Origin of the sequence: Streptomyces smyrnaeus, from assembly GCF_017676345.1 — a bacterium.
GTDB lineage: Bacteria > Actinomycetota > Actinomycetes > Streptomycetales > Streptomycetaceae > Streptomyces > Streptomyces smyrnaeus.
Window position 1 is genome coordinate 111,477 of the sequence record NZ_JAFFZM010000001.1, and the last position, 226,620, is coordinate 338,096.

Annotated in this window: 201 protein-coding genes, 1 tRNA gene and 4 pseudogenes (2 of these 206 running past the window's edge); 98 read left to right on the plus strand and 108 right to left on the minus strand. The window is 72.6% G+C overall.

All coding sequences use genetic code 11. The features are described from left to right. The 4 genes from JW613_RS00530 to JW613_RS00545 all read right to left on the minus strand — a co-directional run. On the minus strand, positions 1-738 hold the 5' portion of the coding sequence (locus JW613_RS00530) for a hypothetical protein (protein WP_209208696.1). Its footprint begins 537 nt before the window's first position; the window shows 738 of its 1,275 coding nt (coding positions 1-738); the start codon lies at positions 736-738; its stop codon lies off the left edge, out of view. Further along, a complete protein-coding gene (locus JW613_RS00535; protein ID WP_372447875.1) occupies positions 735-3,182 on the minus strand; it encodes a DUF6624 domain-containing protein in 2,448 nt (815 codons plus the stop codon). Before JW613_RS00535 ends, JW613_RS00530 begins: the two co-directional genes overlap by 4 nt. Positions 3,183-3,262: 80 nt before the next feature. Continuing rightward, a complete protein-coding gene (locus tag JW613_RS00540; protein ID WP_209208697.1) occupies positions 3,263-3,430 on the minus strand; it encodes a hypothetical protein in 168 nt (55 codons plus the stop codon). Positions 3,431-3,652: 222 nt separating this feature from the next. After that, complete coding sequence (locus tag JW613_RS00545) at positions 3,653-3,979, minus strand: TfoX/Sxy family protein (RefSeq protein WP_209208698.1); 327 nt, start codon at positions 3,977-3,979, stop codon at positions 3,653-3,655. Positions 3,980-4,235: 256 nt separating this feature from the next. Here JW613_RS00545 and putP point away from each other — a divergent pair, with 256 nt between their 5' ends. Both putP and JW613_RS00555 read left to right on the plus strand, forming a co-directional pair. After that, positions 4,236-5,846: a sodium/proline symporter PutP gene (putP, locus tag JW613_RS00550; RefSeq protein ID WP_245224746.1), complete on the plus strand. Its 1,611-nt coding sequence runs from the start codon at positions 4,236-4,238 to the stop codon at positions 5,844-5,846. Positions 5,847-6,020: 174 nt separating this feature from the next. Continuing rightward, positions 6,021-6,923, plus strand: a complete 903-nt coding sequence (locus JW613_RS00555) for a hypothetical protein (RefSeq protein ID WP_209208700.1) — start codon at positions 6,021-6,023, stop codon at positions 6,921-6,923. Positions 6,924-6,981: 58 nt separating this feature from the next. Here the strand turns inward: JW613_RS00555 and JW613_RS00560 are convergent, their stop codons facing one another. After that, positions 6,982-10,929, minus strand: coding sequence for an nSTAND1 domain-containing NTPase (locus JW613_RS00560; RefSeq protein ID WP_209208701.1), 3,948 nt, complete (start codon positions 10,927-10,929; stop codon positions 6,982-6,984). Positions 10,930-11,345: 416 nt separating this feature from the next. Between JW613_RS00560 and JW613_RS00565 the strand changes: the two genes are divergently transcribed. Beyond that, positions 11,346-11,840 carry a hypothetical protein gene (locus JW613_RS00565; protein WP_209208702.1) on the plus strand — a complete coding sequence of 165 codons (495 nt, stop codon included), beginning with the start codon at positions 11,346-11,348 and terminating at the stop codon, positions 11,838-11,840. Positions 11,841-11,881: 41 nt separating this feature from the next. Here JW613_RS00565 and JW613_RS00570 read toward each other — a convergent pair whose 3' ends face one another. Then, the gene (locus tag JW613_RS00570) at positions 11,882-12,352 is read right to left on the minus strand and encodes a pyridoxamine 5'-phosphate oxidase family protein (protein ID WP_209208703.1); all 471 of its coding nucleotides are present in this window, start codon (positions 12,350-12,352) and stop codon (positions 11,882-11,884) included. A gap of 145 nt (positions 12,353-12,497) precedes the next feature. On the opposite strand from JW613_RS00570, the gene JW613_RS00575 reads away from it, so the two are divergent. Then, positions 12,498-15,287: an ATP-binding protein gene (locus tag JW613_RS00575; RefSeq protein WP_209208704.1), complete on the plus strand. Its 2,790-nt coding sequence runs from the start codon at positions 12,498-12,500 to the stop codon at positions 15,285-15,287. 96 nt (positions 15,288-15,383) lie between these two features. On the opposite strand, the gene JW613_RS00580 is transcribed toward JW613_RS00575, so the two are convergent. After that, complete coding sequence (locus tag JW613_RS00580) at positions 15,384-15,836, minus strand: iron chaperone (RefSeq protein WP_209208705.1); 453 nt, start codon at positions 15,834-15,836, stop codon at positions 15,384-15,386. Between the two features lie 178 nt (positions 15,837-16,014). Here JW613_RS00580 and JW613_RS00585 point away from each other — a divergent pair, with 178 nt between their 5' ends. Then, positions 16,015-16,407 (plus strand): SMI1/KNR4 family protein, encoded by a 393-nt coding sequence (locus tag JW613_RS00585; protein ID WP_209208706.1) that lies wholly within the window; start codon positions 16,015-16,017, stop codon positions 16,405-16,407. Here JW613_RS00585 and JW613_RS00590 read toward each other — a convergent pair. Beyond that, the gene (locus JW613_RS00590) at positions 16,395-16,958 is read right to left on the minus strand and encodes an RICIN domain-containing protein (protein ID WP_209208707.1); all 564 of its coding nucleotides are present in this window, start codon (positions 16,956-16,958) and stop codon (positions 16,395-16,397) included. The two genes, JW613_RS00585 and JW613_RS00590, sit on opposite strands and share 13 nt — an antisense overlap. A gap of 273 nt (positions 16,959-17,231) precedes the next feature. Between JW613_RS00590 and JW613_RS00595 the strand changes: the two genes are divergently transcribed. The 5 genes from JW613_RS00595 (at position 17,232) to JW613_RS00615 (ending at position 22,757) form a co-directional block, all read left to right on the plus strand. Further along, on the plus strand, positions 17,232-17,855 hold the full coding sequence (locus tag JW613_RS00595; RefSeq protein ID WP_209208708.1) for a DUF1266 domain-containing protein: 624 nt from the start codon (positions 17,232-17,234) through the stop codon (positions 17,853-17,855). A gap of 267 nt (positions 17,856-18,122) precedes the next feature. Next, positions 18,123-18,212: a K(+)-transporting ATPase subunit F gene (gene kdpF, locus JW613_RS00600; protein ID WP_209208709.1), complete on the plus strand. Its 90-nt coding sequence runs from the start codon at positions 18,123-18,125 to the stop codon at positions 18,210-18,212. An 8-nt stretch (positions 18,213-18,220) separates the two neighbouring features. Next, positions 18,221-19,924: a potassium-transporting ATPase subunit KdpA gene (kdpA, locus tag JW613_RS00605; protein ID WP_209208710.1), complete on the plus strand. Its 1,704-nt coding sequence runs from the start codon at positions 18,221-18,223 to the stop codon at positions 19,922-19,924. Further along, the gene (gene kdpB, locus JW613_RS00610; protein WP_209208711.1) at positions 19,921-22,083 is read left to right on the plus strand and encodes a potassium-transporting ATPase subunit KdpB; all 2,163 of its coding nucleotides are present in this window, start codon (positions 19,921-19,923) and stop codon (positions 22,081-22,083) included. The genes kdpA and kdpB overlap by 4 nt, the downstream gene beginning before the upstream one ends. A 5-nt stretch (positions 22,084-22,088) precedes the next feature. Then, the gene (locus JW613_RS00615; RefSeq protein ID WP_209208712.1) at positions 22,089-22,757 is read left to right on the plus strand and encodes a potassium-transporting ATPase subunit C; all 669 of its coding nucleotides are present in this window, start codon (positions 22,089-22,091) and stop codon (positions 22,755-22,757) included. A 184-nt stretch (positions 22,758-22,941) separates the two neighbouring features. On the opposite strand, the gene JW613_RS00620 is transcribed toward JW613_RS00615, so the two are convergent. Beyond that, complete coding sequence (locus JW613_RS00620) at positions 22,942-23,031, minus strand: K(+)-transporting ATPase subunit F (RefSeq protein WP_099885551.1); 90 nt, start codon at positions 23,029-23,031, stop codon at positions 22,942-22,944. Positions 23,032-23,504: 473 nt separating this feature from the next. On the opposite strand from JW613_RS00620, the gene JW613_RS00625 reads away from it, so the two are divergent. Continuing rightward, positions 23,505-23,864, plus strand: coding sequence for a PaaI family thioesterase (locus JW613_RS00625; protein WP_245224843.1), 360 nt, complete (start codon positions 23,505-23,507; stop codon positions 23,862-23,864). 55 nt (positions 23,865-23,919) lie between these two features. Beyond that, complete coding sequence (locus tag JW613_RS00630; protein ID WP_209208714.1) at positions 23,920-24,534, plus strand: class I SAM-dependent methyltransferase; 615 nt, start codon at positions 23,920-23,922, stop codon at positions 24,532-24,534. Between the two features lie 423 nt (positions 24,535-24,957). Here the strand turns inward: JW613_RS00630 and JW613_RS00635 are convergent, their stop codons facing one another. Then, positions 24,958-25,230, minus strand: a complete 273-nt coding sequence (locus JW613_RS00635) for a hypothetical protein (RefSeq protein WP_209208715.1) — start codon at positions 25,228-25,230, stop codon at positions 24,958-24,960. A 319-nt stretch (positions 25,231-25,549) separates the two neighbouring features. On the opposite strand from JW613_RS00635, the gene JW613_RS00640 reads away from it, so the two are divergent. Next, a complete protein-coding gene (locus JW613_RS00640; RefSeq protein WP_209208716.1) occupies positions 25,550-26,335 on the plus strand; it encodes a S1 family peptidase in 786 nt (261 codons plus the stop codon). 302 nt (positions 26,336-26,637) lie between these two features. On the opposite strand, the gene JW613_RS00645 is transcribed toward JW613_RS00640, so the two are convergent. Further along, positions 26,638-27,267: a hypothetical protein gene (locus tag JW613_RS00645; RefSeq protein WP_209208717.1), complete on the minus strand. Its 630-nt coding sequence runs from the start codon at positions 27,265-27,267 to the stop codon at positions 26,638-26,640. 186 nt (positions 27,268-27,453) lie between these two features. On the opposite strand from JW613_RS00645, the gene JW613_RS00650 reads away from it, so the two are divergent. From JW613_RS00650 to JW613_RS00655, 3 genes are all read left to right on the plus strand, one after another. Then, on the plus strand, positions 27,454-29,262 hold the full coding sequence (locus JW613_RS00650; RefSeq protein WP_209208718.1) for an RNA polymerase sigma factor: 1,809 nt from the start codon (positions 27,454-27,456) through the stop codon (positions 29,260-29,262). 276 nt (positions 29,263-29,538) lie between these two features. After that, positions 29,539-30,834: a cytochrome P450 family protein gene (locus JW613_RS35530; protein WP_307865733.1), complete on the plus strand. Its 1,296-nt coding sequence runs from the start codon at positions 29,539-29,541 to the stop codon at positions 30,832-30,834. After that, positions 30,831-31,940, plus strand: coding sequence for a cytochrome P450 (locus JW613_RS00655; RefSeq protein ID WP_307865734.1), 1,110 nt, complete (start codon positions 30,831-30,833; stop codon positions 31,938-31,940). The genes JW613_RS35530 and JW613_RS00655 overlap by 4 nt, the downstream gene beginning before the upstream one ends. Positions 31,941-31,955: 15 nt before the next feature. On the opposite strand, the gene JW613_RS00660 is transcribed toward JW613_RS00655, so the two are convergent. Together JW613_RS00660 and JW613_RS00665 are read right to left on the minus strand one after the other, a co-directional pair. Continuing rightward, positions 31,956-32,615, minus strand: coding sequence for a class I SAM-dependent methyltransferase (locus JW613_RS00660; protein WP_209208720.1), 660 nt, complete (start codon positions 32,613-32,615; stop codon positions 31,956-31,958). Positions 32,616-32,731: 116 nt separating this feature from the next. Continuing rightward, positions 32,732-34,186 (minus strand): MFS transporter, encoded by a 1,455-nt coding sequence (locus JW613_RS00665; protein WP_209208721.1) that lies wholly within the window; start codon positions 34,184-34,186, stop codon positions 32,732-32,734. A 190-nt stretch (positions 34,187-34,376) separates the two neighbouring features. Between JW613_RS00665 and JW613_RS00670 the strand changes: the two genes are divergently transcribed. The 6 genes from JW613_RS00670 (at position 34,377) to JW613_RS00695 (ending at position 37,457) form a co-directional block, all read left to right on the plus strand. Beyond that, positions 34,377-34,832 (plus strand): MarR family winged helix-turn-helix transcriptional regulator, encoded by a 456-nt coding sequence (locus JW613_RS00670; protein ID WP_099885541.1) that lies wholly within the window; start codon positions 34,377-34,379, stop codon positions 34,830-34,832. 168 nt (positions 34,833-35,000) lie between these two features. Next, on the plus strand, positions 35,001-35,480 hold the full coding sequence (locus JW613_RS00675) for a hypothetical protein (protein WP_209208722.1): 480 nt from the start codon (positions 35,001-35,003) through the stop codon (positions 35,478-35,480). Positions 35,481-35,590: 110 nt separating this feature from the next. Continuing rightward, positions 35,591-35,654: transfer RNA gene (locus JW613_RS00680), tRNA-Ser, on the plus strand. A 232-nt stretch (positions 35,655-35,886) separates the two neighbouring features. After that, complete coding sequence (locus JW613_RS00685) at positions 35,887-36,222, plus strand: ArsR/SmtB family transcription factor (RefSeq protein WP_099885539.1); 336 nt, start codon at positions 35,887-35,889, stop codon at positions 36,220-36,222. A 2-nt stretch (positions 36,223-36,224) separates the two neighbouring features. Next, positions 36,225-36,947 (plus strand): cation efflux transmembrane domain-containing protein, encoded by a 723-nt coding sequence (locus JW613_RS00690; RefSeq protein WP_209209173.1) that lies wholly within the window; start codon positions 36,225-36,227, stop codon positions 36,945-36,947. Between the two features lie 81 nt (positions 36,948-37,028). Beyond that, the gene (locus JW613_RS00695) at positions 37,029-37,457 is read left to right on the plus strand and encodes an ester cyclase (RefSeq protein WP_209208723.1); all 429 of its coding nucleotides are present in this window, start codon (positions 37,029-37,031) and stop codon (positions 37,455-37,457) included. Between the two features lie 100 nt (positions 37,458-37,557). Here the strand turns inward: JW613_RS00695 and JW613_RS00700 are convergent. Beyond that, positions 37,558-37,644: pseudogene (locus JW613_RS00700) on the minus strand (Hsp20 family protein); the annotation flags it as partial. Between the two features lie 58 nt (positions 37,645-37,702). On the opposite strand from JW613_RS00700, the gene JW613_RS00705 reads away from it, so the two are divergent. Beyond that, positions 37,703-38,950 (plus strand): epoxide hydrolase family protein, encoded by a 1,248-nt coding sequence (locus JW613_RS00705; protein ID WP_209208724.1) that lies wholly within the window; start codon positions 37,703-37,705, stop codon positions 38,948-38,950. 18 nt (positions 38,951-38,968) lie between these two features. On the opposite strand, the gene JW613_RS00710 is transcribed toward JW613_RS00705, so the two are convergent. Next, on the minus strand, positions 38,969-40,123 hold the full coding sequence (locus tag JW613_RS00710; RefSeq protein WP_209208725.1) for an MGDG synthase family glycosyltransferase: 1,155 nt from the start codon (positions 40,121-40,123) through the stop codon (positions 38,969-38,971). 560 nt (positions 40,124-40,683) lie between these two features. On the opposite strand from JW613_RS00710, the gene JW613_RS00715 reads away from it, so the two are divergent. Genes JW613_RS00715 through JW613_RS00725 form a run of 3 tightly spaced genes read left to right on the plus strand, consistent with a single transcriptional unit; the run spans position 40,684 to position 43,096 of the window. Next, positions 40,684-41,448 carry an SDR family NAD(P)-dependent oxidoreductase gene (locus JW613_RS00715; RefSeq protein WP_307865735.1) on the plus strand — a complete coding sequence of 255 codons (765 nt, stop codon included), beginning with the start codon at positions 40,684-40,686 and terminating at the stop codon, positions 41,446-41,448. A gap of 8 nt (positions 41,449-41,456) precedes the next feature. Next, positions 41,457-42,335, plus strand: a complete 879-nt coding sequence (locus JW613_RS00720) for a DMT family transporter (protein ID WP_209208726.1) — start codon at positions 41,457-41,459, stop codon at positions 42,333-42,335. Further along, on the plus strand, positions 42,329-43,096 hold the full coding sequence (locus JW613_RS00725) for a polysaccharide deacetylase family protein (RefSeq protein ID WP_245224850.1): 768 nt from the start codon (positions 42,329-42,331) through the stop codon (positions 43,094-43,096). Before JW613_RS00720 ends, JW613_RS00725 begins: the two co-directional genes overlap by 7 nt. A gap of 4 nt (positions 43,097-43,100) precedes the next feature. Here JW613_RS00725 and JW613_RS00730 read toward each other — a convergent pair whose 3' ends face one another. After that, positions 43,101-44,579: an FGGY-family carbohydrate kinase gene (locus JW613_RS00730; RefSeq protein WP_209208728.1), complete on the minus strand. Its 1,479-nt coding sequence runs from the start codon at positions 44,577-44,579 to the stop codon at positions 43,101-43,103. Between the two features lie 184 nt (positions 44,580-44,763). Between JW613_RS00730 and JW613_RS00735 the strand changes: the two genes are divergently transcribed. Next, positions 44,764-45,123 (plus strand): hypothetical protein, encoded by a 360-nt coding sequence (locus JW613_RS00735; RefSeq protein WP_209208729.1) that lies wholly within the window; start codon positions 44,764-44,766, stop codon positions 45,121-45,123. 87 nt (positions 45,124-45,210) lie between these two features. Here the strand turns inward: JW613_RS00735 and JW613_RS00740 are convergent, their stop codons facing one another. Further along, complete coding sequence (locus tag JW613_RS00740; RefSeq protein ID WP_307865771.1) at positions 45,211-45,945, minus strand: type 1 glutamine amidotransferase; 735 nt, start codon at positions 45,943-45,945, stop codon at positions 45,211-45,213. A 321-nt stretch (positions 45,946-46,266) separates the two neighbouring features. Between JW613_RS00740 and JW613_RS00745 the strand changes: the two genes are divergently transcribed. Then, positions 46,267-46,482: a DUF4236 domain-containing protein gene (locus JW613_RS00745; protein ID WP_209208730.1), complete on the plus strand. Its 216-nt coding sequence runs from the start codon at positions 46,267-46,269 to the stop codon at positions 46,480-46,482. A 111-nt stretch (positions 46,483-46,593) separates the two neighbouring features. On the opposite strand, the gene JW613_RS00750 is transcribed toward JW613_RS00745, so the two are convergent. The 3 genes from JW613_RS00750 to JW613_RS00760 all read right to left on the minus strand — a co-directional run bounded on the left by JW613_RS00750 (position 46,594) and on the right by JW613_RS00760 (position 47,949). Next, complete coding sequence (locus JW613_RS00750) at positions 46,594-46,998, minus strand: hypothetical protein (protein WP_209208731.1); 405 nt, start codon at positions 46,996-46,998, stop codon at positions 46,594-46,596. A gap of 81 nt (positions 46,999-47,079) precedes the next feature. After that, positions 47,080-47,361 carry a hypothetical protein gene (locus JW613_RS00755; protein ID WP_099885528.1) on the minus strand — a complete coding sequence of 94 codons (282 nt, stop codon included), beginning with the start codon at positions 47,359-47,361 and terminating at the stop codon, positions 47,080-47,082. 81 nt (positions 47,362-47,442) lie between these two features. Then, positions 47,443-47,949: a MarR family winged helix-turn-helix transcriptional regulator gene (locus tag JW613_RS00760; RefSeq protein ID WP_209208732.1), complete on the minus strand. Its 507-nt coding sequence runs from the start codon at positions 47,947-47,949 to the stop codon at positions 47,443-47,445. A 476-nt stretch (positions 47,950-48,425) separates the two neighbouring features. On the opposite strand from JW613_RS00760, the gene JW613_RS00765 reads away from it, so the two are divergent. After that, positions 48,426-48,875 carry a cold-shock protein gene (locus JW613_RS00765; protein WP_209208733.1) on the plus strand — a complete coding sequence of 150 codons (450 nt, stop codon included), beginning with the start codon at positions 48,426-48,428 and terminating at the stop codon, positions 48,873-48,875. Between the two features lie 110 nt (positions 48,876-48,985). Here JW613_RS00765 and JW613_RS00770 read toward each other — a convergent pair whose 3' ends face one another. After that, positions 48,986-49,522 (minus strand): GNAT family N-acetyltransferase, encoded by a 537-nt coding sequence (locus tag JW613_RS00770; protein ID WP_209208734.1) that lies wholly within the window; start codon positions 49,520-49,522, stop codon positions 48,986-48,988. A 301-nt stretch (positions 49,523-49,823) separates the two neighbouring features. Beyond that, positions 49,824-50,498 carry a LysM peptidoglycan-binding domain-containing protein gene (locus JW613_RS00775; RefSeq protein ID WP_209208735.1) on the minus strand — a complete coding sequence of 225 codons (675 nt, stop codon included), beginning with the start codon at positions 50,496-50,498 and terminating at the stop codon, positions 49,824-49,826. A gap of 605 nt (positions 50,499-51,103) precedes the next feature. Here JW613_RS00775 and JW613_RS00780 point away from each other — a divergent pair. The 5 genes from JW613_RS00780 (at position 51,104) to JW613_RS00800 (ending at position 56,220) form a co-directional block, all read left to right on the plus strand. Next, a complete protein-coding gene (locus JW613_RS00780; protein ID WP_099885523.1) occupies positions 51,104-51,865 on the plus strand; it encodes a DeoR/GlpR family DNA-binding transcription regulator in 762 nt (253 codons plus the stop codon). Positions 51,866-51,987: 122 nt separating this feature from the next. Beyond that, a complete protein-coding gene (locus tag JW613_RS00785) occupies positions 51,988-53,361 on the plus strand; it encodes an ABC transporter substrate-binding protein (RefSeq protein ID WP_209209176.1) in 1,374 nt (457 codons plus the stop codon). After that, the gene (locus tag JW613_RS00790) at positions 53,358-54,335 is read left to right on the plus strand and encodes a carbohydrate ABC transporter permease (protein ID WP_209208736.1); all 978 of its coding nucleotides are present in this window, start codon (positions 53,358-53,360) and stop codon (positions 54,333-54,335) included. Before JW613_RS00785 ends, JW613_RS00790 begins: the two co-directional genes overlap by 4 nt. Next, the gene (locus JW613_RS00795) at positions 54,332-55,234 is read left to right on the plus strand and encodes a carbohydrate ABC transporter permease (protein ID WP_209208737.1); all 903 of its coding nucleotides are present in this window, start codon (positions 54,332-54,334) and stop codon (positions 55,232-55,234) included. The genes JW613_RS00790 and JW613_RS00795 overlap by 4 nt, the downstream gene beginning before the upstream one ends. Beyond that, positions 55,231-56,220, plus strand: a complete 990-nt coding sequence (locus JW613_RS00800; RefSeq protein WP_209208738.1) for a zinc-dependent alcohol dehydrogenase family protein — start codon at positions 55,231-55,233, stop codon at positions 56,218-56,220. The genes JW613_RS00795 and JW613_RS00800 overlap by 4 nt, the downstream gene beginning before the upstream one ends. A gap of 111 nt (positions 56,221-56,331) precedes the next feature. On the opposite strand, the gene JW613_RS00805 is transcribed toward JW613_RS00800, so the two are convergent. After that, complete coding sequence (locus tag JW613_RS00805; RefSeq protein ID WP_209208739.1) at positions 56,332-58,377, minus strand: CocE/NonD family hydrolase; 2,046 nt, start codon at positions 58,375-58,377, stop codon at positions 56,332-56,334. Between the two features lie 43 nt (positions 58,378-58,420). Beyond that, the gene (locus tag JW613_RS00810; RefSeq protein ID WP_209209177.1) at positions 58,421-59,707 is read right to left on the minus strand and encodes an ATP-grasp domain-containing protein; all 1,287 of its coding nucleotides are present in this window, start codon (positions 59,705-59,707) and stop codon (positions 58,421-58,423) included. A gap of 543 nt (positions 59,708-60,250) precedes the next feature. On the opposite strand from JW613_RS00810, the gene JW613_RS00815 reads away from it, so the two are divergent. Continuing rightward, positions 60,251-60,481: a hypothetical protein gene (locus tag JW613_RS00815; protein ID WP_099885519.1), complete on the plus strand. Its 231-nt coding sequence runs from the start codon at positions 60,251-60,253 to the stop codon at positions 60,479-60,481. A gap of 129 nt (positions 60,482-60,610) precedes the next feature. Here JW613_RS00815 and JW613_RS00820 read toward each other — a convergent pair whose 3' ends face one another. Continuing rightward, on the minus strand, positions 60,611-61,255 hold the full coding sequence (locus JW613_RS00820; protein ID WP_209208740.1) for a TetR/AcrR family transcriptional regulator: 645 nt from the start codon (positions 61,253-61,255) through the stop codon (positions 60,611-60,613). A gap of 102 nt (positions 61,256-61,357) precedes the next feature. Here JW613_RS00820 and JW613_RS00825 point away from each other — a divergent pair, with 102 nt between their 5' ends. Together JW613_RS00825 and thiI are read left to right on the plus strand one after the other, a co-directional pair. Next, complete coding sequence (locus JW613_RS00825; protein ID WP_245224751.1) at positions 61,358-61,927, plus strand: SRPBCC family protein; 570 nt, start codon at positions 61,358-61,360, stop codon at positions 61,925-61,927. A 24-nt stretch (positions 61,928-61,951) separates the two neighbouring features. Beyond that, positions 61,952-63,262: a tRNA uracil 4-sulfurtransferase ThiI gene (gene thiI / locus JW613_RS00830; protein WP_209208741.1), complete on the plus strand. Its 1,311-nt coding sequence runs from the start codon at positions 61,952-61,954 to the stop codon at positions 63,260-63,262. A gap of 100 nt (positions 63,263-63,362) precedes the next feature. Here the strand turns inward: thiI and JW613_RS00835 are convergent, their stop codons facing one another. Continuing rightward, the gene (locus tag JW613_RS00835; RefSeq protein ID WP_245224753.1) at positions 63,363-63,761 is read right to left on the minus strand and encodes an ANTAR domain-containing protein; all 399 of its coding nucleotides are present in this window, start codon (positions 63,759-63,761) and stop codon (positions 63,363-63,365) included. A gap of 230 nt (positions 63,762-63,991) precedes the next feature. Here JW613_RS00835 and JW613_RS00840 point away from each other — a divergent pair, with 230 nt between their 5' ends. The 5 genes from JW613_RS00840 (at position 63,992) to JW613_RS00860 (ending at position 71,877) form a co-directional block, all read left to right on the plus strand. Further along, complete coding sequence (locus JW613_RS00840) at positions 63,992-65,041, plus strand: enoyl-CoA hydratase/isomerase family protein (RefSeq protein ID WP_209208742.1); 1,050 nt, start codon at positions 63,992-63,994, stop codon at positions 65,039-65,041. Between the two features lie 152 nt (positions 65,042-65,193). After that, entirely contained in the window at positions 65,194-67,977 is a 2,784-nt protein-coding gene (gene lanKC / locus JW613_RS00845; RefSeq protein ID WP_209208743.1) for a class III lanthionine synthetase LanKC, read from the plus strand. A gap of 37 nt (positions 67,978-68,014) precedes the next feature. Next, entirely contained in the window at positions 68,015-68,137 is a 123-nt protein-coding gene (locus JW613_RS00850; protein ID WP_209208744.1) for a SapB/AmfS family lanthipeptide, read from the plus strand. A gap of 4 nt (positions 68,138-68,141) precedes the next feature. Beyond that, the gene (locus JW613_RS00855; RefSeq protein ID WP_209208745.1) at positions 68,142-69,995 is read left to right on the plus strand and encodes an ABC transporter ATP-binding protein; all 1,854 of its coding nucleotides are present in this window, start codon (positions 68,142-68,144) and stop codon (positions 69,993-69,995) included. Beyond that, a complete protein-coding gene (locus JW613_RS00860; protein WP_209208746.1) occupies positions 69,988-71,877 on the plus strand; it encodes an ATP-binding cassette domain-containing protein in 1,890 nt (629 codons plus the stop codon). Before JW613_RS00855 ends, JW613_RS00860 begins: the two co-directional genes overlap by 8 nt. Before the next feature lie 49 nt (positions 71,878-71,926). On the opposite strand, the gene JW613_RS00865 is transcribed toward JW613_RS00860, so the two are convergent. After that, positions 71,927-72,544, minus strand: a complete 618-nt coding sequence (locus JW613_RS00865; protein WP_209208747.1) for a LuxR C-terminal-related transcriptional regulator — start codon at positions 72,542-72,544, stop codon at positions 71,927-71,929. 290 nt (positions 72,545-72,834) lie between these two features. Between JW613_RS00865 and JW613_RS00870 the strand changes: the two genes are divergently transcribed. Then, positions 72,835-74,235 carry a cytochrome P450 gene (locus tag JW613_RS00870; protein WP_209208748.1) on the plus strand — a complete coding sequence of 467 codons (1,401 nt, stop codon included), beginning with the start codon at positions 72,835-72,837 and terminating at the stop codon, positions 74,233-74,235. A gap of 93 nt (positions 74,236-74,328) precedes the next feature. On the opposite strand, the gene JW613_RS00875 is transcribed toward JW613_RS00870, so the two are convergent. The 5 genes from JW613_RS00875 to JW613_RS00895 all read right to left on the minus strand — a co-directional run bounded on the left by JW613_RS00875 (position 74,329) and on the right by JW613_RS00895 (position 79,090). Then, the gene (locus JW613_RS00875) at positions 74,329-74,955 is read right to left on the minus strand and encodes a DUF5709 domain-containing protein (RefSeq protein ID WP_209208749.1); all 627 of its coding nucleotides are present in this window, start codon (positions 74,953-74,955) and stop codon (positions 74,329-74,331) included. Between the two features lie 125 nt (positions 74,956-75,080). After that, entirely contained in the window at positions 75,081-75,755 is a 675-nt protein-coding gene (locus JW613_RS00880) for an HAD family hydrolase (protein WP_209208750.1), read from the minus strand. Between the two features lie 79 nt (positions 75,756-75,834). Then, positions 75,835-77,328 (minus strand): aminotransferase class I/II-fold pyridoxal phosphate-dependent enzyme, encoded by a 1,494-nt coding sequence (locus tag JW613_RS00885; RefSeq protein WP_209208751.1) that lies wholly within the window; start codon positions 77,326-77,328, stop codon positions 75,835-75,837. A 128-nt stretch (positions 77,329-77,456) separates the two neighbouring features. Then, on the minus strand, positions 77,457-78,476 hold the full coding sequence (gene ligD, locus JW613_RS00890) for a non-homologous end-joining DNA ligase (protein WP_209208752.1): 1,020 nt from the start codon (positions 78,474-78,476) through the stop codon (positions 77,457-77,459). Next, the gene (locus JW613_RS00895) at positions 78,473-79,090 is read right to left on the minus strand and encodes a DNA polymerase ligase N-terminal domain-containing protein (RefSeq protein WP_099885510.1); all 618 of its coding nucleotides are present in this window, start codon (positions 79,088-79,090) and stop codon (positions 78,473-78,475) included. Before JW613_RS00895 ends, ligD begins: the two co-directional genes overlap by 4 nt. A gap of 415 nt (positions 79,091-79,505) precedes the next feature. Here JW613_RS00895 and JW613_RS00900 point away from each other — a divergent pair, with 415 nt between their 5' ends. Both JW613_RS00900 and JW613_RS00905 read left to right on the plus strand, forming a co-directional pair. Beyond that, positions 79,506-80,549 (plus strand): NUDIX domain-containing protein, encoded by a 1,044-nt coding sequence (locus tag JW613_RS00900; protein ID WP_209208753.1) that lies wholly within the window; start codon positions 79,506-79,508, stop codon positions 80,547-80,549. Between the two features lie 60 nt (positions 80,550-80,609). After that, the gene (locus JW613_RS00905; RefSeq protein WP_209208754.1) at positions 80,610-81,395 is read left to right on the plus strand and encodes a class I SAM-dependent methyltransferase; all 786 of its coding nucleotides are present in this window, start codon (positions 80,610-80,612) and stop codon (positions 81,393-81,395) included. Here JW613_RS00905 and JW613_RS00910 read toward each other — a convergent pair. Together JW613_RS00910 and JW613_RS36530 are read right to left on the minus strand one after the other, a co-directional pair. Continuing rightward, positions 81,335-82,207, minus strand: a complete 873-nt coding sequence (locus tag JW613_RS00910) for a thioesterase II family protein (RefSeq protein WP_209208755.1) — start codon at positions 82,205-82,207, stop codon at positions 81,335-81,337. The genes JW613_RS00905 and JW613_RS00910 overlap by 61 nt on opposite strands. Continuing rightward, positions 82,204-88,098 carry an SDR family NAD(P)-dependent oxidoreductase gene (locus JW613_RS36530; RefSeq protein ID WP_307865736.1) on the minus strand — a complete coding sequence of 1,965 codons (5,895 nt, stop codon included), beginning with the start codon at positions 88,096-88,098 and terminating at the stop codon, positions 82,204-82,206. Before JW613_RS36530 ends, JW613_RS00910 begins: the two co-directional genes overlap by 4 nt. A gap of 141 nt (positions 88,099-88,239) precedes the next feature. Here JW613_RS36530 and JW613_RS00920 point away from each other — a divergent pair, with 141 nt between their 5' ends. The 6 genes from JW613_RS00920 to JW613_RS00945 all read left to right on the plus strand — a co-directional run bounded on the left by JW613_RS00920 (position 88,240) and on the right by JW613_RS00945 (position 95,294). Then, entirely contained in the window at positions 88,240-89,046 is an 807-nt protein-coding gene (locus JW613_RS00920; RefSeq protein WP_209208757.1) for a VOC family protein, read from the plus strand. A 194-nt stretch (positions 89,047-89,240) separates the two neighbouring features. After that, entirely contained in the window at positions 89,241-89,990 is a 750-nt protein-coding gene (locus JW613_RS00925; protein WP_209208758.1) for an MIP/aquaporin family protein, read from the plus strand. A gap of 179 nt (positions 89,991-90,169) precedes the next feature. Then, positions 90,170-91,996 (plus strand): bifunctional metallophosphatase/5'-nucleotidase, encoded by a 1,827-nt coding sequence (locus tag JW613_RS00930; RefSeq protein WP_245224757.1) that lies wholly within the window; start codon positions 90,170-90,172, stop codon positions 91,994-91,996. 151 nt (positions 91,997-92,147) lie between these two features. Further along, positions 92,148-93,053 carry an MBL fold metallo-hydrolase gene (locus tag JW613_RS00935; RefSeq protein WP_209208759.1) on the plus strand — a complete coding sequence of 302 codons (906 nt, stop codon included), beginning with the start codon at positions 92,148-92,150 and terminating at the stop codon, positions 93,051-93,053. A 114-nt stretch (positions 93,054-93,167) separates the two neighbouring features. Continuing rightward, positions 93,168-93,731 carry a phosphatase PAP2 family protein gene (locus JW613_RS00940; protein WP_209208760.1) on the plus strand — a complete coding sequence of 188 codons (564 nt, stop codon included), beginning with the start codon at positions 93,168-93,170 and terminating at the stop codon, positions 93,729-93,731. Between the two features lie 171 nt (positions 93,732-93,902). After that, complete coding sequence (locus tag JW613_RS00945) at positions 93,903-95,294, plus strand: glutamate-cysteine ligase family protein (protein ID WP_209208761.1); 1,392 nt, start codon at positions 93,903-93,905, stop codon at positions 95,292-95,294. Between the two features lie 106 nt (positions 95,295-95,400). Here the strand turns inward: JW613_RS00945 and gdhA are convergent, their stop codons facing one another. Next, a complete protein-coding gene (gene gdhA / locus JW613_RS00950) occupies positions 95,401-96,753 on the minus strand; it encodes an NADP-specific glutamate dehydrogenase (RefSeq protein ID WP_099885500.1) in 1,353 nt (450 codons plus the stop codon). Between the two features lie 172 nt (positions 96,754-96,925). Further along, complete coding sequence (locus JW613_RS00955; RefSeq protein ID WP_209208762.1) at positions 96,926-98,743, minus strand: glycoside hydrolase family 15 protein; 1,818 nt, start codon at positions 98,741-98,743, stop codon at positions 96,926-96,928. A gap of 124 nt (positions 98,744-98,867) precedes the next feature. Here JW613_RS00955 and JW613_RS00960 point away from each other — a divergent pair, with 124 nt between their 5' ends. Next, the gene (locus tag JW613_RS00960; RefSeq protein ID WP_209208763.1) at positions 98,868-99,287 is read left to right on the plus strand and encodes a CBS domain-containing protein; all 420 of its coding nucleotides are present in this window, start codon (positions 98,868-98,870) and stop codon (positions 99,285-99,287) included. A 47-nt stretch (positions 99,288-99,334) separates the two neighbouring features. Here the strand turns inward: JW613_RS00960 and JW613_RS00965 are convergent, their stop codons facing one another. Beyond that, a complete protein-coding gene (locus tag JW613_RS00965) occupies positions 99,335-99,967 on the minus strand; it encodes a GNAT family N-acetyltransferase (RefSeq protein WP_209208764.1) in 633 nt (210 codons plus the stop codon). Between the two features lie 212 nt (positions 99,968-100,179). On the opposite strand from JW613_RS00965, the gene JW613_RS00970 reads away from it, so the two are divergent. Together JW613_RS00970 and JW613_RS00975 are read left to right on the plus strand one after the other, a co-directional pair. Continuing rightward, positions 100,180-100,374, plus strand: a complete 195-nt coding sequence (locus JW613_RS00970; protein ID WP_099885496.1) for a hypothetical protein — start codon at positions 100,180-100,182, stop codon at positions 100,372-100,374. A 56-nt stretch (positions 100,375-100,430) separates the two neighbouring features. Then, positions 100,431-101,819 carry an NADP-dependent succinic semialdehyde dehydrogenase gene (locus JW613_RS00975; protein ID WP_209208765.1) on the plus strand — a complete coding sequence of 463 codons (1,389 nt, stop codon included), beginning with the start codon at positions 100,431-100,433 and terminating at the stop codon, positions 101,817-101,819. Between the two features lie 19 nt (positions 101,820-101,838). Here the strand turns inward: JW613_RS00975 and JW613_RS00980 are convergent, their stop codons facing one another. Then, a complete protein-coding gene (locus JW613_RS00980; protein ID WP_209208766.1) occupies positions 101,839-103,293 on the minus strand; it encodes a membrane-associated oxidoreductase in 1,455 nt (484 codons plus the stop codon). 167 nt (positions 103,294-103,460) lie between these two features. Between JW613_RS00980 and JW613_RS00985 the strand changes: the two genes are divergently transcribed. Together JW613_RS00985 and JW613_RS00990 are read left to right on the plus strand one after the other, a co-directional pair. After that, positions 103,461-103,829, plus strand: a complete 369-nt coding sequence (locus JW613_RS00985) for a nuclear transport factor 2 family protein (RefSeq protein ID WP_209208767.1) — start codon at positions 103,461-103,463, stop codon at positions 103,827-103,829. 28 nt (positions 103,830-103,857) lie between these two features. Further along, positions 103,858-104,490, plus strand: coding sequence for a 2'-5' RNA ligase family protein (locus tag JW613_RS00990; protein ID WP_372447877.1), 633 nt, complete (start codon positions 103,858-103,860; stop codon positions 104,488-104,490). Between the two features lie 39 nt (positions 104,491-104,529). Here JW613_RS00990 and JW613_RS00995 read toward each other — a convergent pair whose 3' ends face one another. From JW613_RS00995 to JW613_RS01010, 4 genes are all read right to left on the minus strand, one after another. Continuing rightward, on the minus strand, positions 104,530-105,561 hold the full coding sequence (locus JW613_RS00995) for a glutathione S-transferase family protein (RefSeq protein WP_209208768.1): 1,032 nt from the start codon (positions 105,559-105,561) through the stop codon (positions 104,530-104,532). A 244-nt stretch (positions 105,562-105,805) separates the two neighbouring features. Further along, the gene (locus JW613_RS01000) at positions 105,806-106,606 is read right to left on the minus strand and encodes an alpha/beta fold hydrolase (RefSeq protein ID WP_209208769.1); all 801 of its coding nucleotides are present in this window, start codon (positions 106,604-106,606) and stop codon (positions 105,806-105,808) included. Between the two features lie 91 nt (positions 106,607-106,697). Continuing rightward, complete coding sequence (gene ulaA / locus JW613_RS01005) at positions 106,698-108,278, minus strand: PTS ascorbate transporter subunit IIC (protein WP_209208770.1); 1,581 nt, start codon at positions 108,276-108,278, stop codon at positions 106,698-106,700. Between the two features lie 90 nt (positions 108,279-108,368). Beyond that, the gene (locus JW613_RS01010; protein ID WP_209208771.1) at positions 108,369-109,223 is read right to left on the minus strand and encodes a PTS sugar transporter subunit IIAB; all 855 of its coding nucleotides are present in this window, start codon (positions 109,221-109,223) and stop codon (positions 108,369-108,371) included. A gap of 233 nt (positions 109,224-109,456) precedes the next feature. Between JW613_RS01010 and JW613_RS01015 the strand changes: the two genes are divergently transcribed. Further along, positions 109,457-110,605, plus strand: a complete 1,149-nt coding sequence (locus JW613_RS01015) for a baeRF2 domain-containing protein (RefSeq protein ID WP_209208772.1) — start codon at positions 109,457-109,459, stop codon at positions 110,603-110,605. A 353-nt stretch (positions 110,606-110,958) separates the two neighbouring features. On the opposite strand, the pseudogene JW613_RS01020 reads toward JW613_RS01015, so the two are convergent. The 3 genes and pseudogenes from JW613_RS01020 to JW613_RS01030 form a co-directional block, all read right to left on the minus strand. Beyond that, positions 110,959-112,047 (minus strand): annotated as a pseudogene (locus JW613_RS01020) (MFS transporter); the annotation flags it as partial. A gap of 434 nt (positions 112,048-112,481) precedes the next feature. Beyond that, on the minus strand, positions 112,482-113,024 hold the full coding sequence (locus JW613_RS01025) for a lytic polysaccharide monooxygenase auxiliary activity family 9 protein (RefSeq protein WP_209208773.1): 543 nt from the start codon (positions 113,022-113,024) through the stop codon (positions 112,482-112,484). Positions 113,025-113,117: 93 nt separating this feature from the next. Further along, entirely contained in the window at positions 113,118-113,921 is an 804-nt protein-coding gene (locus tag JW613_RS01030) for a polysaccharide deacetylase family protein (protein WP_307865737.1), read from the minus strand. 213 nt (positions 113,922-114,134) lie between these two features. Here JW613_RS01030 and JW613_RS01035 point away from each other — a divergent pair, with 213 nt between their 5' ends. Then, positions 114,135-115,040, plus strand: a complete 906-nt coding sequence (locus JW613_RS01035; RefSeq protein WP_209208775.1) for an aminoglycoside phosphotransferase family protein — start codon at positions 114,135-114,137, stop codon at positions 115,038-115,040. A 65-nt stretch (positions 115,041-115,105) separates the two neighbouring features. Here JW613_RS01035 and JW613_RS01040 read toward each other — a convergent pair whose 3' ends face one another. From JW613_RS01040 to JW613_RS01050, 3 genes are all read right to left on the minus strand, one after another. Continuing rightward, positions 115,106-116,587 carry an FGGY-family carbohydrate kinase gene (locus JW613_RS01040; RefSeq protein ID WP_209208776.1) on the minus strand — a complete coding sequence of 494 codons (1,482 nt, stop codon included), beginning with the start codon at positions 116,585-116,587 and terminating at the stop codon, positions 115,106-115,108. Positions 116,588-116,641: 54 nt separating this feature from the next. Next, complete coding sequence (locus JW613_RS01045) at positions 116,642-117,382, minus strand: DeoR/GlpR family DNA-binding transcription regulator (RefSeq protein ID WP_209209181.1); 741 nt, start codon at positions 117,380-117,382, stop codon at positions 116,642-116,644. A 73-nt stretch (positions 117,383-117,455) separates the two neighbouring features. Continuing rightward, positions 117,456-118,130: a histidine phosphatase family protein gene (locus tag JW613_RS01050; protein WP_209208777.1), complete on the minus strand. Its 675-nt coding sequence runs from the start codon at positions 118,128-118,130 to the stop codon at positions 117,456-117,458. 146 nt (positions 118,131-118,276) lie between these two features. Between JW613_RS01050 and JW613_RS01055 the strand changes: the two genes are divergently transcribed. From JW613_RS01055 to JW613_RS36260, 3 genes are all read left to right on the plus strand, one after another. Further along, positions 118,277-119,743, plus strand: coding sequence for an FGGY-family carbohydrate kinase (locus JW613_RS01055; protein ID WP_209208778.1), 1,467 nt, complete (start codon positions 118,277-118,279; stop codon positions 119,741-119,743). A gap of 94 nt (positions 119,744-119,837) precedes the next feature. Continuing rightward, positions 119,838-120,353, plus strand: coding sequence for a methylated-DNA--[protein]-cysteine S-methyltransferase (locus JW613_RS01060; RefSeq protein WP_209208779.1), 516 nt, complete (start codon positions 119,838-119,840; stop codon positions 120,351-120,353). A gap of 83 nt (positions 120,354-120,436) precedes the next feature. Then, positions 120,437-120,556, plus strand: coding sequence for an LPFR motif small protein (locus tag JW613_RS36260; protein ID WP_280635081.1), 120 nt, complete (start codon positions 120,437-120,439; stop codon positions 120,554-120,556). Between the two features lie 23 nt (positions 120,557-120,579). On the opposite strand, the gene JW613_RS01065 is transcribed toward JW613_RS36260, so the two are convergent. The 10 genes from JW613_RS01065 to JW613_RS01110 form a co-directional block, all read right to left on the minus strand. Further along, on the minus strand, positions 120,580-121,629 hold the full coding sequence (locus JW613_RS01065; protein ID WP_245224760.1) for a zinc-dependent alcohol dehydrogenase: 1,050 nt from the start codon (positions 121,627-121,629) through the stop codon (positions 120,580-120,582). Between the two features lie 275 nt (positions 121,630-121,904). Continuing rightward, positions 121,905-122,588: a class I SAM-dependent methyltransferase gene (locus JW613_RS01070; RefSeq protein ID WP_209208780.1), complete on the minus strand. Its 684-nt coding sequence runs from the start codon at positions 122,586-122,588 to the stop codon at positions 121,905-121,907. After that, positions 122,585-123,301, minus strand: coding sequence for a TIGR04282 family arsenosugar biosynthesis glycosyltransferase (locus JW613_RS01075; protein ID WP_209208781.1), 717 nt, complete (start codon positions 123,299-123,301; stop codon positions 122,585-122,587). The genes JW613_RS01070 and JW613_RS01075 overlap by 4 nt, the downstream gene beginning before the upstream one ends. A gap of 36 nt (positions 123,302-123,337) precedes the next feature. Continuing rightward, positions 123,338-124,540 carry a GNAT family N-acetyltransferase gene (locus JW613_RS01080; RefSeq protein WP_209208782.1) on the minus strand — a complete coding sequence of 401 codons (1,203 nt, stop codon included), beginning with the start codon at positions 124,538-124,540 and terminating at the stop codon, positions 123,338-123,340. A gap of 30 nt (positions 124,541-124,570) precedes the next feature. Next, positions 124,571-125,725: a DegT/DnrJ/EryC1/StrS family aminotransferase gene (locus JW613_RS01085; protein ID WP_209208783.1), complete on the minus strand. Its 1,155-nt coding sequence runs from the start codon at positions 125,723-125,725 to the stop codon at positions 124,571-124,573. Next, positions 125,725-126,240, minus strand: a complete 516-nt coding sequence (locus tag JW613_RS01090; protein WP_209208784.1) for a cupin domain-containing protein — start codon at positions 126,238-126,240, stop codon at positions 125,725-125,727. Before JW613_RS01090 ends, JW613_RS01085 begins: the two co-directional genes overlap by 1 nt. 61 nt (positions 126,241-126,301) lie before the next feature. After that, positions 126,302-127,228 carry a transglutaminase-like domain-containing protein gene (locus tag JW613_RS01095; RefSeq protein WP_209208785.1) on the minus strand — a complete coding sequence of 309 codons (927 nt, stop codon included), beginning with the start codon at positions 127,226-127,228 and terminating at the stop codon, positions 126,302-126,304. Further along, positions 127,225-128,403: a class II D-tagatose-bisphosphate aldolase non-catalytic subunit gene (locus tag JW613_RS01100; RefSeq protein ID WP_209208786.1), complete on the minus strand. Its 1,179-nt coding sequence runs from the start codon at positions 128,401-128,403 to the stop codon at positions 127,225-127,227. Before JW613_RS01100 ends, JW613_RS01095 begins: the two co-directional genes overlap by 4 nt. Before the next feature lie 53 nt (positions 128,404-128,456). Then, complete coding sequence (locus tag JW613_RS01105; protein WP_209208787.1) at positions 128,457-129,671, minus strand: glycosyltransferase family 2 protein; 1,215 nt, start codon at positions 129,669-129,671, stop codon at positions 128,457-128,459. Positions 129,672-129,972: 301 nt separating this feature from the next. Then, a complete protein-coding gene (locus JW613_RS01110; RefSeq protein WP_209208788.1) occupies positions 129,973-130,656 on the minus strand; it encodes a helix-turn-helix transcriptional regulator in 684 nt (227 codons plus the stop codon). Positions 130,657-130,995: 339 nt separating this feature from the next. Here JW613_RS01110 and JW613_RS01115 point away from each other — a divergent pair, with 339 nt between their 5' ends. After that, the gene (locus tag JW613_RS01115) at positions 130,996-132,678 is read left to right on the plus strand and encodes a hypothetical protein (protein WP_209208789.1); all 1,683 of its coding nucleotides are present in this window, start codon (positions 130,996-130,998) and stop codon (positions 132,676-132,678) included. 133 nt (positions 132,679-132,811) lie between these two features. Here JW613_RS01115 and JW613_RS01120 read toward each other — a convergent pair whose 3' ends face one another. Further along, entirely contained in the window at positions 132,812-133,312 is a 501-nt protein-coding gene (locus JW613_RS01120) for an anthrone oxygenase family protein (RefSeq protein WP_307865738.1), read from the minus strand. 233 nt (positions 133,313-133,545) lie between these two features. Between JW613_RS01120 and JW613_RS01125 the strand changes: the two genes are divergently transcribed. Genes JW613_RS01125 through JW613_RS01160 form a run of 8 tightly spaced genes read left to right on the plus strand, consistent with a single transcriptional unit; the run spans position 133,546 to position 143,674 of the window. Beyond that, the gene (locus tag JW613_RS01125) at positions 133,546-134,790 is read left to right on the plus strand and encodes a glycosyltransferase (protein ID WP_209208790.1); all 1,245 of its coding nucleotides are present in this window, start codon (positions 133,546-133,548) and stop codon (positions 134,788-134,790) included. Beyond that, positions 134,787-136,448, plus strand: a complete 1,662-nt coding sequence (locus tag JW613_RS01130) for an exopolysaccharide biosynthesis polyprenyl glycosylphosphotransferase (protein WP_209208791.1) — start codon at positions 134,787-134,789, stop codon at positions 136,446-136,448. Before JW613_RS01125 ends, JW613_RS01130 begins: the two co-directional genes overlap by 4 nt. Continuing rightward, complete coding sequence (locus JW613_RS01135; protein WP_372447878.1) at positions 136,445-137,911, plus strand: O-antigen ligase family protein; 1,467 nt, start codon at positions 136,445-136,447, stop codon at positions 137,909-137,911. The genes JW613_RS01130 and JW613_RS01135 overlap by 4 nt, the downstream gene beginning before the upstream one ends. Further along, on the plus strand, positions 137,908-139,659 hold the full coding sequence (gene murJ, locus JW613_RS01140; protein ID WP_307865740.1) for a murein biosynthesis integral membrane protein MurJ: 1,752 nt from the start codon (positions 137,908-137,910) through the stop codon (positions 139,657-139,659). Before JW613_RS01135 ends, murJ begins: the two co-directional genes overlap by 4 nt. Then, a complete protein-coding gene (locus JW613_RS01145; RefSeq protein ID WP_209208793.1) occupies positions 139,649-140,419 on the plus strand; it encodes a polysaccharide deacetylase family protein in 771 nt (256 codons plus the stop codon). The genes murJ and JW613_RS01145 overlap by 11 nt, the downstream gene beginning before the upstream one ends. Further along, positions 140,416-141,633 carry a glycosyltransferase gene (locus JW613_RS01150; protein WP_209208794.1) on the plus strand — a complete coding sequence of 406 codons (1,218 nt, stop codon included), beginning with the start codon at positions 140,416-140,418 and terminating at the stop codon, positions 141,631-141,633. The genes JW613_RS01145 and JW613_RS01150 overlap by 4 nt, the downstream gene beginning before the upstream one ends. 5 nt (positions 141,634-141,638) lie before the next feature. Further along, positions 141,639-142,448 carry a YveK family protein gene (locus JW613_RS01155; RefSeq protein WP_245224762.1) on the plus strand — a complete coding sequence of 270 codons (810 nt, stop codon included), beginning with the start codon at positions 141,639-141,641 and terminating at the stop codon, positions 142,446-142,448. Further along, positions 142,445-143,674, plus strand: coding sequence for a GNAT family N-acetyltransferase (locus JW613_RS01160; protein ID WP_209208795.1), 1,230 nt, complete (start codon positions 142,445-142,447; stop codon positions 143,672-143,674). The genes JW613_RS01155 and JW613_RS01160 overlap by 4 nt, the downstream gene beginning before the upstream one ends. 91 nt (positions 143,675-143,765) lie before the next feature. Here JW613_RS01160 and JW613_RS01165 read toward each other — a convergent pair whose 3' ends face one another. Further along, positions 143,766-144,962: a glycoside hydrolase family 26 protein gene (locus JW613_RS01165; protein ID WP_209208796.1), complete on the minus strand. Its 1,197-nt coding sequence runs from the start codon at positions 144,960-144,962 to the stop codon at positions 143,766-143,768. Between the two features lie 172 nt (positions 144,963-145,134). Here JW613_RS01165 and JW613_RS01170 point away from each other — a divergent pair, with 172 nt between their 5' ends. Both JW613_RS01170 and JW613_RS01175 read left to right on the plus strand, forming a co-directional pair. Continuing rightward, positions 145,135-146,649 (plus strand): carboxylate--amine ligase, encoded by a 1,515-nt coding sequence (locus JW613_RS01170; protein WP_209208797.1) that lies wholly within the window; start codon positions 145,135-145,137, stop codon positions 146,647-146,649. Then, on the plus strand, positions 146,634-148,001 hold the full coding sequence (locus tag JW613_RS01175) for an NAD(P)-binding domain-containing protein (protein WP_209208798.1): 1,368 nt from the start codon (positions 146,634-146,636) through the stop codon (positions 147,999-148,001). Before JW613_RS01170 ends, JW613_RS01175 begins: the two co-directional genes overlap by 16 nt. Before the next feature lie 10 nt (positions 148,002-148,011). Here the strand turns inward: JW613_RS01175 and yicI are convergent, their stop codons facing one another. From yicI to JW613_RS01225, 10 genes are all read right to left on the minus strand, one after another. After that, entirely contained in the window at positions 148,012-150,432 is a 2,421-nt protein-coding gene (gene yicI / locus JW613_RS01180) for an alpha-xylosidase (protein WP_209208799.1), read from the minus strand. Further along, positions 150,429-151,892, minus strand: coding sequence for a GH1 family beta-glucosidase (locus tag JW613_RS01185; protein ID WP_209208800.1), 1,464 nt, complete (start codon positions 151,890-151,892; stop codon positions 150,429-150,431). The genes yicI and JW613_RS01185 overlap by 4 nt, the downstream gene beginning before the upstream one ends. 132 nt (positions 151,893-152,024) lie before the next feature. Continuing rightward, positions 152,025-152,822 carry a carbohydrate ABC transporter permease gene (locus JW613_RS01190; protein ID WP_245224874.1) on the minus strand — a complete coding sequence of 266 codons (798 nt, stop codon included), beginning with the start codon at positions 152,820-152,822 and terminating at the stop codon, positions 152,025-152,027. An 83-nt stretch (positions 152,823-152,905) separates the two neighbouring features. Next, positions 152,906-153,871 carry a carbohydrate ABC transporter permease gene (locus tag JW613_RS01195; protein ID WP_209208802.1) on the minus strand — a complete coding sequence of 322 codons (966 nt, stop codon included), beginning with the start codon at positions 153,869-153,871 and terminating at the stop codon, positions 152,906-152,908. Between the two features lie 10 nt (positions 153,872-153,881). Continuing rightward, positions 153,882-155,108: a sugar ABC transporter substrate-binding protein gene (locus JW613_RS01200; RefSeq protein WP_209208803.1), complete on the minus strand. Its 1,227-nt coding sequence runs from the start codon at positions 155,106-155,108 to the stop codon at positions 153,882-153,884. An 87-nt stretch (positions 155,109-155,195) separates the two neighbouring features. Next, complete coding sequence (locus JW613_RS01205) at positions 155,196-158,201, minus strand: glycoside hydrolase family 3 protein (RefSeq protein WP_209208804.1); 3,006 nt, start codon at positions 158,199-158,201, stop codon at positions 155,196-155,198. Between the two features lie 110 nt (positions 158,202-158,311). Beyond that, positions 158,312-159,322 carry a LacI family DNA-binding transcriptional regulator gene (locus JW613_RS01210; RefSeq protein WP_209208805.1) on the minus strand — a complete coding sequence of 337 codons (1,011 nt, stop codon included), beginning with the start codon at positions 159,320-159,322 and terminating at the stop codon, positions 158,312-158,314. A gap of 152 nt (positions 159,323-159,474) precedes the next feature. Next, entirely contained in the window at positions 159,475-159,975 is a 501-nt protein-coding gene (locus JW613_RS01215) for a hypothetical protein (RefSeq protein WP_209208806.1), read from the minus strand. A 34-nt stretch (positions 159,976-160,009) separates the two neighbouring features. After that, positions 160,010-160,339 (minus strand): DUF2795 domain-containing protein, encoded by a 330-nt coding sequence (locus tag JW613_RS01220; protein WP_099885453.1) that lies wholly within the window; start codon positions 160,337-160,339, stop codon positions 160,010-160,012. A 55-nt stretch (positions 160,340-160,394) separates the two neighbouring features. Next, on the minus strand, positions 160,395-160,814 hold the full coding sequence (locus JW613_RS01225) for a DUF2267 domain-containing protein (protein ID WP_209208807.1): 420 nt from the start codon (positions 160,812-160,814) through the stop codon (positions 160,395-160,397). A gap of 218 nt (positions 160,815-161,032) precedes the next feature. Here JW613_RS01225 and JW613_RS01230 point away from each other — a divergent pair, with 218 nt between their 5' ends. Further along, on the plus strand, positions 161,033-161,839 hold the full coding sequence (locus tag JW613_RS01230) for an SDR family oxidoreductase (protein ID WP_209208808.1): 807 nt from the start codon (positions 161,033-161,035) through the stop codon (positions 161,837-161,839). Here JW613_RS01230 and JW613_RS01235 read toward each other — a convergent pair. Further along, positions 161,836-162,432, minus strand: a complete 597-nt coding sequence (locus JW613_RS01235; RefSeq protein ID WP_209208809.1) for a sugar O-acetyltransferase — start codon at positions 162,430-162,432, stop codon at positions 161,836-161,838. The two genes, JW613_RS01230 and JW613_RS01235, sit on opposite strands and share 4 nt — an antisense overlap. A gap of 174 nt (positions 162,433-162,606) precedes the next feature. Next, on the minus strand, positions 162,607-162,825 hold the full coding sequence (locus tag JW613_RS01240) for a hypothetical protein (RefSeq protein ID WP_245224764.1): 219 nt from the start codon (positions 162,823-162,825) through the stop codon (positions 162,607-162,609). A gap of 295 nt (positions 162,826-163,120) precedes the next feature. Here JW613_RS01240 and JW613_RS01245 point away from each other — a divergent pair, with 295 nt between their 5' ends. Together JW613_RS01245 and JW613_RS01250 are read left to right on the plus strand one after the other, a co-directional pair. Continuing rightward, entirely contained in the window at positions 163,121-163,678 is a 558-nt protein-coding gene (locus JW613_RS01245; protein WP_372447880.1) for a DUF2243 domain-containing protein, read from the plus strand. After that, positions 163,675-164,556, plus strand: a complete 882-nt coding sequence (locus tag JW613_RS01250; RefSeq protein ID WP_209208810.1) for a cytochrome c oxidase assembly protein — start codon at positions 163,675-163,677, stop codon at positions 164,554-164,556. Before JW613_RS01245 ends, JW613_RS01250 begins: the two co-directional genes overlap by 4 nt. Here the strand turns inward: JW613_RS01250 and JW613_RS01255 are convergent. Beyond that, positions 164,544-164,729, minus strand: coding sequence for a DUF5133 domain-containing protein (locus JW613_RS01255; protein WP_099885449.1), 186 nt, complete (start codon positions 164,727-164,729; stop codon positions 164,544-164,546). The genes JW613_RS01250 and JW613_RS01255 overlap by 13 nt on opposite strands. 257 nt (positions 164,730-164,986) lie before the next feature. On the opposite strand from JW613_RS01255, the gene JW613_RS01260 reads away from it, so the two are divergent. Beyond that, positions 164,987-165,748: a VOC family protein gene (locus JW613_RS01260; protein ID WP_209208811.1), complete on the plus strand. Its 762-nt coding sequence runs from the start codon at positions 164,987-164,989 to the stop codon at positions 165,746-165,748. 133 nt (positions 165,749-165,881) lie between these two features. Further along, positions 165,882-166,916 (plus strand): SDR family oxidoreductase, encoded by a 1,035-nt coding sequence (locus JW613_RS01265; RefSeq protein ID WP_209208812.1) that lies wholly within the window; start codon positions 165,882-165,884, stop codon positions 166,914-166,916. 66 nt (positions 166,917-166,982) lie between these two features. On the opposite strand, the gene JW613_RS01270 is transcribed toward JW613_RS01265, so the two are convergent. Further along, positions 166,983-167,204 (minus strand): DUF2180 family protein, encoded by a 222-nt coding sequence (locus JW613_RS01270; RefSeq protein ID WP_209208813.1) that lies wholly within the window; start codon positions 167,202-167,204, stop codon positions 166,983-166,985. A 138-nt stretch (positions 167,205-167,342) separates the two neighbouring features. Between JW613_RS01270 and JW613_RS01275 the strand changes: the two genes are divergently transcribed. Next, positions 167,343-168,701, plus strand: a complete 1,359-nt coding sequence (locus JW613_RS01275) for an amidohydrolase family protein (RefSeq protein WP_307865741.1) — start codon at positions 167,343-167,345, stop codon at positions 168,699-168,701. 64 nt (positions 168,702-168,765) lie between these two features. Here the strand turns inward: JW613_RS01275 and JW613_RS01280 are convergent, their stop codons facing one another. Further along, a complete protein-coding gene (locus tag JW613_RS01280) occupies positions 168,766-169,740 on the minus strand; it encodes an NAD(P)-dependent oxidoreductase (RefSeq protein WP_209208815.1) in 975 nt (324 codons plus the stop codon). A gap of 44 nt (positions 169,741-169,784) precedes the next feature. Then, entirely contained in the window at positions 169,785-169,976 is a 192-nt protein-coding gene (locus JW613_RS01285) for a hypothetical protein (RefSeq protein ID WP_209208816.1), read from the minus strand. A gap of 235 nt (positions 169,977-170,211) precedes the next feature. Between JW613_RS01285 and JW613_RS01290 the strand changes: the two genes are divergently transcribed. Then, a complete protein-coding gene (locus JW613_RS01290) occupies positions 170,212-170,886 on the plus strand; it encodes an AIM24 family protein (RefSeq protein ID WP_099885442.1) in 675 nt (224 codons plus the stop codon). An 84-nt stretch (positions 170,887-170,970) separates the two neighbouring features. Here the strand turns inward: JW613_RS01290 and JW613_RS01295 are convergent, their stop codons facing one another. Further along, positions 170,971-172,173 carry an NAD(P)/FAD-dependent oxidoreductase gene (locus JW613_RS01295; RefSeq protein ID WP_209208817.1) on the minus strand — a complete coding sequence of 401 codons (1,203 nt, stop codon included), beginning with the start codon at positions 172,171-172,173 and terminating at the stop codon, positions 170,971-170,973. Further along, positions 172,170-172,526, minus strand: a complete 357-nt coding sequence (locus JW613_RS01300; protein WP_209208818.1) for a bifunctional 3-phenylpropionate/cinnamic acid dioxygenase ferredoxin subunit — start codon at positions 172,524-172,526, stop codon at positions 172,170-172,172. The genes JW613_RS01295 and JW613_RS01300 overlap by 4 nt, the downstream gene beginning before the upstream one ends. A gap of 256 nt (positions 172,527-172,782) precedes the next feature. Here JW613_RS01300 and JW613_RS01305 point away from each other — a divergent pair, with 256 nt between their 5' ends. The 6 genes and pseudogenes from JW613_RS01305 to JW613_RS01325 all read left to right on the plus strand — a co-directional run bounded on the left by JW613_RS01305 (position 172,783) and on the right by JW613_RS01325 (position 179,751). Next, entirely contained in the window at positions 172,783-173,586 is an 804-nt protein-coding gene (locus tag JW613_RS01305; protein WP_209208819.1) for an IclR family transcriptional regulator, read from the plus strand. A 243-nt stretch (positions 173,587-173,829) separates the two neighbouring features. After that, positions 173,830-174,924 carry an S-(hydroxymethyl)mycothiol dehydrogenase gene (locus tag JW613_RS01310; RefSeq protein WP_209208820.1) on the plus strand — a complete coding sequence of 365 codons (1,095 nt, stop codon included), beginning with the start codon at positions 173,830-173,832 and terminating at the stop codon, positions 174,922-174,924. A 230-nt stretch (positions 174,925-175,154) separates the two neighbouring features. Further along, complete coding sequence (locus tag JW613_RS01315; RefSeq protein WP_209208821.1) at positions 175,155-177,677, plus strand: GcvT family protein; 2,523 nt, start codon at positions 175,155-175,157, stop codon at positions 177,675-177,677. A 1-nt stretch (position 177,678) separates the two neighbouring features. After that, positions 177,679-177,919, plus strand: a pseudogene (locus JW613_RS35535) (N-methyl-L-tryptophan oxidase); the annotation flags it as partial. Continuing rightward, a complete protein-coding gene (locus JW613_RS01320) occupies positions 177,916-179,037 on the plus strand; it encodes an aromatic ring-hydroxylating oxygenase subunit alpha (RefSeq protein WP_209208822.1) in 1,122 nt (373 codons plus the stop codon). The pseudogene JW613_RS35535 and the gene JW613_RS01320, both read left to right, overlap by 4 nt. A gap of 33 nt (positions 179,038-179,070) precedes the next feature. After that, positions 179,071-179,751 carry an HAD family hydrolase gene (locus tag JW613_RS01325; RefSeq protein ID WP_209208823.1) on the plus strand — a complete coding sequence of 227 codons (681 nt, stop codon included), beginning with the start codon at positions 179,071-179,073 and terminating at the stop codon, positions 179,749-179,751. A gap of 47 nt (positions 179,752-179,798) precedes the next feature. On the opposite strand, the gene JW613_RS01330 is transcribed toward JW613_RS01325, so the two are convergent. After that, positions 179,799-180,575 carry a FadR/GntR family transcriptional regulator gene (locus JW613_RS01330; protein ID WP_245224766.1) on the minus strand — a complete coding sequence of 259 codons (777 nt, stop codon included), beginning with the start codon at positions 180,573-180,575 and terminating at the stop codon, positions 179,799-179,801. 146 nt (positions 180,576-180,721) lie between these two features. On the opposite strand from JW613_RS01330, the gene JW613_RS01335 reads away from it, so the two are divergent. Genes JW613_RS01335 through JW613_RS01360 form a run of 6 tightly spaced genes read left to right on the plus strand, consistent with a single transcriptional unit; the run spans position 180,722 to position 188,416 of the window. Then, on the plus strand, positions 180,722-181,957 hold the full coding sequence (locus JW613_RS01335) for a M20 family metallopeptidase (protein WP_209208824.1): 1,236 nt from the start codon (positions 180,722-180,724) through the stop codon (positions 181,955-181,957). Next, complete coding sequence (locus tag JW613_RS01340; protein ID WP_209208825.1) at positions 181,954-183,405, plus strand: aldehyde dehydrogenase family protein; 1,452 nt, start codon at positions 181,954-181,956, stop codon at positions 183,403-183,405. The genes JW613_RS01335 and JW613_RS01340 overlap by 4 nt, the downstream gene beginning before the upstream one ends. After that, a complete protein-coding gene (locus tag JW613_RS01345; protein WP_307865743.1) occupies positions 183,402-184,199 on the plus strand; it encodes an SDR family NAD(P)-dependent oxidoreductase in 798 nt (265 codons plus the stop codon). The genes JW613_RS01340 and JW613_RS01345 overlap by 4 nt, the downstream gene beginning before the upstream one ends. A 47-nt stretch (positions 184,200-184,246) precedes the next feature. After that, positions 184,247-184,546: a DUF3311 domain-containing protein gene (locus JW613_RS01350; RefSeq protein WP_209208826.1), complete on the plus strand. Its 300-nt coding sequence runs from the start codon at positions 184,247-184,249 to the stop codon at positions 184,544-184,546. After that, complete coding sequence (locus JW613_RS01355; protein WP_209208827.1) at positions 184,543-186,081, plus strand: sodium:solute symporter family protein; 1,539 nt, start codon at positions 184,543-184,545, stop codon at positions 186,079-186,081. Before JW613_RS01350 ends, JW613_RS01355 begins: the two co-directional genes overlap by 4 nt. Before the next feature lie 19 nt (positions 186,082-186,100). After that, positions 186,101-188,416, plus strand: coding sequence for a penicillin acylase family protein (locus tag JW613_RS01360; RefSeq protein ID WP_209208828.1), 2,316 nt, complete (start codon positions 186,101-186,103; stop codon positions 188,414-188,416). A gap of 133 nt (positions 188,417-188,549) precedes the next feature. Here JW613_RS01360 and JW613_RS01365 read toward each other — a convergent pair whose 3' ends face one another. From JW613_RS01365 to JW613_RS01380, 4 genes are all read right to left on the minus strand, one after another. Further along, complete coding sequence (locus tag JW613_RS01365; protein ID WP_209208829.1) at positions 188,550-189,374, minus strand: carbohydrate ABC transporter permease; 825 nt, start codon at positions 189,372-189,374, stop codon at positions 188,550-188,552. Continuing rightward, positions 189,371-190,354, minus strand: coding sequence for a carbohydrate ABC transporter permease (locus JW613_RS01370; RefSeq protein WP_372447882.1), 984 nt, complete (start codon positions 190,352-190,354; stop codon positions 189,371-189,373). Before JW613_RS01370 ends, JW613_RS01365 begins: the two co-directional genes overlap by 4 nt. Then, entirely contained in the window at positions 190,351-191,748 is a 1,398-nt protein-coding gene (locus JW613_RS01375) for an extracellular solute-binding protein (protein ID WP_209208830.1), read from the minus strand. Before JW613_RS01375 ends, JW613_RS01370 begins: the two co-directional genes overlap by 4 nt. Before the next feature lie 142 nt (positions 191,749-191,890). After that, the gene (locus tag JW613_RS01380) at positions 191,891-192,952 is read right to left on the minus strand and encodes a PfkB family carbohydrate kinase (RefSeq protein ID WP_209208831.1); all 1,062 of its coding nucleotides are present in this window, start codon (positions 192,950-192,952) and stop codon (positions 191,891-191,893) included. Between the two features lie 225 nt (positions 192,953-193,177). Between JW613_RS01380 and JW613_RS01385 the strand changes: the two genes are divergently transcribed. Next, a complete protein-coding gene (locus tag JW613_RS01385; RefSeq protein WP_209208832.1) occupies positions 193,178-193,930 on the plus strand; it encodes a DeoR/GlpR family DNA-binding transcription regulator in 753 nt (250 codons plus the stop codon). Between the two features lie 41 nt (positions 193,931-193,971). Next, a complete protein-coding gene (locus tag JW613_RS01390; protein WP_209209189.1) occupies positions 193,972-195,309 on the plus strand; it encodes a 6-phospho-beta-glucosidase in 1,338 nt (445 codons plus the stop codon). 130 nt (positions 195,310-195,439) lie between these two features. On the opposite strand, the gene JW613_RS01395 is transcribed toward JW613_RS01390, so the two are convergent. Further along, positions 195,440-195,913, minus strand: a complete 474-nt coding sequence (locus JW613_RS01395) for a DoxX family protein (RefSeq protein ID WP_209208833.1) — start codon at positions 195,911-195,913, stop codon at positions 195,440-195,442. A 230-nt stretch (positions 195,914-196,143) separates the two neighbouring features. On the opposite strand from JW613_RS01395, the gene JW613_RS01400 reads away from it, so the two are divergent. After that, positions 196,144-196,896: an SDR family NAD(P)-dependent oxidoreductase gene (locus JW613_RS01400; RefSeq protein WP_209208834.1), complete on the plus strand. Its 753-nt coding sequence runs from the start codon at positions 196,144-196,146 to the stop codon at positions 196,894-196,896. A 14-nt stretch (positions 196,897-196,910) separates the two neighbouring features. Here JW613_RS01400 and JW613_RS01405 read toward each other — a convergent pair whose 3' ends face one another. The 4 genes from JW613_RS01405 to JW613_RS01420 all read right to left on the minus strand — a co-directional run bounded on the left by JW613_RS01405 (position 196,911) and on the right by JW613_RS01420 (position 201,951). Continuing rightward, the gene (locus JW613_RS01405) at positions 196,911-197,885 is read right to left on the minus strand and encodes a dihydrodipicolinate synthase family protein (protein WP_209208835.1); all 975 of its coding nucleotides are present in this window, start codon (positions 197,883-197,885) and stop codon (positions 196,911-196,913) included. 14 nt (positions 197,886-197,899) lie between these two features. Further along, on the minus strand, positions 197,900-199,366 hold the full coding sequence (locus JW613_RS01410) for an MFS transporter (protein WP_209208836.1): 1,467 nt from the start codon (positions 199,364-199,366) through the stop codon (positions 197,900-197,902). Positions 199,367-199,502: 136 nt separating this feature from the next. Beyond that, entirely contained in the window at positions 199,503-200,639 is a 1,137-nt protein-coding gene (locus JW613_RS01415) for an MFS transporter (RefSeq protein WP_245224891.1), read from the minus strand. Positions 200,640-200,772: 133 nt separating this feature from the next. Then, a complete protein-coding gene (locus tag JW613_RS01420; RefSeq protein ID WP_245224768.1) occupies positions 200,773-201,951 on the minus strand; it encodes a baeRF3 domain-containing protein in 1,179 nt (392 codons plus the stop codon). 157 nt (positions 201,952-202,108) lie between these two features. Between JW613_RS01420 and JW613_RS35540 the strand changes: the two are divergent. Continuing rightward, positions 202,109-202,348: pseudogene (locus JW613_RS35540) on the plus strand (type B 50S ribosomal protein L31); the annotation flags it as partial. 221 nt (positions 202,349-202,569) lie between these two features. On the opposite strand, the gene JW613_RS01430 reads toward JW613_RS35540, so the two are convergent. Further along, the gene (locus tag JW613_RS01430) at positions 202,570-203,220 is read right to left on the minus strand and encodes an NAD(P)-dependent oxidoreductase (protein ID WP_209208838.1); all 651 of its coding nucleotides are present in this window, start codon (positions 203,218-203,220) and stop codon (positions 202,570-202,572) included. Between the two features lie 159 nt (positions 203,221-203,379). On the opposite strand from JW613_RS01430, the gene JW613_RS01435 reads away from it, so the two are divergent. Further along, positions 203,380-204,291 (plus strand): helix-turn-helix domain-containing protein, encoded by a 912-nt coding sequence (locus JW613_RS01435; protein WP_209208839.1) that lies wholly within the window; start codon positions 203,380-203,382, stop codon positions 204,289-204,291. Between the two features lie 16 nt (positions 204,292-204,307). Here the strand turns inward: JW613_RS01435 and JW613_RS01440 are convergent, their stop codons facing one another. Together JW613_RS01440 and JW613_RS01445 are read right to left on the minus strand one after the other, a co-directional pair. After that, positions 204,308-206,830, minus strand: a complete 2,523-nt coding sequence (locus JW613_RS01440) for a glycoside hydrolase family 3 protein (protein WP_209208840.1) — start codon at positions 206,828-206,830, stop codon at positions 204,308-204,310. 55 nt (positions 206,831-206,885) lie between these two features. Beyond that, complete coding sequence (locus JW613_RS01445; RefSeq protein ID WP_209208841.1) at positions 206,886-207,059, minus strand: hypothetical protein; 174 nt, start codon at positions 207,057-207,059, stop codon at positions 206,886-206,888. Between the two features lie 108 nt (positions 207,060-207,167). On the opposite strand from JW613_RS01445, the gene JW613_RS01450 reads away from it, so the two are divergent. Next, positions 207,168-208,169, plus strand: coding sequence for a cation diffusion facilitator family transporter (locus JW613_RS01450; protein ID WP_209208842.1), 1,002 nt, complete (start codon positions 207,168-207,170; stop codon positions 208,167-208,169). Positions 208,170-208,401: 232 nt separating this feature from the next. On the opposite strand, the gene JW613_RS01455 is transcribed toward JW613_RS01450, so the two are convergent. The 16 genes from JW613_RS01455 to JW613_RS01530 all read right to left on the minus strand — a co-directional run bounded on the left by JW613_RS01455 (position 208,402) and on the right by JW613_RS01530 (position 224,396). Next, a complete protein-coding gene (locus JW613_RS01455; protein WP_209208843.1) occupies positions 208,402-209,664 on the minus strand; it encodes a lytic transglycosylase domain-containing protein in 1,263 nt (420 codons plus the stop codon). A 71-nt stretch (positions 209,665-209,735) separates the two neighbouring features. Next, the gene (locus JW613_RS01460) at positions 209,736-210,638 is read right to left on the minus strand and encodes a hypothetical protein (protein WP_209208844.1); all 903 of its coding nucleotides are present in this window, start codon (positions 210,636-210,638) and stop codon (positions 209,736-209,738) included. Positions 210,639-210,658: 20 nt separating this feature from the next. Next, positions 210,659-211,237: an Rv1363c family protein gene (locus JW613_RS01465; protein WP_209208845.1), complete on the minus strand. Its 579-nt coding sequence runs from the start codon at positions 211,235-211,237 to the stop codon at positions 210,659-210,661. 58 nt (positions 211,238-211,295) lie between these two features. Continuing rightward, the gene (locus tag JW613_RS01470) at positions 211,296-211,886 is read right to left on the minus strand and encodes a hypothetical protein (RefSeq protein ID WP_245224770.1); all 591 of its coding nucleotides are present in this window, start codon (positions 211,884-211,886) and stop codon (positions 211,296-211,298) included. Between the two features lies 1 nt (position 211,887). Then, positions 211,888-212,484: a hypothetical protein gene (locus JW613_RS01475; protein ID WP_245224772.1), complete on the minus strand. Its 597-nt coding sequence runs from the start codon at positions 212,482-212,484 to the stop codon at positions 211,888-211,890. After that, positions 212,481-213,722, minus strand: coding sequence for an MCE family protein (locus tag JW613_RS01480; protein WP_209208846.1), 1,242 nt, complete (start codon positions 213,720-213,722; stop codon positions 212,481-212,483). Before JW613_RS01480 ends, JW613_RS01475 begins: the two co-directional genes overlap by 4 nt. Beyond that, on the minus strand, positions 213,722-214,903 hold the full coding sequence (locus JW613_RS01485; protein ID WP_209208847.1) for an MCE family protein: 1,182 nt from the start codon (positions 214,901-214,903) through the stop codon (positions 213,722-213,724). The genes JW613_RS01480 and JW613_RS01485 overlap by 1 nt, the downstream gene beginning before the upstream one ends. Then, positions 214,900-216,090 carry an MCE family protein gene (locus tag JW613_RS01490; RefSeq protein WP_209208848.1) on the minus strand — a complete coding sequence of 397 codons (1,191 nt, stop codon included), beginning with the start codon at positions 216,088-216,090 and terminating at the stop codon, positions 214,900-214,902. Before JW613_RS01490 ends, JW613_RS01485 begins: the two co-directional genes overlap by 4 nt. Next, entirely contained in the window at positions 216,087-217,136 is a 1,050-nt protein-coding gene (locus tag JW613_RS01495; RefSeq protein WP_209208849.1) for an MCE family protein, read from the minus strand. The genes JW613_RS01490 and JW613_RS01495 overlap by 4 nt, the downstream gene beginning before the upstream one ends. Continuing rightward, entirely contained in the window at positions 217,133-218,164 is a 1,032-nt protein-coding gene (locus tag JW613_RS01500) for an MCE family protein (protein WP_209208850.1), read from the minus strand. The genes JW613_RS01495 and JW613_RS01500 overlap by 4 nt, the downstream gene beginning before the upstream one ends. Continuing rightward, positions 218,161-219,435 carry an MCE family protein gene (locus JW613_RS01505; RefSeq protein WP_209208851.1) on the minus strand — a complete coding sequence of 425 codons (1,275 nt, stop codon included), beginning with the start codon at positions 219,433-219,435 and terminating at the stop codon, positions 218,161-218,163. The genes JW613_RS01500 and JW613_RS01505 overlap by 4 nt, the downstream gene beginning before the upstream one ends. Then, a complete protein-coding gene (locus tag JW613_RS01510; RefSeq protein ID WP_209208852.1) occupies positions 219,432-220,256 on the minus strand; it encodes an MlaE family ABC transporter permease in 825 nt (274 codons plus the stop codon). Before JW613_RS01510 ends, JW613_RS01505 begins: the two co-directional genes overlap by 4 nt. Before the next feature lie 3 nt (positions 220,257-220,259). After that, complete coding sequence (locus JW613_RS01515) at positions 220,260-221,114, minus strand: MlaE family ABC transporter permease (protein ID WP_209208853.1); 855 nt, start codon at positions 221,112-221,114, stop codon at positions 220,260-220,262. Next, positions 221,111-222,139, minus strand: a complete 1,029-nt coding sequence (locus JW613_RS01520; RefSeq protein ID WP_245224774.1) for an ABC transporter ATP-binding protein — start codon at positions 222,137-222,139, stop codon at positions 221,111-221,113. Before JW613_RS01520 ends, JW613_RS01515 begins: the two co-directional genes overlap by 4 nt. A gap of 40 nt (positions 222,140-222,179) precedes the next feature. Continuing rightward, positions 222,180-223,697: a DUF6801 domain-containing protein gene (locus JW613_RS01525; protein ID WP_209208854.1), complete on the minus strand. Its 1,518-nt coding sequence runs from the start codon at positions 223,695-223,697 to the stop codon at positions 222,180-222,182. A gap of 81 nt (positions 223,698-223,778) precedes the next feature. Then, positions 223,779-224,396: a hypothetical protein gene (locus JW613_RS01530; RefSeq protein WP_209208855.1), complete on the minus strand. Its 618-nt coding sequence runs from the start codon at positions 224,394-224,396 to the stop codon at positions 223,779-223,781. A 585-nt stretch (positions 224,397-224,981) separates the two neighbouring features. Here JW613_RS01530 and JW613_RS01535 point away from each other — a divergent pair. Beyond that, entirely contained in the window at positions 224,982-226,337 is a 1,356-nt protein-coding gene (locus tag JW613_RS01535) for a PucR family transcriptional regulator (RefSeq protein WP_209208856.1), read from the plus strand. A 26-nt stretch (positions 226,338-226,363) separates the two neighbouring features. Here JW613_RS01535 and JW613_RS01540 read toward each other — a convergent pair whose 3' ends face one another. Beyond that, on the minus strand, positions 226,364-226,620 hold the 3' portion of the coding sequence (locus tag JW613_RS01540; protein WP_209208857.1) for a hypothetical protein. Its footprint extends 415 nt past the window's final position; 257 of the gene's 672 nt are visible here — the last part of the coding sequence; its start codon lies beyond the right edge, outside the window; it ends in the stop codon at positions 226,364-226,366.

Here is a 226,620-nt window from a genome sequence, read left to right on the forward strand (position 1 = left end):
CAGCGCGGTGAACGGCAGCCGCGGGTCGACCGGGATCCGCAGCCGCAGCGCCACACACCGCTCTCGGTAGGTGTCCACATGCCGCTGATCGCCCGGCCAGTACAGCAGCTCTCCGGCGTCGGCGCTCATGGTCCGCACCCCGTCCAGGTCCCGGCCCGGGTCGGCGAGCACGGCCGGTGGTGGGCCGCCGCTCTCGTCCCACAGCCGCACATCCATCCGCCCGTGCAGCACCCAGGTCAGCGCCGCGTGGGTCGGGGCCTCGGTCGCGCCGACGTGCTGGGTGAACCGGTCGCCGATCAGCACCTCGGCGACCACCGGGAGGTTCGGCCAGCCGACCGTCTGCCACAGTCCGCGGATCGCGGCACGCACGGCCGACCACAGCGCGAAGTCCAGCAGCAGCGGCTGCCGTACGGTGAGCAGATAGCCCTGCCCGCACACGTCGGCGTCGAGCCGGTCGAGGTAGTCGTCCAAGGTCCGGTCGGTGGTGTCCGGCAGCTTTTCGCCCGGCGCACGCAGCCAGCCGTCCCCCACCAGGAACCGGACGTCGGGCATGACCCAGAACCTGGTGCCGGCGCGGAACGGGGCGCACGACTGAACGGTCAGCGCGTGGATCCGGTCGAGGGCGACCGGTGGCCGGGCACGCAGCCGGGCAGGCCGCCTGTCCCAGTACTGCTGCGCGAACAGCGCCCAGTCGATGTCGCCGGGCGCCTGCCGCACCTGGGTTGCCGGTGTGGTCACGATGCTTCCCTCCCCGCCAGGGGAAAACGCGAGCGGATCCGTTCCGTGTGCTCCGCCAGCGGCTCCATGCCCATCGCGGCGCGCCTGCGGTCCACGCCGTCCGGCTCCTCGATCGGGCACGGCACCAGCTCTCCGGCCACGGGCTCGAACTTGGTGCCGTACACCTGGGGGCGTCCTTCGGCCAGGCGCAGCTCGTCGGTCAGATACGCGACCTCACGCCAGGGAAGGTCGCCGCCGGCTGCTGCCTGCCGCATCAGCTCCAGGCAGTGCCGGCGGAAGTCCAGGTGCTCTCTGGCGTGCTGCACCAGCCGGCTCGCCGCCGCGGCTGCCGCCGCGCCGACCATCGTGCGACCGGGCCACCCGTGGTCGGCCACGACCTCGGACAGCCACGCGATGCCGGCGTCGGTCAGGGTCCGCAGGCGGCGCTCGGCGGCGGCGTCGACCATGCCGCCGTCCGCCCACGGCATGCGGATGGCGCCGTCGAGCCGATCCAGCCGCAGCAGCCGGCGCCGGATCTCCCCGGCGGGCGCCGGCTCGGCCGGGACCTCGGGCGCGTCCACCGCGTCGATGCGCAGCCGTACCTTCTCCCGGTTCCAGATGTAGGTGACCCGCCTGCCCACCTGAGGCCAGTCGAAGCCGACCTGCCCCTCGGCGGGGCTCTGCAGGTGCAGCCGCACGCCCAGCGACTCGTCGGTGACGACATGCTCGGTCACATCGTCGAACACGTGCTCCACCGCGTCGCGCAGGGCGACTCCGAGCCCCGCGAGTTCGAGGTTCGCGCCCTCGATGAGCTCCGGCAGCGGGGGCCAGCCGCCCTCGGGCTCCGGCCGGGCGGCGACCCGGGCCGTCTCGAACGGCAGCGGCGGCGGCTCGACCCGTAGCACCGGGCCGCCCCGCAGCGGGCGGACGAAGTAGGGCACGTCCATGCGCCGCAGCTGGTCGAGTTCCGCACGGTCGAAGTGGACGTCGGGCTCGGCCGGCGCAGGTGCGGCGCCGCCACCGGACAGCCATCGTGGCACCAGCGAGTCGTAGTACCTGTACGTGGGCTGCCGCAGCACCCGGACGTAGTGGCCGGCGGTGGCGGTCGACAGGAACCGCCGGATCGCCGGGCGCTGCCGGCACATCAGGGTCCAGGCGTCGAACATCCCGCGCAGCATCGCCGGCAGGTAGTGGCCGTACCCGGCCCGTCCTTCGGTGTCCGCGACGACCGTCCTGGTCTCTTCCCTGGTGCAGGACCGACGGCGGCGGTACAGCCGCAGCGTTCCGGACGGCTCCGCACGCCAGCACACCGGCGGCCCCTCGGCGCTGCACCAGCGCGGAGTGCTCTCCAGGCCGACGTGGTGCTGGTCGACCTCGGCGGTCGGGTCGTACAGCAGTCCGGTGTCGTAGAGCCGGGGAACCCGGCAGAAGTAGATCTCCAGATCGATGGGGTACAGCAGCGGTTCGCGCTCGCCGGGCCGGCTTCCGGTCACCAGGTTGCCGCCGATCATGTCGCTGATCCCGAAGGCGAACATCGCGGCGGCCAGCGAGCCGGTACGGTGCCAGAACCGCGCCGCCTGGGTCGGGCTCAGCCGGGTGCCGGTCAGCGACCACGGCCCGGACGTACGGATCGGCCCCCACTGTGCCGGCGGCTCGATCCACTCCTGCCACAGGTAGCCGGGCTCGGCGCCGGACCAGCACGAGAGCACCGGGAGCCGGACCTCGCCGGAGGCGGCGGGCGCGTCGTTGAGCAGGCCGAACACCGATGTCGGCGCGCCGTCTTTCCCGCACGCCGTGAACAGCAGCTCTCCGGAGGCCGGGCGTGGCTTGTACGCGACCCGACCGCCGCCCGCGCAATCCAGCCGCAACACCCGTTGGCGACCGTTGTGGGTCTCCTCGCCGTGGGACCACAAGCCGACGACCGGGCCGCGGAACGCGGGGTTCTCGGGCCAGCAGGTGCGCATGTCCCGTTGCAACCGGTCGAGGAAGAGCGTAAGGAACGCCTCACAGCGAGCCGCCCACTCCGGCACCCGCTCGCGGGCGTAGTGCGCTCGTCCGGTCGCGCACGCCACGAACGCCTCGGACACCACGGGCCCGAAGACCTCGGCGTTGGTGACGTCCAGCACTCCGGCCGCGATGACCGCCGAGCAGCGCCGCTCGGCGGAGACGCACCACTCGTCCAGCCGTTCCCACAGCGCCAGCAGCGGTGCGAACCGCCGTCCTCGGAGCGCGTGCGCGAGCAGCCGCGCGTCCGCCTCACCACCGAGCAGCCGGTCGACGCCGATCGTACCCTCGGGTCCGGCCGTGACGACCGGTGGGAACAGCCCGCCCGCTGTGCCCTCGCGGACCGCGGCGATCACCCGCCGCGCCGCCGGCGGAAGTGCGGCGGTGACGTCCTGCTCGGCGTCGCCGGTTGGTGCGCGCATCTCCCACAGCGGCTCGATGTCCGCTGCCGCATCCGACAAGTCCGCCCTCCCGACTCGTTGCCGCGGGGCGCGAGGCCCCTCCGGGTGGCGCCGTCGTCAGCGGCACCACCCGGCACGCATCAGCAGCAGTAGATGCCCGCGCACGTTCCGCACGCGGTACCGCTTCCCGAGTTGGTCGGTGACGCGAGTGGCGGAATTTCCTGTTCAAGATCGCCGATCACGAGGTCGAACACCTCGTCGGCGCTCTTTTCCGACTCGATCCGGCCTTTTTCTTCGACAGCCTGCATGAACACCCTCCTCCCCCACTGGGTAACGAATCCGCCATTCAGTAGAACTGGGCGGTATGACCATGTCAACAGAGCGTCATTGATCGATTCTGATCGCTCTTGCCGGTAATACCGAGGCGGAGCCTGCCGAGTTCGGGGCGATTCTGCTCGAAGTGCTGAGTGTCAATGGTCGTTTCCGAACGGTCGGCGGTTACGGGGACCAGCGCGGGACGTACGGCCCGCTCATTCGGCGGGCAGCGTCGCGGTGTACGTCAGCGCGGTCGTGATCCAGTGGCCCAACGCGGCGTCGTCGAGCGTCTCCCCGGCCGCGCGCACCCAACCGCGCATCGTCCGCGAGCCCATCACGGCGGGGCGCGCACCGGACCGGGCCAGTGCGTCCCGCACCCGTTCGGGACCGACCCGTACCAGCAGATCATCGCCGCTCACCGCGACCACGAGCCTCCCCTGCGAGAGGAAGGACAGCCCTCCGAACATCCGCTTCTCGGCGACGGCTGTCTCGTCCCCCAGCCGCTCACGCACCCGCTCCGCCAGCACCTCGTCATAGGCCATGGGCGGCAGCCTACGGCGACGTGCGCGGCCCGCGGCTTCCGTCGGCCCCGGCCACCCTCGTGACCGAGCTGCGGCTTCATCACGATCCGGAACCGATCAGGGCCTTCGGCGGCTGATGCTCTCGCCAGTGCGCGCCGCGTCTTCTTAAGCTCCAGCCCCTCCTGCCGAAAGCGTGGCCACTTCTCGTACTCGGCATGTGCAAAGGTCGTTTCTGCAACACGGGGAGTAATACATGTTCGCCCTGACCGTCCCAGTCATGATCACATTCGGAGTCTTTCTGATTGCGATGGTCATGGTCGGCATCGTGACGCATGAGGAAACGACCACGTTCGACGACTTCACCGTCGGCAGCCGAAAGCTCACGGCCCCGGCGGCCGCCCTGTCCGCCGGAGCCGCCGACATGTCCGGCTGGCTGTTCCTGGGCCTGCCGGGCGCCGTCTACATGGCCGGGATCGGTGCCACCTGGATCGCCGTCGGCCTGATCGTCGGCACGTACCTCAACTGGCGCCTCGTCGCCCCACGCCTGCGCGTCTACACCGAACGGGTCGGTGCCGTGACCCTGCCGTCGTATCTGGAGGAGCGGTTCGAGGACCGGAGCAGGGTGATCCGGCTGCTGTCGGCCACCGTCACGGTCGTGTTCTTCACCGTCTACGTCGCCAGCGGGCTGCTCGCCTGCGGACTGCTGGCCGACGAGATCTTCGGCGCCGGCTTCGAGTTGGGACTCACCGTCTTCGCCGTCGTGATCGTCATCTACACCATCCTCGGCGGCTTCCGGGCCCTGAGCGTCAGCCACTCCATACAGGGCACGCTGATGGTGCTCACGGCAGTCGCCCTGCCCGCGATCACCCTGTGGCAGCTCGGCGGTTTCGGCGCACTGCACAGCCAGCTCGACGCCGTGACCCCGGCACTGCTCGACCCGGGAGCCGAGGCCTCCTTCGCCGACAAGAAGTGGACGTCGGGCGAACAGCTCGGAGCCGTCGGCATGATCTCGCTGCTCGCCTGGGGACTCGGCTACTTCGGCCAGCCCCACATCCTCACCCGCTTCATGAGCATCCGCAGCACCCGGGACATACCGCTGGCCCGTCGACTGGGCGTGGGCTGGGTGGTCATCGTCCTGGCGGGCGCGTCCCTCATCGGACTCACCGGGATCGCCGTCCTCGACAAGCCGCTCAAGAACCCGGAGATGGCGGTCATCGCGCTCTCCGCACAGCTGTCCTCCCCCTGGCTCGCGGGGGTCCTGCTGGTGGCCGTTCTGGCCGCGATCAAATCCACGGTCGACAGCCAACTGCTGGTCTCCGCCACCTCCCTCACCGAGGACCTCTACCGGGCGTTCCTCAACCGGCGGGCCTCCGACACCTCGCTGCTGCTGATCGGGCGGCTGAGCGTGCTGGCCGTCGCGCTGGTCGCCTATGTGATCGCACTGAGCGGCGGCGCCGTCCTCGACATCGTCGCGTACGCCTGGGCGGGATTCGGCGCGGCGTTCGGCCCGGTGATCCTCCTGTCGCTGTTCTGGCCGCGCATGACGGCGGCCGGCGCGAAGGCCGGAATGCTCACCGGTGCCCTCACCGTGCTGCTGTGGAAGCACATCGACCCGCTCCTGGGGCCGCTGGAGTCCGGCCTCTACGAGATGGTGCCCGGCGTGCTGGCCGCCACCGCGGCAGCCGTGGTCTTCGGCAGGTTCGTCGGACGCCCACCGACGCTCGACTGGAGCGACGTCGCCGAGGACGACACCCCTCAGGCCGCTGCGGTGCACAGCCAGGTCCCGTCGCCCCCGCAGAACCAGACCCCGTGGCCCCCGTACCCCTCGTCGCCGTGGACGGGCCAGGGGGACGGCCCGACGCCCACAGGCCGGCCCTCCGGCTGGTGAGGCACCGCCGGGGACGGCTCCGGTTCCACCGACACGGCGCCCGGCTGCCCGGACGCCAGGCGTTGTTCACGTCCACGGAACGGGTGTCCGAACAATCCGTACGGCGCTGAACTGGGCCTACGGTGCCGGCATCCGGGCCGCCGAGACGGGAGCAGCACGCAGAGAGGTCGTTGGATGTTCACAAGACAGAGCGTCGCCGTGGTGGCCGCCGGGCTGGCGCTGACCGTCGGCGGTTGCGGCGGGGCGGACGGCACGACGGACGCGTCGTCGGACAAGGGGTCGGACAAGAAGTCGGGAAAGCCCGCGCCGACACGGTCGCCGTCCAAGAAGCTGGTGAAGTGGGTCGGCGGCATGTGCGAGTCGACGGCCGCTCTCAAGACCGTCCGCAAACAGAGCGCGGCGGACCTGAAGGAGATCCGGAAGCCGGACGAGATCGGCCCGCCGGCCCAGCATCTCGCCGTCGGCTATCTCTCCCGGACTTCGCTGCCGGTGGAGGAGGCGGAACGCGACCTCGAGCGCCTCGCCCCGTCGGGCGTTCCCGCCGCCGACCGGCTGCGTGACGCCTGGCTGAAGAAGCTGAAGCGCGTCGTGCGCGAGCTCGACAAGGTGTCCCCGAGCGCGGCCTTCGACGATGCCGAGGGCAGCGCCGCGGGCGTCGACAAGCTCATCCAGTCCCTCACCCCGCCCGAGCCGGGTCTGCCCGCGCTGACGAAGAAGGACCCGCGGCTCGCGGCCGCGCACAAGCGTGCCGAACAGTGCGCCCCGGGCTGGAAGCCGGACAAGAAGACGCCCGCACCCGAGCCCTCCGGCCCGCTGCCGAAGGCGAAGGACGGCAAGAACACCGGTGCCTGTGCGGACGGCGAGTGCGAGATCCTGGTGACCTCCGCGGTGAACATCACGGCGAACGGGCTGAGTCTGCATGCCAGCGCGGAGGACGACTCCGTCACCTTCCGGTCGGCGGGCTCCGTGATGCGGTTGGGCGGCTCGGGCGGCGTGGCCAGGTTCGGCGACGACCTGACCATCACCGTCGTCGCCCAGAACGAGGACGGTGCGGTGCTGAAGTTCACCGCCCCCTGAGACCGCCGCACGCCACCGGACCGCTCGGGCCCGCGGCTGTCCGTCCGCGGGCGCGCTGCTAGCGCTTCTCGCACGCCTCCCGGTAGCCGAGTTCCGGCAGGTGTTCCTTCCACTCGGCACGGGTGAGGACGCCCTCGGTGCGGTCGCAGACGTAGTCCGCCGCGCGGTCCGCGTCCAGGGTCCACACCCGTGCCGTCAGGTCGTAACCGGCGGAGGCGAGGGCGTCGCCGTCCGGGCTGAACGCGACAGCGGTGACGGTGTCGACATGGCCGGTGAGCGGCCGGCCGACGGGCTCGGCACGGGCCGGGTCGGTCACGTTCCACAGACGGACCGTATGGTCGCTGCCGCCGGTTGCCAGCATCTTCCCGTCGGGCGCGAAGGCCACGGACCTGACCGGCCCTCGGTGCCCGGCCAGTTCCTTCCCCACGGGCCGCGCGCGGCCCGCTCGCCGTACGTCCCACAGCCGCACCGTACGGTCGCCGGCGGCGGTCGCCAGCGTCTTCCCGTCCGGGGCGAAGGCCACCGCGTTGACCGTGTGGTCGTGCCCGGTCAGGGCGGCGCCTGCCGACCGTGCCCGCGTCCGGTGACCCACGTGCCACAGCCGCGCCGTGTGGTCCTCGCTGCCGGTGGCCAGGGTGCGGCTGTCGGGGGCGAAGGCGAGGGAGGTGACGGTGTCCTTGTGGCCGCGCAGCCGGGTGCCCGTCGGCCGTACGCGGTGCGTCCCGCGTACGTCCCACAGCCGCACCGTGTCGTCGCCGCCGCCGGTGGCCAGCGTGCGGCCGTCCGGGGAGAAGGCGACGGCGAACGCGCCGCCGTCGTGCGCGTCCAGTGGTTCGCCGAGCGGCGCCGGGCGTGCGGGCGAGGAGACGTCCCACAGCCGTACGGTGCCGTCCTTCGAACCGCTGGCCACCGTGCGGCCGTCCGGGGAGAAGGCGACCGCCAGCACCTCGTCCTCGTGCCCCGACAACGTCCGCGCCACCCGGCGCGGACGGCCGGGCTCGTCCGTGTCCCACAGCCGGATCAGCGCGTCATCGGTACTGGCGGCGGCGAGCAGGCTGCCGTCGGGGCTGTAGGCGACGGCGGTCAGGGGGTTGGTGAAGTCGGTGAGGACGGTCGGCGGCAGGTGCCAGAGGCGAACGCTGTTGTCGGCTCCGGTGGTGGCGAGGGTGCGGCCGTCACGGCTGAAGGCCACCTCCCACACGGCCTCCGTGTGGCCGGCCAGCGGCTCTCCGAGCTGCTGCGGGTACTCGGGGTTGGCCACGTTCCACAGGATCGGCGAGTCGTCCTCGCCCGCGGTGGCCAGAGTGCTGCCGTCGGGGCTGAAGGCCACCGACATGACGGCGGCGGTGTGCCCGGTGAGCGGCTCGCCCAGCGGCCGGAGGCGGTCCGGGTCGGAGGCGTCCCACAGCCGTACGGTGTCGTCGAAGCCGGCCGTGGCCAGGGTGTCCCCGTCCGGGGAGAAGGCCAGCGTCCAGACGGAGGCGGTGTGTTCGCGCAGCGGCTTGCCGAGCGGTTCGATGCCGTCGTCCTTGCTGAACCTCCAATTCCGTACGGTTCCGTCGAAGCCGGCCGTGACCAGGGTGTCCCCGTCCGGTGCGAACGCGACGGCGCGGGCGCTGCCCTTCTCCGACCCGTCGGCCTCGGCCGACTCGCCGAGCGGCGCGGCATGGGCCGGGTCGCTCAGATCCCACAGCCGTACGGTCCCGTCGTCGCCGGTGGTGGCCAGCGTCCGACCGTCGGGGGCGAACGCGACGGAGGTGATGTTCTCCTCGCCGTGGCTCACCAGCGTCCGGCCGACAGCGCGGGGCCGCTCCCGGTCGCGTACGTTCCACAACCGGATGGCGCCGCCTTCCCCGGTGGCGACCAGCAGGTCGCTGTCCGACGGGGCGAAGGCGACCGCGCCGACCGATCCCGTACCCAGCCGCAGCGGTTCGCCCAGCGGCCTTCCCATGTCCCGGGGCCCGCCCGCGGCCCCCGACCGCGCGGCGGTGTCCCACAGCCGGACCTTGCCGTCGTGGCCGCCGCTGGCGAGGGTGCGGCCGTCGGGTGCGTACGCCACGGAGCTGCCGACACCGCCGTGGCCGGGCAACCGGGTGGCCAGCGCCCGGCCCGCGTCCGAGGCCAACCGGGTGCGCAGCTCCGCTGTGGAGCGCATGCGGTACGCGGCGACGTCGAGCCGGGCGGCCAGCCCGGCGCGGGTCTCGCGGACGCTGTCGGCCTCGGCGGTGAGGCGGGCGAACACGGCGTCGTCCCGTTCGGCCTGTGCGGTGGCGCGCGCCTGGAGGGCGACGACCGCGGTGCCGCCCGCGAGCAGCACGAGCGCGGCGAGTACGGCGGTGACCGTGCGGCGCAGTCGCACGGCGCGGTGCCGGCGGCGGAGCGAGGCGGTGAGGAACTGCCGCTCCGTGGGGGTGAGTTCGTCGCTGCGGCTGTCCTCGCGCTCGGCGCGTCGGACCACTGCGGTGCGGTGCGGCCGGGCGGCGTCCTGCGGGAAGGCGTCGCGGGCGGCGTCCAGCCGGGAACCCGCGTAGAGGGCGGCGCTCTCCCGGCCGAGTGCCTGCCAGGTGCGGGCCGCCTCGGAGAGCGAGCGGTGGACGCGCAGCCGGTCGCGTTCGGCGTCGATCCACTCGCGCAGCCGGGGCCAGGCGGTGATGAGGGCTTCGTGGGCGAGGTCGACGGTGCCGTCGTCGAAGGTGATGAGGCGGGCGCGGACCAGGCGGTCCAGCACGACCTGGGTGTCGGCGGGGTTGCCGAAGTCGAGCTCCGCGTGCGCGGTGGGGCGGCGGGTGTCGGTTGCCGCTCCCCCACGCTCCTGGCCCTGCCCGGGCAGCGGGGACCCGTGCCCGGGCGCGACGAGACGCAGCAGGATACGACGGGCCAATTCCGCCTGGGGCGCGGTGAGCTCGCCGTACACCTGCTCGGCCGTGCGGACGACGGCGCCGCGCAGCCCGCCGGCCGTCTCGAAGGCGGCCTCGGTCAGGGCGCGGCCGCTGCGGTGGCGCCAGGTCTCCAGCAGGGCGTGCGACATCAGCGGCAGCCCGCCCGGGGCGCCCTCGACCTCGTCCAGGAGGCGATGGGTCAAGGAGCGCTCGACGATGAGGCCGACCGCGGCGGCCGGGCGGACGATGGCCTCCCGCAGCTCCGCCCGGCTCATCGGCCCGGCGAGCAGTGTGGCGTGCTGCAACGCCGCGGTGAGGCCGGGGTGTTCGGCGCAGCGGCCGAGGAAGTCGGCTCGCACGGCGATGACGACGCGCAGCCTGCTGTCGGCGTCGGTGGCGGCGACCAGGCGGTCGACGAAGGCGTCCCGGTCGGCCGGGTCGGCGCCGAGGGTGTACAGCTCCTCGAACTGGTCGACGATCAGCCAGGTGTCGGCGTCGGTGTCGGGTACGGGCTGGAGCCGTTCGGCGTGCGTGCGCAGGGGGTCCGCGCCGGGTGTGAGGATCCGTACGGCCGCGGGGGTCGCGGCGCCGTCCTCCCCGCCTTCCCCGTCGCCAGCGCCGTTGCCGGCGGCGCGCAGCCGGGGGATCAGACCGGCGCGCAGCAGCGAGGACTTGCCGCTGCCGGAGGGGCCGAAGACGGCGGTGAAGCGGTGTTTGCGGTTCAGTTCGGTCAGCTGGTCGAGCAACTGGTCGCGGCCGAAGAAGAGTTCGGCGTCGCCCGGTTCGAACCGGGTCAGACCTCGGTACGGCGGCCGGGCGGTACCGTCGTCGGTGGCCTCCGCCGCCGACTCGGCCGATGCCTCGCGCCAGCGCCGCTCCCACTCGATCACGTCGCCGCCGCACGCCTTCACATAGGCGAGCATCACCGCGCGGGTGGGCAGCTGCTTCCCCGCCGCCGCCTGCGACAGGGTGGTCACCCCGTACCGCGCCCGCTGGGCCATCACCCGATAGGTGGGCTTCCCGGCGGACTCGCGCAGCGCGCGCAGTTCGGCGGCGAACCGTGGTACCGCTCCGGCCTCCGGATCCAGCTCGCCCTCGGTGCGCCCAGGTCCTGGTTGTCCCGACACGTGCCCGCCCCACCCCCGTTCGCCCGGTTGTCGCCGAGCCGGTACCCAGCGTGTCCGCCCGAGCGCGCGCCCACGGTAGGCAGTCGTGGGTCCGGCCGCAACCGAACGTCCGTTGCCTCACCGGACGCGGAACAGGCGTTCACACCCCCTTCACCGTTCCTCCCGGTCGGTCGTTCCCCCGGCCTCCACATTGTTCGGCGTCGGGAGAGGACCTGCTGAACAACGGCGTGCGGCGGTCGAATGGCCGAGGGGCGTGGCCGGAACAGGCCATGGTGCGGTCCGAACCCTGTGAAGGGGGGAGGGTTCGGGCCGCCCCACGTGTGCACACGGCCGACCGAAGGTGCGAAGCGCCGTCCACGGAGTCGACTGCGGGCGCGTCCACGACCCGCCGGACAACGAAAGCGTGAGGTGACCCGATGCAGCACCCTCCGTATCCGTCGGAGCCGCCCGGACGACCCGCTCCCCCGCAGCGGGCGCGCATGCCGGGAGCCCTGGTGTTCGTGCTGGTGACCGTCGCCGTGAGCGCGCTGGGTACGGCCTACGGCAGTTGGACACTTCTGCAGGAGAACCACAGCAAGCAGGAGCACGGGCAGGAGCTGCTCGTGCCGATGGGGATGGCCTGGTTCGTGGCGTTGTTCTGCTGGGGACTGGCGGCACTGGAGATCACCTGCGTGGTGCTGGCCCGCAAGCGCCGCCCCTGGGTCGGTGCGGTGCTCGCCGGTTGCCTGATCTTCGTGGTGCTCGCGACGGTCGTCGGCTTCCTCGGCTCGCTGGTCGCCGGGGCGCCCAACCTGGCGGTGCTCCTCGTGCTGGGCATCGATCTGGTGGCCGTGTGGGTGGCGCTCGGCGAGACCGCCCGCCGCTGGTTCTCCGTACGTCCTCCGCTTCCCACCGCGCAGCCTCCGGGCTGACCCGCCACCGGGCTCCGGCCGGTCGGCGTCCGGCCGGAGGGTCAGACCAGCCAGCGGCCGTCGCGCATCAGTTCCCGGCCGGTCAGCTCGTCCTCCTCCCGCCAGGCCTGGATGCGACGCGGAACGATACGGAACCAGCGGTACGGAGTGGCCGACGCACGCGGGTCGAAGCCGGTGTGCTCGGCGAACCGGTCGGCCCGCTGACGCGGCAGCGCGTCGAGTTCGAGGACTTCCACCGCGCCGTCGATCATGGTCACGTCGCGGGTGTGGCCCAGCCCCAGCCGAACGATCCGGGTGTCGGCCAGGTTCCGGCCGGTGGGGCTGTCCTTCGGGGTGGCCGCCAACAGTGCCTCACCGTCCCAGTCGAAGGACAGCGGCACCAGGTACGGGGCGCCGTCCGCCGAGGCGCTGGCCACCCAGACATCGACGTCGTGGGCGAGCCGGTGCTCGGTGTCGTGGCGGCGCTGAGCGCGGGAGCGCGGTGCGGCGCTCGTCGGGGAAGAACCGGTCATGTTCGCTCCTGTCGGTCGTGGTTCACCCAGGTCGGCCCGACGGCTCGTGTGCCGCCCCGGGCCGATGGCCGTGGTCACAGCCTCCACCGGCCGGGAGCCGGGCACCTCCGTGCCGGCCACTGAAGCCGCCACGGATAATGAGTCGGTGTCCGCTCCGCAGATCTCCGCGCGCGAAGCCCAGGTGCTCGCGCTGCTCGGGGAACACCTCAGCAACGCGGAGATCGCCGCGCAGTTGGTCATCTCCGTACGTACCGTCGAGTCGCATGTCTCCTCGCTGCTGCGCAAGCTGCAGCTGCCGGACCGGCGGGCGCTCGCCCGGCACGCCGCCGAGTCCGCCCGCACGCAGGAGTCGCGCCCGGCGCCCGCCCTCCCGGAGCCGCTGACGGCGTTCATCGGCCGGGTGCGGGAGCGCGGGGAGTTGGCCGAGGCGGTGCGGGGGCACCGGCTGGTGACCGTGGTGGGCCCGGGCGGGGTGGGCAAGACGCGCCTCGCGCTGGCGGTGGCGGCGGACGTGGCCGACGACTTCGACGGGGTGTGGTTCGTCGACCTGGTGCCGATCACCGAGCCGGGCCGCGTGGGGGCGGCGGTCGCGGCAGCCGTAGGTGTGGGCGAGCAGCCCGGGCACGGCATCGACGACGCGGTGCTGGCGGCGCTGGCGGAGCGCCGGGCGCTGCTGGTGCTGGACAACTGCGAGCAGGTGCGCGACGGGGTGGCGCCGTTCCTGGAACGGCTGTTGGCGGCCTGTCCGCGGTTGCGGGTGCTCGTGACGAGCCGGGCCAGGCTGATGGTGCCGTTCGAGCGGGCCTTCCCCCTCGCCCCGCTGTCGCGGGTCGGCGGCGACGAGTCGGAAGCGGTGGCCCTGTTCATGGACCGGGCGGCGGCGGTCGGCCACCCGCCGGGTCCCGCGGTGAGCGAAGGGGTCGTGACCATCTGCGAACGCCTCGGCGGCATGGCGCTGGCGATCGAGCTGGCGGCGGCGCGGTGGTCCACGCTCGGACTGGACGGACTGGCGACCGGCCTCTCCGATCAGCTGCGGATCCTCACCGGCGGGCCCCGCGCCGACGACCGGCACCGGTCGGTGCGGGCGGTGCTGGACTGGAGCCACGACCTGCTGGAGCCGCAGGATCAGGCGCTGCTGCGCCGGGTGTCGGTGTTCGTGGCGCCGTTCACCGCCGAGGCGGCGGCCGAGGTCGCCGGGTTCGCCCCGCTGGATCCGGCCGAGGTCGTCGACGGGCTCGGCAGGCTCGCCGAGCAGAGCCTGCTCGCTGTGACACCGTCCGCGACGGGCACCCGGTACCACGGGCTGGAGACCATCCGGCAGTACGGCACGGAGCGGCTCGCCGACGCCGGCGAGTTGATCGAGGTCCGATCCCGCCACCTGGAGTGGTGCTCGACGGGCGCGACCGTTCTCAGGGGAGCGTCGGGTGCCGACTGGCGGGCCCGGTTCGACGACGTGGCGGACGATCTGCGGGCCGCCCTCACCTGGGCCGCCGACCGGCCCGAGCGGCGCGCGGACGCACATCGTCTGGCCGTCTCGCTGGCCGAGTTGGCCTTCTCCCGCAACCTGCTGGGCGAGTCGCAGCAGCGGTACGAGCAGGCGGCCGGACTCGCCGACGACGCCGCCGGTGCCGCGGCGCTGCGGCAGGCCGCCGCGGTGGCCGGGTGCCGCAGGCTGGGCGACGACATGTACCGGCTGCACCGTGCCGCCGGGGAGGCCGCGAGCCGGGCCGGGGACAGCGTCGGGGCCGGTTGCGACCTGGCGGCGGCGGCCACCGTCGCCTACCGCTTCTCCACCTCGTTCACGCGGATTCCTCCCGTGGAGGAGGTGGTGGCCATGCTCGCGGAGGCGCGAGAGCTGTCCGGCGACGCCCCGGACGGCGAGGCGGCGGTGGCGCTGGCCGAGGCGGCGGTGGTCGCGGACGCGTACGGCGCGCTGCAGGGGGACACGGACAACACCGCCCAGGAGACGGTCGGGTGTGCCGAGCGGGCCGTCGCGCTCGCCCGGCGTACGGGCGACCCGGTGGCGGAATCCGCCGCCCTCGACGCGCTCTCCGGCGCCCGCAGCTGGACCGGTGACGCCTTCGCCGTCGCTGCCGCCGCCCGGCGCCGCATCGACGTGCTGGCTTCCGTGCCGCCCGGCCCCGGCGGTACGCACGAGTTGATGGACGCCCTCGCCATGGCCGCCGGGACCGCCCTCGGTGTGGGCGAACTGGCGGAGGCCCGGCGATGGGGAAGTCGGCTCGCCGACCATCCGCTGCTGGCCGAGGCCGGCCACCATGCCGCGTCCTGGCTCCTGGTCGCGGACGCGTTCGCCGGCCGTGCCGACGACGTGCTCGGCCGCAGCGTCCCGTTCCTCGACTCGTGGGAGCACAGTGGCCGCCCACGGTCGCTCTCCCTGGGCGCCGCGGCCTCCTCGGTCGCCATGATCCATGGTCTGCGCGGTGACCAGGACGCCCGCTCGGCCTGGCTCTCGACCGTCGAGCGGGCGGATACGGCGCCGCAGCACCGGCACGGCTACGGTGCGGTCTTCGACGCCATGGTGCTGCTCCACCAGGGGGAGGTGGACGTGGCGCTGGAGCGGGTGGCGCCCGAGCCGGACCGGGTGTGGAAGTGGGTGTGCTGGATCTGGCTGCACTGGTACCTGGCCCTCAGGGCGGAGGCTGCCGTACTCGCCGGGCATCCGGACGCCCGGGCCCGGATCGACGCCGCCAGGGCCGTCGTCGCCGGCAACCCGGTCGCCACCGCCCAGGTGGATCGCGCGCAGGCGCTGCTCGACGGCGATCTGGCGGGGCAACTCACCACCGCTGCGGCGTTCGACGCGGCCGGCTGCCCCTACCAGTCGGCGCGTACGCTGCTGCTCGCCGGGGGCGGGCACACCGCCGCCGGCGCCGCCGCCCTTGCCGCACTCGGCCTCGCCCCCACGGCCGCCCGGTAGCCGACTGCCGCCCCGGCACGCGCCGGGGCGGCCGGCCGCGTGGCAGGCGTCGGCACAGCCCGCCTCGCCGAGCGCCCGTTCATCGAGCGCGCGAACCTAGCGCACCGCCTGCTGCACCAGTGCGGCGATCCGCTCCTCCACCTCGGCCGTCGCCTCGGTCAGGGCGAAAGCGGTCGCCCACATCGAGCCCTCGTCCAGCTTCGCCGGGTCGTTGAACCCGAGCGTCGCGTAGCGGGCCTTGAACTTCGCCGCGCTCTGGAAGAAGCACACGACCTTGCCGTCCAGTGCGTAGGCGGGCATCCCGTACCAGAGCTTCGGCGCGAGCGTCGGAGCGTTGGCCGTGATGACGGCGTGGACGCGCTCGGCCAGGATCCGGTCGGCGTCCGGCATCTCGGCGATCTTCGCGAGCACGTCCCGCGCGGCCTCCGCCTCCTTCTCCGCACGCGAGGTGCGACGTGCGGCCTTCTTCTGCTCCTGGGCGTGCTCCTTCATCGCGGCCCGCTCCTCGGCCGTGAACCCCTCGTAGGTGCTGCTCTGTGCGCTGGTCATGGTCGCTCCTGCCGTCGTGGGTCGGACGCCCGGCCTGTCCGGTCGGGCCCCGGTCGCTGTGGTCACAGCCTCCCTCGCACCGAGCCGGCCCGCCTCCGTGCCGAGCACGGAAACCACCACGGAAAGCTCCACTGTCGGCAACGGAACTTGTCAGTGGTGGGTCGTAGGGTCCGGTGCCATGAGTCTTCCTCCCGTCGCGGAGTCCTGGGCCCGCATCGACACATGGCTGTCCCAGCACGCTCCCCTCAGCCACGCCCGGTTACGTCCTCCCGCCTTTGAGGCGGACATCGCGGCCGCGCAGCGTGCACTCGATGTCACGTTCCCCGCCGATCTGGTGGCGTCATTGCGCTGCCACGACGGCGTGGAACTGCTGGACGGGGCGCCGGTGCTGGCGTACAACGGGCCGCCCTCCGGCCTCGCGGACATCGTCAAGAGCACCGAGCTGCTGCGTGAGGTCGACGCGGACCTGGCCGACGACGCGGAGGAACACTGCCGGGCAGCGCCGACGTCCGGTCCCGGGGAGAGGGGGCGGCCTGTCCCTCTCCCCGGCGGCAGGTCTCAGGCGGCGTAGAAGTGCCACCCCTGGCGCTGCGAGGGGTGGTCGCCCCACATCCGCTTGAGGTCGATGTAGGTGTCCCCCTCGCCGCGGGCGGTCAGCGCCAGGTCCTCGTCGCGGTAGGAGACGATGCCGTAGTCAGGGTTCTGCGGGTCGGTACCGGGGACGGGCTCCAGAAGCCACCACTGGTCCTTGTTGCGGTTGGAGCAGTCGCGGAGGTAGACGATGCTGTTCTCACCGTTCTCGTTGGTGGCGCAAGCACCGGCCGAACTCTGCAACTGGTAGACCGCCCGCCCGTTGGAGGTGGCGACCCGGTCGAAGCGCCACGTGGTCTTCCAGCCCTTGGGAGCGGTGCTGGGATAGACCTGAAGGTAGGTCCCCGCGTTCCCCTTGGTGTCGTCGGGGAGCATGTAGTTGCCGGTCACCTGGCTGACGGCGATGAACTCGCCCGAGGGAACGGCCCGCTGGGAGGAGTCGGCCGCGGCCGGTGCGGCGGCCAGAGCGGTGCCGGTGAGTGCGGTGGCGGCGAGGGCGGTCAGGATCCTGCGGGCGGTGCGAGCGAACATACCGACTCCATGCAGTAGCAATTCCGATACCGTGCGTTGCCGACAGTAGGGCCGGGATGCCGCGCGAGGGGGAGGAACTGAGCATCGCTGCAGGGCGTTCGAAGTGATCAGGCCATGGATCACGCTGCCGGCGGCGCCTCAGAAACGTTCCGGAAGCCTCCAAGGCCGCCGAAACTCGGCAGATTTCGTTCGCTCGGCCCCGGCCTCGACCGTCCGCACGCCCCCACAGAGCGGGACGCACCCGCCGTCGGACGCCCGGCAACGTGCGAGATCATGTTCGACATGTTCGAGCGCTTCCGCCGTCGGCGCCCCGCCCGACCGCCGCACGAGGCACCCCTGTCCGCCCACCAGCTGTGGCTCGTCTCCCTGTCCGCTCCGGTCAACCGCGGCCGGGAAGCTTCCCGCACCACCCTGTACCCCTTCCGGCACCGGGACGACGCCGAGGCCGAGCGATGGCTGCGCGAACAGTGGGAGATCCCGGACCGGGACGAGCTGCTGCACAGGCTGGACGGGCTGCTCAAGGACGGCTACCGGGCGCCGCTGCGCGAGCAGACGGGCGCCGATCCGCTGGCCTGGGACGTGGCCCTCTACTGCGATGTCGTCCGCAAGGGCTACGCCGCCGGCCATCTCGACGCACCGACGGCATGGGAGCTGCTGGGCGCCACCATCATGCCCACGGTCGCGGCCTACGACTCGTGGCGGGCCTACGCGACGGACTATCTGCTGGTGCGCAAGGTGTGGATGGAAGGCCTGCGCGCCACCCCCGACGAGGGCTTCCCCGCCCCACAGGCCATCTCGGACGCCCATCTGCGCGCCCTCCTGGACCCCGCCAACCACGCCAGCCCCTGGAACCAGGCCCCTTGGCATGTGATCAGCCTCCCGGACCGACCGCTGTGACCGACCGGCCGCCCGCCCCTCCCCCGCGTCACCGCAGGTCAGAGGGTGCCCGTGGGGCGAAAGGTTAGGAAAGCATCAAAGGCGGCCTCCCGGCCGTAAGGGAGCTGTCAACAAAAGGCTCGACCGGTCGAAAAGGCGTTTTCCTCAAGGGGTCCATCACAACCCCGAGCCTCACTGAGGAGCACCGATGGCCGACGCGGCCTTCGTCGTCACCACTGTCGCGGTCTTCGCGCTGGTGGCGTTCATCGCCAAGGGGGTGGCGAAGCTGTGACTGCCGAGAACATATCCGGCCTGATCGTGGCCGTCGCCCTGCTGGGTTACCTCGTCCTCGCCCTTGTGTATCCGGAGAGGTTCTGAGCACCGGCATGACCCCGTTCCTCGCCGCTGTACTCCAGCTCGTCGCGCTGATCGGCGCGCTCGCCCTGGCCTACCGCCCGCTGGGCGACCACATGGCCCGCGTCTACTCCTCCGACCGTCATCTGCGGGTCGAGAGGTGGATGTACCGGGCCATCGGCGCCGACCCCGACGCCGATATGCGCTGGCCCGCCTATCTGCGCGGTGTGCTCGCCTTCTCCGCGGCCGGCGTACTGTTCCTGTATCTGCTGCAGCGTCTCCAGGGCTCGCTGCCCGGCTCGCTCGGCTTCTCCTCCATCGACCCGGACCAGGCGTTCAACACCGCCGCGTCCTTCGTGTCCAACACCAACTGGCAGTCCTACTCCGGCGAACAGGCCATGGGCCACGTCGTGCAGACCGCCGGTCTGGCCGTGCAGAACTTCGTCTCCGCCGCCGTCGGTATGGCCGTGGCGATGACCCTGGTGCGAGGCTTCGCCCGTACCCGGGCGCAGGGCTCCACCGGTTTGGGGGGCGCACCGCACGGCACCGGAGGGCTCGGCAACTTCTGGGCCGACCTGGTCCGGGGCGTGCTCCGGATCCTGCTGCCGATCTCGGTGGTCGGAGCGCTGGTACTGGTCGCCTGCGGTGCCATCCAGAACTTCGCCGGCATCCACGAGGTCGGTCGGTTCACCGGTGGCTCGCAGCAGTGGAACGGCGGGGCGGTCGCCTCGCAAGAGGTCATCAAGGAGTTGGGGACCAACGGTGGCGGCTACTTCAACGCCAACTCCTCCCACCCCTTCGAGAACCCGAACGGCTTCAGCAATCTCTTCGAGATCTTCCTGATCCTGCTGATCCCCTTCGCTCTGACGCGCACGTTCGGCCGCATGGTCGGCAGCGTCCGGCAGGGGTACGCGGTGCTCGCCACGATGGTGGGCATCTGGATCGGCTTCGTCCTGCTCATGTGGGCCACCGAGTTCGCCGGCCACGGCCCGGCGTTCGAGGCCGCCGGGGGTGCGATGGAGGGCAAGGAGACGAGGTTCGGAATCGGCGCGTCGTCGATCTTCGCGGTCTCCACGACCCTGACCTCGACGGGCGCCGTCGACTCCTTCCACTCCTCCTACACGGGCCTGGGCGGCGGCATCGCCATGCTGGGCATGCAACTGGGCGAGATCGCCCCCGGTGGGGTGGGTTCGGGCCTGTACGGCATGCTGATCATGGCGATCATCGCGGTGTTCATCGCGGGGCTGATGGTGGGCCGTACGCCCGAGTACCTGGGCAAGAAGATCGGCACTCGCGAGATCAAGCTGGCGGCCTGCTACCTCCTCGTCACCCCGGCGCTGGTGCTCTGCTTCACCGCCGCGGCCATGTCGCTGGACACCCCCGCGCACTCGATGACCAACAGCGGAGCGCACGGGTTCTCCGAGGTCCTGTACGCCTACACCTCCGGAGCCAACAACAACGGCTCGGCCTTCGCCGGGTTGAACGCGGACACCCAGTGGTTCAACACCACCATCGGGCTGGCGATGCTGCTCGGCCGGTTCGTACCGATGGTGTTCGTCCTCGCGCTGGCCGGCTCGCTCGCCCAGCAGCGGCCGATCCCGGCGACGGCGGGCACGCTACGGACCGAGAAACCGCTGTTCACGGGTCTGTTGGTCGGCGTCATCATGATCGTCGCGGGGCTGACCTACTTCCCGGCGCTGGCGCTGGGCCCGCTCGCTGAAGGGCTGGCGGCATGACCACCGACGTCACAGAGCATGAGGAGCCAGGCGCCATGTCCTCCACGGACTCCGCCACCCCCACCCGAGCGCCCCACCGGGACCTGCCCACCGGCCGCGGGCCCGAACGGCGGGTCGGCGGCGGGTTGTTCGACCCCGGGCAGTTGCTCACCTCCCTCCCGGACGCGCTCGGCAAGCTGCATCCCCGGGTGATGATCAAGTCCCCGGTGATGTTCGTCGTACTGGTCGGCTCGGTGCTCACCACCGCGCTGGCGGTCAAGGACCCGGGGAACTGGTTCGGCTGGGCGATCACCGGCTGGCTGTGGCTGACGACGATCTTCGCCAACCTGGCGGAGGCCGTGGCCGAGGGGCGCGGCAAGGCCCAGGCCGACACCTTGCGCAGGGCGAAGACGGACGCGGTCGCCCGGCGGCTGAGCGGCGGGACCGAGGAGCAGGTGCCCGGCGCCGAACTCCGCGTCGGCGACCTGGTGGTCTGCGAGGCGGGGGACATCATCCCCGGCGACGGCGATGTCGTCGAGGGCGTGGCGAGTGTGGACGAGTCGGCGATCACCGGCGAGTCCGCACCCGTCATCCGGGAGTCCGGCGGCGACCGCAGCGCCGTGACCGGCGGCACGAAGGTGCTGTCCGACCGGATCGTCGTCAAGGTCACGACGAAGCCGGGTGAGTCGTTCATCGACCGGATGATCAACCTGGTCGAGGGCGCGGCCCGGCAGAAGACGCCCAACGAGACCGCGCTGAACATCCTGCTCGCCTCGCTGACGATCATCTTCCTGCTCGCGGTCGTGACCCTGAAGCCGTTCGCGATCTACGCGGGCGCCGACGACCAGACGTCGCTGATCGTGCTGTCCGCGCTGTTGGTCTGCCTGATTCCGACCACCATCGGGGCGCTGCTGTCCGCCATCGGCATCGCAGGCATGGACCGGCTCGTCCAGCGCAACGTACTGGCCATGTCCGGGCGCGCGGTCGAGGCCGCCGGAGACGTCTCGACGCTGCTGCTCGACAAGACGGGCACCGTCACACTGGGCAACCGCCAGGCCGCCGAGTTCGTCCCCGTCACCGCGACGACCGCCGCCGAGCTGGCGGACGCCGCGCAGCTGTCCTCGCTGGCGGACGAGACGCCCGAGGGGCGCTCGATCGTCGTCCTGGCGAAGGAGCAGTACGGGCTGCGCGAGCGGCACGCGGGCGAACTGGAGCACGCCGAGTGGGTCCCGTTCACAGCCCGGACCCGGATGAGCGGCGTGGACCTGACCGAGGACGGCACGGCGCGGAAGGTCCGCAAGGGAGCGACCGGTGCGGTGCTCGCCTGGGTCAGGGAGCACGGCGGCGCCCTGGCCGACGACGCGGAAGGGACGGCGAACGCCATCTCCCAGGCCGGCGGCACGCCGTTGCTGGTCGCCGTGGAGGACGGCAAGGGCGCTCGTGTGCTGGGCGTCGTCCACCTCAAGGACGTCGTCAAGGAGGGCATGCGGGAGCGGTTCGAGGAGCTGCGCCGCATGGGCATCAAGACCGTCATGATCACCGGCGACAACCCGCTCACCGCACGGGCCATCGCCGAGGAGGCAGGCGTGGACGATTTCCTCGCCGAGGCCACGCCCGAGGACAAGATGGCGCTCATCAAGCGTGAGCAGGCCGGCGGCAAGCTGGTCGCGATGACGGGTGACGGCACGAACGACGCGCCCGCGCTGGCCCAGGCCGATGTCGGCGTGGCCATGAACACCGGTACCTCGGCCGCCAAGGAGGCCGGGAACATGGTGGACCTGGACTCCAACCCGACCAAGCTCATCGAGATCGTCGAGATCGGCAAGCAACTTCTCATCACCCGCGGCGCTCTGACGACCTTCTCGATCGCCAACGACGTGGCGAAGTACTTCGCGATCATCCCGGCGATGTTCGCCGTCGCCTACCCGGGCCTGGACAAGCTCAACATCATGAACCTGTCCTCCCCGGAGTCGGCGATCCTCTCCGCCGTCATCTTCAACGCGCTGATCATCGTCGCCCTGGTGCCACTCGCCCTGAAGGGTGTCCGGTACCGGCCGATGAGCGCGGACCGGATGCTCCGCCGCAATCTGGGGATCTACGGCCTCGGCGGCCTGGTCGCCCCGTTCCTCGGCATCAAACTCATCGACCTGCTCATCTCCCTCATCCCTGGCATCGGGTGACGACCATGAACACTTCCGTACGAAGCACCGCCCGACTGCTCTGGGCCGGCCTGCGCGCCCTGCTCGTCCTGACCCTGGTCTGCGGCGTCCTGTATCCGCTCGCGGTGACCGGGGTCGCACAGGCCGCCTTCCACGACAAGGCCAACGGCTCCGAGGTGCAAAGCGAAGGCAGGGTCGTCGGCTCCCGCCTCATCGGCCAGCGCTACGACCTGCCGCTGAAGAAGGGTCGGCAGACGCCCGCACCCGACCTGAAGTGGTTCCAGCCCCGGCCCTCCGACGGCCTGGGCCAGAACTCCGTCAACACCCGGTACAAGCTGCTCGTCTCAGGCGCCACCAACCTCTCGGGCGACAGCGAAGAACTGCTCGAACGGGTCACCGACGCCAAGGCCGCGGTGGTCGAGGACAACAGCACCGCCGACCACGAGGTCGAGCCGTCGGATGTGCCGCCCGACGCGGTGACCTCCTCCGCTTCCGGCCTCGACCCGCACATATCGCCCGCGTACGCCGAACTCCAGGTCCATCGCGTCGCGGAGCGGAACCACCTGGCTGTCGAGCGGGTGGCGGAGCTGGTCAAGAGGCACACCGACGGGCGCGTACTCGGCTTCATGGGAGAGCCGCGGGTCAATGTCCTGGAACTCAACATCGCCCTGGCAGAGCTGATCGAGAAGGACTGACCGCCTCGGCCGCCCGCCCCGACCGGGAGCCGACGAGCAGCAGCACAGCGCTGCCCGTCGGCTCCCGCTGCTGGCTGCGATCGCTGCGACGCGCCGGGCGGGCCGGGCGGGCCGGGCGGGCCGGGCCGGGCGGGCCAGACAGGGTGGGCGGTTCCGGGGGCTCCAACGAATCGCTTTTCCGCCGTCAGAATTTGTCCGGGTACTTCCGCGCCAGGAGGAGATACCCGATCAGCGAGGCGGCCAGGAAAAGCCCCGCGATATTCACTTCTGCCATACTGAACAGCTCCTTGGTCCACGGAATTCTTCTGTGCTCCAGCCAAACCGCTGCCGCGAGGCGCGGGCTCACCGTTTGACACATTGCTGTCGTCGCCGATTCCGGAATTGACGCGGCGCTGGCTGATGAAGCCCGCCCCGCCACAGCGGAGGCTTCGTCGTTGGAACGACTGACGACGGCTGCGGTAATGCCTTTCTTCCCGCGTACGCCACACGGTCCCGTCACATCTCGGCACCCTCCAACCTCGGGCGAGGGGCGGAGTGTTGTATTTTTGTAGCATTCTTCGACTGCAGGACGAGGGGTGGGGAGTACGGCGATTCTCGGTCCGTGACCCGGATGGCCGACAAAAGTCCGTGAGCGTGCAAGGAGGGGACGTGGACGAGCAGACCGCCGCGGACGAGCGGGCCGGCCTGGAGCAGGCGAGCCCGGAGGTCCAGGAGCGTATTCGAAAGAGTTTCGACAGCCAGGGGCTGATGAGTCACCTGGGCGCCCGTATCACGCACATCGGGCCCGGACGGGTGCACATCGTGCTGCCCAGTCGGCCGGAAGTCACCCAGCAGGACGGCTATGTCCACGCCGGAGCCACCAGCGCCGTCGCGGACAGCGCGGGCGGTTACGCGGCGTTCACCCTCTTTCCCCCGGACAGCTCGGTACTCACCGTGGAGTACAAGGTGAACCTTCTCGCGCCCGCCATCGGCGATCGGATCGAGGCGGTGGGGACGGTCCTGCGGTCCGGACGGACACTGACCGTGTGCCGACTGGAGGTGTTCGGTGTTCAGGATGACCGGCGAAAGCTCGTCGCGACCGGCCAGCAGACACTGATCTGCGTGTGAGGCCGGGCCCGGTGGCCCGATTCTGTGCCCAGCGGCTCGGTTCTACGATGAGGCGATGCACCGGACCGACGCGAAGCCGTACTGGAACACCAATGTCGCCCGGCACCAGGACATTCTCCGTGCCGTTCCGGAGGAGTGCGGCAAGGCACTGGACATCGGGTGCGGTGACGGGCTGCTGGCGCGCAAGCTGACGGCGCGGGCCACGCATGTCACCTGCGTGGACAGCTCGCCCGAGATGATCGCCCGGGCCCGTGAACTGGCCACCGGCCACAGCGGGATCGCCTGCGTCGAGGGCGACTTCCTCAGCATCGACCTGCCCGCGCGGGGCTACGACTTCGTCTGCTCGGTGGCCACGATCCACCACATGGACTTCGAGGCTGCCCTGGTCCGTATGCGCGAACTGCTGCGGCCCGGCGGCACCCTGGTGGTGGTCGGTCTGGCCCGCGAGGCGGGACCCGCGGAGTGGGCAGCGACGATCGCGGCCGCTCCCCTGGTGCGGATCACAAAAGCCCTGCGCCGGGCGGACAGCCCCCAGGGCATGCCTGTCGCCGACCCGTACATGAGCTACGGCCAGGTGCACGCGACGGCACGGCGACTGCTGCCGGGAGTCCGCTACCGGCGACACCTCCTTCGCCGGTACTCCCTGACCTGGCACAAGCCACGCTCCTAGCGCACCTCGCACCTGGCGCGCCTCACAAGAGTGCGGGCCGTCCGCGCTCCATGCGGCCACGAGAGCCCCGCACTGCCGGACCCGGGTCCGGCAGTGCGGGGAAGGAAACGGGCGGAACGTGGCCGACCGGCGCCCGAGGTCCCCGGTACGGAAGGTGCGGCGACCTCGTACCCGGCACGGGGTCCGGCCACGTTCCTGCCCGGCCCTCCCGCGCACGCACATCCGGTGCGCACCCTCGTCATAGCCGTTCAGAGGGGCACCGGACGGTGCTGCGGGGGGCGACGGGGCCGGTTGCCCGGCTCTGCGCGGGAGACGGCTGTCGGCGCGGTCCGTCGGCCGGGTCGGCCGACGCGTGCCGGTCGTCTCCCGGTACGGGCGGAGCGGGTATCCACGGCCCCGTCGGTCCGGGAGGCCGGCAGCTGGTCAGCTGCCGGTACCCGCCAAGGGCGGGCCGATCTTCGGCACCGACGCCTTGCCGGTCACGGAGACCGGCCCGCGGGTGCGGCGTTCGCCCGCGACGTGTCGCTGTTGTCCCCGCCGCAGCCCGCCGGCCGCCGGTGGCGCGGTGGTCGCCACGACGACCCGCACGGCCCGCGCGGGGCGCCCGGAGCGGCTCCACGGCGGGCAGCGGCGGGCGCCCGCCCCGGCAGTCTCCTGTGCGCTCCGCCCGGTGGTCATCTCGTGGTCGCGTGTCATGGTTGCCGTCAACTCCCTGCTCGGTGCCGCCCCCTCCGGTGGCGGGCCGTACACAGGGTTCGATGGCGGACCGGGCGAGAAAGTTCACGGGAACCGGGATCTTTTTTCGTCGCGCCGCACGGCGGGGACCGTCGGGAGGGCTGACGCCTCGGCTCGGCCGTACGGCGGGCGGAGTCGGTGGCGTCCGGCGTGCTGCCCATAATCCCGCGCTATGGGCCAAATGCTATTACCCGAATCGCTCGGATTCCGGAAACCTGGTACTTCCCTGGACGCCATGCGCGAGTTCTCGCGTTCTCGCGCTCTTCGGAAACGAGGAATCTTGCGAATCACCAGGTTACTCCCCACGCTCATAGCCGCATTGTTGGCCACCCTCACGTTCAGCACCGCAGCGGTGGCCGAGAACCGTTCCTCCGGTGCCGGTTCCGGTGCCGGTTCCGGTTCCGGTGGTGTCTCCGTCCGTGTCGCGACCGACACCCGCGCCTCCGGCGACGAACAGCGGCCGATCATCGGCGGCGGATACGCCCAAAGCGGCCCCTGGGCCGCACGGTTGTTCTCCGGCGGGAGACAGACGTGCAGCTCGACGATCATCGCCCCCACCTGGATCCTCACCGCCAGACACTGCGTCAGCGGCGGTCAGTTGTCGTTCCGCATCGGCAGCCTCGACCAGACGACCGGCGGCACCACCGCCAACGGCACGCAGATCTACACCCATCCGTCGGCGGATCTGGCACTGGTCCGCCTCGACCGGTCCGTCTCGACGACCTACTCGCCGCTGGGCCGGCCGGGTTCGGTGTCCGTCGGCCAGACCGTGCAGGTCTACGGCTGGGGCGCCACCTCCCGGTGCGGCCAGGAGATCAACTGCCAGTCGCGCTACCTGAAGTACGCGAACGTCATCGTCAGCGGGGGCTGCCGTGATGCCTACAACGGCTCCGCCATCTGCGCCCGGCGCGGTGACGGCATCACCGCCGGCGGCGACTCCGGCGGCCCGATGATGGCCGGCGGCGTGCAGGTCGGCGTCGCGTCCACCAGCGACCGGCAGACCACCACGGCATACACGAACGTGACGCAGTACCGCTCCTGGATCCAGTCCATCGCGGGCGTCTGAGCCGTAGGGTCCACCCCGGCCGGGACAGGGCCGCGCGACTTCCCCAGGCGGCCCCCGTGGCCGTCCACCACCCGCCCGTCCTGACCCTCCTGCCCCTCCTGTTCGTTCTGCTCGCCCCGCCCGCCCCGCAGCCGACCGCGGGGCGGGCGGACGCACGTCCGTACCCGGACGAGCGGAACGGGACCGGGCCGAACCAACGGCCTGCGGTCCGGCCACCGGCCGCATACCGTGGGAGGAAGCCACGCCGGTGTCGCCCCACCCGCGCGGAGCCGACACCGGGTTGCCGGTCCTGCCGGTGCCGCTCAGCGCTGGGGACGGCGGCGACGCCGGGCGCGGACGGCGGAGGGGGGCCGGGCGCCGGTCGGCGCGAGAGCGTCGAGGATGCCCTGGTCCGCTTCGAGCACGACCCGCAGCAGCGCGGCGCCCCGGTCGGGGTCGTCGCCACCGAGAAGGGCGTCGAGTTGGCGGAGGGTGTCTCGCAGGGCGGCGGCGGTCTCCAGGTAGGCGGCGGCGATACGGACCACTGTCGCCGCCGCCGGAACGGCCAGGCCGCACAGCAGCCCCACCGTCCCCCAGGCCCCGGCAAGGGTGGTGGTGAGAACGGTGCACACAGCGACGGTCCTCCTGGGCAGGGACGGGCCTGAGAGCCGGACCAGTCCCCCGGAGGTGACGTGGTCCTCCACCGTGCTGAGGTGGAGCGCGAGCAGTCGGCGGCACAGCGCCGCGTCACCGGCCACGCTGCCACCGGCGCGCACCTCCCGCAGAAAGCGCAGCGGCAGTGTCCGGGCCTGGCGACGGAAGAGCATCCGCTGCGCGGTCTGCCACAGCAGCCTCGGCAGCAGCACGGCGAGAACGACTGTGACCAGTAATGCCGGGCCACAGCGCTCCAGCAGCGCGTACAAGGGGGAAGCGGAAGAAGTGAAGAGGGCCACGGGAGCCTCCTGGGTGCCCGGAATCGGCTTACGGAGGCCCGGGGCGCGAGGGCCCGGGGTTTCCCGGAGTTCGCGGCGGATTCCGCCGAGATTTTTCCGGCAGGCGCGGCGACGGCACTCCGCACGGGCCGCTTGCGCGCCGCTCCTCGCGCCGAGCCGCTCCCGAAGCGGGCAGGAGGCAGGCACATGACGGACCCCGCGCTCTCACACCGGCGGGACGCGAAGGAGGTGGGCGACGGTGAACTGCTGGAGCGCGTACGCCGACCGCGCACTCCCCGGGACCGTGCCGAGGCCCTGGAGGAGATCACCGACCGGCACTTCCGGGATGTGCTGCTCTATCTGACGCGCCGTGTCAAAGACGCCGACCTGGGCATGGAGCTGACCCAGCAGACATTCGCCGACGCCATCGCCGCGCTGGTGTCGAAGGACCCGGAGAGTCAGCCGCGTTCGGGGGACCGGCTCGGCGCCTGGCTCACCGGAATCGCCAAGAACCGGCTCCGTGCGCACTTCACCCGGCGCAGGAGACTCGCCGAACGGAGCAAGCCGCTCGGGCAGGACGAGTCGATGGACGACCATCCGCTCGACGAGCCCGACCGGCCCGATCCGGCGGACGACCCCGTGCGCCTCTTCCAGGCCCGCCGCGTCATCGGTGACGTGGTCGCCACGCTGCCCGTGGACGATCGCCTCCTGTACCAGTGGTACTTCGAGGACCAGCTCAAACCCGCCGACATCGCCGACCGGTTGGCGGCGGCTCAGCCGGCGAGCGCCGCACCGAGCGGCGGCGCGACCGGTGCCGTGCCGTCGCAGTCCGTGGCCGACGCCCCCGGCGGGCAGCGGCGCGCTCCGAGCGGGAAGACCCTCAACAACCGGGTCACCGCCCTCAAGACCGTGGTCGCCGAAGGGTTCCACGCCTATCTGCTCGTCCACAACGACCGCACACTGTGTCCGACGCTCGACGGCATCATCGGCCGGTATCCGCGCGGCTTCAGCGCGCCGCTGCGCGACCATGTCGTCAAGCACACCTACAACTGCGCGCAGTGCGGGACGTGCGCCCGCTGCCGGGTCTGCCGGATCAGGGAGCCGGAGCGGATCACCAGCGCCTGCACCGCGTCGCGTGACTGCCGGGCCTGCGGCATCTGCGAGAGGGAGAGCATCGCGCTGAAGGCCGACTGGGCGCCGGCCCTCGTTCTCGTTCTCGGTCTGCGGCCCGTCCGCGAGGCCATCAGCGACATCATCCGAGGCACCGTGCCGGTCGGTCATCAGGACGGCGCCCCACCCGAGCGCCGGCCTCCGGCGCGTCGGCGCCGCTCACGTGTGCTCGCGGGCGCCGCGGCTGCCGTCCTCGTCGGTGCCGCGGGGGGCGCCGTCGCCCATCTGCTCACCGGCCCGGCGGACGGCCGGGCCTCGGCGGGTTCCGGGCCGGACGGCACCGAGACGATCACCGTCGTACCCGTAGGGGCCCAGGGCGACCCCCACCCCGACCACACCGTGGAGCTGGCGTCGGGGACCACGGTGCAGAGCTGCTCCGCCTCCGCCTTCGCGGTCAGCCGCGACATCGTCTCCTGCTCGCCGAACGTGCTGACCGCGCAGGCGTGCTGGGTCAGACCCGACGACCGCACGCGGGTGCTGTGCGGCTCGCCCAAGGGGAAGCGGTTACGGGAGTACCGTGCGAGCGCCCCCGTTCCACGGACAGCGCCGAAGCCGCGCAGCGCGATCGTGCCCTGGGCCGTCGAGCTGGCCGACGGCACTTGGTGCACGCCCCGCTGGGCCGGTCCTCCGGCGTCCCTCCCCGGCAAGCTCAGCGACCGGTACCACTGCTCGACCCCCGACGGAGCATCAGCCGGACTCGTCGTCGAGGACTCGGACACTCCCCTTCTGGACAAGAGCGCACCGCGCTGGAAGACCCGGGTCGTGCAACGCACGAAGAACGGCTCCGGCTTCACCGCTCCGACCTGGCAGGAGGTGGCGGCCGTCTACTACGCGGGACGGCCCTGAACCGTCGGTGTCCCTCGGCCGATCGACCGACGGAATCGGCTGATCTTCCTGGCGTTCGGACCACCTACCGGAATCTGAACCGCTCGCGGTTGCCTCCGGCAAGCACCGCCCTACAGGATGATCGCTGTGCCAACTAACGCCTCCACCACCCCCCTTGGGGATGCCTGGCCACGCGTACGCACGCCGTGGCCCGCCCGTAGCGCCCCGCTCTACGGCCAGAACTTCGCCAGTGATCCCTTCTCGTACTACGAAAGCCTTCGCAAAACCTTCGGTCCGGTGGCTCCTGTGACGCTGGAGGAGACCGGAGCCTTCCGCGGGTACCTCGTCCTGGACCACGCCTACCAGTTGGAGATCCTGCAAAACCGTGGCCATGTGTGGACGCGGGACTCCCGCTGGTACCGCGACTTCGCCGAGGGAGCCCTGCCTCCGCACCCGCTGATCCCTCAGTTCGCCTACCGGCGCAGCCGCCTGTACGCCGAGGGCATGGAGCACGCGCGGCTCTCGGGCCCCGGCAACAAGGCGCTGGCCGAGCTCGATCTGCTGCGTACCCGCGACCTGATCGAGGACCTGGCCGAGCAGCTGATCACCTCGTTCTTCCCCGAGGGGCCCGCGGAGTGGAACCAGGTCGACATCCTGGACCGGTACGCGCTGCAGCTTCCGCTGCTGGTCATGATGCGGCTGATGGGCATGGACGAGGGCAGTGCGCTGGCCACCGGCGACGCCATTCACGAGATGCTCAGCGGGGGGCCGGGCGCGCAGCGTGCCGCCGCGGAACTCGACTCCCGGATGCGCGCCCTGGTCGAGGAGAAGCAGCGCGACCCCGGGCCCGATCTCGTCTCCTGGATGCACCACTTCAACCGGAGCACGCAACCGGAACTGGACACCCATCAGCTGAGTGAGGATGTGTGGCTGCAGATCGTCGCCGGTCGTGGCGCCAGCACGACCTGGATCTGCAACACCGTGCTGGAGCTGCTGACCAATCCGGAGCTCAACGCGGATGTCATCGCCGGGCGCTGTCAGATGGAGGAGGCGATGAACCGCGTCATGTGGGTCAACGCCCCCATCCAGAACCTCATCGGCCGCTGGGCCACCCAGGACACCACGCTGGGCGGATACCCGGTCAACTGCGGCGACATGGCGATCATCTGCCTCGGAGCGACCGGCGCGGACCCGACGATGCTGTCCGCCGGCTTCGACGTCTCCCGTACCAACAGATCGCATCTCGCCTGGGGCGCCGGCTCCCACGGGTGTCCGGCACCGGATCTGGGCACCCTCATCGTCCGTACCGGCCTCGAGGTCCTGTGGAACAGGCTGCCGGGGCTTCGGCTGGCCGTTCCCAAGGAGAGGCTCAGCTGGGACCTGCCGTACGTCGCCCGGTCCCCCACCGCGCTGCCGGTGACGTTCCCTCTCCCGCCCACTCCCCCGATGAATGGACAGCAGTGGACAGCACAGCACAGCTTCATCTCGAACCCGCCCCGGCCGATCTCCACGGAACGGAAGGAGCAGCCCTCCGAGCCGCGGGGCCGGTTGCCACTGTGGCGCTCCCTGGTGGCGTGGTGGCCAAAGCGGTGACGACCCGGGAGGCGGGCGCCCTGGTGCTGGGCGACCCCCGCTTCTCCAAGGACATCCGGAACTGGGGCGCGCACGCACGCGGGGAGATACCCGCCGACTGGCCGCTGCTGTTCATCGTGGAGGGCAAGGGCCTGCTCACCACCGACGGGGAGACCCACCGGCGGCTGCGGCTGCCCATCCAGCGTGCCATCTCGCCGCGCCGGGTGCAGGCGCTGCGCCCCCGTATCGAAGCCATCGCCGACCGGTTGCTGGCAGACCTCGCCGCCGTGCCCGCGGAGGAGGAGACGGACCTGCACAAGGGCTTCGCACTGCCGCTCCCGCTGGATGTCATCTGCTCCCTGCTCGGTGTCCCGGAGGAGGGCACGCTGCGCCAGGAGTTGCACGAACTTTCGGCAGCGGCGATGAACTCCGAGGCCGACGTCGAAGAGGTGCAGAACACCGTCGGCCGCCGCTTCCCGGCGACGCTGATGTCGCTGATCGAGCAGAAGCGCGCCCGCGGCGACCGGGACGATCTGACGATGGACCTGGTGGCGGCCCTGGACGAGGGGGAGCTCACCGAGGCGGAGGTCATCGGCAATCTGGTGGTGACGGTCATCGGTGGGCACGAGACCACGGCCAACCTGATCTGCCACGCCGTCAAGGGGCTGCTGACGCACCCCGAAACGCTGGAGGCGGCCAGGGCCCAGGAGAAAGCGGGTGAGAACCCGTGGCCCGCCATCGTCGAGGAGGCACTGCGCTGGGAGTCCCCCAGCCGCAATGTGATGTTCCGCTACGCCACCGAGGACGTGGACGTGGACGGTGCCGTCATCCGGGAGGGAGAGGCGGTGCTGGTGCCGCTGCCGGCCATCCAGCGTTGCCCGCACGCCTTCCCGGACCCGGATCCGGAGGTGTTCGCCCCCGACCGCCCGGACGTCTCGCGCCATCTGGCCTTCGGCTTCGGCCCGCACCGCTGCCCTGGCGCGTCCCTCGCCAGGCTGGAGGCCGAGATCGCGCTGCGGCGGCTGTTCGAGGACTTCCCCGAGTTGGCGCTGTCCTCCACCCCTGCTTCCAGGGTGCCGTCCCTGGGGATCAACGGCTACCAGCAACTGCCGGTCCTGCTGCGCTGACCGGGCCTGCCGCGCTCAGGTGTCCGCACGCCATACGAGCGTGTACCGCCAGAACAGCCGACGGCGCAGCCGCGCGCCCGGCAGGACCAGGTGGGCTTCCCGGACGATCTCGGGGAAGCCCATCCGCGCCGGCCGGGTCGCGGCGGTCATCGAAGGGGGCGGTGGTGCCGTACGGCCTCGGTTGCGACTCCAGCCGACGGCGGCGTTCAGCGGTGCGGCGACGGCTCCCAGCAGATGGTCGCCGAGGGGCTGTGCCCGTGCGCACCCGACGACCACCAGCGTGCCTCCGGGAGCCAGCTGTCGCCGGAGGCGCTCAAGTGTTTCGGTGAACGGCAGATGGTGGAGGACCGCGACGCAGGTGATGACGTCGTAGGGCCCCGCGGGGAGCCGGGTCCGCGCGTCGGCGACGGTGAAGGTCACCGGGGTGCTCGCCGGTGTCGACTCCCTCGCCCGCGCGGTGATGGCCGGGTCGGCGTCGATCGCCTGCACCTCGTCGGCGCGGGTCGCCAGCAGTCTGGCCAGGTCACCGCTGCCGGCACCGACGTCGAGAGCGCGGCCGAAGCGCCGGGGAAGCTGCCGCAGGATCCAGCGGTGGTAGTGCGCGTTGTGGTCCCACGGGTGCGCGGCGTTGAAGCGGTCGAGCGCGTTCAGGACGCGGTTCGGCAGCGTCGTCATGCGAGTAGTCCATCATGACGGCACTGCCGAACCGTCTCCCGGCCATCCCCGTGCCCACGGTGGCCGGTCCAGGCGTCGGCGGCCGGGCGGCGACCGGGCCGGCTGATCGCTACGGTTCAGGCCCGGGCCGGTACCTGGTCCGTCGTGGCCTGTTCACCGGCGGCCTGGTCACCGCCGGGCGTGCGCAGTGCCGGGATGAGGGCAGCGACAGCGGCGGCGAGCAGTGCGACTCCGCAGCCGATCAGCAGGCCGGTACGGAAGCCGTCGCGGGAGGCGAACTCGTGGCCGCCCATGGTGATGGTCAGTTGGGCGAGCACCACACCGATCACGGCGGAGCCGATCGTGGTGCCGAGCGAACGCATCAGCGTGTTGAACCCGTTGGCGGCCGCGGTCTCGGAGAGCGGGACCGAGCCCATGATCAAGGCGGGCATCGCGCCGTAGGCGAGGCCGACACCGCTGTTGATGACGATGCCGACGAGCATCACCCCCCAGGCGGAGCCCATCAGCGCCAGCGAGATGCCGTAGCCCGCGGAGATCACCAGCGCGCCGCAGACCAGGGCGAGTTTCGGACCACGCGCGTTGATCAGCTTCCCGCCGAGCGGGGAGACGATCATCATCATCACGCCGCCGGGCGCCATCCACAGGCCCGCGGCCAGCATCGACTGCCCCAGCCCGTACCCGGTCGCCTCGGGAAACTGCAGCAGCTGCGGGGCGATCAGCATGAAGGCGTACATGCCGACGCCGACGAGGATCGAGGAGACGTTGGTGAGCAGCACCCGCGGGCGTGCCGTGGTACGCAGGTCGATCAGTGGGTCGCGGGTGCGCAGCTCCCACAGTCCCCAGGCGAACAGGGCCACGGCGGCGACGGCGAACAGGCCGAGCGTGGTGCGCGAACTCCAGCCCCAGTCGGCGCCCTTGGAGATCGCCAGCAGCAGACCGACCAGACCGACGGCGAGCCCGAGGGCCCCCGGCGCGTCGAAGCGCTGGCCCTTGGCGCCGGCCGGGACGTCCGGGACGAGGAACCAGATCAGCGCCCCGATCAACAGCGCCAGGACCGCGGAGCCCCAGAACAGCACCCGCCAGTCGGCGTACTCGGCGACCGCGGCGGCGACCGGCAGACCTATGGCGCCGCCGATCCCCATGGAGGCGCTGACCAGGGCGATGGAGCCGCTGAGCTTCTCGGTCGGCACCACGTCGCGCAGCAGCGCGATACCCAGCGGCACCATGCCCATGCCCATGCCCTGCAGTCCCCGGCCGATGATCATCGGGACGACGGACGAGGCGAGCGCGCACACCACCGAGCCGATCACCAGCGGGACGGCGCAGGCCAGCAGCATCCGGCGTTTGCCGACGAGGTCGCCGAGCCGTCCGGAGACCGGTACGCACACACCCGCGACGAGGAGCGTGACGGTGATCACCCATGCCGCGTTCGCGGGCGTGGTGTGCAGGATCCGCGGCAGTTGAGCGATCAGCGGGGTCACCAGGGTCTGCATGACCGCGGCGACGGTGCCGGCCAGCGCGAGCGTGGCGACGACGCCGCCCGGTCGTGAGGTCGGCTGGGGACCGTCCATGTCAGGACTCCTCTACGGGGTTTCGTGGGCAACCGGTACGGGACGCGTGAGCGACTGGCGTCCACAGCGAATGTGCATCCTACACATCTTGTGTATCGACCACGTTATATGTGCCATGCATCTGCGTGATACACATGGACACGGGAGCCGCACTCGGCCGTCCGGCGCGCAAGGACCCTGAAGGAGACACATGAACGAGGCCACGCGCCAGGTGGAGTACGAGCAGATGCTGCTCGGCCGCTATCTGCACCTGCACAAATCGAAGGGGCGGCGCAAGGACAGCACGCTGGACCGCAGCGCCTACATCCTGCTCAGCCGCATCCGGATGCAGGGCCCGATGTCCATCGGCCAGCTCTGCGACGCCTTCGGCCTCGACGCCTCCACGCTCAACCGCCAGACCGCGGCCGCGATGCGCGCCGGGCTCATCGAGCGCATCCCCGACCCGGACGGTGGCATGGCGCGAAAGTTCCGCATCACCGCGGAAGGTGAACAGCGGCTCGACGACGAGCGCGAGGGGATCGTCCACAGCCTGGATCGCATCATGGCCGACTGGGCCGACGAGGACATCGCAGCCTTCGCCGACTACCTCAAGCGCTTCAACACCGACATCGAGCGCCTGGACGGCCGCCCCTGGCCCCGTCCGTAACCGTCCGGAGGTCACCCCGGCCGCCAGTTCCGTCCAAACCCGTGCCCAGTTCAACAGTTGAGCGGTTCAAGCCATCGCCACACCGCCCACGGCGTCGCATTCTTACCCCAGGACCAAGAACACGCTCCGTCAGCGGCGGGGTCCGAACGGCGAGGAGGGAACGAGTCGATGCCCATACCGGTGTGTTCGCTGATCAACAACGAGAACCAGAGAATCGCGGCCGACGGCGCGTACCACGTGGTGCGCTTCCCGTTCGGCGGAGGCGAATCGTACGACGAAGAGGGCATGCACCAGGTACGCCAGCCGGACGGCTACGAAGTGACCAACTGGCGCGCTGACGACCGCTCCGGCTTGATCTGGCCCTCCGTCGAAGGATGGGGCGTCGTCACGGCCATGATCCAGTGGGAGGACGGCAACTACAGCGAACTGCGCGACCAGCTCGTACGTGATCCGCTCGGCCTCACCGACAACCCGGTGGACACCACGGCCACTGACCACCGACGCCCCTCCCCCGGCATGCAGTGCTTCACCAAGCACCACGAGCTCTTCGTGCACCCGGACATACCGCTGGCCATCCGTGTCGCGCACAACGACTCCGCGTCGCGGGACCTGGTACATGCGCAGTTCAAGCTCGCCATCCACACCTGAGACCCCTCCCGGGCACCCCCTTTCCCGTCCTCACGCCTGCCGTGCGGCCGGGAAACCGATCGAGCGCGAGGCGGGGCGAAGCTACAGTGGGTGAGCCATGCGGCCCAGGTGCGCAGGCGGGGGATACTTCCGCTGATAACGGGGTTGTTGCGGGTTCGAGTCCCGTCGGACGCCGAGGCGTCCGTAGCTCAAGCGGGTAGAGCGCCATGTCTCCCCCACCGCTCTTGATCTCTGGGCTCTGACATGTGCGGAGTCTCCACGGAGACGAGAAGCGGGTGGGAGGTCTTCCTCCTGCCCGCTTCTTTTGGTGCGCGGCGCGGCTGCCGGGACCCGGCTCAGGCGTCCACGGTCGACCGCCGATTGATCAGGTTTTCCTGAATTCATGGATTGCTGTACCGTCAGCGGCGTGCTGACTGTTGCCTCCGACATCGAGGTGCTGGCCCGGTTCGGCCGCGCGCTCGCCGATCCGATCCGCTGCCGGCTCCTGCTCGCCCTGCGGGAAGCCCCCGCCTACCCGTCCGACCTCGCCGACACCCTGGGCATCTCCCGTACCAGGCTGTCGAACCACCTGGCCTGTCTGCGCGACTGCGGCCTGGTCGTCACCGCGCCCGACGGGCGCCGTACCCGCTACGAACTGGCCGACGAACGCCTCGGCCACGCCCTGGACGACCTCCGTACCGCCGTGGTGGCGGTGGAGAGCGACCGCGCGTGCGTGGACGCCGACGAGAAGGGCTGCTGCTGACCATGACGGCGGAGACATCCCTCTCTCCCGCCCCCGCCCGCCGCGACGTACTGACCCGCCGCATACGGCTGCTGGTCGGCGCGACCCTCACCTACAACGCCGTCGAGGCCGTGGTCGCCCTCACCGCCGGCGCCCTCGCCTCCTCCACCGCACTGATCGGCTTCGGACTGGACTCCGTGATCGAGGTCTCCTCCGCCGCGGCGGTCGCCTGGCAGTTCTCCGCACGCGAGCACGCCGTACGGGAGGCGCGGGAGAAGACCACACTGCGGATCATCGCGGTGTCGTTCTTCGCGCTCGCCGCCTACGTCGGCGTCGACGCGGTACGCGCGCTGCTCGGCGGCGGGGAGGCGGAACGCTCGACGCCGGGCATCGTGCTGGCCGCACTGTCCCTGGCAGTGATGCCGTTCCTGTCCGCAGCCCAGCGCAGGACCGGACGGGAGCTCGGCTCCGCCTCAGCAGTCGCGGACTCCAAACAGACCCTGCTGTGCACCTACCTGTCCGCCGTACTGCTGGTCGGCCTGGTCCTCAACGCGGCACTGGGCTGGTCCTGGGCGGACCCCCTCGCGGCCCTGGCCATCGCCGCCGTCGCGGTCAAGGAGGGCCGGGACGCCTGGCAGGGCGAAGGGTGCTGCGCGGCCCCGGCCACCGCGGTGGCACCGCCCGTCGGTGCCGCGGCCACGACCGACGCCTGCGCCTGCCGTTCCGGCTGCGACTGCTGCGCCTGACGGGCTGCCACGCCGCAATGAGCCGGGCCGACAACCGGAGCGCTGCCATACTGCGCGAAAGATCTTCGGGAGGAGGAATTCATGGACGAGGCGACGCTGCGGGCGCTGTACGAACGCTGGTTGAAGGAACTGTGGAACGGGGACCTCTCCGTGGCACGCGAGATCGTCGCCCCGGGCTTCACGATCCACCACGGGGCGATCCAGCCGGGCGGCGAGAACGAGCTGAAGGGACCGGACGGGATCGCGAACATGATCTCCATGAGCCGGGAGTACTTCACCGAGCTGACCTTCGAGATCGAAGTCGGTCCCGTGACACAGGGGGATCTCATCTGCGCCCGCTGGGTCGGTCGCGGCACCTACAAGGGCGGGTTTCCCGGAGCGACCGCCGAACCCGGCACAAAGGTCGTCTTCCGGGGGAACGACATCCTCCAGGGAGCGGACGGCCGGTTCGTCGCGTACTGGGTGTGCTCCGACGGCCCGTATCTGTCCCAGCAACTCGGAGTCGAGTGACCTCACCCGTCACCCCTCGGCCAGCGATCCTTGTGCGCCTGTGCGCCCCGTGGACGCGGGGCGCACAGACGCGCGGCGTCGACCGGCCGGGCTCCCGGCGGACGCGGACTGTCAGGACACCCGCGTCGTAGGAGGCGCTGATGCTGTCGGTGTCCAGCGTGTCCCCGAGGAAGATCTGGCGGCTGAAGCACTCTGCTCGCCATAGCGGACCGGAACTGTCCCAACAGGGCTCTACTGTCGCCGCCATGAGCACTGATCAGGAGATCGTCCCCTTCCGTATCGACATCCCGCAGGCCGACCTCGACGACCTCGCCGACCGGCTCGCTCGCACTCGCTGGCCCGCCGCACTGCCCGGGGTCGAGTGGAGCCGCGGTGTGCCGCCGGCCTATTTGCAGGAATTGGCGGCCTACTGGGCCACGCAGTACGACTGGCGGACGCAGGAGGCGCGGATGAACGCCCATCCGCAGTTCACGACGGTCATCGAGGGGCAGCGGCTGCACTTCCTGCATGTGCGGTCCCCGCATCCGGGTGCCACGCCGCTGCTCCTGCTGCACGGTTGGTGCGGCGCGTTCGCCGACTTCCTGGACGTCGTCGGCCCGCTCACGGACCCGACGGCGCACGGCGGTACGGAGGCGGACGCCTTCCATCTGGTGGTCCCGTCGCTGCCGGGCTTCGGTTTCTCCACACCGCTGGCCGGTCCCGGTATGGGGCCCGCCCGGATGGCCGGGGTACTGGTGCGGCTGATGGAACGGCTCGGCCATGAGCGCTACGGCGTGCAGGGCTACGACACCGGGGCCTGGGTGGCGCCCGAGGTCGGCAAGCAGGCGCGGGAGCGGGTGACCGGTGTCCATCTGAACGCTCTGATCTCCGTCCCGATCGGTGCGGAAGGCGAGCTGGACGACCTCTCGGCGGCGGACGAGCGGCGCCGACAGCGGATGGAGAACTTCAACGACGGCTATCTGCAGTGCAACTCCAAACGTCCGCAGACCGTCGCCTACGCCCTCACCGACTCCCCCGCCGGTCAGCTCGCCTGGATGGTCGAGAAGTTCCAGGAGCTCACCGACCCGGCGGAGGGACTGCCGGAGGAGAGCATCGACCGGGACCGCTTCTTGACCACCATTTCGCTCTACTGGCTGACGGCCACGGCAGCATCGTCGGCGCAGGTCTACTACGAGGCGATCTCGGCCGCGGAGTGGGCCGACGTCGAAGAGGGCGCCTGGTCCGACGCCGACAGTGGCGCCGACAGCAGCGCCCACAGCGGTGCCGACCCGGGTACGGACGGGCAGGAGCAGGACTGGGCGGCGGCGCAGCGCGGCACCGTACCCACCGGAGTCCTGCTCTCGGCGCACGATGTGACAGTCCGTCCCTGGGCCGAGCGGGACCACACCATCGTGCGCTGGACCGAACTTGGGACAGGTGGCCATTTCCTCGCGCTGGAGGCTCCGGATCTGCTGGTCGAGGACGTACGGGCGTTCTTCCGCGCGCTGCGCTGACTCGGCGTGCCGGCGGCGTCACCGGGCCCGGGGGTCCGCCGGGCACGCCCGCTCGGCCAGGTCCACCAGTTCCACTGCCGCGTCGGCGCGGAAGGCGGCGCGGGCTGCCGCTGTCTGACGGGCACGGGCGGGGCCGGGGAACGCCAGTTCGTGGGCGCTGCGGGCCGGTTCCCCCTTGCCCACCGCGTACCGGGAGAGTCCGGCCCGCGCCATGGCCTGTACGCCGGCCGCGGCGTGCCCCGGCAGTGGCCGGTGGCTGACGACGGGCAGCTCCGCCGCCAGCGCCTGGGCGGCGGTCTGCCCTGCCGCGTTGTCGAGCAGCACATGGACTTGTGCCATGAGTCCCGGCAGGTCGGTCACCCAGCCGAGGGGCAGCAGGCCGGGATGGCGGGCGGCGCGGTGCCGCAGGCGTTCGTCGTTCCCGCACAGCAGGACCGGCACGCAGCCGTGCGCCGTCAGCTGCCGCGCCGTCTCCAGCAGCCGGGTGCCGACCCCCCAGGCGCCGGTGGACATCAGTACGGCGGGCCGCTCGGGGGAGACCGGGGAGGTCCGCTGCGCGGCTGCCGCCACATGCCGGTCCAGCAGGGCCCGCCAGTGGCCGTCCACGTCGCGGGGCCGGAAGAACCGGGCGGGCACCACGGGGCCCACGGTGCGGGCGGGACCTCCGACGGTCTCCCGTACCTCCTCGGCGGCCTTCTCGGTGACACACAGATGGAGGTCGTTTCCGGGGTGCAGCCAGCCGCGGTGGACGGCGAAGTCGACCACGACGACCGCCGTGGGCACCTCCAGCGCGCCCCGCGCCCGCAGCCGCCCGGTCAGCTGCGCGCCCAGATGGAAGGTGGGGACGACGACATCGGGCCGCCAGTCGGCGACGGCCCGCAGCAGCGGACGCTCGGCGAGGGCCGCCAGGGGTGCGCTGCTCGGGCGGGGGCCCGGCGCGTGGGCGGTCGCGAGGAAGCCGGCGTACACGGCGCCGTACAGCCGGGGCGCATGCCGGACGGCGGCGCGGTAGCCACTTCGCAGCGCCCCGCCGGAGCCCGCCGGCAGCAGGGTGAGCACGTCGCGGACGACGGCGGCGTGACCGCGGGCCCGCAGCCGGTGCGCCAGTTCGTGTGCGACCGCATCGTGGCCCGCGCCCATGCTGGCACTCAGCAGCAGGAAGCGGTGCGGCATGGGGCTCCAGGGTTCGTCGGTTGGCGGACCGGCGCGGCCCGGACGGCGCGGCCCGGACGGTGCTCCCGGGCTCCGTGGGCGGCTCGGCGCTCCCGGACCCCTCGGCACATCCGTAGACCAGTGTGCTGTCCGCCCGTCAGCGGCGGCGTAGCGACACTCAGTCGGGCCGACAGGCGGCAGCGGCGCCGCTCGGCTTCCGGGGCCCGCCGCCACGGGTCCGGGACGGCTTCCGGTCGCCTTCCGGTGTGCCTCGGAGGGGAGCCGAACAGGTGGTTCGGTCGGCCCGGGGAGGGCTCCGGGCGGGTGTGCAGCGTGGTTGCCAGCATGCTGGAGCCGGGGCCCTCTGTGCCCCGGTACACCTACCCCGGCCCCGACGCGGCCCGTACTGCTCACCGGAGGCGTCTGTGTTCGACAGGCTCGGCAGATCCGACCGCCGTCCGACGCACCCTCTGCACCGAGCCTCCGCCGTGCGCCGCCCGCACCGGAGGCAGCCGACCGGCCGACTGTCCGTACCCGCCCATGTCCGACCGCCGGAGCGCACGAGGGGCGATCCGCAGTCGGTGGCCGAGCAGCACGGGCACCGGCCGGTGGCGCTGGTGACGGGTGCGTCCTCCGGTATCGGCACGGCCGTCGCCGAACGGCTGGCCGACGACGGCGACTGGCGACTGCTGCTCAACGGGCGGGACGAGGGGCGGCTGGCGCAGGTCGCGACCCGGACGGGCGGCGTGCCGTTGGCGGCCGACCTGGTCGATCCCCGGGCGCGGGCGCGGCTCGCCGAGGAGGCACTGGTGCACAGCGGTCGGGTGGACGCGCTGGTGGCCGGTGCGGGCATCGGCTGGGCCGGGCCGTTCACAGCGATGCCGCACGAGGCCATCGACGACGTGGTGGCCGTCAATCTCGACGCGACGCTGCACCTGGTGCGTCTCGTGCTGCCGGGCATGGTGGAACGGCGCTGCGGACAGGTGGTGCTGATCGGTTCCATGGCGGGCAGCGTGGGGGTGCGCGGGGAGGCGGTGTACGCGGCGACGAAGGCCGGGCTCACCGCGTTCGCCGACAGCCTGCGCTACGAGCTGGCGTCGACCGGGGTGCGGGTGTCGATGGTGCTGCCGGGGGCGGTCGACACGCCCTTCTTCCAGCGGCGCGGCAGTCCGTACCGCCGCGAGCGGCCCCGGCCCGTTCCGGCGGTGCAGGTGGCCGAGACGGTCTGCCGGACGCTGCGGACCGGCCGCCCGAACGCCTACGTACCGTCCTGGATGGCCATGCCCGCGTGGCTGCACGGAACGGCTCCCGGGGTGTTCCGCAGCCTGGCCCAGCGCTTCGGGTAGGCGCACACGTGCTGTGGACAGCGGTCTCGGTCCTGCTGGCGGTGCTGGCCGCGCTGGGCAACGCCGCCGCGTCGGTGCTGCAGCGGCGGGCCGCCGCCGTGGAGCGCCCCGGTCCGTCCGGGCGCCGGCTGTCGTGGCTGCCGGGGCTGCTGCGCCGTCCGATCTGGCTGTGGGGCGCGGCGACGCTGGTGCTGTCCGCGGTGTGCCAGGCGGGAGCGCTGGCGACCGGGCCACTGGCTGTGGTGCAGCCGGTGATGACGACGGAGCTGCTGTTCACCCTCGTGCTGGGGGGCTTGATGTTCCGGCAGCGCCCCGGGCGGCGGGCGTGGGCGGCGTTCGGGGCGATGGTGGTGGGGCTGGCGGGGCTGCTGTGGCTGGTCTGGCCGTCGGGCGGGTCGGCCTCCGTGCCCCCGGGCCGCTGGCTGGTGGCGGCCCCGCTGATGGCCGGGCTGGTGGTGGTGCTGGTCGTGGTGGCCTTCCGGTTGCCGTCGGCGCCCCGGGCCACCGTGCTGGGCTCGGCCACAGCCGTACTGTTCGGGGTGACGGCCGCGCTGATGAAGGACGCGATCTCGCACCTGGCCGACGACGGGCTGGTCGCGCTGCTGACCGCGTGGCAGACCTACGGGGTGGCCGTCGCCGGGGTGGCGGGGTTCCTGATGCTGCAACTGACGCTGCACGCGGGCACGCTGGTGGCCTCCCAGCCCGCGCTGACGCTGGGCGACGCGTTCTTGAGCGTGGTGCTGGGCGCGGCGCTGTTCGACGAACGGCTGTCGCTGGGCTGGCGGGTGGCGCCGGAGGTGGTCGCCCTGGCGCTGATCAGCGTGGGAAGCGTACAGCTGGCCAGGTCCCCGGCGGTGTCGGGCTCCTCCGAGGAGGAGATCTGGTGAGCCGGCCGCGCACCCTGGCAGCCCTGGCGACCGTGCCGGCGGCCGTCGCCGCCGCACACATCCTCCCGGCCGCGACCTGGCTGCCGGCCGTACGGGCCGTACTGCGCCCCTCGCTGGACGGGCGCGGCAGCGCCGACCACATCGCCCTGACGTTCGACGACGGGCCCGACCCCCGTTCCACCCCGCACTTCCTGCGGGAGCTGGACCGACTGGGCGTGCGCGCCACGTTCTTCCTGCAGGGCGCGGCGGCACGGCGCCACCCTGCTCTCGTACGGCGGACGGCGGCCGAGGGCCACGAACTGGCCGTGCACTGCTGGGAGCACCAGCCGCCGTGGCTGCCCCGCCCGCTCGCCGACCGCGCGGACCTGGAGCGCGCCATGACGGCGGTACGCGAGAGCGCGGGCTCGGAACCGCGCTGGTACCGACCGCCGTACGGCGTGCTCACCGCGACCCGGTGGTGGGCCGCGCGGCGGCTGGGGCTGCAGCCGGTGCTGTGGACCGCCTGGGGCCGCGACTGGCAGCCGGACACCGATCCGGACGGCGTGCTCTCCCAGCTGCGCGACCGGCTGACGGGCGGGGCGACCGTCCTCCTGCACGACAGCGACCGCAACAGCGCTCCCTTTTCCTGGCGGGTGACGCTGGCGGCGCTCCCCCGCCTGGTCGACCGCTGCCGCGCCGCGGGGTGGACGGTGGGGCCGCTGGCGGAGCACGGCATGCCGACGGTGGGGCGCGGCCACGCGGCCGGTCGCGACAGCCGGTGACAGGTCAGCGGTCCTGGTGGGCCGCCAACGTGTGCACCAGGTCGGCGGTTGCCGGATAGAGCGCGCGGTAGAGGCCGTACAACTCCTCGTAGCGGGCCGCGGTCCCCGGGCGCGGGGTGACGATCTCCCGGACGGGGTTCCACTCGTCGATGGAGGCGTCGGTCACCAGTTGCGCGGCCAGCAGCGCACCGCCGTAGCCGGCGCCGATGGTGGTGGTGCGCAGCTCCTGGGGCCTGCCGGTGACATCGGAGACGATCCGTGTCCACAGCCCGCCCTGGGTGCCGCCGCCGACGGCGACGACCCGGCGGATGTCGCCGCCCGCCTTCTCCAGGGCCTCGATGTTGTGCCGCACGGCGTAGGCGGTGGCCTCCAGGGCGGCACGGTAGAGGTCGCCGCGGGTGTGGGAGAGGGTCAGGCCCGCGATGACGCCGCGGGCCTGCGGGTCGAGCAGTGGAGTCCGCTCCCCCGCGAAGTACGGCAGCATCAGCAGGCCGTTGGCGCCGGGCCCGGAGTCCTCGGCGAGACGGAGGAGTTCGGGGTACCCGGGGTTGCCGAACAGCTCCCGCAGCCAGCCGGTGACCGCGCCGGAGGTGGCCATGCCCCCGGCGAGGTTGCGGGTGCCGGGAAGGGCGCCGACGGTGCTCCACAGTGCGGGGTCGGTGAGCAGGCCGGGCACGGTGTGGATCAGGAACATCGTGGTGCCGTACATCAGCATCAGGTCGCCGGGCCGGTGCGCGCCCACGCTCAGCGCCTCCGCCCAGGCGTCGATGGTGCCGGTGATGACCGGAATCCCCTGGGGCAGCCCGGTACTGCGCGCGGCCTCCGCGGTGACGGTCCCGGCCGCCTCGCCGGACCAGCGCAGCGGCGGGAGTTCGATACCGGGGGCGATACGGTCGGCCCACGGGGCGTACCACCGGCGGGCGACGGTGTCGTAGAGCGGGGTGGTCTGGCTCGCGGAGTGGTGGTCCAGCACATAGGCGCCGGTCAGCTTGCGCACGAGCCAGGAGCTGGGCATGTAGAGCCGACGGGCGCGGGCGAACAGCTCCGGCTCCTCGTCCGCCACCCAGGCGATCTTCGCTCCGGCGGCCTGGCTGCTCAGATCCGATCCGCAGCGCCGCCGGATCTCCTCGACGCCCAACTCCTCGCCGAGCCGGGCGATCTGGTCGACCGCGCGGGTGTCGACGCCGTACAGCACCGCCGGGCGCAGCGGCACGTCGTCCGCGTCGGTGAGCAGGACGCAGGGGCCCATGCCGCTGAGCCCGACGGCGACGACCTCGGCGTCGGTTCCGGTGGTCAGTTCGCGGGAGAGGGAGACCAGTTCGTCCCACCAGATGTCGGCGTCCATCTCCACATGTCCGGGAGCGGGCCGGTCGACGGAGTGCTCGCGTACGGCCGAGCGCAGCAGTGTGCCGTCCAGACCGACCAGGACGCCTTTGCTGCTGGAGGTGCCGATGTCCACACCCAGGACTGCGTTGAGGGCCATGGCGGCAGGCTTCCAGGAATTGTTTGCAGCCGTCAACGACTCCCTCGGCCTCGTCGACCGGGCGCGGAGCACCGTACCCGGTCACCAAGTGTCAACATATGCCTAGTTTTTCGGGCAGATGGCAGGGGAGGCAGGAGGCGGGGCTCCACGCCATGGACTCCGTATCCGACCCAAGGAGCAGTGCATGACGCCGACCAGTGCCCGGACCCCCCGGGCCACCGCCACCAGGTTCGCCGCCGCCGCGTTCGCTGGGCTGATGCTGCTGTGCCTCCCGGCGGGCGCCACCGCGGCGGCCGCGGGCGCCGCCACCCCGCCCGGCCTGAGCTGCCACACCGGCAAGCACCACAACGACCCTTACACCGGCTTCGCCCTGTGCAAGAACAACGGCAGGGCGACACAGACCTTCTGGGTACACCTGGTGTGCGGCTGGGCGCCGGACGTCGACGGCAACCGCGTGACGCTGCGCCCCGGGCAGTCGGGCCAGTCCACCGCGCACTGCGGCGCGCTCGGCACCGGCATCGGGAAGATCGAGGTGCGGCCGTAGGCGTGCCGGGACGGGCGTGAGCGTCGTGGGCCCAGAACCAGGCGCAGTACCGGTGGCGAGAGACGCGGACGAGCCGCGGGGCGCGTCCTAGTCGCGGCCGCGACGCCCGGAGCTCCTCGCCGACTGCTGCGCCAACACCGCGAAGCGGGCGGCCAGTCGCTGCCACACCGGAGTGGCGGTGGCACCGTCCTCGGTCGCCCGGCGGAGGAGTTCCGCCCGGTCGAGGCCGTGTTCTGCCAGGCGTCGCGGGTCCCAGGTGCGGATCCGGTCCGGGTCGGTCTCCGGGTGGAACTGCACGCCCCATGCCCGCTCACCGACCCGGAACGCCTGGTAGGGGCAGCGCTCGCTCTCTGCCAGCCAGACGGCGCCGGGCGGCAGCGCGGTGATGGCGTCCACGTGCCGTTCGATGGCCGTCACCTGTGCGGGCAGGCCGTGGAAGAGGGGATCGCTTCCCGCCGCCGGCCGCAGGGTGAGCGGAGTGCTGCCGATCTCCGGCTCACCGTGCTGCGCCGCGACCTGTCCCCCGGCCACGTGCGCCAGCAACTGGCCGCCGAGGCAGATCCCGAAGAACGGCGTGTCCGCTTCGAGTGCCTGCGCCGCCAGGGCACGGGTGGGCGCGAGCCAGGGAGCGTGCGCGTCGTCGTCGGGCATGAAGCCGCCGCCCAGCACGACGAGGGCGTCCTGTGTCAGCCGGGACGGCAACGGACCGCCCTCGTACGCCCGGACGATCTCCACCGCGATCCCGGCTTCCGCCAGCCAGTCGCCGAAGCGCCCCGGCCCTCCCCGGGCCGTGTTCTGCACCACCAGGGCTTTCGCCGCCACCCCGCACCAGCCTTCCCGCCCGGCCTGCGCCGGCCTCGTCGTACCCGCGCTGCCACCGGTCCGCCGCCCGCACGCTGCCGGTGCCTCGCGGGTGTCCACTTTCGGTGCGTCCACCGCTGCTCATGGTGGCACGGTGCGTACGGCTGCCGGCCGCAACTCTTCGTGACCTGTAGGACACGCCGAGGGGACACGGGGGGACACGGCCTCTTCCGGCCCTTCGGCAGGGCCGGAAGAGGCCGTGTCGAAGGGCTGGAAAGACCCTGACTGCTCACCTGCCGCAGGGGTACCCGGAGAGCCTCAACAGTAGGAAAGGGAGGAATCATGGGGCTCGCTCACCGGAAGAGCTTCCGACTGCTGCCAGGAGTACGGATGAACGTCCGCCGCCGGTCGGTGTCCTTCGTCACGGGTGGCCGCCACAGCCCACGCCGGTCCCGCAGGTCGCTGGGGCGGCGCACCTCGCTGCTGCAGCTGCCCGGTTCGCTCGGTCGCCGGCGCTCCACCCGACGCCTGGGCCGCAGCCGCACGATCCGGCACTGACCACCGCAGCGGGCGATGCCGAGGGCCGGACGCGCTGTTCGCACCCGTCCGGCCCTCGGTGCGGCTGAACCGGTCGGCTCAACCGCTCGACGCGTCACCGCGTCGGCCGCGTCAGATGCGGCCGTCGGTCAGTCGCGTCAGGGGTCCGGCGCTTCTGCGGGCGCTCCTGCGCCCCAGCGCGAACGCTCCCGCCAGCAGGACCAGCAGGCCGCCTGCCGCCCCGGCGGTGATCTTCTTGCGCTCCTTGACGGCGGTGACACCCACCGTGGCCGCCGTACCGGCCTTGGACCCCACGGACACCAGCGTGTCCTTGGCAGCCTCTCCCTTCTTCTTGGCGGCCTCGCCGGCCGAGTTCGCGGCCTCGCCCGCCTTGGCGGCGGTCCTGGAGGCCGCGGCCGTGGTCCCGGACGCGGCCTTGGTGGCGCGCTGGGCGCCGCCCTTGGCCGCGTTCGAGGTCACGGTTGCCGCCTTGCTGTTCGCACTGCTTCCCTTGGAGTTCTTCACCGGGTCAGCCATACGGCAGCGGGTAACCGGGCGTCGTCTTCTCAAACGGCAACGGACAAAGAGGCATTCGGCCGTCGGCCGCCGTAGCTGCCGTCAGCCGCCGTACATACCGCGGAAGAGCAGCACGCCGAGCACCATGCCCAGCACCAGCCCGGCTATGGACACCCCGATCGCGACCGGCGCCAGCCGTTCCTGTTTGGACTTGGCGATGACACCGCAGACGATCCCCGCGATACCGAAACCGGGTGGGCAGAAGATGAAGGCGACGGCACCGAGCACGATGCCGACGATGCTCAGCGTGTTGGAGTCGTTCCCGGGCGGCGGTCCTGGCTGGTACGGCGGGCCTGACTGATAGGGCGGTCCGGAGTAAGACACAGCTCCCCCTCCAACGTCGATGACGGCCACCTTAGGGAGTGACCGCACCCCTGAACAGCCCGGGCGCGGTCGGTCGCGCTGTCAGGCGGGCCTCACGGTGGACTCGGCGGAGCCGGCCGTCGAGGAGTAGGAGGAGCCCTCCACGGCGGCGACGAAACCCTTGAGCCCTTTGAGCAGTGCCTCGCGCTCGCGGGACGGCATGGCGGTCAGGATATCCAGGAGCGCTTCCTCGCGCTGCTCCCGCATGTCCCGCAAGTACGCGCGGCCCCGCCGGGTCAGCCGCAGTTCCAGCTCCCGCCTGCTGGTGGGGCTCGGCAAGCGCTCCACGAATCCGATCGCCTCCAGCCGGTCGCAGAGCCTGCTGACCGACGACGGCGCCGAGCCCAGCGCCTCCCCCAACGCCCGCAGATTCATGCCCTCGTCACGGTCGACGCAGTACATGACGCGCAGCTGTGAGGGAGAGACCGGAGCGGTGGAGGCGGCGTTCCGGCCGCGCTCCCACAGCACTTCGAGAAGTTCGATGACCTCACCTGCCCGTTGTGTGGCGTCACGGGCGTTACGTCCGGGAGGTGAGGGGTTCACGCCCATACCAGTACCACTCCATATCGGCGGCACGCACGGGCCGACCGGGCCCCGCGCCTGCTTCTCCTCGGTGTTCCACTCGGCGGGGCGCGTCGGCGCCGGGGAAGCCGGGCGCTCCGCAACGTTCGGGCCGGCGCCGAGAGGGGGCGGGAACGGCTTTTCACCGGCTCGATGCGGCGCCCAGCATCGCCAAGCCTATCCCTGAGCACCCCGTATGCCCGGTCAGACACATGTCATGCCCGCTGCGACCAAGGTTCACGCGGCGTGCAGGACGAGCGCTGCCGAACAGGGCGCGCACCACCGCGAGTGCGGCGCGCGAGCGGGCATGCGACGGGGCTGCCCGCGTCATGTGTGCACATGACGTACGGGGCGTGAGAGTGCTCCTGAGGCTTGTCGTCCCTGTCACCCCGGCGGTTTCCGGTCGCTAGTATCCGGGGCAGGTGTCCGGGCGCGGGGCCCGGGGAGTGCGGGTTGGGGTGGATATGGTCGCTGGCCGAGTCGTCCGGTTCGACGGTGCGCGGGGGTACGGGTTCATCGCCCCGGACCACGGGGGCGAGGATGTGTTTCTGCACGCGAACGATCTGATGATGCCGGAGTCGTTCGTCCACACCGGCGTGGCCGTCGAGTTCGAGATCGAGGACGGGGACCGGGGTTTGAAAGCCTCTGCCGTCCGGCTGCTCGAACGTCCCGATTCCCCGTCGTTCGAGCCGCCGACCGCTGCCGGGAGCCACCCCCCGCACCGTACCGTGGCGCCCCGCGCTTCGGACGACGGCGACGATCCGATGTGCGATGTGCTCAGTGTCGCTGAGTACACCAGGGCCGTGACGGAGCTGCTGCTGGAGGCCGCGCCCGGGCTGACCGGGGCGCAGATCCTGGACATCCGCCGACGACTGGTGCAGTTCGGCAAGAGCCACGGCTGGGCGGAGGACTGACCGCCGGAGGCGGCAAGGCGCCGACACACTCGGCAACAGTTCGCTGCCGTGCCCGGACGGCATGATCCGTTTCCGGGCACGGCAACCTCGTCAGGACGGCCGCGCAGCTGTCAGATCCCGAACGCCGGCGGGTACTGGATCACCCCCGACGGCACCGGGCCGGCGTGCGCGTCCAGGGTGAGGGCCATCATCGCCTCGTCCGGCACCTCGATCGGGGCGCGGATCCCGAACCGGGAGGCGGGCACGAATCCGAACCTCGGGTAGTAGTCGGGATGCCCGAGCACGAGCACCAGCTTCTCGCCCTGGCTCCGGGCGGCCGCGAGTGCCGCGCGGATCGCCGAGGAACCGGCGCCCGTCCGCTGATACGCGGGCAGCACCGCACAGGGTGCCAGCGCGAGTGCCGGATGGCCGTCCACGTGGCAGCGAGTGAGGAGGGCGTACCCGACCGGGGTGCCGTCGGGGGTCTCGGCGAGCAGGCAGAGGCCGTCGATCCACGCTGCCGGATCGGCGCGCAGCGCCTCGACGATCCCCGCCTCTTGCGGGGTCGGGAAGGCCGCGAGGGTGATCTCGCGGAGCGCCGCGGCGTCGTCGGCGGAGCCTTCGGCCGCGGCGCGGGTGGTGAAAACAGCCGTGGGTGGTTGAGACAACGGGAGCACCTTTGTGATGAGGGGTCCCGGTGCTGCGGAGGAGGGGTACGCCCCGGGTCGGCGGGCGTGCCCCGGGCTCAGTTCAGAACCGGGACCCGGGAGATGAGAACTGTCCGGGCACCGCGTGTCGCGGCGATCTCCACGGCAACCATCGACTCATCTCCCCCTTCGCTCGGGCCGGTGCCCCGTCGAGCACCCTCGCGCGGAGGCTAGCACGCCTCCGGGAGGGCGCCGAGGGGATTTCTGACGCCGTCCCCGGCCCGCCGTGACGGTGGGGCGGACCGGGGGACCGTATGACCGGTCAGTACCAGCCGTGCGCGTTGTGGAAGGCGAGCGCCGCCTCCCAGGAGCCGTACCTCTCCTGGACGTAGCGCTCGGCACCGGCGTGCTGTTCGGCGACCGTGCCTCTCCCCCACGGCTGGTCGGTCTGGAACAGCCCGTGGTACTTGCCGTTCTGCGCGTTGGGGTTGCCGCTGGACTCCCGGCGGATGATCTCCGCCTTCGCGGCGCTCTCCGCCATGGAGGCGCCCGGGGCCGCCTGGCCCGCGGAGCGGCTGCTCTGTGGTGCCTGCTGCGGCTGCGGGGCCGGTTCCTGGGCCGGTGGCGCCTCCTGGGCCTGTGGTGCGGAGTCCTGCTCGGCGCTGGGCGGGGCCGCCGTGTCCGGAGTGGTCGGTGCGAACGGAGGTGTGGCCTCCCCGACGGTCAGACGCTGTCCGGGATAGATCAGGTCGGGGTCGGCGAGCCCGTTCCGCTCGGCCAGTTCGTGCCAGCTGGTGCCGTGGTTCTGCGCCACCTCGGAGAGGGTGTCGCCGGACCGCACCTCGTAGGTGTTGGTCGTGGAGGCCTGACGCTGCGGGGCCTCCGTGTGCGTGTGCGTGTCGGCTGACTGCCCCTCCTGCGCGAAGGCGGGTGCGGCCGGAACGGCAACAGCGGCCGCCGTGAGGACGCCGAAGGTGGCGATCTTGGTCTTACGCATCTGAATCAAGTCCTTACCGTCGAGCCCGAAGACTCTCTGTTGGGGTCAGAGGAAAGCCCGTCAGGGCCGTAGCAAACTCCGTCAGACGCGCTCCGGGCCGACGATCCGTTCTGCTTTGCCGATCTTTCACTCGTCCAGAGGTACCGGGCGTCCCCGATGGGCGGTACCTGGACACGGTTGGCCCGTCACCACGCGACAATCCGACCGGCATGCCGTCCGGGCGAGGGGAACGGGCCGGTGCGTCCTGCGCCGAGTTGGTCCGGGCCGGCCAACCGCCTGCCCGCCCAGGGAGCGCCGCCAAGGTGCGGTCGCCGGAATGCCGACCCGTGCTCTTGACGACAGGTGCGAGCCACCGTGTGCCCGTACGGTCCGAAGAGGGGGGCGGGCGCCGAACGGGCAGGTTGCCGCCCCCAACGGGCGCCTTGTTTCTGCCACAGTTGCCGAATCGGCTGGTCAGAAGAGCTTCCGGCGGTGCGGGGAACGGGCAGAAGCGGTCATGATCTTCTCGCCCGGGAGGCTGGCCGTGTCCGCTCAGGGCCGGTACAACTCTCCACACGGACAGGAACGGGCATGTCCGTGACCGAACGGAGAGGGGCGACGGGGCCATGAGTGCGGCGGAGCGGCAGCGGCAGATCGTCGGAACGGCGCGGCGGCTGGGCTCGGTCGAGGTGGCTCAGCTGGCCGAGGAGTTGGGTGTCGCCAAGGAGACGGTGCGCCGCGATCTGCGCGTGCTGGAGGAGCACGGCCTGCTGCGACGCACCCACGGCGGCGCCTACCCGGTGGAGAGCGCCGGGTTCGAGACGACGCTCGCGTACCGCACCACCATGCATGTGCCCGAGAAGCGGCGGATCGCCTCGGCGGCCGTCGAACTGCTCGGGGACGCCGAGACGGTCTTCATCGACGAGGGCTTCACCCCGCAGCTCATCGCCGAGGCGCTGCCGCGGGACCGGCAGCTGACCGTGGTGACGGCCTCGTTGCCGGTGGCGAGCGTGTTGGCGACGGCCGGCGACTTCACCGTGCTGCTGCTGGGCGGGCGGGTACGCGGTGGCACGTTGGCGGCCGTCGAGCACTGGACGACCAAGATGCTCGCCGGGTTCGTCATCGATCTGGCCTTCGTCGGCGCCAACGGCATCTCCCGGGAGCACGGGCTGACCACTCCGGATCCGGCGGTCAGCGAGGTCAAGGCGCAGGCGATGCGGGCCGCGCGACGGCGGATCTTCGCGGGGCTGCACACGAAGTTCGGCGCGGTGAGCTTCTGCCGTTTCGCGGAGGTGGGCGACTTCGAGGCGCTCGTCACCTCCACGAGCCTGCCCGCACCGGAGGCACACCGCTACGCGATGCGCGGGCCGCAGGTCATCAGGGTCTGATCCCGCTCCTTCCCCGCTGCCTCCCCGTTCGTACGGGCCGCCGCACCACGCGCCCGTGATTGTCGTAATGTCACGATTCGCCAGGAGTTCATATGCGCTGTCAGAGCAGTCCGCAGGGCCGGATACGCAGCCGACCACGCCGGGTCAGGGCGGTCAGGGCGGGCACCGCCGCCGCCACGGCGAGCGCGCTGCTCGCGCTGTCCGCCTGCGCGGGGGCGGGCGCCATCGGCTCCGGCGGCGACACGATCAACGTCCTGATGGTGAACAACCCGCAGATGCTGGAGCTGCAGAAGCTCACCGCCAAGCACTTCACGAAAGAGACCGGCATCAAGGTCAAGTTCACGGTGCTGCCGGAGAACGACGTCCGCGACAAGATCAGCCAGGACTTCGCCAACCAGGCCGGACAGTACGACGTGGCGACGCTCAGCAACTACGAGACGCCGATCTACGCCAAGAACGGCTGGCTGCGCTCCCTTACGCCGTACACCCGCAAGGACAAGGGCTTCGACCAGCAGGACATCCTCCCGCCGGTGCGCGAGTCGCTCAGCGGTGAGGACGGCCAGGTCTACGCGGAGCCCTTCTACGGCGAGTCGTCCTTCCTGATGTACCGCAAGGACGTCTTCGAGAAGGAGGGGCTGAAGATGCCCCAGCGTCCCACCTGGCCCCAGGTGGCGAAGCTCGCCGCGAAGGTGGACGGCGCCGAGCGCGGTATGAAGGGCATCTGCCTGCGCGGGCTGCCCGGCTGGGGCGAGCTCATCGCCCCGCTGACCACGGTGGTGAACACCTTCGGCGGGACCTGGTTCGACAAGGACTGGAACGCACGGCTGAACGACCCCGCGTTCCGGAAGGCCACCAAGTTCTATGTCGACCTGGTGCGCAAGCACGGCGAGTCCGGCGCGGCCCAGTCCGGGTACGCCGAGTGCCTCAACAACATGACGCAGGGCAAGACCGCCATGTGGTACGACGCGACGGCGGGCGCCGGCTCCTTGGAGAGCGAGAAGTCCAAGGTGAAGGGGAAGATCGGTTACGTTCCCGCACCGGTCGTCAAGACCGAGAGCTCCGGCTGGCTCTACACCTGGGCCTGGGGCATCCAAAAGGCGAGCCGCAACCCGGACAAGGCGTGGAAGTTCATCTCCTGGGCGTCCGGCAAGGAGTACGAGAAGCTGGTCGGCAAGGAGTTCGGCTGGGCCAACGTCCCGGCGGGCAAGCGGGCCTCCACCTATGAGCTGCCCGAGTACAAGAAGGCGGCCGGCGCCTTCCACGAGGTCACCCGCGAGGCCATCACCAACGCCAGGCCCCGGGACCCGGGGGTGCAGAAGCGCCCCACGATCGGCATTCAGTTCGTGGACATTCCGGAATTCTCCGATCTCGGCACCAAGGTCTCCCACGAGATCAGCGCCGCCATCGCGGGCCGCCAGTCGGTGGACAAGGCGCTGCGCAAGGCCCAGGAGCTGGCGCAGGAGGTCTCCGACGAGTACGAGGGGCGAGGCCGATGAGCACTCCGACCACCACTCCGGCCCCGGGCGCGCACGACGAGGAGCGCCCGCCGGCCGCCCGCACCGCCACTCCCTCCCCCAAGGGCCCGCCGAACCGGCTGCGGGGCTGGGTGACCCGCGCTCCGCTGCTGCCCGCGCTGGTCTTCATGATCGTCGTCACTCAGCTGCCGTTCGTGGCCACGCTGGTGATCTCGTTCTTCGACTGGAACGCGCTCTACCCCGAAGCACGCTCCTTCGGAGGCTTCGAGAACTACCAGGAGGTGCTCAGCGATCCCGAGCTGCGCGACTCGGTGGTGACGACCGCGCTGCTGACCGCCGTCGTCGTACTGGTCAGCCTCGTTCTCGGGCTGCTGCTGGCCCTGCTGCTCGACCGCAGCTTCCGGGGGCGCGGCGTGGTGCGCACCCTGCTGATCGCCCCGTTCCTGCTGGTGCCGGTGGCCGCGGCGCTGCTGTGGAAGCACGTGCTCTACAACCCCGAGTACGGGCTGTTCAACGGTGTCCTCAACTGGCTGTTCGGCGAGAAGGCGCCCCAGCCGAACTGGGTGTCCGAGATGCCGCTGGGCGCCGTGCAGGTGTCGCTGATCTGGCAGTGGACGCCGTTCATGATGCTGATTCTGCTCGCCGGACTGCAGAGCCGTCCCGCCGACGCCATCGAGGCGGCCCGCATCGACGGGGCCGGGGCCTGGCAGATCTTCCGCTATCTGACGCTGCCGCATCTGCGCCGCTATCTGGAGCTGGGGGCGCTGCTGGGGTCGATCTACATCGTGCAGAACTTCGACGCCGTCTTCACCATCACCTCCGGCGGTCTGGGCACCGCCAACCTGCCGTACACCATCTACCAGACCTTCTACCAAGGCCATGAGTACGGCGTGGCCTCGGCCGCCGGTGTGCTCGTCGTCATCGGCTCCCTGGTCATCGCCACCCTCGCGCTGCGGGTGGTCTCGTCCCTGTTCCGCGAGGAGGTCCGCGCATGAGCGCCCTGACCGCAGGCGCACCCGAGGCGGCACCGTCCGCCGCGCCACCGAAGGCTTCGGCCATGGCACCGCGAAGCGTCCGCCGGAAGAATGCCGCGCTGGGCCTGCTGGCCTGGGCGTGCGGGCTGGTCTTCGTGCTGCCGATCGCCTGGATGGTGCTCACCTCGCTGCATTCGGAGTCGGACGCCGCCACCAATCCGCCCTCGCTGGCCGCGCCGCTGACGCTGGACGGGTACCGCGAGTTCTTCAGCGCGGGCGGCGGCGCCGGGCCCTGGCCCGCGCTGGCCAACTCGCTGATGGCCTCCGTCTTCTCCACCCTGTTCGTGCTGGTGCTGGCACTGCCCGCAGCGTACTCGCTGTCCATCCGGCCGGTACGCAAGTGGCGGGACGTGCTGTTCTTCTTCCTGTCGACGAAGATGCTGCCGATCGTCGCCGGACTGCTGCCGATCTATCTGTTCGCGAAGAACACCGACTTCCTCGACAACATCTGGCTGCTCGTCATCCTCTACACATCGATGAACCTGCCGATCGCGGTGTGGATGATGCAGTCCTTCCTCGCCGAGGTGCCCTCCGCACTGATCGAGGCGGCGCAGATCGACGGGGCGCGGCTGCCCACCGTCCTCACCCGGGTCGTCGCGCCGGTCGCCGCACCCGGCATCGCCGCCACCGCGCTCATCTGCTTCATCTTCTCCTGGAACGAGATGCTGTTCGCGCGGGTACTCACGGGGGTCGTGGCACAGACCGCGCCCGTCTTTCTGACCGGCTTCATCACCAGCCAGGGGCTCTTCCTGGCCAAGGTGTGCGCCGCGTCTCTCGTGATCTCCCTGCCGGTGCTCGCCGCAGGGTTCGCCGCCCAGGACAAGCTGGTCCAGGGCCTGTCGCTAGGAGCTGTCAAATGAAGGCCGCACTCGTCGAGTCCGTGGGCAAGGTGTCCCTGACGGAGATTCCCGACCCGACCCCCGGGCCCCGCGATGTGGTGGTGAAGGTCGCGGCATGCGGGCTGTGCGGCACCGATCTGCACATCCTGCAGGGCGAGTTCGCCCCCTCGCTGCCGCTGGTTCCCGGGCACGAGTTCGCCGGGGAGGTGGTGGCACTGGGCAGCGAGGTGACCGAGCTGGCCGAGGGCGACCAGGTGGCCGTCGACCCGTCGCTGTACTGCCACGAGTGCCGCTACTGCCGCCGCGGTCACAACAACCTGTGCGACCGGTGGGCCGCGATCGGGGTGTCCCGGGCGGGCGGTGCCGCCGAGTACGCCGTGGCGCCTGTCGCCAACTGCGTCCGGCTGCCCGAGCATGTGCGCACCCAGGACGCCGCGCTCATCGAGCCGCTGTCCTGCGCGGTGCGCGGCTACGACGTGCTCAAGAGCCAGCTCGGCTCGCATGTGCTGATCTACGGTTCGGGCACCATGGGGCTGATGATGCTGGAGCTGGCCAAGCGAACCGGTGCGGCGAGCGTGGACGTGCTCGACCTCAACCCGGACCGGCTGGCCACCGCCCGCAGCCTGGGGTGCAGCGGGGCGGCGGCGAGCGCCGAGGAGCTGGAGCGGCCGGAGGGCTGGGATCTGGTGGTGGACGCGACGGGCAACGCCGCCGCCATCCAGGACGGCCTGGGACGGGTCGCCAAGGCGGGCACCTTCCTCCAGTTCGGCGTCTCCGACTACGCGACACGGGCCACCATCGAGCCGTACCGCATCTACAACCAGGAGATCACCATCACCGGCTCGATGGCCGTGCTGCACAGCTACGAGCGGGCCGCCGAACTGTTCGCGGGCGGGATTCTCGACCCGGACGTGTTCATCTCGGACCGGATGCCGCTGGCCTCCTACCCGGAGGCGCTCGGCCGCTTCGCGGAGGGGCTGGGCCGCAAGATCGTCGTTGTTCCGTGAGGGAGTGAGCGCTGCTGGGGAGGGACTGCCCCGTGCTGCGCGGCGCAGTCTGCGGGTGCGTGGTGGCTGGGCGCGCGGTTCCCGCGCCCCTTTCGGGGCGCGGGGCAGGCCTCAGAGGCAGTCGCGGGGCACCTCCTCGTTCCAGGTGCGGGAGAAGACACGGTTCCCCCACTCGTAGGCGTCCAGCGTGGCGTGCACATGGAACGCGCTGTCGGTGCAGGTCAGCACCGTGCGGGTGACGGTCTTGGTCTCCCAGCCCTCGCGCCGGAACCTCATCGTCCAGACGGACTCGCCGGCCACGGAGGTGAAGTCGTCGGCGACCGCCGTGTACCGCTCGTAGGCGCGGCGGCCGACATCCAGCCCGATGTGGTCCAACCGCTCCAGGCCCCGGTCCTTCACGATCTCCAGCTCGTGCTGGTAGCCGATCAGGTCCCGCTTGACGTCCCAGCGTTCCTCGGGTGGCACGAGCGTGGTGGTGGTCAGCGGGGGTGCGCCTTCCGGTTCGCCGAAGAGGCCGCGCGGCGCCTCCCCCTCCTCCCTCGGGGTGCGAACCGGCAGCGTGAGCGTACTGGAGTTCTCGTACACGCTCAGCAGCGACGGCTCGGGCGGCGGCCAGGCCAGCGGCCAGTAGGAGGTGGACAGGGACAGCCGGATGCGGTGGCCCGGCGGGAAGGCCTGTGCCACCCCGTTGAGGTGCACGGTGGCCCGGTAGCGGCGTCCCGGCTCCAGCGGCTCCGGTTCCCCGGTGCCGCTGTGGCGGGTGAGGTTGAGCAAGCCGTACGTGATCCGGGTGGCGCTGCCGTCGGGCGCCACATCGGACAGCCGCGCGGCGACCTGCGCCACCGGCTCGGTGACGGACAGATCCAACTCGACGCTGGGTGAGCCCAGGATCTCCACCCGTTCGGTGAGCGGCTCGGTCTCGAAGACCAGCGAGCCGCCGTCCTCCTCCCGCTGGTCGTACGGCAGATCGGGGGGCGCGTTGTAGGAGGCCCACTTGCCCGCGAACTGGCCGACCGACAGCGGCGAGCGCACCGTCAGCGCCGCTGACGGCTCCTCGTCCCGCTGCTGCCCGTGCTCCTGCTCCTCCGGCCGGCAGATGCGGTACCGGGACAGCGGGTGGACGACCTGCGAGACATACGGCGAGGGCCACTCGGGTTCGACCACCCATCGGCCGGGCCGCTGCTCGTAGGAGGTGGACGGGGGCACGCTGTCCTGCATCCAGGTGCTCAGCACGGGTCCGTCCATGACGCCGTTGTCCTCGCCCTTGAGCCAGTGGTCCCACCAGCGGACGACCTCCTGGAGGTAGCCGATGGCCGGACCCGGCCGGCCCAGGTGCGGGAACTTGTGCGACCAGGGGCCGATGAGGCCCTTGCGCGGCACGTCCAGGTGGGCGAGGAGCCGGGTGACGGCGTTGGAGTACCCGTCGGCCCAGCCGCTGGAGGCCAGCACCGGGCAGCGCACCGCCTGGTAGTCCTCGCACACCGAGGCGTGCCGCCAGTAGTCGTCGCGCCGCTGGTGGCGCAGCCACTCCAGCACCCACGGCTCGCTGCCCTCCAGCCGCTCGTGCCACATCCGGCGCCAGCGGTCGCCGACAACGGCCGGGTCGGGCGGGCAGGTGCTGTAGGCGAACATGGTGCCCGCCTCGGCCAGGTTGTCCGAGAGCAGGGTGCCGCCCATGTAGTGCATGTCATCGGCGTACCGGTCGTCGGTGAACGAGGCGATGACGATGGCGCGCAGGCTCTCCGGCTGCCGTGCCGCGACCTGCAGGGCGGCGAACGCGCCCCAGGAGATGCCCATCATCCCGGTGTTGCCGTCGCACCAGGGCTGTGCCGCGAGCCATTCGAGGACGTCCTCCGCGTCCCGCTGCTCCTGCTCCAGGTACTCGTCGCCGAGCACCCCGTCGGAGTCACCGGTGCCGCGCAGGTCGACACGGACGCAGACATAGCCGTGGCCGGCGAGATAGGGGTGGTGGATCGAGTCCCGTACAGCGGTCAGATCGCGCTGCCGGTAGGGGATGTACTCCAGCACCGCCGGCATGGGCTCCTCGTCCGAACAGATGGGACGCCACACCCGGGCCGACAGCCGCGTGCCGTCCGGGAGCGGCACGGTGACGGGCTCTTCCTTGGTCTCGTAGGGCAGATTGTGCACGCTGCGCATGGGCGCGGTCTCCGCTCGACGTTCGTGCTGCTGTCCCGCGCGATCAAGCGGGCCGGGGCTGGCCGGAGGCGCTGCCGGAACCGGTCGGCGCCGTACCGTGCAGGCCCAGGGCCGCTATGGCGCGGTCGTACTTCTCGCGCAGTTCGTTCTCGTCCTCCCCGGCGGTGAAGATGTGCGCGAGCTCGTAGCTGTAGCTGTCCTGCTGTGAGAGGTTCCGCAGTCGCTGGCCCTCGTCGGGCACCACATCGATGCGTACGCCGGGGATCTCCTCCTCCACCCTGGCTGTCTCCTCGGCGGAGGGCACCTGATGGGCCACTCCGTCGGTGAACCAGCGGTGGTACCACTTGGCCGCGCACAGATAGGGGCCGGCGCGGTGCGGCAGGGCGGGGTCGCGACCGAAGGCGAGGGCGAGCATGCAGTGGTGGTTGGGCACGCCGTCGACGTAGTCGAACAGCTCGGCGTGCGACTGGGAATGGCGCGGGTTGATCTCCAGCAGCTTGATCTCGTCCTGCCCCGGGTCGTAGAAGAACTCGATGCTGAAGGTGGCCGAGTCCATTCCGATCTGCCGGATGACACGTGTGGATGCCTCGGCGAGCCGCTCCTGCACGGGTTGGGGGAGCCTGCTGGGGTACTGGTGGCGCAGAAAGGAGGGCGTGTCGGGGTAGTTGATGGAGTCCAGCACCCCGTAGACGGTGACGGCGCCCCGGTGCACATACCCCTCGACGGCGACCTGGAGGCCGGTCATCCGCTCCTCGGCGAGACAGACCATGCCACCCACCCGGGACATCTCTTCGGGGAGTTCGATCTGGTCGAGTACGTACTCGAACGGCCTGCCGAGCCGGCCGATGCCCTCGCGGATCTTGTCGACAGCCGCCCGGAACTCCTCCAGGTCCGCGACGCCGTAGGCCAGCTCCGAGGAGTAGGACAGCGCCGGCTTGACCCACATGGGGAAGCGCATGCCCTCGGGGGGCTCCGGCTTCGCGGCGTCCAGGTCCACCTTGCCGAACCTCGGTATCTCGTCGATGACCTTCTGCTGCTCCAGCCTGCTCCAGTACTTGTGCTCGCACTTGACCACCGATTCCAGGCTGGTACTGCGCGTGCCGTACTGCTCGGCCAGCAGCGGGATCATGGTGCTCACGGGGAAGTCCCAGTACCCGACGATGGCGTCGATGCTGCCGTCGAAGGAGTCCAGCACGGCCCGCGCCCGCTCCAGCAGGTCAGGCACCGACACCTCGTCCTCCTGCAGTTCCCCGGGGGTCAGCAGCGAATGGAAGCGGTAGCTCGCCGCGCCGGGAACCGCTTCGAGGGTGGTCCGGTTGGCGTCGTCCATGCCCAGGACGAAGACGTTCTTCTTCTCGTTCGCGGGCGCGTTGGCCACGGCGTCGTCTGCGGTGTTCTCGGATATCGACACGTGCTCTCTCCACGTCAGTGTGCGGTGGTCCCGGGCGGCGCCCGGGGCCGCCGGTGCACTGGCCCGACCCCGGCAGCCGGGACCGGGTTGCCGACAGCGCAGCGGGGAAACGTGCCTGTTCGTCAGGGCGCGGACAGCGAAAAGGCGGCGGGGCCAAGTCGCTCAGTAGTACGGCGCGGGCCTCCCGCTTGCCTCGGTTTCCGGTGTTCGGCGCCGTGGCCGTGCGGGAGTTGCCGGTGCGTCCTGGCCGCCGGACGCGGGCTCGACAGCGCGGCCGTGTCGGGCATCAGCCCCGCTTTCGATCAGCCTTTTTGTCGACTTGGCGGACATTCCGGCTGTCGTACCGAAGCTCTGCGCCGTAGGTGGTGCCGGGGACCGTGGCTCGTTGCCGATCGCAGGCTTGGTCGTTGAGGCCAGTACGCATCCGGAGCAGCGGGTTCCGGGACGACGAGAGGAGAACTCTTGCCACGGAAGAGCATGGCCCTGGCAGCGGCCGTCGCGCTGAGCAGCGTGCTGTTCACCGCCGGGCAGGCCACCGCAGCGTCCTCCGCCCAGCGTGCCGACCGTCCGCCCTTCCCGTACGCCGACTGCGTCAAGGAGGTGAAGAAGCAGCACAAGGCCACCGACCGCAGGGCCAGGGAGGTGTGCGACATGCTGGTGAAGAAGGGGTGGATCAAGCCCCCGAAGTCCTGATTGCGACGAAGACGCCCCCGACGGACCCTCCCCGTGCTGTCCGACGGGGGCGCTTCAGGTGTTCCGCCCGCGGGTAAAGCTCCGCACCCTCTGCGCCCGCGGTCCCGCGCTTCCGTCCCGGCCGCTCGGTCAATCCCGGTTCCGCGCGCGGCCACCGGACCCCGGACGCACGTGGCCACCGGACCTTGGCAGGGTGTCGAGGAGGGCTGTCGCGCAGTCCTCGACGACGGCTTCGGCGTGCGCGGGGAGGGTGCCGCCCTCGCGCAGATGGCGCCGGACGACGGAGAGGGGGAGGTCGACCAGCGCCAGGGTCAGTCGCTCGACCGCCTCGGTGTCCCGGGCCCCCAGCGTCGCGGCCAGTGAATCGAGTTCGCCGAAGATCCGGCGGTTGCCGCGCTCGGCCCGCGACCGGTGCTCCTGCGACCAGCCCTCCCGGCCGAAGTCGCCGGGCCCGTAGAGCAGCAGGCGCGTCTCCTCCGGGTGGGCGCGGCTCCAGGCGACGACGTGCCGCGCGGCGGCCCGCCCCGCTTCCCGCGCGTCGTCGTGCGCGGCGAGGACGCGCGCATAGCTGTCCTGGAAGCGTTCGACGGTACGCAGCCACACCTCGGCCAGTAGCGCGGACCGTCCGGCGAAACGGTGGTACAGGGAGCCGCTGGGCGCGCCCGCCTCCTTGGCGACCGCTGCCATGGTCACGCCTGCCGGCCCGAAGGAGGCCGCCAGTCGGACGGCGGCGTCGAGGAGCTGGTCGGTGTCGAATCGGGGTGGCCTCGCCATGTCCGGGAGGGTAGCCTGCCGGTATTAGAGAGGGCTCTCTAATACGAGTCCCTGATCCGGCTGCGGAAACCCCACTCGCCGGTCCTGGCCCACGGAGGTCCCATGGACGTCTACAACGTGCACGAACGACTGCTGTCCGCAGCGCCGAGCCGGGTGGGTGCCCTGCTCGATTCGCTGGCCGGTGACGACGACCAGCTGTGGCCGCGCGGCGGCTGGCCCCCGATGGTCCTGGACCGGCCGCTGGGGGAAGGCGCCGCCGGAGGACACGGCCCGGTGCGCTACACGGTCGCCGCGTACGTCCCGGGAACCTGGGTGCGCTTCGCCTTCACCTCCCCCCGAGGCTTCGACGGCTTCCACGAGTACGCCGTACTCGCGGCGGACGGCGGCCACACCCTGCTGCGGCACACGCTGGCGATGCGGGCACACGGCTCCGCACGCCTCACCTGGCCGCTCTTCTGGGGGCCGATGCACGACGCCTGCCTGGAGGACGGCCTCGACCTCGCCGAGCGCGCCTGCCAAGGGACCGTGGCACGGCCCGCGCACCACAGCGCGTACGTACGCGCCCTGCTGCGGCTCGCGAGCCGCACCAGGCCCGCCACCGAAGGTGACACCGGCCTCCGGGGAGCGGCAGCGGGGCGGCAGGGTGGCGGGAGCGGGCGCGGGGTCGCATAGCCTGGTTGCCAGGAGGAGAGTTCCGTGACCGTCTCAGGACCCCGTCCCGCTCCCGAGGGACACGCACAGGAAGCGGCGCACCCGCGCCCCGCCGGGCAGGAGCAGGCGCGCGAGTGCGTCCTGCTCAAGCACGGCGAGGTCTTTCTGCGCGGCCGCAACCGCGCCCGTTTCGAGGAGCTGCTGTACCGCAATCTGCGGGACGCACTGCGCACGCTGCCCGGCTCGACGTGGGTGGAGAAGGGTCGCAGCGTCACACTGGTGGGCGGCGAGCTCCCGCTGGACCAACTCGTGGACTGCGTAGGCCGCGTCATCGGCTTCAGCCTCGTGCAGCCGGCCGTACGCATCCCCAGCACCGTCGAGGACATCGGCGCCCACGCGGTACGCGCCCTGCTGCGCGTACGGGAGGAGCGGACCGGCGGGCGCGGCGAACTGAGTTTCGCCGTACGCGCGAAGCGGCGGGACAAATCCTTCCCGCTCACCTCCTCGGTCCTGGCCGCCACCGTCGGCGAACGGGTACGGCTGGAGACGGGAGCGCGGGTGAACCTCTCGGCGCCGGACGTCGAGCTGGCCGTGGAGGTGGACCGGCACGCCAGCTATCTGTCCTGGCGCCGGATGCCGGGTCAAGGCGGGCTGCCGGTGGGCTCCAGCGGCCGGGCACTGGCCCTGCTCTCGGGGGGCTACGACTCGCCGGTCGCCGCCTACCGGGCCATGCGCCGGGGGCTGGCCTGCGACTTCGTCCACTTCACCGGCGCTCCGTACACCAACGCCTCCTCCGTCTACAAGGCGTACGCACTCGCCCGCGAGCTCAACCGCTTCCAGCCCGACCGGGCGCTGTGGGTGGTCCCGCTGGGGAAGGCCCAAAAGCAGTTGGCGATCGCGGGCGCGGGGCGGCTCCAAGTCGTCGCCCAGCGCCGGCTGATGGCGCGGACGGCCGGCGAGCTCGCCCGGCGGCTGGGCGCCGAGGCGCTGGTGACCGGGGACAGCCTGGGGCAGGTCGCCAGCCAGACGGTGGCCAACATGGCGGCCGTCGACGAGGCGGCTTCGGTGCCGCTGCTGCGCCCGCTGCTGGGCTGGGAGAAGCAGGAGATCATCGACGAGGCGCGGGCCCTGGGCACCGCGGATGTCTCGGTGCTGCCCGACGAGGACTGCTGTTCGCTGCTCGCCCCCCGTCAGGTCAGCACCCGGGCCCGGGTTCCCGACCTGCAGCGGGTCGAGCGCCGTCTGGAGCTGGACGAACTCGTGGAGGAACTGCTGGCCGGTGCCTGGTCCTTGGAGCCCGGCGCCGACCCGGCGACGGTGGGCGCCGCCGGGCCGGAGCACAGCTGCGAGGCGTGACACCGGGCCGGCCCCGGACACGACAGGGTCGAGGGCGCCCGGAACCCGGCCAACGACAGGCGGCACGCGGCTCACCGGTGCGGCCGCCACCGGCCTCGGATCACTTTGCGGACAAACCGTTCTCGCGGGCGGCGCGGGTGACGCGCACGTACGAGGCCGACACCGCTCGGCGCAGCCAGCCGGGCAGCGGCCGGTCATGGGTCGCGCGGGTCAGCAGCGCGGCGATCTCCCGCACCTTGGTGTTGGTGTGCTGGGAGGTGTCCACGAGTATCCGCCAGGCGGTCTCGGGACCGCAGCGCCAGGAGGCCATCAGCACGCCGCGCGCCTGGTCGATCACGGGACGGCTCTCCACGGCCTTCCGAAGCTGTGCGACCTCCTCCCGTAGCCGGCGCGCCTCGGCGGCCGGGAGTGACTCGTCCGCGGCCTCGGGCCCCTGGCCGTGGCCCTCGGACCCCTGGTCGTGCCCGGCGGACCCGGACGGCGCCACGGGGAGACTCATCGCACCTCCGAAGACAACTGTTGTCGTGCAGCACATATGCGCCTGCCCCCGACGGCCGTCCCGCACACCTGTGAGCCCCGGCACCTGAGCCCACGCACCTGTGAGCCCACGCAGCTGCGGGTCCGCACACCGGCGAGGGAGCGGACACCGGCCTCGCGGCGGCCTCCGGCTACGGTGGCGGGAAAGATCGACCCGCCGGGAGAGATCCCCCGTCGCGAAGGAGCCCAGCCGTGTCCCGTACCGAACCGTCCGTCCTGGTCAGCACGGACGGCCGCGCCGGCCGCCTCGTGCTCAACCGGCCCCACGCGCTCAACGCTCTGAACCGGGAGATGGTCGACTGTCTCACCGAGGCACTCGAAGCGTGGGAGCGGGACCCGGCGGTGGAGACCGTCGTACTCAGCGGCGCCGGCGAGCGGGGACTGTGCGCGGGCGGCGACATCCGCGGGATCCATGAGGACGTCCGGCGAGGTGGCGGTGCGGAATCGGCGCGGTTCTGGGCCGCGGAGTACCGCCTCAACGCCCGTATCGCGCACTACCCCAAGCCGTATGTCGCGCTCATGGACGGCGTGGTGATGGGCGGAGGCGTCGGGGTGTCCGCGCACGGAGACGTCCGCGTCGTCACCGAGCGGGCGAAGGTCGCCATGCCGGAGACCGGCATCGGCTTCGTACCCGATGTGGGCGGCACCTGGCTGCTGTCGCGGGCGCCGGGCGAACTGGGCACACATCTGGCCTTGACCGCCGGTGCGGTGGGCGCCTCGGACGCCCTGCTGTGCGGGCTCGCCGACCACTTCGTGCCCGCCGAACGGCTCGCTGAGTTCGCGGCGGCGCTCGCCCACACCCCGCCCGCCGACGCGGTGGCGCGGTACGCCGCTGCCGCTCCCGCGGCCGAACTCGCCCGGCACCGGGAGTGGATCGACGCCTGCTACAGCGCCGACAGCGTCACGGAGATCCTGCGGCGGCTGCGCGACCACGGGGGAACGGCGGCCAAGGAGGCCGCAGCGGCCATCGAGTCCAAGTCGCCGACCTCCCTCAAGGTCACGCTCGCCGCGCTGCGCCGGGCACGCGGCCTTTCCTCGCTGGAAGAGGCGCTGAACCAGGAGTACCGCACCTCCGTGGCCGCGCTCTCCTCGCCGGACTTCGCCGAGGGCGTGCGGGCGCAGCTCATCGACAAGGACCGCAGGCCGCGTTGGTCCCCGGCCACGCTCGACGAGGTCACCGAGGAGCAGGTGGCACGGCATTTCGCCGTCCCGGACGGCGGGGACCTGGGGCTCGGCGTGTGAACCTGGTGCCGACTGTTGGAATTCGCCGGTGGCCGACGCACAGTAAATGCGCTACTTGTGCGTTCCTCACATCGCTTTCGTGACAGAATTGACTACACATTCCCCCTCCCGTGTTGCACGCTTGACCCCGTGCTTCCCAGGAGAGGGGACCGATGGACAAGCGGTACGAAATATTCTGTCTCGCGGACCGGTATTTCTACGACACACCCGACCGCTTGTCGGATTCCATATCGAGCACCCCGGCGGACGAGGCGGCGCAGCACGACGAGGCCACCTGGCCGGAAAACACCGTGGACTCGGGAGAATTCCCGGTGGCACGTCGCCCGGTGCCCGCCGGCTGGCGGCAGACCCGGTCAGGCGACTGGCTGGAGCTGCGCCCACTGACGGGAGAGTTCCCGTTGCAGGGTTGGAAGATTCATGCGTCGGCCACGCTCGACAACGCGGACGAGATCGGCACAGCCGTCTGGGACCACTGCGTACCACGCCGCATCCCTTTCAAATTCGTCCCGCACCGCACGCAGCTGTATCTGCGCAACGCGAAATACGCCGGACGCGGCACGAGCGGTAAATTCGCCACCATCTACCCGGCCAACGAGGAACAACTCGAAAACATTCTTCGCGAGTTGGGGGAGATACTCGACGGGAAACCGGGCCCGTACATCCTGACGGATCTGCGCTGGCGCGAGGGGCCGCTGTATGTGCGGTACGGGGGCTTCGCACCGAGGTTCTGCGTCGACGGCCGGGGCCGTCTGGTGCCCGCCGTGGCGGACGCGCACGGCCGGCTCGTACCCGACCGCAAGGACCCGGCCTTCCGGGTGCCGGACGGCGTGGAGCTGCCCGCCTTCCTCCGTCCGCAGCTGGCGGCGCGCGCCGCGGCCAGCGTCACGGACCTGCCGTACCGCATCGAGCGGGCGCTGCACTTCTCCAACGGCGGCGGCGTCTACGGCGGCACCGACACCCGCGACGGGAGCCGGGTCGTGCTCAAGGAGGCCCGGCCGCACGCCGGGCTCGCCGCCGACGGCGCCGACGCGGTGGCGCGGCTGGAGCGGGAGAAGGCCGCACTCGACCGGCTCGCCGGGCTGCCGGTGGTACCGGAGGTACGCGACTGGTTCGAACTGGACGGGCACCGGTTCCTGGTGATGGAGGAGTTGGCGGGCCAGACCCTCAATTCCTTCTTCGCCAGGCGTCATCCGCTGCTGAGCGCCGACCCCGACCCGGAGGCGGTGGCCGAGTACACCGAGTGGGCCCTCCGGACGCACCGGCTGGTGGAGCAGGCCGTGGCGGCGGTGCACGAGCGTGGCATCGTCTTCAACGACCTGCACATGTTCAACATCATGGTCGCGCCCGACGAGCGATCCGTCGCACTGCTGGACTTCGAGGCGGCAGCGCCGGCGGCCGACGATCCGCGCCAGATCGTGGCCCACCCCGGCTTCATCGCCCCGCCCGACCGCTCCCGCTACGACATCGACCGCTACGCACTGGCGTGTCTGCGGCTCGCGTTGTTCATCCCGATGACGACGCTGCTGGCCGTCGACCGCGGCAAGGCGGCACACCTGGCGAGGGTCGCCGCCGAACAGTTCCCCGGCATTCCGCAGGAGTTCCTCGCCGAGGCGGTCGAAACCATCGAGGGCACCGACACGGCGGCCTCGGCCTCCCGGGCCGTCACCCGCGCGGCCACCGTCCTGGCACCCGCCGACTGGCCGACGGCACGCGAGGCGATGGCCCGGGCGATCCTCGCCTCGGCCACCCCCGGACGCGACGACCGGCTCTTCCCCGGGGACATCGAGCAGTTCGGGGCCGGCGGCGGGCTCGGTCTGGCACACGGCGCCGCCGGAGTGCTCCTCGCGCTCGACGAGACGGCCGCCGGGCGGTATCCGGACGGTGAGGAGTGGCTGCTGCGGCACACCGATCCCCCGCCGCGCGGCACCCCGCTGGGGCTCTACGACGGACTGCCCGGCGTCGCCTGCGTACTGGCCCGGTTCGGACACACGAAGCGGGCGCTGGAGCTGACCGAGCGGGTGCTGGACGAGAAGTGGCAGCGGCTGGGCAGCTCGCTGCACGGTGGCCTCGCCGGTCTCGGTCTCGCCCTGGGACAGCTCGCGGCCGACACCGGGGAACAGCAGCTGCGCACGGCCGCCGTCGAGGCCGCCCGGCTGCTGGCCCAGCGGCTGGACGAGCCCGACGACGGTGTCCCGGGCGTCGACAGGACCGGCCTGCTGCACGGTGCGACGGGAGCGGCGCTGCTGTTCCTGCGGCTGTACGAGCAACACGGCGACTCCGCGCTGCTCGACCTTGCGGAGCGTGCGCTCACCCGCGACCTGGCGCACTGCGTCCAGGACAGCTCGGGCACCTGGCAGGTCGACGAGGGCAGCCGCACCATGCCCTATCTGGGCGCGGGCAGTGTGGGCATCGCCATGGTGCTGGACGACTTCCTCGCACACCGCCCCGGGCACGCCCGCTTCACCGCGGCGCGGGAGGGCATCCTGCCCGCGGCCAGGATGCGGTACTACGCACAGCCGGGCCTCTTCCAGGGCCGCGCCGGAATGCTGCTGCACCTGAGCAGGACCAGCACGCCCGGCGTCACCGAGGCCGACCGGCAGGCGCAACTCGCGGGCCTCGGCTGGTACGGGATGGCCTACCGGAACGGCCTCGCCTTCCCGGGCGACCAGATGATGCGGCTGTCGATGGACCTGGCCACCGGCACCGCGGGCTGCCTGCTGGCCGTGGGCGCGGCCGCCGCCGACCGAGGCGCAGCGGCGCCGAGCCTGCCGTTCCTGGCACCGCCGACCGGTGGCACCGCCGGCGGAGCGCTGTCGCACAGCACCACCACCCCGCCGCCCGAGGGCACGGCAGCGCGCGACAGCGCGCCGACGCCCGGCGGCTCACAGACCGGCCTCCGGGACGGGGGCCGTACCAAAGCATCACCGTCCCTGTAACACACAACCCGACACCCGATAGGGAAGGAAAACCACCATGGCACTTCTCGACCTGCAGACGATGAAGCCCGAGGAGCGGACCGGCGGCGGCGACGACAGCAGCGCGAGCCTCCTCCTGTGCGACAAGCACAGCTCCCACAGCACCCTGCTGTGCCTGTGACCGGGTGACACACACATCCGGTGCCCCTGGGCGGGGTTCGTCCCCCGCCCAGGGGCACTCCCCTGCCCCCGGCCGGCGGACGAAGGCGGCCCCGGCGGACCGGTTGCTGTTCTCCGAGGGACGCAAGCACCTGTGGCGTACGGTCGCCCTCTTTCTGTCCGCGACCGCGGCGGCGGTCGCCGGGCTGGCACTGCCCGCGGCGCTGGGCCGCACCCTCGACCTGCTGTTGGCGGGCGAAGGGGCCGGGAGTGCCGAGGCGGGCCGCTGGCTCGCCGTATGCGCGGCGCTGACCTGCGCGCTGGTGGCACTCGACGCGGCCGACACGGTGCTCACCGGCACCCTCAACTCCCGCGTCGCGGCGCGGCTGCGCACGCGCCTCGCCACCCATCTGCTGGCGCTCGGCCCGCTGCGTGCCAACCGGTTCGCCGACGGCGACCTGGTCACCCGCTGCACCGGCAACGCCGCGCACGCGGGCACGGGGCCCAGCAGTGCCGCCTCGGCGCTGGCCGCGGTGGTGACACCGGTGGGCGCGCTCGTGGCGCTCGCCCTGCTCGATCCGCGGCTTGCCGCCGTCTTTCTCGCCGGAACGCCACTGCTCGTGCTGCTGCTGCGCGCCTTCTCGCGGACCTCGACCGACTGTGTGACCCGTTATCAGGAGACTCAGGCACGGATAGCCGGGCGGCTCGTGGAGGCGCTGTCCGGGGCCCGCACCATCGCGGCGGCAGGCATCGGTCAGCGCGAGGGCGCCCGCGTACTGGAGCCGCTGGCGGAGCTGTCCGGACACGGGCACCGGATGTGGCGGGTGCAGGGCCGTGCCACCGCACAGGCTGCCGTGCTGGTGCCGCTGCTCCAGGTCGCGGTGGTCGCGGTCGGCGGTCTGCTGCTCAGTGGCGGCGAGTTGAGTGTGGGCGGGCTGGTCGCCGCCGCGCGCTACGCCGTCCTGGCGGCGGGCATCGGCACGCTCGTCGGACAGCTCAACGCACTGGTGCGCGGCCGCACCGCGGCGCAGCGGCTGGCGGAGGTACTGGCCGTCGCGCCCATGAGGGCCGGGCGGCGGACGGTACCGGACCACACCGCGCCCGGCGCCTCGGGTCGGCTGGAACTGTGCGGTGTGCGGGCCTCCTACGGCGGTGAACCGGTGCTGCGCGGAGTGGATCTGGCGGTGCCCGGCGGCGCTACGGTCGCGGTGGTGGGGCGGTCGGGCGCGGGCAAGTCGCTGCTGGCCGCCGTCGCCGGACGGCTCGTCGAACCGGAGGCCGGCCGGGTGCTGCTGGACGGTACCGACCTGGCGGAGCTGGATCCTTCGGCGCTGCGGCGAGCCATCGGCTTCGCGTTCGCACGTCCTGTTCTGTTCGGCGCCACGATCGGCGAAGCGCTCGCCGCGGGGATCCCCGGGCAGCGGGAGGGGCATGAGGCGCGGGTCCGGGCGGCGGCCGGTGCCGCCTGCGCCGACGAGTTCGTGCGCACCCTCCCGTACGGCTACGACACCCCCTGTGAGCAGGCGCCGCTCTCCGGTGGCGAGGTGCAGCGCCTGGGCCTCGCCCGGGCGCTCGCCCAGGGCGGCCGGGTGCTCGTTCTGGACGACGCCACCTCCAGTCTGGACACGGTGACGGAGCTGAAGGTGACACGAGCCCTCGTGGGCGCGGAAGAAGGCCTCGGCGGACAGGGAAGGGACGGCAGGGCTGCCAGGGGGGCGCGGACCCGGCTGGTTGTCGCACATCGCGCCTCGACCGCCGCGCGGGCGGATCTGACCGCGTGGCTCGACGGTGGCCGGATCCGGGCCGTGGCGCCGCACGCACAGCTGTGGGAGCAGCCCGCCTACCGGGCCCTGTTCGGCAGCGGGAGGGACGATGGCTGAGTCCGCGGAGGGGTCGGCCGGGACCGGGGCGGGACGGGCCCCGGCGAGAGGGGCCCGGGCGGGACGGGACAGCGCCCGGCGGGGGCTGGTGCGGGCGGGGCTGGGCTTCCTGCTGCGGCGGCCCCGGACGCTGGCCGCGCTCGCGGGCTGGTCGGCGCTGGAGGCGGCGCACACCTTCGCGCTGGGTTTCGCGCTCGCCCGCGCCCTGGACGACGGCTTCCTCGCCGGGCACCCGGCAACCGGCCTGGCGTGGCTGTCCGTCGCCGCGCTGGGGCTGCTGGTGGGCGCGTGGGGCACGGCACGGGTCCACCGGCAGGTGGCGCAGCTCACCGAACCGCTGCGCGACGAGCTGGTGCGCCGCGTGGTGGGGCGTGGACTCCACGAGGCCGTCACCGCCGTCGGCACACCGGGCCGTGCCGCAGGGGAGGCGTCCGGGACCGGCGTCGTCTCCCGGCTCACCCACCAGGTGGAGATCGCCAGGGACAGTTTCGCCGGACTGGTGATGGTCTCCCGCTCGTTCCTGTTCACGTTGGCGGGGGCGGTGCTGGGTCTCGTCGCGCTGGCTCCGGTGCTGCTGCTGGTCGTCGTGCCGCCGCTGCTGGCGGGGCTCGCCGTCTTCGCGGGGACGTTGCGCCCGCTGGCGCGCAGGCAGCGGGACTTCCTGGTGGCGGACGAGGAGTTGGCGCGCGAGGTGGGCACGACGGTGCGTGCGCTGCGGGACGTGGCCGCGTGCGGTGCGCAGGAGTCGGTGCGCCGCCGGGTGGAGCGGCGGGTGACTGCGGAGCGGCGGGCGGCCGACGCGCTGGCCCGCTGGGGCGTCGCCCGTGCGCTGGCCCTCGGTATCGGCGGGCGGCTGCCCGTCGTGCTGCTGCTGGTGCTCACCCCCTGGTTGCTGCGACAGGGGGTGAGCGCCGGGGCGCTGGCGGGAGCGCTCACCTATCTGACCCAGTCGCTGCTGCCGGCGCTGCAGAGCCTGGTGCACGGGCTGGGCGGCGCGGGCGCCCGGCTCGCTGTGGTGATCGGCCGACTGCGGGAGGGGGCGCCGGACTCCGGCGGACCGGCACCGCGCACACCGACGCCGGGCAGCCGCACACCGACGCCCCGCACGCCGGACCCCCGTACGCCCTCGGGTCCTGAGGTCCCCGCGCTCGAACTGCGGGGTGTCACCTTCGCCTACGGACCGGGCGCCGCGCCGGTGCTGACGGGGCTCGATCTCACCGTCCCGGCGGGCGGGCGGCTGGCGGTCGTCGGCCCGAGCGGCGCGGGCAAGTCCACCCTGGCCCTGCTGGTCGCCGGGCTGCTGCGCCCCTCGGCCGGCGAGATCAGAGTGCACGGGCAGCCGGCCGTACCCGGACGGCTGCGGGCCGCCGAGCAGTTGGCCGGACAACGGGTGCTGATCCCCCAGGAGTCGTACGTCTTCACCGGAAGCCTGCGCGAGAACCTCTGCTGTCTGCTTCCGGAGAGCTCCGCTCCACCGCCGGGGGCGGTGCTGCTCGACGCCGTGGAAGCGGTGGGCGCCCGAGCGCTGGTGCGGCAGCTCGGAGGGCTCGACGGGTGGGTGGACCCGGTGGCGCTCTCGGCGGGGGAACGGCAGCAGCTGGCGCTGGCCCGCGCCTATCTCTCCCCCGCCCCTCTGGTGGTCCTGGACGAGGCGAGCAGTCATCTGGACCCGGCCGCCGAGGAGATGGCCGAGTACGCCTTCATCCGGCGCGGCGGTGCGCTGGTGGTGATCGCGCACCGGATCAGCTCGGCGCTGCGCGCCGAGCTGATCCTGGTACTGGACGGCGAACGCACCTGCTGCGGCACCCATGCCCAGTTGCTTGAGAGCTCCGCGCTCTATCGCGACCTGGCGGCGGGCTGGGCCCCGCAGTCCCGCGTGTAGCGGGGGTGCGGCACACTCACGCCCGCTCGCCGTCGGCCGGGCCGGCGCGCTACAGCCAGCCGGCTCCCTGGGAGATGCGGATGGCGTCCACCCGGTTGCGGGCGCCGGTCTTGCGGGTGATGGCGGACATGTAGTTGCGCACCGTGCCGGTCGACAGGCCCAGTCGGCGGGCTATCTCGGTGATGGGGGCGCCCTCGGCCGCCGCCGAGAGCACGGTCAGCTCCCGTTCGCTCAGCGGGACCTCGGAGGCCCGCAGGACGGTGCCAGCCAAGGCGTTGTCCACGAAGCGCTCGCCTGCGGCCACCTGTCGGATGCCGGTCACCAACTGCTCGGGCAGCGCGTCCTTGCACACGAAACCGCGTGCCCCCGCGTCCAGTGCCCGGCGCAGCGCCCCCGGACAGTGCTGGCTGACCAGCACCAGCAGCCGGTGCGAAGGCCCCACCGACCGTGTGGCGCTCTTGCGTGAGAGCCCCGCCAGTTCGTCCAGTGGAGAACGCCCCGTCACATCGGCGTCCACGACGCAAACGTCGGTGGGCTGGGCCCGTGCGAGCCGGACCGCGTCCTTCGCGGGCGCGGCCTCGATGGTCATGTCCGGCTCCCTTCCGACCAGAGCGGCCAGCGCGCATCTGAGTATGCGCACGTCGTGCACCAGCAGTACCCGGATCACACTCAATCCCCCCTAGGTGCCCGATCCCCCCACATGACAGGCGCAGCTCAATACATACAAGCTCATCGCGGACGAGAGACACATAGTTTTGGCCACACATTGAATTCGAATGTGTGCGATGTGTTATGGGGGGCGCATGAGGGGGCGCACTCCCCGACGCGGCCGGGCGGCATCCGGCGCCTCCCCGCGCGTCGTTTCGCCCGATTACCTGCGGGTACCGCGACCCTCTTGAAGACGACGCACCGACGGCGGCCGGAGCACCTCCGGCCAGCGGAGTGAGCGGAGTGGAGATGCGACTGACCGAGAGCAGCTCGGACGCCCCCGGGAAACCGAGCACGCCGGGCGCGCAGGACCCGTGGGGGACGCTGCCCCCGCCGGGCGCCCGGGAAGCGGCGGGCGTGGTGGCGGACGTACTGCTGCCGGTGCTGGCAGGCGGCGTCATCGTGCGCAGGCCCCGGGCGATGGCGCTGGTGGAGCGCACCGGTTGGGACCGGCGCGGTGTCGACCGGATGCGCGCCCTGCGCGAGCGGTACGGGCCGGGCCCCCTCCCGCTGACGGTGCGGGGCCGGTCGTACGCGATGGTGCTGGACCCGCAGGACGCGCGCCGCGTGCTGCGTGAGACGCCGGAGCCCTTCAGCCCGGCGACGTGGGAGAAGCGCAGCGCGCTCGCCCAGTTCCAGCCGCACGGCGTCCTCATCTCCGGTGGCCAGGAGCGGACGCGGCGCCGGGAGTTCGTGGAGGAGGTGCTGGAGACCCCCAAGCCGCTGCACGACATCGCCAGCCGGCTGACCGGCGTCGTACGCGAGGAGGCGGCGCTGCTGCTGGAGGGGGCCGAGCGTTCGGGGCAGCTGCGGTGGGAGGAGTTCGATGCCGCCTGGTGGCGCATCGTCCGGCGCGTCGTCCTGGGGGACGCGGCACGTGACGACACCACGCTCACCGCACAACTCGGTGCGCTGCGCTCGGCCGCCAACTGGTCGCTGGCCTCTCCGCGCCGCAGGCGGCTGCGGAGCGCGTTCCTGGCCCGCGTACGCTCCTACGCCGCCCGTCCGGAGCCCGGCAGCCTCGCCGAGCGGGTCGCCCGTACCCCCGCACCGGCCGGTACCGACCGCGCGGGCCAGATCCCGCACTGGCTGTTCGCCTACGACGCGGCGGGCATGGCCACCGTGCGTGCCCTGGCGGTACTGGCGACCCATCCCGAGCCGGCCGAGCAGGCCCGCCGGGAGGCGACCGCCGGGCAGCCGGACACCCCTCGCGAACTGCCGTTCCTGCGCGGCTGCGCACTGGAGTCGGTACGGCTGTGGCCGACGACGCCCCTCATCCTGCGGGAGAGCACGGCACAGACCTCCTGGGAGGGCGGCACACTGCCTGCCGGGACGGTCTTCGCCCTCTACACGCCCTATCTGCACCGCGCCGAGCCCGCCGCCCCGTACGGGGACAGCTTCGCGCCCCGGCAGTGGACCGAGGAGACGGGACAGGAAGCGCGGGCCAACCCGGCGCTGGTTCCGTTCAGTTCGGGTCCGGCCGGGTGTCCGGGGGAGAACCTGGTGCTGTTCACCGTCAGCACACTGCTGGCGGCGCTGGTGGAGGGGCACCAGTACACGCTGGCCTCGCACCCGCAGCTGCGCCCGTCCGCACCGATTCCCGCGACGCTCGACCACTTCGCGCTGGCCTTCCGGGTGAACCCGCTGTAGCCGGTGGCCGGACTCCGCGTGAAGGAGGGTGCGGGGTTGTGCCCCGCACCCTCCTTCACGCCTCTCTCGCCGGCGCCCACGCGCCGCTCCGCCCTACTCGCCCGAGGTCGCCTCGTCCTCGTCCACGGTGTGCAGGGCCTGCTCCTCCGGGGAGAGGCCGCCGGACTCGCCGGTCTCCCTGCCGTAGACGTCCTGGCGGCGGGGCGGTGTCATCTCCGGATCGGCGCGCAGCTGCCCCGCCTGGTCGTCCGGCGGGCCGGAGACCGCGTCCCGCTCGGTCTCCTCGGGCCGCTCCTCGGCGAGCCGCTCGTCCAGGGACTCGCCCTCGCGCATCTCGGCCGGAGTGGGCGCGGCACGGGTGGCGGCGGTCGGCGTGTCACCCGGCACCGACTCCTGCTGCGGGTCGTTGGACCGCTGCTGCATGGGGGCACCGTCCTGCAGATCAGGGATGCCCTGGTCCTCGGGCTCGGCGCCCGGGTCGGCGGGTTCGGCGTACTCCTGGTCGGACTCCGCCTGGGGCGTCAGGAAGGAGGTGTCGAAGCCCCCGCTGTCGCCTCCGCTCGCCCGGGGCGGCGGGTCGGACTCCACGGGCGGTTGCCACGGACCGCGCTCCGGGCTCTCGTCCGGCTGCCGGCCCTCGACGGGACCCGCCTGCATCTCGGCGGCGTCCTCGGTGGTGACGCCCTCTTCCGCGGGGATGTCCCTGCCGTCTCCCGTCATGGTGGCCTCCTCTCGTGTGGACGCTCCGGGTACCCATCCGACGCGGCGGCTACGCGGGCAGCCGCCCGCCCGGACCGGAGGCCGGCCCGGCGCGCCGGGCCGGTCCTGGGCCGCGGTCGCCGCGCTCAGCTCTCCTGTTCCAACCTGGCGTAGGCGCTCTCGTCCAACCGGGTGAGCAGGTCGGCAGGTCCCTCGTAGATCTCCTGGGCGCCGGCCCGGATCAGCTCGGCGCGCGGGATGCCGCCGGAGAGCACGCCGAGCGCGGTGACCCCGGACCGGGAGGCGGCACGCATGTCCCATACCGCGTCGCCGAGGAAGACCGTCTGCTCACGGGCGGCTCCGGTCAGTTCCCTGGCCTGTTCCACGGAGTCGGGTGCCGGTTTGCCCTCCGCGACGTCCGAGGCGCTGGCGATGTGGGCGATGACCTCGTCGGCGTCCAGGGCGCGGCGCAGCGCGGCCAGCTCACCACCCACCGAGGAGGTGACCAGCACGATCGTCCAGCCCCTGTCGTGCAGTGCGCGCAGCAGTTCGCGGGCGCCCTCCAGCGCCGCCAGCCGTTCGTGGCAGGTGGCGAAGAGCGTCTTGTGGGCGGCGTCGATCGTCGTGTCCTGCTCCGGGTCCCTGCCCTCCCCCAGCACATGGGCGATCAGATCGCCGCCGCCGAGCCCCACGGCCCGGTGCACGGCCGCCATGGGCACCTTGTGCCCCGCCTGGCGCAGCGCCTCCCACCAGGCGTGTACATGGAGATAGGTGGTGTCGGTGAGGGTGCCGTCGACATCGAAGAGCGCGGCGCGTGGCATGGCGGCTCCTTCGTTCGGGTGAGGGTGAGCGTGCGGGTGTGGAGGGTCGGGAGGCCGGGGGCGGAGGGCGTCCGGAGGATCAGGAACGGCCGGGAGCGGCGGGGGGCTGTCCGTCGGCGAGCACCCGAACCGTGTCGAGGTCGGGTGCCGCGGCGTCGGGCAGGTTCATCCCGGCCTCCACGCCGCTGCGCAAATAGTCGAGCACGGTCCTGGTGAGCCGCTCGCCGGGCAGCACTGTGGGGATGCCCGGCGGATAGGGGGTGACCATCTCGGCGGCGATCCGGCCCTCCGCCCGGTCGACGGGGACGTCCTCTATCGCGCCGAAATACGCGTCCCGCGGCAGACACGCCAGCTCCATCCGCAGGTCGGACGGGGCACACAGCCGGACCGGAGGCGCCTTGGGTATCTCGTCGGCCCGCGCCGTCAGCTCACGCAGGGCCTCCAGGAGCCGTCCGGTGGTCTCCCGGTCGTCGGCGTGGGTGAGCTGGGTGTTGATTCTGCGGTGGTCGCTGATGTGGACGTCGAGGTGCCGGTGCTCACGGAGCCAGTCGGCGGCCTGGTAGCCGTTGAGCGGCAGCTCGTCCAGGTCGATGACGACGGGCAGCGGGTCCAGGTCCGCGGCCTTGCCCTCACCGACGAAGTCGGCCCGGTCGTTGACGTGCAGCCCGTCCATGGCCTCCACCCGCTGCCGCACCTCGGCCGCGAGGCCGAGCGCGTGCGAGAGCAGCTGGTGGCCGTGCTGCACCATCTGGCGGCGCCAGCCGTCCAGACCGGCGTAGAGCAGCACATTGGGGCTGGTGGTGCCCAGCAGGTCGGCGCGCTGGGCCAGCAGCAGCGGGTCGATGTGGTCGCCCTGCAGATGGAAGACGGAGCCCTGCTCGAAGCCGCTGCCCATCTTGTGGATGCTGGTCACGCAGACGTCGGCGCCCGCGTCCATCGCCCAGGTGGGCAGGTCGGGATGGAAGGGCAGATGGGCACCCCACGCCTCGTCCACGATGAGCGGCCGCCCGTGGCGGTGGCAGACCTCCGCGACGGCGTGCAGATCCGCGCAGGTGCCGTACGGGGTGGGGCTGGTGACCAGGGCGCCGCGCGCGTCGGGGTGCTCCGCGAAGGCGGCCTCGAACGCGGCGGCCGAGGGCGCGTGCGCCAGCAGCCGTTCCTCGTCCCACTGCGGCTCCACCCAGACCGGGTGGATGCCCGACAGCAGCAGCCCGGAGATCACCGACTTGTGGGCGTCCCTGCCGACCAGCAGCTTCTCGTGCGGCCCGGCAACCGCCAGCATGGCGGCCTTCACGGACAGCGAGCTGCCGCAGGTGGAGAAGAAGGTGTGCTCGGCGTGGACGGCCTCCGCCATCAGCTGTTCGGCCTTGACCAGCACGGCACCGCGGGTGCGTCGGTCGTCCAGCCCGCCGGAGGCCAGGACGTCGCCGTGGAAGACGGCGTCGCCCAGCACCCCGCGCACCCGGGGGTCGGCGCCGCGCGCCTGCTTGTGTCCCGGCGGGGTGAACGGCAGCTCCCCCGCCGCCTGGTATCGGGCCAGTGCCTCCAGCACTGGTGCGGTGTTGTGGTCCATGCGTCCCCGGGTGCCCTCTCGGACGGAAGAGAACCGGAGAGGGCTTGCCCGGTGCCTCCCGCGTACGCGCCGCACGGGGCTGCGCTCCGCGAGGGGCGCAGCGCTCCGTGAGGGGAGGCGGGGCACGGCTAGCGGCGCTCGCGCGGGGTCTCGCGGACGACGTCCTCGGGCCGCTTGTCGTCCCGCAGGCCCAGGAAGCGGGGGTGCCGCAGCATGCCGTCGCGGGTCCACTCGGTGAAGCCGATCTGCGCCACGAGCCGGGGCTCCACCCAGTGCGCGCCGCGCTCGCGGACCGGGTCGGCGAACGGGGAGCGGCGCACCGCCAGCTCGTCCAACCCACGGCGCAGGGTCATCAGCGTGGCACGGTCGTAGCCGGTGCCGACCTTGCCCGCGTAGCGCAGCGCGCCGTCCTCGTAGTAGCCGAGCAGCAGTGCCCCGAAGCCCACTCGACTTCCGGCGGGTTCGGTGAAGCCACCGATGACCAGTTCCTGGCCGCCCGCGCACTTGAGCTTGAGCCAGTCGGACGAGCGGCGCGGCTGGTAGCGCCCGTCGGCGCGCTTGGCGATCAGCCCCTCCCAGCCGTGTCGGCACGCCTCGTCCAGCAGTTGCGGGCCGCCCTCGTTGCGGTGGGTGGTGAAGCGTAGGGGGGCCTGGAAGTCCAGTGCCCTGCGCAGCAGCGACTTGCGGGTGCGCAGCGGGAGCCGGGTCAGGTCCATGCCGTCGAGCCGCAGCAGGTCGAACACGTAGTAGGTGATGGCCACCCCGCTGGCTCTGGCCTGCCGTTCGGTGCTCAGCTGCATGCGCTGCTGGAGGCGGGCGAAGTCGGTGCGACCGTGCGCGAAGGCGACGATCTCGCCGTCCACGGTGAAGTCGGCGCGGCTCTGTGCGGCCAGTGCGTCGGCGATCTCGGGGTACGTCGCCTCGACGCGCCGGCCCGAGCGGGACAGCAGCCGTTCGCTCCCGTCCTCGCGTACCGCGAGCACTCGTACACCGTCGAGCTTGCGTTCGAATATCCAGCCGCTTGCCGGGAAGTCCCGTCTGTCGGTCAGCTCGGCGCGCATGGGCTTCTCCGCCAGCGCCGCACCCGGCGGCGCCCGGCGCAGCAGTGCGCGCTGGTCGGCGGGGAGGGTGTCGAGCAGATCGCTCATGACCGCCCGCCCTCGCGGGTCCACTCCTCCGTCGCCTCCTGTGCGACCTGTTTGAGCGTGCGGTCGCTGCGGGCCGAGCGGACGCGCCATGGATCGGGGGTGCCGCGGGAGGAGGCGTGGCTGTCGTTCTTCTTGACCAGCAGCCATGCCTCCCGTTCGCCGTCCTCCCCGCTGCGGAAGCGGGAGAGGGCCCAGTCGCCGCGCAGCTTGCCGCCGTGCATCCGGAAGGAGATGTGGCCCTTGTCCAGCGCCTTGCCGAAGTCACGGGAGAGCGGTTCGTAGGTGCCTTCGTCCCACACGATGACCGGCCCGGCGCCGTACTCTCCCTCCGGGATGACGCCCTCGAAGGTGCGGTACTCCAGGGGGTGGTCCTCGACCGGCATGGCCAGCCGCTTGTCGTGCGGGTCCGTCGAGGGCCCCTTGGGTACCGACCACGACTTGAGCACGCCGTCCCACTCCAGCCGGAAGTCGAAGTGCAGGCTCGTCGCATCGTGGATCTGCACCACGTAGTGCGGCTCCTCGTCCCGCTCCGTGCGCTTGCCCTTGGGCTCAGCGGTCCGGTCGAAACGCCGCTTGCCGCGGTACGCCTTCAGCGCGTCGTCGTCGCCACTCACGCCTCGTCCTCACGTTCCGTGCCGCGTCCTGTCCGCCTGGTTCCGTCCGCGCGCGTTCCGCGCGGAGACCCGCGCTGCTCGCGCGCTCTCGCTCCTCCCGCGTTCCCACTGTCCCGCGGAACACACGGGCTCGCAGTGGGAGCCCGCGGACCGCCACCGCCCCGGTCCGGTCCGGGGCGACGTCACCGGTCGGCGTACGGGCAAGTGGACGCCGTCGGCACCGCTCGGGGCGCCATTACCGGATACTCAGAGTCATATACGTTTCGTTAGTACAGCAGTCCGGGATACACGAGCGGCGGCAGCGCCGCTGAGCCGAACGAGCGGCGTACCCAATTCCGTGGCGCGTCAGTTGACTTCATCGGAGGCGCGCGCACCGTACCGGCCCGCCTCCGCCACCGGAGACGAGGAGGGCCGCATGACGTCGACACCCCGTACGCCTGCCACCACCACCGCACCCGCGTCCGCGCCGTCGGCCCGCCGGGCGACCGCCACCGCGGCACCGCTCCCCCAGGACGAACTCGCCGCCTACCTCGCCGCCCACCCCGCCCCGGCCGCCGCGGTGGACGCGGTGATCCGCGACGAGCGGGGCCGCCTCCTGGTCGTCGACCCGGTCTACAAGGCGGGCTGGGACCTGCCCGGCGGCATGGTCGACGACGAGGGCCTGGTCGACGCGCTCGTACGGGAGCTCCGCGAGGAGCTGCGGCCGGCCGCGCTGCGGGTCGGCCGCCTGCTGGCCGTCGACAACGTACCGGCCACCGTGTACGGCAGGGCGCTGACCGCCTGCGTCTACGCCGTCCAGCTGCCGTACCCGGTGACCGTGCGGGACCTGCGGCTCCAGCCCGACGAACTGCGCGCCGCCGAGTTCCTGCCCCAGGACGAGGCGCTGTGCCGGCTCCCCGAACGGTTGCGCCGCCGCACGGCCGCCGCGCTCGGCGCCGAGCGCGGTGCTCATACGGCGCACCTGCTGGACGGCCACCCGGCACCCCTCGACGACCGGGACCGTCGCGCCCTGCTGCCCAGCCCCGCCGTCGCCGCCGCCGCGCTGGTCACGGACGGTACGGGCCGGGTTCTGGTACGGGACGCCGGAGCAGCCGGGGACACCCGGGACACCTGGGCCGCCTGGGATGAGGGGGCCACCTGGCGACTGCCGGGCACCCTGGTGTCCGCCACCGAAACCCCCGCGGAGGGCGCGGCCCGGGCCCTGGAGACGCAGCTGGGGCGGGCGGCGGGCGTCTCGGTCGGCAGGCTGCTGACCGTCGACAGCACACGGTGCCCGGCGGGCGGCCGGACGCTGATCACCCACCTCTTCGAGGCCCACGTCGCCCTCCCCGAGCACCCCGGCGCCGCCCGTCTGCTCCCGGCGGACGAGGCACTGCGCGCCCTCCCGCCCCACGAAGCCCGCCTGCTGCGCAGCTCCCCCGGCCGGACCCCCGGTGCCCAGGGGCCTACGGAAGAGTGAGAAGTGAGAAGAGTGAAAGGAGCGGGCCGTAACGAGCCCGAGGGTGGGCAGGATGGGACGGTGACTTCTCAAACCCGCGCGATGTCGTTCAACGCGGCGGCGGATCGTTATGCCGCGTACCGACCGTCCTATCCGTCCGAACTCTTCCGCGCCCTGGCGGAGCTGGCCGGATTTCCGCTGGCAGGGGCCCGGGTCGCCGATGTCGGAGCCGGCACGGGCATATCCACCGCCCAGTTGCTGGAGCGCGGCGCCGAGGTGATCGCCGTGGAGCCGGGCGCGGGCATGGCCGCATGGTTCCGCAAGAGCCTGCCGGACGCACCGTTGATCCGCGGGGACGCCAACGCGCTGCCACTGGCGGACAGCAGCCGCGACCTGATCACCTACGCGCAGTCCTGGCACTGGACCGACACCGCGCGTTCGGTTCCCGAAGCACTACGGGTGTTGCGCCCGGGCGGTTCGCTCGCCATCTGGTGGAACACCACCGCCCTGGACGTGCCGTGGATCGCCGAGCAGACGGAGCGCATCACGCGCCACACCGGCGCCACCTCTCCCTCCCTGACCCCCATCGACGACCCCGACGCGGTACGAAGGGCGGGGCTCGACGGGCTCCGCCTCGCCCGCCGCCATGTGCGCTGGAGCCGTACCGTGCCGCTCGACACCCATCTGGGCAATCTCGCCAGCCATTCCGGGTTCCTCGTCATGGACGAGGAGGACACCCGGGAGTTCCTGGACGCCGAACGCGTCCGGCTGCGCGCCATCTTCCCCGACGAGCGGATCCCGGAGACCTATGTGGTCGACCTGTGGGTGGCGGGCGACACCGAAGGCGGCCCGGCGCAGGCCGGGTAGCCGGCGCGCCGGCCGAGCGCCGAGCGGATCAGCCCCACCAATTCCGCTGTGCGCTCGTTGACGAAGAAGTGGTCGCCGGGCACGGGCCGGAATGTGAAAGGTCCGCTGGTCAACTCGCCCCACGCCCGCATGGAGCCGGGCGGGAACGTGGTGTCGGCCAGCCCGGCGAGCGCGGTCACCGGGCAGCTCACCAGCGGCTCGGCCGACGGCACCTCCGGCCCGGGGCCCGCCCAGGGACGGTAGGTCTCGGCCAGGGTGAAGTCGGCACGCAGCCCGACCCGCGCCAGCTCCACCGCCGCCGGATCGTCGAACAGTTCGACGGGCACCTGCCCGTAGAGACCCAGCGTGGTCATGAAGGCCGCGCGCGGCAGATCGTGGACCGGCTCCCGGCCCAGCGGCAGTTGGGGCGGGTGCTGCGCCGCGACCGTCAGACCCAGCGGCACATGCCCGGTGGCCTCCAGCCGGCGCGCGGCCTCGAAGGCGACCAGCGCGCCGAGGCTGTGGCCGAAGAGCGCGTAGCCGTCCGCGCCGCCCACCTGCTGCCGCAGCTGCGGCAGCAGGTGGGTCATCAGACCGTCCATGGTGGTGTGCGGCGGCTCCGTCGCCCTGCCCTCCCGGCCGGGGAGCTGAACCGGGACCACCTCGATCTCGGGTGCGAGCAGCCGCTGCCAGGGGCGGTACGCGGAGGCGCCCTGTCCGGCGCAGGGGAAGCACAGCAGGCGCACCCGCGGCCGCCCCCCGGGCCCGGGCGGTACCGGTGGCGGGAAGGGGAACCAGGGGCTGGAGCTGTGCGCCGGGGTGGTGGTGCTCATGCGGTGATGATCCCTGCGATGGCTCGTACGGTGGGGTTCTCGATGAGGGTCGCGATGGGCAGCTCGGTGTCGAACTCCCGGCGCACCCGGGCGGCGAGCTGCACGCCGACGAGCGAGTTGCCGCCGAGCGCGAAGAAGTCGTCGTCCATCCCGATGTCGTCGATGCCCAGCGCCTCGGACCACAGCCGCGCCAGCCGCCGGTGGGTGTCGGCCGGTGCCGCGCCGTTGTCCCGCTCCGGCTCACGGGCGGCGGGTACCGGCGGCCGGGTGCCGTCGGCGGTGGTGGCCGCCGGGAGGGCGTTCGGCTGCCCCGCGTCCGCGATCACGTCCTGGGTGAGCGCTTCGACGGCGCGCAACCGCCGCTCCATGCCCTCGGGGATGACGACGACCTGGGGCCCGACGCGGTCGCCGAGAATGTGCCAGAGCGCCTGGACGCCCTCCTCGGGGCGGATCGCGAACTCACCACCGAGGCCCTGTGCGGCGGACTGCCCACCGGGGTCGGGGGGAGTGTCGCTGCTGTCCGCGGGGTGCGCGGCGGCGGTGATGCCGCGCCGGAACTCCTCGGGGTCCCGGACCCGTACCGTGTAGCCGGTCACATCCACGATCTCGCGGCCCTCGTCGTCGGTGAGGGTCAGATCGAAGGTCACCATGTTCCGGTGCGTGCTGCGCCGCCGCGAGTACACATGGACCGTCGCCGGCAGCGGGCCCCGCACCGTGATGCTGCTGATGGAGAACGGCAGATAGCTCTGCCCCGTCGGACCGAGCTCCGGCAGATAGACGGAGTTGGAGGTCGCCGCGTCGAACAGCGCCGGATGGAGCGGGTGGTCGGCCAGTTCGGCGAGATACGGTTCCGGCATCTCGATCCGGGCCAGCGTCGAGGAGTCGTCGCGCCGCAGCTCCGCCAGGTTCGACCAGCGCGGCCCGAAGTCGACCAGGCCGAGCTCCGGGTAGTAGGACTCGGTGTCCGGCTTGACGACGGGAAAGCACTCCCGCAGCACGCCCAGGTCGTGCACCTGCGCCTTGGCCTTGGGTGCCCTGTGGAGCTGTCCCGTCGCATGCTGCGTCCACTCCCCCTCCTCGTCGGTGCGGCTGGCGACGGTGAAGTGGTAGCCGCCGCTCTCGGGGACGAGGGAGGTCCGCAGTGTGGTGCGGCCGTGGAGTGCGAGAACGGAGAGGAAGGTGACGTCGGTCAGCACCAGCCGGTCGTCCGCAACCGGATCGTCCAGCAGCGCGTCCGCACCTGCCGCGCGGGCCATCTCCAGATAGCCCGTCGCGGGCCACACCGGCGTGTCGGCCACCCGGTGTTCGCGGGAGACCCAGTGCGTCTCACCGTCCAGCACGAGGCGGTAGGTGATGCTGCCGTCGGCGTTGTCGCTGCGCTCGCCGAGGAGAGGCCCGTCGACCGTGCCCGGTGCGTGTCCGGTGTCGCGGGCGTCACCGGCGTGGACGTCGCCGGTGTCGTGGGCGTCGCCGGGGCGTGGGTGGTCAGCTGCTCCGTGCCCGTTCGACATGGCGAGGGAGCCCACGTCCCCCGCCGGGTTGCCGGTCTGCAGGGCGCGGAAGGCGGCCGGGGCGAGAGCGTCCGCCTTGGCGGCCATGCCGACCTCGGCCCAGGCGTCCCAGTTGACGGAAACGGTGAAGCCGGGCCCCTCCGCCGCGCGGGCGTGCGCGTAGGCGTCCATGAAGGCGTTGGCCGACGCGTAGTCGGTCTGGCCGAGGTTCCCGGCGACGGAGGTGATGGAGGAGAAGAGCACCATCAGCTCCACCCGCTCCCCCAGCAGCCGGTCCAGTACCAGCGTGCCCGACACCTTGGCCGCCATCACCCGCTCGGCTTCCGCCCGGGTCTTGAGCGCCAGCAGGCCGCCGCCCGGGACGCCTGCGGTGTGGAAGACCCCGTCGAACGCGCCGAACTGCCGCTCCCCGCGCTCCACCACGGCCCGCATCGCGGCCTCGTCCGCCACATCCGCGCGGCACACCAGCACGTCGGCGCCGTACTCCTCGATCCGGCGCAGCCGCCGTACCGTCTCGCGCACGGAGTCGTCTGCGCCTCCGGCCGAGGCGTCGGCGGCAGCGGTGTCGGCGCCTCGCGCCGGGTCGCCGGTGAGCAGCCGGTCCCACTCCGCCCGGTCGGGGAACGGCGTGCGGGCGGTCAGTACGAGGCGGGCGCGTACGGCCTTGGCCAGGCCCTCGGCCACCGCCAGCCCGATGCCGCCGAGGCCACCGGTGATCAGATAGGTGCCGCGCTCGCGCAGCGGCCCCGCGGCTCCCTTGACCCGCGGCTCGGGGACCTGGCCGTAGCCGAGCAGCCAGCGTCTGCGGCCCCGCATCGCGACCCAGCGGTCACCGCAGGCGGCGAACGGCGGGGCGGGCCGCCCGGCCCTGGCCAGCTCCTCCCACAGCCCCTGCTCGAAGCGGTCCTCGGCCACGTCCAGGCACCGGACAGTGATCTCCGGCAGCTCCTTGGCCATCACGTCGCACACCCCGGTCACCGCGGCCCGCGCGGGGGCGACCGGTTCCGCACCGGAGACGGCGCGCAGCCGGGAGCCGACCACGTCCCAGCGCATTCCGGACACCGAGGCCGAGCCGCGGTCGGCGAACGCCTGGGCGAGGTGCAGCACGCTGAAGAAGCCGAGGTCCAGCCATCCGCCGACGTCGTCGGGACCGTACTTCGCGGTCGAGGGCTCCTGCCCGCCGAAGACAGCTGGCGGGCCCCACAACCAGCCGTGCAGGACCCGTGCGGGCAACAGACCGTCGGCGGTCAGGGAGTCGGCGAGCGCGTCGTAGTCCTCCCGGACGCCGGGGCGCAGTACATAGCGGCTGCCCGTGAGCCGTTCGAACCGTTCGCCCGGTTCGGCGGTCACCACTTGGGCGCCGGCACTTCGCAGCCGGTTGACGATGCCGTCCAGGCCGTCGCCCCTGCGGAAGACCAGCCAGGTGCCGGTCGGCGAGCCGGTGCCGTGAGGCGGGGCGGGGTCCTCGCGCCATTCGGGGCGGAAGAGCGCCCGTTCGATGGGCCGCCGCCCCTCGTCGGGCTGCGGCGGCTGCTCCTCGGGGGCGGCGGAGGCCGCAGGCTGCTCGACAGGGTCCAGCCAGTGGACGGTGCGCTGGAAGCGATAGGTGGGCAGCGGCACCCGACGCCAGTTCTCGCCCCGGTAGCCGGCCCAGTCGACATCGGCGCCCGCAGCCCACAGGTCGGCCACGGCCCGGGCCAGACAGCGCGGGCCGTCGTCGGCGCCCTGCGGCAGCGGCATCGTCGGCACCACGGTACGGTCCCGGCTGCCGGAGGCGACCGCCTGGGCGCGGGTCAGCCCGGTGAGCACCTGGCCGGGGCCCGCCTCGACGAACAGCAGTTCGCTGTCCTCCAGCAGCAGTGCGACGCTGGGCGCGAATTGGACGGGCGCGCGCAGATGCCGCGTCCAGTAGTCGGGGTCGACCGCCTGCTCGTCGGTGATCCACTCGCCGGTGGTGTTGGAGACGAACGGCAGTTGCGGAGCGCGCAGTTCGACCTTGGACAGCTCGGCGGCGAACGGTTCCAGCGCGGGCTCCATCATGGCCGAGTGGAACGCGTGCGAGGTGTGCAGCCGATGGCCGGTCACGCCGCGTTCGGCCAGTGCCGCCTGCGCGGCGTCCACCGCCGCTTCCGGTCCGGACAGCACGGTCAGCCGGGCGCCGTTGTAGGCGGCGATGTCGCAGCCCGCCAGCCCCTCGACCGCTTCCGGCGGCGCGGGCACGGCCAGCATGCTGCCGCCGGGCAGCTCCTGGACCAGCGCGCCGCGCCGCACCACCAGCCGCACGGCGTCGGCGAGCGTGAACACACCGGCGAGGCAGGCTGCGACGTATTCGCCGACGCTGTGGCCGACCATGGCGGCCGGGCGCAGTCCCCACGCCAGCAGCTGCCGTGCCATCGCGTACTCGACGGTGAACAGCGCGGGCTGGGCCATGCTGGTGCGGGTCAGCCGCTCGGCGGCACCGCGCTCGTCGGCGGCGAACATCACCTCGCGCAGGTCGGTGTCCAGCAGCGGGCGCGCCAGCTCGGCGCACTCGTCGACGGCCGCGCGGAAGACCGGTTCCTGCTCGTAGCAGCGGTGGCCCATGCCGAGGTGCTGGGAGCCCTGGCCGGGGAAGAGGAAGGCGACCGGCGCTCCTTCAGCGGGTGCCGGGGCTCCCCCTCCCCCGGCCTGTGGCCGGGAGCTCGCCCCGGTCCGGACGGCGCGGCGGAGCGCGGCGGGGGCGCCTTCCGTACCGGGGACCACGGCGACCCGGTGCCGGAAGTGCGGGCGGCCCAGGCTCAGTGTCGCGGCGACATCGGCCGGGTCCTGTTCGGGGTGGGCGTCGAGGTGGTCGGCGAGACGGCGGGTGGCGTCGGCGAGCGCTTCGGGGGTCCGCGCCGACACGGGAAGCAGCAACGGGCGCTGCCGGGCCGGCTCGACGGGTGCGGCCGACGCGGCGGACACGGCCGAGTCGGCTGAGGCGGCCGAGTCGGCGGGCCGGGTGTCGGCGGGTGCGGAGAAACGTTTCGGCTCGGGGTGGGCGGGCGGCTGCTCCACCACCACGTGCGCGTTGGTGCCGCCGACCCCGAAGGAGCTGACGGCCGCGAGCCGGACGTCGTGGTGCGCCGGCCAGTCGGACAGCTCGGTGTTGACGTAGAAGGGGCCGTGCTCGAAGTCGATGGCCGGGTTGGGCCGGGTGTAGTTGATGCTCGGCGGTATGCGGCCGGTCCGGAGGGCAAGGACGGTCTTGACGAGCCCGATGACGCCCGCTGCGGGCCCCAGGTGGCCGACGTTGCCCTTGACGGAGCCGATCGGGCAGACGCGGACGCCGGTCATACCCAGGTCGCGGTAGGCGCGGGTGAGCGCGTTCACCTCGATGGGGTCACCGACCCGGGTGCCGGTGCCGTGCGCCTCGACATAGCCGATGGCGGCGGGATCGAGGCCGTGGGCGCGCATCGCCCGCCGGATGAGCAGGGCCTGACCCTCGACGCTGGGCGCCGTGAACCCGGCCTTGAGGGCGCCGTCGTTGTTGACGGCGGAGGCCCGGATGACGGCATGGACGTGGTCGCCGGCGGCCACCGCGTCGACGTACCGCTTCAGCACGACGGTACCGACCCCGGTGCCGAAGATCGTCCCGTCCGCGTCGGCGTCGAAGGGGCGGACCCGACCGGTGACGGAGAACATGCCGCCCTCGGCCGAGTGGTAGCCGGTCTTGCGCGGCAGCTCGACCTGGACGCCGCCCGCCACGGCGGCGTCGCACTCACCGCCCAGCAGCGCCTGGCACGCCATGTGCACGGCGACCAGCGACGTGGAGCAGGCGGTCGCCACGTTCACGCTCGGTCCGGTGAGGCCGAGTTGGTGCGAGACGGCAGTGGTGAGGTAGTCGGCGGCGTTGGCGACGATGACGCCCACCTCGCCGAGGAAGGCGGTGGCCTCGGGGTGGGTGTTGACGTTCCACTCCCGGTAGAAGTTGGGCGCGCCACCGCCGTAGACGCCGACCGTGCCGGGGACCTGGAACGGGTCGTAACCCGCGTGTTCGAGGGCCGTGTAGGCGGACTCCAGGAAGAGCCGGTGCTGCGGGTCGCGTACCTGTGCCTCGCGGGGAGTCAGGCCGAAGAAGCGGGCGTCGAATTCGGCCACGTCGTCGAGGACCGGTTTGGCCCTTATGTAATGCGGGTCCGCCAGTACGGAGGCGGGGATGCCGGCCGCACGCAGCTCCTCCTCGCTGAACCGGGTCACCGACTCCGCACCGGCCGTCAGGTTGGCCCAGAAGGTGTCCAGATCGGCGCTGCCGGGCACCCTCAGCGCCATGCCGACGACGGCTATGGCGTCCTCCCGGCCCCGAGCGCCTCGGCCGTTCCCGGATGTGCCGGCCGGCCCCCGTGGGTTCGTACTGTGCACCGCGCAGCCCCCTTACCTGATGTCCGTGCATCCTCCGCCGCCCCCAACTCACCCGTCAATGCGTACAGTTCGACAATGACGTACGGCGGGCCGCGCTGTCGGCGCGCCGAGCGGGTGGACCGCCGAGGGAGGAGAGCACCGGTGCCCGAGCCCATGTCCTACCCACCGGGGGCGCCCTGCTGGGCCGAGCTGCACACCCCCGACCAGGCCGCGTCCGAGCGGTTCTACACAGCGGTGCTGGGGTGGGGGCATCTGCATGCGGGACCGGCGTACGACCACTACGGATACGCCACCTGGCAGCGGCACATGGTGGCCGGTATCGCACCGTTCGAGCCCGGAACCGACGGGGACGGCGAGGAGACGGCGAGCTGGATCGTCTCCTTCACGGCCGACAGCGCCGACGAGCTCGCCGACCGGGTGGTGGCGGCGGGCGGCGAGGTCACCCATGGCCCCGAGGACTTCGGTGTGCTCGGGCGCGCCGTCGTGGCGGTGGACCCCGCGGGCGCCCATGTCGGCTTCTGGCAGCCCCGGGCGCATCTGGGCACCGGCCTGTACCGCGAACCGTCCGCGCTGTGCTGGGCGGAGCTCGCCGTGCACGACACCGGCGCGGCGGACCGCTTCTACGAGGCGGTGCTGGGCCTGCGGACCACCGAGTACACCGCTGCGGGCGAGGAGCACTACGCGGCCTTCCGGCTGCCTGCCCGGGCGGCGGACGAGCCGCTCGGGGAGGCGGTGGCGGGCCGGACCGTGCTGGGAGCGGAGCAGCGCGAAGCGGAGCCCTTCTGGATGCCCTACTTCGGCACCCGGGACGCGAAGGAGACCGCGTCGGTGGCCCGGCGGGAGGGCGCCACCGTGCTGTACGAGGGGGCGAACGGGGAGGGGCGGGGTGTCGCCGTACTCCGCGATCCGCAGGGTGCGGTTCTCGCGCTGCTCGAACTCCCCGCCTGAAGAGGAGCCGCCGCCTCAAGGGGAGCCGCCACCTGAGGGGGAGCCGCCACCTGAGGGGAGCGCGCAGCGGACGCCGAGCCTCCGCCGGGAATTGTTGGTCGGCAGGCTGGAGCAGCCCCTGTCCAGCAAGTAGGGTGCGCGCCCATCGCCGTCGAGAGAACGGTGTGTGAGCCGCGACGTTGTGGAGGTAGTGGATGAGCGCGGGCTCGATCTTCTTGTGGGAACTTCTCGGTACCTCGATACTGGTCATGCTGGGTACCGGCGTTGTCGCCAACAACGTACTGCGCAGGACGAACGGCACCGGCGGGGGCGTGCTGTTCGTCAACATCGGCTGGGGCTTCGCGGTCTTCACGGGCGCGAGTCTGGCGGCGCCCAGCGGCGCGCACCTCAACCCGGCCATCACGCTCGCCCTCGCCGTGGCCGACAAGACCGAGTGGTCCGATGTGCCCATATACATGCTGGCGCAGATGCTCGGCGGTGTCATAGGCGCGGTGCTGTGCTGGGCCACGTACAAGCTGCAGTTCGACGACCACGACGACCCGGCGGGCACGCTCGGCGTGTTCTCGACGGCGCCGACGATCCGCAACAGCTTCTGGAACGTGGTCACCGAGGTGCTGGGCACCTTCGTGCTGGTCGCCTTCGTGCTCTTCTCCCCCACGTTCAAGCCCGGGGACGGCAACGGCGGCATTCCCGACTTCGGCAACTCCGCACTGGGCTACGCGGGTGTGGCCTTCGTCGTGCTGGTGATCGGCACCTCGCTGGGCGGGCCGACCGGTTACGCCATCAACCCGGCCCGTGACCTCGGCCCGCGGCTCGCCTACGCCTTCGTCCTCCCCATCAAGGGCAAGGGCAAGGCCGACTGGGCCTACTCCTGGGTCCCGGTCGCCGGTCCCCTCCTGGGCGGTGTGCTGGCGGCTCTGCTGTATCTGGCCTACCCGGCCTAGTCGACATCCGGCCCACCCGGCGGGTCCGCCGCGACGAGCCACTCCTACGGGTGGCTCATGGGCGATGCGGCGGGTCCGGTGGGGGCGCGAGCGATTTGATCTGACCCGGTGGTGGCCACGACCGCCGCCACCGGGTCGGATCCGCACTCGCGAAAGGCACCCCGTTGCACGGATCAGCATTGCGCTCACGCGCCCGTCCGCGTACCCGCGGCGCACGTCGCCGTCTCGCCCTGGCCGGGGCGAGCGCGGCCCTCTTCCTCGTACCGGCACTGTCGGCCGCCGCCGAGGGGTCGGCGCGGAGCGACGCCGGCGGGACGGCACCCGTTCAGCTCCTGGCCGTCAACGATCTGCACGGCAACCTGGACGCCGTACCGGGCCCGGCAGGGGCGGTGTACCGGAGCGGCCCCGGTGGCGAGCCCGAAAAGGTGCAGGCGGGCGGGGTCGCGCGGCTCGCCACGCTGCTGGACCGGGCACGGGAGCGCGCACGGGGGGCCGACTCGCTGACCGTCGCCGCGGGCGACATGATCGGCGGCAGCCCGCTGCTGTCGGCCGCCTTCCACGACGAGCCGACCGTCGAGGCGCTGGAGACACTGGGCCTGGACGTCAGCGCCGTCGGCAACCACGAGTTCGACGAAGGGCCCGCCGAGCTGCTGCGGATGGACACCGGCGGCTGCCACCCCAAGGACGGCTGCGCCGACCCGGAACAGCCCTACGACGGTGCCGACTTCCCCTATCTCGCGGCGAACGTGTTGCCGCGCGAGGCCGGGAAGGGGAACGGGAAGGCCGCGGCCGACCGGAAGCCGATCCTTCCGCCGTACTGGATCAAGAAGCTGCCGAGCGGCGAGCGCATCGGATTCATCGGGCTGACCACGAAGGACACCCCGTCCGTCGTGAGCGCCTCGATGACCGAGGACCTGGTCTTCGAGGACGAGGTGGCCACCATCGACCGGTACGCGGACGAACTGGACCGCAAGGGCGTCAAGGCGGTGGTGGCGCTCGTGCACGAGGGCGCCCAGCCGCCGGGGAAGAACTACGACGCCACCTGCGGCAAGGACGGTGCGGCCGACCGGCTCGACGGCCCTGTCCAGCAGATCGCCACCAAGGCATCCCCGAAGGTGGACGTGCTGGTCACCGGGCACTCGCACGAGCCGTACATGTGCACCGTCCAGGACCCGGCGGGGCAGCCGCGGCTGGTCACCCAGTCCGCCTCGTTCGGCCGGACCTTCACCGACCTGCGCTTCGACATCGACCGCGAGACCGGTGACGTGGTGCGCTCCTCCGCCCGTGTCCAGGCCCACATCGTCGGCACCGACACCCCCGGGCAGCCGCGGGTGGACCGTGTCATCGAGAAGTGGCGGGCCCGCTCGGCCGAGTTGGCGAACGAACCGGTCGGCCACATCTCCGCCGACATCCCCGGCCGGGGCGCCCCCGATCCGGAGACCCCGCTCGGCGACCTGATCAGCGACGCGCAGGTGGCGGCCACCCGCGAGGCCGGCGCCGAACTGGCGCTGCTCAACTGGGGAGGGGTGCGCTCCGACCTGACCTACCGCGCCTCCGGCCGGGAGGGCGACGGAGTGGTGACGTACGGCGAGGCCTTCCAGGTGCAGCCGTTCGACAATCCGCTGGTGACGATGACGCTCTCCGGGAAGCAGCTGCTGGACGTGTTGCGGCAGCAGTTCTCCGGCGCCAACCACGGCTATCCGCAGGTGCTGCAGATCTCCGACGCACTGCGGTTCGACGTCGACATGTCGCGCGAGGGGGCCGATCGGCTGCTGGCCGGCACCGTGCGGGTGAACGGCGAGCCGGTGAACGAGTCGGGCAGCTACCGGGTGACGGTCAACGACTTCCTCTCCCAGGGCGGCAACGGCTTCAGCGTGCTGAAGGAGGGCACCGACCGGCAGACCGTCACCCGTGACCTGGCCGCCTTCGTCGAGTACCTCAAGCAGCACTCCTCGCCCGAGAAGCCGATCGCACCGCCCAAGGCGGACCGCATCACCTGGCGCTGAACCGGGGCCCCGGACCGGACCCCGGGCCGGGGGCGAAGGGCGGTGGTCGGAAGGCGCCCTTTCGCTCCCGGCCGGTCGGGGGTGTGCTGGAGGGGCGCAGCGAGCCCGTCCGGCACCCGCTGCTGCGCGCGGACACCCAGGAGGAGTTCCCATGGAGACCACCGTCGGCGCCGAGGAGGCCGGGCGCACCGGCTGGTACGTGGACGAGCGGTGCACCGACTGCGACGTGGCCCGTCAGCTCGCGCCCGACCTCGTCCGCGAGGGCGAGGGCCGCTCCGAGCTCGTCCGGCAACCGGAGAACGAGACGGAGGCCGGCCAGCTGCTGGCCGCCGCGCTCGCCTGCCACACCCGTTCGATCCGCCCGCCGGGTGGACGGCTGGATCCGGCCGCACCCGACCCCTTCCCGCTCGCCCTCGACGCGCACGTGCTGCTGTGCGGGCACAACTCCAGGCACACCGCGGGCGCCAACTCCTATCTGCTGCGGCGCCCGTCGGGCAGCTGGATGATGGTCGACACGCCGCGCTTCAGCGAACCGCTGGCGCGCCGGTACGAGACGGACCGCCGGTTCACCGATGTGCTGCTCACCCACCGGGACCACGCGGCGCACGGCCGCCGCTGGGCGGACCGGCTGGGCGCCCGGCTGTGGATCCACGAGGGCGACCTGGACGCGGCCCCCGACGCCGACCAGGTGCTGCGTGGCACGGCGCCCACGGACATCGCCGAGGGGGTGCGCGCCGTACCGCTGCCCGGCCATACGCGCGGCAGCGTGCTCTACCTCGCCGACGAGCGCTACTGCTTCAGCGGGGACAGCTTCTACTGGGCGCGGACGCTGGACGATCTGGAGGTCGCCCAGAGCGTCACCTGGTACTCCATCGAGGAGCTGGCCGCCTCGCTGGCACGGGTTGCGGACGAGCTGCGCTTCGAGTGGCTGCTGCCGGGCCATGGCGGGCGCAAGCGGCTGCCCGCGGCCGAGATGGCGCTGCGGATGCGGCGGCTGGTCCGGCGCGTGGCCACCCTGCGGCCGCGGCCCGTCGACTTCACCGCTGTGCGGTGGTAGAGGCCGCCCCTGCGGCAGCCGCGCCCGGCTCGCGGCCGGCGGGCCCGGCTACGGTGGTGGCGCCCGCCGCGCCGCTCGCGGCGGGCCCGCCGTTGTCCACGAGGAGCCCGCACCGTGAGAACCGCACGCCTGGTCACCGACGTCCTTCAGCCCCGCAACGCGTTGCTCGCGGGACTGACCGGGCTGGGAGTCGCGGCGGCGGGCAACTGGACGGGCGTCCCCTGGGGGCTGTTCGCGGCGCTGTGTGCGGGCATCGTGCCGGCCTCGTACATCGAGTGGGAGCGAAGACGCGGCACCTGGGGCGACCGGCATGTGGTCGACCGGACGCAGCGGCTGCCGATCTTCCTGGTGATCCTCGGCTCGGTGGGGCTGGGGGCGCTGGTGATGGTCCTGGGACGGGCGCCGCGGGACATCCTGATCGCGATGGTCGCACTGTGGGTGATGACGGTGGGCCTGCTGACGGTGAACACCGTCTGGAAGATCAGCGTGGACGCCGCGGTGGCCGCGGCGGTGGTGGCGATGCTGGCGGTGGTGCACTCGGTGTGGTGGCTGCCGGGCGCCGGCCCGTTGGTCGTGGCCGTGTGCTGGTCGCGGATCGCGTTGAGGTACCACACGGTGGCGCAGACGGCCGCCGGGGCGACCCTCGGGCTGGTCACGACGGGCGCCTGGCTGGTGTGAGGGCGCAGCCGGCCGTGTGCGGGCGCCCCGGTGCGGGAAAGCCGGGCGCGACGTCACCTGAAGGGGTTGGCTGTTGCGGTAGCGCGCCGGGGGTACCCGCCGGATGAGGCGGCGGGATGGTTCCGTTTCTCCCGTCCGACGACCGCTTGGCCGACTCTCCCGAGGTGCGTCATGGCTCTCGCCCCCGTCACCCCGTCACTCTCCCGGGCCGAGCTGCGCCAGGTCTTCGAGAAGAGCCCCGACGAGTCCGGGGCCGGGCCCGGTGGCGCCGGCGAGCTGGTCGGTATGGAGGTCGAGACCGCGGCGCTGGACCCTGCCACCGGTGCCGCGGTGCCGTACGAGGGGCCGTTCGGAGTCCGTGCGCTGCTGGAGCACCTTGCCGCCGAGCGGCCGGGCGCCGTGCCCCGGTACGATCGCGCGGCCCTGGTGGCGGTGCGGCTCCCGGAGGGCGGCACGGTCTCGCTGGAACACGGCGGGGCCGTGGAGTTCTCCTCCCCGCCGTGCTCCGATGTGACCGAGCTGGCCGAGGTGACGGACCGTGCGCTGCGCCGACTGGCGGCGGCGGCACGCCGGTTCGGCTTCGCCCTGGTGCCCGGGGGCCAGTACCCGTTCACGGCTCCGGAAGAGGTGCGGTGGGTGCCGCACTCGCGGACCCCGCTGATGCGGCGCCACTTCGAGAGCCTGGGGAAGCCGGGCGCCGGCGGGGTGCAGGTGATGTCGCTGGCCCTCTCGACGCAGGTCTCGCTCGACTTCACCTCGTTCGATGATCTGCGGGAGAAGCTGCGGGTCCAGGCCGCCGCCTCCACCCCGGCAGCCGCGCTGTTCGTCAACGCGCCGCTGGAGGGCGGCCGTCCGTGCGGGCAGCTGTCCCGGCGGATGGACTACCTCAGCCGCACGGACCCGGCCCGCACCGGCGTCGTACCGATGATGCTGCGCGAGGACGTCGATGTGGAGATGTTCATCGACTGGGCGCTGAATCTGCCGATGATCCACCGTGCGGCACCGGACGGCGGTCGGCGCGCGGCGCCCCGGGTGCCGTTCGGCACGCTGCTGCGGCAGGGCTTCGGGGACGGCAGCAGACCCCGGCTCGCCGACTGGCGGGCGCATCTGTCGCAGGTCTTCTCCGACGTGCGGCTGCGCGAGACCTTGGAACTGCGCGCCGTGGACGGCCCGCCGTTCAGCGCTCTGGGCTCGGTGCCCGCGTTCTGGACCGGGCTCAGCTACCACCCGCCGGCCCGCGCCGCGGCCTGGGAACTGCTGCGCGACATCGGCCCCGACGAGCACCGTGCGGCGCTGCGCGACATCGCCTGCCGCGGGCTGGACGCCGAGATTGCGGGACGCCCGGTACGGGAGATCGCGGCCGAGCTCTTGCGGCTGAGCGAGGCGGGGTTGCGGGCCCGCGTCGCCGCCGGCGCGGAGCGCCATGAGGCGGTGCGCTTTCTGGCGCCGCTGCACGAGATCGCCGAGTCCGGCGTGACGTTCGCGCACCGCACCCTCGACCAATTGCGGGCGGCCCCCACGACGTTCCCGGCCCGCCACATCGCAAGGCATCGCATCCGCTGACCCCGCATGGGTGCTGCGGGTGCCCCGTCAGGGGCGCGGGGAACTGCGCGACCAGCCAGAAACACACCTTCAGCCCGCGACGGCGAGCAAGGGGCACCCCCTCCCGCTACACCACGCCCTGACTCCGCATCGCCTCGGCCACCCGGTGGAAGCCGGCCGCGTTGGCACCGAGGACGTAGTCGTCGGCGCTACCGAACTCGTCGGCGGCGGCGACGCATTCGGTGTGGATCGTCCGCATCACCGCGGCCAGCCGGGACTCGGCCTCCGGGAACGTCCACGACTCGCGGGCGGCGTTCTGCTGCATCTCCAGCGCGGAGGTGGCCACACCGCCCGCGTTGGCCGCCTTGCCCGGGCCGTAGCGGACGCCTGCCTCGCGCAGCACTCCGACGGCCTCCGGGGTGCAGGGCATGTTGGCGCCCTCGGCGACGACCTTGACCCCGTTCTTGACGAGGCTCACGGCGTGCTCCTCGGTCAGCTCGTTCTGTGTCGCGCACGGCAGGGCGATGTCGCACGGCACGTCGTACACCGAGCCGCGGGTGCTGAAGTGGGCGCCGGGGCGTGCCTCGGCGTAGGTGTCCAGCCGTCCGCGGCGCTCCAGCTTGATCTCCTTGAGCAGTTCGAGGTCGAGGCCCGCCTCGTCCACGACATAGCCGGAGGAGTCGGAACAGGCGACGACCAGGGCGCCGAGCGCCTGGGCCTTCTCCACGGCGAAGAGGGACACGTTGCCGGCCCCGGAGAGGACGACGCGATGCCCGGCCAGGTCCTCGCCACGGGTGGCGAGCATCTCGCGGACGAAGTGGACGGTGCCGTACCCGGTGGCCTCCGTACGGGCGTGCGAGCCGCCCCAGCCGATGCCCTTGCCGGTGAGCGCTCCCGCCTCGAAGCGGTTGGTCAGCCGCTTGTACTGGCCGAAGAGGTAACCGATCTCCCGGGAGCCGACGCCGATGTCGCCGGCGGGCACGTCGGTGTGCTCGCCGAGGTGGCGGTGCAGCTCCGTCATGAAGGACTGGCAGAAGCGCATCACCTCCGCGTCGCTGCGGCCCTTGGGGTCGAAGTCGGCGCCGCCCTTGCCCGCGCCGATGCCCAGTCCGGTCAGCGCGTTCTTGAAGATCTGTTCGAAGGCGAGGAACTTGACGGTGCCCAGCGACAGTTGCGGCACGAAGCGCAGCCCGCCCTTGTACGGGCCCAGCGCACTGCTGAACTCCACCCGGAAGCCGCGGTTGACGTGCACCTCACCCGCGTCGTCGGTCCACGGAACCCGGAAGATGACCTGCCGCTCGGGCTCCACCAGCCGCTCCACCAGCTTCGGCTCGGCGCGTTCGGGGTACTTGCGCAGCACCGGCTCCAGACTGTGCAGCACCTCCCGCACGGCCTGATGGAACTCGGGTTCTCCGGGGTTTCGGCGCAGAACCTCGGCGTACACCGCTTCGATACGGCTGCTGGCATCCACGGACATCATCCTCGTCGCTCGCACGGCCACCCGGCCCTGCCGGGACAGGCTGGTCACGAGGGTACGTTCAGCTGCCACGAGGTCGGCTCGCAAGTGGCGAGAAACACTCTCGCGGGGCCGCACCGCGCTCCCCCCGGTGCCGGCGGACCGACGGGCGTACGCCCCGCGCCGCAGCGCACGCTCACCCGGCGAGCCGCACCGCGTTCTCCAGCATCAGCGCGTGCACGAACGCCTGGGGCAGATTGCCCCGCAGCTGGCGCTGTTCGACGTCGAACTCCTCGGCGTACAGCCCCGGTGGCCCGTAGGCGGCGCGGTTGCGCTCGAACCAGCGGTAGGCGGCGGGGCGGTCGCCGAGGTGATGGGTGACCAGCGACATCATGAAGCCGCACAGCAGGAAGGCGCCCTCGGCCTCGGCGAGGGGGCGGCCGTCGTGGCGGAAGCGGTAGACATATCCGTCCTCGGCCAGTTCCCGCTGTACGGCGGCGACGGTGCGTCTCGCACTCGGATCGGCGCCGGGCAGGCAGCCGCGGGCCAGCGGCAGCAGGACACCGGCGTCCACCGAGGGGTCGTCGGCGGCACGGGCCCACACCCCGTCGGGGCGCAGGCAGCGGGCCCGGGTCCGGGCCAGCACCGTCTCGGCCAGTGCGCGCGGGCGCGCGGCCTCGCGTTCGGGCAGCCGGGCCGCCAGCGCGCGCAGTCCGGTCACCACGCTGAGCCGCGAGTGCGTCCACCACCGCTCCTCCAGCTCCCACAGCCCCGCTTCGGGGCGCTCCCAGTTGCGCTCGACAGCGGTGACGGCGACATCGACGGCGCGCCGGACGTCCCGGTCCTCCAGGTGTCCGTAGGGGGCGGCCGCGGCGTAGAGCTGGAGGACCTCGCCGAAGGTGTCCAGCTGGAACTGCCGGCCGGCGTGGTTGCCCACCCGGTCGCTGCCGCCCGGGTACCCGCGCAACCCCAGGCTGCGCTCGCCGGGAACGGGTCCGCCCGTGACGGTGTAGGCGGGGCGCAGCGCGTCGCCGTCCTCCAGGATCCGGGCGGTGACGAAGTCGCAGGCGCTGTCCAGCAGCGGATGCGGCCCGTGCGCGGCCACGGCGATGCCCGCGTAGGACTGGTCGCGCAGCCAGGCGTAGCGGTAGTCGTAGTTGCGGCCCTCGCCCGCGTGCTCGGGCAGCGAGGTGGTGGCCGCCGCCACCATGCCACCCGCGTTGCTGGTCAGCCCGTGCAGTACGGCGTAGGCCTTCCGGGCGTCGCCGGGGGCGATGGTGCTGTCGCAGTCGGGCACGACCTGCCGCCAGCGGCGTTGCGTCTCCTCCCACAGGCCGCGCGCCTCCAGGCTGCCGGTGCTGGCGGCGCGCTCGGTGCTGATCTCCAGGACGAGGTCGCGCTGCTCGCCCTCGCGCAGTGTGAAGGTGCCGCGCAGCGCGCCGTCCACGTCCGGCCGCGCCTCCGGTGCCCCGGACCAGCGCACGCGCAGTCCGCCGCCGGTGGCCGTCCACACCGGCGTGCTCCCGCCGGGCCCGGTCGGCTCCTCGGCCCGCTGCCAGCCGCTCAGTGGAGCGTGCCCGAAACCGGGCCTGGGATCGAGCACCATGGCCACGCCCGCGCCGGAGGCCGGGGCCCGCTCGACGCTCACCTGGCGCAGCAGCACGAGCCGTTCCGGGTCCGAGGGCAGGGCGAGCGCCTCGCGGGTGAGGAAGACGGCCCGGGAGGTCACCCACCTGGTGACCCGCACGAGTGCGCCGTTCTCGTAGAAGCCGCCGCTGATCTGCCAGTGGTCGGCGGGTCGCACGGTGTACTGGCCCTGGCCGCCGATGAGTTGCGAGAAGACGGCGTCGCTGTCCCAGCGCGGCGCGCACAGCCATACCAGCTCGCCGCGCGGGGAGACCAGCGCGCCGCGTTCGCCGTCGCCGAGGAAGGCGTACTCCCGAAGCGCCCAGGGCTCTGTGCCGTCCGGGCCGTCCCGCCGGGCGTCCTGCTGAGTTGGGGCCACGTGCGTCATGTCGGCGACCCTAGTACCCCCTTTCGGCCGGGGCAGACGCCCGGCGTGGCGGCGGCGGTGCGGGGTACCCGGAACCTCCCGCGGCGGCTGCGGGAGCCGCCGCCCGGTCGGAAGGAGTACGGGGATGACACAGCGGGTGCGCGACATCATGACGCCGGCCCCGGTCGCGGTCGGCACCCTCACCGGTGTCGGTGAGGTCGCGCAGCGGATGCGCGACGAGGACATCGGCGCGGTGCTGGTGACCGAGCGCGACGAGCTACGAGGGCTGGTCACCGACCGTGATCTGACCGTTCGGGTGCTGGCCGAGGGGCGCGACCCGCTGCACACGACGGTGCGCGAGGTGTGCAGCCCCCAGTTGGTGAAGGTCTCCCCCGACGACGACACGGGCCGTGCCGTCGAACTCATGCGCCGCCACGCGCTGCGCCGGCTGCCGGTGGTGGAGGGCTCGGAGGCGGTGGGCGTCGTGGCCCTGGGCGACCTGGCGGTCGAGCGGGACCCGGGCTCGACACTGAGCGGGATCAGCGCGGCGTCGGCGAACGCGTGACGGCGCCGCGGGACACGGCCGCGCCGGGCCGCGCGTGCCCCGGCGGCTCAGCCGCCGGCGGGCTCGGCGCCGGGCCGCCGCAGCATCGCCCAGGTGCGCGGTCCGCCGTCGGGCAGGTCGACCTCGGCCGTGACGGTGAAGCCGAGACGCTGGTAGAAGGCCACATTCCGTTCGGCGGAGGTCTCCAGGAAGGCGGGCTGCCCGGCCAGGTCGGCGGCTTCGAGACCGGCGCGTACGACGGCACTGCCGAGGCCGCCGCCCTGTGCGGCGGGGTCGACACCGACCGTGGCGAGGAACCACGCGGGTTCGGCCGGGCGGTGCGGCGTCAGCGCCCGCTCCGCGGACTCGAAGGCGAAGGCGCGGTCACCGGCCAGTTCCTCCAGCTGCGGGCCGACCTCGGCGAAGCCGGGGGACGGGTCGCGGTCGGGCGTCGTCCACACCGCGACGGCCTGCCCGCCGTCCGCCACCCATACCTGCCCGTACGGTATGCCGATCCGGGTCAGGAAGAGCTCCTGGAAGCGGGCGACGCGCTGCAGGTGGCCGTCGGCGGCGACGACGTGGCGGGTGAAGGCGTAGTCGGCGAACGCGCGCGTGAGGGTGCGCAGCGCGACGGGGACGTCCTTCGGCCCGGCGGGGCGGACCTGTGCTGCGGGGTGCGCCGCGGCGCTCCGTTCTGTCATGGGTACTCCTTGTGACGGCGATGACTGCCGCGTCCTGGCAAAGGGCCGCCGCCGACGCGGGAGGCCCGGACACGACCTGCAGCACAGAAACGATCAAGAGCTGTCGAACGTGCCCTGCTCCGCTTGGTGTGACCGGGCGGATGGGTGTTCCCTGGAGAGAGGGAATTGCCCGAACAGACCTGAATGCCCCTACCTGAGGTGAGGAGCTGGAGATGTCCAAGCGCCAGCCGGACCAGGCAGGAAGTGAGCCCGACCAGATCCGTGGGCCGGAGGAACGCCGGATACACGGCGGTATGCCGGACAAACCCGATGACGAGGCGCTGGCCAAGCGCACGGAGCAGGAGCGGGTCGACGCCGGTGTGGACGACTACGACCCCGAGGACGTTCCGCCCGCCACGGAATCCTGAAGACCCCCCACCAGGGCCGGCCACGGCCGGCCCGCACCGCTGAGAGGCCGCAAGCCATGCCGATCGCCACGGTGAACCCCGCTGACGGCGAGACCCTCAAAACGTTCGACCCGCTGTCCGACGAGGAGATCGAACAGCGGCTCGCGGACGCCGCCGCGGCTTTCCGCTCGTACCGCACCACCACGTTCGAGGAACGGGCCCGGCTGCTGAACTCGGCGGCCGACCTGTTGGAGCGGGAGGCGAGCGGGGTCGCGCGCGTCATCACGACGGAGATGGGCAAGACCCTGGCCGCCGCCGAGGCGGAGGCCGCCAAGTGCGTCAAGGCGATGCGCTGGTACGCCGAGAACGCCGAGGGGTTGCTGGCGCCCGAGTACCCGGCCGCCGACGACATCGAGGACTCGGGTGCCGTGTGGGCCAGGGTCCGCTACCGTCCGCTGGGCCCGGTACTGGCCGTCATGCCGTGGAACTTCCCGCTCTGGCAGGTCATCAGGTTCGCGGCGCCCGCGCTGATGGCGGGCAACGTCGGGCTCCTCAAGCACGCCTCGAACGTGCCGCAGACCGCGCTCTATCTGGGCGACCTCTTCCACCGGGCGGGCTTCGCACCGGGCTGCTTCCAGACGCTGCTGGTCTCCTCCGGCGCCATCGAGTCGGTGCTGCGGGATCCACGGGTGGTCGCCGCGACCCTCACCGGCAGCGAGGGCGCCGGCCGTTCGGTCGCCTCGGTCGCGGGTGACGAGGTCAAGAAGACCGTCCTCGAACTCGGCGGCAGCGACCCCTACCTGGTGATGCCGTCGGCCGACCTCGACGCTGCGGCGCGTACGGCGGTGACCGCGCGTGTGCAGAACAACGGCCAGTCATGCATCGCCGCCAAGCGCTTCATCGTCCACACCGACGTCTACGACGCGTTCGCCGAACGGTTCACGGCGGGCATGCGGGCGCTGACCGTCGGCGACCCCATGGAGCCCGACACGGATGTCGGCCCGCTCGCCAGCGAGCAGGGCCGCGACGATCTCGAGGACTTGGTCACCGACGCGCTCACCCAGGGCGCACAGGCACCGTGCGGAGGCCGCCGGCCGGAAGGTTTCGAGCGGGGCTACTACTACGAGCCGACCGTACTGACCGGTGTCACCGAGCAGATGCGCATCCACCGCGAGGAGGCGTTCGGCCCGGTGGCCTCGCTCTACCGGGTTCGGGACGCGGACGAGGCGATCGAGCTCGCCAACGACACCCCGTTCGGCCTCAGCTCCAACGTATGGACGCAGGACGAGTGCGAGATGGACCGCTTCACCCAGGATCTGGAGGCGGGCGGCATCTACTTCAACGGCATGACCGCCTCGCATCCGGCCCTGCCCTTCGGCGGCGTCAAACGCTCCGGCTACGGGCGGGAGCTGTCCGGGCACGGCATCCGCGAGTTCTGCAACACGACCACCGTCTGGCGGGCCTGACCGGCACCCTGTGCCCCGGTCAGGACCGGGTCACGGCGCGGTTGACGCCCGTCACGAACGTGGTGGCCAGCACCCAGCCCGCGACGATGAACAGATAGGCCAGCCACTGGTACCCGCCCTGCGGCGCGTAGGCCTTCTCCTGCCCGAAGTCGATGATGGGCAGCAGCAGGTCGAGGGCGTAGGCGAAGGCGTTGAACTCGGGCGCCTCGTCCTCCTTGAGCGGGCGCGGCGGATGCAGCCCGAAGGTGAGCGCGCCCAGGAGCAGCAGCCCGGCCAGCCAGCCCGCGGCCCGCATGGGACGGAAACCGTAGCCGACGGTCACGTCCTGCAGATGGCCCCACAGCCGCCCGTGCGGCGACAGCGTCCTGCGGTGTCTGCGCTGCTTGGCGAGCTGCACGGTACGCGCCGCGGCGTCGTCGCCGATGTGCCGGTAGGCCGCGGTCAACTGCTCGTACGCGGAGGGAACATAGCCGTCACCGTCGCGGCCGAGCACCTCCAGCCGCTCGGCCGCGGGCAGGGCGGGGGCGAGCGTGGTGTACGTCAGGCCGTCGAAGCGCACGCTCGCGGGCCACACCTGAGGCTCGGCGTACAACATGTCGATCCGGGCCCGGCGCAGATTGACGGCCCCCTCGACCGGCGGCACCTCGCGCAGCCAGAACTCGCCGACGGTGCTGCTGCTCGCGCGCAGGGCGACGCCGCCCGGGTTGGACAGCCGCGCGTAGCCGAGGTTGAGCTGGCCGGGAACGGTGACACCGCGCAGATTGACGCGGCCCTCGGCGTGCAACCGCATGGCGTGCAGATCGGTCCCCACGGTCAGCGTCTCGGCATGGAGCGCGGTCTCGCCGGGGTTCAGCAGCCGGGCGTCGTCGAGCCGGACGAGACCGGCCACGCCCAGCCCTTCGAGCCGGGATCTGCCGTGCACGGTCAGCCGGGTGCCCCGCAGATCCTCGCCGATGGTCGCGTGGTCCAACTTCAAGGGAGCTTCGGGCCGTTCGGACGGCTCCCCGCCCGCGTCCGCGGCCGGGGTGCCCAGTACCGCGCGGCTCAGGAACAGCGCTCCCGCGATGCGCGCTCCGGAGAGGGCCACGGCCCCCGGAATGTGGCAGTCGTTGAGCCGCAGCGACCCGTCCACGCGCAGTGTGGTCGCCCACAGCCCCGGCATCCGGCACTCGCTCATGGTGAGCTGCCGGAACTCCGCGCCGTAGAGCACGACGGTCTCCTCGAAGTCGCACGCCCGCAGCGACACCGGGCACGCGACGACGCCGGAGTGCAGATTGAGCTCGCCGGTGATCCGGGCGCCCCGCAGCCGCAGCGCCGGTATCTCCCCGTCCTCCTCCGGCGCGGCCAGCAGCAGTGAGCGCAGCACCCGGGCCCGTACCGATCGGCCGTCCGCCTCCGTGAGGTCCACCGCGCCGCCCCGGGGGAACGCCTCCCACACCCGCCGCTCCGGCTCCGTCAGTTCGTCGATCTCCACCCGCGGGACTCTTCCCGCACGCCGCGATCACGTCAACTCGGCCCGCGCCCGCCCGGTGAGGCGATTACCCCGCGCGTAATCGACCGGACGACGGCTCGGGCGGCATCGTCGTGGCATCGCCGCCGGACGCGACCGGCGGGATCCCACCGAGCCGAGGACGGTACGCCATGAACACCTACGAAGCCGCTGTCGAGCGCTACTTCGCCGCCTGGAACGCGCCGGACGCCGAGAGCCGCGCCAAGGCCGTCGCCGCCGCGTGGACCGAGGACGGCACCTACACCGACCCGCTCGCCCAGGTGTCCGGCCACGAGGCGTTGGCGGCCGCGATCGGTGCGGCGCGCGAGCAGTTCCCCGGCTGCGAGTTCCGGCCGACCGGGGTGGTCGACGGGCACCATGACATCGCCCGCTTTTCCTGGGAGCTGGTCGTCACCGCGGACGGCTCCTCCCCGGCTGCGGGCTCCGATGTGCTGACGCTCGCCGAGGACGGCCGGATCGCCTCGGTCAAGGGCTTCCTGGACCGGGTGCCCGGCGCCTGAACCCGGCGCCGGGGATAGCGTGCCGCCCGTGGACAGCACAGCAGGCACGGGAAGCACGGCAGGCACGGGGAGCAGGGAGCTCGGCGATCCCGGCGCGGGCCCGGACGAAGCAGCTGAAGCGGCCGAAGCGGACGAGGGCTGGCCGGTCACGGCCGGCACGACAGCGCTGAGCGTGCCCGTACCCGAGGCGGACGCGCTGGTCCGCGGCTGGCGGGCGCGGTACGACACGGCGGCGCGGCACGGGGGAACAGCACATCTGACGGTGCTGTTCCCCTTTCTGCACCGCGACCGGATACGGACGCCCGAGCGGGCGGCGCTGGCCGCGCTGTTCGCCCGGCACCCGCCGTTCACGCTCCGGTTCGAGCGCTGCGGGTCCTTCCCGGGGGTGCTGTACCTGGTGCCGGAGCCCGCGGCGCCGCTGCGTGCCCTCACCGCGGCGGCGGTCGAACGCTGGCCCTCGCACCCGCCCTACGGCGGCCTCTTCGGCGACCTGGAGCCGCATCTGACGGTCGCCAACAGCGGCGACGCCCGCATCCACCGGCACATCGAGGCACGGCTGACCGAGCGGCTGCCGGTGACCGCACGGATCGACGCGGTCGATCTCGTCGTCCACCGGGCAGGCCGCTGGCAGCCGTGGCTCACCTTCCCGCTGGGCCGCTGAGGAACGAGGACGGCCCGGCGCTCCGGGCGGGCCGTGCGCTCACGGGCGGTGCCCCGCGGGGATCTGCTCGCCGGCCGGAACGGGGCCGGGCGGGGTGCCGTCCCCGAAGGGGCGGCCGCCCAGTTGCTCACGGTGGTGCGGGGTGAGCCAGCCGGACAGGTCGGGTCCGACGGGCACGATCGAGGTGGGATTGACGCCGGTGTGGACGACGTAGTAGTGCCGCTTGATGTGGTCGAAGTCGACCGTGTCGCCGAACCCCGGCGTCTGGTACAGGTCCCGCGCATACGCCCACAGCACGGGGTCCTGCTCCAGCTTGTTGCGGTTGCACTTGAAGTGACCGTGGTAGACGGCGTCGAACCGCACCAGCGTGGTGAACAGCCGGATGTCGGCCTCGGTGATGGTGTCGCCCACCAGGTAGCGCTGGTTCCGCAGCCGCTCCGACACCAGGTCCAGGCGGCGGAAGACATCGGCGTAGGCCGTCTCGTAGTCCTGCTGCGTGGTGGCGAAGCCGGCCCGGTAGACGCCGTTGTTGACGTCCCGGTAGATGCCCTCGGCCACCTCGTCGATCTCGGCGCGCAGCGCCTCCGGGTAGAGGTCGGGCGCGCCCGGCCGGTGCAGTTGTCGCCACTCGGTCGCCAGATCGAGGGTGATCTGCTGGTAGTCGTTGGTGACCAGTTCGCCGCTGGGCACATCCACGACGGCCGGCACGCTGACACCGCCCGGGTAGTCGGTCTCGCGCTTGTCGTAGGCCTCGTGCAGGAAGCGGATGCCGAGCACCGGGTCGCGGTCGTCGGGGTCGAGGGTGAAGCGCCAACTGCGGTCGTCCTGGATCGGGTCGGCGACGGCCAGCGAGAGCGCGCTCTCCAGGCCGAGCAACCGCCGCGAGACCAGGGCGCGGCTGGCCCACGGGCACGCGCGGCTGACCACCAGCCGGTAGCGGCCCGCCTCGACGGGCCAGCCGTCCCGTCCGTCGGCCGTGATCCGGTCGGCGAAGTGGCTCTTGGACCTCTTGAACGCCTTCCGGCCGTACTCGGTGTTCCCGGCGCCGTCGGCGGCCTCAGGGGTGCTCATTCCGGTCTCCTTCTGGCAGGTCGGGGCGGAGTCCTTGCTCGCCCGAGCGGTTCTCGGCCGCCCGTGCGCATCCCATCACTCCAGCGCTGCCCCTGCCGAGTACCGACGCGTCGGCAGGGCGATGCGGGCCGGATGCGAGCAGGGCGTTGCGAGTTGCGCGGCAGTGGACCTCGCACGCCCAGGGCATGGCGAGGGCCGGGCACCCGCCGTCGTGCGCGTCGGGGCACCCGCGGTACGGGTCGGCTCAGGCGGTGAGGAAGTCCCGCACCACCGGGGCCAGGTCCTCGGGGGGAACCTGGTGGAAGGCGCCCGGCAGGGAGCGGTACTCGGCGTGCGGCAGCGCCTCGGCCGTCGCCCGGGACGCTTCCTGCAGCACCGGGGTGCTCTCGTCGCTGCTCAGCACGAGGGCGGGCACTCGTACGGCGGCCAGCGTCTCGTCCGGCAGCGTGGCGTCGCCCAGCAGTGCGGTGTCGTAGCACAGCGTGTGGGCGATCTTCTTCATGTCCTCCCAGGCCGGGGACCGGCGGGCGCCTTCGACGGCCTGCGGGGGCAGCCCGATGATCTCCGCGAGGAAGTGGGACACCGCTTCTCCCCGCTCCCCCCGACCGACGAGCTCGGCCAGCCGTGCCACCCGCGCCGGGTCCTGCGGCTGGCCGGCGGCGCCGGTGAAGGGCGGTTCGAAGAGGACGATCCTGCTCAGCGAGGCCCCACGCGCCGCTCCTTCGAGCACGACCAGGCCACCGGAGGACATCCCGAAGGCGTACGCCTGGCCCCCGTCCTCCTCCCGGCGGACCGCCGCGACGACGGCGGCCAGGTCCTCCGCCTCACGTGCGGGCGCGTACGGCTCGGTGTCGCCGCTGTCGCCTCTGCCCCGGCGGTCGTACACCACCGCGGACAGCCCCAGGCCCGCCAGCTCCTCGGCGAGCGGCACACCGGCGCCGCGGACGCTGAGCGCGCCGCCGACCAGGACGACGGGCGGGCCGTCACCGAACCGCTCGAAGGCGATCCCGGTGCCGTCGGAGGAGGTGGCGAAGTGCGCAGTCATGGCAGTCCCTTCCTGGCTGTGGTGTCGTGCTGGGATTCTTGCAGCAGGCACTGACAACCGGGTGGGGAACACGGTGCGGCCCGGAGTCTGTTCAGTCCTCGGGCGGCGGAGGCGGCGTGGGGGCCCCGGCGGGCGGCGCCAGCTTGGCGTAGCGGCGCGGGACCGCACCCGTCGCGGCGTCCGTCGGCGAGGTCGGCGTACCGTCCCCGTCCGTCCCCGGCGGCAGCAGGACGTCGCGGCGTGCCCCGGGGTCCCAGCCGGGTTCGACGACCCGCTTCTGCACCAGGACGGCGCCCGCCAGCACCACGGCCCCGGTGGCGAGCATCAGCACGATGCCGCCCGTCGCGCCCGCCTTGCCGGCGAAGCCGATGAGGGAGCCGAACCAGCCGAAGTCGGCGTCCCCGAACGTCGTGTTCGCCTCCCCGAAGGTGCCCAGCACCTTCAGCAGCACGGCGGGCAGCAGCGTGATGAGGATGCCGTTGCAGAAGGCGCCGAGCGCGGCGCCCCGCCTGCCGCCGGTCGCGTTCCCGTAGACGCCGGCCGCGCCACCGGTGAAGAAGTGCGGCACCAGCCCGGGCAGCACCAGCGCGAGCCCGAAGGCCGGGTTGAGCACCCAGGCGAGCAGGGCGAGCGTGCACAGGCCGCCCACGAAGCTGGAGAGGAAGCCGACGAGCACCGCGTTCTGCGCGTACGGGAAGACGATGGGCGCGTCCAGCGCCGGCACGGCGCCGGGCACGACCTTCTGCGCGATCCCCTGGAAGGCCGGGACGAGCTCGCCGAGGATGGTGCGGACGCCGAAGAGGATGACGGCGACCGCGATGCCGAACTGCAGACCCTGCATGACGGCCTGCATCAGATAGTTGCCGAGGCCGGTGGCGGCTTCGCCGCTGTCGGCGGCGAACGCCTTGAAGGCCGTGGCCCGGCCGGCTTCGACGACGTGGAGAATCGCCATGATCATGTAGATGAGCAGCATGGACAGCGCCGTGGCGACCATCGAGTCGCGCAGGAAGCGCAGCCCCTCGGGCAACTTCATCTCCTCGGTGCTGCGACTGCGCTTGCCGACCAGCTGCCCCACCGCGCCGGCCGTCACATAGCCGGCCGTCCCGAAGTGGCCGATGGCGATGCTGTTGTTGCCGGTGATGCGCTTGGTCCAGGGGTGGGCGAAGGCGGGCATCGAGACGAGCAGGATGCCCAGCAGCACACCGCCGACCGTCACCACGCCCCAGCCGGACAGCCCCGCGGTCGCCAGCACCATGGTCAGCAGCGTCGCCATGAAGAGCATGTGGTGGCCCGTCAGGAAGACATAACGCAGCGGGGTGAAGCGGGCCAGCAGCAGGCCGAGCCCGAACCCGACGATCATCAGCCAGGCGACGCGGGCACCGAACTTGTCCTGTGCGATACCGACGATCGCCTCGTTGGTGGGGATCACCCCGTGCGCTCCGGTGGCGCCCTGGATCATCTCGCCCAGGGGCGCCAGCGAGCTGACGACCAGCCCCGCGCCCGCGCCGATCAGCAGAAAACCCAGCGTGGCCTTGATGGCACCGCCGACGATCTGCCCCGCCGACTTCTTCAGGGCCAGCAGACCGGCCGCCGTGATGAGACCGATGAGATACGCGGGAACGCTCAAAATCTCATTGACGAGAAACTGCGCGATCGTGACCAGCCAGTCCATGGAGCCTTCCGCTTCGTGCCGTGCTTCGGTGGTTCTTCGGGGGCCTTCGGTGAGGCCTTCGGTGGGGCGCCGGGCAGAGGTGACGCGCTCTCACACGTCGTAGGTGTCGCGCAGGGTGGCGTCCACCTCCTTCACGCTGGTGAAGTCCTCCACGACCTTCACCGGAACGCCGACGTCCCCGAGGGTCCTGGCGATCTCGCGCGAGGTGAGGATGGCCGCGGCCTCGGACGCCTTGCCCTTCGCGGAGATGGTGTCGGTGGCCTCCACCGTGATGTGCCGGTCCCAGCCCCAGCGGTCGAGGACCTGCTCCAGGGTGTTCTTGAGGAAGAGACTGGTGCCCACGCCGTTGCCGCAGACGGTGAGGATCTTCTGCACGGCCGGTCCGCTCGCCCGTGCGCCCCGCTCCCCGCCGGCCCGCTCATCGTCGGCCCGCTCCCCGGTCGGCCGCCCGCCGTCGGTGGCCTGCTGCGACTCCTGCTGTGGCTCTTCCCGCGACTCCCGCTGCGCGAGCGCCCGGTGCAGCTGCTCGGGGTCCGACGCGGTGCGCAGGGCGGCCTCGGTCTCCGGGTCGCCCAGCAGCCGGGCGAGGGCCGCCATGGCCGCCGTGTGGGCGCCGGAGTCCTCGGCCGCCAGCGCCACGACGAGGGTGACGGGATCGTTCGTCTCGTGCCCGAACGCGACCGGCTCCGCCAGCCGCACCCACGACATGCCCGTGCGGCGCACCGCGGGCGACGGGCGGGCGTGGGCGAAGGCGAAACCGGGCGCGATGACGATGTACGGCCCGTTCTCCTCGACGTTGCGGATCATCTCGTCCGTGTACGCGTCGGTAGTGACACCCCGCGTGACCAGCAGTTCGCCCGCCGCGCGGAGCGCGCCGCGCCAGTCGGCGGCGGTCACCTCCAGCCGGATCGCCTCGGGGGGCAGAAGTTCGCTCAGTGACGCCATGCCCGGATACTGACACGCCGCATCGCACGGCTGTCCGGCGGCTCCCGACTCGGGGCCGGCGGCGCCCCGCCGGCCATGGGGCCCGTGTCGACGCCGGTGGCGAGGGGTACCCGCGCGGCCTGCGGGTGGTCACGGTCGCCACGGAGCGCATCGGCGACGACACACCACTGCGCGGATACAGGCAACTGAGTCGACACAAGCACAACGCGCCCCCCAAGTAGCAGGGAGGAACCATGCGCCTCGATTCCCTCGCACCCCTACTCGACCGGAACGGGCCGTGGGCAACCGTCTACACGAGTACGGCACGGGCCACCGAGACCTCCGGTGACGAGCGCCGGCTGACGGCCCGCGCCGCGGGGGACGAGCTGGCGCGGCAGGGGGCCGACGCGTCCACCGTGGACGCCGTCCACGATCATCTGTCCGCGCTCTCCCCCCGGACCCGGCCGCAGGGCAGCGTGGTGTTCGCCGCGGACGGCGACATCGTGCTCGAACTGCCGTTGAACAAGGCTCCCGACCGCAACGAGGTCAGCTGGTCGGCGCTGCCGCACCTGGCGCCGCTGCCGGAACTCCTGGGGGAGAATCCACGCTGCCTCACGGCGCGCATCGACCGAACCGGCGCGGACTTCGAACTGGTGGACGCGCACGGCACCCACAGCGCCGGGCAGGCCACCGGCGAGGAGTGGCCCATCCACCGCAATGCCACCGGCGAGCTGTCGGAGAAGCACTTCCAGCTCCGTGTGGAGAACACCTGGGAGAGCAACGCCGGGCTGATCGCCGAGGCGATCGAACGCCGCTTCCAGGACACCGGCGCCGATGTGCTGGTCCTCAGCGGCGACCCGCGGGAGCGGCGTGCCGTCCACGAGCGGCTGCCCGAGCAGCTGCGGGCCATCGCCGTGGAGACCTCGCACGGCGGCCGTGCGGCAGGCTCCTCGTCGGAGCTCCTGGACCGGGAGACGGCACGGGCCCGCGCCGAGTTCGTCTCGCGGCACACCGCTCAGGCGCTGGACACGATGCGGGCCGCCCACATGCCCGGACCCGCTCCCGCCGGGTCGGGCACCGCCGAGACGGTGCCCGCGCTGGTGGAGGCGGCACGTGAGCACCGGGTCGACACCCTGCTGCTGCGGCCGGGCGGCCCGGACCGGGACCGCGAGGTGTGGGTGGGCGACGGTTCCGACCAGGTGGCCGTGCGCCGCTCCGAGCTGCAGTACCTCGGGGCGACCGAGCCCGCGCCCGCGCGTGCCGACGACGCGCTGCTGCGCAACGCGTTGGCGACCGACGCGGAGGTGCTGGTCGCCGACCCGCAGGAAGAGCTGCCCGTCGGTGGCCTGGGGGCGCTGCTGCGCTGGACACACGCGGACGAGCGGGCCACCGCGGTGCCGTGACGCCGCCGCTCCGGCTGCCGTGCGCCGACCCGCCGCGGCGGGGAGAAGGTGAGGTTCCGCTCGCCCTTCTCTCCGCCCGTCGTCGTGGCCTGCGGGGGGCGTCGTACGCCCCGGCCGCATAACGCCTCCGATTTGACGCTCTTCCAGGAGGCGGTGGAGGGCGCGACCTCCCAGGAACGGGAGCCGCGGTCCAGCCACCCCGACAGGAGTCCGAAGCAGGCGCCCGCCAGCGCCAGCAGGGCCCCCAGCCAGCTCGGGGAGGTGAGGCCGAAGCCGGCCGCGATGACGACGCCGCCGAGCGAGGCGCCCAGCGAGTTGGCGATGTTGAAGGCGGACTGGATGCTGGCGGAGCCGAGTTCGGGGGCGTCCCTGCCGTGGTCGAGGATGCGGGCCTGGACGCTGGGGATGGCGGCCATGCCCGCGATGCCGGTGAGGAACACATTGACGGCGACCAGGACGGTGTTCTGCGCCGTCAGCAGAAACATGCTCAGCGACAGGGCCAGTGCGAGCAGGGCGCCGCACATGGTGCGCACCGGCCAGTCGGCGAGCCGTCCACCGAGCATGGTGCCCACGGTCATTCCGGCCCCGGACAGGGCCAGCAGTGCGGTGGCCGCCGTAGGGGTGTAGCCGCTGACCTGGGTCACCAGGGGTTGGATGTAGGTGTAGAACGAGGAAGTGCCGGCGAAGCCGAACACCACCACGGCGTAGGCGAGCCACACCTGCGGTCTTTTGAATATGCCGAGTTCACCGCGGACGGTGCCTCTGCCGGGTTCCTGTTGCACGGGGATCAGGGTCGCCAGGGAGACGAGTCCCAGCAGACCGATGCCCGCCACGACGATGAACGTCCAGCGCCAGCCGACCGTCTGTCCGAGCAGGGTGCCCAGCGGCGAGCCGACGATGTTGGCCATCGGCACACCGACCAGTACCACCGAAAGGGCTCTGCCGCGTTTTTCGGGCGCGACGAGCCCGGCTGCGACAACGGCGCCGATTCCGAAGAACACACCGTGCGGAAGCCCCGCCATAAAGCGTGCCGCCAGCAGCAGTTCATGGCTCGGGACAAGGGCTGACGCTGTGTTTCCGGAAATGAACAGGCAGGTCATCGCGATCAGTATTGTCTTACGGCGGATCCGCATACCCGCGAGGGTGAGAAGCGGTGCCCCGATCACGACACCGAGTGAGTAGAAGGACACATAGCCACCCGCATCGGAGATGCTCACTCCCATGTCGGAGGCGGCCTCGGGCAGTAGACCTATCATCACGAACTCGGCCGTGCCCGCACCGAACGTTGCAATGGCCAGAGCCAGGAGGGCAAGGGGCAACGGGACCTCCTTGCAGGAGTGGGGGTTTCGGGCTGCCCGGCTCGCCTCGGCGGGCCGTTCCTTGAAAAGAAGCGTGCCGCAATACAGGATTCGAGCAAACGGTTTCCCCATAAGGCTGTCCATAATAGGAATGCAGCCTTTCCCTGAACTCCCCCTGAAATCAAGGCAGTCGAGTCGCAGAGCGAGCAAGAAGCCAGCCGTGGAACGGCGATGATTCGGCGTGTCGCCCCGGGACTCACCGATAGCCTTACGGGCAAAGAGAGTTGGCGGTGGCCAATGCGTCGGTTGTGACGCAAGAATTGCGGTTACCCGCGAGTGAATTGTCCACGGGTAACCGAATGAAGAAATAAGATCGGTGCGGGCCGCAGAAGATCGGCGACCGGCGGAAGGAGGCGCGGATCGGGCCGCACCGCGCACTCGGCCGCGCACGACCACGGCCACCCCCGAGGGGGTGGCCGTGAGCCGCCCGTCGGGCCGGGAGTGGGCCGGCCGGCGGGCGTGGAGCCACCCGGCCGGGGGGAGGTGGAGTCACCCCGGCCGGGAGGCGGGTGGCCGCGTCAGCCGCCGATGTTGACGTCGACGCAGGCGTAGAAGGCGTTGGCCGTGTCCGCGACGTTCCACACCGCGAGCACCTTCTGCTTGCCGGTGAATCCTTGGAAGTTGACGTTGTGCGAGACGTACTCCGGAGGCTTGGCGCCCCCGTCGTCGAACTCGGCGATCTTCGTGTTGCCGATGAAGTACTGCCAGGTGGAGGTGCGGTGCTGGGCCGTCAGCTTCCAGTTGAAGGTGGCCGAGCGGCCGACGTTGGTGACCTGCCACCCCTTGTTGTCGTCGCGCAGTTCGGCGAAGCGCGAGTTGCCGCCGGCGCAGTCCTTGAGCCCCTTGGGGCCCTCGACGCTCTGCGGTTCCCACTTGATCTGGCCGCAGGAGACGACTCCGGTGGCGCACTGGGCCTGGCGGCTCGCGGGGTTGGTGACCCAGCCGTGCGCGTCGGCAGGGGTCGCCGTGAGGCCCAGGACCAGGACGGGTGCGAGGCCGGCGCCGGTCAGTGCCGCCAACTTCCGTCTGCTGTGCTGCTTCTGACGCGTCGTTCGGTGCATCTCAGCTCCTTCGGTGGGGGGAGAGCACACAGTGGGGATTGGTCTAGACTTTAACCACTGACCGTGGCCGGTCAACCCTTCGGAACGCTGCGATCAGGCCTTCGGGAAGCTGAAGCTGTACCCCTGTTTCTTCAGCCACGGCAGCAACTGCTGTAGCGCCTGATAGGACTCGGAGCGGTCACCGCCACCGTCGTGGAACAGGAGCACCGCCCCGTCCTCGACCTGTTCCTTGGCGTGCCGGACTATCGCCTCCGTACCGGGCAGCTGCCAGTCCCCCGGGTCGACGATCCAGCCGAGCGGCCGCATGCCGTGCTCGGCCGCGATCCGGCGGCTGGCCGGGGTGAAGGCCCCGCCCGGGGCGCGGTAGTAGTGGACGCGCGCACCGCCGGACGCCTTGTCGATCATGCGCTTGGCACCGAGTATCTGCTGCTTCTGGTAGGCCACCGACTTGTGGTCCATACCCGTGTCGTGGTCGACCGAGTGGTCGCACAGCCGGTGCCCCTCGGCGACGATCCGCTTGACGAGCTTCGGATAGCGCTCCGCGTTCGGGCCTATCAGACAGAAGGTCGCCTTGATGTGGTAACGGCGCAGCAGATCCAGCGTCTTGGGCGTCCACTCCGGGTGCGGACCGTCGTCCAGGGTGAGCGAGACCGAGCGGCCGCCGGCGACCGTGTGGTGGCTTATCGACCGGCTGACCTTCCGGGGCGCCTTCGGCTTCGCCGGCTTCGCGTGGGACGGCCTGTGGGCGGGAGCCGCGGCCTGCTGCTGCACACGCGCCGCCCGCACGCTCTGCTCCCAGCCCGGGTGCCGGCCGGAGGCGGCGGCCCCCGCACTCGTGCCGACGAACGCCGTCAGCAGACCGACCGCGACCGTTCCCGCCGCGGCGACTGTCGCCACGGTCCCCGGCCTGCTGCCCCGCTTGCTGTGCACTACTGCTCCCAACTGCCCGTTTTCACCGAACTTGTCAATGATGCAGACCTCTCGGCGGGATCATCGGTTGCGTCGCGGAGATGAGAGATACGCCGCATTTGAGGCGGGGCTGTGCGGCGACGGACGGGGCACCCTGACAGCCTGGTGGAAGATCGGCCAAGAGCAGGGAGAGCACAGGCGATGGCGAGCAGCGTGGCATTCACCGAGGATCTGGCGCGGGAGGTGCTGGCCGCGGCGACAGGCGGCCCCGGCGGTACGGCGGAACTGCTGTCCCTCGGCGAGAACGCCGTCTTCGCCCTGGGCGGGACCGTCGTACGCATCGGCCGGGACCCGGGACTGCTGGCGCGCGCCGAGCACGAACTGCGGGTGGCGACCTGGCTGGAGCGCGAGGGCGTGCCCGCGGTCCGCGCCGCCGAACCACGGGCCCGGCTCGTCGGGGACCACCCGGTCTCCTTCTGGCAGCGGCTCCCCGCCGCGGTGCGCCCCGCGGGCGCCGCCGACCTGGCCGGGCTGCTGCGGCTCGTCCACGCGCTGGAGGAGCCCGAGTTCACCTCCGCGGATTCTTCGGGCACGGGGTGCCCGCTGCCCGCGCGGGAGCTGCTGAGCGGGATCGAGCGGTGGCTGCGGCTGGCCGGGGACGCGGTGCCGCGCGAGGACGCCGCCTTTCTGCGGGCGCGCCGGGACGACATCCTCGCCGCACTGCCCGGACTCGTCCCTCATCTGCGGCCGGGGCCGGTGCACGGGGACGCGCTCCCCCGGAACGTCCACGTCACCCCGCAGGGACCGCTGCTGGTGGACCTGGAGACGTTCTCCTCGGATCTGCGGGAACACGATCTTGTCGTGATGGCGCTCAGCCTGGACCGCTACGGACTGCCGGAGCAGGAGTACGAGGCGTTCTGCTCCACCTACGGCTGGGACGTGCGCGAGTGGGAGGGGTGCGCGGTGCTCCGGGGAGCGCGCGAGACGGCAAGCTGCGCGTGGGTTGCGCAACACGCGCCGGGCAACCCGGCGGCACGCGCCGAGTTCCAGCGGCGGGTGGCCTCACTGCGCGAGTCGGATCCCACGGTGCGCTGGCACCCCTTCTGAGGCAGACCGGTACGAGGACAGCCGGTGGGAGGACAGCCGGTGGGACCGCGGCCGGTACGCCCCCCTCACAGCCAGCCCCGGTCGGCCAGCTCCTCGGTGAAGCGGGCGTAGGACTCGTCCAGGGCCGCCTTCTGCCGGGGGTCCGGTTCGACGAGCCGGCCCTCCCCCGTCATGGCGGCGGCGGCCTTCTCCAGCGTGGGGTACAGGGTTCCGGTAGCGGCCAGCAGTGCGGCACCGAAGGCGGTTTCCGCCCGGTCCGCCACGCGCAGGGGCATATCCAGCACGGTGGCCCTGATACGGGTCCACAGCGGGCTGCGGCTGCCGCCGCCCGCCGCGTACAGCGGAGCCGTGACCGGCACGCCGAGCGCCGCGATCCGCTCCAGGGCGAGCCGTTCCAGGAAGGCGACGCCCTCCAGATCCGCGCGGTGCCGGTCGGCGTCGTCGGCCGGCGTGCCGAGGGTGAAGCCACGGGCCGGGCCCGCCACGAACGGGAAGCGTTCGCCCTCCCGGCGCAGCGGATAGCTCACGCAGGTGGCCGGACCACGGGCGGCGGCTGCCTCGTCCAGCGCGGGCAGCCGCTCGGCGGACCGGTGGGCGAGGGCTTCGCCGCCGGTGTTGGAGGCGCCGCCCGGCAGCCACCAGCCGTCCGGGTGCCGGTGGCTGTAGAGGGCACCGGCCGGATCGGTGACCAGGTCGCGGGTGACGCCCTTGAGGACGTAGGTGGTGCCGAGGACACCCACGAACTGGCCGGGTGCCACCGCGCCGGTGGCGAGCTGGCCGGCGCAGCCGTCCGTCATACCGAGCCGCACCTCGCAGCCGACCGGCAGCCCCGTCTCGGCCGCCGCCTCGGCGCAGACGCTGCCGGCCGCGGTGCCCGGCGGCTGTACGGGCGGCAGCCAGTGCGGCGGGATGCCCAGCGCGTCGAGGACCTCGCCGGGCCACTCCCCGCTGCGCGGGTCGTAGCCGGTCTTGAGCGCGTGGCTCCAGTCGGCGGCGACCGGTGTCCCGGTGAGGTGGCGGCCGAGCAGTTCGGGGGTGTGGACGATCCGCGCGGCGCCGGGGAAGTCGGCCGCGTGCCGTGCGTACCAGGCGACCCGGCCCAGCGCGGCGGTGGGACCGACGGTGAGGCCGAGCGCCCGCCAGCGGGCGGCGCCCGCGCGCTGCGCCTCGGCGTTGTGGTCCGCGGCCCTGCGGTCGTCGTACATCAGCGCGGGGCCCAGCGGCCGGCCGGCCGCGTCGGTCGGCACCAGGGTGCCGGAGGTGGCGGAGACGGCCACGGCGGTCACCTCGGCGCCTCGGGCGGGCAGCGCAGCGGTGGCCTGGCGCAGTGCCTCGGCCGTGGCGGGCCACCAGCGGGTGGCGTCCTGCTCGCTGCGGCCGCCCCCGTCGCGGACCGGCTGCGGCAGCGGGGCCCGGCCCTGGGCGCGCACCGTGCCCCGGGCGTCCACGCACAGGACGCGGACGGCCGCCGTGGCGACGTCGATCCCGGCGACGAGCGGGGTGGGAGCGGAAGGCGAGGGTCCGGGCGTGGGGGCTGGGCTGTGCATGGCGTCCCTTTCAGTCACGATGTTAAATTCACACCTGCCGTGTGAAAGCGAGGGTCAGCCGTCGACCTCCGCGACCCGTACGTCGGTGTGCTCGCGCAGCTCGGCCACCAGGGCGCCGTCCACGCCGTCGTCCACCACGACGTGATCGAAGTCGGCGACCGGGCACAGCCGGTGCAAGGCCGTGCGGGCGACCTTGGAGTGATCCATCAGCAGCGCCGTGCGCGCCCCGGAGGCGAGCATGGCGCGCTTGACGAGCACCACGTCCTGCTCCTGGTGGAAGGTCATGTGCCCGTTCATCGCGGACGTGCTCACCAGCACCAGGTCCACCGACATCGCCTCGATGGCCTCCACGCAGGGCACCCCGAGGAACGAGTCGTGGGTGTGCGAGTACTCGCCGCCCAGCGCGATCAGCCGGACCTCCTCGCACCCGGCGAACACGTCCAGCACGCGGCGCGCGTTGGTCAGCACGGTCAGCGGTCTGCGCTCGCGCAGCAGTACGGCCAGCGCCAGCACGGAGGTGGAGTCGTCCAGCATCACCGACATGCCCGGCTCCACCAGTTCGGCGGCGGCCCGCGCCACCGCCTCCTTCTGCGCCACATGGACGCCGAGCCGGTAGTCGAGATTGCTCTCGAAGACGCTGGTGGGCAGCGCGGAGACACCGCCGCGGAAACGCCGCAGGACACCGCGCCGGGCCAGCGCCTCCAGGTCGCGGTGGACGGTCATCACACTGACGCCCATCACCTCGGCGAGCCGGCTGACGGTCACCGTCCCGTGCTGGACGACATGCTCCGCCATCCGCTGTCTGCGGTTCTCCTGGGAGCGGGCGGAGCCCGTGGGCGGTCCCGGGTTCGTCACGGCCGCGCCCCGCTCAGCCGGCGGCCGTGGGGGCCGAGAGCGGCGCCCGGCCGGCCATGGCGGCGTCGGTGGCCGTCGGCACGTTCAGCGAGCGCAGGGCCGTCCGGTCGCCGCTCACCTCGATCTCGGTGACCGCCGCGTTCTCCAGCCGGGGCAGAACGAGCCGGTAGCGGCCGACGGGGATGCCCAGCATCGCGCACAGGGCGATACGGAAGGCGGTGTTGTGGGCGACCACCAGAACCGTCTGGCCGTCGTGCGCCGCCGCCACCTCGCGCAGCGCGCCGCACACCCGCGGCGCGACGGCGGTCGGGGGCTCGGAGCCGGGGAAGGCGCCGGTCTGGGCGTCCTCGCGGAAGGCCTGCACCGCCTCCGGGTCGTCGGCGGCCATCTCCGCGATGGTGCGGCCCTCGCCCCAGCCGAAGTCGACCTCGCGCAGCCCCTCGTGCACCTCGGGCACCAGGCCGAGCGCCCGCGCCGCGGGGCGGGCGGTGGACCGCGCCCGCTCCAGCGGGGAGCTGACGACGGCGCCGATGGGCTGCTGCCGGGAGCGCGCCACGGCCCACTCCCCCAGCCGCTCGGCCTGCCACAGCCCGGCGTCGGTCAGCGCGATGTCGGAGATTCCGGCGTACCGGTTCTCCGCGTGCCAGACGGTCTGGCCGTGCCGTACGAGCAGGAGCCGGGCGGTCATACGTCCTCCAGGACTTCGGTGCGGCGGGCGGGTGCGGCGCGGCGCACACTCCCAGCCCATTGGGCTTCTTCACGTGGAGCGCTATAAATATAACAATCTCGATGTGGAGAGCAGTGCGAACTGCCGGGACTGGAAGGCGAACGGCCATGACTGAAACCGCTGGGGCGATCATCGGTGTCGACATCGGCACCTCCGTCACCAAAGCCGTCGCCTTCGCCCGCGACGGCGGCCGCCTGCACGCGGCCGCGCGCCGCTCCACACTGCTGCGCGAGCCCGGCGGCATCGTCGAGCAGGACCTGGAAGAGGTGCTGGCCGGGGTCGCCGAAGTCGTCAGGGAAGTCGGCGCCGCTCTTCCCGGGCCGCCCGCCGCGCTCGCCCTGACCGGCCAGGGCGACGGGCTGTGGCTGCGGGACGCGGAAGGCCGGGCCGTACGGCGCATGATCTCCTGGATGGACGGGCGGGCGGCGGCGCTGGTCGGCCGCTGGCAGCGGGACGGCACCGTGGGCGAGATCTTCCGGCACACCGGATCGGGCATGTTCCCCGGCTGTCACGCGCCGCTGCTGGCGTGGCTGCGCGAACACGAGCCCGAGGCGCTGGAGCGCGCCGCGGTGGCGGGCTACTGCGTCGACGCCATAGCCCAGCGGCTGACCGGCACGGTCAGCGTGGACGCCTCCGACGCCACCCTGCCCTTCCTCGATCCGGCCACCCGCCGCTACTCCCCCACCGCGCTGGCCGCCTGCGGCGTCGAAGACGTGGCCCATCTGCTGCCCGAGCCCGCCGCGCCGCATGCCGTGCTGGCCCTGGACCGGGAAGGCGCCGCGCTGCTCGGCCTGCCCGCCGGGCTGCCGGTCACCTCCGGTCCCTACGATCTGCCCGCCTGCGCCATCGGCAGCGGCGTACGGGAGATCGGTGACGGTCTGCTGACGGTGGGCACCACGCTGGCGTGCCAGGTGCTCACCGACCGCACGGACCGGGACCCGGACGGCGAACCCGCCGGGATGTGGCTGTGCACACCCAGCAGCGACCGCTGGCTGCGCGCGCTGCCGGCGATGGTCGGCACGGCCGGGATCGACTGGGCGCTCGGCACGGTCGGCGCCTCCACCGACGATCTGGAGGCGCTGTTGGACAAGAGCCCCGCCGGAGCCCGCGGGGTGGTGGCGCTGCCGTTCCTGTCCGAGGCCGGCGAGCGGGCGCCGTTCGTCGCGCCCGGCGCGCGGGCCTCGTTCGAGGGCATGTCGCTGGCGCACGACCGCGCCGACCTGGTGCGGGCCATGTGCGAGGCGGTCGGCTACGCGGCGCGGCACTGCCTGGAGGCCGCGGGCCTGTCCCGGACACTGGCCGCGTGCGGCGGTGGCACCCGCTCCCAGGGCTGGATGCGGGCCTTCGCCGGCATCCTCGGCCGTCCGGTGCGGGTACCGGTCGAGACGGAGGTCGGGGCCAAGGGGGCGGCCGTCGTGGCCCGCACCGCGCTGGGCGACCCGGTGGACGAGGAGCAGTGGCACACCGGATACCGGCTGGTGGAGCCGGACGAGAACGACCGGGCCGGGTACGAGCGCGGCTACGCCCGGTACCGCGAGCGGGTGGCGGCGGCACGGGCCCGCTGGGAGGGCTGACCCGGGCCGCGCCCCCGGACCCCGATGTCGTTTTTCCGCCAGTGCTGTGCCCGGCGGGCGGCGAGACTGAGGGGGAACGGAGAAGGGACGCGCCATGTACCGCACGCACACCGTCATCGACAGCCCCGTCGGCCCGCTGACCCTCGTCGCCACCGACGGGACGCTGTCGGCCGTCTATATGGACCAGCAGCGGCACCGTCCGGCGCCGGAGACGTTCGGCACCAGCGACCCGAGCGCCTTCGGCGAGGTGACGGAGCAGCTGGGCGAGTACTTCGCGGGGGAACGCACCCGGTTCACGCTGACGCTCGCACCGCAGGGCACCGGCTTCCAGCGCACCGTGTGGAACGCGCTGTGCGACATCCCCTACGGCGAGACCCGTTCCTACGGGCAGCTCGCCGAACTGATCGGCAGGCCGGGCGCCGCGCGCGCCGTCGGACTGGCCAACGGGCGGAACCCGATCAGCATCGTCATCCCCTGCCACCGGGTCATCGGCTCCACCGGGCAGCTGACCGGATACGGCGGCGGCATCGAACGCAAGCGGCATCTCCTCGACTTCGAGCGGGGCGCCCTCGTGCCGCAGGGAGGCGGTGGCGGGGCCACCTTGTGGTGACGCCGGGGAAAAGGGAGTTTGTCTCCGGCCGCGGCGGCCACCCGTGAGGCGGACAGACACCGCGTCGCGCCAAGGAGGACACCATGCTCCGCGCTATCGCCGATGTGCTGCGCGCAATAGGCGGCGCCATCGCCACTGTCGTCACGCTGCCCTTCCGGGCAGTGGCCCGGCTCTTCTCCGGAGCCTCCCGCTCGGCACACTGAGCGAGCGGGCAGTGGAGCGGACCTCACCCGCCGAAGGTCAGCAGGATCTTCGGCGGTCCGCTTCTGCCCTGCTCCAGCAGGGCGAAGGCCGCTCCCACGGACTCGGCGGACAGCGCCGGGAAGACCTCGGCGACAAGCGGGTCAGCGTCCAGGACGCCCTGCTCGAAGAGCGCGACGGTGCGGTCGTAGTGGGAGATGCCGTGCTGGATGCCGAGCACGTCCACGCCCTGCAGGGACAGTTCGCCGGGCACGAAGGAGACCGGTTCCCTGGCGACCCCGACGAGGGCGACGCGGCCACCCCGTTCGGCCATCCGCAGCGCCCCGGTGAAGGCCGAGGCCGCGCCGGACGCCTCCACCACGAGGGAGTAGGCGCCCTGCGGGGCCTCGTCGGCGTGGTGGGCCGCGTCGGCGCCGCAGCGCAGGGCCAGATCGAGGCCCGGCCGGTCGATGCCGATGGCGTGCACCTTGGCGGCGTGCCGGTGCGCGAACTGCACCGCCAGCAGGCCCATGGTGCCGGTGCCGATGACGGCCACCTGGTCGTCGAACCGCAGCCGTGCCCGCTCGAAAGCCTCCACCACCGAGACGGCCGGCTCGATCAGCGCACCCGCCGCCTCGGGCAGCCCGTCCGGCAGCGGGGTGAGGGCGTGCGTGGGCACCCGCACATAGTCGGCGGCGCCGCCCTGCAACCCGTACAGCCCGATCTCGCGCAGCGCGGTGCACATCTGGGCGCGGCCCGCGTGGCATTGGGCGCAGTGGCCGCACGGCACCATCGTGCGGCCTACGACGAGTGAGCCGACGGCCGGGGCGTGGGCCGGGGGCTCGTCGGCATAGGCGGCGACTTCTCCGTACCACTCGTGCCCGAAGACGTGCGGGAAGGTGATGCGGCCGTCCTGCAGGAACGCCGACGTACCGTGCAGGATCTCCAGGTCGGTGCCGCAGATCCCGACGTGCCGGGTGCGCACCAACACGGTGCCCGGCTCCGGCTCGGGCACCGGGACGGTGGCCAGATCGGTCTGTCCGATACCGGTGATGCGGGCGGCACGCATCGTGCCACCGGGCCAGTTCCCCTTCAACGGGTTTCCTTTCGCGAGGGGCGCGGTGCGGTCGGTGCTCCTGATCCGCCGCTTCCGATCACCACTGGATCATGGCACGGGGCTCGTACGGCACCTCACGAGGGTGCACGGTCCCGGTGATGCCACGGGCCGCCAGGTGGGCGGGGTCCTCGGCGTGGGCGGCCAGGACGACGGCGGGCGCGCGCCCACCGCGGCCGGCGCGGCCGAGGCCTCGAAGAAGCTCCCGCCGGGCGCGCAGGCCGTGCGCCGCGGGTCCGAGGGTGCGGCCCGGTCGGCTATCCGGGAGCGGGGCGCGGAAATCGGTCGCGGCGCAGCGCGGTGAAGTCGCGGGTGTCCTTCGACCAGGTGTCCTCCGGGCTCCAGCCGGTGGCGCGGGCGACGCGGTGCAGGGCCGGGGTGCCCAGACGCGCCCAGGGGAACGGCGTTCCCCTGGTGCCGCGGGCGTTCTCCATCCAGACCTGGAGCCGTTCGTCCACGTCCTCCCCCGCCACCTCCACCAGCAGCAGACCTCCGGGCCGTACCAGGCGGGCGACGCGGCGCAGCAGCAGCGCGGGGTCGCCGCCGATGCCGAGGTTGCCGTCGATGAGCAGCGCGGTGTCCCAGGTGCCGGGTGTGGGCAGCGGGTCGAAGACGGAGCGGCGCAGGGCCCGTCCGCCGCGCAGCACGGTGCGGGAGACGGCCGCCGCGTTGACATCGATGCCGAGCGAGGTGTGCCCGTACTCGCCCAGCGCCGCCACGAGGCGGCCGGGACCGCAGCCGATGTCGAGCACGGTGCCCTGGCAGCGGTCCAGGACGGTCAGGTCGGCCGCGTCGGCGACGGCACACCAGCGCTCCACGTCCAAGGTGAGCGACCAGCCCCCGTGGGCGCGCAGATAGAGCGGGCCGCAGCCGAGGCCGAGCGCTTCGGTGTAGGGGTCCTCGGTCCAGGAGCCGGTGTCGGCGCGCCCCTGCCCTCTCATGCCTCCGCCACCCCTGGCGCACCCCGGGGCGGGGCGGTCGGCGCGTGGCCCGGGCCCAGCAGCCGCCGCAGCCGCGCGAGTTCGGCGGCGAAGAGGCTCCCGGGGGCCTGGGCGGCGACCGCGGCCGCGTCGTCCGGTTCGTCCACGTCCCGCAGTTGCGGCAGGTCCCCCACGCGCAGTCCGGCGGCCACGAGCCGGGCGCGCTGCACCGCCCCGGTGGTGGCGGTGGACATGGGGACGCCGCGCAGCAGTGCGGGGTCGGGCGCGGCAAGGCCGAGCGCCCAGAAGCCGCCGTCGGCCGCCGGGCCGAAGTAGGCGTCGTGGTGCTGCCAGGCGTGCGGCCGGGTGGCGGGCGCGAGCAGCGCGGGGGTGAGTTGCGGGGTGTCCATGCCGACGAGCAGCGCGGGTCCCTCGCACAGCGCGAAGGCCGCGGCCAGCCGCTCGTCCAGGCCGCCGTCGGCCTGCGGCACGATCTCGATGCGGTCGCCGCCCTCGTCCGTGCCCGGCAGCCAGGGGCCCGGGCTGCCGTCCAGCACCAGGACCCGGCGGCAGGCGGGCGTCGCCAGCGCGGTGCGCAGGGTGTCGGTGAGCGCGGCGGAGGCGAGGGCCGCGGCCCCCTGCGGGGTGAAGGCGGGCGCGAGGCGGGTCTTGGCGCGGCCCGCGCGGGGCTCCTTGGCCATGACGAGCAGCGTGGTGGGCTCCGGCACCGGCATCACGCGTCCTCGGTCGGGGGGTGGTGGGCGATCACGTCAGAAGCTCTCGGGCAGCCAGGGCGCGGGCCCGGCGGCCAGCGCGTCCAGCAGGGCGAGGTCGCGTCCGTCGCCGTCGGCCATGCCCAGCCGGGCCGCCTGCCGCAACGGCAGTCCGCCCGCATACCAGGCGGCGAGCGTCGCCGAGGGCAGCCGCACGGTGCGGGGCGAGGGGTGGCTGCCGCGCTGGGCGTGCAGCAGACCGTCCTCGAAGGTGAGCGCGTACGGCGCCGTCCTGCCCTCCGGGGAGACGACCTCCAGCCCCAGGCCGCCCCGGGGCTGCGGGTCCCAGCCGCGGGCCTGAAGGGCGCGGCGTACGTCGAGCAGCCGCAGCACCCACGGGTACCAGCCGTCCTCGCGCACCGCGTACCGGCTCAGCGCCCACTGGAGCGGGCTGGGGCGGGGCAGTACGGAGCGGCGGAAGCGGATCTCACGGACCTGGGGCGAGCGGGCGCCGACGGCCGCCAGCAGGGCGGGCAGCGCGTCCAGTCCTTCGTGCCACAAGTCGTGGACGACGGCGGTGACGCCCCATGGGCGGTGCGGTTCGACGGTGACGGTGGCGTATCCGGCCAGGTCCCCGCGCCGGGAAGCGCTGCCCGTCCCGGTGCGGGAGTCCTCGGGTACGACGCCGAGTGTCAACGCCCCCTCGGTGACGCGCTGCCGCCAGCCGTGCCACCAGGCGGGGCGCCGCAGCGGCCCGTTCCAGCCGGGGCTCAGGCGCTCCCGCAGCCGGGCGCAGGCGGCCTCGTCCGGGACGACCGTCTCGTATCCGGGCGGCGGGGCGGGGAGTTCGGCCGGGTCGAACACGTAGCTGGAGGCCACGGCTGCGGCCTCCCAGCCCCACCGCCGGTACATCCCCGGCGCCGGCGTCCAGGCGCAGGCCAGCACCGCGCCGTGCTCGCCGCGCAGCCGGTCGGTGCCCTCCTCGGTGAGGCGGCGGGCGAGTCCGGCGCCGCGTTCCCAGGGCGCGACCGCGAGCCAGGCCACGCCACCGGAGGGCACCGGGCGGCCGCCGAAGTGCTGGGCGAAGGGCAGGAAGAGTCCGCCGCCCAGCACCTGGGTTCCGCGTACGGCCACTGTTGCGACGCCGTGGGCGCGCAGGGTGGCATGGTCGTAGGGGACCTTGCCGAAGGCGTGCCGCGTCTGTGCGAGGTAGCCCTCGAACTCGGCGTCGTCGGCGGCCGTGCGGACGCGGGTCTCCATCAGCTCGGTGTCTCCCTCATCCGACCCTGTTCATCTGCTGCGCCCTCCACCCGCCATGGAGGTGAAGTAGCCGGTGACCGCGTCGCACACCTGGCCGATCTCCCGTGCGTCCAGGTCGGGCCGGATGGGCAGGCAGAGGGTCTGCCGGGACAGCTCCTGAGCGACCGGGCAGGGGTGGCGCTGGGCGGCGGGTGAGGCCAGCGCAGGCTGGTGCGGCAGCGGAACGGGGTAGCGGACGACGGCGTCGATGCCGGAGGCGATCAGATGCTCCAGCAGTCCGTCGCGCTCCTGTTCGCTCCGGGTGCGCACCTGGAAGAGGTGGTAGACGTGCTCGCCTTCCTCCCCGGGGTGCTGGAAGCGCAGCGGGAGTCCGGCCAGCCGCTCGCGGTAGGTGGCGGCGGCCTCGGCGCGGCGGGCGTTCCAGGCGTCGAGCCGGTCGAGCTTGTGCAGCAGGACCAGGGCCTGGAGGGTGTCGAGGCGGGAGTTGTAGCCCAGGATCTCGTGCCGGTTCTGGTGCGGCTGACCGAAGTGCCGCAGCAGTCGCAGCCGTTCGGCCAGTTCGCCGTCCTGGACGCTGATCGCTCCGGCGTCACCGGCCGCGGCCAGATTCTTGGAGGGTGCAAAGCTCCAGCAGCCCGCAGCGGAGGCGGTGCCGACCCGCACACCGTGGCTGCGGGCCCCGATGGCCTGGGCGCAGTCCTCGATGAGCGTAACGCCCGCGTCGTGCGCGAGGCGCCGGGCGCGGGGCACGTCCGCCGCCTTGCCGAACATGTGGACGAGGATGACGGCGCGGGTGCGCTCGGTGACCGCGGCCGGAAGCTGGTCGAGGTCCATCAGGAAGTCGTCGTCGCGGCAGTCCACATACACGGGGGTGGCGCCGCGCCGGGCGATGGCCTGCGCAGTGGCGTGGAAGGAGTTGGCGACGGTGACGACCTCGTCGCCCGGCCCGATCCCGAGCGCGTCGAGCGCCAGGATCAGTGCGTCCGTGCCGGAGTTGACGCCGACGGTGTGCGCCGCGCCCAGATAGCCGGCCAGCCGGCCTTCGAACTCGGCGACCTCCTGGCCCAGCACATAGCCGCCGCGCAGCAGCAGTTCCTCGATCCGGGACAGCAGCTCCCGCTCCCCGCCCTCGAACTGGGCGGGGTAGCGGTACTTGGGCACCCGGAACCCACCGGAGCCGCCCATCAGCGCTCGCCGTGCTCGTCGTCTATCCGGCCGTCGCCCCGGCCGTAGTCGTCCTCCAGGCGGACGTTGTCCGAGCCGTCGTCGTAGGTGGAGACCTCCACCAGCACGATGTCGGTGACCCCCTCCACCCGGTGCACCGCCCCCGGGTCGACGTGCGCGAGCGTCCCGGCGGGCATCGGCAGTCGCAGGGTCTCGCCGTCACGGGTCTCGCGGTAGTGCATCACCGCCTCGCCCTCCAGGATGAAGTAGCTCTCCCGCTTGTGCTCGTGGTACTGGAGGGAGGTGCGGTGGCCCGCCTTGATCCGGATGAACTTGAAGCCGTAGGGGCCGTTGGGCTCCTCCTCGTGCAGCCAGCGCTCCTGGCCCCACAGCTTGACGACCTTCTTGGTGTCGGCGAACTCGAAGACCCGTACGCCGGGGGCCACTTCCCGGGCCGCGCGTGCCTCGTGGGCCCCGGTGTCGCCCTCGGGCTCGCTGATGGCGGTGAAGCCGACGTCGGTGGTGGGGCTGCCCATGTGCGGTCCTTCCATGAGGGTGGGTGGTACGCCGGGTGGCCCGGCAGGGCTCGGCGGGTGGCTAGTGCGCCGAGATGTGCAGCGGCGCCTGGCCGCCGTGGTCGCGTACGACGGGGAAGAACACCTCGGGCGGCCAGGTCAGCAGGTGCCAGACGATGCCCGCGACCGAGCGGTTGTACGGCCAGCCGGCGGGGTCGGTCAGGCCCCAGCGCGAGAACGCGGTCAGCAGCACGGGGTCGGCCGGGACCCACGCGCCGTCCAGCTCGAACTCCACCCAGTGGTGCAGCGTGGTGAACGGCGGTGCGACCAGCAGCCCGGCGCCGTGCCGGGCCCGGATGCCGCGCCGCCCGGCCTCCCGCAGCAGCAGCCGGGTCGGAATCAGACAGTTGGCCAGCCGGGTCTCGCGGGAGAAGCCCTCGTCCTCGATGACCCCGTCGGGAAGGACGTACAGCTCCCAGTCGGCGACGAGCGAGAGCAGGTCGGAACGGTCCTCGTCGAAGACATGGGTGTTGGACGGCAGCTGGGCCCGCACCGTGAACACGCCGGGCGAGGACTCGCGCAGGCTGCCGGGTTCGCTGTGCTCGCCCAGCCCCGAGACGGGGGTGAAGGCGCACTCCCCCGGGTGGCCCGGATCGGCGCACGAAGCGCGCAGCTCCAGCTCGTGGAGGTGCCGCTCGCCCTTGCGGGCCACCTCGTCCATGGCCTGTGCCTTGCGGGTGAGGGCCTGGAAGTAGGGCGAGGGCAGGTTCAGATAGGTGCTGATGTTGTGCAGGTCGGTGCGCTCGAAGCGGCGCTGGTCCCCCTCGCCCCGGTGCGGCAGCCCGTGGTCGAGGAGTGCTTCGAGCAGGGCGGGGCCGATGGCCCAGGTCTCCGCGGCGAAGGCGGCGTCCTTGGTGAACGTACGGTGCCGGTCGGGAACGCGCAGAATCCGGTCGACGGCCTCCTGCAGCGTGCCGGGTGCGTAGAGGTGGGTCATAAAAGCGCTCACCGGGTCCCCTCGGCGGTCCGCTCGACGGGCTGCCCGTCCACCCGGTCGGCGGCCTGTCCGCCGGCCCGCTCCACGGCCCGCAGCGCGGACTCGATGCGCTCGGCCACCGCGTCCCGCAGCACCGCCTCCAGGGGCGGCCTGCCCCGCGCGGCGAGGGCAGCTGCGGCCTCCTCGCGGATGCGCAGCCCCCCCTCGGTACGGAAGACGTAGTGGCCGGCGATGACGGCGCGCTCGACATCGGTCGCGGTCGTCGGGTCCAGCATCCATTTGCGCCACTTGCCGCTGTCGTAGGCCAGCCGCAGGAAGTCCTCCTTGGCGCGGTGCAGCGCCAGCTCGTCCAGGACGCGCAGCAGGGCGCGGGTCTCGGCGACGCCGTACTCCGGCGCGACGTTGAACGCGTCCACCCCGGCACGCAGCAGCAGCGCCGTCTCCTCGGTGGTGAGGTAGTCGCAGTTGTGCGCCTTGAGCCGGACGCCTTCCTGGTGGCAGGTGGCGGCCAGGGTGGACACCTGACGCAGCGTCTCGTCGCGGGCCCGCGGCTCGTGGAAGCGGCCGACGTTGCGCAGCTCGGCGACCTTGGTGCCGGTCTGCGCCACCACGTAGCGGGGCCGGGGCGCACCGGCGGCCTCGATGCCCTCCAGCACCAGGCGCAGGGCGGCCTTGAACTCGTCGGGGTCGTTGGTGGACACGTCCTGCGGCTCGAAGCCGATCTCGTAGGCGACGTCGGCACCGCGCGCCCGGGCCTCGGCGTGACAGCGCGCGTACAGCTCCACGAGGCGCGCGGCGGCGGTCTGGGCGGGCACCGGGCCGGTTCCGGGGCGGCCTTCGGAGGTGTCGATGTGCAGCAGCCCGAAACCGGCGTCGAGGTCGGCGGCGAAGGAGCGGACGCACGAGTCGAGGGCCTCGGCGGGCTCGGTGATGTCCGCCTCGGCGGTGTGCATCCAGGGGCCGCCGTGGTCACGGCACAGCAGCAGCAGCCCGTCCGGGTCGTGTTCTGTGACGTGGTCGGCGAACTCCTGCGTCGTCCAGCCCAGATAGCCGCCGCCGAACTCGGCCGCGTCCACCTGGCGGCGGCTGGGGATGAGCATGAGCGGGGTGCGGGTGCGCCGGGCGACGGTGAGCGCCGCGTCGACGGTGCAGCGCGAGACCGGGCCGATGCCGACCACAGGTTCCATGGGTGTCTTCCCCTGTTTCTCGAGGGTTTCAGCGCTCGACGCGGGGGGCCCGCTCAGCGCGGCTGCCGGGAGCGGAACTTCGTCAGATCACCGATCTCGGAGTCCGGCGGCCAAGTGCACCAGGGGAACGTCTCGTAGGCTCCGGCCCCCGCGCCCTCGGCGTCGAACCAGTCGGTGGCGCGCGCGTGGTGCAGGTGGACCATGCGGTCGCGGTGGCGGTCCAGACCACCGTGCAGGTCGGCCCGCCAGGTGAAGTCGTTGTCGGCGCCGCCCCAGCCGGCGGTGAACCGCTCGTCGTAGCCGCCGATCCGGGTGAAGAGGTTCTCCCGCAGCCATACGCAGGCGCCGGGGGTACGGCGCAGGAACACGCCGCGCAGCGCGTCCCTGTCCACGGCCGGGAGCTGCTCCAGGCAGCGCTCGGTGACGGCCTGATGGCTGGAGGCGGCATCGAGGTACAGCATGTCCTCGAACGGCCAGTGCGCCTGGGTGCCCGGTACCCGGAACCGTTCGACGGCACGCTCGACGAAGCCGCGGTCGACGAGGATGTCGGCTTCCAGCACACAGATCAGCTCGGCCGGGCGCGCACCGTGCACCACGCCCGCGTTGATGGTCCACGAGTAGTTGAACGGACCGGCGTTCTCCGCGAACAGATAGGTGTCGCACCAGGGGCCGTACAGACTCTCCCAGCGCGGCCGGGAGTCGGCCTCCACCACGACGACGCGGTAGCGGTCGCGCGGATGACTCTGGTCGTTGAGCGCGTGCAGTACGGCGGCCAGGTTGCGGGTGCGCTCACCCTCCTCGCCGCGCTCCCGGAAGGGGATCACCAAAGCCGCGTCCACAGGCCCGGTCGGCCTGGCCGCGGGCTTGCAGGTACGCAGGATCTGCGCGGCGTCGGGTGCGCCGAGCCCGGCGGGCCGCTCGGTGCCGGTCTGCATCCGCAGCCGGGAGCAGGTCTCCGCCTCCCGGACGAGGGCGGCGAGGCGCTCGGTCTCCGGCTCGTCGCCGGCCTGCGCGAGCCGGTCGGTCAGCAGCACCGTCAACCGGCGGCAGGCCTCGATGTCGGCGGGATCCTTCCCCACGGTCGCGGCCAGGGTGCGGACGTGTTCGTCGGGGACGGCCAGCACCGCGTCCTTGACGGCTCGGTGGGCGTCGCGGGACCAGGCCCAGAAGCCGGGAGCAGCCGACTGCGCGAACGGATCGGCGACGAGGGCGACACTGCTGACGGCGGCGTCCGCGAGAGTGGCGGGGTCCTGGTGCCTCCAGCTCATGGGGTCGGTCCTCTCGGCAGGGGGACGAAGGTGTTTCCGCCGCACGGGGAGAGCCCCTGGCGCTCGATCGACGGCCACCACCGGGGTGTTCGGCGCCGACCGCGGGCTCATCCTGCTCTCCGCTTCGGACCGCCGACAGCCCCGGACGACCGCCCACACTGAGCTGAGCGATCGGGGGTGGCCGATCGGGTAGCTCTGGTGGTCAGGGCACGGCACGCCGAACGGCCGGGCAGGGTCGGTCGCCCACCGCCCGGCCGAACGCCTTCCGGTTCCGCTCCGCGCAGGCCGCGCGGCGATCGGGTCAGTCGATGAGGCCCAGCTTGATCGCGGTGACCACGGCGGCCGTACGGTTCGCGGCGCCGAGTTTGAGCAGCACACTGCTCACCAGCCGCTTGACCCCGTGCTCGGAGATCCGCAGCTGCCGGGCGATCTGTTTGTTGCTGAGGCCGGCCACGAGGTGGGCGAGCACTTCCTGCTCGCGGGCCGTCAACCGCACCGTGCGGGCGGGCAGCAGATGCGCCGACTCGCCCGCGTGACTGAGCAGTTGGCGCCCCAGCCGCAGCGGCATCGGCATCTCGTCGGCGGCAAGTTGCCGCAGCGCCCGGTCCAGGGCCGCCGCCGTCAGCTCCTCGCGCAGCAGATAGCCGTCGGCGGGCAGCCGGGCGAGTGCCGAGTCGGACTCGGCGTCCGCGGGATCGAGCAGGACGAGGGTGCGCAGTCCCGGGTGGGCGTGGCGGAGCCGTCCGACGGGGGCCGGTGCGCTGTGCGAGCTGGAGAGGATCAGGACGTCGAACCTGGCCTCGGCCAGAGCCCCTTCGAGTGCGGCGGGGTGCGTGAACTGTGCGGCGCTTTCGACGACGGTCAGTTTCGGCAGCATCGCCTGGAGGCCGAGGCGGAGCAGTTCGGCCTCGACGTGTACGGCGACGGCCAGCCGGGTTTCGGTGGTGCGATCACTGGTGTCCGGCTTTTCCTGGATCTCGGTCATGCGGTTCACCCAATCCCCGTGTGAGGCCACCACCGGGCTGCGCGCAGTAGTGGTCTAGTCCTGAATGCCGCGAGCGATGATCCCGCAAACTCGGGCCCCGGGGAAGCGAGTTGGTGGAGTGACTGCCGGTGTTCCGCCCCGTCATTGTGGCGCCTGTTGCCTACCCGCGCCACGCGATCGGCGTAGACCGGACGTAGTTCGCACGTAGTTCGCCGTCCCGGCTCTGGCCTGCTGCCCGGTCCCGAGCTGTGCTGGTGGGACAGCGAACCCACCGGACACAGCCGCACCGGAGTGCGCAGCCCGACCGGCAGCCCCCGCAGCGGCAGATCGGGGCGTGACATGACGGCACCGGAACCCCCATCCGCACCGGAACCTCCCTCCGCACCGGCCCCCACCACGCCGACCCCCACCGCCGCGCCCCGGGCCGCCACCGGGCGCACCGGTCCGGGGGCGCCCTACACCGATCCGACCCTGGGCATCCCCGTCCCCACCTCCTGGCGCGGCGAGCCGCGCAACCGGCTGGTGACCATCGGCGACTCCCTGACCCAGGGCTTCCAAAGCTGCGCCGCCTTCCAGACACAGCTGTCGTACCCGGCGATCATCGCGCACGAGCTGGGCTGGGCCGAACACTTCCGCCATCCCTCCTTCGAGGGCTGCGGCGGGCTCCCCCTCAACCTGGAGATGCTGCTGCGCGACATCGAGGACCACTGCGGCCGGGCCATCGACTGGTGGGACACCCCCTCGGCGCTGTTCCGGGCCCGCCGCTTCATGGACAAGGTGGAGGACTACTGGGAGCGCGGCGCCGGCTGCGCTCCGGTGGCCGAAGAGGCCATCAACCACAATCTGGCCGTCTTCGGCTGGGACCTGCGGGACGCCCTGGACAAGTCGGCGGACGTCTGCCGCGAGATGATCGACGCCCCGCGCGACGATCTGGTACGGCAGGTGGTCAGCAGCCCGGGTGAGCGTGCGGCGTTGCGCACCCTTCCCACCCGGCCGCCGACCGCCGGGGCGCTCACCCAGGTGACGGCGGCTGCCGCACTGGGCGAGCAGACGGCCGGCACCCGGCACGGCGAGGCCACCGAGGACGGTGAGCGGGAGGCGGACCCGGAGCACGGCATCGAGACGCTGATCGTCTTCCTCGGCGCCAACAACGCGCTCTCCTCCGTCATCGAGCTCAAGGTCGTCTGGAGCGAGGAGGGCTACGACGATCTGCGCGAGAAGGCGCGCTTCACGGTGTGGCGGCCCGAACACTTCGCGGCCGAACTGCGGCAGTTGGCGGACGCGGTGGAGCGGATCAGGGCCCGGCACGTGATCTGGTGCACCGTCCCGCATGTCACCATCGCGCCGATCGCCCGGGGGGTGCGCGGCAAGCTGGAGCCCGGCTCGCGCTACTTCCCGTACTACACCCGCCCCTGGATCAGCGACAGTGCCTTCGATCCGGAGCGCGATCCCCATCTGACCGCGGAGCAGGCCCGCGCGGTGGACGCGGCGATCGACCAGTACAACGACGCGATGGCCGAGGTGGTGCGCGGGGCGCGGCAGGCCGGGCGGGACTGGTATCTGCTGGACGCCGCCGGGTTGCTGGATCGGTTGGCCTGCCGCCGCTACTTCGAGGACGAGGCGGCGCGGCCCGACTGGTGGACGCCGTATCCGCTCCCCCGCGAGTTGGCGGGGCTCGATCCGGTGCCCAATTCGCGTTTCCTGCTGAGCGACGGCGACCGGCGCAGCGACGGCGGGCTGTTCTCGCTGGACGGTGTGCACCCGACGACGGTCGCCTACGGCATCCTCGCCCAGGAGCTGATCGAGGTGATGCGGCGGGCGGGCGTGGAGTTCCGCACCCCCTACGGAGGCCGACCGCGCACCGGCCCGGTGCGGGTGGACTTCACCCGGCTGATGCGCCGTGACACCCTCATCAACCGCCCGCCGGCCAACGTCACCTCCGGTCTGGAGGCCATCGGATGGGCCGACGAGGCGCTGGACGTGCTGGCCAGGGCGCTGCGGTTCGGCCGCCGCGGCAAGTAGCGGTCGCGCAGGAGAGCGCACGGAACCGGCGAGCAGGTTCCCCGCCTCCTGGTCCGACAGCGGAAGCGCCGTGCGGTACACACATCGGGTGGTACGGACATCGGGCGGTACTACCGTATGGACATCGGTCCGCTCAGCCCCCGTTCCCGTACCGCACCAGCGCCCAGGCCAGACATCCGAAGGCGGCCGTGTTGCAGACGGTGCGGACGATGTTCCATCGGTGCCACGCGCTCTCGAAGCGCTCGCGCAGCGCGGCCAGCCCTTCGGCGCTGTCCGGCAGCCCGCCCGCGTCGAGCGCGTCGTTGAGCGGCACGTTGAACGCCATGGTGATCACCAGGACGGCCACGTACAGCACGGCCGCCGCGCCCACCCACCACACCGCGCCCCTGCTGCCGCCACCCCACAGCTGCAGTGCCCCGGTGGCGACGATCAGCAGCAGCGAACCCGCGAACAGCAGCAGGAACCAGCCGTTGAGGATGGCCGTGTTGATGCGTTGCATGCCCTCCACGAACGTCCGGTCCCCGGCGCGCCGCAGCCCCGGGAGGACCGCACAGGCGAAGCCGTAGTAGAGGCCCGCGCTCAACCCGGTCAGCAGCACGGCCCCCATCAGGGTCACCCCTTGCAGCACGCGCACACCCTCCCCCTCTCGTGGCGCCCGCGCTCTCGGTCGGCCGGGCTGTGCGCCCAGCCAACCGGGTGCGGGCCCGCGGCCCCATGGCCCGGACGCTCACGGGGATGTGCCGGCGTCGCACCCGCCACATGTGGGACCACTCGGTGAAAACCGGAAGATAACCGGCGCGCCGCTCAGGTTCGACAGTCGGATTTTGTCAAGGTCACTCTGCTTCATCTCGGGAGGCGGAGTCGTCCATGCCTGAATTGCCGGCACAGCGCACCGCTCGGTACGGCAGCGAGCCACGGGGGCGGATGACCGTCCTGCACCTCGCCCAGCCCGTCGAGGGTGGTGTGGCCCGCGTCGTCACCGATCTCGCCGCGGCCCAGACGGACGCCGGTCTGCACACCGTCGTGGCCTGCCCCGACGGCGGCCGGCTGGCGCACGCGGCGTCCGCGGCGGGCGCACGGACCGCGCGCTGGTCCGCCGTCCGGGAGCCCGGAGTGGGTGTGGCGGCCGAGGTGTACGACGTACGACGCCTGCTCCGTGCCGTACGCCCGGACCTGGTGCACGCGCACAGCGCCAAGGCGGGGCTCGCCGCACGCCTGGCGTTGCGCGGCAGGCTGCCCACCGTCTACCAGCCGCACGCCTGGTCCTTCGAGGCCGCGACGGGGCACACCGCGCGGCTGGCCCGCGCCTGGGAGCGGTATGCGGCCCGGTGGGCCGACCGGGTGCTGTGCGTGAGCCGGGCCGAACGGGACACCGGCACGGCAGCCGGTGTCCACGCCCGGTGGGCCGTGGTGCACAACGGCGTCGACACCGCACGCTTCACCGCCCCCGGGGCGCGGGAGACGGACCGGCGCGCGAGGCGGCTCGCGGCACTCGGCAAGCTGCCACCGACCGCCGTGCGGGATCTGCCGCCCTCGGCGGTGCTGGTGGTGTGCGTCGGACGGCTGTGCGAGCAGAAGGGCCAACGCACCCTGCTGACCGCCTGGCCGCGGATCGCGGCACGGGTTCCGGACGCCCGGCTGGTGCTCGTCGGAGACGGCCCCGACCGGGAGCCGCTGCGCCGCGCCGCTCCGCCAGGAGTGGTGTTCGCGGGCGCCAGCGACGCGGTGCGCGACTGGTACGCCGCCGCCGACCTGGTGGTGCTGCCCTCCCTGTGGGAGGGCATGGCACTGACCCCGCTGGAGGCGATGGCGTGCGGCAGCCCGGTGGTCGTCAGCGACGTCGCCGGGTCCCGCGAACTGCTGCCACCCGGCCAGGAGGCCGGCTGCCTGGTGCCGCCGGCTGCCCCGGAAGCGCTCGCGGACGCGGTGGCACGGCTCGCGCTCGATCCCCGGCTGCGCGCGGAGTTGGCCGGAGCGGCCGTCGCACACGTACGCGACCGGTTCGACGTGCGCAACACGGCGGCGGCCGTGCTGGAGCTCTACCGGGAGGTGCTACGGGAGCGTGGGACGAGGGTGACCGTCCCGGCCGCGGAATGGGCGGGTATGCGATGACCACGGACAGCTCGGCCGGCGCCCAGGGCCCGCACAGCGCCGCGGGACCGGCCGGAACTCCCGCACGGCGCCCGGTCCGTGCCGCTCCCGTCGTCCCTCGCCCGGTGTCCGGCGCGGGCGGCGAAGTCGACGGGCGGGCCGCAGCCGGCGGACCGGCCCCGGCCCTCTCGCTGCCGTCGGCCCGCACCCCGGTGCCGATGCCACCGGCCCGGTGCGCGGCGCGGCGCCCCCGGGCGGCCCTGCCGCTGGCCGCCGCCGATGTGGCGGGCACCGCAATCGCCGTACTGGCCTGCGCGGGGGCGGCCGGGGCGCCGCTGCTGCAGGCCGCCGCCTGCACGAGCCTGCCGGCCCTGTGTGCGCGAGCGGGCCTGTACCGGCCCGGGCTCGACCCCCGGGCGCTCGACGAACTCCCGGCGCTCAGCAGGCGGGTGGTCATCGCCTGGTGCGTCGGTGTCACCGTGCTCGCCGCCTGCGACCGCACCGGGACGGTGAGCCTCAGCGGTCTGCTCGCCGGTATCGCCGCCAACGCGGTACTGGTGTGCGCGTTCCGCGCGCTGGTGCACGCGGTGCGCCGCCGCCGGGGACGGAGCAGACCGCGTGCGGCACTGGTCGTGGGGCAGGGCGAGACGGCGCAGGCGGTGACCGCCGCGCTCGCGACACGCTCGCGGTACGGACTACGGCCCGTGGCACTGGTCGAGCCGGGCCCCACCGAGACAGCCGGCCCCGCCCGCCCGGACGGCACCCCCGACGCGCCGGACGCGCCGGAGGCCCCGGGCCCGGGAGATGACCTCGCCGAGCGGTCGCGGCTGCCCGTCGCCACCACCTTGGAGGAGGTGGTGCGGGATGTCACCCGCCACCGCGTGCGGGACGCCGTCTTCGTACGGTCGCCCTGGGAGGACCCGCACACCGCGGCGCTGGCCGTGCTGCTGGGCGAGCGCGGGGTGACCGGCTGGCTGGTACGGCCCGGCTGCGCGCTGGGCGCACACGGCGGACACGCCCTCCCGGGCCGCGAGCGCACGACCGACACGCACCTTTGGGGCTTCTCCTGCCGTCGGCTGGAACTGGAGTGCCCACGGCCGCGCACCGGCCGGCGCAAGCGGCTGCTGGACATCGCACTCGTGGCCCCTGCACTGCTGCTGGCGGCACCGGTGATGGCCGGTTGCGCACTGGCTGTACGGCTGCTGGACGGTCCCCATGTGCTCTTCCGGCAGGAGCGCATCGGACAGGACGGGCGCCCGTTCACCCTGCTGAAGTTCCGCACCGTACGCCCCACCGACGCACACGAGTCGGCGACCCGGTGGACCGTCGCGGGAGACGCGCGTACGAGCCGCGTCGGCAGACTGCTGCGCCGCACCTCGCTGGATGAGCTGCCGCAGCTGTGGAACGTGCTGCGGGGCGACATGAGCCTGGTCGGGCCGCGTCCGGAACGCCCCTATTTCGTAAGCCGGTTCAGCAGGCTCCACGCGGGCTACGCGCAGCGGCACCGCGCCCCTGTCGGCATCACCGGGCTGGCGCAGATCCACGGGCTGCGCGGCGACACCTCCATCGCGGACCGGGCCCGGTTCGACAACCACTACATCGAGACCTGGTCGCTGTGGCAGGACGTGCGGATCATCTGCCGCACCGCCACCTCCCTCTTCCGGCTGGAGGGAAGGTGAGCGCGGTGGCCGAGAGCACCGCGCCGCCCTCGCGACCCGGACGGAGCGTGCTGTCCCTCGGGCTGTCCCACCTCGCCGCGCGCGGGCCCGCGGTACCCGTCGTGGTGACGGTGCTGCTGCTGTGCGTCCCGGCGGGCAGCGCCGGTCCGGGTGCACACCCCGGAGTGACCCCCGCGGATGTGTGCTCGGGCGTGCTGGTGGTCTGGTGCGCGGTCCGGCTGCTGCGCCGCAGTCCCCCTCGGCGGGCGACCGGGCGGCCCGCGCCACGCGCCCTGACACCGCTCGCCGTGCTGGTGCTGGGCGCCCCCGCGGCGGCCTTCGCCGTGACGACCGCCGCCTCGGCCGACCCCGCGGCGAGCCTTCCGGGCTTCGTGCGCTACCTCCAGCTGTTCGTCCTGGTCCCGGGTGCGGTGCTGCTGTCGCTGCGGGACGCGCGCGACGCCCGGCTGGTGTGCGGGGCGGTGGTGCTGCTGGCGCTGATCGAGGGCGGCGTCGGCGTCGTGCAGGCCTGCACCGGTACCGGCGCCTCCTACCAGGGCGAGCACGTCCGCGCGGTGGGCACCTTCGGCGCGCTGGACGTGATGGGCATGGCGACGGCCGTCTCGTACGGGCTGGTGACGGCACTGGCGTGCGGGCTCAACCCGCCCCAGAGCACCGGCCGGTGGCTGCGCCCCTGCGCGCTGGGCTGCGCCGTCGCGCTCGTCGTACCGCTGGCCCTCTCCTACAGCCGTGGCGCCTGGATCGCGACGGCGTCGGCGTGTCTGCTGCTGCTCGCGCTGCGCGGTGCCCGTACGACGGTGTGCGCGCTGGCCGCCGTGCTGGCCACAGGTGTGGTGCTGGTGGGCGGGTTGGGCGTGGCGACCCAGGAGTTGACCCAGCGGGCCCGCAGCATCACGGAGGTCTCCGACTCGCCGGACCGCTCCGTGACGGACCGGTACACCCTGTGGGGCGCGGCCGCGGACATCTGGCGGGAGTCCCCCGCCACCGGTGTCGGCCCCAAGGGGTTCCCCGAGCACCGCGACTCGCATGCGGCGTTGGAGCTGTCGTCCGGCAGCGACACGGCGGGCGCGGGAGTGCCCTTCCAGCGGGAGCCGCTGCTGTCACCGCACAACATGTATCTGCTCGTCCTCAGCGAGCAGGGACTGGTGGGCACGGTGGCGCTCGTCGGCTCCTGGGGCGCGCTGCTGGTGTGCGGGCTGCGGCGGCTGCGGGAGGCCCGGCGCGACGGCTTCGCCCGGCGCGCGGTCGACTGCGGTGCGGTGGCCACCGGCCTGCTGGTGTGGCAGGGCGTGGACTTCCTGTACGGGGACATCGGCGGCCCTTCGACCGTGCTGACCGCACTGGTGCTGGGAGTGGCCGCCTGGTGGGCGCTGTCGCCGGACGCCGGGGCGGAGACGGCAGGGCGGCGCACCGCCCGGCGGCTCGCCTCCGTGCCGTCGCCGGACAGGAGCCCCGCCCGGTGACCGGCCCCCGCCCCGCTCCCCTGCGACCGGTCCCTCCCCCGGCGGGCGGCCCGCCGACAGCGCCGGAGCGGCGACCGGAGTCCGCCCCGGGCAGGCAGCCGGAGCCCGCGCCGGGCAGGCAACCGGACGGCGCCGGCGAGGGGTCGACGCGGCTCGGCCGGTCCCTGGCCCGGGCCGCGGCCGTCACCGCCGGGCTGACGGCCGCCGGGTCGCTGTTCGGGCTGCTGCGGGACCAGGCCATCGCCCAGCTGTTCGGCGCGGACGCCGGCACCGACGCGTTCCTCGTCGCCTGGACCGTGCCCGAACTGGCCGCGACCCTGCTGATCGAGGACGCCATGGCACTGGTCCTCGTGCCCGCCTTCAGCCTCGCCCTCTCCCGCAGAGCGGCCGCAAGGGCCGGCGGGACGGAGGCGGACGGGACCGACCCCGTACGGGCGTTGGTGGCGGCCACGCTGCCCCGGCTGGCGCTGCTGCTGGCCTGCGCCGCCGGGCTGCTGGCGCTGAGCGCGCCGTACGTCGTACGGGTGCTGGCGCCCGGCCTGCCCGACGCGGGCACCGCGGTCGACTGTCTGCGGCTGACCGCGCTGACCGTGCTGACCTTCGGCCTCGCCGGGTACCTCAGTGCGGCGCTGCGCGCGCACCGGCACTTCGTGGCGCCCGCCGCGATCTATCTCGCCTACAACACCGGGATCATCGCGGTGATGTTCGCCGGGCACGGCCTGTGGGGCGTACGGGCCGCCGCGCTCGGGGTCGCGGTGGGCGGGGTGCTGATGGTGCTCGTCCAGCTGCCCGCATCCGTGACCCGGCTCCGCGCCCGGACCGAGGGCGTCCTTCGGGCCCGGGCCGGGCGAGCCGCGCGTGCGGTACGCGAGCACGCGCGCACCGGCACGCTCGTCGGCTTCGGGGTGCTGGCGCCGGTCGCCACGTTCGCGGTGAGCCGGCAGGCGCAGGTGTTCTTCGAGCGCTTCGTGGCCTCCTCCCTGCCCGCCGGTGCCATCTCGCACCTCAACTACGCGCAGAAGGTGGCCCAGTTGCCGATGGTGCTCTCCTTGATGGTGTGCACCGTCACGTTCCCCGTCGTGGCGCGTGCCATGGCCGACGGCGACGCCGCGGCGGCCCGGCGGCGGGTGGAGCGCGATCTGGCGCTGGCGGGGCTGGTGGTGCTCCTGGGCGCCGCGTACGTGGTCGCCTGCGCACCGCAGATCGTCGGGCTGCTCTTCGAGCGCGGCGCCTTCGAGGCGTCGGACACCGCGGCCACCGCCGCCGTGATGCGGGTCTACAGCTGCGGTCTGCTGGGGCACAGCATGGTCGGCGCGCTGGTCCGCCCGTTCTTCTCGGGGCCCCGCCCGCCCTGGTATCCGGCCGCGGCGATGGGCGCGGGGCTCGCCGTGACGGTGGGCGCCGGGGTGCCGGCGGCGGGTTGCTGGGGCGTCGGGGGCATCGCCGCGGCCAACGCCCTGGGCATCACCACCACCGCGGCGCTGCTGCTGCACGGGCTCGGAGCCCGGGTGGTGGCCATCGATGTGCCCCAGGTGGCGTCCGGGCTGCTGCGGCTGCTGGTGGCGGCAGGGACGGCCGCCGTCGCGGGCTGGGCCACCGCAGGGCTGTTCCCCGTGCTCCTGGCCGGTGCGGTCGTGGGAGGAGTCGTCGTACTGGTCACCTTCCTGGCCGTCGGACTGCTGGTGGGAGCGCCGGAGCTGCCGCACCTGTTCGCCACCGTCAAACGGAGGATCCAGCATGCCCGCTGAGACCCGCGGCCGAGTCCCTTGGCTGCTGATGTACCACTCGGTCGCCGAGTGCGCCGACGACCCGTACCGCATCACCGTCTCACCGGCACGGCTGGAGCGGCAGTTGCGCTGGCTGCGCGACCGGGGGCTGAGAGGGGTGAGTGCGGGGCAGCTGCTGCGGGCCCGCGCCGCCGGGCGGGACGGCGGACTGGTGGGGCTCACCTTCGACGACGGCTACGCCGACTTCCTGACCGCTGCCGTGCCGCTGCTGCACCGCTACGGGTGCACCGCGACCGCCTTCGTGCTGCCCGGACGGCTCGGCGGCGACAACGCCTGGGACGAACTCGGCCCGCGCAAACGGCTGCTGGACGCCGACGGCATCCGGGCGCTGGCCGCGGCGGGTATGGAGGTCGGCTCGCACGGACTGCTCCACACCGATCTGACCAAGGCCGACGACACCACCCTGGAGCGCGAGACGGCGCACAGCCGCACGCTGCTGGCACAGCTCACCGGAACGGCACCAGCCGGGTTCTGCTATCCGTACGGGACGCTCGACAGCAGGGCCGTCGACGCGGTGCGCGCTGCCGGTTACACATACGCCTGCGCCATCGACCCCGGCCCGCTCACCGGGATGCACGCGCTGCCGCGTGCCCACATCGGGGCGCGGGACACCTCCGTGCGGCTGTATCTGAAGAAGGTGCTGCATCCGCTGCGCCGCAGGCCGCTGCCCCACCCGCCGGCGCCCGGAGAGTCGGCCCTGGTGGACGGGGTGCGCCGATGAGGGTGCTGCACATCATCACCGGGCTCGGCGTCGGCGGCGCGGAGGAGCAACTGCGGTCGCTGCTGCGCCACTTGCCCGCCCACTCCGTACACGGCGAGGTCGTCACCCTCACCACGCCGGGCGCCGTGGCCGAGGGCATCCGCGCCGACGGCACCCGGGTGACCCATCTGGGCATGGCGGGCAACCGCGACCTGTCGGCACTGCCCCGGCTGGTGCGGCTGGTGCGCGCGGGCGGCTACGACCTGGTGCACACCCATCTGTACCGGGCCTGCGTCTACGGCAGGATCGCCGCGCGGCTGGCCGGGGTGCGCACGGTGGTGGCCACCGAGCACTCGCTGGGCGAGCACCTGCTGGAGGGCCGGCCCCTCACCCCCGCGGTCCGCGCTCTGCAGCTGGCCACCGAGCGGCTCGGCACCACGACCGTCGCCGTATCCGGCACGGTCGCCGACCGGCTGCGCCGCTGGGGTGTCCCCGAGGCGCGGCTGTGCACGGTGCCCAACGGCATCGACGCCGCCCGCTTCCGCTTCGACCCCGCCGTCCGCGACGCCGTACGGCAACGGCTGGGCCTGACGCCCGGCGCCTTCGTGGTGGCCGGGGTCGGCCGGCTGGTCGCGGGCAAACGCTTCGACACGCTGATCGACGCCGTCGCCGAGGTGCCCGGCGCGCGGTTGCTGCTGGCGGGTGACGGCCCCGAGCGCCCCGCGCTGCGCGCCCGCGCCGCCGCACTGGGCGTGGCGGACCGGGTGCTGCTGCTGGGGGCGTGCGCGGGCGGACTCGGAGGCGGCCCCGACCGCACCGCGGAAGCGCCGGATGTGCCCGGGGTGCTGGCAGCCGCCGATGTGTTCGTGTCGCCGTCCGAGGAGGAGTCCTTCGGGCTGGCCGCACTCGAAGCGCTCGCCGCCGGGCTGCCGGTGCTGTACGCGGCCTGCCCGGCGATCGAGGAACTGCCGCCCGAACAGGCCCCGGGCGCACGCCGGTTCGCGGGCCCTTCCGGGCAGGCGGACGCGTTGCGGGCGGTGCGGGCTGCCGGACCGCCGCGGCTGCCGGTTCCCCCCGTGGTCCACCGCTACGACATCGTCCACTGCGCGGAGCGGCTGGCGCGGGTGTACCGCACGGCGCTCGGCACCCGCCCGCGCGGCACCGGGCCCGGCCCGAGGGCCGCAGGCGCTGTGCCGTCGCCCTCAGCCCATGACAGTCCCCTGACATCGAGGTGAGTTCCATGTCCAAGGCCGCACCGGGAAAGGCGGCACCGGCCTTCGAGCACACGACGGCCCGCCGCAGCGCGCGGACCTCCCCGAGCGCGGATCAGGAGGCCGCCACCGGCACGGTGCCGGCTCCCGCCCCGACATCGACATCGGCAGCGGCAGCGGCACGCGGAGCGCGCCGGGTGCCCGGGTGGTGGCCGCTGCCGCTGTGCGCGGTGCTGGGCGCGCTCGGCGGGGCGGGGTACGCGACCGTCGCGGAGCCCCGGTACGAGGCCACCAGCTACGTCCTCGTCTCCCCCGGACCGCGCGCCGAGGCGGCGTCGGCGCTCGGCTATGCGCAGGCGTACGGGAAGATCGCCACGGACGCGTTCGTGCTGGGCGCTGCCGAGACCCGCGCAGGGCTGCCGCGCGGGGCGCTCAGATCCCGGGTGCGCGCGGGCGCCTCACCCGACGCGCCGATGGTGCGGATCACCGGCAGCGCGCCTCGGGCCCAGGACGCGGCCGACTACGCCGACGCCGTCGCCCGCGCCCTCACCGGCACGGCGCACAAGTCGGCCGAGAAGACCGGCGTCCGGCTGACCGTCGTCTCGCGCGCCGCTCCCTCCCAGGGGCCGGTGTCCCCCTCGCTGCCGATCGCGGTGGCGGTGGGGGTGAGCGCCGGTGGACTGCTCGGTGGGCTGGCGCTGCTGGCACGCCCGCAGCGGCGCGCGGCGACCGCCGCGGCAGCGGTGCCGGTACCCGCTTCCGGTGACGGGGCGGCGGCGACGGCCGACCGCCCGGCGCAGGCGGGGCCGCGGACGGCCGAGTTGGAGGACGCCCGATGACATCGCCGCTGCCGCCGTCCACCCGCCGCAGGCTCGCCGGCCCCGTCCTGTCGCCGTGGCGCGGCGGGCAGGGGGACGCCTGCGGGCAGCCGCCCGTCCGGCTGACCGCGACACTGTGCCGCGCCGAGGAGCAGTTCGCCGCACTGGCCGCCGACTGGGAGGCGCTGCGCTCCCGCAACCGGTCCGCGACCCCGTTCCAGAGCCACGCCTGGCTGTGGTCGTGGTGGATGTCCTACGGGCGCCGGGGCAGGTTGCGCCTCGTCCTGGTCCGGGAGAACGGTCGGCTGGTCGCCGCCGCCCCGCTGATGCTCGTGCACCGGCCGCTGCCCACGCTGGTCGGTCTCGGCGGCTCCATCTCCGACTACCAGGACGTACTGCTGGACGACAGCTGCCCGCGGGCGGCCGGTGCGCTGGCGCGAGCCCTCCACACGGCCTCGCGCAGCGCCGTGCTAGATCTGCGTCAGGTGCGTCCCGGCGGCGCCGCCGAACGGCTCTACGCGGCCTGGCCGGGGGTCAGCAGATGTCTGGCCGACTCGGTCTGCCTGGAGCTGCCCGGCATCCCCATGGACGAGATGCTGTCCCGTCTGGCACCCGCCGGGGCCAAACGCACCCGGCGCAAGCTGCGCCGGATCGACGAGCTCGGCATCGAGGCCTACGAGGTGCCGGCCGAGCGGGTGCCCGAGGCGGTGCGGACCATGCTGCGGCTGCACGAGCGGCAGTGGCGCGGCCGGGGGGTCACCCCCGAGCATCTGCGTTCCCGTTTCGCGGCTCATCTGGTGCGCGCCACGGCGGCGCTGGTGGCCGGTGGGGACGCCACGGTGACCGAGTACCGGATCGGCGGCCGGGTCGCCGCCTGCGATGTCGCCTTCACCTCGCCCGACCTGGTGTGCGGCTATCTGTACGGGGCCGACCCCGGGCTGCGTGCGCAGCGGGTGGACATCGCCACCATGCTGCTGCGGCACGACGCCCACTACGCGGCCGCCACCGGGCGGGGCACGCTGAGTCTGCTGCGCGGTACCGAGCCGTACAAGCTGCGCTGGCGTCCGGTGACCGCCGTCAACCGGCGCTATCTGCTGGCACGTCGGGAGCTGGCCCCCGCGCTGGGGCTGCTCGCCGCGCAGGCGGCGGCCCGCGACCTGGTGGCGGGCGCGCTGCGCGAGCGGCCGGGCACCGCCGCCGTCCGTACGCTGCTGGGCCGGGCGACCGGTGTGCGGGCACCGCGGTGACGGCGTGAGCGCGGCACGGCGCCGGGCCCGGCCGCGGGTCAGGACCCGGCCGGGGTGCCGGGAGCAGCGGTGCGCCCGGGCGGGACGGCGGCTAACCGGCCCACAGGCGCAGCCAGTCGAGGCGTACGCAGTGGCCGCCGACGTTCCAGCACCGTTCCCACCAGGGCCGGGGCGGCGTCGCGGGCGGCCGGCTCGGTCGCCCCGGCCGGGGCTGCTCGGACTGCCGGGGCGGTTTCGGCGGTCGCGGCTCGGCGAACAGCGCCATCCGGTAGGTGGCCGAGGAGGTCGGGTTCCGGTGGCAGCGCCACACACCGTGCGGGCAGTAGTCGCTGATCGTCTGGTAGAGCGGCTTGTACCGGCCCATCCAGGCGAGCATCCCGCGGACGTACTCCGCGTTGTCCCCGTTGCGGAAGAGCCCCCATTCCGGGTACGAGACGGGCTTGCGGTGCCGGGCTGCGAACTCGATGTGCGCCCGCAGCCCGTACGGTTCGCGCACCTGCTCCTCGAAGGGCATCCCGGCGGGCTGGTCGTAGGCGTCCATGCCGAGCACGTCGACCACGTCGTCGCCCGGGTAGCAGCGGGGCCAGGGGATCGCGTCCCGGCCCCGGCTGGGCGCGAAGTCGAAGCGGAACCGCTGGCCCGGCACGGAGCGCATGGTGGTCACGATGCGGCGCCAGTAGGCCTTCCACGCCGCTGGGTCGGGACCGCAGCGGTGCGTGTAGGTGGTGCCGTTCATCTCCCAGCCGAGCACCAGGACGGTGTCCGCGAGCCGCTGCCGTACCAGCCGCTTGGCCAGTGTGCGGTAGTGGCCGTCGAAGTGACCGGCCGCGCCCTGGCGCAGCAGCGCGCGTACCCGCCGATCCGGCAGCCGGGCCTCGTTGCGGGCCGCCATCGGCACGTTCAGCACCAGCAGCCGGTCCCGGTCCGCACGCCGCCAGCGCGCCCACGGCTCCAGGAAGCCGGGGTCGCCCTCGATGTCGGACCACAGGCGGCCGGGCAGGTAGGTGTGTCCGGCTCGCAGCCGGGTGCCGCCCAGCCAGCGCTCCATACCGCGGATACGGCGCACGCCCTCGTCGCCGGAGCCGAGGAAGGCGCCCACCAAGGGATCGGCGGAGGCGACAGGTGCGGCGGAGGCGGACAGCGGTGGTGTGCCCTCGGGGTGCTCCCCGCGGCCGGAGCCGGAGCCCGGCGCGCCGCCCGGCAGCACGGTGCAGGACGCCAGCAGCCCCGCGGTGACGGCTCCCCCGCACAGGATCACCCTGATCCGCTCGCGTCTGTGGGTCCGCATGGCTCCTCCTGGTCGCCCCCGGGCCGTCGTGCGCCCGCGGACCGTCGTCCGCTCCCGGGCCGTCGTCCGCGCCCGGGCCCTGATCCGGTCGGCTGCCGGTCCGGATACCTGATGATCCGTCAGCGGAATTGTCGCCCCACCCGCCTGCCCCACGCCTGAAGGACATGCCCCCATGCTGTCGTTCGCCACGGACGTTCCCGCGCTGCTGCTGCGTCTCGATCCGAACCCGTACCACCACGGCACCCTGGGCGCCGCCCGGTCGCTGGGGCGTGCGGGGATCGAGGTGCACGCCCTGCTCGGCTCCGCGCGCGGCCCGGTGGGCAGGTCCCGCTTCCTGCACCGGGTGCACACCCCGCCGCGTACCGCGACCGGCCGCCCCGGCGGCCCGGACCGCTCGACGGCGCACGGCGCGCTGCCCGACGCGGCGCTGGAGCGCCTGCTCCTCGACGTCTCGGCCAGGATCGGCAGACCGGCCGTGCTCGTTCCGCTGGACGACCACGGCGCGATCGCCACGGCCCGCCTCGCGCCCCGGCTCGCCGGACGCTATCTGCTGCCCGCCGTGGACCCCGGACTGCCCGCACGGCTGGCGGACAAGGCGGAGCTGGGTGCGGTCTGCGCCGGCGCCGGAGTCGCGCACCCCACCACCGTGCTGCCCGGCAGCGCGCGCGAGGCGGGCCGCGCGGCGGCGGCACTGGGCCTGCCGGTGGTGGCCAAGTGGAGCCGCCCCTGGCTGCTGCCACCCGGCCTGCGCAGCACCGCGCTGGTCCGTACGGAGACGGAGGCGGCGCGCCTGTTCGCCCGGACCCGGGAGGCGGGCAGCGCCCTGCTGTTGCAGCGACGGCTGCCGGACTCGGCGGGGGCCGACTGGTTCTTCCACGGGTACGCGGCCGACGGCGGCCGGTTCCTGATCGGTGGCGCCGGGCGCAAGGACCGCTCCTGGCCGCCGCACACGGGTCTGACAGCGGTCGGCAGCCGACTGCCCAACCCACCCGTCGAACAGGCCGCCGCCCGCCTGGCGGCAGCCCTGGACTACCGCGGCATCCTCGATCTCGACTTCCGGTTCGACCCGGCGACGGGCGTCCCCCACCTGGTGGACTTCAACCCGCGCCCCGGCGCGCAGTTCCGGCTCTTCACCGACGGCGCGGGGCTGGACGTGGTACGGGCCCAGCATCTGCATCTGACCGGGCGTGCCGTACCGGGGGCGCCACCCGGCCACGGCCCCGGGGAGCCGCACGACGGTACGGGCCGGGTCTACGTCGTGGAGAACTACGCGCTGCTGTCCGCGCTGCTGGGCCCGCGTCCGCCCGGCCCCGCGGATGGGGGCGCGGGCGTTGCGAACCTGGAGCGCGGACCGGTGGCGCGCGGACCGGTGGAGCGCGCCTGGTTCGCCGCCGACGATCCGCTGCCCGGCCTCGCGATGGCGGCGGGCTGGCTGATGCGCTGCCTGGTCAAGGGAGTTCGTCCCAGCTGTCCGAGTGAGCGGCTGCGGGCCCGCGCCGCGAGGGCCGTACGCGGACGTGCGGTCGCCCCGCCGCCCCCCACCGCCGCGGGCGCCGCCCGCACCGCGCCCCCCGCTGCCCTCCCGTCTCCCGCACCCGAAGCGGAGAGCCCGGCACCCGTGCAGCCCGCACCGAACACACAGCCCACACCGCACACAGAGAGAAGGAACCCATGTACGACCTCGTAGTGGTGGGCGCCGGCCCCTACGGACTGTCCATCGCCTCGCACGCCGCCGCCGCGGGACTGCGCCTGCGCGTGCTCGGCAGGCCGATGGCCTCCTGGCGGGACCACATGCCGCGCGGCATGTTCCTCAAGTCGGAGCCGAGCGCCTCCGCCCTGTCCGACCCGGAGGGCGCCCACACCCTGGCCGCCTACTGTGCCGACCGCGGCATCGAGGTGGGGCACGGCCGGCCGCTGCCGCTGGACACCTTCACCGAGTACGGCACCTGGTTCGGCAGACATGCCGCGCCGGCGGCCGAGGAACTGACCGTCACCCGCGTGGCGCCGCACCCCTCCGGCTTCCGTGTCCACACCGCGCAGGGCGAGCAGCTGACGACACGGGCCGTCGCACTGGCGATCGGGGTGCTGCCGTTCGCGCACCGGCCGGCGACGCTGCGCGGGCTGCCCCGCGAGCTGGCCTCCCACAGCACGCACCACCGCGATCTGAGCCGGTTCCGGGGCAAGGACGTCACGGTCGTCGGCGCCGGGCAGGCGGCGCTGGAGACCGCGGCGCTGCTGGCGGAGGAGGGCGCGGAGCCCCGGGTGGTGGCCCGAGCCCCCCGCCTGCGCTGGAACACGCCACCCAAGCCGCTCCACCGCGGCAGGCTCAGCTCGCTGCTCGACCCGCACAGCGCGCTGGGCACCGGATGGCCGAGCTGGATGTGGTCGCGGCAGCCGGGCGCGGTGCGGCGACTGCCCGCTGCGCTACGGCTGCACATCGCCCGGCACGCCCTCGGCCCCGCGGGCGCCTGGTGGCTGCGGGAGCGGTTCGAGCCGAGGGTGCCGACGCTGCTGGGGCACACCATCACAGCGGCGGACCGCACCGCAGGCGGTGTCCGCCCGGTCGGCGGCGGGCCCGCCGAGCGGGTGCGGCTGTGGCTGCGGGCGGCGGACGGTACGGCGCGGACGCTGGAGACCGACCATGTGGTGGCCGCGACCGGCTTCGTCCCCGACCTGTTCCGGCTCGGGCTGCTGGACTCCACGCTGCGGGAGACGCTGCGCCGGGTCGGTGACAGCGGTGCGCCCTGGCTGACGCGGGATTTCGAGTCCTCCCACCCGGGGCTGTTCTTCGCGGGGCTGTTGACGGCGCCGTCGTTCGGCCCGGCGATGCGCTTCGTGCACGGCGCCACCTTCACCGCGCCCCGCCTGGTGGAGGGGGTGTGCCGTCATGTGGTGGCACGGCGGGGCGCCCAGCTGCCCGGTGCGGCCCGCCCCGTACCGGAGGAGTCCCCCAGGGTGGCGGTGCCGCGGTCCGCCACCCGTCAGCCCGCCACCGAGGGGGCCGAGGTGGCGGGCAGCGGGGTGAAGGCGGCGCGGTGACCCGGTCCGGCTAGTCCCCGCCCTCCTCCTGGGTGAGCAGCGCGGTCAGCTCCGCCGTACCCGGCCCGGCCGTCAGCAGGGTGCCGCGGGCGGTGTGTTCGGCCGTCACACCGGCTCCGTCCGCCGCGTCGGCACGGACCCCCTCCAGCAGGAGGTGCCAGGGGCCGGGCGCGCCGATGGCCTCGACGGTGACGCGCCGCCCGTGCCGGCGGGTGCGGAAGACGGCGTCGGGGGCGTCTCCTTCGGCCTCCGGCCGGGAGGTGCCCCCGGGAAGGCGCGGTACCCGGGTGGTCACCGTGGCGCCGTCGCGCAGAGCGTGGGCGCGCAGCGTGACCCCGTGCGCCCAGTCGTAGTCGGCGCGCTCGTCCCGCTCGCCGTACGGGAGCACCGCTCCGGGGCGGACCAGCAGCGGCAGGCTCTCGAAGCCGTACCGCTCGCGCCGCCAGCCCGGCCCGGTCACCCGCTCGCCGGACAGCAGATGGGTCCACTCGCCGTCCGGTACGTAGTACTCGACGCTGCCGTCGGCGGCGAAGACGGGGGCCACCAGCAGATCGTCGCCGAGCATGTACTGGCGATCGAGGGTGTGGCAGGCCGGGTCGTCGGGGAACTCCAGCAGCATGGCGCGCATCACCGGGGTGCCGCTTTCGGCGGCCTGCCGCGCCGCGCGGTACAGGTAGGGCATCAGCCGGTGCTTGAGCCGGGTGAAGGCGCGGGTGACGGCGACGGCTCCGCCCTCGTCCCGGGCCTCTTCGTCTCCGTCCTCGAAGGCCCACGGCACCCGGTAGGAGGTGCTGCCGTGCAGCCGGCTGTGCGAGGAGAGCAGCCCGAACTGGACCCAGCGTTTGAACAGGGCGGGGTCGGGGTCGCCTTCGAAGCCGCCGATGTCGTGGCTCCAGAAGCCGAACCCGGACAGGCCCAGGGAGAGGCCGCCGCGCAGCGATTCGGCCATCGCCCCGAACGTGGACTCGCAGTCGCCGCCCCAGTGGACCGGGTACTGCTGGCCGCCCGCGGTGGCGGAGCGGGCGAAGACCACGGCCTCGCCCTGGCCGCGTTCCTCGGTGAGGGTCTCGAAGACGGTGCGGTTGAACAGCTGCGTGTAGTAGTTGTGCATCCTCTCCGGGTCGGAGCCGTCGTGCCAGACGACGTCGGTGGGCACGCGCTCGCCGAAGTCGGTCTTGAAGCAGTCGACGCCCTGGCCGAGCAGACCGCGCAGCTTGTCGGCGTACCAGGCCCGCGCCCGGGGGGAGGTGAAGTCGACCAGGCCCATGCCCGCCTGCCACATGTCCCACTGCCATACGCTGCCGTCCGGCCGCCGGACGAGGTGGCCGAGCCGGGCCGCCTCGTCGAACAGCGGGGACTTTTGCGCGATGTAGGGGTTGATCCACACGCAGATCCTCAGGTCCCCTGGCCCGTTGCTCTCCTTGAGCCGCCGCAGCATCCCTTCCGGATCGGGGAAGACGTCCGGGTCCCAGGTGAAGTCGCACCACTGGTAGGCGCGCATCCAGAAGCAGTCGAAGTGGAAGACGCCCAGCGGGATGTCGCGCTCGGCCATGCCGCGCACGAAGCCGCTGACGGTCTCCTCGTCGTAGGCGGTGGTGAACGACGTGGACAGCCACAGCCCGAACGACCAGGCAGGGGGCAGCGGCGGGCGGCCGGTGAGCGCCGTGTAGCGGGCGAGGATCTCCTTGGGCGTGGGGCCGTGGACGATGTAGTACTCCAGCGTCTGGTCCTCGACGCTGAACTGGACCTGGCCCACGGCCTCGGAGCCGACCTCGTAGGACACCTTGCCGGGGTGGTTGACGAAGACGCCGTAGCCGCGGTTGGTGAGGTGGAAGGGGACGTTCTTGTAGGCCTGTTCGCTGGCGGTGCCGCCGTCCGCCTGCCAGATGTCGACGCTCTGTCCGTTGCGCACGAACGGGGTGAAGCGCTCGCCGAGCCCGTAGACGAGTTCGCCGACGCCCAGGGAGAGCTGGGCGAGGGAGTGGTGGGCGCCGTCGGGGGTCGTGGCGTAGCCGGTGCCGCGCGCCTCGACACGGGTGAGGGTGCGGCCGTCGGTGGTGAACTCCAGCCGGTACGGCCCCGAGGTGTCGACCCGCAGCGACAGACCGCCGCTGGTCAGTTCGAGCAGGCTGCCGTCCCGGGTGACCTTCCCCGCCGCCGCGTCGCCCGGGGCGGAGCCCAGGGCGAAGTGCGGGCCGCTGTCGACGGTGCCGGCGTGGTGGGTGGCGCGGACACCGATCACCCCTTCGGCGGGTGAGAAGCATTCGACGGTCAGCAGGGGCCCGTTGAGGGTGTCGCCCCGGCGCCGGATGTGCCGTACGGGTGCGTAGAGGGTGAAGCGGTCGTCGTTGACGCGGGTGTCGGCGATCTCGGTGGCGTACGACGCCTGGACGCCGTCGCGCATCAGCCAGTAGCCGTCGGTGAACTTCATCGGGCGGCCTGCTCTCCGGTGTGCGGTGCGGTGGGTGCGGGGTGCTGTGCGTGGTACCGCCGGTGGGCCGCGATCAGATCGCGGTACCAGTGGTAGCTGTCCTTGGGGATCCGCCGCTGTGTGGCGTAGTCGACCCGGACGATGCCGAAACGCTGGCCGTAGCCACGCGCCCATTCGAAGTTGTCCAGCAGCGACCACACGTAGTAGCCGCGTACGTCGACACCGGCGCGCACCGCGTCCGCCACGGCGGCCAGGTGGTCGCGCAGATACCCGACCCGGTCGCTGTCGTGCACCCGCCCGTCGGGAGTGACGGTGTCGGTCTCGGCGGAGCCGTTCTCGGTGATCAGCAGCGGTGGCAGCGAGGGATAGCGCGCGGTCAGATCAGTCAGCAGATCGGTGAAGGTCCGCGGATCGACGGGCCAGCCCATGGTGGTGTGCCGTACGTCGTCGCGGGCGCACTCGGCGACACGGATGTCGGTGGCCGTACGGGTCACCGGGTCGGGGTCGCGGTAGGGCGCCTCGGTGACGGTGATCGGGCGGTAGTAGTTGATGCCGAGGAAGTCCAGCGGGGCGCCGATCAGCTCCAGGTCGCCCTCCCGGCGCCAGGAGCCGTCGGCCTGAGGGCCCCAGGTCTCCGCCTCGCCGCGCGGATAGCGTCCGGCGAACAGCGGATCGAACCACGTCTCGTTGTGCAGGGTCTCGGCGCGCCGCACGGCTGCCGCGTCGGCCGGGGTGTCGTCGGCCGGCAGCAGCCGGTCGGGGTTGAGGGTGATGCCGACCTGCCGGACGCCTGCCGCGCGCAGGGCGCGTACGGCCAGTCCGTGCCCCAGCAGCAGATGGTGCGCGGCGGCCAGGGCGCCGCGCCCCTCCTGTGCGCCCGGTGCGTGCCGGCCGGTGGCATAGCCGAGGAAGGCGCTGCAGAACGGCTCGTTGAGGGTGATCCAGCGCGGTATCCGGTCCCCGAGCCGGGCGGCGACCAGCGCCGTGTACTCGGCGAACCGCTCCGCCGTCTCCCGCAGCCGCCAGCCGCCCCGGTCCTCCAGCGCCTGCGGCAGGTCCCAGTGGTAGAGGGTGGCCGCCGGGCTGATGCCCGCGGCGAGCAGTTCGTCGGTGAGCCGGTCGTAGAAGTCGAGGCCGCGCCCGTTCGCGGGGCCGGCCCCGGTGGGCTGGACACGCGGCCAGGCGACGGAGAAGCGGTAGCTGTCCACCCCCAGCTCCCGCAGCAGCGCGATGTCCTCGGGGTAGCGGTGGTAGTGGTCGCAGGCGACGTCACCGGTGGCGGCGCCCTCGATACGGCCGGGTTCACGGCAGTAGGTGTCCCAGATGGAGGGTCCGCGCCCGTCCTCGTCGTGGGCGCCCTCGATCTGGTAGGCGGCGGTGGCGGCCCCGAAGACGAATGCGGCGGGGAGCCCGGGGAGGGGCGGAACGGGCACAGGGGTGCCCGGGGAGGGAGAACTCATCGGTGAACAGCCTCACTTGCTCTTGCCGCGGGAGATTTCTTCCCGCTGGAGGGGACCTCTTCCCGCCGCGACGGCGGGAAGCTCGACGGCGTGTGTGCGGCGGCGCTCCGCTGCGGCCACCGGGCCCAATGGCTATTTGACGGACCCGCCGGTGATTCCGGCGGCGATGTACTTCTGCGCGACGACCAGCAGCACGGCCGCCGGTACGGCGGACAGCACGGCGGTGGCCATGACGGCTCCCCAGTCGCTGACGTGGGCGCCCACGAACTGGTAGATGCCGAGCGTCACCGGCTTGACGTCGTCGGTGGTGTTGAGGGTGAGCGCGAACATGAAGTCCGACCAGGCGAACAGGAAGGTGAACAGCCCGGCGGTGATGAGGGCGTTGCGGCTCATCGGCAGGACGACGCGGACGAACGCGGTGAATCTGTTCGCGCCGTCCACCAAGGCGGCCTCCACCACCTCGGTGGGGATGGAGACCATGAACGCGCGCAGCAGCACGATGGAGAACGGCAGCCCCAGCGAGGCGTCGGCGAGGATCAGTCCGAGGTAGGAGTTGACCAGCCGCAGCTCCGCGTAGGCGCTGTAGAGCGCGTTGGCGATGACGATGCCCGGCACCATCTGGGTGATGAGGGTGGTGAAGACGATGGTGCGGCCACCGCGCAGCGAGAACTGCGCCAGCCCGTAGGCGGCGGGCGCGGCCAGCGCGAGGCACACCGCGACCGCCCCCAGCGCGACGGCGAGGCTGGTGACCAGGGAGCGGCCCTGGCTGTCCAGCGCCGCACGGAAGCTGTCGAGCCCCGGCGAGGTGGGGAACCAGTCCACATCGAGACCGGAGGACGGCTGCAGCGCCGTGACCAGCATCCAGTAGACGGGGAAGAGCAGTACGGCCAGGATCAGCAGCGCGGCGGCGGTGTTCCAGGCGCCACGCATCCGGCGGGCGGTCGTCGGGGCCGTGGTGGGGGCCGTGCGGGATCCGCGCGGTGCGGCGGAGGCGGTTGTCGGGGGCATCGTGCTCACTTCCCGTTGCCGAAGTCGGCGCGGTTGGCGCGCAGGTAGAGCACCGCGAAGACCGCGCTGATCAGGATGAGGACATTGCCGACCACGGCGCCCTGGCCGAAGTCCAGGCGCAGGAACGACATCTGGTAGGTGACGGTGCCCAGGGTCTGGGTGGCGTCGGCGGGGCCGCCCGAGGTGAGGGCGAGGATCAGGTCGAGGATCTTGACCGTCGACATGAAGCCGAGGACGAGGACGACGGTGATCACGGGCCGCAGCATCGGCAGCGTGACGGAGCGGAAGACCCGCCAGGGCCCGGCGCCGTCCAGCGAGGCCGCCTCGTACAGATCCCGGGGGATCTCCTGGAGGCCGCCGTAGAGAATGACCATGTTGAACGGAATGCCGATCCAGATGTTGACCAGCACCGCCGACAGCAGCGCCACATCGGGGCTGCTCAGCCAGGGCACGCCGCCGTCGGTCAGGCCCAGCGTCTGCAGTGCGGCGTTGAGGACGCCGTGCTCCTGGTCGAGGATGCGCCGCCACACCACGGCGGCCACCACCATCGGCACCAGCCACGGGAGCAGCAGTACGGCCCGTACGAAGCGGGAGAGACGGAAGCGGCGGGAGAAGAAGACGGCCAGCGCCAGCCCCAGGGTGAACTGACCCAGCAGCGAACCCACTGTGAACAGGGCCGTGTGCCACAGCGCGTCGGTGAACAGCGGATCGGAGAAGACCGCCCGCCAGTTGTCGAGCCCGTTGAAGGGGGCCTCGCCGGTGAAGTAGGTGGTGGGCGTGTAGTGCTGGAAGCTCATCAGCACGTTGCGCACCAGCGGGTATCCGAAGAACGCGGCCATGTAGAGCAGCGCGGGCGCGATGAACAGCCAGCGCAGCAGCGCGGTGCGCCGTCTTGAGGACCGGCCCGGGGCCGGGGCCCGGGAGGCGTTCGCGGGCGGCGTGGTCACGGAAGGGGCTGTGGCGGTACTCATGATGGGCTCCTCACTCCCCCGCCGTCGCCTGCCGCTGGGCGCGGCGCAGGGCCGCCTCCGGGCTGCTGCCGCCGGTGAGTACGGACTGGAAGGCCCCGGCGAGCGCGTCGCTCACGGCCGGCCAGCGGGTGCCGACCTTGGCGGTGCGGGAACGCGCTGTGGTCACCAGGTCGGCGAACGGGGCGAGCTTCGGGTTCTGCTTCGCGTAGGTCCGCGCCGCGGTGGCGCGGGTGGGCACGTTGTTGACGGCCTCGCCCCAGTCGAGCTGGTTCTCAGGGGTGTTGAGGCAGTTGAGGATCTTGGCGGCGTTCTTCTCGCGTGCGCTGTCGTCGCTCTTGGGGACGGTCATCACGGTGCCGCCGACCGGGGGTACCGCCTTGCCCCCCGCCTCGGGCACGGGCAGCTTGGCGACGGCCCAGTCCACCTTGTCCTGCGCCTCCAGCACCGGCACCTGCCACGGCCCGTTGATCATCATGGCGGTGCGGCCCGCGATGAACTGGTCGTTGACGTCCTGCTGGTTCCAGTTGACGACGGCCTTGGAGACGGATCCGTCCGCCACCATGTCCTTCCACAGCCGCAGTGCGGCCTCGCCCTTGCCGCTGTCCAGCCGCGCCTCGTCACCCCCGGCCGACCAGAAGAACGGCAGGAACTGGTAGACACCGTCCGCGTTCGGACTCGCGCTGAAGGCGAGCCCGTAGGTACCGTCACCGGAGAGCTTCTTCGCCGTCCTCCGCAGCTCGTCCCAAGTCGTGGGCGGCTCGACGCCCGCCTTCTTCAGCAGGTCCGGGTTGTAGTAGAGCGCCAGGGAGTTGACCGAGCGGGCGATGCCGTAGCGGGTGCCCTCGAAGGAGCCGAGGGAGACGCCGCTCGCGGACAGCCCCGAGGTGCGCACCCCCAGATCCGCCAGGCTGCGCAGCCCTCCGGTCTCGGCGAACTGCGGCAACTCGGAGCCGTCGAGTTCGAGGATGTCGGGCAGCGAGTGCGAGGAGGCCATCCGCAGGGCCTTGGAGGAGACCTGGTCGGCGGGGACGCTGTTCTGCTCCACCCGCAGCCCGTACTTCTCGGCGCAGCGGTCGAAGAACTTCTGGTTCTTGGTGTGTTCGGCGGTGTCCGTGGCGGAGTTGAGCACGGTGACGGTGCCGGGGTCGGGTGTGGCGGCGCACCCCGTGAGCCCGAACGCGACCGTCGCCCCGGCCGTCACAGCGGCGAGTACCGGGAGTGCGGGACGCAATTGCATGGGAAGAGATCTCCAATCGGGGGCGGTCCATCGAGGCGCCCCGCAGCGGGCGCGCCGGGCGGAGGGGTGCCCTCGAAGGGGCGGGCTTCAGCGAAGGGCGAAGGTGCTCAGCCGCATCGGGTCCGAGAAGACGAGATAGACGTCGTGCCGTCCACGCGCCCCGCGCAATCGCGCGGTGACGGTCCGGTAGTCGTACCGGTCGCCGGTGCTCGGCACCTGCGCGGAGCCCACCACCCGCCCCCGTGGCGAGCCGAGCCGCAGGGTGAGGGTGCCGCTGCCCCGCCCCTCCCGAGCGAGCCGCGCGGTCAGCTTCTCGGCGCCGCGCCCCAGATCGGCGTCCCGGAACACGATCCAGGCGCGGTCCTCGTCCGCGCCGACCGCTTCTCCCCGCGCCTTGCTCTCGTCGACCAGCCGCACGCCTCGGTAGTCGTCGAAGTCGGCGGCCCTGGTGGTGCCGGTCAGATCGCGCGGCGGAATCTTCTCGCCGCGTACCCGCAACGTGGTACGTCCGCGGATGTCCGTGCAGGAGGCGCCCACCTGTACCTCGACGACCCCGCTCTCGACCACCTTTCGCCCGCGGGTGACGTCCCAGTGGGCGAGGTCGGCGGCGCGCAGCCGCAGCCGCACGGTGGTGGAGCGGCCGGCCTTCAGCCGGACGCGTTCGAAGCCGCGCAGCTGCCGCAACGGCTGTTTGTCCCGCGAGCCGCGCCTGCGGATGTAGAGCTGGACGACCTCGTCCCCGTCCCGGCGTCCGGTGTTGGTGAGCTTCACCGAGACGGTCACGGTGCCGTCCGGCTCCACCGTGCGTGCGGACAGCCGCGGTTCGCCGTACCGGAAGGTGGTGTAGGACAGGCCGTGCCCGAAGGGGTAGAGGGCCTCGCCACGGAAGTAGAGGTAGGTGCGGTCCGCCTTGATGATGTCGTATTCGAGCAGGTCCGGCAGATCGTCCTGGGAGCGGTACCAGGTCTGGGTGAGCCGCCCGGCCGGGTTGTGGTCGCCGAACAGTACGTCGGCGAGGGCGTTTCCGGTCTCCTGTCCCGCGTGGGTGGTCCACACGAGCGCGGGTATGTGGGCCTGCTCCCAGTTGACGGTCTGCGGGTAGCTGCTCTCCAGGACGACGACCGTGCGCGGGTTGGCCCGGTGGACGGCCTTGACCAGCGCGGCCTGCCCTTCGGCCAACGCCATGTCCGTGCGGTCGTGGTCCTCGCGGCCGTTGATGGCGGGCATGGTGCCGACCACGACGACGGCGACATCGGCATCCCGGGCAGCCGCGACCGCCTCGGCCACACCGTCGCGTACGGTCTCGGCCCGGTAGCGGGTGGCGTCCTTCTCGGCGACCAGCGTGACGGTGCCGTCCTCGCCGGCCTTGAAGTACTCCTTGTCGCCGAACCAGTCGGTGCGGGCGTCGTATCCGGCGTAGCGGACCAGCCGGGTGCCGTCATCCTGCTCGACCAGCGTGAACTGCTGCTGGACGAACCAGCCGCCGGGCTGCTCCTGGTCGTTGCGGAAGACCTTGCCGTCGTAGCCGAGGTACTTGGCGTTGGCCGCGCTGCGCAGCGTGACGATGCCCTGGCCCCAGTCGAAGACGTCGAACTGCTCGGTGGCACCCGCGCTGGTGGCACGCTCGGTGAGGACCGCGCCGTCCGCGCCGCTGCCCGCGGTGAGGTACGCGCCCGTGGCGGCGTTCCGCAACGCGATCCGGTCCACGCTCTCGCCCCCGGTGACCTTCCCGCCGGAGCCGAGCCGCTCGGCGACGCCCTCGCGCGGAGTGACCGCGTACGGCAGCGAGCCCGAGTACCAGTCGGTGTAGAGGGTGTCGGCGAGCGGGCCGACGACGGCGACCTTCTCCAGCCGCCGGGCGTCCAGCGGCAGCAGCGCGCCGCCCTTGCGCTGCGGGGCGTTCTTCAGCAGCACGATCGCCTCCCGCGCCGTCTCGCGGGCGAGGGCGCGGTGCTCGGGGCTGTCGACGACCGACTTGGTGATCTTCGCGTAGGGGCCGCCGTCGGGGTCGAACTCGCCGAGCCGGAAGCGGATCGCAAGAAGGTGTCGGACCGCGGTGTCCAGGTCGGACTCGCTGATCAGCCCCTTGTCCAGGGCGGTGGTGAGGGCCTTGACCGTCTTGCTCGAGTCCTCGCTGTCGGAGGTGAAGCTGTCGATGCCCGCTGTGAGGGCCGCCGCGTCCGCCTCCGCGAGGGTGGGGTAGTAGCTCTGGCCGTTGACCAGATTGTTGGGGGCGTCCGCGTCGGTGACATGGAACAGCTCCCGCTTCGCCCACTTGCGTACGGTGTCGTTCAGCCCCGGATTGACCGTCGCCGGGCGGCCGTTGACCAGGTTGTAGGACGTCATCACGCCGGTGACGGCGTCGCCGCTCAGCGCCGGCTCGAACGCCGCCTCGTAGTACTCCTGGCGGACCCTCGCCGGCAGGATCGAGTCGGAGGTGGAGCGGTTCCGCTCGGTGTTGTTGGCGAGGTAGTGCTTGATGGTGGGGGCCGTCTTCAGATAGCGGGGGTCCTCGCCCTGGAGGCCGGTGCCGTAGGCGACGGAGACGGCACCGGTCAGATACGGGTCCTCGGAGTAGCCCTCCTCGTTGCGGCCCCAGCGTGGATCGCGCAGCAGATTCACCACCGGGGCCCACAGGTTGAGACCCCAGCCCTTGGGCCGTTCGTGCTGGAAGCCGCGGGCCTCGTCCCCGACGGCCGCGCCGACACGTTCGATCAGCGCGGGGTTCCAGGTGCTGGCCAGGCCGAGTGCCTGCGGGAAGACGGTGGCCTTGCCGAGCCACGCGAGGCCGTGCAGGGCCTCGGTGCCGGTACGGAAGGAGCGGATGCCCAGCCGGGGGACGGCGGGCTGGTGCTGATGCAGCAGGGAGATCTTCTCGCCGCGGGTCAGCCGGCCGAGCAGGTCCTCGACGCGCTCGGCGAAGGGCAGTCCGGGGTCTTGGAAGGGGTGCCCGGCGCGGGCGCCGGCGCGGTCGGCCCGGCCCGTCCGCGAGGTGGCGGGCACGGCGCCTGCCGTTCCCGTGCCGGCCGCCGCCAGCGGGACGGCGATGCCGAGGGCGAGGAGATGACGTCTGGGGGTGCCCTGTTCCTGCACGGGACTCTCCTTCGAGTCGAAACGCTTCGACGGGCGGTGTAAGGGAGGGGCGCGGCGCGGTCGGAGTAGTGGCGGGCGGGGTCAGGAAGGTGCTGCGGGGCCGGCCGTCGTCAGCCCGAGCCCCGGGGTGCGGTACTGGCGCGCGGGGTCAGCCGAGGAGGCAGCAGCGTGGCGTCCGGGACGGACCTGCCGTTCAACTTGTCCATCAGCAGGCCCACGGCCCGCTCCCCCACCTCGGCGGCGGGGATGGCGACGGAGGTGACCGGTACCGCGGTGTTCTCCGCCAACTCGTCCGGGCACACCGCGACCACCGAAAGGTCCTGCGGAATGCGCATCCCGGCCTGCTGGAACGCCTCCATCAGCAGCGGCAGCGCGGGCTCGTTGTGGACGACGACGCCGGTCAGGTCGGGATGGTCGTGCAGCAGCCGCTCGACGGTCTCGCGCGCGGCGGCCCTGGTGGGCTCGCACGGGAGCACCGTCGAGGTCATCCCGCCGCGCCGGGCGGCGGCTGTGAAGCCCGCGGCCGTGCGCTGCGCGAAGCCGGTGCCGCGCGCGTACACCTCGGGCGGGGAGCCCAGCAGCGCCACGCACCGGTGTCCGAGCTGGGCGAGATGGCCGACGCAGCTCTCACCGGTGGCGGTGAAGTCGAGGTCGATGCAGGTCAGCCCGTCGGCCTCGGCGGGAAAGCCGATGAGGACCGAGGGCAGCGGCAGGGTGCGCAGCAGCGGGACGCGTGCGTCGCGCAGTTGGACGTCCATCACGATCAGCGCGTCCACGAGCGCGCTGTCGGCCACCCGCCGCAGTCCGTCCTCCCCCTCCTCCTGGGTGAGGAGCAGGACGTCGTGGTCGTGGCGGCGCGCCGTGGTCGCCACCGCGCCGGCGAACTGCATCTGCACGGGCACATGGATGCCGCTGCGCAGCGGCATCACCAGGGCCAGCACGTTGGAGCGGCTGCTGGCCAGTGCGCGGGCACCGGCGTGCGGGCGGTAGCCGAGCTCGCGGATGCTCGCCTCGACGCGGCGCTGGGTCGCGGCCGAGATGGAGCGCTTGCCGCTCAGTACGTAGGAGACGGTGCTGGGAGACACGCCGGCACGCCGGGCCACGTCTGTGATCTTGACCAACGCCCCCTCCTCGAAGCTGTTTCCGCAAGACTGTCGAATCGTTTCGACTGGCTGTATCGAAGCGATTCGGCGGAACAGTAGGGAGGGGGCCCGGGGCTGTCAACGGTTGGGACAGAAGCCGTCCCGGAGGCCTTCCGGAACCGTCCGGAGGCTCAGTGCCGCGGCTTGGTCTCGTAGTGCGACAGGTCCGGGGCCTCGGCGCCCTGGAGTTCGGTCGCCAGGTGATGGACGGTCACCAGGTCGTGCATCAGGGGCTGGGTCTTCTCCTGCGGCATATGAGCCTCCCGGGAGACCTCGTCGAGGCTCACGGGCTCGCCGCCGTGCTGCTGCTCGGCGGTGACCAGGGCGCGGAAGACCTGCTCGTGCTCGGCCGAGTACTCGGGGCGGCCACGTCCCTCGTAGGGGCTGCGGGATTCGGCCGGACCGACCCCTTGCGCCCTGCGCTCGGCCTGGGTGGCCGTGTGCCCCACCTTGCCCTGGCGCTGGGCCGGGGTCTCGGTGTCCTTCTCGGCGGACCCGCCCGCACGGTGGGTGCGTTGCTTGGACGCCCCGGTGGTCGCGTAGCGGGCGCTGGCGGGCTCGTCGACGCGGTGTGCCTTGTGCGCTTCCGTGCGCCGCTCGTCCTCGTCGCCTTCGACCTTCTTGCGCACCATGTCGGACCTCCTTGGGTGCGTGTATGGCGAACGGTTACCGCTCGTCCCGGCGGTGGAGTTCCTCCTCCACGGGTGGCTTGGGCGCCTCGCGCAGATACTGCGACTGCCCGGGCCTGCCGCCCTGCCGCGCCTGCTCGGCGTGCTGGGCCGCGCTGTGGTCGAGGTCGGAGTCGGGGTCGACACGTACCGAGCGGGCCACTTCCTGACGGTTGGCGTACTCGTCCGGCGGGATGCCACGCAGCGCCGTACGGACTTCGGCGGACGCTCCGGAGGACGACGCCGCCTCGAGCAACTCGTCCTTGTCCGCCGGGAAGTCGACGTCGTCGAGCGCGGCCAGGACTTCTTCGACGTTGGTGTGGGCCATGTCCGATCGCTGCCTTTCGGTCCGATCGCTGCCTTGCGCGAGCCGGTCGGCCGGTTCAGTGGGAGCCGGCCGTACCGGTGCTGCCGGAGAAGAGGATGGAGGCGAGCTCCTCGTCCAGGGACTGCCGGATGTGCTCGGTCACCGAACCCTGGGTGGCCTCCTCCAGGAGCTCGACCACGGTGCGGGCCTCGTGGACGGCCTTCGGGGGGTCGGCTCCGGCGCGCTGCGCCACACGGCCGAAGAACTCCTGGCGCGTCATCCGCACTCCGGTCTGCGGCACGTCCGGGGCGTACTCGACGCGGCGCAGATGTTCCCCCAGCTCGGTCGGCAGTTGCGCGGCCAGGTGGTCGGCGAGCGAAGCCGGAATGCGTTCGGCCAGTGTCTCCAGGGTGGCGCGCGTCCCTGCCTCGGCCGCGCCCCGGCTGTCGAGGTGGGCCCGCGCCTGTACCTGGCCGATGAACTCGTCGTGTTGCATGGTGCTTCTCCTCACGTGAGCAGAGCCAACACAGGGCCCCTTCCAGCATGCGCGCCGCCGGTGCGGGTCGCACATCCGGACGCGCCACGGTTGCCGACGGGGCTGCCCGAGGGCCCGGCGTACCCCTCGGTTCCCTGTTTACTCACCCGTCCCCGAGGTGACCCGGCAGGGTGGTCGTCAGCAACGCAGCGCGGTCGTCAACGGTGGAGGAGGTCGGCGTGTCCACACAGAGCGGCGGACCCCGGGTGGCGGTCATCACCGGCTCGGACTCGGGCATCGGGCGGGCGACGGCGGTACGGCTGGCCCAGGACGGTCTGGACATCGGCATCACCTGGCACACCGACCGGGACGGGGCGCAGCAGACCGCCGCGCTGGTACAGGAGACCGGGCGGCGGGCGGCGGTCCGGCACCTGGATCTGACGCGGCTGCCGGAGGCCGCGGACGTGGTGGACGAGCTCGCCGACGAGTTGGGACGTGTCGACGTGCTCGTCAACAACGCCGGCACCGGCACCCGCACCCCCTTCCTCGAACTGGACTACCCCACCGTCCGGGACGTGCTCGACATCGATCTGCTGGGCCCGTTCCTGTGCTCCCAGCGCGCCGCGCGCCGGATGGTCGAGCAGGGGGACGGCGGGACCGTCGTGAACGTCACCAGCGTGCACGAGCACCAGCCGCGGGTCGGTGCCGGTCCGTACTGCGCCGCCAAGGGCGGCCTCGGGCTGCTCACCCAGGTCATGGCGCTGGAACTGGCCGAGCACGGCATCCGCGTCAACGCCGTCGCACCGGGCGAGATCGCCACCCCCATGACGGGCCAGGAGGACGAGGACGTACGTACCGCCTCCCGGCCCGGCGTGCCGCTGCGGCGGCCCGGGGACGCCAGGGAGGTCGCCTCCGTCATCGCCTTCCTGGCCGGCGACGATTCCACGTATGTCACCGGCGCCTCCTGGGCGGTGGACGGCGGCATGCTGCGGATGGGGCCGCAGGCGGGCTCGCACCTGCCCGACGACTCCTGGCGCCGGGGCTAGCCGGCTCCTGTCCGGGCGTCCCCGGCCGGGGCCCCGGGCCCGAGTTCCCGCACCACGCGCGCGGGGTTGCCCACGGCGAGCACGCCCGCGGGCAGATCCTTGGTGACGACGGCTCCGGCGCCGACGACCGTGTCGGAGCCGATGGTGACGCCCGGGCAGACGATCACTCCGCCGCCGAGCCACACGTTGTCGCCGATGGTGATGGGCAGGCCCTTCTCCCAGCCCGCGCGCCGCCGTTCGGCGTCCAACTCGTGCGCCGGGGTCAGCAGCTGCACGTTGGGGCCGATCTGCGCATACCGGCCGATGGTGATGGGTGCGGCGTCCAGGAGGACGGCACCGAAGTTGATGAACGTCCCGGCACCGATCGTTATGTAGCTGCCGTAGTCGCAGCGGAACGGCGGGCGGATACGGACGTCCTCGCCCAGTTCCCCGATCAACTGCTCCAGGATCTTCCGCCGTTCGTCGGCCGGCGCGGTCTCGGCGGCGTTGTAGGCCGCGCACAGCGCCGCCCGCCGCTCGGTGTCCGCGAGCAGTTCGTCGTCGTCGGGGAGGTACCACTCCCCCGCCAGCATGCGCTGCTTGTTCTCACCCATGGAGAACACTCTCGCAAAGTGCCGGGCACCTGGCGGACCGAAGGCCGACTCCTCGGCGGAGTCGGCCCGGTTCCTCGGGGAGAGGGGGCTCGAGGAGAGGGGGGAAGAGGAGAAAGAGGCGTAAGGGGACAGGAGGGGGCGAGAGGGAGCAGCGGGCGGCTGCGGCCTTGGCCCTCAGCCCCCGGACTCGGACTCGGGGCGCTCTCCCTTGGGGCCCCGGCCGCGCTCCGTGCGCGGCCCGGAGGGACGCCAGTCAGGGTCGCGCTCCATCTCGCGCTTGGCCTCTTCGTTCGCCTCCTGCGCATCTGCCGCGCCGCTCTTCTCCAGATCCTTGCGGCGCCGCGCGCGGTGCTTGTCGTAGCTCTTGCTGCCGGGCTCCGGCACTGCGCTCACCTCGTTCACGTCGTTCGGTCCGCGTGTTCGCGTCGTTCACGTTGTTCGCGGTTCCACGTCGATCGCGTCGCTCGCTCGTCCGCGACAGTCGCTCGCTCGTTCGCGACAAGGCAGCCGTCGGCCGCCTGTGATCGCTCGGACTCCGGGGTTCCCAGCCACCCCCGGGGAAAACGCTGGGCCGGTCGGCGGAAAGCCGGAGTGACCCGACCCGCCACGGGAAACCGGCGCCATGGTGCGCACCCGTGCACGGACGGTCAGCGAGTCGAACCGAGTCGAACGAGGGACGGAGCGAGCGATGGCGATGACGGGCGGCGCGGCCCGACCGGCTCCCGAGAGCCTGCGGCTGCCGGGGATCGTGCTGGGGGTGGGGCTGGGCGGCTTCGTCGACGGCATCCTGCTGCACCAGCTCCTGCAGTGGCACCACATGCTGAGCAGCACCAACGACGACCGGATCGGGGTGAAGTACTACTCGCCGCACACGGTCTCCGGGCTGGAGATGAACACCGTGTGGGACGGCATCTTCCACACCGTGTGCTGGCTGGCCGTCCTGCTCGGGCTGGCGATCCTCTACGCGCGGGTCACCCACGGCCGCCGCCGGGTGTGGGCCTCCCGGGTGCTGTGGGGCTGGGTCCTGGCGGGCTGGGGGCTCTTCAACCTGGTGGAGGGCCTGCTCGACCACCAGATCCTCGGCATCCACCATGTGCACGGCGGCCCGTACCAGCTGTGGTGGGACATCGGCTTCCTGGTCATCGGTGCCCTGCTGCTGGCGGGCGGCCACCTCCTCCAGCGCAGTGGCCGCACCCTCGATCCGGAGGCGCCGTGGGGTGCCCGGATGTCGGGGCGGTCGCTGTGACCGGCGCCGTCGCGCATCCGTCGGCGGTGGCCGTCGTGCTGCCGGCGCTGGTCGCCGCGCTGCCCGCGGTCGGCTATCTGCTGCTGGTGCGCCAGGTGCGGCGCCGCAGTCCGCAGCGGGGCTGGAGCACCCGGCGGACGGCGAGCTTCGTCGCCGGATGCGGGGTGCTGGCCATCGCGCTGTCGCCACCGCTCGCCCCGTGGGCGCACCACGACTTCCGCGGCCATATGGCACAGCACCTGCTGGTGGGCATGTACGCGCCCCCCGCGCTGGTGCTGGGGGCGCCCGTCACCCTGCTGCTGCGGGCGCTGCCCGCGACCCGCGCACGGCGGCTCACGGCGCTGCTGCGCTCGCCGTCGGTGCGCGGGGTGACGCACCCGGTGGTGGCGCTGCTGCTGAACACCGGCTCGCTCGCGGCGCTCTACTGCACGCCCTTGTACGGGACGGCCATGGCGCACCCCGCCGGGCACTGGCTGCTGCACGTCCACTTCCTGGCGTCCGGCTGCTTGTTCGCATGGGTGGTGGCCGGGCCCGATCCCGCCCCGGCCCGGCCGGGTGTACCGGCCAGGCTGGTGCTGCTGGGGTTCGCCATCGCCGGGCACGCGGTGCTCTCACAGCTGATGTACGGGGGCTTCCTCATCGACATCCCCGCCCCGGTCACCGAGGTGCGGGGCGGGGCCGAGTTGATGTACTACGGCGGGGACTTCGCCGAGTTGCTGCTCGCGGCGGCCCTGGTGAGCACCTGGCGCCCGGTCCGCAACCGGCCCCGTTCACAGCCGGGACCGCACGGAGCCCGCGCGGGGTTCAGGTGGCCCGGTCGGCCTGCGGACCGGCCGGCCGGAGGCGGTGCCGAGGGTGCCGGAGCTCAGGCCGCGTAGACGCCCGCTATATGGGCCCGGGCCACGCGTACCGCGTCCCGCACGTCCCGCGTACCCGTGGAGACGCAGAGCGTGTACGAGACGTCGTCCAGCTCCTGCCGGTGGCCGGGCCGGGCACGGAGTGCCTCGTAGCGGTTGAGCAGCTCTCGCAGGGTGTCGGGGTGGGCCATCATGACGACTCCTCGGTGGCGCGCGGCGGCGCTCGACGGTGCGGGGACGCGCCGAAGGGACCCCGGGCCTCGGCTCGGGATCGGCGCAACCCGCCCAGTACCCCTCCTCAGAAGTCACAAAACTCACAAAACTGCACATCTTCCCTGCTCGTTCACTCTCGTTTTGTCTTCGCAGGCGGTGGGCACCCCGGCGCGCAGGGACGGAAAAGAATCGAACGATCAAGCGCGAAAGGAATACGCAGGAGGCTTGAGGTGACGTGATGGATTCCGTACCCGGGGTGCCATGCTGGGTCAGTCTCACCGTCCGCGACCGGCGGGCCACCGAGGAGTTCTACAGCGCCGTGCTGGGCTGGTCCTTCACCGACAGCTCGCTCGGCACCGGATTCCGCACGGCCACCAGGGAAGGCGAACCGGTGGCGGGTTTCAACGAGGCCGCCGTCTCCTGGCAGCTGCCCGTCCGCTGGACCGTGTTCTTCGCCGTCGACAACGCCGACCTCGCCTGTGAACGCGTCCGCGAGCGCGGCGCCACCGTCGCCGTCGGCCCGCTGCGCGTGGGCGACGGCCGTGCCGCCATGGCCGCCGACCCCTCCGGCGCGGCGTTCGGCATGTGGCAGGGAGAGCTGCCGCGGGGCTGGGCGGTCGGCGCGGGCCACGCGCCCGCCTGGCTGGAGCTGCGCACCGGCGACGCCTTCGCGGCGGCGCTGTTCTACGGCGAGGTGCTCGACTGGACGAAGAACCCGAGCCACGGGGTCAGCTACGAGGAGCAGAACGACGAGGTGCACATCCTGGTGGACGGTGAGACCGTGGCGGGGCTGCGCGGAGGCGGTGTCGAGGCCGCACCCGACCCCCAGGTACGCACCCGCTGGGACGTGCACTTCCGCGCGGCCGACATCGACGCGGCACTCGCCGCCGTGGAGAAGACGGGCGGCACGGTCGTCTCGCCCGTCGAGCACTCCTCGCACGGCCGGGTCGCCACGGTCCGCGACCCGGACGGCGGTCTGTTCCGCCTGCGCGGCCCCTGACGCCGTACGTGCAAATCGCCGCGCCCGGAGGTGACCGGGCCCGGCACCGGGTACCCGGCCCGTTCACACGCATCCGACGGCGCACCCCGGCGCCGTACCCGGAAAGCAGACACGCAGACAGCGGAGGTGTGGGATGAGCCAGCAGCAGCCCGGGCGCGCGGGAGCAGACGGCCAGGTCGTCGTGGTCACCGGCGCCAGCGGCGGGGTGGGCCGTGCCACGGCCCGCGCCTTCGGGGCACGCGGTGCCGCGGTGGCACTGCTCGCGCGCGGCGAGGAGGGGTTGGCCCGCGCCGCGGACGAGGTCCGGGACGCGGGCGGTACGGCATTGCCACTGAACGTCGACGTCAGCGACCACGCGGCGGTGGACGCGGCCGCAGACCGCGTCGAGCGGGAACTTGGCCCCGTCTCGGTCTGGGTGAACACCGCGTTCTCCACCGTCTTCGCACCCGTCACCGAGGTGAAGGCCGAGGAGTTCCGCAGGGCGACCGAGGTGACCTACCTCGGCTTCGTCCACGGGACGCTGGCAGCGCTGCGCCATATGGAGCCGCGCGACGCGGGGACGATCGTGCAGGTCGGCTCGGCGCTCGCCTACCGCGGTGTGCCGCTCCAGGCGGCGTACTGCGCGGCCAAACACGCCATCCAGGGCTTCCACGAGTCGCTGCGCTGCGAGCTGCTGCACAACAAGAGCGGCGTGCGGGTCACGATGGTGCAGCTTCCGGGGCTGAACACCCCGCAGTTCACCTGGGTCAAGTCCCGGCTGCCGCGCAACCCCCGCCCGGTCGCGCCGGTCTACCAGCCCGAAGTGGCCGCGCGGGGCATCCTGTACGCGGCCGACCACCCGGAGCGCAGGGAGCACTGGGTCGGCGGCTCGACGGTCGCCACCCTGCTGGGCGACAAATTCGCGCCCGGTCTGCTCGACCGCTATCTGGCCAGGACCGGCATCCAGGGCCAGCAGACCGATCGCGAACGCTCCCCCGCCCAGCCGGACAACCTGTGGAAGCCCGCGGACGCACACCACGACTACGGCGCACACGGCGAGTTCGACGACGAGGCGTCCTCGCGCAGCTACCAGCTGTGGGCCTCGCACCACCACGGGCTGCTCGCCGCGCTGGGCACCGCGGCGGCGACCGCCGTGGCCGCCACCGCAGTACGCCGGGCCCTCTCCTGAGGCGACTGGAGGAAGCGGCGGGCGACGGGGCGTCGGCCGCCGTGCCCACGCCAGGGCGACGGGGCGTCAGCCGTCCTGCCCGTCCCCCTTCCGGGTCGAGCCGTGGCACACGAGGCAGACCATCCGGCGCCCCTCGCCGGGCGACCAGACCCGTCCGGTGCTCATCGACTCACGCACGGGCTCGGACTCGCTGTGCAGATGGCGCGGGCACACGGCGGCACCGCAATCGACACAGACCGCGACCGCGGGAGTCTCGGTGCCCTCCCGGTAGCAGTCGTAGCAGTGCATGACGCCCCCTCTCTCGTGCCGTAAGGCGGACTGTGCGCGAGTTCCCCTCCATCCGCCGCCGTACGCATGACTGTGTCCGTTCGGCCCACCCGGGCGGGGGCCGGGAGGACTCCCGGCCCGGACCGTGAGGAGTTGCCGGTGAACGACACGCTGATACGTGACGCCGAACTGGTCGTCACCATGGACGGGGACGAGATCCCGGGCGGCTGGGTCGCCCTCGCGGACGGCACCGTGACAGGGGTCGGCCGGGCCGGGGACGAGCCGACGGCCGCCCGCACGCTGTCCGCACGCGGCGCCCTGGTCACGCCCGGACTGATCAACACCCACCATCACATCTTCCAGAACCTCACCCGGGCCTACGCCCCGGCCACCCGCTACGAGCTCTTCGACTGGCTGCGCACCCTCTACCCGCTGTGGACGGCGCTGGACGAGGAGGCGGTGGAGGTGTCCACCTGGGTGGGGCTCGCCGAGCTGGCACTGGGCGGCTGCACCACCACGGCGGACATGCTCCACGCCCACCCGCGGCCCCGTCTGATCGACGCCCAGATCCGTGCCGCACGCCAGGTGGGGCTGCGCTTCCACCCGGCACGCGGGGCCCTCGACCTGTCCGAACGGGACGGCGGGCCGGCGCCGGACGCGCTGGTGGAGAGCGCCGAGGAGATCCTCGGCGACAGCGAACGCCTCGTCGCTGCGTACCACGACCCGGCACCCGGCTCGATGCTGCGTATCTCCCTCGCGCCCGCCACCCAGGCCGCCGTCACCGAGCGGCTCATGGTGGAGACCGCGCGGCTGGCCGAACGCCTGGATGTGCGGCTGCACACCCATCTGGCCGAGGACCGGGGCGAGGAGCAGTACTGCCTGGAGACGTTCGGACGGCGCCCGGTGGACCAGTTCGAGCACGTCGGCTGGGGCAGCGAGCGGGCATGGGTGGCCCATCTGGTCTTCTCCCGGGAGGACGAGCGGGCCCGGCTGGCGCGCTGGGGCACGGGTGTCGCCCACTGCCCCGGCTCCACCATGATGCTGGGCGCCGGGGCAGCGAGCCTCCCCGACCTTCGCGCCGCCGGTGTCACCGTCGGGCTGGGCTGCGACGGCTCGGCCTCCACCGACCACGCCTCGCTGTGGCTGGAGGCGCGCACCGCCCTCGCCGCCGCCAGGGAGCGCGGCGGTGCGGCGGCGGCGACCGCCCGCGACATCCTCCGGGCCGCCACCGTGGACGCCGCCGCCTGTCTGGGCCGGGGCGACGAGCTGGGCCGGCTGCGCCCGGGAGCCCCGGCCGATGTCGTCGTATGGGAGCTGGACCGGTTCGCCTTCGCCGGCGCCCACACCGACCTGGTCGAGGCGTGGCTGCGCTGCGGGCCCGTACGCCCCCGCCACACCCTCGTCCAGGGCCGCCCCGTGGTGGAGGACGGCGCCCTCACCCTCCCCGGCACCACGGACATGCTCACCGTCCATGCCCGGATCTCCCGCCGCATCCAGCGGCTGGGTGCGGGAGCCTGACGGGAGCAGCGGGGCCTGCGGGAACCTGCGTTTGCAGCCGTGATGGGCCGCGGGCGGGCACGGTTCAGTAGCCCGCCGCGGTGCGGACCGTGAGGGCGGGGAGCCGGCCCGCGCGGAGGGCTTGCCAGGCGGTGCGGAAGTCGGCGGTGATGTCAGCGGCGGTCGTCGGACCGGCCGAGTGGGAGGTCAAGGTGGTGCGGGGCAGGTCCCAGGCCGGGGAGGCGGGCGGGGCGGGCTCCTCCGGCAGGACGTCCAGGACCGCGTGCGCCACCCGGCCTTGCTCCAGGGCCTCGGCAAGCGCCTCGGTACGGACGGTCGCGCCGCGGCCGACGTTGAAGAACGTCGCCCCGGCCATCGCCCCGAACAGCGCGGGGCCGAAGAGGTCGGCCGTACCGGGGGTGAGCGGCAGCGCGTCGACGACCCAGCGCGCCGCGCCCAGGGCGGCGGTCAGCTCGGCGGAAGGGCCGTGGGGACCGGTCGGGTCGCCGAGCGCGAGCACCGAGTCGAAACCGGGTGCGGGGCGCGGGGTACGGGCCACTCCGACCGTGCGGATACCGCAGCGCCGCAGGGCGGCGCCGATCCCCGCACCGATGCTGCCGGTGCCGAAGACGACGGCCAGGGTGCCGTCGGCCAGTTCGGTGGGCAGCCGGTTCCAGGTGCGTGCCTCCTGCTGGCGCAGGAAGCCGGGGATCGCCTGCAGTTCGGCCAGCGCCCAGGCCAGGACGTACTGGCCGATCCGCTCCCCCATCCGTCCGACCGTGCGGGTCAGCAGCGCCTCGGGCGGCCACGGCGAGTGGGCCCGGAGCAGTGCGTCGACTCCGGCGTTGGTGCTGTGCATCCACAGCAGCCGCTCACCGGCGGCGAGTCGGGGCAACCCGGGCCCCACATGCACCCGGGGGCCGGCGCCGGCGCCCACCGGGCGGCCGATGATCTCCTCGACCTCCTCGCGCACCGCCGATGGCAGCGCGGGGTCGACGGTGACGACGGCACCGTCGAGTTCCCGGCCGATCCGCTGCGGGTCGGCGCCCGTGGTCGCCATCGCTTCTCCTCTCCGCTCCCCGGCCGCCGGGCCGCCTGCGCCGGTCACGACGACGCGGTGATGCGCCAGTTGCCGACCTCGCGGTACTGCGAGTCGTAGACGACCGAACCGTCGCCGGGCTCCAGCGCATAGTGGCGCAGATTGCCGCCCCAGTACCGCAGGACGCGTCCCAGCTCTGCTGCGGCTTCCCCTTCGCCGCGCATCTCGCTGGTGTCGACCTCGAGCACGAACTTCATGTCCCGTCTCCCTCTTCATATGCCATGGGGCAGCTGCCCCGGAGGCCCTGCGCCCCCTGACACCTTCCATCGTTTCATTGAACTCCTTTTGGGGACTTGTGAGCAGAACAGAGCTGGTGCGCATCGGTGCGGGGCGGGGAAACCCTCAAATCGCGTCGCAGCACATGGACAGGTCGTGGCGGCCGGAGGAAAGGAGTCTGGCTGGAGCGGCGCATTCCGGGGGAACATAGGCGCCATGCAGAGTGAGCTCTTCGCTACGAAGAACATGGCGCAGCCCAGCCCCACGCCGGGGATGGAGCTGCAGAACGAGAAGTGCGTGAAGTACACCGTGAACGGGGAGTGCTACGCGCGGCAGGGGTCGATGGTCGCCTTCCGGGGGAACCTTCAGTTCGAGAAGAAGGGGCAGGGGGTCGGCAACTTCCTCAAGCGGCAGGTCACCGGCGAGGGGCTGGCGCTGATGTCGGTCAGCGGTCAGGGCGAGGCGTGGTTCGCGCACGAGGCGGAGAACTGCTTCATCATCGACATAGCTCCCGGCGACTCGCTGACCGTCAACGGCCGCAACGTCCTGTGCTTCGACGCCGGGCTGCACTACGAGATCGGCATCGTCAAGGGCGCGGGGATGGCCGGCGGCGGGCTGTTCAACAGCGTCTTCTCGGGCCAGGGCAGGCTCGCGGTCATCTGCGAGGGCACGCCGATCGTCATTCCGGTGTCGCAGCAGGCACCGGTGTTCGTGGACACCGACGCGGTGGTGGGCTGGAGTGCCCAGCTGCACACCTCGCTGCACCGCTCGCAGAGCTTCGGCTCGATGATCCGGGGCGGTTCCGGCGAGGCGGTGCAGCTCAGACTGGACGGGGACGGCTTCGTCATCGTCCGGCCCAGCGAGAAGCAGGCCGCCACCGCCGGCAATTGACCCCCTCCTGCGTGCCGACCCCGTGCGAGGCCGCGCGACAAGGGGCGCCCCCTCCCCGGAGGAGGAGGGGGAGCCCCGCAGCGGTCAGACCGCCGCCATCCCGGCGCGGGCCAGCTCGCGCCGGGCCCGCATGAAGGGGCGGGGGCGGTTGGCGGCGAGGACCGCGGTCGGGGTGCCGTCGTCGCGTTCGTAGACGGCGAGGAAGCTGCGGTCCTCGGGCGAGCCCTCCACCAGCCGTACGGTGTCGGCCCCGGCCCGGCTTCCCGCGAGCTGGAGCCGGATGCCGTACTGGTCGGACCAGAAGTACGGCAGCGCCGTGTACGTCTCGACCGTCGTCCCGGCCAGCAGATTGCGCGCCGCGACGGTCGGGGCCTCCATGGCGCTGGTCCAGTGCTCGGCCCGGTGCCCGGCGGCGCGGGCGACATCGCCGACCGCCACCACGCCCGGCACCGGGGTGACACCGCCCGCGTCGCAGACCACCCCGTCGTCCAGCGGGATGCCGGAGCCCTCCAGCCAGTCGGTCGCGGGCCGTACGCCGATACCGACGACGACCACGTCGGCGGGGAGGGAGCGGCCGTCGGCCAGCTCCACCCAGCCGACCCGCTGCTGCTCGCCGCCGGCGCCGTCCCCCCGGGCCGACCGGCGACCGTCCGGGTGCAGTGCCCGCACGCCGGTGCCGGTCAGCAGGGTGACACCGTGGTCGGTGTGCAGGTCGGCGCAGAAGGCGGCCATACGGGCACCGAGTTGGGGCAGCAGCGGCTGCGCGGCGGCCTCGACGACGGTGACGCTGTGGCCGAGCGTGGCGCAGGAGGAGGCGACCTCGGCCCCGATGAAGCCGGCGCCGATCACCACCACCCGCACCTGCCCCCGGCTCAGCTCCTCGCGGAGCGCGGCGGCGTCGTCCAGGGTGCGGAGCGTGTGCACCCCCGCCAGCGGCTCGCCGGGCAGGGTGCGGGGCACCGCTCCGGTGGCCAGGACGACGCCGTCGGTGGACAGCCTGCGGCCGTCCGTGAGCGTGACGGTGCGGGAGGGTGGATCGAGGCCTTCGGCGCGGGTGCCCAGCAGCCAGTCCGCGTCCAGTTCGGCGATCTCCTCCGCGTCGGCGAGGGAGAGCCGTTCGGCGGTCAGCGCGCCGGTGAGGAACTCCTTGGAGAGGGGCGGGCGGTCGTAGGGGCGATGGTGCTCCTCCCCTATCATCACCAGCCTGCCGTCGTAGCCCTCCGAGCGGAGCGCCAGCGCGGCGTGCAGCCCGGCCAGGGAGGCGCCGATCACGGTGATGGTGTTCATGCGGCGCTCCCTTGTCCGGCTGCGGCGGTGTGCGATGTCTGTGCGGGCTGGGCGGACTCGATGTGTACCCACACGGTGCCGTCCAGCACGCTCACCGGATGGGTACGTACGGCCTTGCGAGCCGGGAGGCAGGTGGGACGGCCGGTGCGCAGGTCGAATGAAGCGGCGTGCAGCGGGCATTCGACCAGACAGCCCTCGAGCCAGCCTTCCGACAGGGACGCGTCCTGGTGGGTGCAGGTGTCGTCGATTGCGTAGAGCTCGCCGTCGGCGTTGAAGACGGCGATGGGAGGTTCGAGGTCGAGACGGACGGACTCACCAGCGGGCAGGTCCTCAATGCGGCAGACAGGTATCACTGTGATTCACCTCGCGAGCACATTCGGGTGAGTACGGCCGGCCGGCCCTGGTGCCGACTGACCGGGAAGGTGCGGGGAGACACTTCGCTACTATCCGAGTTCCGTATCGCGCACGATGGAGCGTGATGCGCAACAGAATCCAAGCGGGGAGGCTTCACGTCAAGCACTCGCCGACGACCTCCGGGGAGAACGGCGCGCGGCCGCGCACCAGCAACCAGGAACCACAACCAGGCCAGCAGGCGGTGACGTTGAGCAGATGAGTGAAAAATCGGAGGACACAGGGACGGGCAGGCAGTCCAGAGGCGCGGCTGCTTCGGTCCAGTCGGTCGATCGCGCGGTGAGCGTGCTGGAGATCCTGGCCCGGCACGGAGATGCGGGAGTCACGGAGATCGCCGAAGAACTGGGCGTCCACAAGTCGACAGCCTTCCGGCTGCTGGGCGTTCTGGAAGCCAGGGGACTGGTGTCCCAGGAGCAGGACCGCGGCAAGTACTACCTGGGTCCGGGCGTACTGAGGCTGGCCGGAGCCGCGGCCTCCCGGCTGGACATCTCGCAGGAGGGCGCGCCCGTCTGCCGCGAGCTGGCCGAGGACGCCGGGGAGACGGCGAACATCGCGGTGCTGGACGACGACGCCGCCGTCAACATCATGCAGGCGCGCGGCTCGTCCTCGGTCACCGCGCAGAACTGGCTGGGCAGGCGCACCCCGCTGCACGCCACCTCCAGCGGCAAGGCACTGCTGGCACACCAGCCCAAATCCGTGCAGGAGAGCGTGTTGTCGCGGAAGCTGCCGCGACTGACGGAGTCGACGGTGATCTCCCCGGCGGAGCTGCGGACGGAGCTGAAGTCGGTGGTCAAGACCGGTTTCGCGGTGGCACGGGACGAGCTGGAGCTCGGTCTGCACGCGGTGGCGGCCCCGGTGCGCGCCCACGACGGCAAGGTCATCGGCGCGATCAGCGTCTCCGGACCGTCCTACCGGTTGGAGGACGAGCGGCTCCAGGAGGTGGCCAAGCGCACGATGGCTGCCGCGCAGGACCTCTCGCGCCGGATGGGCTACGCCTACTGACCGTCCGGGACAACGGCACGCGGGCCGTCGAAAAGTACAAATTTCTGATGCGGCGTCAGCACTGGCAGCGCCCCGACCTCCCATAACTGCGGGTCCGGCACCGACCGGGCCCGCAGCGCATTTTTCTGACGCTCCGTCATGAACCACTGATCCACATCTCTTGACGGGCAAGGTTCGGCGTTCTCACTATGTCTCCCATAGCGCAACCAGTCGTGCACTACGCAACAACTGCGAGGTCTGGGAATGCCACACGAGGTCCGCGCTGTCATCGCGATGAAGAAGGATGCCCCGGCCGAGGTGCAGACGATCCTGGTACCGGACCCCGGCCCGGGCGAGGTCCTCGTCTCCATCCAGGCATGCGGTGTCTGCCACACCGATCTGCACTACCGGGAAGGCGCCGTCGGCGGCAGCATCGACGGCTTCCCCTTCCTGCTGGGCCACGAGGCCGCGGGCATCGTCGAGCAGACGGGCCCCGGCGTCACCGATCTGCGCCCCGGCGACTTCGTCGTACTCGCCTGGCGCGCACCGTGCGGAAGCTGCCGCTCCTGCCGTAAGGGGCGGCCCTGGTACTGCTTCGACTCGCGCAACGCCCGGCAGCCGATGACGCTGCTGGACGGAACCCCGCTGACCCCCGCCCTCGGCATCGGCGCCTTCGCCGACAGGACGCTGGTGGACGCGGGCCAGGCCGTCAAGGTCGACCCGGCCGCGCGTCCCGAGGCGGCCGGACTCATCGGCTGCGGCGTGATGGCCGGCTGGGGCGCGGCCGTGCACACCGGCGGGGTCTCCTACGGGGACACCGTCGCCGTCATCGGCTGCGGCGGTGTCGGCAACGCGGCCATCGCGGCGGCCTCGCTGGCCGGCGCCCGCCGGGTCATCGCCGTCGACATCGACGACAACAAGCTGGACGTGGCCACCCAGTTCGGCGCCACCCACAGCGTCAACTCGCGCGGCACCGACCCGGTCGAGGCCGTGCGCCGGCTGACCGACGGCCACGGCGCCGACGTCGTCATCGAGGCCGTCGGCCGCCCGGAGACCTATCTGCAGGGCTTCGCCATGCGGGACCTGGCGGGCGTGCTCGTCCAGGCCGGGGTCCCGGCACCGGATGTGACCATCGAGCTCCCGTTCCAGGAGCTCTTCTCCCGGGGCGGCGCCCTCAAGTCGTCCTGGTACGGGGACTGCCTGCCCAGCAGGGACTTCCCCGTGCTGATCGACCTCTATCTCAGCGGCAAGCTCGACCTGGGCGCCTTCGTCACCGAGACGATCGCGCTGGACGAGGTCGAGGTCGCCTTCGAGCGGATGCAGCGCGGCAAGGTGCTGCGATCGGTGGTGGTCCTGTGAGCGACGTACGCGCGGCAGCCGGGCCGCAGACGGGCAGCCAACCCGCGCCACAGCCGCGCGGACGGAGAAGCGAACCAAACAACACAGCGAGCGACGTACGCGCGGCAGCCGGGCCGCAGACGAACAACCAACCCGCGCCACAGCCGCGCGGACGGAGAAGCGAACCAGACGACACAGCGAGCGACGTACGCGCGGCAGCCGGGCCGCAGGCAAACAGCCAAACCGACACGGTGGACGCTCCCTCTCCCGCGGCGGCCGAGTCGCGGGCCGAGCGCGTCGTCATCGTCGGCGCCGGGATCGTCGGCTGCTCGCTGGCCGACGAGCTGACAGCGCGCGGCTGGCGCGACGTCACCGTCCTCGAACAGGGGCCGCTGGCATCCCCCGGCGGCTCGACCTCGCACGCGCCCGGCCTCGTCTTCCGTACCAGCCCCTCCAGGACGCTGACCGAGTACGCGCGCTACACCGTCGAGAAGTTCAGCTCGCTGCGCTTGGCCGGGCGCCCGTGCTTCCTGCCGGTGGGCGGGCTGGAGGTGGCCACGACCGAGGCGCGGTGGCTGGATCTGCACCGCAAGGCCGGGCTCGCGGCCGCCTGGGGCGTCGAGGGCGAACTCGTCGGCCCCACGCGGTGTGCCGAGCTCTTCCCGATGCTCGACCCGGACGCCGTGCTCGGCGGTTTCCACACCCCCGGTGACGGGCTGGCCCGGGCCGTCGACGCCTGTCAGGCGCAGATCGAGCGTGCCTCGCGGCGCGGGGCCCGCTTCTTGGACCGGCACACGGTCACCGGCATCGAACGTGCGGGCGGCAGGGTCACCGGTGTCGTCACCGACCGGGGCACCTTCCCGGCCGACCACGTGGTCTCCGCCGCCGGGTTCTGGGGGCCGGTCGTCGGCGCCATGGCCGGGGTGGACGTTCCGCTGCTGCCGCTCGCCCACCAGTACGCCCGGACGGCCCCGCTGCAGCAACTGGCCGGGGCCGGGGCCGGGGACCCCGGTGCCGAGGCCGTACGTCCGCTCCTCCGCCACCAGGACCACGATCTGTACTACCGCGAACACCTCGACCCGGCCGGCGGCCCCTGGGGGCACCTCCCGGCCGGGGGCTGGGGGAGGATCGGTATCGGCACCTACGCACACCGCCCGCTGCCCGTCGACCCGTACGCGGTCCTGCCCTACGACCAGGCCCCCGAGATGCCCTCCTCGCTGCCCTTCACCGAGGAGGACTTCGCGCCCAGCTGGGCGGAGACCGGGCGGCTGCTGCCCGCTCTGGCCGACTCCCGTGTCGAGGAGGGCTTCAACGGTGTCTTCTCCTTCACCCCCGACGGGATGCCGCTGCTGGGGGAGTCGGACCGGGTGCGCGGCTTCTGGCTCGCCGAGGCCGTCTGGGTCACGCACTCGGCGGGTGCCGCCCGGGCCGTGGCCGAGCTGATGACCGACGGCCGCACCACGGTCGACGCCCACGAGTGCGATCCGCGCCGCTTCGAGAAGTCCCAGCGCTCCCCCGCGTACGTGCGCGAGCGGGGCGAACGCAGCTTCGTCGAGGTGTACGACGTGATCCACCCGCTCCAGCCGCCCGGCACCGGCCGCCCCCTGCGCACCAGCCCGTTCCACCCCCGGCAGCAGGAGCTGGGCGCCTGCTTCCTGGAGTCCGGCGGCTGGGAGCGGCCCCACTGGTACGAGGCGAACGCGCCGCTCGTGGCACGGCTCGGTCTTCAGCTGCCCGAGCGCGACAGCTGGTCGGCCCGGTACTGGTCGCCGATCGCCGCCGCGGAGGCGAAGGTGACGCGCGAGAAGGTCGCGCTGTACGACATGACGCCGCTGCGGCGGCTGGAGGTCACCGGTCCCGGCTCGCTCGACTTCCTCCAGCGGATGACGAGCAACAACCTCAAGAAGAGGACCGGATCGGTCACCTACACGCTGCTGCTGAACGAGGACGGCGGCATCCGCAGCGACCTGACCGCGGCCCGGCTGGGCCCCGACCGCTGGCAGCTGGGCGCCAACTCCCCCGCCGACCTGGGCTGGCTCGCCCGGCACGCGCCCGAGGGCGTCCAGGTGCGGGACATCACCTCCGGCACCTGCTGCATCGGGGTGTGGGGCCCGTTGGCCCGGGAGCTGGTGCAGCCGCTCACCCCCGCCGACTTCTCGCACGAGGCGTTCGGCTACTTCAAGGCACGCGAGACGTACGTGGGGCATGTGCCGGTCACCGCGTTGCGGGTCAGCTACGTCGGCGAGCTGGGCTGGGAGCTGTACACCGACGCCGACGTCGGGCTGCGGCTGTGGGACACCCTCTGGGAGGCCGGGCAGCGGCTCGGCGTCATCGCCGCGGGCCGCAGCGCCTTCAACAGCCTCCGGCTGGAGAAGGGGTACCGCGCCTGGGGCGCCGACATGACGACCGAGCACACCCCCGAGGAGGCCGGTGTCGGCTTCGCCGTCCGCCCCGCCAAAGGCGACTTCGTCGGGCGGGACGCGCTGGCCGCGCGCGCCGCTCCCACGCGGAAGCTGGTGTGCCTGACCCTCGACGATCCCGCGGCGGTCGTCATGGGCAGCGAGCCCGTCCACGTCGACGGGGTCGTCGCCGGCTATGTGACCAGCGCTTCGTACGGCTACAGCGTGGGGCGGTGCGTCGCCTACGCATGGGTGCCGGCCGGAGCCGCCACGCCGGGTACCTCGGTCGCCGTCGAGTACTTCGGTGAGAAGATCGCGGCGACGGTCGCGGCGGAGCCCCTGTTCGACCCGGAGATGGCCCGGATCCGCCGCTGAATCCCCCACCCCCGACGAGCACTTCGTGCCGGCCCGGCATCCGGAGCACCCGCACGCGGTGACCGTGCCCTGCGGATTCTCCGGCCACGGCGTCAAATTCGTGCCCGTCGCGGCGAGATCGTCGCCGATCCGGCGCTGGGGGCACCACCGGGCACCCCATCGCCCTGTTCGATCCGCTCAGGGATTCCCTGAAGGCCCCAGACAGCCAGTTCGCCACTCTTGAGGGAGACATCACGACATGACGACCGCTGTCGGCAGTCTGCTGGCGACCCTGCCAGGAGACCGCTACACCGATCCGGAGAACTTCCGGCGCGAGCAGGAGCGCATCTTCGAGACCGAGTGGTTCTGCGCGGTCCGCTCGGCCGACCTCGACAAGCCCGGTGCCTACCGCACCGTTCAAGTGGGCCGGGAGAGCGTGCTGGTCACCCGCAACCGGCGCGGCGAGCTGCGGGCCTTCCTCAACGTGTGTCGGCACCGGGGCGCCCGGCTGTGCACCGAGCAGGCGGGCGAGGTGCGGCGCAGCCTGCAGTGCCCGTACCACGCGTGGACCTACGACCTGGACGGCAAGCTGACGGCCGCCCCCAATCTGACCCGGATGCCGGACGTGGACCGCGCCGCGTACGGGCTCCACACGGTGCGGCTGCGCGAGTGGCTGGGCTACGCGTGGGTGTGCCTGTCGGCCGAACCGCCCTCGTTCGAGGAGTCGGTGATGGGGGACGTCGCCGAACGGCTGGGCGGCAACGACGTGATCGGGCACTACGCGATCGAGTCGCTGGCGCTGGGCCGACGGCACACCTACGACGTGGCGGCCAACTGGAAGCTCATCATCGAGAACTTCATGGAGTGCTACCACTGCGCCACCATCCACCCCGAACTGACCGAGGTGCTCCCGGAGTTCGCGGACGGGTTCGCCGCCCAGTACTACGTGGGGCACGGGCCGCAGTTCGCCGCCGAGGCCGAGGGGTTCACGGTGGACGGCAGCGCGGGCTTCGACCGCCTGCCGGGCGTCCCGGACACCCACGACCGCCGCTACTACGCCATCACCATCCGGCCGCAGGTGTTCGTGAACCTGGTGCCGGACCATGTGATCGTGCACCGGATGTTCCCGCTGGCCGCCGACCGCACGGTGGTCGAGTGCGACTGGCTGTACGCGCCGGAGGTGATCGCGGCGGGTGCGGATGTCTCGCACTCGGTGGAGCTCTTCCACCGGGTCAACGTGCAGGACTTCGACGCCTGCGAACGCACCCAGCCGGCCATGGCCTCCCGCGCCTACCGGGAGGGCGGGGTCCTGGTGCCCAGCGAGCACCACATCGGGGACTTCCACACCTGGGTCACCGACCGGCTCGCCGACCCGGGCTGAGCCCGGCCGCGAGGGCGTGATGGGGTGGGGCGTATGGACACTGCGCCCCACCTCTCCCCCGCCGCCCGGGCTCTCGCGGCAGCGCGGCTGGTCGTCTTCGACTGCGACGGAGTGCTGGTCGACACGGAGCGGATCGGTCCCGAGGTCGTCGCCGCGATGGCGACCGAGGCGGGGTGGCCGCTGACCCCGGCCGAGGTGCTGGAGAAGTTCCTGGGCACCTCCGAGCCGTATCTGCTGGCACAGGTGCGGGCACACGCCACGGCGCCGGTGCCCGACAGCTGGCTCGTGGAGTACCGCTCCCGGGTCGCCGCCGCGTTCGACGCGGCCCCGCGCACCATGCCGGGCGTCGCCGAACTGCTGGACGTGCTGGACGCCCGCTCCCTCCCGTACTGCGTCGCCAGCAGCGGCAGCCATCCGCGCATCCGCCACTCGCTGACGGCCACCGGCCTGTGGGAGCGCTTCGCGGGCCGCGTCTTCAGCGCGGACGATGTGCGCCGGGGCAAGCCGGCGCCCGATCTGTTCCTGCACGCGGCCGCCGCCTGCGGTGTGCCGCCCGGGGAGTGCCTGGTGATCGAGGACAGCCCGGCAGGCGTCCGGGCCGCCCGCGCCGCGCACATGCCGGTGCTCGGCTACACGGGAGGGCCGACCCCGGCCCACTGGCTGGCCGACGCGAGCGCGGGCACGCTGGCGGACCTCCACGAGCTCACCGTGTAACTGCAACGCACCGCAAGGGGCGGCCCTTCCCCGGAGGCGGTCGCGGATCAGTCCAGCGCCGCCCGGAGCCGCTCACGGTCCTGCGCCGGGACGTGCGGGGCGTAGTGCTCGAACAGTGCCTCCCGCCCCAGCCGCGCCGCACGAGCACCGTCCGAATCCCGCAGCGCGGCGAGGACGTCGCGGTGGTGGGTGACCGAGCGCCGCATCCAGTCACTCGCGTCACCGGCCCGCTTCGCGCGGACCAGCTTGCCCTCGATGGCGTCCACGACCGCGTCATGGACCGCCCGCGCGCACAGTGCGAGCAGCGCGTTGCCGCTGGCCTCGGCGACGACGCGGTGGAACTGGGCGTCCGCCTCGCTGAAGGCGTGCGGGTCGTGCGGGAGGTACTCCTCCATCCTGTCGGCCAGCTCCGTCAGCCGCCGCAGGTCCTCCTCGGTGTGCAGCCGGGCGGCCAGCCGGTAGCTCTCCGCGTCCAGGACCATCCGGAACTGGATGAGTTCGGACAGCGAGGACAGATGGGAGCGGGCGAGGCGGCCGAGGGCGTGGCTGAGGGTGTCGGGCGAGACGCCCAGCACCTCGGCGCCCAGCGGGTCGCCGGGCCGGGAGCGGATGAGTCCGGAGGACTGCAGGACCCGCAGGGCCTCGCGGATGGTCGAGCGGCCCACGTCGAACTGGCGCACCAGCTCCCGCTCGGCGGGCAGCCGGGAGCCGGGCGGCAACTGGCCGCCCAGGATGCGCTCCTCGATCTGCTCGGCGACACGCTGGTAGGCGCGCACCGGGCGTACCGGCTGGAATCCGATCTGACCAGCAGACTCGGCCGACATCGGCACCCTTTCTGGTGTGGTGATCCTGTGCTGACCCCTTGACCGGGGCGGCAGCCCCCCAGCAGAGTACGGACGATCAACTGGTCTGACCAGTCGCCTGGCCCGAACCGATCGCCCGGCGACTGGGACAGGGACTTGGAGGTTCCATGCATTCCGGTCCCGGCGCACAGCCGTGGGATTCCCTGCTCGACACCGAGGCGGCCATCGCCTTCACCCAGCAACTGGTGCGGCTGCGCACCGTCAACTCCGAGGGCGCCGAGGCGGTGGAGAGGCCGGCCGCCGAGCTGGTCTCGGACCTGTTCACCCGCTTCGGCTGGGAGCACACCGTCACGGAGGTGGCCCCGGGCCGCCCGAACGTGGTCGCGGTCGTCGAGGGCGGTGGGGGCCCGGGGCCCACACTGATGTTCGAGGGCCATACCGACGTGGTGACCGAAGGCGATCCCGCGGACTGGAGCGTGGACCCGTACGGCGCCGAGATCCGCGACGGCAGGATGTGGGGCCGCGGCACCGCCGACATGAAGTCCGGCGTGGCGGCGATGATCCACGGGGTGCGGGCGCTCCAGCAGGCGGGCCCCTTCCCGGGCCGGGTGGTGCTCGGCGTCATGGCCGACGAGGAAGGCATGATGCTGGGCGCCAAGGCGTTCGCGGCCTCCCCGCTGGCGGGCGAGGTGGACGGTGTCATCGTCTGCGAGCCGGAGGGGTACGAGGTGTGCACCTCGGCGCGCGGCGGCATCCGGCTGCGCCTCGATCTGACGGGGGTGATGGCGCACGGGGCGATGCCGCAGGAGGGGCGCAGCCCGATCGCGGCGGGCGCCAGGATCGTGGAGGCCCTGGACGAGGTGCAGGAGTGGGCCATCGCGCGGTTCGGCAGCCATCCGCACGCCGGTTCGGTGACGGTCACCCCGACCGTGCTGCTGGGCGGCGACCCCGACCAGCTCAATGTCATCCCCGCGCACGGCGTCGTCGGTATCGACGTACGGACGATCCCCGGTACCGATCACGCCGAGCTGACCGAGCGGGTGCGCACGACGGCCGAGCGGGCCGCGGACGCCTTCGGCGTGACCGTGGACCTGACCGTGGTCGACGACCGGCCTGCCATCGAGATACCCGAGGACCATCCGGTCGTGCGAGGGCTGGTTGCCGCGCACACCCAGGTGCACGGCAGCGCACCGGCGTTCGGCGCGGTGCCCGGCACCACGGACGGCACGATCCTCACCCGGGACGCCGGACTGCCCACCGTCGTCTACGGCCCGGGCGGCAAGTGGATCGCACACCAGAAGGACGAGTACGTGGAGGTGCGCGAGATCGGCGAGTACGCACGCGTGTACGCGGCGGCCGCCCACCACTTCCTCACCGCGGGCCGGAAAGGCGGGGCGGCGTGAACCTGTGGCGGAGCGAGGAGTTCCCCGAGGGGCTTCCGGTCGGCGGGAGCTGGTCGGCGGCGCCGGAGCACCAGCTCGTGACCTTCCCGTACGACGGCAGTCCCGTGGCGCGGGCCCCGGTCGGTGACCCGGCGCTCGCCCGGCGGGCCGTCGAGCACGCCGCGGCGCTGCGCCGCACGGCCGGGGCGCTGCCCACCCGTACCCGGCGTGCCGTCCTGGCAGGCGTGGCCGACGCGTTGGAGAGTGTGGCGGCCGGGATGGAGGAACTGCTCGTCCTGGAGACGGGAAAGCCGCGCGTCGACTGCCGTACTGAGGTGGTGCGCGCGGTCGCCACCTGGCGGGCCGCGGCCGACGAGGTGGCGCACATCCACGGTGAGACGGTCCCACTGGACGGGCTGCCGTCCGGCGACGGCATGACCGGCTTCTGGACGCGGCGGCCGATCGGGGTGGTCGTCGGGATCGCCGGGTTCAACTATCCGATGATGCTGGCCACCCACAAGATCGCACCCGCCCTGGCGGCCGGCTGCCCGGTCATCGTCAAGCCGGCGCCCGCGACCCCGCTGGCGACGCTGTGGCTGGTCGCTCTGGTGCGCGAACAGCTCGTCGCCCGGGGTGCACCGGCGGGCGCGGTCCAGCTGGTGACCGGCGATGTGGAGGTGGGCCGCACGCTGACCACGCACGAGGCGGTCGCCGCGGTCTCGTTCACCGGCTCGGCCGCTGTCGGCCACCGCATCGCCAAGGACGCGGCGCCCCGCAAGGTGGTGCTGGAGCTGGGTTCCAACGCCGCGCTGGTCGTCGCGGCCGACGCCGATCTCGACGCCGCAGCCGACGCGGTGGTGCGCGGCGGCTACTACGCCTCGGGGCAGGCGTGCATCGCCGTCCAGCGGGTCGTCGCCGAGCAGCCGGTCGCCGACGAACTGGAGCGGCGGATCGCCGCCCGGCTGGCGTCGGTGCCGGTGGGTGACCCACGGGTGGAGAGCACCCGCGTGGCGGCGCTCATCGACGAGGCGGCCACCGAGCGGGTGCTGGAATGGCTCGCGCGGGCCCGTGCGGCGGGCGCCCGGCTGGTCGCGGGCGGCGAACGGGTGGGCCGCTGTCTGACACCGGCGCTGCTGGCCGAGGTGCCGGACGGGCAGCCCGCCTGGGACGAGGAGGTCTTCGGGCCCGTCGTGTGCCTGCGGTCGGTGCCCGATCTGGACGCCGCCTTCGCCGCGGTGAACGCGAGCCGCTACGGGCTGCACGCGGCGGTCTTCACCCACCGCCTCGACGTCGCGTTCCGCGCGCTGGAGGAGTTGGAGGTCGGCGGCGTGGTGATCAACGAAGTGCCCGGCTACCGCTGCGACATCGCCCCCTACGGCGGCGTCAAGGACTCCGGCATCGGCCGGGAGGGCCCGCGGTTCGCGATCGAGGAGTTGACGGTGACGAGGATGGCGGTGATCAAGCCGTGAGCGAGCAGGCCGGAGGCGGCGAGATGGACTACGGCCGGCTCTTCCGGCTCGACGGGCGGCGGGTGGCCGTGGTCGGCGGCGCGAGCGGCATCGGCCGGGAGGCGGTACGCGCCCTGGTGGCGCACGGCGCCCAGGTCGTGGTGGCCGACCGGGACGAGGCCGGCGCCCGGGAGACCGCACGGCTGGCGGGCCCCGGCGCCCGCCCGTACCCGCTCGACGTACTGGACGAGGAGGCGGTGACCCGCGCCGCCGCCGACTGGGGCCCGCTGGACGGACTCACGGTGACGGTCGGCGCCAACGTACGCAAGCGGATCGCGGACTACACCGTGGCGGAGTTCGAGCGGGTGGTGGCACTCAACCTGCGGGCGCACTTCTCGCTGATCCGGGCCTGCGCCGGAGCCATGGCCGAACGCGGGCGGGGCTCGGTCGTCTCCCTCGCCTCCATGCGCGCCTTCCAGGTGGAGCCGGGCCAGGGCGTCTACGCGGCCTCCAAGGCGGGCCTCGTCCAGCTGCTGCGGACCGCAGCCGCCGAGTGGGGGCCGCAGGGGGTGCGGTTCAACGCCGTGGCGCCCGGCGTGGTGCGTACACCGCTGACCGACCAGATCGCCGCGGACGCGGAGTGGTACGACGCCTACGCGCAGGCGTCCGCGCTGCGGCGGTGGGCCCGTGCCGACGAGATCGCGGGTGCCGTCGTCTATCTGCTCTCCGACGCCTCCACCTTCGTGACCGGCAGCGTGCTGACCGTCGACGGCGGCTGGACAGCCGTCGACGGGCGCTACGACCCGGCCGTGTGACCCCCGCGTGTTAACCGCCTCTCCCCCACCCCAAGGAGCACCCCACGATGTCCCCGCAGCACCAACAGGGAGAGGGCCCCCTCGACGGGCTCCCCCGCGTGCGAGCCAAGCGCCCGGCGCTGTGGCTCCTCCTCGTCCCCGCCGTCCTCTACTGTGCGGCCCCGCTGGTCGCCAACCGCATCGAACCCCGCGTTCTCGGCCTGCCCTTCCTGCTGTTCTGGATCGTCGCAGCGACCGTCGTCAGCCCGCTGGTGATTTGGCTGGTCTCCAGGCTCGACCCGGCCTTCCGGGACGGAGCCGTGGAGCCGCTGCCGGTCGACGAGCCCACCGCTGGAGGCCCGCGATGAGTGGATCGGCGGCGATCGCCACGACGATCTTCGGTCTCGCGATGGTGGCGACCCTGCTCATCGGCGTGCTCAGCGCCCGCGGGCGGGACAAGGGCATGGCCGAGTGGTCGGTCTCCAGCCGGGGCCTGGGCGTGCTGTTCATCTGGCTGCTGATGGCGGGTGAGACCTACACCAGCTTCTCGTTCCTCGGGACGGCCGGCTGGTCGTACTCCTACGGCGTGCCGATCCTCTACCTCGTCGCCTATCTGACGACCGGCTTCGCGGTGGCGTACGTGGTCGGGCCCGCGCTGTGGACGTATGCGAGCCGCCACCGGTTGCTGTCCATAGCCGATATGGCCGAACACCGCTTCCGCTCCCGCCCGGTGGGCATATTGGTGGCGGTCACGGCGACCGTTTTCATCGTTCCCTATGTGCAGGTGCAGATCCAGGGCATGGGGGTGGTGGTGAACGCGATGACGTACGGCAACGTCGATCTGCATGTCGCCGCCGTGATCTCCTTCGTCGTCGCGGAGGCGTTCATCCTCGTCTCCGGGCTGCGCGGCTCGGCATGGGTGAGCGTGCTCAAGGACGTACTGGTCATCGTGGCGGTGGTCTTCCTCGCGGTGTGGGTACCGCTGCACTACCTCGACGGGTACGGGGACTTCATGACGCGGATGGTGCGGGAGAAGCCGGAGTGGCTGACCTTCCCGGGCCATGAGTCGGGCGGGCTGAACGGCACCTGGTTCGTCTCCACACTGCTGCTCAACGCCGTGACCATCTCCATCTTCCCCACCACCGTCGCCGGTTACCTCAGCGCCAAGAGCCCGAACGCGCTGCGCCGCAACGCCCTGCTGCTGCCCTGGTACCAACTGCTGCTGTTCATCCCGATGATGGTCGGCGCGGTCGCGCTGTTCGCGCTGCCCACGCTGGGCAACCCGGATCTGGCGCTGTTCCGGCTGGTGACCGACTCGCTGCCGGCGCCTCTCGTCGCGGTGATCGGCGTGGCGGGCGCGCTGTCGGCCATCGTGCCGATGAGCGTGTTCATGCTGGCGATCGGCACACTGTGCGGCCGTACCCTGCTCGGCGGCGGCAACGGCTCCGACCCGCGCAGCCGCCTCCACCGGGCCCGCGCAGCGGGCGAGCCCGAAGGCGAGCCGGGGAGTACCGCGGACGTGCGCATCAAGCGGCTCTCCCAACTGGTGTGCTTCCTGGCCGGGCTCGTCGCACTGCTGGGCAGCCTCTTCTACCCCAACACCCTGGTGCAGCTGTCCGTCCTCTCCTACGAGGGACTGGCGCAGCTCGTACCGCTCGCCCTGCTCTCGCTGTTCTGGCGGCGGCTGAGCGCGGTGGCCGGGGTCGCCGGCATGCTGGTGGGGCTCGGGGTGGTACTGCTGCTGTGGTGGACGGACAACGACCCCTGGCACGGCGTCAACGGCGGACTCCTGGGGCTGGCGGCCAATCTGCTGGTGGCCGCCGCCGTCACCTACGCCCGGCCGCCCGCCCCCGGCCCGGCACCGGCACGGCAGACTCCGTCACCGGAGCAGGAACCGGCGTGATCCCCAAGGAGGCACAAGCGTGGACGTGACCAGGTACGAGGTACCCGGGCTGGCGCAACCCGTCGAGATCCTGGTGGACCGCTGGGGCGTGCCCCATCTGTACGCCGCCTCCCGCACCGACCTCTTCCTCGCCCAGGGCTTCAACGCGGCCCGTGAGCGGCTCTTCCAGCTCGATCTGTGGCGGCGGCGGGGGCTGGGGCTGCTGTCGGAGGTGTTCGGCGAGCGGTACGTCGAGCACGACCGGGCGGCCCGGCTGTTCCTCTACCGGGGCGACATGGCCGAGGAGTGGGCGGCTTACGGCCCGGGAACGGAGGAGATGGCGCGCTCCTTCGTCGCGGGGATCAACGCGTACGTGGCGCACGCGCGCGCAGCCGACTCCCTCCCGCCGGAGTTCACGGCGCTCGGCCACACACCCGCGTACTGGCACCACAGCGATCTGGCCCGCATCCGCACCCACGGGCTCTTCTACAACCTGCGCGAGGAGGTGGCCCGCGCCCGCACGCTCCGCGACTTCGGCCCCGAGGTGGAGGAGCTGCGCAAGGCCCGCGAGCCGGAGGGCCATCGACTCCGCGTCCCCGAGGGCCTGGACCTGGAGGTCATCCCCGACGACGTGCTCCGCGTCTACGACCTGGCCACCACCCCGCCCTGGGCCGCCCAGGCCCCGCCCCGGCAGGGTCTGGACGGCAGCAACAACTGGGTGCTGGCGCCCTCCCGCACCGCCACCGGCAGGCCCCTGCTGGCCAACGACCCGCACCGGGCCATCACCCTGCCCTCCCTGCGCTACCTCGCCCATCTGTCCGCGCCGGGGCTGGACGTGATCGGCGCGGGAGAACCGGCCCTGCCGGGGGTCTGCATCGGGCACAACGGCCATATCGCGTTCGGGCTGACGATCTTCCCCATCGACCAGGAGGACCTGTACGTCTACCGCACCGACCCGGAGGACCCGCACTCCTACGCCTACGGGGACGGCTGGGAGCGGATGACATGCGTGACCGAACAGATCCCGGTCCGGGACGCGGAGCCGGTCGAGGCCCGCCTGTGGTTCACCCGGCACGGCCCCCTCGTCCGCGAACACCCCGAGAGGCAGGCGGCGTTCGCCGTACGCGCGGCATGGCTGGGGCCCGGGATGGCGCCGTACCTGGGCAGCGCGAGCTACATGGGCGCCGAGAGCCCCGACGCGTTCACGGCGGCGATGCGCCGCTGGGGCGCACCAGGTGAGAACCAGGTGTACGCGGCGCCCGACGGCACGATCGGCTGGCGCCCGGCCGGACGCGTCCCACGGCGACGCGGCTGGGACGGCACACTGCCGGTGCCGGGCGACGGGCGCTACGAGTGGGACGGCTTCCTCGACGCCGACGAGCTGCCCACCGAACGCGACCCCGATCAGGGCTGGTTCGCCACCGCCAACCAGCTCAATCTCCCCGACGACTACCCGCACCACGAGCGCCCCGTCACCCACGACTGGTACGCGCCCTTCCGCTACCAGCGGTGCGCCGAAGCCCTCGCGGCGTGGGACGACTGGACGGCCGAGGACTGCGTACGGCTCCAGACCGACTACGTCAGCCTGCCCGCGCGGCGCGTGCTGCCGCTGCTGTCCGGACTGAAGAGTGCGGACCCCCGAGTGCGGAGGGGGCTCGCGCTGCTGCACGGCTGGGACGGCGAGCTGCGCGCCGACTCGGCGGCCGCCGCGCTGTTCGAGGTGTGGTTCCGGCGGCATCTGCGGCCCGCGCTGCTGCGGCGGGCGCTGCGCGACCTGGTGCCGGAGGCGCGGCTGGAGGATGCGCTGGCCCGGGTGCTGCCCGTGGAGAGCGACTCGGGCGACCCGCGCGTCGAGTTGCGGCTGCTGGCCGCGCCGGGTACGGACGGGGAACGCGGGGAGCTCCTGACAGCGACCCTCGGAGAGGCCGTCGGTGCGGTCGCCGGACTGCTGGGCGAGGACCCGGACGGCTGGTCCTGGGGCGCCCTGCACCGGGCCGACCCGCGCCACCCGGTGGCCCCGCTCCTGGCCCACCAGGGCGTGGCGGAGGCTCCCGACTGGTGCACCCTCGATCCGCTCCCGCGCGGCGGCAGCGGCGACACGGTGGGGGCAGCCGCGTATCTGCCGGACTTCCGGCAAAGCGCCGGGGCGAGCTTCCGGATGGTGGTGGACGTGGGCGCCTGGGACAACTCCCTCGCGATGAACTCCCCCGGCCAGTCCGGCGACCCCCGCTCCCCCCACTACGCCGACCTCTACGAGGCCTGGGCCGCCGACGGCGCCTTCCCTCTCGTCTACTCCCGCTCCCGCGTGGAGCAGGAGACCACGCACCGTCTCGTCCTCGAACCCCAGGCGGACTAGCCTCGTCCGGGACCATCTCCGTACCCCGCGCCGAGCGCAAGAGGGTGCCACTTCAGGGGCGCGGGGAACTGCGCGACCAGCCACAGCGGCGCAGCAGCCCGCGAACTACCGACAGGGGCACCCCCTCACCGGTTCACTCCTTGGCGGAGCCCGTCAGCATGCCCTGGATGAAGCGGCGTTGCAGCAGCAGATAGACGAGGACGACGGGCAGCGCGATCAATGTGGCGGCCGCGGCCAGCAGCGCGGTGTCCGAGGAGTGCTGTCCCTGGAAGAAGGCGAGACCGAGCGGCACCGTACGGTGTGCCTCGTCGCTCACCATCACCAGCGCCATCAAGAACTCGTTCCACGTCCACATGAACACGATGACGGTCAGGGTGGAGAAGGCGGGCCGCCCCATGGGCAGCAGGATGCGGGTGAGCGTCGAGAAGTGGCTGGCGCCGTCGATACGGGCGGCCTCCAGCAGGGAGCGCGGGGTGTTGCGGAAGTACGTCCGCATCCAGAAGACGCCGAAGGCCAGCGATTGCGCGGTCTGCGGGAGGATCAGCCCCCAGTAGGTGTTGGTGAGGCCCCAGTGCCGCAGGTCGAAGTAGAGCGGGACGATCACCGCTTCCTGCGGCAGGGTGAGCCCCAGGACGAACAGGTAGAACAGCCAGTTGGAGCCGGGGAAGCGCATGGTGCCGAAGGCGTAGGCGGCCAGTGTGGCCAGCACCGTGGTGGCGGCCACCACGGCGACGGCCACCAGCACGGAGCTGACCAGATAGGTGCCGAAGTGGCCGCGGGTCCAGGCGTCGGCGAAGTTGCCCCAGTTGAGGCTCTTGGGCAGGGCGAACCCGGTGTCCAGCGAGTCCTGGTCGGCCAGCGCGGTGGACAGGATTCCGGCGACGGGGGTCAGGGCGATCAGTGCGAACAGGCAGAGGATGCCGTAGGTGACGCCGCGTTCGGTGCGGGTTGTGTTCATCGTCTCCGGCCCTCCACGAGCCTGGTGACCACCATGGTCAGCGCGAAGATGACGGCGGTGAGGGTGATGCCCATGGCCGAGGCCGAGCCGACCTCACCGGTCTCGAAGGCGCGGCGGTAGACCTCGTAGGCGGGTACGGAGGTGGCGTTGCCCGGTCCGCCGCTGGTGGTGATGTAGATCAGGTCGAAGTTGCGCAGCGCGGCGACCAGGGTGAGCGTGAGCGCGACGGCGATCTCGGCACGCAGTCCCGGCAGGGTGACGGTGAAGAACTCCCGTACCGGGCCCGCTCCGTCGATGCGGGCCGCCTCGTACAGCTCGCGTGGGATGCGCTGCGCGCCGGACAGGAAGAGCACCAGGCACAGGCCCGTCTCGACCCAGGTGCCGATGGAGCCCACGGCGGGCAGCGCCCAGGTGTGGTCGCCCAGCCAGGACCGGGTCAGTCCGCCCATCCCCAGGGTGCGCAGGGTGTCGTTCAGCAGTCCGTCGGGGGCGAGCACCGCACGCCAGGCGACGCCGACGACGACCATGGCCAGCACCTGCGGCAGGAACAGCACGGTGCGGAAGAAGGTCATGCCGCGGATGCGGAAGCGGGTCAGCGCCGCGGTGAGCAGCAGCCCGATGGCCACCGGCAGTACGGCGTAGAAGAGCAGCAGCACCGCGGCGTGTGCGAAGGGGGCGCGCAGCTCTGGGTCGGTGAGCAGGTGCCGGTAGTTGTCGGCGCCGGCCCAGGTGGCACGGGTCAGCCCGTCCCAGTGCAGCAGCGACAGCCAGGCCGTCTGGCCCAGCGGCCACAGCAGGAACACCCCGAAGACGGCCATTGCGGGCAGGATGTACAGATAGCCCACGGCGCGGGGCTCGCCGGGCGCCTGCCGCCGGTAGCGGGCGGCGAACCGGCGCAGTGCGGTGGGCCCGCGCCGGGCGCTCGCCTCCGCCTCCACGGTCGCACCCGGGTCCGTTCCGGTGGCCGCACCCGTGCTCATTTCGCGTCCTCGTTCTCGGCACGTTGCTGGGCGCGGAACTTCGCGTACTCCTTCTGCATCCGCTCGGCGAGGCCGTCGGGGTCCAGATCGCCGCTGAGGACGCCCTGGAGGTCGGCGGAGAGCGTGTCGTAGAAGGTCGGGGTGGTGTAGTCGAGGTAGGGCACCAGTCCGTCGGCGGCGTTGAGCTTCTGCCAGCCGGCGAACATCTGGCCGCCGGCGGTGTCCGGGTCGAGCTCGCGGGCGGCCTCGCCGGGCACGACGGGCAGCACCCCCTCTTCGGTCATCACCTTCGAGGCGTGTGCGTCGGTGAGGAAGTCCAGGTAGGCGGCGGCGACTTCGGGGTGGTCGGACTTGGAGGTGATGGACCAGGGCAGCCCCTCGCCTCCGGTGGTGACGGGCTGCTGTCCTGCTGCCGGGGGTGGTGGCATGAAGCCGAGGTCGTCTCCCATCGGCTTGCGCAGGTCGGCGAGTTGCCAGGTGCCGGTGATCAGGAAGGCCCCCTTGCCGTCGGCGAACTGCTTGGCGGCGTCGTCGTAGCCCTTGCCGTTGGCGCCCTTGGGGAAGTAGCCCTTCTTCGCCCAGTCGGCGAGGGTGCGGGCCGCCTCGCGGGTGGCGTCGGTGTCGAAGCCCTTGCCGCGGCCGAAGACCGTCTCGCGGACCGGTTCGGCGCTGCCCGCCGCCTGGCCCTGGAGCACACCGAAGGTATGGATGGCGGGGTACTTGTCGAGGTTGCCGAACTGCACGGGCAGCTGTCCGGCCTTCTTCAGCTTCGGCAGTGCGCCGGTCAGGTCCTGCCAGGTCTTCGGGGGCTCGACACCGGCCTTCCGCAGGACCTTCTTGTTGTAGTAGACGCCGATGTACTCCCCTTCCTGCGAGATCCCGTAGAGCCGGCCGGTGCCGAACCGCTTGCCGTCGGCGGAGACCCGGTTGAGGTTGAGCAGGGTCTGCGGGAAGCGGGTGTTCCACTCGTACAGGCCCGCATAGCTGTCCAGCGGGGTGAGCATCCCGGCGCGGGCGAAGGCCACCATGTCGGAGTAGCCCTGGTTGGCCTGGACGACATCCGGCGGGTTGTCGCCGCTCAGGGCCAGCTTGAGGGTCTTCTTCAGGTCGTTGAAGCTGCGCGCCACGCGCTTGACGGTGACGTTCGGGTACTTCTTCTCGAACTCCTTGTTGAGGCGCTCGACCTGGGCGTTGGCGCCGCCGCGGGTCTGCTGGTCCCACACCGTGAGGGTGACCTTGCCGGCCTTGCCGGGGTCCGGTACGGCAGTCGCCGCGGCCCCCTGGGAGCCCGCCGCACCGGAACCGTCCGTGCCGGGCACGCAGGCTGCCGCCAGCAGTAGAGCGCCCAGCACGATGCACGAGCGCCCTCTCTTGTGGTGCCGGTGCGCTTTCATGGTCGTACGCCTCCTTGATGCTGGGAAGGGGCTGCCCCTGGCTGCACGTCGCAGGCCGCGGGTCCGTTTCGGCTTGGCGCGCCCACGCGGCGGAGCCGCATGAACGAGCACAGCCCCGCGCCCCTGCGGGGCGCACGCGCCCTCACGAGCGGAAACCGATGGTGGGGGTGGCGCGCAGCAGTGGCCAGTCGCCGGCGGCGCCGGGGAGCAGATCGTCCAGGAAGCCGTAGCGGCGCATCACTTCCCGGCTCTGACCGCCGATCCGCCGCGCGTACTGCCACCAGGCGGCCACCTCGCTCCACCCCGGTGCCGACAGGGAGCCGCCGAAGTGCTGTACGGACAGTGCCGCGGTCAGGTTGGCGAAGGCCAACCGGTCGGCGAGCGGCCAGCCGGCGAGTGTCCCGGTGGTGAAACCGGCCATGAACACGTCCCCGGCGCCGGTGGGGTCGAGCGCGTCGACCTCCAGCGCGGGCACGTCGGCGTGCTCGCCGGTGGTGGAGTCGACGGCGACCGCTCCGCCGGGCCCCTTGGTCACGACCGCGACGGGCACCAGTTCGGCCAGCGCCCGCACGGCGGCCTCCGGGGTGTCGGTGCGGGTGTAGTGCAGGGCCTCGGTGGCGTTCGGCAGGAAGGCGTGGCACAGCGAGAGATCGGCCAGGGTCTCCGGGTCCCAGGCGCCGGTCTCGTCCCAGCCGGTGTCCGCGAAGATCAGGCTGCCTTCGGAGTGCGCCTGCCGTACCCACTCCCCCACCCGGCCGGGGGACAGCGAGGTGACGCAGGCCCGGGAGCGCGGCCGGGAGGCGACGCTGACGCACGGTTTGGGGGCCTCGTGGCCGTGGCTGACCATGGTGCGCTCGCCGTCGTACGCCATGGAGACGGTGACCGGTGAGTGCCAGCCCTTCGCCCGGTGCGAGGGTGCCAGGTCGATGCCCTCGCTGCCGGAGAGCGCCTCCCAGCAGTAGTCGCCGTACATGTCGTCGCCGAAGGCGGCGGCGAGCGAGGTGCGCAGCCCGAGCCTGCGCAGCGCGGTCGCCATGTTGGCCACTCCGCCGGGGCTGGACCCCATGCCGCGGGCCCACGTCTCGGTGCCCCGCACGGGGGCGTGGTCGAGGCCGGTGAAGACGATGTCGAGGAAGACGGTCCCGGTGAGGAACACATCGGTCTCGGGGCCGCCGTCCGAGCGGCGGGCGGCCAGCGGGTCCATCCAGTTTCCTCTCGACGCGGTGGGGTTCCCACCTGTGCGAGCGGAGTCGGGGACCTGGGGGAGGGCGCTCCCAGTGGTACTCAAGGCCGTCGCCCCTCTCAGCTATGGCCAGAACTTAGCTATCCGGTGACTGATTTGAGCGATACCTTGCACCCTCCTCGGCCAGGATTGCAAGAGGTCGGTCACAGTCGCGCAAAGACGCTCAAGCGCGCTAGGCTGCCGGTCATGTTGCGTGAAACCCGGCACGAGAAGCTGCTGCGGATCCTCGGCGAGGAGGGAGTGCTGCCGGTCGTCGAGATCGCCCGGCGGCTCCAGGTCAGCGAGGCCACCGCACGGCGCGACGTCTCCGACCTCTCCGGGGCCGGACGGCTGCGCAGGGTCTACGGCGGCGCCATCGCACGCGAGCCGGTCGAACGCCCCTTCGCGGAGGAGGAGGTGGACGACCTTCCGGCCAAGGAGGCCGTCGCCGCCGGTGCCGCCGAGCTGATCCGGAACGGCGAGACGGTGCTGCTGGACATCGGCACCACCACCCTGCAGCTGGCGCGGCTGCTGCACGGCCGCAAGATCACCGTTGTCACCTCCAACCTCGCCGTCTACGAGGAGTTGCGCTCCGACTCCGAGGTGACACTCGTCCTGCTCGGCGGCGAAGTGCGGCGCAACTACCGCTCCCTGGTCGGCCAGCTGACCCGGGCGGCGCTGGGCGAGATCTACGCCGACCGGGTCTTCCTGGGCACCAGCGGAGTGCTGGCCGACGGTCGGGTGCTGGACACCACCGAGGTGGAGGTGCCGGTCAAACGCGCCATGCTCAACTCGGCCCGCCAGGCGGTGCTGCTGGCCACCGCGCGCAAGTTCCCCGGCACCGGCAGCGCCCGCGTCTGCCAGGCCACCGACATCGACATGCTGATCACCGGCCAGGAGTCCGACCCGGCCACCCTCGCCACGTTCCGCGAGGCCGATGTGGAGGTAGTACAGCTATGACGGGAATGACGGGCGCCACCGGTACGACCGGCGCCGGCGGCATGCGGCTCACCGTGCTCGGCGGTGGCGGCTTCCGCGTCCCCCTGGTCCATCGTGCGCTGCTGGACGACGCCCAGGACCCCGATTCCACCGGGCGCCGCACCGAACTCGTCCTCCACGACACCGACCCCGGCCGGCTCGCCGCCATCAGCGCCGTGCTCGCCGAGCAGGCGGACCGGCGCCCCGGCCCGGCCCCCGCCGTACGCACCACCACCGACCTGGACGAGGCGCTGGCCGGTACCGACTTCGTCTTCAGCGCCATCCGCGTCGGCGGCCTGGCGGGACGGGTGCGGGACGAGCAACTTCCGCTGGCCGAGGGGCTGCTCGGCCAGGAGACCGTCGGCGCCGGCGGGGTGCTCTACGGGCTGCGCACCGTGCCGGTGGCCACCCATATCGCCGAACGGGTCGCCGCGCTCGCCCCGCAGGCATGGGTCATCAACTTCACCAACCCGGCCGGGATGGTCACCGAGGCCATGAGCCGCGTGCTGGGCGACCGCGTCATCGGCATCTGCGACTCCCCCGTCGGGCTGTGCCGCCGCGCCGCGCGGGCCGTCGGCGCCGACCCCGATCGCGCCGACTACGACTACGTGGGCCTCAACCATCTCGGCTGGCTGCGCCGCATCGTGGTGGACGGCACCGACCGGATGCCCGCGCTGCTGGACGACGCGGCGGCACTGGAGTCGTTCGAGGAGGGCAAGCTCTTCGGCGCCGAGTGGCTGCGGGCCCTGGGCGCCCTGCCCAACGAGTATCTGCACTACTACTACCACCACCGCGAGGCGCTCGGCGCGATCCGCGAGGCGGACGCCACCCGGGGGGAGTTCCTCGCCAGGCAGCAGGAGGGCTTCTACGCCAAGCTGGCGGGCGGCGCGGGCACGGGCGGCGCCTTCCAGGCGTGGGACGCCACCCGCCGCGAGCGCGAGGAGACCTACATGGCCGAGAGCCGCGAGGCGTCCGGCGGCTGGCAGCGCGACAGCTGCGACCTGGACGGCGGCGGCTACGACCGGGTGGCGCTGGCCCTGATGCGGGCCATCGCACGCAACGAGCGCACCACACTGATCCTCAACGTCCGCAACCGGCACGCCGTACCCGGCATCGACGCCGACGCCGTGGTGGAGGTGCCGTGCCTGGTCGACGCGGGCGGCGCCCGCCCGCTGGCGACCGGTCCGGTCGCCCCGGACCAGCTGGGCCTGATGCTGCAGCTCAAGGCCGTCGAGCGGAGCACCATCGAGGCCGCCGCCGACAATTCGCCGCGTGCCGCGTTGAGGGCTCTGGCCCTCCATCCGCTGGTCGACTCGGTGCATGCGGCGCGGCGCGTGCTGGAGGCTGCCGCCCACCGCTGATCCCGCACGCTTGCGTACCCCGCACAGGGGCTGCGCTTGCCCACCCTGCTCCCCCAAGCTCTTCGAGCAGGGGGTGCCCCCACCGCCGCAAGCAATCCGCAGACCGCAACGGCGAGCAAGGGGCACCCCCTCAGCGGGGCAGGGGGGCCTTGCTCGCTTTGACGCGCTTGCGCGCCTTGGCGCGGGACCGCAGCATATGGGCCCGCGTCTGGTGGTTGGCGTCGCTGACGACAGCCAGCAGCCCGCCCATGATGGCGGCGTTCTTACCGAACTGGATGCGCTGGGCGGCGCGCTGGCCGGGGTCCTCCTGCTCCCAGAACGGGTGCCCGGCCAAGGTGGTGGGCAGCAGCGAGGCGGCCAGCGCCAGCGCGGCGGTCCGCGGGGCGCGCCCGGTGGTCAGCAGCGCCCCGGCCACCACCTGCACCGCGGCGTTCACCCGTACGAGGGTCACATCGTCGCCCGGCAGCGGGACCTTCTCGCGCAGCTTGTCCAAGAACGGCGCCGCCATCTCGGTGGGGGGCTCGGGGTTGCTCAGCGTGCCCACCCCGGCGTTGACGAAGAAGGCGCCGATCATCGGCCGGGAGAGCAGTTGCAGAGGTGTCATACGGGGTCCTCGGATGCGGCGGGCGGGCGGGCGGACGGTCGGGAGGCGGCGACAGTGCCGTCACCGCCATGTCACGCGTACCACGGGCGTCCCGCAACCCGGAACCCTCCGTACGGCGCACGGCCGCACCCCGGCCGCGGCACTCACCCGGATGGCACCGGTGGCGATGCGGCCCGCCGCGCCGGGGTGAACAGTGGCCGGGAGCGCACACCGAGCGGAAGGTCCAACGGATGAGCGGCGAGTTCGACGGCAGGGCCGCACTGGTCACCGGCGCCGCCTCCGGTATCGGACTGGCCGTGGCCCGCCGGCTCGCCCGGGCGGGCGCCAGTGTGGTCGTCGCGGACTGGGACGAGGACGGCGCCCAGCTCGCGGCGGGCGAACTGGAGACCGCGGGGGCGCGTGCCGAGGCGCTGGTCGTCGATGTGACGGAGCCGGACTCGGCACGGGAAGCCGTGCGGTTCACCACCGAGACCTTCGGCTCGTTGGACCTGGCGGTGAACAACGCGGGGGTGACCGGGCCGTCGATGCCCACCGGCGAGTACGAGGTCACCGCCTGGGACCGGATCATCGCCACCAACCTCAGCGGCGTCTTCTACGGGCTGCGGTACCAGCTTCCCGTCATGTCGGCGGCGGGCCGGGGCGCGATCGTCAACATGGCCTCCATCCTGGGCACCAACGGCTTCGCGGGCAGCCCCGCCTATGTGGCCGCCAAGCACGGCATCGTCGGATTGACCAAGACGGCGGCGCTCGAATACGCCGACAAGGGCGTACGGATCAACGCCGTAGGCCCCGGCTTCATCGACACCCCGCTGCTGCGCGAGACGGACAGCCCGATGCGCGAACGGCTCGTCTCACTGCATCCGCAAGGCCGGCTCGGCACCGCCGACGAGGTCGCGGAGGTCACGGCGTTCCTCCTCTCGGACCGCGCCTCCTTCGTACAGGGCAGCTACCACCTGGTGGACGGCGGCTACGCGGCCCGGTAGCCACCCGCCGGTTCTCACACCGGACCCAGACCCGCCTGCGCGAGATGGCGGGCCACCTCGGCGCGCTCCGCGTCGTCGAGGGGGCGCATCGGCAGCGGCGTGGTGGCCGAGGCGATGAGGCCGCGGTGGCGCAGGGCCTCCTTGAAGGCGCCGATGGCCGCCGAGTAGGTGCCCAGCCGGGCGGGGTCGCCCACCCGGGTGAGAGCGAACAGCCGCCGCAGCCGCAGCTGTTCGGCGGCGGCCTCCTTGGTGTCACCGCGCCGCACCGCCCGGTGGAGGGCCAGATAGCCGTGCGGGTCGATGTTGCCGAGACCGGGCACGATGCCGTCGGCGCCCAGTGCGAGGGCCGTGTCGGCCATCGTCTCGGAGCCGGTGAGCACCGTGAAGCCGCGGCCGCGTGCGCCGTTGGCCTCGGTGAGCGCGAGGAGGGTGCGCATCTCGTCGAGGTCGCCGCTGCTGTCCTTGAGGCCGGCGAGCACCCCTTCGGCGGCGAGTTCGGCAGCGACCTGGGCGGGGAGCTTGCGCTGTACGTTGCCGGGGATGTCGTAGGCCCACAGCGGCAGATCGACCGCCTCCCGCACCGCGCGGAAGTGGTCGGCCATCTCCCCCGGGTGGGTGGGCGAGTAGAAGGGCACGGTGGCCACCACGGCGTCGGCGCCCGCCTCCCGTGCCGCACGCGCCTGCGCGACGACCCGGTTGGTGGTCAGGTCGACAGCGCCCGCGAGGACGGGAACGGACCCGCCGGCCACCCGGCTGACGACGCGCAGCGCCGCCAGCCGCACCTCGTCGGTGTGGTAGGCGAGTTCGCCGGTCGACCCGTTGACGAAGAGGCCGTCGACCCCGGCGTCGAGCAGGAAGCCGCACAGCCGCTCCAGGGAGGCGGTGTCCAGCTCGCGGTCCTCGGTCAGCGGTGTGCACAGCGGCGGGATCACCCCACCCGGTGCCGTACGGTCCGGGAGGGCGGATCCGGATGTCGGATGGCCGGTCATCGCGTCAGTGTCTCCTAGTGGTGCCGGGGCGCGGTACGGGGCAGGGGCTGGGACGGGTCGGCGGCGAGGTCCTCGGTCAGATCGACCTCGGGCGCGGCCCCTCGGGCGCCGAGCAGCCGCTGGACACGCAGCGGCGCATTGACGGCGATCAGCACGATCACCACCAGTGTGAGGGAGAACGTCAGCCAGGCGAGGGAGGGGCCGAGGCTGTGTCCGCCCGCCAGTGAGGCGCCCAGCACGGGCGCCACCGCGCCGCCGAGGGAGCCGACGTTGTAGGTGAAGCCGAGGCCGGCCGCGCGTTCCGGGGTGCGGAAGTAGCCGCCGATCAGCTTCGGCAGCAGGCCGGAGATGCCCTGCGCGAACATCTGCTGGAAGAACAGCAGCAGTGCGAGCCACACCGTCTGGCCGCTGTCCATGGCGAAGACCGGCAGTACGAAGAGCATCGACACGCACAGCGAGGCCACATAGGTGCGCTGGGTGCCCCACCGGTCGCCGAGGAAGCCGACCAGCACACAGCCGGCCACGTTGCCGAACCCGGCGAAGAACAGCATGTCGCTGACGGTCCCGGGCGAGAAGTCCAGGTCTGTCTTGAGATAGGTGGGCAACAGGGCCTGGATGGGCCAGGAGTAGAGGAACGCGCAGAAGACGGTGACCATCAGCGTCACCATCATCGGCGTACGCCCGCCGGCGAACTGCGCGGCGAACAGTACGAATCCGGCGGCGGTGAGCAGGGCGAGCGGCCAGGTGAAACCCCCGGCGCGCTCGGTGAACAGCAAGAACAGGCTCAGTGACACGGCGGCGGTGACGGCGTAGTTCAGCGGGGCGTGGCGGCCGCGGTAGAGGACGGTGACGAAGTCCCGCTGCGCTTCGGGGCCGTCGGCCGCTTCGCCCGCGGTCGCCCGGGCCCGTTCCCAGTCGTGGGACTCCTTCAGTCCGCGCCGCATCCACAGGGCCAGCGCGATGGGGACGACGCCGAGGAAGAACATCGCCCGCCAGCCCCAGGCCGGCACCACGAAGCGGTAGAGCTGCCCGGCGATGATGGCGCCTACCGCGTACCCGGAGATGAGCAGCGCGCTGGCGCGGTTGCGGGCCGCGGCGGGCCAGCTCTCGATCACATAGGTGGCGCTGGCCGAGTACTCCCCCGCCATGCCGAGGCCGAGCACCAGCCGTGCGGCGAACATCGACCAGTAGCCCCAGGAGAGGCCGCAGGCCAGCGAGCCGACGGAGTACAGGACGATGCTGAGGATCATCGCGGGTTTGCGGCCGTACCGGTCCCCCACCGCGCCGATGGCCAGGCCGCCGAACCAGCGGGAGATGAAGGCGGCGGACACCAGTGTGGCCGCCGTGACGGTCGACAGGTCGAAGGCGTCGGCGACTTCGGTCAGCACCAGGGTGATCAGGACGAAGTCGAAGCCGTCCATCAGATATCCGAGCCAGGCGGCGAAGAGCGTCTTGCCGTCGCGTCTCGTCAGTCTCGCCATCGCGGAGCCCCCCTCGGCCACCGGAGAAGATCAGAGGTAGGACATGGGATGTCCTGACGTGGCGGGACGCTACACGCGCCCGGCGGAGGGGGACAAGGGGTCGGGACCGGCCGGACCCGGGTCCGCGAGGGCGCCCTCAGCCCGCCGTGGCGAGCGCCGCCGCCTCGGCCTTCCGGGTGCGCCACAGCTGGGCGCCCACCGCGGAAGCGAGCACCACCACGCAGCCGGAGAAGACCAGCCCCGCGTTGCGCAGCCCGAGCCCGGTGCTGAGCGCGCCCACCCCGACGACCGGCAGCGAGATGCCCAGATAGGCCACGACGAACAGCGCCGAGATGGTGCCGCCCCGGTGCTCCTCGGGCGCCCGCGCGCTGACCGCCGTCAGCGCCGAGCGGAACGCGAGCCCCTGCCCGATGCCGCCGGTGACCGCACCCGTCACCAAGACCACCAGCGAGCTCAGCAGCAGCGACAGCCCCACCTGCGCCATACCGACGACCAACCCCAGGCACCCCAGGGGCAGTGCCACCGGTGCACCGAACCGGCCCGTCAGCGACTGTCCGACCAGCGAGGCGCAGAAGACCGAGAAGACGATCGCGCCCGAGACCGCCAGGTTGCCGATGTGCAGGGTTCCGGACACGAAGCCCGGCGAGACCGCGGTGAACAGGCCGAAGACGGCGAAGCCGGTGAAGCACGCCAGCCCGGCGGGGACGAACACCGGCCGCACCTCGCGCGGCACCTCCATCCCGCGCGGTCGCAGCGCGGGGCGTGGCCGGGGCGGGCGCACCGTCTCCGGCAGGGCGAGGGTCAGGGCGAACGCGACGGCCAGCAGCACCAGATGGGCGGCGAAGGGCAGGATCAGCGGGCGGGGCGCGTACTGCGCGAGCAGGCCGGCCAGCAGCGGTCCGCAGCCGAGCCCGCCCATGTTCGCGGCCGTCGCGGCGAAGCCCCCGCTGCCGCGGGGCGCCAGCTCCAGCACGGCCGCGGTCGCCGCGCCGCTGAAGAGTCCGGCCGCGAATCCGGACAGCAGCCGCCCGGAGAACAGCAGCGGCAGCCCGCCCTCCAGCAGGAAGCAACCGGCGCTGGCCGCCGAGAGGGCGAGGGCGGCGAACAGCACCGGCCGCCGCCCCAGCTTGTCGGAGAAGTCACCGGCCACCAGCAGGGCGACGATCACGCCGACCGCGTAGACGGCGAAGACGACCGTCACCATCAGCTCGCCGAAGCCCAGTTCCTGGCGGTAGAGGCCGTAGAGCGGGGTCGGCAGCGTGGTGCCCGCCATACCGACGGCGAAGACGAAGGCCGCCGCCGCGTACCACAGCAGGCCGCCACGTCGCGCCTCGCTGCCGTGCTCAGCGCCGTGCGGTCTCACGGCCGCGCCCCCGGATACGCACTCCCCCGCCGCCCACGGGTCCCTACCCCGCCCACGTGTAGCGGACCACGCCCGCGATCCTGCCGTGCTCGGCCAGCGCGCCGTCGGCCACGAAGACCACCTCCGCCTCGGTGGCCAGCGCCGCCTCCACGGTCTCGTCCACGATGTCGTCGCGCACCTCGCCCGACTCGTCGCTCACCGCCTCGTCGCCCGCCGGCGCCAGGTGACCTCCGGTCAGCCGCACCTTCTGCCGGTAGGGCTCCTCGACGACCAGCAGCGCCAGCCTGCCTTCCTGGGCGGCCCGCCACACCTCGTCGATCCCCGCGACGAACTCCGTGCGGCCGATCGCCTCGCCGAGCCGGCGGAGCGCCTCCTCGGCCCGGCCCCGCAACAGCTCGGCGCGCGCCGGTGCGACGGCCTCGAGGACGACGGAGGGCCGCGCGTTGGCCAGCCCGCCCTTGGGTACGGTGGCCAGCGCGTTGCGGGCCGCGCGCGTCCCCACGTCGGCCAGCGCGGTCAGCCCGTGCTTGAGCCCCGCGACCAGCAGCGGACGGGGCTCGGCCTCCAGCACCTTGGACAGGCCGGCGTCCACATCCCGCAGATGCTGCAGCTCCGCCTCGTCCCGGTAGCCGGTGTCGTAGACGCCGGTACGGGAGGCGCGCTCGCGCTCGGAGACGTTGGGTTCGTGTTCGATCGGGAAACCGTAGCGGTGCTCTTCGACGAGCTGCTCCCCCGCGCCGCTCCACAGTCTGGCCTTCTCCTCGTCGAAGGTCAGCACCCAGTAGGGGCGGTTCTGGGCCCGCGCGGCGACCAGGTTGCGGGTGAGGAAGGTGTCGTTGATGACGATGCGTTCGGTGTCGGCACGCCGGGTCAGCTGCCAGAACTGGTGCTCGCCCCGGGCGGCGAAGACGACCAGGGTGTCCAGCGCGTACATCAGATCCAGCTCGTTCTCGGCCTGCTCCAGCTGCTCGATCACATCGGCCCGTACCGCTGCCGAGACCTGCGGGTCCTCGGCGAGCCGCCGCCCGGTCTCGGCGATCAGATTGCGCAGCCGCACCGGGTCCTGCAGCTTGTCCGGCTTGGTGCGGTGGGTGGGCAGCACCAGGGTGACCGCCGGGTAGGGGCGCGGCTTCCGCAGATTGGCGAGGACCTCGTTGGTCAGGTCGTTGGTGCGCATCCGTACCTCGTTCCGGAAGGGGACGACGACCGCACCCTCCAGCATCTCGCCCAACCCCGGGCCCCGCACGTCGGAGCCGGGGCCGGGGCCGAAGCCCCCGCCCGGTGGCCCGCGGGCAGCGCGGCCACCGGGCGGGATGCCGTGCCGGGAGTGCGGACGTAACCTGGATGGGGCGCCCTGTACGCGGGGGAAGGAGCGACTTGTGAAGTCTGATACTCACCCCGACTACCGCGAGGTGGTCTTCCGTGACCGGGCGGCCGGTTACGCGTTTCTGACGCGTTCGACGGCCACCAGCGACACCACGATCCAATGGGACGACGGGCGGACATATCCGGTCGTCGATGTGGAGATCTCCTCCGAGAGTCACCCGTTCTACACCGGAAAGGCCCGAGTCGTGGACTCCGAGGGCCAGATCGCCAAGTTCCGCCAACGCTACGAGGGGACGTCGCCGGACGAGATCCTGCACTCCGCCCCGGCGAGCGAGCCCACCCCCGAGGACCTGGTCCTCGCCTCCGGCCGCGATCTGTCGGAGGAGAATCTGCAGTGGGCCCGCGAGCGCCTGGCGGCGGAAGGCCGGGCAGCGATGGACCGGCGGTTGCCGTGAGCCGGACGTGAGTGCCCCTTGAGAGGGGCACCCGAGGCGTCGGCACCCACGCTGCGGGCTCAGTAGCCCACGGTGAACCGCTCCCGTACGTGCCGGGGGTGCTCGATCTCGTCGAGTACGGCGACGGCGTAGTCCTCCATCGAGATCCGGCTCTCGCCGTTCTCGTCCACGACCAGGTCGTCCTTGCCGACCCGGTAGGTGCCGGAGCGGTCACCCGGCTCGATGGTGGCCGCGGGGCTGATGTTGGTCCAGCGCACGTCCTCGACACCGCGCAGGTAGTCGAGGGCCTGACCGTGCGCGTGCATGATCTGCAGGATCGCGTCGGGCAGCCCCTCGGTGTCCCACACCCGGGAGCCGTCCGGCCTGCGCAGCGACCCGGCACCGCCCACGAACACCAGTGACGGCGCTCCGGCCCCGAGCGCCCGCAATCCGGTGACCAGCGACTCGGCGGCGGGCTTGATGGTGGCCAGATGCCCCGGGCCGTCCTTGGCCCCGACCGCGCTGACGACGACGTCCGCGTTCCCGGCGACGGCCGCGACGGACTCCGGGGACAGCACATCGCCGGTGGTGACCGTGACGGCCTCGCGCGAGGCCACGAACCTGCCGGTGTCCCGCACCACCGCGACCACCTGGTGGCCGCGGTCCAGCGCCTCGCGGACGATCCTGCTGCCGATGTTGCCGTTGGCCCCGAAAACGGCGATGTTCGCCATGGTGGTACTCCTGTTGCGTGGTGCGGACGAGGGCGGGGGACGGACGCCGAACGGGTGGCGACTTCGGCCACGATTCCCGCCGGTTCCTCCTGCCGGAAGGACGACACCTCGAACGTAACCGGGCGGCGACCGCCCCGCGAGGTAAGGTCACGACCAGCCATGGTGAGAACCGGACACTTCGCCGCAGCCGCGTCCGCCGCCATCCCGGAACTGCCGTACGCCCCGCCGCCGGGCGTCGCGACCACGGGGCTGGAGGTGATGACGCTGTCCGAGTTGCGCGACCGCGCGGCGCGCAGCGGCCAGCGGCTGGCGGACCCGCAGCGGCCCGGCTTCCACCAGCTGTTCGCCGTCGAGTCGGGACGGCTGCGCCAGTCCGTCGACTTCACCGCGCACACCACCCCGCCCGGCGGATGGCTGTGGGTGCGGCCCGGTCAGGTGCAGCAGTACGACGACCTGGGCGACAGCGAGGGCACGCTGGTCCTCTTCCGCCCCACCTTCCCCGACCCGGCGACAGCCGCGACCGTGGGCCTGGACGAGGCGTCCGGCGCGGTGGCCCGCCACCCGTACGACGAGAACGCCCGCGCCGTCCGGATCGCCCTGGACCATCTGCGCTTCGAGTTCGCCGCCGACCGCCGTGACCAGGCGCCGGGCGCGCACACGGAGGTGCTGCGGCATCTGCTGGCGGTCCTGCTGCTGCGGCTGGTACGGCTGACGGGGGCGGACGGTCAGGACCCGGAGGCGGTCACCGGCTCGGACACCTTCCGCCGGTTCCGCGCCGCCGTGGAGAAGGACTTCACGCGCACCCGCCGCGTCGCCGACTACGCCCACGCCCTCGGCTACTCGCCCCGCACCCTCTCCCGGGCCACCCGCGCGGCGGTCGGGCTGGGCGCCAAGGAGTTCGTGGACCGCCGCGTCGTTCTGGAGGCCAAGCGGCTGCTGGCGCACACCGACCGCTCCGCGGCCCGGATCGCCACGGCGCTCGGCTTCGCCGACGCCACCAACTTCGCCAAGTTCTTCCATCAGCGGTCGGGCACCACGCCGGGTGCCTTCCGCGCGTCCGTCCGCGGCTGAAGCGGGGCGCGTCCGGTCACCCCCACAGCGGCAGCTCGGCGGTCAGCCGGATGTCGGCGGCGCTGCGCCCCACGGCGAACCGGTGCGGGCCCGGGCAGCGGCGCCAGACCAGATGGGTGTCGTCCCAGGTCTGGACGGCGCGCAGCGGGACTTCGAGCCTGGCTTCGGCCAGGTCCCCGGCCGCGGCCCGCACCACGGCGAAGGCCGCCAGCCGGCAGTCCGCCCCCTCGGGGCCGAGGTAGAGCTGGACGACCTCGCGGCCGGCGCGGGGACCGCTGTTGCGGACGCGGACGGTGACCTGGGCGACCGGCCCGTACGGGTCGTCACCGTCGGCGCCGTCCAGCGCGGTGATGTTCAAGGACTCGTACTCCCACCGGGTGTAGCCGAGTCCGTGCCCGAACCAGTAGGCGGGCTCGGGGCCCGCCGCCCGCCGCCAGGCGCGGTAGCCGATGTAGGGGCCTTCGACGTACGGGAGCCGGCCGTCACCGTCGGGGACGACCTGGCGCACCGGCAGGTCGTCCTCGGCGGACGGCCAGGTCGTCGGCAGCCGCCCGCCCGGTTCGGCGGCGCCCAGCAGCACATCGGCGAGGGCTTCGCCACCGGCCTCGCCCGGGAACCAGCACAGCAGGACGGCGGCCACCTCCTGGTGCCAGGGCATCAGCACGGGCGCGCCCGCGTTGACCACGACCACGGTGCGGGGATTGACCCGGGCGACGCGTGCCACCAGTTCGTCCTGGCGGCCCGGCAGGGCCAGACTCTCCCGGTCGACGCCTTCACTCTCGGACTCGTCGGTGGTTCCGACGAACACCACCGCGCAGTCCGCCTCGGCCGCCGCGCGCACCGCCCGTTCGGTCAGCTCCTGTTCGGACACGGCGGGCGCGCCGTGTCCGAGTTCGAAGGAGACCAGCCCGAACAGGCCACCGACGCCGTGGGCGGGGACGGAGTGCAGCAGCCGGACGGGCAGCGGTTTGTCCGCCTCCGCGTCGAGCAGAAAGGTGCGCTGGGGCGGGTTGAGGAACGCGGCGGCCGGGTCGTCGCTGTCGGCCTGCAGTTCCGCGTCGTACAGCACCCGGTCGCCCGCCTCCAGCCGGAAGTGCCCCACTCCGCGGACCGCGAGCCGGTGGGTACCGCTCTCGCGCGGGGTGAACTCGCCGACCAGCTCCACGCGGCCCAGATCGGCGAAGGAGACGCCGCCGGGCAACGTGCCCATCCACCGCACGCTGCCGTCCCGCTGCTCCGCACGGGCGAGCTCGACGTCGTCCAGACCGTGCAGGACGGCGGTCAGCCGGAAGCCGGCGGCTTCGGTGGCGGGCGCCAGCCGGGAGCGGGGGTCGGGACCCGGCTCGTAGGACACCTCGATGCCGGGCGGAAGCGCCTCCCGCAGGGCGTCCAGCGGGGTGCCGACCCGTTCGGGGAAGACCTGCGAGCTGCCTCCGCCGCCGAACCGCGGTGCGCAGGCGTGCAGTCCGCTGACGGCGATCCGGCGCACGGCGTCGCCGGAGGGCTCCGCGCCGCCCCCGACGTCGAGCGGGAGCACGGGGCTGCCCGCGTACTCGTTGCGCAGCAGGACGAAGGAGCGGGTGGCCAGGTCGCGTACGGCAGCGGCCCCGTCGAGCGGGGCGGGAAGCGCGGTGGCGGGCACGGCGGGCGGCGCGCCGTCCAGGACGCCGACGCGGGCGGCGAGCAGCAGTACCCTGCGGGCCTGCACATCCACCGTCTCCGCGGCCACCCGGCCCTCGCGGACGGCGGCGACCAGGTGCTCCCCGTAGACGGTGTCCGGTCCCGGCATGGCCAGATCGAGGCCGCCGCGTACGCAGCCGAGGGTGGAGCGGGCGCCCGTCCAGTCGGAGACCAGTGCTCCGTCGAACCCCCATTCGCCGCGCAGCACTCCGTTGTTGAGCACGTCGTGCTCACTCATCGTCACGCCGTTGACGCTGTTGTAGGCGGCCATCAGCAGCCAGGGGCGCGCGGTGCGCACGATGCGTTCGAAGGGTTCGAGGTACAGCTCGCGCAGGGTGCGGCCGTCGACGCGTACATCCACGGTGTAGCGATCGGTCTCCGCGTCGTTGGCCACATAGTGCTTGGGTGTCGCGGCCACGCCGCCCTGCTGGAGGGCCGCGACCAGGGCGGCACCCAGGACCCCGGTCAGCTGCGGGTCCTCGGAGTACGCCTCGAAGTGCCGCCCGCTGTAGGGGGTGCGGTGCAGATTGACGGTGGGGGCCAGCACGGCGTGCGCGCCCTTGCGGCGGGCCTCCTGGGCGAGCAGCAGTCCGGCGGTGCGGGCCGCCGCCGTATCCCAGGTGGCGCCGATCGCGGTGGGGGACGGCAGCGCGAGGCTGGGGTCCTCGGGCGACCAGTTCTCGCCGCGCACCCCGGCCGGACCGTCCGAGAGGACGAGCCTGCCGAAACCGGCCGCCGAGCGGGCGTCCTCGGGGCCGACCGACCACATGTCCGTGCCCCCGAGCAGCGCCGCCTTCGCCGGGAGGTCCAGCTCGGCGAGCGCGGCCTCGACGGCGGCTTCCTGGGAGCTACGGTCCATATCCGACTCTCACTGCTCATATCGCTCATATCGATCACCGGCTGCGGCCAGCTTCTCAGATCCGGCGCACCACCACCCTGGGAAAGCGGACGAAGTCCTCACGATGCAGGAGCGCCGTGCAGCCGCGGTCACCCGGCGCGCCAAGTCGGCCACCGGCTACCCCACCGACAACGGAAATCATGAAGAATGCGCAGGTCAGAGCGGTGTTATCGGTTTTGACAACGGTCACCGGTGCAGCCTTTGCACCCCCGGGGTGCGGTGGGTTTCACTGCACTCAGCCCGACACCGAGGGGGCGGCGGCCGCCGGTCGCCGAGGGTCACCGATGGGGAGGACCGGATGAGCGCGGCAGACGCACACGGACACGGCCACGCCGGACACACGCACGGGGTCTCGGCCGGAGCCGACCGCCGCTGGCTGTCGATGGCACTCGCGTTGATCAGCGTGTTCATCGTCGTCGAGACGGCCATCGCGGTGCTGGCGGGCTCCCTCGCGCTGCTGTCCGACGCGGCGCACATGCTCACCGACGCCATCTCGATCGTCCTCGCGCTGGTCGCGATGCGGCTGTCGACGCGGCCCGCACGCGGCGGCTACACCTTCGGCCTCAAGCGCGCCGAGATCCTCTCGGCGCACGCGAACGGACTCACCCTGATCCTGGCCGCCGGCTGGCTCGGCTACGAGGCCGTACGCAGACTGCTCGACCCGCCCGAGGTCACGGGCTGGATGGTGGTGGCCACGGCGCTGGTGGGCATCGTGGTGAACCTCCTGGCCACCTGGTGCCTGTCGAAGGCGAACCGCTCCTCGCTCAATGTGGAGGGCGCCTACCAGCACATCCTCAACGATCTCTTCGCCTTCATCGGTACCGCGGTGGCCGGCTTCGTCGTCCTGGTCACCGGCTACGCCCGCGCCGACGCCATCGCCACACTGGTCGTCGTGGGCCTGATGCTGAAGGCGGGTTACGGCCTGCTGCGCGACTCGGGCCGCATCTTCCTGGAGGCGGCGCCGGTCGGGCTCGACCCGGACGAGGTGGGCGACGAGCTGGCCGCCGCCGAGTCCGTGACCGAGGTCCACGATCTGCACATCTGGACGATCACCTCGGGCGAACCCGCGCTGTCGGCGCACGTACTGGTGGAGCCGGGCGGCGACTGCCACCGGGTGCGGCGCGATCTGGACCGCATGCTGGCCGAGCGGCACGGCCTGACCCACACCACCCTCCAGATCGACCACGCGGACCGGCTGCCGCCCATGCCGGCCGGTGCCCACGCGCTCACCAGCGTCTCGGCGGGTCACTGCCCAACCTCGCACGGCCCGGTGCACCACGACGGACCGCACGAGCACTGACGCCACCGCCGACGCCTCGCCGCACCGGAAGCGGGCAGAGGGGCCGTTCGGCCCTGCTGGGCGGGGCCGGGGTGGGGCACTCTGAAGGCAGTCCCCGGGCGTCTCCCCGCCAGGCGCCCGGGCCTGCGCCACCGCTGGGCAGCCGCCCGCGGCCTGTGGGGGGTCCGCGGGCGGCATCAGCGGCCCGGCTCCCGTGTCCGCTCACGACAGCGGCGACCAGAGCCGGGTGCCGTCACCTCAGGTCCGTGTCCCGCTCGCACGGGCCGTCGCTTCCGGTGGGGCTCGGCGTGGGCGTCGGCGACTCGGCGCCGGTCGGACCGGGGGACGGCGAGCCGGTGTCGTCCGGGCAGTCGGGGGGAGTGCTGGGGCCGCCCGGACCACCGGAGCCGTCCTCGTCCGGGGAACCGGAGCCGGTGGGGCGGGGACCCGGCCGTTCCGGGCCCGATGTGGCACCGCCGTTGCCCGTGCCCGGGGAGCCGGGGCCGGGCCCACTCCGGCCGTCCCCGGCCCTGCCGTCCTTGCCGCCCTTCCTCTCCTTGTTCCCGTCGTTCGCCCTGTTCCCGTTGTTCGCCTCGTTGCCCTTGTTGCCCTTGCTGCCGGCGCCCGGGCTGCTGGGCAGCACTCCCGCGCCGTCTGGAACGATGTGGGTGCCCTCGCGGTAGAAGGCGAACCACGCCAGGACGGTGCGCACATAGGCGGTCGAGCGGTTGTAGCTGAGGATCGCCGCGCGCAACTGGGCGGCGCTGGTCAGATCCCGGTCCCCGGCGCACAGATAGCGGCCGGCGGCGAGCGCGGCGTCGTGGATGTTGTGCGGGTCCTCACGGCCGTCGCCGTTGCCGTCGGCGCCCCAGCCGCGCCAGGTCGTGGGGATGAACTGCATGGGTCCGACCGCCCGGTCGAACTCGCCGTCCCCGTCCCAGGCGCCGCCGTCGGAGTCCTCGATACGGGCGAATCCGTTGCCGTCCAGGACCGGGCCCAGGATCGGGCGGCGCGTGGTGCCGTCCGCCCGTACGTCGCCGCCGCGCGCCTGCCCCGACTCCACCTTGCCCAGCGCGGCCAGCAGTTCCCAGCGCAGCCCGCAGCCGGGGTCGGTGGCCCGCACCACCCGCTCGGCGTTCCGGTAGGCGCGCAGCACGGTGGCGGGAATGCCGGAGTGGGCCTTGGCCCGGGCGCTCGCGGCCCGGTCGGGCCCGGTGCCGTCGACGCCGTCGAGGGGCGGGAGTTCGACGTGGTACGAGCCGTCGTCGGCACCGGCCGGGTACGGAGGACCGGTGCGGGCCGGATTCCACGGCTTGCGGGCGTCCTTCGGGCCGACCGCGCCAGGAGCCTGGGAGGCGGTCAGCGCGGCGACGGCCAGCGCGGCGAGCGCGGTGCCCGCGGTGCGCCGGCGCAGCCGGACCCGCCTGGTGCCGGCGGGGCGCGCGGGGCCGCGCCGGGCACCGGCAGCGGTGTGGCTGCCGCGTCGGCGGGCGCCGGTCCCGTCCTGCTGCGTCATCTGCTTCTCCTCCCGGTCGTACCCGGCCCACGCCGGACGGCGGACGGCTGTGGGCCCGAGCGCGGGTCGTCTCAGCTGAGGGTGTCGATGGCGGCGATCCGCCAGGCGCCGTCCTTGCGTACGGCGTTGACGGCGAGCATGGCGCCCGCGTAGGTGGCGTTGTCGTCCTTGGCCTGCTCGCCCCCGCCGCCCTTGTCCTTGGCGCCGCCGTTGTCCTTGGTACCGCTCTTGTCCTTGGCGCCGTCCTCGCCCTTGGCGTTCGCCGCGGTGCGGGCGCTGTGCTGGTCGGCGAAGAGGAGCACCCGGGCCCGGTCGCCCTCCAGCGTGGTGACCGCGCTGTCGGTGACCGTCGTCGTCAGTACGAGTTTCTGTCCGCTGTCCTGCGCGCGTACTCGGGCGAGGAGTGCGCGGTGCTGTTCGACAGCGCGTCCGGTCAGCAGTCGGCGCGCGGCGCGTTCGTTTTTCTCCGGCTCGGCGTGGTCGTAGGAGAAGAGCGCGTTGACCGCACTGGTGACCTCGCCCTTGACCTCGCTGGTGCGGGCCGCGTCGGCGAGCGCGGTGTTGCGCGCCGACGCGGTGTCCCGCAGCGACTGGGCCTCGGTCGCCGCCCAGCCGGTGAAGCCGCCGCAGGCGAGGGTGAGGACGGCGCAGAGGGCCGGCAGCCGACGCGGCAGCCGGATCAGCCGGCCGAGTCGTCCGAGCCGGCCGACGGCCCTGGAGGGAGACTTCCGGTCGGGCTTCGAGCCGCGCTTCGAGCCGGGCTTCGGAGCGGCCTTGCGGTCCGGCTTCGGAGCGGCCTTGCGGTCCGGCTTCGGAGCGGCCTTGCGGTCCGGCTTCGGAGCGGCCTTGCGGTCCGGCCCGGTCGCGGTGGTGCCGGTCCGTACGGGGGTCGCGGCAGTGGAGCGCGCCGTTCCGGGGGCGGGTCGAGCGGCGAGGCGGCGTCGGCGGTTGACGAGGTGGCGGGTGGTCGACATGGGTTCCTCCGGCTCTCCGGTCAGTCGCGCTCGTCCGGCTCGGTGGCGGTGTAGCCCACCGGCACCTGTTCGAGGGCGCTGAGCTTCCACCCCTCGCCGGTGCGGGTGAGTTCACCGCGCATCCGGGTCTGCTTGGTCGCCGGCTTCTCCTTGGGGGCCTTCACCGTGGTCCGCACGGCGATCAGCATTCCGGCCCGGCCGGCGCGTTCGTCCAGCTCCGCCACGGCGCTGGAGAGGATGCGGGCCGAGGTGACGGTCCTGGCCCGACGGATCTGCTTCTCGAACTGCTCCCTGCCCTTGCGCAGTTGGTCGCGCAGATCGCCGGTCGTCGACTCCTCCCAGGAGTCCAGTCCGCTGTCCAGCTCGCGGTGGTCGAGGGTGTTGAGGTTCTGCACCGCCTGCTCCCCCGCCGCGCGTACCTCGTCCCGGGTCGCGGCGTAACCGAGCGTGTCGTCGTGTGCGGCGCCGTACCAGGAGAAACCGGCCCAGGCCGCGCAGCACAGCGCCACCACCGCCAGGGCCACGGCCACCGCCCGTACCGGGCCACCCGCCGGGGACCACCGCGTCCGCCGGCTCTCCGTCCGTGTCGCCTCTCCCACGTCTCGCCTCTCTCGTCTTCTTCTTCGCTCTTCCGCTGCCGCGCCGCTCCGCGCCGTCTCACCGTGCGGTGAGGGCGACGATCCGCCAGTCGCCGTTCTGCCGTCGGGCGGTGACGGAGAGCTGGGCGGCGGCGCGCGCCGGTTCGCGGCCCGCCCGGTAGGTGGTCTGGTCGAGGAAGGCCAGCAGGTGGGCGCGGTCTTCGTGCAGCCGGGTCACCCCCACGCCGACCACGCGGGTGGCGAGCGTCAGCTTCTGCTTCCGCGCCCGCTCTTCGACCTGGCCGAACAGCGCCTCGTACTGCCGTTCCGCCTTGCCCGCAAGCAGTTCGTCGGCGGCCTGTTCGGTCCCGGCGAGCCCCTCGGGGGTGTACGAGAAGATCCGGGCGAGCGCGTCCTGCACCTCACCGGAGACCCTGCTGGTCGCCGCCCGGTCGGTGAGGGCCGCGTTCCCGGCCGCCGTACTGCCGGTCAACTGCCCGGCGCGCACCAGGAATCCGCTTCCGGCCGCGAGTGCCGGCACCAGGACCGCCACCGCGCACCAGCGGGCGCGCCGTCCCTCCAGCGCGGCCGACAGCCGCGCGGCGACGGACAGCAAGGGCGGTCTCCGTCCCGGGCGTCGCCGCTCCAGCATGGCGCGTGGCCCTCGCATCTCAGCCCTCCTTCCCCACCGGTACCGGCGCGAGCGAGGTGAGTTTCCAGCCGTCGTCCGTCCGCTCCAGCCCGGCCTCCATGCGTTTGCGGTCCGTGGCCGGGGCGCCGGCGCGGGTGGTGGTCTCGATCCGCAAGGTGGCGATCAGGGTGGCGGTGCCCGCTGTGTCGTCCAGGCTGGTGAGTGCCGCGTCGGTGACCTTTGCGCGGGCGCTGCTGCCCCGCTCGCGCAGGGCCTTCGCGCTCTTCTTCTCCGTACGGCGCAGCTCGTCGCTCAGCGGCCCGGTGGCGGTCGCACGCCACTCGCGCAGCCCGGCGGGGATGTGTGCGGCATCGATGGAGTTGAGCGTGGCCAGGTGTGCACGGCCCGCCGCCAGAGCCTCGTCGCGGGCGCGGGAGTAGGCCAGGTCGTCGTCGGAGTACGCCGTCCAGTACAGCCAGCCGGAGAACGCGCAGAACAGCAGCGCCGCCGCCAGCAGCGCGGCGAGCCAGACCCCGCCGCTCGCGGTGGGCGCGGCCGGTCGGGCCGCTTCCTCGTCGGCGTCCGTGTCGCTGTGTGCGGGCGCGGCGGTCTCCTGCCCGTCGACCTCGGTGGTCATCGGCCCTCCTTGAGCCCGAGCAGTCCGGCCATGCTGTGCGGACCCGCCTCGTCGGGTCTGCCGGGTGGTGCGGAGGCCGCGGTCGCGCCGGCGCCGAACGCTCCGGGGCGGGCGGGCGGCGGCAGCGGTCCGCCGCCGGGTGCGTTGGCGGAGCCGCGGACGTTCTTGCCGCTGGAGGGCGGCGACGCGCAGCGCGCGCGGTCGTTGAAGGACGCTGGCTCTCCGGTCTCCAGCCCGCCCCGGTAGCGGGTTGCGCCGTATCCGTCCGTGCAGGGCAGCGGGTCGAAGAAGGTGAGGGCCATACCGAGGGTGGCGCCCTTGCGGGTGATGGCCGTGGAGCCGGCGGCGGCCACGCGGGGCAGCTTGACGAGAAGTTCCTCGACGCCGCGTACCCGGGTGACGGCCAGCTCGGAGGTGGTGGTGAGGTTGGCGAGCAGTACGCTGAGGCCGGGATCGAGGTCGCGCAGCAGCCCGGTGACCTGAGTGGCGGCGCCAGGTGTGTTGGCGATCAGGCGGCGCAGGTCGGGGTCGGACTTCTTGAGCTGCTCCAGCAGTTCCTTGGTGCCCTTGGCGAAGTCCCGCAGCGCCTGGCCCTCCTCGCGCTGGGTGCGCAGTACGGTCTGCGCGTCGACGATGAGCCCGGTGGTCTCGGGCGCCGCGGCGTCGGCGGCGTCCAGGAACTCGCTTCCGGTGTCGAGCAGCACCTCCAGATCGTCGCCGCGCCCCTCGAAGGTGGCGCCCAGTTCGTCGACGACGGTGCGCAGCGAGCCGCGCGGCAGACTGGCGACCAGGTTGTCCACGCTGGCCAGCACCTCGGTGGGCGGCGCGGGCAGATCGGTGTCCACCTGCCGGATGACGGAGCCCTGGCGCAGGAAGGGGCCCCGGCCGGTGTCCGGCCGCAGGTCGATGTACTGCTCCCCGACGGCGGAGAGGTTGGCGACGTGGGCCTTGAGGTCGCTGGGGATGCGCGGCGCCGATTTCTTGATCTTCAGCTCGGCGGACACCCCGCTGTCGGTCAGGTCCAGGGCGCCGACGCGGCCGACGGACACTCCTCGGTAGGTGACGTTGGCGTGCTCGTACAGGCCGCCGGTGCGGGCGAGTTCGACGCGTACGGTGTAGTAGTCGCGGATGCCGACATAGCGGCCGACGTCGGCGTACCGCACCCCGATGACACCGAGGACGACGGCGGCGAGGGCCAGGAAGGCGATGTTCTTGAGGACGACCGCGCGGGTCAGCATCAGCGCTCATCCCCGGCGCCGGGCGTGGAGGTGACCGCGGGCAGCGGAAGGGCCGCGGTGCCGGAGGTGCCGGAGGCGCCGGGGTCCTCGGGGATCGGCTCCTCCCGCAGCGGCGGGGTCAATGTGGTGCCGGGCGGGGCCGCCACGTTCAGATAGAGATTGAGGTAGTCGCCCTTGACGCCGCGCAGCACCTCGTCGGTGAACGGGTAGGTGAACAGTACCTGGAGCGAGTCGGGCAGGTCCTGGCCGGAGTCGGCGAGGGCCCGCAGCGTGGGGGCGAGGGCCTTGAGGTCGGCCACGATGTCCTCCTTGCTGCGGTCGACGGTGTCGACGGCCACCCCGGAGAGCGTGTCGAGGGCGCGCAGCATCGTCATCAGCCGGCCCCGCTGGTCCTCCAGCGTGGTGAGGCCCGGGCTCACGTCGGTGAGGACGGTGCTGATGCTCTTCTTGCGCGCTGCGAGGGTCGCCGAGAGCCGGTTGACGCCGTCCAGCGCCCGGGTGATGTCGCCCTTGTGCCGGTCGAGGCTGCCGACCAGCTTCTCGACGCGGCCGAGCACCGATCTGACCTCCTCCTCGTTCCCGTCGAGGGCCTTGTTCAGCTCGGTGGTGATGGTCTTGAGCTGGCTGACACCGCCGCCGTTGAGCAGCATCGACAGCGCGCCGAGGACTTCTTCGACCTCCGGGTTGCGGTTGGTGCGGGAGAGCGGGATGTGGGTGTCGCGCCCCGGCCGGTGCGCGGCCTGCCGTACCTGCCCGGTGGCCTTGCCCTTCGGTGGGGCGAGGATCTGCACATACTTCTCGCCCAGCAGGCTGGACTGCTCGATCCGGGCGTAGGGCCGCTCGGGGAGCCGCACCTCGCCGTTGACCCGCATGGTGACCTTGGCCGTCCAGCCCTTCCTGGTGAGGGAGATCTTGGTGATCTTGCCGACGGTGACGTCGTTGACCTTCACGGCGGACTGCGGGACGAGGCTGAGCACATCGCCGAACTCGGCGGTCACCTCGTAGGGGTTCTCGCCCAGGTCGGCACCGCCGGGCAGCGGCAGGTCCTGGAGGCCGGTGAACCGCGGCAGGTCGACGCCGCCGCCCAGCAGGGCGAGGCCGAGTGCGACGGTGACGCCTGCCGCAGTGACGCCGGTGCCGATCCGCGCGGCCCGGGAGCGGGGCCTGCCCAGCGGGCTCATCGGTCCGCCTCCTTCGCGGGGGCGTCCCGCCGCCCGCCGTCGGCGCCCTCGGGGGTGCCGTAGACGGTGCCGACCGGCGGTAGCGGCACGGCGGGCAGCGCCTTGCGCTCCCGGGGGGTGACGGGCACCAGTCCGGCCGTGCCCGCGGAGGCGGCGCCCGGTGCGGGGGTGAGGGGGCCGCCCATGCTGAGCTCGTTGATGTTGCCGCGGTTGTCCAGGGTGCCCTGGCCCGGGTTGTAGGCCCGCAGAAAGTTGTCGGCGGCCAGCGGTGCGGTGTCCAGGGCCTCGGCGAGGGAGGCGCGCTGGTCGACGAGGGTCCGGGTGATCGGGGCGAGCTTCTTGACGTTCTTCTTGAGGGCACCGCGGTTGTCCTCGATGAACTTCTTCACCTTGCCGAGTGCGGTGCCCAGTTGGGAGAGGGCCTTGGCGAGGTTCTCCTTGTCCTCGGCGAGGAAGGTGGTGACGTCGCTCAGCTGCCGTTCCGCCGTGCGGACCCGCTTGTCGTTGCGTTTGAGCATGGCGGTGAAGGAGCGCAGCTGACCGACGGTCGTGAACAGGTCTCCGCTGTTGCCGTCGAGGGTCTTGGCCGCCTTGCCGAACTCCTCGACGGATTTGCCGAGCGCCTTGCCGTTGCCGTCCAGGTTGGCCGCTCCGACATCCAGAAGGTCGGAGAGCGCCCCTTGGGAGTTGGCGCCCTCGGGGCCGAGCGCGTCGCTGAGTTCGGTGATGCTCGCGTACAGCTGGTCGACCTCCATCGGTACGGAGTTGCGGCCGGAGGGCAGGACGGCGGAGTCGGCGAGCCGGGGGCCCTTGGTGTAGGCGGGGGTGAGCTGGACATAGCGGTCGGAGACGAGGCTGGGGGCGATGACGACGGCGCGGGCGTCGGCCGGGACCTTGACGTCCGCGTCGATGAGGAGGGTGACCTCCACCTTCTTCCCGTGCGGCTCGACGGCCTCGACCCGGCCGACGCGTACGCCCAGCACTCGAAGGTCGGAGCCCTCGTAGACGCCGACGGCCCGGTCGAACCAGGCGGTGACACGGGTGCCGTCCGAGCCGTCGAGTACGGCCGCTCCCCCGGCGCCGGCCCCGATCAGCAGCGTGAGCACCATGCCCAGGACGAGGGTGCGCCGGCGGAGGGGAGTGCGTCGGCGGAAGGGGGCACGGGCGCCGGTGGTGGCTGCTTTCATCGGCTCTTCCCTCCCGGTTTCGGCGGTCGGCAGTCGTCCTCGGGCGGGGTGCCCGGCGGCAGATACCGTTTGGGCACCAGGCCGCACAGATAGCTGTCGAACCAGCGGCCGTTGCCGAGGGTGTTGCCGATGAGCCGGTAGTAGGGGCCCGCGACCTGCAGCGCGGCGTCGAGCCGTTCGCGGTTCTTCAGCAGCACGTCGGTGACCCGGTCCAGGGCGTGCAGGGTGGGGCCGAGCTGCTTGTTGTTGTCGTCCACCAGACCGGTCAGTTCCCTGCCGAGATCGCGGGTGCCGGTGAACAGCCGGTGGATGGCGCCGCGGCGGGCGCGGACCTCGGCGAGCAGCAGATTGCCGTCGCGCAGCAGCGCGGTGATGTCCGTGCGCCGCTCTTCGAGGGTGCGGGTGAGTTTCTTGCTGCCGCGCAGCAGTCGGGCCAGTTCGGTGTCGCGGGAGGAGATCGTGCGGGAGAGCGCGGAGAGCCCCTTGGCGGCACCGCGGACATCGGCGGGGGTGTTGCGGAAGGTGTCGGAGACGGCCTGGAAACTCTTGGCCAGCTTCTCGGAGTCGATCTCCTCGAAGGTGCGGCCCAGCCCGGTGAACGCCTGGGTCACGTCGTACGGGGAGGTGGTGCGGCTGGTGGGGATATGACGGTCGGGGTTCTGGGGGCCGGTGCCGAGCGGATCGAGGGCGAGGAACTTCTCGCCGAGCAGGGTGCGGATGCTGATGGCAGCACGACTGGCGTTGCCGACCCAGGTGTCCTTGACCTTGAAGGCCACCTCGACCTTGGCGCCGTCGAGCGCCACCTGAAGGACCTCGCCGACCTTGACGCCCGCGACCCGCACCTCGTTGCCCTCGCGCAGCCCGGCCGCCTCGGTGAACTCGGCGGTGTAGGTGGTGCCGCCGCCGATGAGCGGCAGATCGTCGGCGCGGTAGACGGCCGTGCCCAACAGCGCGAGGAGCACCACCCCGACCAGGCAGACGGCGATCGGGTTGCGCTCCGCCATCGGCTTCAGACGCGGCACCCGGAGTCTTGTGCGCCCGCTCATGACCGGCACCTCGGCTGGGTGATGGTGATACCGGTGGGTGGTTCGCTGCCGTCCGACATGGTCAGCCCGCTCGTTTCGGCCTCGCACAGATAGGTGTTGAACCAGGAGCCGTAGGAGGCGAGCCGGCCCAGCGTCCGCATCTTCTTCGGCGAGGTGCGCAGGAACTTCTCGAACTGGGGCGTGCCCTTGTCCAGTTGGCGGGAGAGCCTGCCCAGCTCGCGGATGTCCTTCTTGAGCGGTGCCCGGCCGTCCTCCAGCAACCCCGCGGTGGTGGTGGCCAGCCCGCCCATGGCGGTGACGGCCTCGCCCAGTGGTTTGCGGTCGTCGGCGAAACCGGAGACCAGGTCGCGCAGGCTGGTGATCAGCTCGTTGAAGCCCTCCTCCCTGGCGTTGACCGTCTCCAGCACGGAGTTGAGGTTCTTGATCAGCGAGCCGATGACCTTGTCCTTGCCGGCGAGGGTGCTGGTCAGGGAGCTGATGTGGCCCACCAGCGAGGTGACGGTGCCGCCCTCGCCCTGCAGGACGCTGATGATCTCCCCGGCGAGCTGGTTGGTGTCCTTGGGCGAGAGTCCCTCGAAGAGCGGCTTGAAGCCGTTGAAGAGCTGGGTGAGATCGAGCGCCGGCGTGGTGCGGCCGAGCGGGATGGTGCCGCCGACGGACAGGGTGCGCCCGACGGGCCCGCTGCCGCGTCTGAGCTCCACATAGCGCTGGCCGACCATGTTGAGGTACTTCACCGAGGCGTGGGTGGACGCGGGCAGGGCGCGGCCCTTCTCGACGGAGAACCGCACCTCGGCGACGCGCCGGTCGACGACATCGATCTCCTCGACCTTGCCGACCCGCACTCCGGCGATCCGTACGCTGTCGCCCTCCACCAGGCCCGTCACATCGCTGAACCGGGCCCGGTAGCTGTCGGTCCCGCCGACCCCGGTGTTGGAGATGCTCAACGCGAGCACTGCGGTGGCCAGGGACGTCGTCACGATGAAGAGCAGCGACTTGACCAGCGGCCCGGCGAGAGAGGCGCGTTTCACTTGAGTCTCACCTCCGTGCCGCGCAGGGTCGGCCCGACCAGGACGCTGCTCCAGTCGGGCAGCTTCTCGGACCGCTTCGTCGACGGCGCGAGCAATTCGTTGATCAGCTGGTTCTCCTGCGGCGAGTTGGGCATCCCGGTGCCGCCCCGGGCATCGGCGATGGTGGCGCCCTTGGCTGCGGCCCCCTTGGCGTCCTTCTCGGCCGCCGTGCCACCGGCGGGGCCGAGATAGGGGACGGAGTAGCAGCGCGGACCCCTCGGCCCGCCGCCGTAGGCGGGGGTGTCCTTGCCCGGCAGATAGGCGCCGCGGGAGCGGGTGACCTTCAGATCGACGTGGAGTCCCGGCTGGTCGGTGCCCTTGCCGAGCGCCTTGTCCATGACGGGGACGAAGGTGGCCAGGGTGCGCAGGGTGCAGGGGAAGGACGGGGACTGGGCGGCCATCACGCGCAGGGTGGGCCGGGCGGCGTCGGCGAGCCGGATGATGTTGTGGCGGTTCTGCCGCAGGAATCCGGTCACCTCGCGGGCCGTACCGGTGGCCGTGTCGTAGGCGGTGGCCAGATCGTCGGCCTTCTCGGCGAGGGTGCTGCTGGTGGTGGCGAAGTCGGAGAGCGCGGTCAGCACATCGGGCGCGGTGTCGGCGTACAGGTGGCTGACCTTCACCAGCTCCTTGATGTCCCGGTTGAGGGCCGGCAACCGGGGGTTGAGCTTGGCCAGATAGGCGTCCAGTGCGGCGAGGTTTTCACCGAGCTTCGCCCCGCGGCCCTCCAGGGCCTGGGCGACGGCGGTGAGGGTGGCCGAGAGCTTCTGCGGCTGCACGGCGGTGAGGGTGGGCAGCAGATGGTCCAGTACCTGCTCCAGTTCGATGGCGTTGCGGCTGCGGTCCTGCGGGATGGTGGCACCGGCCCGGATCGGCCGTGGTGAAGGGTTCTTGGGCGGGACCAGAGCGACATAGCGCTGCCCGAAGACGGTGGTGGGCAGCATCTGGGCGCGTACGTCGGCGGGGATGTGTGCGAGCTTGTCGGGCTGGAGCGCGACCCGCAGCCGGGCGCCCTTGCCGTCCGAGGTGATCTCGCGTACCTGGCCGACGACGACGCCGCGCAGCTTCACATCGGTGTTGACGTGCATCTCGTGGCCGGCCTGGGAGGTCCGCACGGTGATCTCGGCCGCGTCGGTGAACTGCTTGTCGTAGACGGCGACCGACAGCCAGATCAGCAGCGCCGGTACGAGCAGCAGGACGACCCCTGCCGGTCTGCGGCGCAGCGCGGCGCTCATCCGGCCACCTTCACGGTGGTGGTGGCACCCCACAGGGCGAGGCTGAGGAAGAAGTCGGTGACGCTGATGAGCACGATCGCGTTGCGTACCGAGCGGCCCACGGCGATGCCGACGCCCGCGGGCCCGCCGGTGGCGCGGTAGCCGTAGTAGCAGTGGGTGAGGATCACCATGACGCTGAAGACGAAGACCTTCAGGAAGGACAGCAGGACGTCGGTGGGTGACAGGAACAGCGCGAAGTAGTGGTCGTAGGTGCCTGCCGACTGGTCGTTGTAGAAGACGGTGATGAACCGGGAGGACAGATACGAGCTGAGCAGTCCGATGCCGTAGAGGGGGATGATGCCGATGACGCCGGCGATGATCCGGGTGGTGACGAGGTAGGGCATGGAGCGGATGCCCATGCTGTCGAGGGCGTCGATCTCCTCGTTGATGCGCATGGCGCCCAGCTGCGCGGTGAAACCCGCCCCCAGGGTGGCGGACAGCGCGAGGCCCGCGACCAGCGGGGCGATCTCGCGGGTGTTGAAGTAGGCGGAGATGAAGCCGGTGAAGGCCTCGGTGCCGATCTGGTTGAGCGCGGCGTACCCCTGGAGGCCGACGACGGTACCGGTGAAGAGGGTCATCGCGGTCATGACGCCGACGGTGCCGCCGATGACACCCAGCCCACCGCTGCCGAACGTCACCTGGGCGAGCAGCCGCTGGACCTCGCGCAGATACCGCAGCAGGGTCTTGGGCGTCCACAGCAGCGCGCGGACGTAGAAGAGCAGTTGGTCGCCGGGTTTGTCGAGCCAGCCCAGGAGGCGGTCGGCGGCGGGGAGGCGGGCCATGGCTCAGGCCCCCTTCGGCGGTACGAGCTGGAGGTAGATGCCGGTGAGGACCATGTTGACGAAGAACAGCAGGAGGAAGGTGATGACGACGGACTGGTTGACGGCGTCCCCGACGCCCTTGGGGCCGCCGCGCGGGTTGAGCCCCCGGTAGGAGGCGACGATCCCGGCGATGAAGCCGAAGATGAGCGCCTTGATCTCGCTGATGTAGAGGTCGGGCAGTTGTGCGAGCGCGGAAAAACTGGCGAGGTAGGCGCCCGGAGTGCCGTCCTGGAGCACGACGTTGAAGAAATAGCCGCCCAGGGTGCCGACGACCGAGACCATGCCGTTGAGGAGGACGGCCACACACACGGTTGCCAGTACCCGGGGCACCACCAGCCGCTGGATGGGTGAGACCCCCATGACCTCCATGGCGTCCAGCTCTTCGCGGATGGTGCGCGACCCCAGGTCCGCGCAGATCGCCGAGCCGGCGGCGCCGGAGATCAGCAGGGCGACGATCAGCGGGCTGGCCTGCTGGATGTTGACGAGCACACTGGCGGCGCCGGTGAAGGACTGGGCGCTGATCTGGCTGGCCAGCGAGCCGACCTGGAGGGCGATGACGGCGCCGAACGGGATGGAGACCAGCGCGGCGGGCAGAATGGTGACGCTGGCGATGAACCAGAACTGCTCGACGAACTCACGGAACTGGAAGGGCCGCCGGAAGATCGCGCGCAGCACGGTGAGCGCCAGGATGAACAGCTTGCCGGGCTCCCGCAGGAAGCCCAGGCCCGGCAGGGGCGTCCTGGCGGCGGGCTCAGCCGGCTGAGCCGGCTCCTCGGGTCTGCCGCCCGTGGGCGGCGGAGTGTGCTCGGTCGCTGTCATGGCCGCTCCTGGGAGCGCTGCCGCACGGTGCTGGTGCGCTGGGGCAGGGGTGCGAGGTTCTGCGGGAGATCGGCCTCGATGGCGCGGCGCGCCGCGGGCGGCAGCTCGTCGAGCATGTTCACGACCCGCTCCCTACGGCGCCGGACGGCCTGCCGCTCGGGCAGTCCGGGGGTGGGTTCGAGCTGCGGGACCAGTCGGCGGGTCACGGCGTTGAGCGGGCCGAGCGCCGCCGAGTCGGCCTCCCGGGCGAGGGTGGCGGCGTCCTTCTCCTCGGACATCCCGATCGGTCCGGTGCGGCTGCCGCTGAGGAACTGGGCGACAACGGGTTCCTCGCTGGTCAGCAGCACCTCCCGGGGCCCGAAGGTGACCAGGTGGCGGCGGAAGAGCATCCCCATGTTGTCGGGGACGGTCGCGGCGATGTCGAGATTGTGGGTGACGATCAGCATCGTCGCGTCGATCTGCGCGTTCAGGTCGATCAGCAGCTGCGAGGTGTAGGCGGTACGGACCGGGTCGAGGCCGGAGTCCGGCTCGTCGCACAGGATGATCTGCGGGTCGAGCACCAGGGCCCTGGCGAGTCCGGCACGCTTGCGCATGCCGCCGGATATCTCGCCGGGCAGCTTCTCCTCGTCGCCGACCAGCCCCACCATCTCCAGCCGCTCCATGACGATCCGGCGGATCTCGGATTCCTTCTTCCTGGTGTGCTCGCGCAGCGGGAAGGCGATGTTGTCGAAGAGGTTCATGGAGCCGAACAGCGCGCCGTCCTGGAACATCAGCCCGAAGGTTTTGCGCGCCTCGTAGATGTCGCGCTCGCGGCTGCGCACCATGTCGACGCCGTCCACCAGCACGCTGCCCCGCTCGGGTTTGACCAGCCCGATCAGCGACTTGAGGAAGACGGTCTTGCCGGTGCCGGAAGGACCCAGCATGACGCTGACCTCACCGGCGGGCAGCGTGAGCGTGATGTCCTGCCAGATGTTCTTGCTGCCGAAGGACTTGGTGAGCCCGCTGACCGCTACTTCGATACCCATGCGGGTGCCCCCTCCTCCCGGCGCCCTGTTGTCCGCGGCGTCACTTCGGCAGCTCCGGAACCTTGGGCGGGGCGATGCACCCCAGGTTGTTGGGCCGCATCAGGCAGGGCGCTCCCTGGACGAGCTTGAGGTAGTTGCCGCCGCCGGAGATGCTCGCGGTGAAGAGCGGGTCGAGGTCCTCGCCGCCGGTTCCGCAGCCGGTGAAGGGCGGGATGGTGTACTTCGCCCGCAGGATGCCGCCCTTGAGCACCTCGTACTCCGGCTGCACCCCCTTGAGAACGAGCTCGATGGGCCGGGAGGTGCGGCAGTTGGGACCGACGTCCAGCGGTACGCCGTTGACCGTCACCTCGTGCATCCGCAGGGTCTGGTCCATATGGATGGTCGCGTAGTTCGGCGCGGAGGACCCCCGCTGCACGGTGACGATGGTCATCGGTGAACTGGTGAACTCGATCTTGGCGGTGACCGGCATGAAGTCGAAATCGAGGAAGGTCGCGGTGGCGTCCGGCAGATCCAGCTCCCCCAGGTGACGCAGCTGGTTGTAGCCGGGGCCCACCGCCCACTCCTTCTGGATGAGCAGATTCGCCGTGGTGGCGCCGTCCCGGGGGTCGTTGATGACCATGCCGCCCTTGAGCTTGAGCACATTGGAGACAGCCACCGGTACGGCACACCAATGGATTCCTCCGATCGGACTCACCCGCACGGGAATGCCGGGTGGCGGCTCCGGCAGCTTCGAGCGGTCCAGCTCGCTCGTGGGCCGCTCCTTGTTGCACGGCTTCGCGGGCGGCAGCTCGGCGGCACCGACGTCGATGTCCGCGTCCCGCCGGGCGGCCTCCTCCTCGTCGTCGGGCCGCTCACCGGACTTCGACGGGCCGGGCGTGCGGGAGGGTGTCGCCGACTCCGAGGCACCGGGTCCGTCGTCCGCGCCACCGATCCGCACCGTGGCCAGTCGCAGCTCCTGCCCGTCGGCGGGCCGGCACTCGACCGCGACGGGGGCCGGAGCGGGCAGCGTGGTGGGCTCCTCGGCGGGCGGGACCTCGGGGGTGAGATCGAGCGCGAGCGGGCCGGCCGTGAAGGTGAGCTCCCCTTCGTCGGCGACCGTGACGGGCGGTACCTCACCGCGATGGGAGAGGGAGAGGTCTCCGCTCCCGGGCACCGGCGTGGCGGGAGACTTCAACCCGTCCCAGCGTGCGTCGGCCCGGCTGTCCGCCTGCGCCACCCGCACCGTGAGCGCGGCCTCGGAGGTGACGGACTCGGTGCGCTCGGGCAGCAGTTCGGCCAGCTGCTGGTGCGGGATGTCGACCTCGGCGGAGACCCGGCCGATCCTGACGGGCTCGCCGGAGGCGGCGGCCCTGGGGAACCTGCCGGACACCTCGGCCTCCACCCGCCACGTGACCGACCCGGTGCCGGTGGGGGACGCGCAGTCGTAGGCGACGGCGAGCCGGGCCTGCTGTTCCTGCGCCTGGGACCCGGCGCCGGGCAGTACTCCGGCCACCAGTGCGAGCACGCCCACGGCGGAGCCCCGCGCGGTGCGCCGGCGGGTTGTCGCGCTGGGTTTCACTGTGCTCCTCGGAGGGGGCCGCACCCGCCCGCCGAGGGGGGAACGCGTCGGCGGGACGGGTGCGGCGAGCGGCGGGTGTCGTCAGTCGGCGGTGATGGTCTGGGCCGGGTCGGTGTCGTAGGCGGCGTTGAAGGTCGCGGCGTCGCCCGTGTTGATCAGGCCGAGGCAGTTGGCCTCGGTGGCTTCGAGGTTGCCGCCGTTGACCACCAGCTGGTGCGTGGTGTTGTCGAAGTAGCCGGTCACCGTGGCGTCGCCACCGCCGGGCCCGGCGAAGGAAGCCGTGCACAGGCCGTCGGGGTCGGAGATGGTGGCGGTGATGCCGGAGATGGAGCCGACGACCCGGTCGGGGTCGGCGGGATCGACGGACTCGGCGTTGATGCTCAGCGGGCTGGAGACGGTGACGTCGAAGCTGATCCCCGCGAGGGAGCAGCCCGAGAAGGTCAGGGTGTTGATGGTGCCGAGTCCGGCGCCCGCGTTGCCGGAGCCTGTCTTCAGGGTGCCCGAGGCGTCGGACGAGTCGCAGAAGAGGTCGGCGTTGGGCACGGACAGGGTGGGGTTGGCGGCGTTCGCAGAGAACGACCCGCCGGGGGTCACCGTCCACGTCGCGGCGGACGTGGCGGTGGCGGATGCGGCCGAGAAGCCGAGAGCGGCGGTTGCGGCGACGGCCGCTACCGCGGCTCGTCTGGTGAATTTGCGCACGTGACATTCCCTCCGTTGGATTTGGGATCCTGAAGAGCTGTACTCCGCACCGGGGCGACATTCTCAGCACAGCCGTTGCTCATCGCACGTGACGCTGCGCCCGCCATTTCCGTATGCCCTTGTCGGGCAGCTGGCAGAACGGACGTTACGCACTGGTAACGCGGCGGTGCAATACCCCGGTTCAAGATGCGGTAGGGCGTTTCCGCTGAGGTGTTTTTCTTGTCAACAAGAGAGCATCGGAGCGCTGTTGCGGGGGCCTGGTTCATCACCGGGTGCGCGTCCCCTACCGCACGGGATGACGTGCGCACCGCACGGTGGCAGCGTGGTGACTCCCGCGTGCACCCCCCAACCTTCCGCGTCCCGCAGGGGCTGCGCCCACGCGTCGGCTGGTCTATGGTCTGCGGTGCGCGAGCGCCGATGCCGTACCCCCACCGGCCCGGGTGACGCCCCGCGCGGCTGAGGAAGGCAGTACGCGTTCCGTCGGAGCCCGCCCGGCCGCACCGGCCGCGCGCACACCGGACTCGTCCCCCACCTTGGCCGGTTGGCTTTCGCCCTGCTCCGAGGCCGACAGCGGAAGGTACGTCCATGGTGCAGACAGCAGCAGCTTCCCGGGCCAGAACCCAGCCGCCGGGACCGCTCCCCCAGGAACTGGCGGCCGTGATGTGGCCCGAACTCCCCGCAGTGGCAGAGGAGATGGTGCACGAGATCGGACGTGCGGTACCCGAGTACCGGCCGCTGCTCGAAGGCTCCTACCGGACGGTTCTGCTGCACTGCGTGCGCCAGAACCTCACCAGCTTCGTCGAACTGGTCGCCGACCCCGCTGCCTCGACGGCCGAGCGCGACCAACTGTGCCGCAGGCTCGGCCAGTTCGAGGCCCACGAGGGCCGGGGACTGCACTGTCTCCAGTCGGCGCTGCGCGTCGGCGCCCGGGTGGGGCTGCGCCGCGCGACCACCGTCGGTACCCGCTACAACCTGCCCGCCTCCTTGATCGTCGCCTTCGCCGACGCGGTGTTCGCCTACACGGACGTGATCGAGTCGCTGTGCCGCGAGGGCTATGTGGCGGCCAGGGGCGGCGGGGACGACGCATGGGAGTCGCAGCGCAGCCGGCTGCTGCGGCTGATCCTGGCCGGAGTGAGCGACGTGGTCACCGCGGACCGCGCCCGGGGCGCGGCGAACCGGGCCGGCACATCGCCGGATCCCGAGCCCTCGCCACCTTCGCCGCTCACCGAGCTGGCCGGGCGCGTCGGCTGGCGGATTCCGGAGCGGGTGACCCTGGTGGCGCTGTCCCCGGACGCCGGCCGGAACGGGTTACGGCTGCCGGGCCGGCTCGACGAGGACGTACTGACCGACCTGGGCGACCAACGGCCGCACCTGCTGGTACCGGGTGAGGTGGACGAGCCGCGGGCCGCCCGACTGGAGTCCGCGCTGGACGGCCGCCGCGCGGTGCTCGGCGTGACGGTCGGGCTGGGCAGCGCCGCCGACTCGCTGCGCTGGGCCCGGCAGACGCTCTCCCTCGTGGAGACTGGCGTCCTTCCCGAAGCGCCGCTCACCCGCTGCGAGGAGCACCTGGTCACCTTATGGCTGACGGGGGATCCCGCACTGGCCGAACGGCTGGCCGTACGGCAGCTGGCCCCGCTGTCCGGATTGACACCGGGGCAGCGGGAGCGGCTGGTCGACACGTTGCGGACCTGGCTGACGACCCGGGGGACGGCGGCTCAGATGGCGCAGCTGCTGCATCTGCACCCGCAGACGGTGCGCTACCGGATGCGGGCACTCAAGCGCGTACTGGGTGCCCAACTCGGCGATCCCGACCAGCGGTTCGCCACCGAGCTGGCGCTACGGGCGCTGCATCTGCGGGGCCGGGCGGGCGCGCGGCCCCCGGCCGGCGCGCATGCGAAGGGCCGGGAGCCTGAGCTGCCCAGGGGGCACGAGGGGGACTGACGGGCCGCCGGGATCGGCCGTCCGCCTCAGGAGTCGGCCGGTTCCGCGGGCGGGGCCGCCTGGCCGAGCGTGAGGGTGAGGGTGTTGCCCTCCCCCGGCACCATGCTGTTGATGATCGGGGTGGCCAGCAGACAGTGCTCGAACTTCGGGATGGTGTAGGTCCCGCTCAGCTTGCCGCCCTTGAAGACGTTGAAGCCGGGCTCGGAGTCGAGGTCGATGACGGCCGGGGTCTTCGTCTTGCAGTACGGCCCGACCGGGGTGGGGACGCCACCGATCTTGAGAT

Bases quoted from the DNA above. Each gene is read 5' to 3' on its own strand.
- JW613_RS00540 (WP_209208697.1), bottom strand. From the start codon at position 3,430: ATGCAGGCTGTCGAAGAAAAAGGCCGGATCGAGTCGGAAAAGAGCGCC.
- JW613_RS00545 (WP_209208698.1), bottom strand. From the start codon at position 3,979: ATGGCCTATGACGAGGTGCTGGCGGAGCGGGTGCGTGAGCGGCTGGGG.
- putP (WP_245224746.1), top strand. From the start codon at position 4,236: ATGATCACATTCGGAGTCTTTCTGATTGCGATGGTCATGGTCGGCATC.
- JW613_RS00555 (WP_209208700.1), top strand. From the start codon at position 6,021: ATGTTCACAAGACAGAGCGTCGCCGTGGTGGCCGCCGGGCTGGCGCTG.
- JW613_RS00565 (WP_209208702.1), top strand. From the start codon at position 11,346: ATGCAGCACCCTCCGTATCCGTCGGAGCCGCCCGGACGACCCGCTCCC.
- JW613_RS00570 (WP_209208703.1), bottom strand. From the start codon at position 12,352: ATGACCGGTTCTTCCCCGACGAGCGCCGCACCGCGCTCCCGCGCTCAG.
- JW613_RS00580 (WP_209208705.1), bottom strand. From the start codon at position 15,836: ATGACCAGCGCACAGAGCAGCACCTACGAGGGGTTCACGGCCGAGGAG.
- JW613_RS00585 (WP_209208706.1), top strand. From the start codon at position 16,015: ATGAGTCTTCCTCCCGTCGCGGAGTCCTGGGCCCGCATCGACACATGG.
- JW613_RS00590 (WP_209208707.1), bottom strand. From the start codon at position 16,958: ATGTTCGCTCGCACCGCCCGCAGGATCCTGACCGCCCTCGCCGCCACC.
- JW613_RS00595 (WP_209208708.1), top strand. From the start codon at position 17,232: ATGTTCGACATGTTCGAGCGCTTCCGCCGTCGGCGCCCCGCCCGACCG.
- kdpA (WP_209208710.1), top strand. From the start codon at position 18,221: ATGACCCCGTTCCTCGCCGCTGTACTCCAGCTCGTCGCGCTGATCGGC.
- kdpB (WP_209208711.1), top strand. From the start codon at position 19,921: ATGACCACCGACGTCACAGAGCATGAGGAGCCAGGCGCCATGTCCTCC.
- JW613_RS00615 (WP_209208712.1), top strand. From the start codon at position 22,089: ATGAACACTTCCGTACGAAGCACCGCCCGACTGCTCTGGGCCGGCCTG.
- JW613_RS00620 (WP_099885551.1), bottom strand. From the start codon at position 23,031: ATGGCAGAAGTGAATATCGCGGGGCTTTTCCTGGCCGCCTCGCTGATC.
- JW613_RS00625 (WP_245224843.1), top strand. From the start codon at position 23,505: ATGAGTCACCTGGGCGCCCGTATCACGCACATCGGGCCCGGACGGGTG.
- JW613_RS00630 (WP_209208714.1), top strand. From the start codon at position 23,920: ATGCACCGGACCGACGCGAAGCCGTACTGGAACACCAATGTCGCCCGG.
- JW613_RS00635 (WP_209208715.1), bottom strand. From the start codon at position 25,230: ATGACACGCGACCACGAGATGACCACCGGGCGGAGCGCACAGGAGACT.
- JW613_RS00650 (WP_209208718.1), top strand. From the start codon at position 27,454: ATGACGGACCCCGCGCTCTCACACCGGCGGGACGCGAAGGAGGTGGGC.
- JW613_RS00660 (WP_209208720.1), bottom strand. From the start codon at position 32,615: ATGACGACGCTGCCGAACCGCGTCCTGAACGCGCTCGACCGCTTCAAC.
- JW613_RS00665 (WP_209208721.1), bottom strand. From the start codon at position 34,186: ATGGACGGTCCCCAGCCGACCTCACGACCGGGCGGCGTCGTCGCCACG.
- JW613_RS00670 (WP_099885541.1), top strand. From the start codon at position 34,377: ATGAACGAGGCCACGCGCCAGGTGGAGTACGAGCAGATGCTGCTCGGC.
- JW613_RS00675 (WP_209208722.1), top strand. From the start codon at position 35,001: ATGCCCATACCGGTGTGTTCGCTGATCAACAACGAGAACCAGAGAATC.
- JW613_RS00690 (WP_209209173.1), top strand. From the start codon at position 36,225: ATGACGGCGGAGACATCCCTCTCTCCCGCCCCCGCCCGCCGCGACGTA.
- JW613_RS00695 (WP_209208723.1), top strand. From the start codon at position 37,029: ATGGACGAGGCGACGCTGCGGGCGCTGTACGAACGCTGGTTGAAGGAA.
- JW613_RS00705 (WP_209208724.1), top strand. From the start codon at position 37,703: ATGAGCACTGATCAGGAGATCGTCCCCTTCCGTATCGACATCCCGCAG.
- JW613_RS00710 (WP_209208725.1), bottom strand. From the start codon at position 40,123: ATGCCGCACCGCTTCCTGCTGCTGAGTGCCAGCATGGGCGCGGGCCAC.
- JW613_RS00730 (WP_209208728.1), bottom strand. From the start codon at position 44,579: ATGGCCCTCAACGCAGTCCTGGGTGTGGACATCGGCACCTCCAGCAGC.
- JW613_RS00735 (WP_209208729.1), top strand. From the start codon at position 44,764: ATGACGCCGACCAGTGCCCGGACCCCCCGGGCCACCGCCACCAGGTTC.
- JW613_RS00745 (WP_209208730.1), top strand. From the start codon at position 46,267: ATGGGGCTCGCTCACCGGAAGAGCTTCCGACTGCTGCCAGGAGTACGG.
- JW613_RS00750 (WP_209208731.1), bottom strand. From the start codon at position 46,998: ATGGCTGACCCGGTGAAGAACTCCAAGGGAAGCAGTGCGAACAGCAAG.
- JW613_RS00760 (WP_209208732.1), bottom strand. From the start codon at position 47,949: ATGGGCGTGAACCCCTCACCTCCCGGACGTAACGCCCGTGACGCCACA.
- JW613_RS00765 (WP_209208733.1), top strand. From the start codon at position 48,426: ATGGTCGCTGGCCGAGTCGTCCGGTTCGACGGTGCGCGGGGGTACGGG.
- JW613_RS00775 (WP_209208735.1), bottom strand. From the start codon at position 50,498: ATGCGTAAGACCAAGATCGCCACCTTCGGCGTCCTCACGGCGGCCGCT.
- JW613_RS00780 (WP_099885523.1), top strand. From the start codon at position 51,104: ATGAGTGCGGCGGAGCGGCAGCGGCAGATCGTCGGAACGGCGCGGCGG.
- JW613_RS00790 (WP_209208736.1), top strand. From the start codon at position 53,358: ATGAGCACTCCGACCACCACTCCGGCCCCGGGCGCGCACGACGAGGAG.
- JW613_RS00795 (WP_209208737.1), top strand. From the start codon at position 54,332: ATGAGCGCCCTGACCGCAGGCGCACCCGAGGCGGCACCGTCCGCCGCG.
- JW613_RS00800 (WP_209208738.1), top strand. From the start codon at position 55,231: ATGAAGGCCGCACTCGTCGAGTCCGTGGGCAAGGTGTCCCTGACGGAG.
- JW613_RS00805 (WP_209208739.1), bottom strand. From the start codon at position 58,377: ATGCGCAGCGTGCACAATCTGCCCTACGAGACCAAGGAAGAGCCCGTC.
- JW613_RS00810 (WP_209209177.1), bottom strand. From the start codon at position 59,707: ATGGACGACGCCAACCGGACCACCCTCGAAGCGGTTCCCGGCGCGGCG.
- JW613_RS00820 (WP_209208740.1), bottom strand. From the start codon at position 61,255: ATGGCGAGGCCACCCCGATTCGACACCGACCAGCTCCTCGACGCCGCC.
- JW613_RS00825 (WP_245224751.1), top strand. From the start codon at position 61,358: ATGGACGTCTACAACGTGCACGAACGACTGCTGTCCGCAGCGCCGAGC.
- JW613_RS00835 (WP_245224753.1), bottom strand. From the start codon at position 63,761: ATGAGTCTCCCCGTGGCGCCGTCCGGGTCCGCCGGGCACGACCAGGGG.
- lanKC (WP_209208743.1), top strand. From the start codon at position 65,194: ATGGACAAGCGGTACGAAATATTCTGTCTCGCGGACCGGTATTTCTAC.
- JW613_RS00850 (WP_209208744.1), top strand. From the start codon at position 68,015: ATGGCACTTCTCGACCTGCAGACGATGAAGCCCGAGGAGCGGACCGGC.
- JW613_RS00860 (WP_209208746.1), top strand. From the start codon at position 69,988: ATGGCTGAGTCCGCGGAGGGGTCGGCCGGGACCGGGGCGGGACGGGCC.
- JW613_RS00870 (WP_209208748.1), top strand. From the start codon at position 72,835: ATGCGACTGACCGAGAGCAGCTCGGACGCCCCCGGGAAACCGAGCACG.
- JW613_RS00875 (WP_209208749.1), bottom strand. From the start codon at position 74,955: ATGACGGGAGACGGCAGGGACATCCCCGCGGAAGAGGGCGTCACCACC.
- JW613_RS00880 (WP_209208750.1), bottom strand. From the start codon at position 75,755: ATGCCACGCGCCGCGCTCTTCGATGTCGACGGCACCCTCACCGACACC.
- JW613_RS00885 (WP_209208751.1), bottom strand. From the start codon at position 77,328: ATGGACCACAACACCGCACCAGTGCTGGAGGCACTGGCCCGATACCAG.
- ligD (WP_209208752.1), bottom strand. From the start codon at position 78,476: ATGAGCGATCTGCTCGACACCCTCCCCGCCGACCAGCGCGCACTGCTG.
- JW613_RS00900 (WP_209208753.1), top strand. From the start codon at position 79,506: ATGACGTCGACACCCCGTACGCCTGCCACCACCACCGCACCCGCGTCC.
- JW613_RS00910 (WP_209208755.1), bottom strand. From the start codon at position 82,207: ATGAGCACCACCACCCCGGCGCACAGCTCCAGCCCCTGGTTCCCCTTC.
- JW613_RS00925 (WP_209208758.1), top strand. From the start codon at position 89,241: ATGAGCGCGGGCTCGATCTTCTTGTGGGAACTTCTCGGTACCTCGATA.
- JW613_RS00935 (WP_209208759.1), top strand. From the start codon at position 92,148: ATGGAGACCACCGTCGGCGCCGAGGAGGCCGGGCGCACCGGCTGGTAC.
- JW613_RS00945 (WP_209208761.1), top strand. From the start codon at position 93,903: ATGGCTCTCGCCCCCGTCACCCCGTCACTCTCCCGGGCCGAGCTGCGC.
- gdhA (WP_099885500.1), bottom strand. From the start codon at position 96,753: ATGATGTCCGTGGATGCCAGCAGCCGTATCGAAGCGGTGTACGCCGAG.
- JW613_RS00955 (WP_209208762.1), bottom strand. From the start codon at position 98,743: ATGACGCACGTGGCCCCAACTCAGCAGGACGCCCGGCGGGACGGCCCG.
- JW613_RS00960 (WP_209208763.1), top strand. From the start codon at position 98,868: ATGACACAGCGGGTGCGCGACATCATGACGCCGGCCCCGGTCGCGGTC.
- JW613_RS00965 (WP_209208764.1), bottom strand. From the start codon at position 99,967: ATGACAGAACGGAGCGCCGCGGCGCACCCCGCAGCACAGGTCCGCCCC.
- JW613_RS00970 (WP_099885496.1), top strand. From the start codon at position 100,180: ATGTCCAAGCGCCAGCCGGACCAGGCAGGAAGTGAGCCCGACCAGATC.
- JW613_RS00975 (WP_209208765.1), top strand. From the start codon at position 100,431: ATGCCGATCGCCACGGTGAACCCCGCTGACGGCGAGACCCTCAAAACG.
- JW613_RS00985 (WP_209208767.1), top strand. From the start codon at position 103,461: ATGAACACCTACGAAGCCGCTGTCGAGCGCTACTTCGCCGCCTGGAAC.
- JW613_RS00995 (WP_209208768.1), bottom strand. From the start codon at position 105,561: ATGAGCACCCCTGAGGCCGCCGACGGCGCCGGGAACACCGAGTACGGC.
- JW613_RS01000 (WP_209208769.1), bottom strand. From the start codon at position 106,606: ATGACTGCGCACTTCGCCACCTCCTCCGACGGCACCGGGATCGCCTTC.
- ulaA (WP_209208770.1), bottom strand. From the start codon at position 108,278: ATGGACTGGCTGGTCACGATCGCGCAGTTTCTCGTCAATGAGATTTTG.
- JW613_RS01010 (WP_209208771.1), bottom strand. From the start codon at position 109,223: ATGGCGTCACTGAGCGAACTTCTGCCCCCCGAGGCGATCCGGCTGGAG.
- JW613_RS01015 (WP_209208772.1), top strand. From the start codon at position 109,457: ATGCGCCTCGATTCCCTCGCACCCCTACTCGACCGGAACGGGCCGTGG.
- JW613_RS01025 (WP_209208773.1), bottom strand. From the start codon at position 113,024: ATGCACCGAACGACGCGTCAGAAGCAGCACAGCAGACGGAAGTTGGCG.
- JW613_RS01035 (WP_209208775.1), top strand. From the start codon at position 114,135: ATGGCGAGCAGCGTGGCATTCACCGAGGATCTGGCGCGGGAGGTGCTG.
- JW613_RS01040 (WP_209208776.1), bottom strand. From the start codon at position 116,587: ATGCACAGCCCAGCCCCCACGCCCGGACCCTCGCCTTCCGCTCCCACC.
- JW613_RS01045 (WP_209209181.1), bottom strand. From the start codon at position 117,382: ATGGCGGAGCATGTCGTCCAGCACGGGACGGTGACCGTCAGCCGGCTC.
- JW613_RS01050 (WP_209208777.1), bottom strand. From the start codon at position 118,130: ATGACCGCCCGGCTCCTGCTCGTACGGCACGGCCAGACCGTCTGGCAC.
- JW613_RS01055 (WP_209208778.1), top strand. From the start codon at position 118,277: ATGACTGAAACCGCTGGGGCGATCATCGGTGTCGACATCGGCACCTCC.
- JW613_RS01060 (WP_209208779.1), top strand. From the start codon at position 119,838: ATGTACCGCACGCACACCGTCATCGACAGCCCCGTCGGCCCGCTGACC.
- JW613_RS36260 (WP_280635081.1), top strand. From the start codon at position 120,437: ATGCTCCGCGCTATCGCCGATGTGCTGCGCGCAATAGGCGGCGCCATC.
- JW613_RS01070 (WP_209208780.1), bottom strand. From the start codon at position 122,588: ATGAGAGGGCAGGGGCGCGCCGACACCGGCTCCTGGACCGAGGACCCC.
- JW613_RS01075 (WP_209208781.1), bottom strand. From the start codon at position 123,301: ATGCCGGTGCCGGAGCCCACCACGCTGCTCGTCATGGCCAAGGAGCCC.
- JW613_RS01080 (WP_209208782.1), bottom strand. From the start codon at position 124,540: ATGGAGACCCGCGTCCGCACGGCCGCCGACGACGCCGAGTTCGAGGGC.
- JW613_RS01085 (WP_209208783.1), bottom strand. From the start codon at position 125,725: ATGGGCGGCTCCGGTGGGTTCCGGGTGCCCAAGTACCGCTACCCCGCC.
- JW613_RS01090 (WP_209208784.1), bottom strand. From the start codon at position 126,240: ATGGGCAGCCCCACCACCGACGTCGGCTTCACCGCCATCAGCGAGCCC.
- JW613_RS01100 (WP_209208786.1), bottom strand. From the start codon at position 128,403: ATGGAACCTGTGGTCGGCATCGGCCCGGTCTCGCGCTGCACCGTCGAC.
- JW613_RS01105 (WP_209208787.1), bottom strand. From the start codon at position 129,671: ATGAGCTGGAGGCACCAGGACCCCGCCACTCTCGCGGACGCCGCCGTC.
- JW613_RS01110 (WP_209208788.1), bottom strand. From the start codon at position 130,656: ATGACCGAGATCCAGGAAAAGCCGGACACCAGTGATCGCACCACCGAA.
- JW613_RS01115 (WP_209208789.1), top strand. From the start codon at position 130,996: ATGACGGCACCGGAACCCCCATCCGCACCGGAACCTCCCTCCGCACCG.
- JW613_RS01125 (WP_209208790.1), top strand. From the start codon at position 133,546: ATGCCTGAATTGCCGGCACAGCGCACCGCTCGGTACGGCAGCGAGCCA.
- JW613_RS01130 (WP_209208791.1), top strand. From the start codon at position 134,787: ATGACCACGGACAGCTCGGCCGGCGCCCAGGGCCCGCACAGCGCCGCG.
- JW613_RS01145 (WP_209208793.1), top strand. From the start codon at position 139,649: ATGCCCGCTGAGACCCGCGGCCGAGTCCCTTGGCTGCTGATGTACCAC.
- JW613_RS01150 (WP_209208794.1), top strand. From the start codon at position 140,416: ATGAGGGTGCTGCACATCATCACCGGGCTCGGCGTCGGCGGCGCGGAG.
- JW613_RS01155 (WP_245224762.1), top strand. From the start codon at position 141,639: ATGTCCAAGGCCGCACCGGGAAAGGCGGCACCGGCCTTCGAGCACACG.
- JW613_RS01160 (WP_209208795.1), top strand. From the start codon at position 142,445: ATGACATCGCCGCTGCCGCCGTCCACCCGCCGCAGGCTCGCCGGCCCC.
- JW613_RS01165 (WP_209208796.1), bottom strand. From the start codon at position 144,962: ATGCGGACCCACAGACGCGAGCGGATCAGGGTGATCCTGTGCGGGGGA.
- JW613_RS01170 (WP_209208797.1), top strand. From the start codon at position 145,135: ATGCTGTCGTTCGCCACGGACGTTCCCGCGCTGCTGCTGCGTCTCGAT.
- JW613_RS01175 (WP_209208798.1), top strand. From the start codon at position 146,634: ATGTACGACCTCGTAGTGGTGGGCGCCGGCCCCTACGGACTGTCCATC.
- yicI (WP_209208799.1), bottom strand. From the start codon at position 150,432: ATGAAGTTCACCGACGGCTACTGGCTGATGCGCGACGGCGTCCAGGCG.
- JW613_RS01185 (WP_209208800.1), bottom strand. From the start codon at position 151,892: ATGAGTTCTCCCTCCCCGGGCACCCCTGTGCCCGTTCCGCCCCTCCCC.
- JW613_RS01190 (WP_245224874.1), bottom strand. From the start codon at position 152,822: ATGCGTGGCGCCTGGAACACCGCCGCCGCGCTGCTGATCCTGGCCGTA.
- JW613_RS01195 (WP_209208802.1), bottom strand. From the start codon at position 153,871: ATGAGTACCGCCACAGCCCCTTCCGTGACCACGCCGCCCGCGAACGCC.
- JW613_RS01200 (WP_209208803.1), bottom strand. From the start codon at position 155,108: ATGCAATTGCGTCCCGCACTCCCGGTACTCGCCGCTGTGACGGCCGGG.
- JW613_RS01215 (WP_209208806.1), bottom strand. From the start codon at position 159,975: ATGGTGCGCAAGAAGGTCGAAGGCGACGAGGACGAGCGGCGCACGGAA.
- JW613_RS01220 (WP_099885453.1), bottom strand. From the start codon at position 160,339: ATGGCCCACACCAACGTCGAAGAAGTCCTGGCCGCGCTCGACGACGTC.
- JW613_RS01225 (WP_209208807.1), bottom strand. From the start codon at position 160,814: ATGCAACACGACGAGTTCATCGGCCAGGTACAGGCGCGGGCCCACCTC.
- JW613_RS01235 (WP_209208809.1), bottom strand. From the start codon at position 162,432: ATGGGTGAGAACAAGCAGCGCATGCTGGCGGGGGAGTGGTACCTCCCC.
- JW613_RS01245 (WP_372447880.1), top strand. From the start codon at position 163,121: ATGGCGATGACGGGCGGCGCGGCCCGACCGGCTCCCGAGAGCCTGCGG.
- JW613_RS01255 (WP_099885449.1), bottom strand. From the start codon at position 164,729: ATGATGGCCCACCCCGACACCCTGCGAGAGCTGCTCAACCGCTACGAG.
- JW613_RS01260 (WP_209208811.1), top strand. From the start codon at position 164,987: ATGGATTCCGTACCCGGGGTGCCATGCTGGGTCAGTCTCACCGTCCGC.
- JW613_RS01265 (WP_209208812.1), top strand. From the start codon at position 165,882: ATGAGCCAGCAGCAGCCCGGGCGCGCGGGAGCAGACGGCCAGGTCGTC.
- JW613_RS01270 (WP_209208813.1), bottom strand. From the start codon at position 167,204: ATGCACTGCTACGACTGCTACCGGGAGGGCACCGAGACTCCCGCGGTC.
- JW613_RS01280 (WP_209208815.1), bottom strand. From the start codon at position 169,740: ATGGCGACCACGGGCGCCGACCCGCAGCGGATCGGCCGGGAACTCGAC.
- JW613_RS01285 (WP_209208816.1), bottom strand. From the start codon at position 169,976: ATGAAGTTCGTGCTCGAGGTCGACACCAGCGAGATGCGCGGCGAAGGG.
- JW613_RS01290 (WP_099885442.1), top strand. From the start codon at position 170,212: ATGCAGAGTGAGCTCTTCGCTACGAAGAACATGGCGCAGCCCAGCCCC.
- JW613_RS01295 (WP_209208817.1), bottom strand. From the start codon at position 172,173: ATGAACACCATCACCGTGATCGGCGCCTCCCTGGCCGGGCTGCACGCC.
- JW613_RS01305 (WP_209208819.1), top strand. From the start codon at position 172,783: ATGAGTGAAAAATCGGAGGACACAGGGACGGGCAGGCAGTCCAGAGGC.
- JW613_RS01310 (WP_209208820.1), top strand. From the start codon at position 173,830: ATGCCACACGAGGTCCGCGCTGTCATCGCGATGAAGAAGGATGCCCCG.
- JW613_RS01320 (WP_209208822.1), top strand. From the start codon at position 177,916: ATGACGACCGCTGTCGGCAGTCTGCTGGCGACCCTGCCAGGAGACCGC.
- JW613_RS01325 (WP_209208823.1), top strand. From the start codon at position 179,071: ATGGACACTGCGCCCCACCTCTCCCCCGCCGCCCGGGCTCTCGCGGCA.
- JW613_RS01330 (WP_245224766.1), bottom strand. From the start codon at position 180,575: ATGTCGGCCGAGTCTGCTGGTCAGATCGGATTCCAGCCGGTACGCCCG.
- JW613_RS01335 (WP_209208824.1), top strand. From the start codon at position 180,722: ATGCATTCCGGTCCCGGCGCACAGCCGTGGGATTCCCTGCTCGACACC.
- JW613_RS01350 (WP_209208826.1), top strand. From the start codon at position 184,247: ATGTCCCCGCAGCACCAACAGGGAGAGGGCCCCCTCGACGGGCTCCCC.
- JW613_RS01355 (WP_209208827.1), top strand. From the start codon at position 184,543: ATGAGTGGATCGGCGGCGATCGCCACGACGATCTTCGGTCTCGCGATG.
- JW613_RS01365 (WP_209208829.1), bottom strand. From the start codon at position 189,374: ATGAACACAACCCGCACCGAACGCGGCGTCACCTACGGCATCCTCTGC.
- JW613_RS01370 (WP_372447882.1), bottom strand. From the start codon at position 190,354: ATGAGCACGGGTGCGGCCACCGGAACGGACCCGGGTGCGACCGTGGAG.
- JW613_RS01375 (WP_209208830.1), bottom strand. From the start codon at position 191,748: ATGAAAGCGCACCGGCACCACAAGAGAGGGCGCTCGTGCATCGTGCTG.
- JW613_RS01380 (WP_209208831.1), bottom strand. From the start codon at position 192,952: ATGGACCCGCTGGCCGCCCGCCGCTCGGACGGCGGCCCCGAGACCGAT.
- JW613_RS01385 (WP_209208832.1), top strand. From the start codon at position 193,178: ATGTTGCGTGAAACCCGGCACGAGAAGCTGCTGCGGATCCTCGGCGAG.
- JW613_RS01390 (WP_209209189.1), top strand. From the start codon at position 193,972: ATGCGGCTCACCGTGCTCGGCGGTGGCGGCTTCCGCGTCCCCCTGGTC.
- JW613_RS01395 (WP_209208833.1), bottom strand. From the start codon at position 195,913: ATGACACCTCTGCAACTGCTCTCCCGGCCGATGATCGGCGCCTTCTTC.
- JW613_RS01400 (WP_209208834.1), top strand. From the start codon at position 196,144: ATGAGCGGCGAGTTCGACGGCAGGGCCGCACTGGTCACCGGCGCCGCC.
- JW613_RS01405 (WP_209208835.1), bottom strand. From the start codon at position 197,885: ATGACCGGCCATCCGACATCCGGATCCGCCCTCCCGGACCGTACGGCA.
- JW613_RS01410 (WP_209208836.1), bottom strand. From the start codon at position 199,366: ATGGCGAGACTGACGAGACGCGACGGCAAGACGCTCTTCGCCGCCTGG.
- JW613_RS01415 (WP_245224891.1), bottom strand. From the start codon at position 200,639: ATGGCGGGCACCACGCTGCCGACCCCGCTCTACGGCCTCTACCGCCAG.
- JW613_RS01420 (WP_245224768.1), bottom strand. From the start codon at position 201,951: ATGCTGGAGGGTGCGGTCGTCGTCCCCTTCCGGAACGAGGTACGGATG.
- JW613_RS01430 (WP_209208838.1), bottom strand. From the start codon at position 203,220: ATGGCGAACATCGCCGTTTTCGGGGCCAACGGCAACATCGGCAGCAGG.
- JW613_RS01435 (WP_209208839.1), top strand. From the start codon at position 203,380: ATGGTGAGAACCGGACACTTCGCCGCAGCCGCGTCCGCCGCCATCCCG.
- JW613_RS01440 (WP_209208840.1), bottom strand. From the start codon at position 206,830: ATGGACCGTAGCTCCCAGGAAGCCGCCGTCGAGGCCGCGCTCGCCGAG.
- JW613_RS01450 (WP_209208842.1), top strand. From the start codon at position 207,168: ATGAGCGCGGCAGACGCACACGGACACGGCCACGCCGGACACACGCAC.
- JW613_RS01455 (WP_209208843.1), bottom strand. From the start codon at position 209,664: ATGACGCAGCAGGACGGGACCGGCGCCCGCCGACGCGGCAGCCACACC.
- JW613_RS01460 (WP_209208844.1), bottom strand. From the start codon at position 210,638: ATGTCGACCACCCGCCACCTCGTCAACCGCCGACGCCGCCTCGCCGCT.
- JW613_RS01470 (WP_245224770.1), bottom strand. From the start codon at position 211,886: ATGCGAGGGCCACGCGCCATGCTGGAGCGGCGACGCCCGGGACGGAGA.
- JW613_RS01475 (WP_245224772.1), bottom strand. From the start codon at position 212,484: ATGACCACCGAGGTCGACGGGCAGGAGACCGCCGCGCCCGCACACAGC.
- JW613_RS01480 (WP_209208846.1), bottom strand. From the start codon at position 213,722: ATGCTGACCCGCGCGGTCGTCCTCAAGAACATCGCCTTCCTGGCCCTC.
- JW613_RS01485 (WP_209208847.1), bottom strand. From the start codon at position 214,903: ATGAGCCCGCTGGGCAGGCCCCGCTCCCGGGCCGCGCGGATCGGCACC.
- JW613_RS01490 (WP_209208848.1), bottom strand. From the start codon at position 216,090: ATGAAAGCAGCCACCACCGGCGCCCGTGCCCCCTTCCGCCGACGCACT.
- JW613_RS01495 (WP_209208849.1), bottom strand. From the start codon at position 217,136: ATGAGCGGGCGCACAAGACTCCGGGTGCCGCGTCTGAAGCCGATGGCG.
- JW613_RS01505 (WP_209208851.1), bottom strand. From the start codon at position 219,435: ATGAGCGCCGCGCTGCGCCGCAGACCGGCAGGGGTCGTCCTGCTGCTC.
- JW613_RS01510 (WP_209208852.1), bottom strand. From the start codon at position 220,256: ATGGCCCGCCTCCCCGCCGCCGACCGCCTCCTGGGCTGGCTCGACAAA.
- JW613_RS01515 (WP_209208853.1), bottom strand. From the start codon at position 221,114: ATGACAGCGACCGAGCACACTCCGCCGCCCACGGGCGGCAGACCCGAG.
- JW613_RS01520 (WP_245224774.1), bottom strand. From the start codon at position 222,139: ATGGGTATCGAAGTAGCGGTCAGCGGGCTCACCAAGTCCTTCGGCAGC.
- JW613_RS01535 (WP_209208856.1), top strand. From the start codon at position 224,982: ATGGTGCAGACAGCAGCAGCTTCCCGGGCCAGAACCCAGCCGCCGGGA.